190 protein-coding genes, 1 tRNA gene, 1 other RNA gene, 8 pseudogenes and 1 other annotated feature (1 of these 201 running past the window's edge) are annotated in these 230686 nt (G+C 56.2%); of the genes and pseudogenes, 71 read left to right on the top strand and 129 right to left on the bottom strand.

The annotated features are described in order from the left end of the window. Together tkt and SCU88_RS06550 are read left to right on the top strand one after the other, a co-directional pair. On the top strand, window positions 1-501 hold the 3' end of the coding sequence (tkt, locus tag SCU88_RS06555; protein WP_175339542.1) for a transketolase. Its footprint begins 1494 nt before the window's first position; 501 of the gene's 1995 nt are visible here — the last part of the coding sequence; its start codon lies off the left edge, out of view; its stop codon occupies window positions 499-501. A gap of 104 nt (window positions 502-605) precedes the next feature. After that, window positions 606-1196, top strand: a complete 591-nt coding sequence (locus SCU88_RS06550) for a TetR family transcriptional regulator (protein ID WP_175339541.1) — start codon at window positions 606-608, stop codon at window positions 1194-1196. Between the two features lie 35 nt (window positions 1197-1231). Here SCU88_RS06550 and SCU88_RS06545 read toward each other — a convergent pair whose 3' ends face one another. Next, on the bottom strand, window positions 1232-3655 hold the full coding sequence (locus tag SCU88_RS06545; protein WP_175339540.1) for a membrane-bound PQQ-dependent dehydrogenase, glucose/quinate/shikimate family: 2424 nt from the start codon (window positions 3653-3655) through the stop codon (window positions 1232-1234). Window positions 3656-3988: 333 nt separating this feature from the next. On the opposite strand from SCU88_RS06545, the gene SCU88_RS06540 reads away from it, so the two are divergent. Next, entirely contained in the window at window positions 3989-4723 is a 735-nt protein-coding gene (locus tag SCU88_RS06540; protein WP_431810102.1) for a TetR/AcrR family transcriptional regulator, read from the top strand. 24 nt (window positions 4724-4747) lie between these two features. On the opposite strand, the gene btsR is transcribed toward SCU88_RS06540, so the two are convergent. The 12 genes from btsR to hpxU all read right to left on the bottom strand — a co-directional run bounded on the left by btsR (window position 4748) and on the right by hpxU (window position 26513). Next, window positions 4748-5467: a two-component system response regulator BtsR gene (gene btsR / locus SCU88_RS06535; RefSeq protein ID WP_175339538.1), complete on the bottom strand. Its 720-nt coding sequence runs from the start codon at window positions 5465-5467 to the stop codon at window positions 4748-4750. Then, the gene (locus SCU88_RS06530) at window positions 5461-7152 is read right to left on the bottom strand and encodes a sensor histidine kinase (protein WP_138096216.1); all 1692 of its coding nucleotides are present in this window, start codon (window positions 7150-7152) and stop codon (window positions 5461-5463) included. The genes btsR and SCU88_RS06530 overlap by 7 nt, the downstream gene beginning before the upstream one ends. A gap of 179 nt (window positions 7153-7331) precedes the next feature. Continuing rightward, window positions 7332-8696 (bottom strand): HlyD family type I secretion periplasmic adaptor subunit, encoded by a 1365-nt coding sequence (locus tag SCU88_RS06525; protein ID WP_138096215.1) that lies wholly within the window; start codon window positions 8694-8696, stop codon window positions 7332-7334. Then, window positions 8683-10869: a type I secretion system permease/ATPase gene (locus SCU88_RS06520; RefSeq protein ID WP_175339537.1), complete on the bottom strand. Its 2187-nt coding sequence runs from the start codon at window positions 10867-10869 to the stop codon at window positions 8683-8685. Before SCU88_RS06520 ends, SCU88_RS06525 begins: the two co-directional genes overlap by 14 nt. Before the next feature lie 83 nt (window positions 10870-10952). Further along, window positions 10953-12311, bottom strand: coding sequence for a TolC family outer membrane protein (locus SCU88_RS06515; RefSeq protein WP_138096213.1), 1359 nt, complete (start codon window positions 12309-12311; stop codon window positions 10953-10955). 193 nt (window positions 12312-12504) lie between these two features. Continuing rightward, a complete protein-coding gene (locus tag SCU88_RS06510; RefSeq protein ID WP_431810101.1) occupies window positions 12505-19113 on the bottom strand; it encodes a retention module-containing protein in 6609 nt (2202 codons plus the stop codon). A 92-nt stretch (window positions 19114-19205) separates the two neighbouring features. Continuing rightward, window positions 19206-19547 carry a tryptophan synthase subunit beta gene (locus tag SCU88_RS06505; RefSeq protein WP_138096211.1) on the bottom strand — a complete coding sequence of 114 codons (342 nt, stop codon included), beginning with the start codon at window positions 19545-19547 and terminating at the stop codon, window positions 19206-19208. Between the two features lie 23 nt (window positions 19548-19570). After that, window positions 19571-21514 (bottom strand): cyclic di-GMP receptor LapD, encoded by a 1944-nt coding sequence (gene lapD, locus SCU88_RS06500; protein WP_175339535.1) that lies wholly within the window; start codon window positions 21512-21514, stop codon window positions 19571-19573. 9 nt (window positions 21515-21523) lie between these two features. Next, a complete protein-coding gene (gene lapG / locus SCU88_RS06495; RefSeq protein WP_175339534.1) occupies window positions 21524-22216 on the bottom strand; it encodes a cysteine protease LapG in 693 nt (230 codons plus the stop codon). A 736-nt stretch (window positions 22217-22952) separates the two neighbouring features. After that, window positions 22953-24218 (bottom strand): allantoate amidohydrolase, encoded by a 1266-nt coding sequence (gene hpxK / locus SCU88_RS06490; RefSeq protein ID WP_175339533.1) that lies wholly within the window; start codon window positions 24216-24218, stop codon window positions 22953-22955. Further along, complete coding sequence (locus SCU88_RS06485; RefSeq protein ID WP_175339532.1) at window positions 24215-25450, bottom strand: aminotransferase class V-fold PLP-dependent enzyme; 1236 nt, start codon at window positions 25448-25450, stop codon at window positions 24215-24217. Before SCU88_RS06485 ends, hpxK begins: the two co-directional genes overlap by 4 nt. A gap of 223 nt (window positions 25451-25673) precedes the next feature. After that, window positions 25674-26513: a MurR/RpiR family transcriptional regulator HpxU gene (hpxU, locus tag SCU88_RS06480; protein WP_138096206.1), complete on the bottom strand. Its 840-nt coding sequence runs from the start codon at window positions 26511-26513 to the stop codon at window positions 25674-25676. A 150-nt stretch (window positions 26514-26663) separates the two neighbouring features. Between hpxU and SCU88_RS06475 the strand changes: the two genes are divergently transcribed. Genes SCU88_RS06475 through hpxZ form a run of 4 tightly spaced genes read left to right on the top strand, consistent with a single transcriptional unit; the run spans window position 26664 to window position 30207 of the window. Beyond that, window positions 26664-28247 carry a gamma-glutamyltransferase family protein gene (locus tag SCU88_RS06475; protein WP_138096205.1) on the top strand — a complete coding sequence of 528 codons (1584 nt, stop codon included), beginning with the start codon at window positions 26664-26666 and terminating at the stop codon, window positions 28245-28247. A 12-nt stretch (window positions 28248-28259) separates the two neighbouring features. Then, on the top strand, window positions 28260-28442 hold the full coding sequence (gene hpxX / locus SCU88_RS06470; RefSeq protein WP_138096204.1) for an oxalurate catabolism protein HpxX: 183 nt from the start codon (window positions 28260-28262) through the stop codon (window positions 28440-28442). Next, on the top strand, window positions 28439-29836 hold the full coding sequence (locus tag SCU88_RS06465; RefSeq protein ID WP_175339531.1) for an AtzE family amidohydrolase: 1398 nt from the start codon (window positions 28439-28441) through the stop codon (window positions 29834-29836). Before hpxX ends, SCU88_RS06465 begins: the two co-directional genes overlap by 4 nt. Beyond that, the gene (hpxZ, locus tag SCU88_RS06460; protein WP_175339530.1) at window positions 29833-30207 is read left to right on the top strand and encodes an oxalurate catabolism protein HpxZ; all 375 of its coding nucleotides are present in this window, start codon (window positions 29833-29835) and stop codon (window positions 30205-30207) included. Before SCU88_RS06465 ends, hpxZ begins: the two co-directional genes overlap by 4 nt. Before the next feature lie 196 nt (window positions 30208-30403). Here the strand turns inward: hpxZ and puuE are convergent, their stop codons facing one another. The 3 genes from puuE to SCU88_RS06445 are packed head-to-tail and all read right to left on the bottom strand — an operon-like array spanning window position 30404 to window position 32800. Beyond that, window positions 30404-31345: an allantoinase PuuE gene (gene puuE / locus SCU88_RS06455; protein WP_175339529.1), complete on the bottom strand. Its 942-nt coding sequence runs from the start codon at window positions 31343-31345 to the stop codon at window positions 30404-30406. A gap of 7 nt (window positions 31346-31352) precedes the next feature. Beyond that, complete coding sequence (gene hpxA / locus SCU88_RS06450; protein ID WP_175339528.1) at window positions 31353-32090, bottom strand: allantoin racemase; 738 nt, start codon at window positions 32088-32090, stop codon at window positions 31353-31355. A gap of 2 nt (window positions 32091-32092) precedes the next feature. Then, complete coding sequence (locus SCU88_RS06445; RefSeq protein WP_175339527.1) at window positions 32093-32800, bottom strand: FCD domain-containing protein; 708 nt, start codon at window positions 32798-32800, stop codon at window positions 32093-32095. Between the two features lie 107 nt (window positions 32801-32907). Here SCU88_RS06445 and SCU88_RS06440 point away from each other — a divergent pair, with 107 nt between their 5' ends. Then, window positions 32908-34416 carry a cytosine permease gene (locus SCU88_RS06440; RefSeq protein ID WP_175339526.1) on the top strand — a complete coding sequence of 503 codons (1509 nt, stop codon included), beginning with the start codon at window positions 32908-32910 and terminating at the stop codon, window positions 34414-34416. After that, window positions 34413-35732, top strand: a complete 1320-nt coding sequence (guaD, locus tag SCU88_RS06435) for a guanine deaminase (RefSeq protein ID WP_175339525.1) — start codon at window positions 34413-34415, stop codon at window positions 35730-35732. The genes SCU88_RS06440 and guaD overlap by 4 nt, the downstream gene beginning before the upstream one ends. Before the next feature lie 680 nt (window positions 35733-36412). Here guaD and uraH read toward each other — a convergent pair. Genes uraH through SCU88_RS06420 form a run of 3 tightly spaced genes read right to left on the bottom strand, consistent with a single transcriptional unit; the run spans window position 36413 to window position 38605 of the window. Beyond that, a complete protein-coding gene (gene uraH / locus SCU88_RS06430) occupies window positions 36413-36748 on the bottom strand; it encodes a hydroxyisourate hydrolase (RefSeq protein WP_175339524.1) in 336 nt (111 codons plus the stop codon). Next, window positions 36745-37245, bottom strand: a complete 501-nt coding sequence (gene uraD / locus SCU88_RS06425) for a 2-oxo-4-hydroxy-4-carboxy-5-ureidoimidazoline decarboxylase (protein ID WP_175339523.1) — start codon at window positions 37243-37245, stop codon at window positions 36745-36747. The genes uraH and uraD overlap by 4 nt, the downstream gene beginning before the upstream one ends. Continuing rightward, the gene (locus SCU88_RS06420) at window positions 37223-38605 is read right to left on the bottom strand and encodes a solute carrier family 23 protein (protein ID WP_175339522.1); all 1383 of its coding nucleotides are present in this window, start codon (window positions 38603-38605) and stop codon (window positions 37223-37225) included. Before SCU88_RS06420 ends, uraD begins: the two co-directional genes overlap by 23 nt. Before the next feature lie 355 nt (window positions 38606-38960). Here SCU88_RS06420 and hpxO point away from each other — a divergent pair, with 355 nt between their 5' ends. Continuing rightward, complete coding sequence (gene hpxO / locus SCU88_RS06415; RefSeq protein ID WP_175339521.1) at window positions 38961-40115, top strand: FAD-dependent urate hydroxylase HpxO; 1155 nt, start codon at window positions 38961-38963, stop codon at window positions 40113-40115. Here the strand turns inward: hpxO and SCU88_RS06410 are convergent. Next, window positions 40112-41017: a LysR substrate-binding domain-containing protein gene (locus SCU88_RS06410; RefSeq protein ID WP_175339520.1), complete on the bottom strand. Its 906-nt coding sequence runs from the start codon at window positions 41015-41017 to the stop codon at window positions 40112-40114. The two genes, hpxO and SCU88_RS06410, sit on opposite strands and share 4 nt — an antisense overlap. 118 nt (window positions 41018-41135) lie before the next feature. Between SCU88_RS06410 and hpxD the strand changes: the two genes are divergently transcribed. Both hpxD and SCU88_RS06400 read left to right on the top strand, forming a co-directional pair. After that, on the top strand, window positions 41136-42173 hold the full coding sequence (gene hpxD / locus SCU88_RS06405) for a molybdenum cofactor-independent xanthine hydroxylase subunit HpxD (RefSeq protein ID WP_175339519.1): 1038 nt from the start codon (window positions 41136-41138) through the stop codon (window positions 42171-42173). A 13-nt stretch (window positions 42174-42186) separates the two neighbouring features. Then, the gene (locus tag SCU88_RS06400) at window positions 42187-43161 is read left to right on the top strand and encodes a 2Fe-2S iron-sulfur cluster-binding protein (RefSeq protein ID WP_175339518.1); all 975 of its coding nucleotides are present in this window, start codon (window positions 42187-42189) and stop codon (window positions 43159-43161) included. Here SCU88_RS06400 and SCU88_RS06395 read toward each other — a convergent pair. From SCU88_RS06395 to SCU88_RS06360, 8 genes and pseudogenes are all read right to left on the bottom strand, one after another. Beyond that, entirely contained in the window at window positions 43145-43720 is a 576-nt protein-coding gene (locus SCU88_RS06395) for an NTP transferase domain-containing protein (RefSeq protein ID WP_175339517.1), read from the bottom strand. The two genes, SCU88_RS06400 and SCU88_RS06395, sit on opposite strands and share 17 nt — an antisense overlap. A 340-nt stretch (window positions 43721-44060) precedes the next feature. Beyond that, window positions 44061-45389, bottom strand: coding sequence for a c-type cytochrome (locus tag SCU88_RS06390; protein ID WP_175339516.1), 1329 nt, complete (start codon window positions 45387-45389; stop codon window positions 44061-44063). 30 nt (window positions 45390-45419) lie between these two features. Beyond that, window positions 45420-47666: a molybdopterin cofactor-binding domain-containing protein gene (locus SCU88_RS06385; RefSeq protein WP_175339515.1), complete on the bottom strand. Its 2247-nt coding sequence runs from the start codon at window positions 47664-47666 to the stop codon at window positions 45420-45422. Continuing rightward, window positions 47663-48121 (bottom strand): 2Fe-2S iron-sulfur cluster-binding protein, encoded by a 459-nt coding sequence (locus SCU88_RS06380; protein WP_175339514.1) that lies wholly within the window; start codon window positions 48119-48121, stop codon window positions 47663-47665. The genes SCU88_RS06385 and SCU88_RS06380 overlap by 4 nt, the downstream gene beginning before the upstream one ends. Window positions 48122-48605: 484 nt before the next feature. Then, window positions 48606-48944, bottom strand: coding sequence for a hypothetical protein (locus SCU88_RS06375; RefSeq protein ID WP_175339513.1), 339 nt, complete (start codon window positions 48942-48944; stop codon window positions 48606-48608). Window positions 48945-49231: 287 nt separating this feature from the next. Next, a pseudogene (locus SCU88_RS06370) lies at window positions 49232-53113 on the bottom strand (RHS repeat-associated core domain-containing protein); the annotation flags it as partial. A 12-nt stretch (window positions 53114-53125) separates the two neighbouring features. Continuing rightward, complete coding sequence (locus SCU88_RS06365; RefSeq protein ID WP_175339512.1) at window positions 53126-53557, bottom strand: DcrB-related protein; 432 nt, start codon at window positions 53555-53557, stop codon at window positions 53126-53128. A gap of 154 nt (window positions 53558-53711) precedes the next feature. Continuing rightward, window positions 53712-55973 (bottom strand): heavy metal translocating P-type ATPase, encoded by a 2262-nt coding sequence (locus SCU88_RS06360; RefSeq protein ID WP_175339511.1) that lies wholly within the window; start codon window positions 55971-55973, stop codon window positions 53712-53714. Between the two features lie 80 nt (window positions 55974-56053). Here SCU88_RS06360 and SCU88_RS06355 point away from each other — a divergent pair, with 80 nt between their 5' ends. The 3 genes from SCU88_RS06355 (at window position 56054) to SCU88_RS06345 (ending at window position 58732) form a co-directional block, all read left to right on the top strand. Next, window positions 56054-56512, top strand: a complete 459-nt coding sequence (locus tag SCU88_RS06355; protein ID WP_138096157.1) for a Cd(II)/Pb(II)-responsive transcriptional regulator — start codon at window positions 56054-56056, stop codon at window positions 56510-56512. An 86-nt stretch (window positions 56513-56598) separates the two neighbouring features. After that, window positions 56599-57120, top strand: coding sequence for a GNAT family N-acetyltransferase (locus SCU88_RS06350; RefSeq protein ID WP_175339510.1), 522 nt, complete (start codon window positions 56599-56601; stop codon window positions 57118-57120). Window positions 57121-57391: 271 nt separating this feature from the next. Further along, complete coding sequence (locus SCU88_RS06345) at window positions 57392-58732, top strand: MFS transporter (protein WP_175339509.1); 1341 nt, start codon at window positions 57392-57394, stop codon at window positions 58730-58732. A gap of 50 nt (window positions 58733-58782) precedes the next feature. On the opposite strand, the gene SCU88_RS06340 is transcribed toward SCU88_RS06345, so the two are convergent. The 4 genes from SCU88_RS06340 to SCU88_RS06325 form a co-directional block, all read right to left on the bottom strand. Further along, window positions 58783-60108: an MFS transporter gene (locus SCU88_RS06340; protein ID WP_431810154.1), complete on the bottom strand. Its 1326-nt coding sequence runs from the start codon at window positions 60106-60108 to the stop codon at window positions 58783-58785. Between the two features lie 66 nt (window positions 60109-60174). Beyond that, complete coding sequence (locus tag SCU88_RS06335; protein ID WP_175339507.1) at window positions 60175-61095, bottom strand: SMP-30/gluconolactonase/LRE family protein; 921 nt, start codon at window positions 61093-61095, stop codon at window positions 60175-60177. Beyond that, window positions 61092-62033 carry a hydroxyacid dehydrogenase gene (locus SCU88_RS06330; protein WP_175339506.1) on the bottom strand — a complete coding sequence of 314 codons (942 nt, stop codon included), beginning with the start codon at window positions 62031-62033 and terminating at the stop codon, window positions 61092-61094. Before SCU88_RS06330 ends, SCU88_RS06335 begins: the two co-directional genes overlap by 4 nt. Next, window positions 62033-62725: an RraA family protein gene (locus SCU88_RS06325; RefSeq protein ID WP_138096152.1), complete on the bottom strand. Its 693-nt coding sequence runs from the start codon at window positions 62723-62725 to the stop codon at window positions 62033-62035. Before SCU88_RS06325 ends, SCU88_RS06330 begins: the two co-directional genes overlap by 1 nt. Before the next feature lie 171 nt (window positions 62726-62896). On the opposite strand from SCU88_RS06325, the gene SCU88_RS06320 reads away from it, so the two are divergent. Beyond that, window positions 62897-63616 (top strand): helix-turn-helix domain-containing protein, encoded by a 720-nt coding sequence (locus SCU88_RS06320; RefSeq protein ID WP_175339505.1) that lies wholly within the window; start codon window positions 62897-62899, stop codon window positions 63614-63616. Window positions 63617-63701: 85 nt separating this feature from the next. Further along, window positions 63702-64541: a DMT family transporter gene (locus SCU88_RS06315; RefSeq protein WP_431810100.1), complete on the top strand. Its 840-nt coding sequence runs from the start codon at window positions 63702-63704 to the stop codon at window positions 64539-64541. On the opposite strand, the gene SCU88_RS06310 is transcribed toward SCU88_RS06315, so the two are convergent. Beyond that, the gene (locus tag SCU88_RS06310) at window positions 64507-65385 is read right to left on the bottom strand and encodes a helix-turn-helix domain-containing protein (RefSeq protein WP_175339503.1); all 879 of its coding nucleotides are present in this window, start codon (window positions 65383-65385) and stop codon (window positions 64507-64509) included. The two genes, SCU88_RS06315 and SCU88_RS06310, sit on opposite strands and share 35 nt — an antisense overlap. 115 nt (window positions 65386-65500) lie before the next feature. On the opposite strand from SCU88_RS06310, the gene SCU88_RS06305 reads away from it, so the two are divergent. Then, window positions 65501-65902 carry a hypothetical protein gene (locus SCU88_RS06305; RefSeq protein ID WP_175339502.1) on the top strand — a complete coding sequence of 134 codons (402 nt, stop codon included), beginning with the start codon at window positions 65501-65503 and terminating at the stop codon, window positions 65900-65902. A gap of 316 nt (window positions 65903-66218) precedes the next feature. Here the strand turns inward: SCU88_RS06305 and SCU88_RS06300 are convergent, their stop codons facing one another. Next, window positions 66219-66368: a hypothetical protein gene (locus SCU88_RS06300; RefSeq protein ID WP_175339501.1), complete on the bottom strand. Its 150-nt coding sequence runs from the start codon at window positions 66366-66368 to the stop codon at window positions 66219-66221. 145 nt (window positions 66369-66513) lie between these two features. Here SCU88_RS06300 and SCU88_RS06295 point away from each other — a divergent pair, with 145 nt between their 5' ends. Then, window positions 66514-67341, top strand: coding sequence for an EamA family transporter (locus tag SCU88_RS06295; RefSeq protein WP_175339500.1), 828 nt, complete (start codon window positions 66514-66516; stop codon window positions 67339-67341). A gap of 30 nt (window positions 67342-67371) precedes the next feature. Here SCU88_RS06295 and SCU88_RS06290 read toward each other — a convergent pair whose 3' ends face one another. Genes SCU88_RS06290 through SCU88_RS06280 form a run of 3 tightly spaced genes read right to left on the bottom strand, consistent with a single transcriptional unit; the run spans window position 67372 to window position 71719 of the window. Next, on the bottom strand, window positions 67372-68307 hold the full coding sequence (locus SCU88_RS06290; protein WP_175339499.1) for a 2-hydroxyacid dehydrogenase: 936 nt from the start codon (window positions 68305-68307) through the stop codon (window positions 67372-67374). After that, entirely contained in the window at window positions 68307-70343 is a 2037-nt protein-coding gene (locus SCU88_RS06285) for a glycoside hydrolase family 31 protein (RefSeq protein WP_175339498.1), read from the bottom strand. Before SCU88_RS06285 ends, SCU88_RS06290 begins: the two co-directional genes overlap by 1 nt. Continuing rightward, window positions 70340-71719: a glycoside-pentoside-hexuronide (GPH):cation symporter gene (locus tag SCU88_RS06280; RefSeq protein WP_175339497.1), complete on the bottom strand. Its 1380-nt coding sequence runs from the start codon at window positions 71717-71719 to the stop codon at window positions 70340-70342. The genes SCU88_RS06285 and SCU88_RS06280 overlap by 4 nt, the downstream gene beginning before the upstream one ends. Window positions 71720-72483: 764 nt before the next feature. On the opposite strand from SCU88_RS06280, the gene SCU88_RS06275 reads away from it, so the two are divergent. The 4 genes from SCU88_RS06275 to SCU88_RS06260 are packed head-to-tail and all read left to right on the top strand — an operon-like array spanning window position 72484 to window position 76349. Continuing rightward, entirely contained in the window at window positions 72484-73326 is an 843-nt protein-coding gene (locus SCU88_RS06275; protein ID WP_431810099.1) for an SDR family NAD(P)-dependent oxidoreductase, read from the top strand. Beyond that, window positions 73323-74786 carry a pyridoxal phosphate-dependent decarboxylase family protein gene (locus tag SCU88_RS06270; RefSeq protein ID WP_431810098.1) on the top strand — a complete coding sequence of 488 codons (1464 nt, stop codon included), beginning with the start codon at window positions 73323-73325 and terminating at the stop codon, window positions 74784-74786. The genes SCU88_RS06275 and SCU88_RS06270 overlap by 4 nt, the downstream gene beginning before the upstream one ends. 21 nt (window positions 74787-74807) lie before the next feature. Beyond that, window positions 74808-75605 carry a cyclase family protein gene (locus SCU88_RS06265; RefSeq protein ID WP_175339496.1) on the top strand — a complete coding sequence of 266 codons (798 nt, stop codon included), beginning with the start codon at window positions 74808-74810 and terminating at the stop codon, window positions 75603-75605. 12 nt (window positions 75606-75617) lie between these two features. Next, window positions 75618-76349, top strand: coding sequence for a tryptophan 2,3-dioxygenase family protein (locus SCU88_RS06260; RefSeq protein WP_175339495.1), 732 nt, complete (start codon window positions 75618-75620; stop codon window positions 76347-76349). A gap of 191 nt (window positions 76350-76540) precedes the next feature. On the opposite strand, the gene yfaU is transcribed toward SCU88_RS06260, so the two are convergent. From yfaU to SCU88_RS06240, 4 genes are read right to left on the bottom strand one after another with little or no spacing between them, the layout of a single operon-like run. After that, complete coding sequence (yfaU, locus tag SCU88_RS06255) at window positions 76541-77344, bottom strand: 2-keto-3-deoxy-L-rhamnonate aldolase (protein ID WP_175339494.1); 804 nt, start codon at window positions 77342-77344, stop codon at window positions 76541-76543. A gap of 21 nt (window positions 77345-77365) precedes the next feature. Beyond that, a complete protein-coding gene (locus tag SCU88_RS06250) occupies window positions 77366-78625 on the bottom strand; it encodes an MFS transporter (RefSeq protein WP_175339493.1) in 1260 nt (419 codons plus the stop codon). 51 nt (window positions 78626-78676) lie between these two features. Then, complete coding sequence (gene rhmD / locus SCU88_RS06245) at window positions 78677-79882, bottom strand: L-rhamnonate dehydratase (RefSeq protein ID WP_175339492.1); 1206 nt, start codon at window positions 79880-79882, stop codon at window positions 78677-78679. Window positions 79883-79895: 13 nt separating this feature from the next. Next, a complete protein-coding gene (locus SCU88_RS06240) occupies window positions 79896-80678 on the bottom strand; it encodes an IclR family transcriptional regulator (protein ID WP_138096141.1) in 783 nt (260 codons plus the stop codon). A gap of 424 nt (window positions 80679-81102) precedes the next feature. On the opposite strand from SCU88_RS06240, the gene SCU88_RS06235 reads away from it, so the two are divergent. Continuing rightward, window positions 81103-81354, top strand: a complete 252-nt coding sequence (locus tag SCU88_RS06235; RefSeq protein WP_175339491.1) for a YdgH/BhsA/McbA-like domain containing protein — start codon at window positions 81103-81105, stop codon at window positions 81352-81354. A gap of 385 nt (window positions 81355-81739) precedes the next feature. Here the strand turns inward: SCU88_RS06235 and SCU88_RS06230 are convergent, their stop codons facing one another. The 12 genes and pseudogenes from SCU88_RS06230 to SCU88_RS06175 form a co-directional block, all read right to left on the bottom strand. Beyond that, window positions 81740-82060, bottom strand: a complete 321-nt coding sequence (locus SCU88_RS06230; RefSeq protein WP_175339490.1) for a zinc-binding dehydrogenase — start codon at window positions 82058-82060, stop codon at window positions 81740-81742. 141 nt (window positions 82061-82201) lie between these two features. Continuing rightward, a pseudogene (locus tag SCU88_RS06225) lies at window positions 82202-82354 on the bottom strand (ATP-binding protein); the annotation flags it as partial. Further along, on the bottom strand, window positions 82321-82464 hold the full coding sequence (locus SCU88_RS06220; RefSeq protein ID WP_175339489.1) for a hypothetical protein: 144 nt from the start codon (window positions 82462-82464) through the stop codon (window positions 82321-82323). The pseudogene SCU88_RS06225 and the gene SCU88_RS06220, both read right to left, overlap by 34 nt. A 96-nt stretch (window positions 82465-82560) precedes the next feature. After that, entirely contained in the window at window positions 82561-83343 is a 783-nt protein-coding gene (gene surE, locus SCU88_RS06215) for a 5'/3'-nucleotidase SurE (RefSeq protein WP_175339488.1), read from the bottom strand. Between the two features lie 70 nt (window positions 83344-83413). Next, window positions 83414-83686 (bottom strand): HPr family phosphocarrier protein, encoded by a 273-nt coding sequence (locus SCU88_RS06210; protein ID WP_175339487.1) that lies wholly within the window; start codon window positions 83684-83686, stop codon window positions 83414-83416. Window positions 83687-83729: 43 nt separating this feature from the next. Next, a complete protein-coding gene (locus tag SCU88_RS06205) occupies window positions 83730-84569 on the bottom strand; it encodes a class II aldolase (RefSeq protein WP_175339486.1) in 840 nt (279 codons plus the stop codon). Window positions 84570-84574: 5 nt separating this feature from the next. Then, window positions 84575-85318, bottom strand: a complete 744-nt coding sequence (locus SCU88_RS06200; protein ID WP_064372022.1) for a GntR family transcriptional regulator — start codon at window positions 85316-85318, stop codon at window positions 84575-84577. A 180-nt stretch (window positions 85319-85498) separates the two neighbouring features. Then, a complete protein-coding gene (locus SCU88_RS06195; RefSeq protein ID WP_175339485.1) occupies window positions 85499-86533 on the bottom strand; it encodes a zinc-binding dehydrogenase in 1035 nt (344 codons plus the stop codon). Then, on the bottom strand, window positions 86533-88044 hold the full coding sequence (locus SCU88_RS06190; RefSeq protein WP_175339484.1) for an FGGY family carbohydrate kinase: 1512 nt from the start codon (window positions 88042-88044) through the stop codon (window positions 86533-86535). The genes SCU88_RS06195 and SCU88_RS06190 overlap by 1 nt, the downstream gene beginning before the upstream one ends. Window positions 88045-88118: 74 nt before the next feature. Further along, window positions 88119-89510 carry a PTS galactitol transporter subunit IIC gene (locus tag SCU88_RS06185; protein ID WP_175339483.1) on the bottom strand — a complete coding sequence of 464 codons (1392 nt, stop codon included), beginning with the start codon at window positions 89508-89510 and terminating at the stop codon, window positions 88119-88121. A gap of 11 nt (window positions 89511-89521) precedes the next feature. Beyond that, window positions 89522-89803 carry a PTS sugar transporter subunit IIB gene (locus SCU88_RS06180; protein WP_098067254.1) on the bottom strand — a complete coding sequence of 94 codons (282 nt, stop codon included), beginning with the start codon at window positions 89801-89803 and terminating at the stop codon, window positions 89522-89524. A 59-nt stretch (window positions 89804-89862) separates the two neighbouring features. Next, window positions 89863-90327: a PTS sugar transporter subunit IIA gene (locus SCU88_RS06175; RefSeq protein WP_175339482.1), complete on the bottom strand. Its 465-nt coding sequence runs from the start codon at window positions 90325-90327 to the stop codon at window positions 89863-89865. 989 nt (window positions 90328-91316) lie between these two features. Between SCU88_RS06175 and SCU88_RS06170 the strand changes: the two are divergent. Beyond that, window positions 91317-91748: pseudogene (locus SCU88_RS06170) on the top strand (tyrosine-type recombinase/integrase); the annotation flags it as partial. A gap of 15 nt (window positions 91749-91763) precedes the next feature. On the opposite strand, the gene SCU88_RS06165 reads toward SCU88_RS06170, so the two are convergent. The 5 genes from SCU88_RS06165 to SCU88_RS06145 all read right to left on the bottom strand — a co-directional run bounded on the left by SCU88_RS06165 (window position 91764) and on the right by SCU88_RS06145 (window position 94116). Further along, window positions 91764-91840, bottom strand: a tRNA-Arg gene (locus SCU88_RS06165). A gap of 105 nt (window positions 91841-91945) precedes the next feature. Next, window positions 91946-93025 (bottom strand): DUF4056 domain-containing protein, encoded by a 1080-nt coding sequence (locus SCU88_RS06160; RefSeq protein WP_431810153.1) that lies wholly within the window; start codon window positions 93023-93025, stop codon window positions 91946-91948. A 206-nt stretch (window positions 93026-93231) separates the two neighbouring features. Beyond that, window positions 93232-93453 carry a DUF2767 domain-containing protein gene (locus SCU88_RS06155; RefSeq protein WP_175339481.1) on the bottom strand — a complete coding sequence of 74 codons (222 nt, stop codon included), beginning with the start codon at window positions 93451-93453 and terminating at the stop codon, window positions 93232-93234. 266 nt (window positions 93454-93719) lie between these two features. Next, on the bottom strand, window positions 93720-93860 hold the full coding sequence (gene ykgO, locus SCU88_RS06150; protein WP_138096138.1) for a type B 50S ribosomal protein L36: 141 nt from the start codon (window positions 93858-93860) through the stop codon (window positions 93720-93722). Further along, entirely contained in the window at window positions 93847-94116 is a 270-nt protein-coding gene (locus SCU88_RS06145) for a type B 50S ribosomal protein L31 (protein WP_138096137.1), read from the bottom strand. The genes ykgO and SCU88_RS06145 overlap by 14 nt, the downstream gene beginning before the upstream one ends. A gap of 1112 nt (window positions 94117-95228) precedes the next feature. On the opposite strand from SCU88_RS06145, the gene SCU88_RS06140 reads away from it, so the two are divergent. Further along, entirely contained in the window at window positions 95229-95960 is a 732-nt protein-coding gene (locus tag SCU88_RS06140) for a hypothetical protein (RefSeq protein WP_175339480.1), read from the top strand. A 644-nt stretch (window positions 95961-96604) separates the two neighbouring features. Then, entirely contained in the window at window positions 96605-97237 is a 633-nt protein-coding gene (fimZ, locus tag SCU88_RS06135; RefSeq protein WP_175339479.1) for a fimbria biosynthesis transcriptional regulator FimZ, read from the top strand. Between the two features lie 74 nt (window positions 97238-97311). On the opposite strand, the gene sfmF is transcribed toward fimZ, so the two are convergent. From sfmF to fimA, 6 genes are all read right to left on the bottom strand, one after another. After that, entirely contained in the window at window positions 97312-97788 is a 477-nt protein-coding gene (sfmF, locus tag SCU88_RS06130) for a fimbria assembly protein (protein WP_431810152.1), read from the bottom strand. A gap of 49 nt (window positions 97789-97837) precedes the next feature. Then, a complete protein-coding gene (gene fimH / locus SCU88_RS06125) occupies window positions 97838-98842 on the bottom strand; it encodes a type 1 fimbria D-mannose specific adhesin FimH (RefSeq protein ID WP_175339477.1) in 1005 nt (334 codons plus the stop codon). Continuing rightward, window positions 98839-101466, bottom strand: a complete 2628-nt coding sequence (locus tag SCU88_RS06120; RefSeq protein ID WP_175339476.1) for a fimbrial biogenesis usher protein — start codon at window positions 101464-101466, stop codon at window positions 98839-98841. The genes fimH and SCU88_RS06120 overlap by 4 nt, the downstream gene beginning before the upstream one ends. Window positions 101467-101492: 26 nt before the next feature. Further along, a complete protein-coding gene (gene fimC, locus SCU88_RS06115) occupies window positions 101493-102185 on the bottom strand; it encodes a type 1 fimbria chaperone FimC (protein WP_175339475.1) in 693 nt (230 codons plus the stop codon). A gap of 26 nt (window positions 102186-102211) precedes the next feature. Beyond that, entirely contained in the window at window positions 102212-102751 is a 540-nt protein-coding gene (locus SCU88_RS06110; RefSeq protein WP_175339474.1) for a type 1 fimbrial protein subunit FimI, read from the bottom strand. Between the two features lie 68 nt (window positions 102752-102819). Further along, entirely contained in the window at window positions 102820-103386 is a 567-nt protein-coding gene (fimA, locus tag SCU88_RS06105; protein ID WP_175339473.1) for a type 1 fimbrial major subunit FimA, read from the bottom strand. A 477-nt stretch (window positions 103387-103863) separates the two neighbouring features. Between fimA and folD the strand changes: the two genes are divergently transcribed. Continuing rightward, window positions 103864-104730, top strand: coding sequence for a bifunctional methylenetetrahydrofolate dehydrogenase/methenyltetrahydrofolate cyclohydrolase FolD (gene folD / locus SCU88_RS06100; protein ID WP_138096128.1), 867 nt, complete (start codon window positions 103864-103866; stop codon window positions 104728-104730). Between the two features lies 1 nt (window position 104731). Next, complete coding sequence (ybcJ, locus tag SCU88_RS06095; protein WP_175339472.1) at window positions 104732-104944, top strand: ribosome-associated protein YbcJ; 213 nt, start codon at window positions 104732-104734, stop codon at window positions 104942-104944. 44 nt (window positions 104945-104988) lie between these two features. Here ybcJ and SCU88_RS06090 read toward each other — a convergent pair whose 3' ends face one another. From SCU88_RS06090 to cysS, 3 genes are all read right to left on the bottom strand, one after another. Then, window positions 104989-106239 carry an MFS transporter gene (locus SCU88_RS06090; RefSeq protein ID WP_175339471.1) on the bottom strand — a complete coding sequence of 417 codons (1251 nt, stop codon included), beginning with the start codon at window positions 106237-106239 and terminating at the stop codon, window positions 104989-104991. A gap of 3 nt (window positions 106240-106242) precedes the next feature. After that, window positions 106243-107067 carry an MBL fold metallo-hydrolase gene (locus SCU88_RS06085; RefSeq protein WP_175339470.1) on the bottom strand — a complete coding sequence of 275 codons (825 nt, stop codon included), beginning with the start codon at window positions 107065-107067 and terminating at the stop codon, window positions 106243-106245. 266 nt (window positions 107068-107333) lie between these two features. Further along, window positions 107334-108719, bottom strand: a complete 1386-nt coding sequence (cysS, locus tag SCU88_RS06080; protein ID WP_175339469.1) for a cysteine--tRNA ligase — start codon at window positions 108717-108719, stop codon at window positions 107334-107336. A 164-nt stretch (window positions 108720-108883) separates the two neighbouring features. Here cysS and ppiB point away from each other — a divergent pair, with 164 nt between their 5' ends. From ppiB to mnmH, 6 genes are all read left to right on the top strand, one after another. Continuing rightward, entirely contained in the window at window positions 108884-109378 is a 495-nt protein-coding gene (ppiB, locus tag SCU88_RS06075) for a peptidylprolyl isomerase B (RefSeq protein ID WP_175339468.1), read from the top strand. Window positions 109379-109381: 3 nt separating this feature from the next. After that, the gene (lpxH, locus tag SCU88_RS06070) at window positions 109382-110104 is read left to right on the top strand and encodes a UDP-2,3-diacylglucosamine diphosphatase (protein WP_175339467.1); all 723 of its coding nucleotides are present in this window, start codon (window positions 109382-109384) and stop codon (window positions 110102-110104) included. A 45-nt stretch (window positions 110105-110149) separates the two neighbouring features. Further along, on the top strand, window positions 110150-110392 hold the full coding sequence (locus SCU88_RS06065; RefSeq protein WP_138099173.1) for a DUF1158 domain-containing protein: 243 nt from the start codon (window positions 110150-110152) through the stop codon (window positions 110390-110392). Window positions 110393-110522: 130 nt separating this feature from the next. Next, complete coding sequence (gene purE / locus SCU88_RS06060; RefSeq protein WP_138096121.1) at window positions 110523-111029, top strand: 5-(carboxyamino)imidazole ribonucleotide mutase; 507 nt, start codon at window positions 110523-110525, stop codon at window positions 111027-111029. Next, window positions 111026-112096 carry a 5-(carboxyamino)imidazole ribonucleotide synthase gene (purK, locus tag SCU88_RS06055; RefSeq protein ID WP_175339466.1) on the top strand — a complete coding sequence of 357 codons (1071 nt, stop codon included), beginning with the start codon at window positions 111026-111028 and terminating at the stop codon, window positions 112094-112096. The genes purE and purK overlap by 4 nt, the downstream gene beginning before the upstream one ends. Before the next feature lie 162 nt (window positions 112097-112258). After that, the gene (gene mnmH / locus SCU88_RS06050) at window positions 112259-113383 is read left to right on the top strand and encodes a tRNA 2-selenouridine(34) synthase MnmH (protein ID WP_175339465.1); all 1125 of its coding nucleotides are present in this window, start codon (window positions 112259-112261) and stop codon (window positions 113381-113383) included. Window positions 113384-113423: 40 nt separating this feature from the next. Here the strand turns inward: mnmH and SCU88_RS06045 are convergent, their stop codons facing one another. The 3 genes from SCU88_RS06045 to ybbA all read right to left on the bottom strand — a co-directional run bounded on the left by SCU88_RS06045 (window position 113424) and on the right by ybbA (window position 117867). Continuing rightward, window positions 113424-114593, bottom strand: a complete 1170-nt coding sequence (locus SCU88_RS06045; protein WP_138096118.1) for a porin — start codon at window positions 114591-114593, stop codon at window positions 113424-113426. Between the two features lie 176 nt (window positions 114594-114769). Further along, window positions 114770-117184 carry a putative ABC transporter permease subunit YbbP gene (gene ybbP, locus SCU88_RS06040; RefSeq protein ID WP_175339464.1) on the bottom strand — a complete coding sequence of 805 codons (2415 nt, stop codon included), beginning with the start codon at window positions 117182-117184 and terminating at the stop codon, window positions 114770-114772. Next, window positions 117184-117867: a putative ABC transporter ATP-binding protein YbbA gene (ybbA, locus tag SCU88_RS06035; RefSeq protein WP_175339463.1), complete on the bottom strand. Its 684-nt coding sequence runs from the start codon at window positions 117865-117867 to the stop codon at window positions 117184-117186. The genes ybbP and ybbA overlap by 1 nt, the downstream gene beginning before the upstream one ends. On the opposite strand from ybbA, the gene tesA reads away from it, so the two are divergent. The 5 genes from tesA (at window position 117835) to SCU88_RS06010 (ending at window position 121745) form a co-directional block, all read left to right on the top strand. After that, complete coding sequence (gene tesA, locus SCU88_RS06030) at window positions 117835-118461, top strand: multifunctional acyl-CoA thioesterase I/protease I/lysophospholipase L1 (RefSeq protein ID WP_138096115.1); 627 nt, start codon at window positions 117835-117837, stop codon at window positions 118459-118461. The genes ybbA and tesA overlap by 33 nt on opposite strands. 28 nt (window positions 118462-118489) lie before the next feature. Further along, window positions 118490-119260, top strand: coding sequence for an SDR family oxidoreductase (locus SCU88_RS06025; protein ID WP_175339462.1), 771 nt, complete (start codon window positions 118490-118492; stop codon window positions 119258-119260). A 58-nt stretch (window positions 119261-119318) separates the two neighbouring features. Continuing rightward, window positions 119319-120173, top strand: coding sequence for a tetratricopeptide repeat protein (locus SCU88_RS06020; protein WP_175339461.1), 855 nt, complete (start codon window positions 119319-119321; stop codon window positions 120171-120173). A 196-nt stretch (window positions 120174-120369) separates the two neighbouring features. After that, the gene (locus tag SCU88_RS06015; protein ID WP_138096112.1) at window positions 120370-121287 is read left to right on the top strand and encodes an SPFH domain-containing protein; all 918 of its coding nucleotides are present in this window, start codon (window positions 120370-120372) and stop codon (window positions 121285-121287) included. Beyond that, on the top strand, window positions 121284-121745 hold the full coding sequence (locus tag SCU88_RS06010; protein ID WP_421805364.1) for an NfeD family protein: 462 nt from the start codon (window positions 121284-121286) through the stop codon (window positions 121743-121745). Before SCU88_RS06015 ends, SCU88_RS06010 begins: the two co-directional genes overlap by 4 nt. On the opposite strand, the gene cueR is transcribed toward SCU88_RS06010, so the two are convergent. Further along, the gene (cueR, locus tag SCU88_RS06005) at window positions 121734-122141 is read right to left on the bottom strand and encodes a Cu(I)-responsive transcriptional regulator (RefSeq protein WP_138096111.1); all 408 of its coding nucleotides are present in this window, start codon (window positions 122139-122141) and stop codon (window positions 121734-121736) included. The two genes, SCU88_RS06010 and cueR, sit on opposite strands and share 12 nt — an antisense overlap. Window positions 122142-122450: 309 nt before the next feature. Here cueR and SCU88_RS06000 point away from each other — a divergent pair, with 309 nt between their 5' ends. Then, window positions 122451-124013 carry an MFS transporter gene (locus SCU88_RS06000; protein WP_175339460.1) on the top strand — a complete coding sequence of 521 codons (1563 nt, stop codon included), beginning with the start codon at window positions 122451-122453 and terminating at the stop codon, window positions 124011-124013. A gap of 211 nt (window positions 124014-124224) precedes the next feature. On the opposite strand, the pseudogene SCU88_RS05995 reads toward SCU88_RS06000, so the two are convergent. Continuing rightward, window positions 124225-124449, bottom strand: a pseudogene (locus SCU88_RS05995) (VENN motif pre-toxin domain-containing protein); the annotation flags it as partial. Window positions 124450-125085: 636 nt separating this feature from the next. Between SCU88_RS05995 and SCU88_RS05990 the strand changes: the two are divergent. Beyond that, complete coding sequence (locus SCU88_RS05990; protein ID WP_175339458.1) at window positions 125086-125448, top strand: SymE family type I addiction module toxin; 363 nt, start codon at window positions 125086-125088, stop codon at window positions 125446-125448. A 52-nt stretch (window positions 125449-125500) separates the two neighbouring features. On the opposite strand, the gene SCU88_RS05985 is transcribed toward SCU88_RS05990, so the two are convergent. The 4 genes and pseudogenes from SCU88_RS05985 to SCU88_RS05970 all read right to left on the bottom strand — a co-directional run. Then, on the bottom strand, window positions 125501-125875 hold the full coding sequence (locus SCU88_RS05985; protein WP_175339457.1) for a hypothetical protein: 375 nt from the start codon (window positions 125873-125875) through the stop codon (window positions 125501-125503). 45 nt (window positions 125876-125920) lie between these two features. Next, a pseudogene (locus tag SCU88_RS05980) lies at window positions 125921-126514 on the bottom strand (hypothetical protein); the annotation flags it as partial. 73 nt (window positions 126515-126587) lie between these two features. Continuing rightward, entirely contained in the window at window positions 126588-126818 is a 231-nt protein-coding gene (locus tag SCU88_RS05975) for a hypothetical protein (RefSeq protein ID WP_175339456.1), read from the bottom strand. Continuing rightward, a pseudogene (locus tag SCU88_RS05970) lies at window positions 126805-129138 on the bottom strand (hemagglutinin repeat-containing protein); the annotation flags it as partial. The gene SCU88_RS05975 and the pseudogene SCU88_RS05970, both read right to left, overlap by 14 nt. Before the next feature lie 520 nt (window positions 129139-129658). On the opposite strand from SCU88_RS05970, the gene SCU88_RS05965 reads away from it, so the two are divergent. Then, window positions 129659-129781 carry a hypothetical protein gene (locus SCU88_RS05965; protein WP_431810097.1) on the top strand — a complete coding sequence of 41 codons (123 nt, stop codon included), beginning with the start codon at window positions 129659-129661 and terminating at the stop codon, window positions 129779-129781. 49 nt (window positions 129782-129830) lie between these two features. On the opposite strand, the gene SCU88_RS05960 is transcribed toward SCU88_RS05965, so the two are convergent. The 5 genes and pseudogenes from SCU88_RS05960 to SCU88_RS05940 form a co-directional block, all read right to left on the bottom strand. After that, window positions 129831-130214: a hypothetical protein gene (locus tag SCU88_RS05960; protein ID WP_175339454.1), complete on the bottom strand. Its 384-nt coding sequence runs from the start codon at window positions 130212-130214 to the stop codon at window positions 129831-129833. After that, window positions 130215-134261: pseudogene (locus SCU88_RS05955) on the bottom strand (hemagglutinin repeat-containing protein); the annotation flags it as partial. It abuts the gene before it with no gap. A gap of 544 nt (window positions 134262-134805) precedes the next feature. Continuing rightward, window positions 134806-135723, bottom strand: a pseudogene (locus tag SCU88_RS05950) (filamentous hemagglutinin N-terminal domain-containing protein); the annotation flags it as partial. 36 nt (window positions 135724-135759) lie between these two features. Continuing rightward, window positions 135760-137466, bottom strand: a complete 1707-nt coding sequence (locus SCU88_RS05945; RefSeq protein ID WP_175339451.1) for a ShlB/FhaC/HecB family hemolysin secretion/activation protein — start codon at window positions 137464-137466, stop codon at window positions 135760-135762. A gap of 502 nt (window positions 137467-137968) precedes the next feature. Continuing rightward, a complete protein-coding gene (locus SCU88_RS05940; RefSeq protein WP_175339948.1) occupies window positions 137969-139228 on the bottom strand; it encodes a YbiU family protein in 1260 nt (419 codons plus the stop codon). A gap of 391 nt (window positions 139229-139619) precedes the next feature. Between SCU88_RS05940 and SCU88_RS05935 the strand changes: the two genes are divergently transcribed. Beyond that, window positions 139620-139763, top strand: a complete 144-nt coding sequence (locus SCU88_RS05935; RefSeq protein WP_168198783.1) for a hypothetical protein — start codon at window positions 139620-139622, stop codon at window positions 139761-139763. 344 nt (window positions 139764-140107) lie between these two features. Here SCU88_RS05935 and SCU88_RS05930 read toward each other — a convergent pair whose 3' ends face one another. The 21 genes from SCU88_RS05930 to tssH form a co-directional block, all read right to left on the bottom strand. Beyond that, window positions 140108-141355: a VasL domain-containing protein gene (locus SCU88_RS05930; RefSeq protein ID WP_175339450.1), complete on the bottom strand. Its 1248-nt coding sequence runs from the start codon at window positions 141353-141355 to the stop codon at window positions 140108-140110. Between the two features lie 59 nt (window positions 141356-141414). Continuing rightward, entirely contained in the window at window positions 141415-141879 is a 465-nt protein-coding gene (locus SCU88_RS05925; protein WP_175339449.1) for a hypothetical protein, read from the bottom strand. A 35-nt stretch (window positions 141880-141914) separates the two neighbouring features. Beyond that, window positions 141915-142370, bottom strand: a complete 456-nt coding sequence (gene tssE / locus SCU88_RS05920) for a type VI secretion system baseplate subunit TssE (RefSeq protein ID WP_175339448.1) — start codon at window positions 142368-142370, stop codon at window positions 141915-141917. Further along, on the bottom strand, window positions 142370-142903 hold the full coding sequence (gene tssJ, locus SCU88_RS05915; protein ID WP_175339447.1) for a type VI secretion system lipoprotein TssJ: 534 nt from the start codon (window positions 142901-142903) through the stop codon (window positions 142370-142372). Before tssJ ends, tssE begins: the two co-directional genes overlap by 1 nt. Next, the gene (tssG, locus tag SCU88_RS05910) at window positions 142881-143969 is read right to left on the bottom strand and encodes a type VI secretion system baseplate subunit TssG (RefSeq protein WP_175339446.1); all 1089 of its coding nucleotides are present in this window, start codon (window positions 143967-143969) and stop codon (window positions 142881-142883) included. The genes tssJ and tssG overlap by 23 nt, the downstream gene beginning before the upstream one ends. Then, window positions 143933-145687 carry a type VI secretion system baseplate subunit TssF gene (tssF, locus tag SCU88_RS05905; RefSeq protein ID WP_175339445.1) on the bottom strand — a complete coding sequence of 585 codons (1755 nt, stop codon included), beginning with the start codon at window positions 145685-145687 and terminating at the stop codon, window positions 143933-143935. Before tssF ends, tssG begins: the two co-directional genes overlap by 37 nt. A 29-nt stretch (window positions 145688-145716) precedes the next feature. Next, complete coding sequence (locus tag SCU88_RS05900; protein WP_175339444.1) at window positions 145717-146652, bottom strand: phosphatidate cytidylyltransferase; 936 nt, start codon at window positions 146650-146652, stop codon at window positions 145717-145719. Continuing rightward, complete coding sequence (locus SCU88_RS05895) at window positions 146649-147299, bottom strand: 1-acyl-sn-glycerol-3-phosphate acyltransferase (protein ID WP_175339443.1); 651 nt, start codon at window positions 147297-147299, stop codon at window positions 146649-146651. Before SCU88_RS05895 ends, SCU88_RS05900 begins: the two co-directional genes overlap by 4 nt. Continuing rightward, complete coding sequence (locus tag SCU88_RS05890; RefSeq protein WP_431810096.1) at window positions 147289-147870, bottom strand: CDP-alcohol phosphatidyltransferase family protein; 582 nt, start codon at window positions 147868-147870, stop codon at window positions 147289-147291. Before SCU88_RS05890 ends, SCU88_RS05895 begins: the two co-directional genes overlap by 11 nt. A gap of 134 nt (window positions 147871-148004) precedes the next feature. After that, window positions 148005-149600 (bottom strand): type VI secretion system protein TssA, encoded by a 1596-nt coding sequence (gene tssA / locus SCU88_RS05885; RefSeq protein ID WP_138096090.1) that lies wholly within the window; start codon window positions 149598-149600, stop codon window positions 148005-148007. Then, on the bottom strand, window positions 149600-152866 hold the full coding sequence (locus SCU88_RS05880) for an ImcF-related family protein (protein WP_431810095.1): 3267 nt from the start codon (window positions 152864-152866) through the stop codon (window positions 149600-149602). The genes tssA and SCU88_RS05880 overlap by 1 nt, the downstream gene beginning before the upstream one ends. Window positions 152867-153009: 143 nt before the next feature. Beyond that, window positions 153010-154170 (bottom strand): hypothetical protein, encoded by a 1161-nt coding sequence (locus SCU88_RS05875; protein ID WP_175339440.1) that lies wholly within the window; start codon window positions 154168-154170, stop codon window positions 153010-153012. Window positions 154171-154206: 36 nt separating this feature from the next. Continuing rightward, a complete protein-coding gene (locus SCU88_RS05870; protein ID WP_175339439.1) occupies window positions 154207-155079 on the bottom strand; it encodes a DUF4123 domain-containing protein in 873 nt (290 codons plus the stop codon). A gap of 221 nt (window positions 155080-155300) precedes the next feature. Beyond that, the gene (locus tag SCU88_RS05865) at window positions 155301-156257 is read right to left on the bottom strand and encodes a putative type VI secretion system effector (protein ID WP_175339438.1); all 957 of its coding nucleotides are present in this window, start codon (window positions 156255-156257) and stop codon (window positions 155301-155303) included. Beyond that, the gene (locus tag SCU88_RS05860) at window positions 156254-159016 is read right to left on the bottom strand and encodes a T6SS effector BTH_I2691 family protein (RefSeq protein WP_431810094.1); all 2763 of its coding nucleotides are present in this window, start codon (window positions 159014-159016) and stop codon (window positions 156254-156256) included. The genes SCU88_RS05865 and SCU88_RS05860 overlap by 4 nt, the downstream gene beginning before the upstream one ends. 242 nt (window positions 159017-159258) lie before the next feature. Further along, on the bottom strand, window positions 159259-160218 hold the full coding sequence (locus SCU88_RS05855) for a putative type VI secretion system effector (RefSeq protein ID WP_431810151.1): 960 nt from the start codon (window positions 160216-160218) through the stop codon (window positions 159259-159261). Window positions 160219-160257: 39 nt separating this feature from the next. Continuing rightward, entirely contained in the window at window positions 160258-161217 is a 960-nt protein-coding gene (locus SCU88_RS05850; protein ID WP_431810093.1) for a putative type VI secretion system effector, read from the bottom strand. Then, a complete protein-coding gene (locus SCU88_RS05845) occupies window positions 161214-163988 on the bottom strand; it encodes a T6SS effector BTH_I2691 family protein (protein WP_175339434.1) in 2775 nt (924 codons plus the stop codon). The genes SCU88_RS05850 and SCU88_RS05845 overlap by 4 nt, the downstream gene beginning before the upstream one ends. Window positions 163989-164038: 50 nt before the next feature. Next, entirely contained in the window at window positions 164039-164305 is a 267-nt protein-coding gene (locus tag SCU88_RS05840; RefSeq protein WP_175339433.1) for a PAAR domain-containing protein, read from the bottom strand. Between the two features lie 16 nt (window positions 164306-164321). Next, window positions 164322-166697: a type VI secretion system tip protein VgrG gene (locus tag SCU88_RS05835; RefSeq protein WP_175339432.1), complete on the bottom strand. Its 2376-nt coding sequence runs from the start codon at window positions 166695-166697 to the stop codon at window positions 164322-164324. Beyond that, on the bottom strand, window positions 166694-169339 hold the full coding sequence (gene tssH, locus SCU88_RS05830) for a type VI secretion system ATPase TssH (RefSeq protein ID WP_175339431.1): 2646 nt from the start codon (window positions 169337-169339) through the stop codon (window positions 166694-166696). Before tssH ends, SCU88_RS05835 begins: the two co-directional genes overlap by 4 nt. Between tssH and SCU88_RS05825 the strand changes: the two genes are divergently transcribed. Beyond that, entirely contained in the window at window positions 169338-169490 is a 153-nt protein-coding gene (locus SCU88_RS05825) for a hypothetical protein (protein WP_168198782.1), read from the top strand. The genes tssH and SCU88_RS05825 overlap by 2 nt on opposite strands. A gap of 33 nt (window positions 169491-169523) precedes the next feature. On the opposite strand, the gene hcp is transcribed toward SCU88_RS05825, so the two are convergent. Genes hcp through tssB form a run of 6 tightly spaced genes read right to left on the bottom strand, consistent with a single transcriptional unit; the run spans window position 169524 to window position 175825 of the window. Next, a complete protein-coding gene (gene hcp / locus SCU88_RS05820; protein ID WP_001007319.1) occupies window positions 169524-170015 on the bottom strand; it encodes a type VI secretion system effector Hcp in 492 nt (163 codons plus the stop codon). A gap of 5 nt (window positions 170016-170020) precedes the next feature. After that, entirely contained in the window at window positions 170021-171727 is a 1707-nt protein-coding gene (locus tag SCU88_RS05815) for an OmpA family protein (protein ID WP_175339430.1), read from the bottom strand. After that, window positions 171724-172395, bottom strand: coding sequence for a type VI secretion system protein TssL, short form (tssL, locus tag SCU88_RS05810; RefSeq protein WP_175339429.1), 672 nt, complete (start codon window positions 172393-172395; stop codon window positions 171724-171726). The genes SCU88_RS05815 and tssL overlap by 4 nt, the downstream gene beginning before the upstream one ends. Beyond that, a complete protein-coding gene (gene tssK / locus SCU88_RS05805; RefSeq protein ID WP_241666631.1) occupies window positions 172392-173696 on the bottom strand; it encodes a type VI secretion system baseplate subunit TssK in 1305 nt (434 codons plus the stop codon). Before tssK ends, tssL begins: the two co-directional genes overlap by 4 nt. A 48-nt stretch (window positions 173697-173744) precedes the next feature. Beyond that, the gene (gene tssC / locus SCU88_RS05800; RefSeq protein WP_138096076.1) at window positions 173745-175292 is read right to left on the bottom strand and encodes a type VI secretion system contractile sheath large subunit; all 1548 of its coding nucleotides are present in this window, start codon (window positions 175290-175292) and stop codon (window positions 173745-173747) included. Window positions 175293-175327: 35 nt separating this feature from the next. Further along, window positions 175328-175825: a type VI secretion system contractile sheath small subunit gene (gene tssB, locus SCU88_RS05795; RefSeq protein WP_175339428.1), complete on the bottom strand. Its 498-nt coding sequence runs from the start codon at window positions 175823-175825 to the stop codon at window positions 175328-175330. A 758-nt stretch (window positions 175826-176583) separates the two neighbouring features. Between tssB and copA the strand changes: the two genes are divergently transcribed. The 3 genes from copA to ybaK all read left to right on the top strand — a co-directional run bounded on the left by copA (window position 176584) and on the right by ybaK (window position 180507). After that, window positions 176584-179097, top strand: coding sequence for a copper-exporting P-type ATPase CopA (gene copA, locus SCU88_RS05790; protein WP_175339427.1), 2514 nt, complete (start codon window positions 176584-176586; stop codon window positions 179095-179097). An 88-nt stretch (window positions 179098-179185) separates the two neighbouring features. Further along, the gene (locus tag SCU88_RS05785) at window positions 179186-179986 is read left to right on the top strand and encodes a TraB/GumN family protein (RefSeq protein ID WP_175339426.1); all 801 of its coding nucleotides are present in this window, start codon (window positions 179186-179188) and stop codon (window positions 179984-179986) included. A 41-nt stretch (window positions 179987-180027) separates the two neighbouring features. After that, a complete protein-coding gene (ybaK, locus tag SCU88_RS05780; protein WP_175339425.1) occupies window positions 180028-180507 on the top strand; it encodes a Cys-tRNA(Pro)/Cys-tRNA(Cys) deacylase YbaK in 480 nt (159 codons plus the stop codon). Between the two features lie 6 nt (window positions 180508-180513). On the opposite strand, the gene ushA is transcribed toward ybaK, so the two are convergent. Beyond that, window positions 180514-182169, bottom strand: a complete 1656-nt coding sequence (ushA, locus tag SCU88_RS05775; RefSeq protein ID WP_175339424.1) for a bifunctional UDP-sugar hydrolase/5'-nucleotidase UshA — start codon at window positions 182167-182169, stop codon at window positions 180514-180516. A gap of 205 nt (window positions 182170-182374) precedes the next feature. Here ushA and SCU88_RS05770 point away from each other — a divergent pair, with 205 nt between their 5' ends. Together SCU88_RS05770 and ybaL are read left to right on the top strand one after the other, a co-directional pair. Continuing rightward, the gene (locus SCU88_RS05770) at window positions 182375-183589 is read left to right on the top strand and encodes an MFS transporter (protein ID WP_175339423.1); all 1215 of its coding nucleotides are present in this window, start codon (window positions 182375-182377) and stop codon (window positions 183587-183589) included. A gap of 236 nt (window positions 183590-183825) precedes the next feature. Then, a complete protein-coding gene (gene ybaL / locus SCU88_RS05765) occupies window positions 183826-185517 on the top strand; it encodes a YbaL family putative K(+) efflux transporter (protein ID WP_175339422.1) in 1692 nt (563 codons plus the stop codon). A gap of 408 nt (window positions 185518-185925) precedes the next feature. On the opposite strand, the gene SCU88_RS05760 is transcribed toward ybaL, so the two are convergent. From SCU88_RS05760 to SCU88_RS05720, 9 genes are all read right to left on the bottom strand, one after another. Beyond that, complete coding sequence (locus SCU88_RS05760; protein WP_175339421.1) at window positions 185926-187230, bottom strand: inosine/guanosine kinase; 1305 nt, start codon at window positions 187228-187230, stop codon at window positions 185926-185928. Window positions 187231-187290: 60 nt separating this feature from the next. Further along, the gene (gene hemH / locus SCU88_RS05755) at window positions 187291-188253 is read right to left on the bottom strand and encodes a ferrochelatase (protein ID WP_175339420.1); all 963 of its coding nucleotides are present in this window, start codon (window positions 188251-188253) and stop codon (window positions 187291-187293) included. 155 nt (window positions 188254-188408) lie between these two features. Further along, a complete protein-coding gene (gene adk, locus SCU88_RS05750) occupies window positions 188409-189053 on the bottom strand; it encodes an adenylate kinase (protein ID WP_138096066.1) in 645 nt (214 codons plus the stop codon). Window positions 189054-189197: 144 nt separating this feature from the next. Next, window positions 189198-191072, bottom strand: coding sequence for a molecular chaperone HtpG (htpG, locus tag SCU88_RS05745; protein WP_175339419.1), 1875 nt, complete (start codon window positions 191070-191072; stop codon window positions 189198-189200). Between the two features lie 114 nt (window positions 191073-191186). Continuing rightward, complete coding sequence (recR, locus tag SCU88_RS05740; RefSeq protein WP_138096058.1) at window positions 191187-191792, bottom strand: recombination mediator RecR; 606 nt, start codon at window positions 191790-191792, stop codon at window positions 191187-191189. Further along, complete coding sequence (locus SCU88_RS05735; RefSeq protein WP_138096057.1) at window positions 191792-192121, bottom strand: YbaB/EbfC family nucleoid-associated protein; 330 nt, start codon at window positions 192119-192121, stop codon at window positions 191792-191794. The genes recR and SCU88_RS05735 overlap by 1 nt, the downstream gene beginning before the upstream one ends. A gap of 69 nt (window positions 192122-192190) precedes the next feature. Beyond that, window positions 192191-194119: a DNA polymerase III subunit gamma/tau gene (gene dnaX, locus SCU88_RS05730; RefSeq protein WP_175339418.1), complete on the bottom strand. Its 1929-nt coding sequence runs from the start codon at window positions 194117-194119 to the stop codon at window positions 192191-192193. Further along, window positions 192800-192867, bottom strand: a sequence feature (DnaX frameshifting element). It overlaps the preceding gene by 68 nt. Before the next feature lie 117 nt (window positions 194120-194236). Further along, window positions 194237-194788: an adenine phosphoribosyltransferase gene (gene apt, locus SCU88_RS05725; RefSeq protein WP_138096055.1), complete on the bottom strand. Its 552-nt coding sequence runs from the start codon at window positions 194786-194788 to the stop codon at window positions 194237-194239. A gap of 147 nt (window positions 194789-194935) precedes the next feature. Further along, a complete protein-coding gene (locus SCU88_RS05720) occupies window positions 194936-195325 on the bottom strand; it encodes a DUF454 family protein (protein ID WP_175339417.1) in 390 nt (129 codons plus the stop codon). 57 nt (window positions 195326-195382) lie between these two features. On the opposite strand from SCU88_RS05720, the gene priC reads away from it, so the two are divergent. Together priC and rsmS are read left to right on the top strand one after the other, a co-directional pair. Beyond that, entirely contained in the window at window positions 195383-195910 is a 528-nt protein-coding gene (gene priC, locus SCU88_RS05715; protein WP_175339416.1) for a primosomal replication protein PriC, read from the top strand. A gap of 29 nt (window positions 195911-195939) precedes the next feature. Further along, a complete protein-coding gene (gene rsmS / locus SCU88_RS05710) occupies window positions 195940-196101 on the top strand; it encodes a pleiotropic regulatory protein RsmS (RefSeq protein WP_175339415.1) in 162 nt (53 codons plus the stop codon). Here the strand turns inward: rsmS and mscK are convergent. Then, window positions 196093-199473: a mechanosensitive channel MscK gene (gene mscK / locus SCU88_RS05705; RefSeq protein ID WP_431810092.1), complete on the bottom strand. Its 3381-nt coding sequence runs from the start codon at window positions 199471-199473 to the stop codon at window positions 196093-196095. The genes rsmS and mscK overlap by 9 nt on opposite strands. A gap of 114 nt (window positions 199474-199587) precedes the next feature. Beyond that, window positions 199588-200232, bottom strand: coding sequence for a multidrug efflux transporter transcriptional repressor AcrR (acrR, locus tag SCU88_RS05700; RefSeq protein ID WP_175339414.1), 645 nt, complete (start codon window positions 200230-200232; stop codon window positions 199588-199590). A gap of 143 nt (window positions 200233-200375) precedes the next feature. Here acrR and SCU88_RS05695 point away from each other — a divergent pair, with 143 nt between their 5' ends. From SCU88_RS05695 to SCU88_RS05665, 7 genes are all read left to right on the top strand, one after another. Beyond that, a complete protein-coding gene (locus SCU88_RS05695) occupies window positions 200376-201575 on the top strand; it encodes an efflux RND transporter periplasmic adaptor subunit (RefSeq protein WP_175339413.1) in 1200 nt (399 codons plus the stop codon). Between the two features lie 22 nt (window positions 201576-201597). After that, window positions 201598-204747 carry a multidrug efflux RND transporter permease subunit AcrB gene (gene acrB, locus SCU88_RS05690; RefSeq protein WP_175339412.1) on the top strand — a complete coding sequence of 1050 codons (3150 nt, stop codon included), beginning with the start codon at window positions 201598-201600 and terminating at the stop codon, window positions 204745-204747. A 461-nt stretch (window positions 204748-205208) separates the two neighbouring features. Then, entirely contained in the window at window positions 205209-205583 is a 375-nt protein-coding gene (gene tomB, locus SCU88_RS05685; RefSeq protein ID WP_175339411.1) for an Hha toxicity modulator TomB, read from the top strand. A 28-nt stretch (window positions 205584-205611) separates the two neighbouring features. Continuing rightward, the gene (locus tag SCU88_RS05680; RefSeq protein WP_138096046.1) at window positions 205612-205830 is read left to right on the top strand and encodes an HHA domain-containing protein; all 219 of its coding nucleotides are present in this window, start codon (window positions 205612-205614) and stop codon (window positions 205828-205830) included. Between the two features lie 346 nt (window positions 205831-206176). Continuing rightward, a complete protein-coding gene (locus SCU88_RS05675; protein WP_175339410.1) occupies window positions 206177-206668 on the top strand; it encodes a YlaC family protein in 492 nt (163 codons plus the stop codon). Window positions 206669-206700: 32 nt separating this feature from the next. Further along, the gene (locus SCU88_RS05670) at window positions 206701-207417 is read left to right on the top strand and encodes a GNAT family N-acetyltransferase (protein WP_175339409.1); all 717 of its coding nucleotides are present in this window, start codon (window positions 206701-206703) and stop codon (window positions 207415-207417) included. Between the two features lie 56 nt (window positions 207418-207473). Continuing rightward, window positions 207474-208019 (top strand): flavin reductase, encoded by a 546-nt coding sequence (locus SCU88_RS05665; protein ID WP_175339946.1) that lies wholly within the window; start codon window positions 207474-207476, stop codon window positions 208017-208019. Here the strand turns inward: SCU88_RS05665 and SCU88_RS05660 are convergent, their stop codons facing one another. Beyond that, window positions 208020-209513: a SmvA family efflux MFS transporter gene (locus tag SCU88_RS05660; protein WP_175339408.1), complete on the bottom strand. Its 1494-nt coding sequence runs from the start codon at window positions 209511-209513 to the stop codon at window positions 208020-208022. 127 nt (window positions 209514-209640) lie between these two features. Here SCU88_RS05660 and SCU88_RS05655 point away from each other — a divergent pair, with 127 nt between their 5' ends. From SCU88_RS05655 to SCU88_RS05620, 8 genes are all read left to right on the top strand, one after another. Further along, window positions 209641-210213 carry a TetR family transcriptional regulator gene (locus tag SCU88_RS05655; protein ID WP_138096042.1) on the top strand — a complete coding sequence of 191 codons (573 nt, stop codon included), beginning with the start codon at window positions 209641-209643 and terminating at the stop codon, window positions 210211-210213. A gap of 173 nt (window positions 210214-210386) precedes the next feature. After that, the gene (locus SCU88_RS05650) at window positions 210387-210794 is read left to right on the top strand and encodes a hypothetical protein (RefSeq protein ID WP_175339407.1); all 408 of its coding nucleotides are present in this window, start codon (window positions 210387-210389) and stop codon (window positions 210792-210794) included. Between the two features lie 122 nt (window positions 210795-210916). Beyond that, the gene (locus tag SCU88_RS05645; RefSeq protein WP_175339406.1) at window positions 210917-211246 is read left to right on the top strand and encodes a copper-binding protein; all 330 of its coding nucleotides are present in this window, start codon (window positions 210917-210919) and stop codon (window positions 211244-211246) included. A 15-nt stretch (window positions 211247-211261) separates the two neighbouring features. Next, window positions 211262-212515 (top strand): TolC family protein, encoded by a 1254-nt coding sequence (locus SCU88_RS05640; protein ID WP_175339405.1) that lies wholly within the window; start codon window positions 211262-211264, stop codon window positions 212513-212515. Then, window positions 212512-213996, top strand: coding sequence for an efflux RND transporter periplasmic adaptor subunit (locus tag SCU88_RS05635; protein ID WP_175339404.1), 1485 nt, complete (start codon window positions 212512-212514; stop codon window positions 213994-213996). The genes SCU88_RS05640 and SCU88_RS05635 overlap by 4 nt, the downstream gene beginning before the upstream one ends. Then, window positions 213993-217100, top strand: a complete 3108-nt coding sequence (locus tag SCU88_RS05630) for a CusA/CzcA family heavy metal efflux RND transporter (RefSeq protein ID WP_175339403.1) — start codon at window positions 213993-213995, stop codon at window positions 217098-217100. Before SCU88_RS05635 ends, SCU88_RS05630 begins: the two co-directional genes overlap by 4 nt. A gap of 198 nt (window positions 217101-217298) precedes the next feature. Then, window positions 217299-219275: an alkyl/aryl-sulfatase gene (locus SCU88_RS05625; protein WP_138096036.1), complete on the top strand. Its 1977-nt coding sequence runs from the start codon at window positions 217299-217301 to the stop codon at window positions 219273-219275. A gap of 169 nt (window positions 219276-219444) precedes the next feature. Continuing rightward, on the top strand, window positions 219445-220266 hold the full coding sequence (locus SCU88_RS05620; protein ID WP_175339402.1) for an N-acyl amino acid synthase FeeM domain-containing protein: 822 nt from the start codon (window positions 219445-219447) through the stop codon (window positions 220264-220266). A 39-nt stretch (window positions 220267-220305) separates the two neighbouring features. Here the strand turns inward: SCU88_RS05620 and ffs are convergent. Then, window positions 220306-220402, bottom strand: an RNA gene (gene ffs / locus SCU88_RS05615) — signal recognition particle sRNA small type. 172 nt (window positions 220403-220574) lie between these two features. Here ffs and SCU88_RS05610 point away from each other — a divergent pair. Beyond that, window positions 220575-220889: an MGMT family protein gene (locus SCU88_RS05610; RefSeq protein ID WP_175339401.1), complete on the top strand. Its 315-nt coding sequence runs from the start codon at window positions 220575-220577 to the stop codon at window positions 220887-220889. 123 nt (window positions 220890-221012) lie between these two features. On the opposite strand, the gene SCU88_RS05605 is transcribed toward SCU88_RS05610, so the two are convergent. Further along, window positions 221013-221585, bottom strand: coding sequence for a YbaY family lipoprotein (locus tag SCU88_RS05605; RefSeq protein WP_175339400.1), 573 nt, complete (start codon window positions 221583-221585; stop codon window positions 221013-221015). A gap of 187 nt (window positions 221586-221772) precedes the next feature. Here SCU88_RS05605 and tesB point away from each other — a divergent pair, with 187 nt between their 5' ends. Next, window positions 221773-222636, top strand: a complete 864-nt coding sequence (gene tesB / locus SCU88_RS05600; RefSeq protein ID WP_175339399.1) for an acyl-CoA thioesterase II — start codon at window positions 221773-221775, stop codon at window positions 222634-222636. A 50-nt stretch (window positions 222637-222686) separates the two neighbouring features. Here tesB and amtB read toward each other — a convergent pair whose 3' ends face one another. Continuing rightward, window positions 222687-223973 carry an ammonium transporter AmtB gene (gene amtB / locus SCU88_RS05595; RefSeq protein WP_138096031.1) on the bottom strand — a complete coding sequence of 429 codons (1287 nt, stop codon included), beginning with the start codon at window positions 223971-223973 and terminating at the stop codon, window positions 222687-222689. Window positions 223974-223998: 25 nt separating this feature from the next. After that, on the bottom strand, window positions 223999-224337 hold the full coding sequence (gene glnK / locus SCU88_RS05590) for a P-II family nitrogen regulator (RefSeq protein ID WP_138096030.1): 339 nt from the start codon (window positions 224335-224337) through the stop codon (window positions 223999-224001). A 109-nt stretch (window positions 224338-224446) separates the two neighbouring features. On the opposite strand from glnK, the gene SCU88_RS05585 reads away from it, so the two are divergent. After that, window positions 224447-224596: a hypothetical protein gene (locus tag SCU88_RS05585; protein WP_175339398.1), complete on the top strand. Its 150-nt coding sequence runs from the start codon at window positions 224447-224449 to the stop codon at window positions 224594-224596. Here SCU88_RS05585 and SCU88_RS05580 read toward each other — a convergent pair. The 3 genes from SCU88_RS05580 to SCU88_RS05570 all read right to left on the bottom strand — a co-directional run bounded on the left by SCU88_RS05580 (window position 224560) and on the right by SCU88_RS05570 (window position 228620). Further along, the gene (locus SCU88_RS05580; RefSeq protein WP_175339397.1) at window positions 224560-226338 is read right to left on the bottom strand and encodes a SmdB family multidrug efflux ABC transporter permease/ATP-binding protein; all 1779 of its coding nucleotides are present in this window, start codon (window positions 226336-226338) and stop codon (window positions 224560-224562) included. The two genes, SCU88_RS05585 and SCU88_RS05580, sit on opposite strands and share 37 nt — an antisense overlap. After that, the gene (locus SCU88_RS05575; RefSeq protein WP_175339396.1) at window positions 226331-228100 is read right to left on the bottom strand and encodes a SmdA family multidrug ABC transporter permease/ATP-binding protein; all 1770 of its coding nucleotides are present in this window, start codon (window positions 228098-228100) and stop codon (window positions 226331-226333) included. The genes SCU88_RS05580 and SCU88_RS05575 overlap by 8 nt, the downstream gene beginning before the upstream one ends. A 61-nt stretch (window positions 228101-228161) precedes the next feature. Continuing rightward, window positions 228162-228620, bottom strand: a complete 459-nt coding sequence (locus SCU88_RS05570; RefSeq protein WP_175339395.1) for an Lrp/AsnC ligand binding domain-containing protein — start codon at window positions 228618-228620, stop codon at window positions 228162-228164. Between the two features lie 123 nt (window positions 228621-228743). Here SCU88_RS05570 and SCU88_RS05565 point away from each other — a divergent pair, with 123 nt between their 5' ends. Then, complete coding sequence (locus SCU88_RS05565; RefSeq protein ID WP_175339394.1) at window positions 228744-229790, top strand: pyridoxal-phosphate dependent enzyme; 1047 nt, start codon at window positions 228744-228746, stop codon at window positions 229788-229790. Window positions 229791-229827: 37 nt separating this feature from the next. Here the strand turns inward: SCU88_RS05565 and cof are convergent, their stop codons facing one another. Next, entirely contained in the window at window positions 229828-230649 is an 822-nt protein-coding gene (cof, locus tag SCU88_RS05560) for an HMP-PP phosphatase (RefSeq protein WP_138096024.1), read from the bottom strand. Window positions 230650-230686 lie beyond the last annotated feature (37 nt).

Raw genomic sequence — 230686 nt, 5'->3', positions numbered from 1 at the left:
GCCGCCGTTGCCTGGCGCGCCGCCATTGAACGCACCGACGGCCCAACCGCCTTCAGCCTTTCCCGCCAGACATTACCTCAGCAGCAGCGCGATCCTGAGCAACTCAACAATATCGCCAGAGGTGGATACGTGATTCGCAGTTGCGAGGGCACGCCTCAGCTCATCGTCATAGCCACTGGCTCCGAGGTCGAGCTGGCTATCCAGGCCTGGCAGCAGCTTAGCAATGAAGGCATTAGCGCCCGGGTCGTCTCTATGCCGTCTCCTGAAACCTTCGATAGCCAGGAGCCACACTATAAAGAAAGCGTACTGCCGAAATCCGTCCGCGCCAGGCTGGCGGTTGAAGCGGCTTCAGCCCAGTACTGGGAACGCTACGTCGGGCTGGATGGCGCCGTTATCGGTATGACAACCTTTGGTGAATCAGCGCCAGCCGACGTCCTGTTTCAACGATTTGGCTTCACCGTCAGAAATATTGTGCAGACGGCAAAATCGCTGCTGTCATAACCCAGTCGCCCTCCCTGATTAACCGGGGAGGGCCCCGCCGATATTGCTTCTCTGCAAGGTTAGTTTTAGTCTGGTTGGCCGTACTGGCCAGGATTCCTCAACGTATGCACAGAGATAAAAAAACCAAGGGAGAGATAACGCGTGAACGCTTGCTGTCAATGGCCGCGAACGAATTTGCCACCCACGGTTTTCACGCCACCAAAATCAGCAATATCGTGAAAAAATCCGGCGTCACACAGCCCGTTTTTTACAGCTATTTTAAGAGCAAAGAAGAGATTTATGATTGTCTTATGAGCGAATTCGACAATCAGCTTGAAGAGCTGGTGGTCTCTATGCTCATCGAGGCATCACTGCCTAAAGATAATGTCGTCGATAATATCAGCCACAGCCTTTATCAGTTCCTGACTTTTTTTTATGCCCATTATGATCTGACCATTATCAGCCTGTTCCATCCTCCCCACGATAAGGTAAACAGAGCGAAACTAAAAAAATGGATTGCCCGCAACATGGTCATTGAGCAGAAAAGAGGTTTTTATTCCCGCATTATTCCCGTAGAGACCATGGCCTCCTGTTATCTTGGCGTTCTGATTCAAACCTTCACTGAAAATAGCATCACGGAAGATTTGGCGGCGGTCAGTCGCGAGCGGGCGCTGTTTCTCTGTCATGGGCTGGTGCTAAGGGAATCACTTTCCTGATGGCCAGGACATCCCTGTCCTGGCAGCGCTATAAATTACGGTAATGCATACGCCGTAACGTAGTCGCCTTTGGCCGTACGCATAAAGTGGTGGCCCGTCGCTTCAATAATCAGGTACTCCTTGCCATTATGCCGATAGATAGCGGGATTTGCCTGGCCGCCAGCCGGTAAAGGCGCAGACCAAAGCGTTTTCCCCGTGCGAATATCAATCGCACGAATTAAGTCATCCGTTGCGGCAGCAATGAAGATCAATCCCGATCGGGTAACAACAGACCCACCATTATTGGGAGTACCGATATTAATGGGTAACCCGGTCGGCAGACCAAAAGGCCCATTCTTGCGGGCCGTGCCCAGAGGACGATCCCAGAGGGTATGACCAGTGTTCAGATCCACCGCCCGGATCCAGCCATAAGGCGGCTCTTTACACAACATACCGGTAAACTTCATCTGCCACCCGGCATTCACGTCGACGGCGTAGGGCACCCCCTCCTGCGGATCGCTGGCGCCTTCAGCATGCCCCAGAGTATCCTTGCTGGCGCTAATCGAATCCATCGCCCGCCACCCCAGCTTATTTGCCGTTTCACGCGGGATAAGATGGGTGTAATTAGGCATATCGTTGTAATTAACCACCAGAATACCGCGCTGCGGATCGACCGCCACACCGCCCCAGTCGACCCCACCGTTATACCCCGGATAGTCGATGATCGGCTTATCTGACGTCGGCGGCGTATAGGCGCCGTCATAGTTAGCCTGATGGTACTGAATACGACAGTAAAGTTGATCCAGTGGCGTGAGTCCCCAGGTACTTTCCGGCGTCAAATCGGGCTTACGCAGGCTGTTAAAGGTAGAGTGAGGCTGAACTTTAGCTCGAGCCTCAGGCTCCACCCCGCCCTGCGGAGCCGGACGCTCCTCGACATCGAACAAAGGCTTACCGGTTTCACGATTGAGCACATAGATTTCGGCGTTCTTGGTCGGCACGATTAATGCCGGAATTTTTTTGCCGTCCTTACCGGGGTAGTCAACCAGCGTCGGTGAGGCCGCCGCGTCATAATCCCACACGTCGTGATAAGCGGTCCGGAATTTCCAGCGTGGCATTCCGGTCTCAATATCCAGTGCCGTGATTGAAGGTGAAAACTCCAGCTCCTCTTTCGTTCGCGAGCTGCTCCAGTAGTCACCAGAAGCATTGGCCACAGGCAGGTATACCAACCCTAACTTGTCGTCGCCGGTAAAGGTTGTCCAGACGTTCGGAGAGCCGCGTTTATAGGCATCATCGCCGAAGCGCGGCGCGGGATCGTAAGGTGCCGCGGCATCCCACGCCCACTTGAGTTTACCGGTACGAACATCAAAGGCTTTTACCACGCCCGGCGGTCCAAAGGTACGCTGCCCGTCAACCACCTGATGACCGACGACAATGGTGTCCCTGACAATCACGGGACCGGAGGTAATCGCGACATAGCCTTTATAGGTTTCCCCCATATTTTCCAGAATTGAAACTTCGCCATTGTTCCCAAAACCGGTGCAACGTTTTCCCGTGTCGGCATCGACTTCAATGACCCGATCGTCAAGCGTCCCCATAATCACACGCCGCTGACACAGCAACGCGGGCGATGAGTGAGCTGATCCACCCTCTTTGGAATCATCGAAATAGGCCAGCGTGCGACAGGCAGGCGTATAGGGGATAGCATCTTTATCCGCCTGAGAATCAAATCGCCACTTTTCTTTCCCCGTTGAAGGATCCAGCGCCACAATATTATTACTGGCGGTACAGATATAAAGAAAGTCGCCTATTTTGATTGGCGTATTTTCCGTTCCCCAGCGGGATGAAGTTGGAAGATCGCCCGCATGAACCTGCCAGGCCACTTTAAGCTTGCTGACATTTTCCGGTGAAATCTGTTGGGCGGAAGAGTAGCGCTGCGTAGCCTGACTACCGCCGTATGAATACCAGTCGGAAGATGGGGTCATGCCATCCGGGCCATCGCTGGTATCCGCGCTAAAGTCATGTTCACTCACCGCTGGAAGCTGCGTTGCCTCGGTCACATGATGAGGAGCAAAGGCCAGCCCCGCGGCAACGAAGAAGAGTACAATCAACACACCGCTAATGCACTTTGCCCTGCCCCCTGCAAACGTCGAACTGAGGCGCGGCAGGAAGAAAGAGAAGATGATGGCGAAGACCAGCATTAAGGCAAAACGCGGCACCCACCGCCAGTACCAGGTCCCTGACTCTATAATGGTCCATATTAAGGAAACAACCAACAGAACCCCAAACCATAATATTGCAGAAGACTTTCCTCTAAATAGCTGAACGCCAGCGCCAATGCTAAGCACCCCGGCGATTGAATAATACCAGTTGCCGCCTAAGGCGATGAGCCAACCACCACCAATTAGCATATACAGGCCAAACGCTATTAATATGATAGCGAACAGTTTCCCACTCAACCCTGGCGATTTTTTCTTATTCATAAAAAAGAACCTTGTGTATAAATTTATTTTATTTTCGCGGCATTGCCTGCAACTGCATGGCGAACGCTGCACATCCTGCCTGCGAAAACAAAAAATTATTAACACAAAACTAAAAAAACAAGAAGAAAAATAACAACCACGCCACATTTTTCGTAACGACCATTCGTACATTAATAAATAAATAGTCATCAATGCTATTCTGTTACGTTAATCCCCCTGCAATCAGAGTTTGGCTCTTTTTATTGTACTAAGTACAATTAATCCCACGTCTTTATTATGCCATTTTTCCTGCTGAACGACATCCTGCTCAGTACCGACATGCGCGGTAGAAGGGTGAGCGAGATCACCCGACGTTATCATTCGCTTTGCCAATGGGGTAACTTGCTTTATGATTTAACGCATGGTGTATTGCAGGAATGTAACATGTTCAACCTTAATAATAGCAGAATAAAAAAACCGTTAAGATCACGCAGCGAAATGACGATCGAGGAAATACTAAATAACGCCACATGGATTATCCATGATCAGGGACTTTCCGCCTGCACCCATCGGGCAATTGCCGACAGCATGGATATATCCCCCGGAACGATAACCTATCATTTCAAAACTCTGGACCACCTACATTCCGCTGTTATTTTACGCTCCATTTCTGATTTTATTAAAAATGCCAGCCAATGGTTTCATAACAGCCCACCATTAAAAAAAGAAACCATTCTTACGGATTTTATTTTCTGGCTGTTTCATCAAAACCCCTCAATCATCAAAGAATATGAAATATTCCTTGCCGCTATCTCTCGCCCCCGCCTGCGAACTACCGCCCGACAACTTATTATGGCGAACAAAGCGATATTTGAAGAGCATCTTAAGTTAACCCCTTCTTCAGCCGATGCCGTCGTTGCCTTTATCGATTCACTGGTTCTACAAAGCATTATTAAAGGAAATCAGTCTCTCCCCGACCGACAATGGATAGAAGCGACATTTCGCAGCCTTGCCAAAGAGCGGGCAGAAGTCGCCAGCGATCTCTGCCCCATCTCTGACGGCAAATCCTTGTGGAATAATTTCTTTTGACGCCATTAGCCACTGTATCACGGACTACAACCCCAACGCCTCCTTCAACGCTTTAAGGTAACGGCGGCTGACCGGCACGGTCTGACCGTTACGTAACCGCAGTTCGGCAAGGCCGTTATCCTCCAGGCGAATTTCCTGTAAATGCGCCATATTAACCAGGTACTGACGGTGGGATCGCAGTAGCGGCGTGCGCTCTTCCAGGGTACGCAGCGTCAGTTCGGTGGCCCCTTCCTTGCCCTCTTTACTGGCTACCCAGACCCCGCCCGCGCGGCTACTGACATAAGCGACATCGTCGATGGGCAGCAGCCAGATACGATTCTGGCCGCTACAGGGGATAAACTTCAGCGGCGGCTCTCCCCCCGGCAGCCGCGACAGATCCTGGGCCTGGCGGCTCTGACGCAGACGATTAAGCGTCTTTTCCAGCCGGGCCGTCTCAATAGGCTTAAGCAGATAGTCGAAGGCGTGCTCTTCAAAGGCCTGAAGGGCGTATTCGTCGAATGCGGTCAGAAAAACGACCCACGGGCGCCGTTCCGGGTCGAGCATGCTGACCATTTCCAGCCCGCTAATGCGCGGCATCTGGATATCCAGAAACAGAATATCCGGGCGCAGCCGGTGCACCGCGCCAATGGCCTCGACGGCGTTGACGCACTCCCCCAGGATTTCGATATCGCTTTCATCCTGCAACAGAACCCGCAGGTTTTCCCTGGCCAGCGGTTCATCATCGACAATCAGTACCCTTAACATATCCTCTCCTCAACGGGCAGCCGCAGCACGATACGGGTGTACTGCTCCGGCTCGCAGGCGACGGAAATCCCATAATCGTCGCCAAAACGCGCCCGCAGACGCTTATCCACCAGGTTCATTCCCAGGCCCTGATGGCTGATGTTGTCACTGCAATACAGCCCGGCGTTATCTTCCACCACCAGCATCAGGTTCTGTTGCTCAAGACTGGCGCGAATCATCACCTCGCCGTCTCCCAGCAGCTGCGAAGTACCGTGCTTAATGGCATTTTCCACGATGGGCTGTAAGGTGAAGGCCGGAAGCTGGTATTGCTTTAGATCCTCTGGCACCTCCAGCGCCACATGGAGCCGGGACTGAAAGCGTGCCTGTTCGATTTGCAGATAGGCGTTAACGTGCTCCAGCTCGTCGCCCAGCGTGGCGACCTCCGACGAGCGTTTCAAATTTTTACGAAAGAAGGTCGAGAGATACTGCACCAGTTGACCAGCGCGCTCGCTGTCGTTGCGAATCACCGCCTTTAGCGTATTCAGGGCGTTAAACAGGAAGTGAGGATTCACCTGAGCGTGCAGCAGTTTGATCTCGGACTGGGCCAGCAGCGCTTTCTGGCGCTCATACTGCCCCGCCAGAATCTGGGCCGACAGTAGCTGGGCGATACCCTCGCCCAGGGTTCGGTTAATGGAGCTGAACAACCGGTTCTTCTCTTCATAAAGCTTAATGGCGCCAATCACCCGCTGGTTTTCGCCGCGCAGGGGAATCACCAGAGTGGATCCCAGTTTGCAGTTGGGATGCAGAGAACAGCGGTAAGGCACCTCATTACCGTCGGCATAGACCACTTCGCCGGTCTCTATCGCACGCCAGGTATACCCGGAAGAGACCGGGCGCCCGGCCAGATGGTGATCGGAACCGGTGCCGATAAAGGCCAGCAGCTTTTCGCAATCGGTAATCGCCACGGCGCCGATATCCAGCTCGTGATGCAGCACCTGAGCCACTTTGAGGCTGTTTTCCTGGTTAAAGCCCTGGCGCAAAATCCCCTCGGTGGCTGCCGCCACCCGCAGCGCGGTGGCGGAAAAAGCCGAGGTATATTTTTCAAACATAGCCCGCCGGTCCAGCAGTATGCGCATAAACAGCGCCGCACCTACGCTGTTGGTAATAATCATCGGCGCGGCGATATTGCTGACCAGGTTGAGCGCTTCCTGATACGGCCGGGCCACCGCCAGGATAATCAGCATCTGAATGACTTCCACCACCAGGGTGACGCAGCCCGCCGTTAGCGGACTGAAAACTTTATCGGCCCGCCCGCGCCGGATCAGATAGCGGTGCATCAACCCCGCCAGCAGCCCTTCGGTAATGGTGGAAATCATACAACTGACCGCCGTCATGCCCCCCAGCGAGTAGCGATGCAATCCGCCAGTAAGCCCCACCAGGCCGCCCACCACCGGGCCCCCCAGCAGTCCCCCCATCACGGCGCCAATGGCGCGGGTGTTGGCAATGGAATCCTCGAAGTGCAGCCCGAACCAGGTGCCCATAATGCAGAAAATAGAGAAAACGACGTAACACAGAAATTTGTGCGGCAGGCGCACGGTGACCTGCACCAGGGGGATAAACAGGCGGGTCTTACTCATTAGCCAGGCGATGACCAGAAACACGCACATCTGCTGTAGTAGCAGTAACACTAAATTAAATCCGTACATACCTGGCCGACCTCTTCCTGACACGACCCGGTAACATATCCTGGAAATCTAAGGTTTTCTTTGAATTCCGCCAAAAAATGGCACGCTGAAGCGGTCTTTTGCCCTCACCCCGTCCCTCTCCCAAAGGGAGAGGGGGATAAAACACCCTCGCCCTTTTGGGAGGGGGATAAAAAGAGTGATTACCGCTCGCGAAACGCCTCGGCCCTGGCGCGCAGAATCGGCTTCAGCAGGTAGGAAAGAATGGTCTTTCTGCCGGTGATAATATCCACCGACGCCACCATCCCCGGAATAATCAACAGCGGTTTGTTATCGCTGCCCAGGTGGTTTTTGTCGGTGCGGATACGGATGACGTAGTAGCTATTGCCCTCTTTATCCGTCACGGTATCCGGGCTTATCTGCTCCAGTTTTCCTTTCAGACCGCCGTAGATGGTGTAGTCGTAGGCGGTAAACTTGACGCTGGCCTCCTGGCCGGGATGCAGAAAGGCGATATCCTGGGGCCGGATTTTGGCCTCAACCAATAGGGTGTCGTCCAGCGGGACGATCTCGACCATATCGCTGCCAGGCTGAATAACGCCGCCGATGGTGTTCACCAACACCTGCTGCACAATACCGCGCACCGGCGAAGTGACCAGGGTTCGGTTAACCCTGTCCTCAATGGCTTTACCTGAAGCCTGGGTCTTGCTCAGTTCAGTGCGGGCTTCGTTTAGCTGCGAGAGCGCCTCGCTGCGGTAGCGGCCACGGGTTTCGGCAATCTTGCTTTCGGTCTCTTTCACGGCGGCTTCGGCACGAGGAATAGCCAGAGTCACCGATTCCAGCTGACCGCGGGTTTCCACCTCTGAACGGCGCAGGCGCAGCACTTCCACTTTGGAGATAGCCCCCTTCGCCACCAGCGGCTCAGACATTCTGATCTCCTGACGCAGCAGGCTCAGACTGTTGCGGTATTGTCCCTCTTTGGCCCGAAAATCCAGCAGATCCTGTTTCTTCTGCACCAGTTGCTCTTCCAGACCGCCAATTTCGCCCTGAATACGATTCTTCACGCTGGTAAACAGTTTCATTTCGCCATCGGCGATTTCCGGCGCCTGGTTAACTATCTCCGGCGCCAGGGTCAGGGTTTGCGCATCGTTAAGCTGCGCGGTCAGCCGCTGAATGCGGGCCTCCAGAGAAAGCCGGTCAGCTTTGGTTTCACCGGCATTGGAGCGAAAGCGGGTGTCATCCAGCCGCACCAGCGGTTCGCCGGGTTTGACTATCTGCCCCTCATGTACATACACCTGAGAGACAATCCCCCCTTCCAGGTTCTGGATCTTTTGCAGCCGCGATGAGGGCACGGTGCGCCCTTCCCCGCGAGTCACTTCGTCGATACTGGCCAGCGACGACCAGATAAGCATGACGAGGATAAACGCCAGAATGGCCCAGATAGTCACCCGTACCACCTGGGGCGAGTCATCCAGCAGCGCTTTATTCACTTCGTTAGTGGTAAATTGTTCGGCGTGTTTATCCCCGGACAGCCACCTCATCAGGCGGCGAAGCCTGTCAACGATTCGCATGGATTTGCCCCTTCTTCAACGCGCTCATCACGCTCTCTTTCGGTCCATCGGCGATGATTTTGCCGTTGTCGAGAATGATTAACCGGTCCACCAGGCTCAGCAGCGAGGCGCGGTGCGTCACCAGCAGCAACGTTTTGCTGGCAACGACCGGCACCAGCGCTTTCTTGATCAGATCTTCGCTGGTGTTATCCATGGAGCTGGTCGGCTCGTCCATCAGCAGAATCGGCGGATCGAGCAGCAGCGATCGCGCCAGCGCCACCGCCTGACGCTGGCCGCCGGAAAGGTTCATCCCCCTCTCGCCTACCTGCATGTTGTAGCCGGAAGGGTGACGGCGGGCGAATTCATGCACTCCGGTCAGGCGCGCCACCCGCAGCATGGTTTCTTCATCCACGTAGCTGGCGCCATAGACCAGGTTATCGCGCAGCGTGCCACTAAACAGATGGATATCCTGGGGGGCGTAACCGATGTTATGGCGCAGGTCGTGAACATCGAGCTGGCGGGCATCGATGCCATCGATCAGCACGCTACCGGCATCCGGCTGGTAAAAGCCCAGCAGCAGTTTGGCCAGCGAACTCTTGCCGGAGCCGGTGCGGCCAATAATCCCCACCTTCTCGCCCGGCGTAATGGTCAGAGAGATATTATTCAGCGAGGTATAGCGGTTGCCCGGGTAGCAGAAGGTTACGTCCCGCAGTTCAATGGCGCCGGACAGGGATTCGCGACGCAGCGGCACTTCGTCTTCCTGAGTTTCCTGTTCCAGACTCATCATGCGATCGATGGTGCCCTTGGTCATTCTGGCCCGCTGGTAGCGGGTCATCAGGCTACAGAACTGGCCGATGGGCAGCATGGCCCGGCGATGCAGCAGATAGCAGGCAATCAGCCCGCCGGTGGTGAGGTTGCCGCCCATAATGGTGTACACCCCCGCGACAATCAGCGCCACGCCGCTGGCCTGTTGCAGCCAGAAGGTGAAGTTCACCGCCACGTAAGAGAGCGACTTCACCCGCAGTTCCAGCTTGCTCAACTGGCCGATAATCTGCTCCCACAGATACTGACGTTCGCTTTGCGCGTTATTGACCTTAATCGCATCCAGGCCGGTCAGGGTTTCCACCAGCATCGCCTGACGCTCGGAAGAGAGCCGGAAGGATTTCTGAATGCTGGACATCAGCGGTCGTTGAATCATCCAGTTAATCAGTATCGCCAGGGGGTAACAGAGCAGCGGAATCAGCACCAGCGGACCGCCGATAATGGCGATCACCAGCAGAATCAGCAGGGTAAACGGAAAATCGATAAGCGCGGTCAGCGTCAGCGAAGAGAGAAAGTCCCGCAGCGACTGATACTCCTGAAAGTTCTGAGCGAAGCTCCCCACCCGCGCCGGTCGTAGCTTCATCTTCATGCCCAGCAGCCGTTCAAACAGCCCGGCGGAAACGATAAGGTCAGTCTTCTTACCGGCAATATCCAGGCAGATAGCGCGCAATATCTTTAATACGAAATCGAAAACAAAGGCGATGGTAATGCCGATAGCCAGCACCCACAGGGTAGCGGTGGCCTGATTCGGCACCACCCGGTCATAGACGTTCATCACAAACAGCGGTGCCGCCAGAGCGATGATGTTGATCAGAAAACTGGCGACCACGGCGTCCAGATAGAGGAGCTTCGACAGCCGCAGCGTATCCTGAAACCAGGATTTGGTACGCGGAATGGTCGCCGTGGGCTGTGAATCGTAGTCATGCTCCGGCTGCATGAACACCGTTTTACCGCTATAGCTGGCTTCCAGCTCTTCCAGCGGCACCCGCAGTTCGCCGCCTTCGGTGTCGGCGCTCAGCAGTTTTGCCTGCTGCCGCTCGTCCCAGCCGGTCAGTACCGCCGCCTGCTGATTGTTCAGCAGAATAATGGCCGGCAGAGAGATAGCCTGAATATTGGCCAGCGGGCGCTGAATCACCCGCGCTTTGAGCCCGGCGCGCCCTGCGGCCCGGGGCAGCGCACTCAGGGTCAGGGTATTGGCCTTCAGGGGTAACCCGGCGGTCAGGATATTGCGACTGGTGGTAATACCGTGCAGCCTGCACATGATCATCAGGCAATCCAGCAGCGGATCGTCATGGTTCTGGCGTGGATCGTTTCTGATAATGTCATCTGAATCGGAACCATTAAGATCCCGGGAATCGGTGTCTGGTGTCATAGTCGGCCCTCAGGTGCGGGCGGCATTACGCCGCACCGACACAGGGAAATACAGGGTTATCACGAGATGAAATAACCCAGGCGTTATTCGATATCGGGTAGTGAATCCTGCGGCATGGAAGCCGCCGTCGTATCAATGGCCTGGGCTGCGGAAGGCGCCTGAATTTTCAGCGCACTCAGCAGCTCGCCGGTACGGGCATTGATGCGATAGGTGTTAAACATTTCCAGAAATTGCAGCTCCACGTAGCGTCGCTTCGCGGTGAAGACTTCATTTTCACTGTCCAGCATATCCAGCAGCGTACGGTCGCCCAGGCTGAACTGTTCCTGATAGGCGCTGCGCACCGCCTGGCTGCGTTCGGCATAGTTTTTGGCAATCGGCAACTGGCGCTCGGCGTTCTGGTAAGCGTTCCACGCCAGGCGCAGCTCTTCGTTGAGCTGACGCAGCGCGTTGTTTTTCACATCCTTCGCTTCTCGCATCTTGTAAGCATAGGAGCTGAGCGTCGCCTGGTCGGTACCACCGTTGTAAACGTTGTAGCGCATGCGTACCATCGCCTGCCATTCCTGGTCGTGCCCGCGGGTGCCGTCAACGTTGTTATCCATACGCCGCCCCACCTCAACATTTACGTTGGGGTAAAATTTCGATTTCGCCGCTTCGTACTGCTGATGTGTCGCTTCCACGTCGGCGTCGGCCTGTTTCAGCAGCGGGCTGTTTTTCAGCATCGATTTGCGGGCCGCTTCCAGCGATGCCGGAGCCGCAAGCTTTGTCGGCATAGCGAGATCCAGAGGATCGGCCCCCACCACACTGTGGTAAGTGGCGATGGAGTCTTCCAGGTTGGTCTGCTCCGTCAGCAGGTTATTCTGGGCCTGGGAAAGTCGTGCCTCCGCCTGCTCATAGTCTGCCTGGCGCCCTACTCCCTGCTCGGTACGCAGTTTGATCTGATCGAACACCCGCTCGTGGTTTTTCAGATTCTCTTCTGCCAGCCCAACCATTCGCTTTCGCATCAGTACATCCAGGTAACTCTGGATAGCCGCCAGCGCCGTATTTTCGCTGGTGTTCATCACAGTCCAGGCCCGGGAATCCACGGTTGCCCGCTGGCGGGCCACTTCGCTGGTGGTGCCAAAACCATTAAAGACATTTTGTGTCAGATTGATGCTGGATTCGCTACGGTGCAAATTACGGCGGTGATCGTCGGCGCCGCGCGTAGAGGTGTTATCGGTCTGTTCCCAACCGGTTCCCGCCGTGACATCCAGAGAAGGCAGATATCCTCCCTGCGCCGCCCGTAAATCCTGATCCGCTGAATAGCGGCTGTTGACCGAGGCGCTCACCTGCGGATGCGAAGTCAGCGTCTGTTTAATCGCCTGCTCCAGGGTGGTGGCCTGCGCCAGGCTGGCCGTCAGGAGTGAAAGCGATGCCCCTACAAAAAATTGACTACCACGATTCATTATCACGTCCTTCTCTTGCGGACTACCCCACATGCAGGCAAGGCAGTACAGGCAGAAGTTTCTATTGATTAGCTATCCATCATCATGAAATGTTCAGGTACTCCCTCACCTGAATCCTGTTTTTTGACTTATTGAAATCATTAAAAAATATAGCCGCTGTTTTCCTTGTTATGGAAAAACTGCGCCACACGCATCAGGCATGCGGGTCGGGTTTGGCTATCAGGTTATCCAGGTGGTCGTCATGGCCGCCGTCGTAACCGCTGTCGCCCCCTTCACCATCAAGCGCGCCGGATTCCGCCGGAACGTGGTCAGGCTCGCTGGCGCTGTCTTCACCGGTGACCTTAATCAGCGCGCTCAGATCGTTACCATCTTCGTCGTCACTAATGACATCGGCAAAGTTAATCGGCTCGGCATCACTCAGCGTCACGCCAGACTCCTGCCCGGTATCGGTCTGCGAGTCGGCAGCGCTCTCCTCGCCAGCAGCGTGGGTATTGTCATACTCATCGCCCAGCAGATTGCTGAGCGATGCCTCGCTGTGAGCATCGCTGGTCTGTTCTACAGACGCACTATCGCCCTGCTGAATCAGCAGATTGTCATCATCAATCAGCAATGAATGGTCGGTATCGTTCGCGTTATCCGTATGGCTGTCGTCAGCGCTGTCGCCATGAGACTGGGCGGGCTCATTGTTTGAGCCGGTGTTAGTCTCATTCTGAGTCTGATCGGCCTGTTCATCATTTAGTTCGCCACTGGAAGCATCGCTCTGCCCCTGAGAAGCGTCGGTGTTGCTATCCGCAGTGTCGCCATGCTCCGTTGTCTGCGAAGCATCAGCACCTGAATCCTGGGAATCGACAGGATCCTGGCTCTGCGAAGCGTCAGTCTCGCTATCCTGGGAATCACCGTGCTCTGACGCCTGCGAAACATCAGTGCCGCTGTTCAGGGAATCACCGTGGTCCGAATCCTGCGAAATATCAGCGCCAGCTTCGTGGGAAGCGCTGTGGTCCGGCTCGTGGCTGTCGTCCGAAATCGCTTCGCCATGATGCTCACTCTCTACGCCGTTCAGGCTGGTGGCCTGCAAACCATGACTCTCTATCTGCTCACCGGTATCGCCATCAAAGGTGTAATCGGTATCGTGCTGATCGTCCGCGGTGGAGTGAATTTCCAGTTCGAGATCCCCCAGCGAATCCTGCCCGTCCGGCAGCGTGACGGAGACCTGACCGTTATAGTGGCTGGTATCGTCGTCGAAAGTCAGCGTGTAAGTGCCCTGCTCCGCATTCCACTCGGCGTGAACGCCATCAGAGAAAGTGGCGCCTTCAGGCAGGCCGCTAATGGTAATCGAGGTCAGATGATCGTTTTCGTTACTACTTTCCAGACTGACATCGATATTGAACGTCACTTCCGTAGTGGTAGTAGTGTTGGTCTGGGTAGAGCCATCACCAAAGACCACGTCCTCTATCTGGTTTGCGTTACCAAATAGCCCCTGCCCGGTCTCGTTGTCGGTGATACTTACGTTATCCAGCACGTTGTTGTTATTAGCACCAACATTAACGTTGTAGTTATCGCTATCGCCGGTCACAAAGATATGATCGGTCCCGCTACCGCCGGTAATGCCGTTGGTTTCCCGGAACTCATAATGATCGTTGGTCCAGTCACCCTGCTGGTAATAGCCACCGGTATGATCGCCCACCACAAAGATATTGGTCGACCCCGACGGGCTATTGGCATTCGCGTTACCGCTGGCATCGTAATAGTGGATCTGGGATGGATCGGCGCAATCGGGGACGTGGTCTCCCTTGATCGCGCCATCGGGGCTGTCCGGGGTCAGCCAGATCTGGACGTTCGAACCAATCGCCACGATCACGCCATTCTGAATATCGTAGCCGTTCGGATCGCCAGCTCCGCCATTCACGTGAATCACTTCATTATCCGATGGATTCTCTGTCTTATCTCCTGGGGTGACGGTCACCGTTAAGTGCGCATCGGAATCGGCATCCGAATCAGCGTCGGCATCCGAGTCGCTATCCGAGTCAGAATCGCTGTCCGAATCCGAATCACTGTCGGCGTCAGAGTCACTGTCGGCGTCAGAGTCGCTGTCGGAGTCCGAATCGCTGTCCGAGTCAGAATCGCTGTCCGAATCAGAGTCGCTGTCGGAATCCGAATCGCTGTCCGAGTCAGCATCGCTGTCGGAATCGGAGTCACTGTCCGAGTCAGAATCGCTGTCAGAATCCGAGTCGCTGTCGGAGTCGGAGTCACTGTCCGAGTCGGAATCGCTGTCCGAATCCGAGTCACTGTCCGAGTCAGCATCGCTGTCGGAGTCGGAATCACTGTCGGAGTCAGAATCGCTGTCCGAGTCAGCATCGCTGTCGGAGTCGGAATCACTGTCGGAGTCAGAATCGCTGTCCGAATCCGAATCACTGTCGGAATCGGAATCACTGTCGGAATCCGAATCGCTGTCAGAGTCCGAGTCGCTGTCGGAGTCCGAGTCACTATCGGAGTCTGAGTCGCTGTCTGAATCGGAATCGCTGTCGGAGTCAGCATCGCTGTCGGAATCCGAGTCGCTGTCCGAATCCGAATCGCTGTCCGAGTCAGAGTCGCTGTCGGAGTCAGCATCGCTGTCAGAGTCCGAGTCACTGTCTGAATCGGAATCACTGTCGGAGTCAGCATCGCTGTCCGAATCCGAGTCGCTGTCTGAGTCAGAGTCACTGTCTGAGTCAGCATCGCTGTCCGAATCCGAATCGCTGTCAGAGTCCGAATCGCTGTCAGAGTCCGAGTCGCTGTCGGAGTCAGCATCGCTGTCCGAATCGGAATCACTGTCGGAGTCTGAATCGCTGTCCGAATCGGAGTCACTGTCAGAGTCCGAATCGCTGTCCGAGTCAGAGTCACTGTCCGAGTCGGAGTCACTGTCTGAGTCTGAATCGCTGTCGGAGTCAGAGTCGCTGTCGGAGTCAGCATCGCTGTCAGAGTCCGAGTCACTGTCTGAATCGGAATCACTGTCGGAGTCAGAATCGCTGTCCGAGTCAGAGTCGCTGTCAGAATCGGAGTCACTGTCTGAATCCGAATCGCTGTCGGAGTCAGAATCGCTGTCCGAATCGGAATCACTGTCGGCGTCAGCGTCGCTGTCGGAATCAGAGTCACTATCCGAGTCCGAATCGCTGTCGGAGTCTGAGTCGCTGTCCGAATCCGAATCGGAGTCACTGTCCGAGTCGGAGTCACTGTCCGAGTCGGAGTCACTGTCAGAGTCGGAATCGCTGTCCGAGTCCGAATCGCTGTCAGAATCCGAGTCGCTGTCCGAGTCAGCATCGCTGTCCGAGTCAGCATCACTGTCCGAGTCAGAATCGCTGTCCGAGTCAGCATCACTGTCCGAGTCAGAATCGCTGTCCGAGTCAGAATCGCTGTCCGAATCGCTGTCGGCGTCCGAGTCGCTGTCCGAATCGGAATCACTGTCCGAGTCGGAGTCGCTGTCTGAATCCGAATCACTGTCCGAATCCGAATCGCTGTCTGAGTCGGAGTCACTGTCCGAATCCGAGTCGCTGTCCGAGTCAGAATCGCTGTCCGAATCGGAGTCGCTGTCGGAGTCTGAATCGCTGTCCGAATCGGAGTCACTGTCCGAGTCGGAATCACTGTCCGAGTCCGAATCACTGTCCGAGTCGGAGTCGCTGTCAGAATCCGAGTCGCTGTCTGAGTCCGAATCGCTGTCCGAATCGGAGTCGCTGTCGGAGTCTGAATCGCTGTCCGAATCGGAGTCACTGTCCGAATCGGAGTCACTGTCTGAGTCGGAGTCGCTGTCCGAATCGGAATCGCTATCCGAATCCGAGTCGCTGTCGGAATCGGAATCACTGTCCGAATCCGAGTCGCTGTCCGAATCCGAGTCGCTGTCCGAATCCGAGTCGCTGTCCGAGTCAGCATCGCTGTCGGAATCGGAGTCGCTGTCTGAGTCAGAGTCACCGTCTGAGTCGGAGTCGCTGTCTGAATCCGAATCACTGTCCGAATCCGAATCGCTGTCTGAGTCGGAGTCACTGTCCGAATCCGAGTCGCTGTCCGAGTCAGAATCGCTGTCCGAATCGGAGTCGCTGTCGGAGTCTGAATCGCTGTCCGAATCGGAGTCACTGTCCGAGTCGGAATCACTGTCCGAGTCCGAATCACTGTCCGAGTCCGAATCACTGTCCGAGTCGGAGTCGCTGTCAGAATCCGAGTCGCTGTCTGAGTCCGAATCGCTGTCCGAATCGGAGTCGCTGTCGGAGTCTGAATCGCTGTCCGAATCGGAGTCACTGTCCGAATCGGAGTCACTGTCTGAGTCGGAGTCGCTGTCCGAATCGGAATCGCTATCCGAATCCGAGTCGCTGTCGGAATCGGAATCACTGTCCGAATCCGAGTCGCTGTCCGAATCCGAGTCGCTGTCCGAATCCGAGTCGCTGTCCGAGTCAGCATCGCTGTCGGAATCGGAGTCGCTGTCTGAGTCAGAGTCACCGTCTGAGTCGGAGTCACTGTCGGCGTCAGAATCACTGTCCGAGTCGGAATCGCTGTCGGAGTCAGAGTCACTGTCTGAATCCGAATCGCTGTCCGAGTCAGCATCGCTGTCGGAATCCGAGTCGCTGTCTGAATCCGAATCGCTGTCGGAGTCCGAATCGCTGTCCGAGTCCGAATCGCTGTCCGAGTCAGCATCGCTGTCGGAATCCGAATCGCTGTCCGAATCAGAGTCGCTGTCGGAATCTGAATCACTGTCTGAATCCGAGTCACTGTCTGAGTCAGCATCGCTGTCCGAATCGGAATCACTGTCGGAGTCTGAATCGCTGTCCGAATCCGAGTCGCTGTCTGAGTCAGAATCGCTGTCCGAGTCCGAATCACTGTCCGAGTCAGCATCGCTGTCGGAGTCTGAATCGCTGTCAGAGTCCGAGTCACTGTCTGAATCCGAATCGCTGTCCGAATCCGAATCGCTGTCCGAGTCAGCATCGCTGTCGGAATCGGAGTCACTGTCGGCGTCAGAATCACTGTCCGAGTCGGAATCGCTGTCGGAGTCAGAGTCGCTGTCAGAGTCTGAGTCGCTGTCGGCGTCTGAGTCGCTGTCCGAGTCGGAGTCGCTGTCCGAGTCACTGTCCGAATCGGAATCACTGTCCGAGTCAGAGTCGCTGTCGGAATCGGAATCACTGTCTGAATCCGAATCACTGTCCGAATCCGAGTCGCTGTCCGAATCCGAGTCGCTGTCAGAGTCAGCATCGCTGTCCGAATCCGAGTCACTGTCCGAGTCAGAATCGCTGTCCGAGTCCGAATCACTGTCCGAGTCAGCATCGCTGTCGGAGTCTGAATCGCTGTCAGAGTCCGAGTCACTGTCTGAATCCGAATCGCTGTCCGAATCCGAATCGCTGTCAGAGTCCGAGTCGCTGTCGGCGTCAGAATCACTGTCCGAATCGGAGTCGCTGTCGGAGTCGGAATCACTGTCGGAATCCGAATCGCTGTCAGAGTCGGAGTCACTGTCCGAGTCGGAATCACTGTCGGCGTCAGAATCGCTGTCCGAGTCAGAGTCACTGTCCGAGTCAGAGTCACTATCTGAATCCGAATCACTGTCTGAATCGGAATCACTGTCCGAGTCGGAGTCACTGTCGGAGTCCGAATCACTGTCGGCGTCCGAGTCACTATCCGAATCCGAATCGCTGTCGGAATCGGAGTCGCTGTCCGAGTCAGCATCGCTGTCAGAATCGGAGTCACTGTCTGAATCCGAATCGCTGTCCGAGTCAGAATCGCTGTCCGAATCCGAGTCGCTGTCCGAGTCGGAGTCACTGTCTGAGTCAGCATCGCTGTCCGAGTCGGAATCGCTGTCCGAATCCGAGTCACTGTCCGAGTCAGCATCGCTGTCGGAGTCGGAATCGCTGTCGGAGTCGGAATCGCTGTCAGAGTCCGAATCGCTGTCGGAATCCGAATCGCTGTCAGAGTCCGAGTCGCTATCGGAGTCAGCATCGCTGTCCGAATCCGAATCACTGTCCGAATCCGAGTCACTGTCCGAGTCAGCATCGCTGTCGGAATCCGAATCGCTGTCGGAATCTGAATCACTGTCTGAATCCGAGTCGCTGTCGGAATCGGAATCACTGTCCGAATCGGAATCACTGTCGGCGTCAGAATCACTGTCGGAATCCGAGTCGCTGTCAGAGTCGGAATCACTGTCGGCGTCAGAATCACTGTCCGAGTCGGAGTCGCTGTCCGAATCCGAGTCGCTGTCGGAGTCAGAATCGCTGTCCGAATCGGAATCACTGTCCGAGTCGGAGTCACTGTCCGAATCGGAGTCACTGTCCGAATCCGCATCCGCATCCGCATCGCCATCATCATTCAGCAAATAAGTCAGTTCTTCCGGCGGCGCGCCATCGGGAAAATCAATACCTTCGGTCGGATAGCCTGCGGTGGGGTCGACGATTTCGCCGGTCAGATCGAGCACCACATGGGTATGGGATCCGCCGCCGCTGCCGCCGGGGTTAGCGTCATTATTCACGACCTGCGGACCAGCTGCGGTAGCTTCCAGAGTTTGGGTCGGATCCTGCCCGTCGGCGATGGCCTGCTGCAACGCGGCCACTTCATCCACCTGATCGGTAGCAGCCTGGCTTGCGGTAATACCACTACTGTTCCATACCGAATCCCGCCCCAGATCGAGCGTCTTACCGTCCGCCAGCGCGATAGTGACCGCCCCTTCCGCGCCGGTCATCACCTGTTCGCCATCAAAAACTCTGTCGCCTTCCACCAGCAAACGCTGGCTGCCATCGGGGGAAACCACGAAAACCTGCCCAATAACGGCTTTTATAATGCCCGCAACACCGCTCATGCTATCTTCTCTCAGTCACTTCAAAACCGATCCATCCGGATCAAAAATGGAACAGCAAATGACGCTCAGCGCCGGAACGCGCCGCCGATGCCCTAAATAAGCCCTTCATCATCGTCATCGATCAGTCCCTCAAGACCGCTCAGACTCCGGCGCGCCTGGGCGCGGTTAATCAGTTTGGCCTGAGCTGCTTCCGGCAGATCGGTAATGCTAATCACCCCTTTACTCATCAACACTTCAATCAGGTCTTCCAGTACGCGAACCATCTCCAGATCGCTCTGCTGAAGCTTGCGCAGCGACGCCTCTCTGGCCTCCTGGGCCTTCAGCCACCTGTCGAGCTCCGCTGTGCGGGCTTCGCTATGCTCCGTCATACCGGTAAAAGGGGTGCTATCCACCCGGGTTATCTGCCCTGCGGCATCTCGTTCGATGTAATACATAGGTACGACTCCTTGATAAACGATTAACCGCGCAGCGTACTGGCATCGGCAAAGTAGCGCCCCATAGCGCCGTACAAGCCAATACGTTCCAGTATCGCCAGCTCGCCGGCCGTTTCCACTCGCTCCGCTATCAGCGGTAAATCAATCTGCCGGGTGGCCCAGTAAATCGCTTCAATAAACAGACGTTTATCTTCTTCAGTATCGATATTGCGTACGTAGCTGCCGTCGACTTTGATCCAGGCCAGCCCCCACTGGGGCAGGTTGCCGATGAGATGGAACTGCCCACCAAAGTGCTGGATCCCCAGGCGGCAGCCCACCATTTTCAGGCGCCGGATCACTTCGCTCATGCGCTCGGCATCCGGCAGTTCATTTTCATCCAGCTCCAGGGTCAGCCTGGCCGCCAGCGTCGGCGTCTGCTTCAACGGCAGCAGTAGCGCCTCCAGGCTTTCGTCGTCGGCCACGCTTTCACCGCAGATACTGAGCGACAGCACGCCGTCCGTGCGATCCATTTCGCGCAACGTCTGTTTCAGCATTACCTGATCCATACGCTGACCCAACGCCAGCCGGTGGATCCACGGCATAAAGCGGCTGGCTGGCAGGATTTCCCCTTCCGCCGTTTTAATCCGCGCCAGAATTTTGTGGTGCAGCACCACCCGCTGGTTGTTGCACTCAAACACCGGTTGGGAAAACAGCTCAAATGACTCCGCATCCAGTACCGCCGTCAGCCGGGCGAACCAGCTATGACGATCGCCATCAACGTCAGTGACCTGCGCTACTACCGGGTTTGCGAAGAAGCGCATTCGGGTTTCGGCCTCGGCCAGCGACTGATCCGCCTGCCTCAGCACCGCCTGTGAGGCATCGCCCGACTGGAAAGTGACCTGCGCCAGATGCGCCACCGGCGAAACATCGCTAATGCCGGTTTCATACAAGGCTTTCAGTTGGGTGCCGAGCTGGCTGACCAGGTTCTCCATTTCCTGCGGCAGAATCTCCTGCCCGACCAGGGCGAATTCGCCGCCACGGATACGGGCCAGAAAACCGTCCGTGGGGAAGAAACGCTTCTGGGTTTCGCCCAGCATCCCGGCTACGGCCTTCAGCAGCTCGTCGGTTTTCCCGCCGCCCATACGTTGGTTCAGCCCCATCAGATCCTGAACCCGCACCAGCAACAGATGTCCGGTGGATTTATCTTCATCGCTCAGTCTCGCCTGCAGGTGGATGTCGAAGGCCCGGCGGTTATTCAGACCGGTCAGGCTGTCGTGATAGGCCTCCTGCCTCAGCGTCTCGGTACGCTGCGCCTGTTCGCTAAACAGCGCCTTGAGCTGCATCACCATCATATTGGTAGCCTCCACCACTCGCCGCAGCTCCGGGGTTTTCGGCAGGGTCGGCAGGCTCAGGAACTCACGGTGGCTGATGGCCGTGGCCTGTTTCACAATATAGTTTAGCGGACGCAAACGGCGACGCAGGAAAACAGTGACGCCTATTACGCACAGCAAACTGCATCCGGCGAACCAGAAGAAGCTATTCACCATGCTTTCCCACAGACGCTGAAGCGCAAACATCGGGTGGCTGACCACCTCTACCCGGGCATACTGGGTCCAGCCGCGCATCACAATCGCTTCCCCCTTCCCCGGGTTAAGGTTCACCATCCGCACAAACCAACCGGGCAGCCCTGCATCCTGCGGCTTTCCGTGACGCTCAGTCAGTACCTTCTGGGTTTTCAGGCTGACCACCCGAATACGATAGAAGTAGCCGCTGTCGAAAATCGAACTGACCAGCAGATCCGTCATGGTGGGATCGTCAATATTCGCCGTCAGTGAAACCCCCAGCGCCGTCGCCGTATCCTGAGCGTGGGCGCCAAGCTGGTTATGGTACTGCTCGCGTGATGACTCCAGGGCCACATAAAAGTTGCCGCAGAACACCACGATAGCGAACAGACAAATGCCAATCAGTAGCTGTTTATAAAGAGACATGGCTACTTCCTATTCATTGATGGAAAACCCTTCCGCACGCATCCGGGTCAGAAGATCCTGCCAGCGCGACAGGCGCTTACTGTCGCCCACCTGGCGGCTGCCATCCGCCTTCGGCAACCACAGCCCGGCGCCGTTAAACGAATAGACTGGCAGCAGATCCGGACGTTGAGTCGCCGGTAAAATGGTACCGTTAAGATTATCAAGGACCAGCGGGATAGCGTCCGGCGTCTGATACCAGGTCAGCACCATATGCGCCTGATTCAGGCGCAGCGCCTTAACGTAGGTGATGCGCAGCTGGCTGGCCGGAATCCCCATTTTCCGTAGCGAGAAATATTTGGCGATGGCGTAATCCTCGCAGTCGCCGGCCCCCTTACGTAAAAACTCGACGGGCGTGGCCCAGTAGTCCTGCTGGCCCCATACCACGCGGTCATTGCGAAACGCCATCCGACTGTTAAAAAAGCGGTTTACGCGGTTAAGCGCCCCCTGCACATCACCATTCACGGGCCGACTTACCAGCGTAGCCCATTCATCGATACGCCGCTGGGCGGCAGGCGTTGCCGGGCCGTACAGCTTCTGGGTCCGGGCATTGATGGCAACGAAGTCCCAGCTGGCGGCCAGCTGCGGTGAAAACGCCAGCAGCGCCAACAGCCAGACGGCCAGCCAGCGGCGCAGCGTTACTGTTCTCAGCAGCCCGTCACGCATGGAGAACCTCTGGCGACCGCTGCAGCAAAGACTTGCTCCGGGCGACATAGCCGGAAAGAGAGTGCACTACATCAACGATCGACCAGTCAGGACAAAGCTCAGGCAATGGCGCGGCCCGCAGCTGCGCTGCCGCCGGTCGAATCAGCCCAGGCAAATGACTTAGTGACATCAGGGTATCCTGTCGCGGATAACGATCGTTAATCATTAGCCGAATTGAGTGCCCGACCGGCACAAAAAAATAGCTAACCGCATCTTATTTTTAACGTAATGGAAGAAATCGAACAATAAAAAAGCAACAGGTTAAATACAGCTAATGAACATAAAATTAAATCATAACCGTCTGTTGCTACTGTAATTTTTCAGACAGGGTTATTCTGGCCGATTATTTAAGCAAGGTAAAGTAAAGCCTGAAGTAATATCATTACCAACCCAGCATGCCACTCTGTTAACAAGAGAAATAAATAGTTAAAAAACAAATAATTAATCAAAAACACGCAATACACCCACTACAAACCCAGGCGTTTTCATGGTGAAATAATCCCGCCAAAAACTATTAACAACAGAAGAAATAATCACCAGGATAAAAAAAACCAAGATTCTTCTCAAACCCAATCGCCAAACAAAATCAGTCTTCAGGCGAATGCCTGATACGCATTCCCCGCTGCTGATAAAAACACATTCTTAACAGTCTTGCGCTATTTTTAGTCAGACGCCGAAACGCCCAATGAAATTCCCATTAAGAATCACCGCATGCGACAGCATTTACCGCATAACAGAATGCCTCAATGGCCAGCGCCACATCCGCAGCCATGACCGATTCCGCCGGATGATGGCTGATACCGCCCTGACAGCGTACAAACAGCATACCCACGGGCCAGCAGCCTGCGATAGCGATAGCGTCATGCCCGGCGCCGCTGGGGAGCGACAGCGCACGCCCCTGCACCCGGGATACCGCCTGTACCAGCCGCTGTTGCAGTTCGGGATCGCAGCGCGTTGCCGCCATCCGGTAATACTCTTCAGCGCTAAATTGCACACCGCGACGTTGGGCGATGTCTCCGGCCTGAGCCAGCAACGCCTGCTGGAGCGCCTCCAGCGCTTCATCTTCCGGCCCGCGAACATCAAGGGTCAGCGTAACCTCGCCCGGAATCACGTTTACCGCGCCGGGGGCGCAGCTCAGCGTCCCGATGGTCGCCACCTGCTGGCGGCCATGCTGCTTTGTGATGCTTTCCACTGCCATCATCCATTCGGCGGAAGCGGCCAGAGCATCCTGCCGGTGATTCATCGGCACCGTTCCGGCATGGCCCGCCAGACCGGTGAAGCGGCAGGTCAGGCGCCGGGCGCCGTTAATGGCCTGCACCACGCCCAGCGCCAGCCCTTCCTGCTCCAGGCACGGCCCCTGTTCGATATGCAGCTCCAGATAAGCGGCGATCTCCTCCCTGTTGCGGGCCGCCTGGCCAATGTTTGCGCCATCCAGCCCTGCGCTTGCCAGCGCCTGGGCCACGCTAATGCCCTGTGCATCCTGCTGCTGAAGCCATTCCGACGGCCAGTCGCCGGTAAGGCCCCGACTGCCCAGTAGCGTAATGCCGAAGCGGGTACCCTCTTCGTCGCCAAAACCGACAATCTCTACCGCCATCGGTAATCGCCTGCCCCGATCGTGCAGCGCCTGTACGACTTCGATAGCCGTTAGTACGCCCAGCATGCCGTCGTAACGTCCGGCATCGCGTACCGTATCCAGATGCGAACCCAGCAGCAGCGCAGGCGCTCCCGCCAGCTCCCCTTCATAGCGCCCGCAGATATTGCCGACGCTGTCCTGCCAGACCCGCATGCCCGCCTGCTCCATCCAGTGCCCCACCAGGGCATTGGCCCGGAGGTGCTCGGGCGAAAGATAGACCCGGGTCAACCCCCGGGGCGTTTCGCTGATATCCGCCAGGTGGTCGGCCCGCTCCATCACCCGGGCTGCGGCCAGTTGAGACGCGCTGGCGGCAATGGTCGTTTCACTCATGCCTGACTCCCGTAGTGGTCCCATGCCGCCTGGAGCCCGGCTCCCTGAGGCGTGGTAAATTTCAGATGATTGAGGACCGATTCCAGGGCGCTCAGGGTGGTCATCACGCAGGCCTTACGGGCGTTATAGCCCATGGTGCCTATGCGCCACACCTTGCCGTGCAGCGGACCAAAAGAGGTGCCGATCTCAATCCCGAAATCGTCCAGCATCAGAGCGCGCACCTGGTCACCGTTAACGCTCTGGGGAATCACCACGCCGAGCACGTTGTTCATCTTGTGGGTCAGATCTCCGAACGTTTCCAGCCCCATGGCCTGCACCCCTTTCAGCAGGGCATCGCCGTGCAGCTTATGGCGGGCGATGCCGTTATCTAATCCTTCCTGCAGAATCAGGCGTGCACACTCGCGGGCGCCAAACAGCGCGCTGGTAGCTTCGGTATGGTGGTTAAGCCGCTCCGGCCCCCAGTAGTCCATGATCATGCCGAGATCGAAGTAGTTGCTGTAGATCATCTCGTCATCACCGTCCTGGTGGGCGTCGGTGCGGATCCCGGCTTCCACGCACTTACGGCGACGAATCACCTCCTCCATGGCCGGACTCAGAGTAATGGGAGATGTGCCGGAAGGGCCGCCCAGGCACTTCTGCATTCCGGCAGACACGGCATCCAGCCCCCAGGCGTCGGTTTCCAGCGGATTGCCTCCCAGGCTTGCGGTGGCATCGGTGTAGAACAGCACGCCGTAGCGACGGCAGATCTCACCCAGTTGATCCAGAGGCTGGAGCATAGTGGTGGAGGTATCGCCCTGTACCGTCAGCAGCAGCCGCGGACGCACCCGCTTAATAGCGTCCTCAATGACATCCGACGTGAATACCTGCCCCCAGGGCACCTCGATGGTATGCACCTCGGCGCGGCAGCGGCGGGCAATTTCACACAGCAGATGGCCGAAGCGGCCAAAGACCGGCACCAGCACCTTATCCCCCGGGCGAATCGCCGAGGTTAAAATAGCTTCGATCCCTGCCCGGGAGGTGCCGTCCACCAGCAGCGTCCAGCGGTTTTCCGTGCGGAATACGCCGCGATACAGCGCCATCACCTCATTCATATAGTGGGTCATGGCCGGATCGTACTGACCTATCAACTGGCTCGACATAGCTCGCAGTACCCGGGGGTCGGCATTGATCGGCCCCGGCCCCATCAGCAGACGCTGGGGCGGATTGAGTTGCGGAAATTGCGTGATGTCCATGAGGGGTTCCTTTTATGTCGGGTTCACCGTAATGAAACGAAAGATTCTTTAATGGCGGATACTGCAACTAATGTGCCACATCAGGATAGTCCAAACCACCGTCAGTTTTTCCCGGTAACTCATGAATAACAATCAGAAATCGGATAATACCGGTCTGTTTATCACGCAAACCGGCATCATAAAATTGCACCATAAATGTGCAAAGCACCGCCATGGCGCACCATTATCGCTGTTCCAGTTCGTCCAGCTTCTGGTAGAGATCGGCAATCTGGTGAATCCGCTGGCGGCCGCTGCTCAGCATTTCATGCAGCAGTGCGTTAGCCAGCAGGTTGATCAGACTGTTGGCGCAGGCATAGCTGTCGTAGGCCGAAACGCTGTCCAGCGGCGCGCAAAGTCGCCAGCGGGCCAACGGAAACAGGCTCTGGGCCTGAGGTTCGCATATCAGCAACACCGGCACTTGCGCCTTCTGTAGCTGCTCCAGTAGCGGACGCACAATGCGCGGACGGCGGCGAAACGCCACCATCACCACCAGATCGTCGGGTGCGGCATCCACCAGCTCTTCGCTTAACGTCTGGCCCGGCTGGGGCAGTAACTGTACCTGCCCACGGGTCTGCAATAGCTGCTGACGCAGGTGCAACGCCGCAGGCCACGAGTTACGCAGTCCGATAATCAGAATACGGCGGGCCTCTGCCAGCCCGGCAATGGCGCCGGAAAACTGATCGGCATCCAGCTCACTGGCCCAGCGGGTCAGGTTCGCCATCTCCTGCTTGTAATGGCGCGCCAGCAGGGTGTTGCCCTGCACGGCATCGCGATTATCGGTCAGGGGCATGCCGCTCTGGCGCAGGGTGCGCAGCTCTTCGCGCATCTCCCGGTATTTGTCATAGCCCAGGCGCTTAAACAGGCGGCTGACGGTGGCCTTGGATACGCCGCTTAGCCTTGCCAGTTCGGCGCTGTTATAGCTAATCAGATCGTCGAAATGGTCAAAAATAAAGTCGGCGACCCGCTGTTCCTGTGGCGACAGAGTGCTGTACTGGCTTTTCAGGCGTTCATCCAGTTGCTTCATTACGACTCCTGTAACTTTTGTTTCACCGTTATCGTACAGTCAAAACCCGTGCCAGATGATAAAAATTCTGCGCTGAGACGTTTGTCTCAATTGTGGAATAGCTTTTGCAGGCGTGTATGTTTGAATTCCGTCAAACGATAAGGAGCAACGATGCAGAGCAATATGGCGCCCCACGGCATGGTCGTGACGCCACACCATCTGGCAAGCCAGAGCGCGCTTGCCGTGTTGCGCGACGGCGGAAGCGCCATTGAGGCGATGGTCAGTGCCGCGGCCAGCATCGCCGTGGTCTATCCCCATATGAACGGCCTGGGCGGCGACGGCTTCTGGCTGATTGTGCCGCCAGAGGGCGAGCCCATCGCCATTGACGCCAGCGGCGCCGCCGGTTCGCTGGCGACTCCTGATGCCTATGCAGGGCTGGCTCAAATCCCCCAGCGCGGCCCGCAAGCGGCCCTGACCGTGGCCGGAACCGTTAGCGGCTGGCAGGAGGCGCTAACGATTTCGCAATCCCTGACCGGTCGCGCCCTGCCGCTGAGCCGACTGCTGGACGATGCCACTCGCTATGCCGACCACGGCATTCCGGTGACTGCCTCCCAGGTCGGCGCCACCGCCAGCAAGCTGGCCGAGCTTCGTGATGTGCCCGGCTTTAGTTCCGCCTTTTTGCTCAATGGCGAAGTGCCCCACACCGGCCAGCGCTTTCGCCAGCCCGTGCTGGCTAACACCCTGCGCCAGCTCGCCCGGGAAGGGCTGGAAAGCTTTTATCGCGGCGAGCTGGCAAACGCCATCGCCGCCGATGCCGAACGTCTGGGCATGCCGATAACGCTTGAGGATCTGCAAAACCACCGGGCGCGACGCCCCGCGCCGCTGCGCCTGGATCACAGCCGGGGAACGCTCTGGAATCTGGCGCCTCCGACCCAGGGGCTGGTTTCGCTGGCGATCCTCGGCATTACCGACCGGCTGGCAATGGCCGATGCCGATGAGGTCGACACCGTACATCGCATCGTGGAAGCCACTAAACAGGCTTTTGGGCTACGGGATGCCCACATTACCGACCCCCGCCATCTGCAGGTGGATATTCAGAGTCTGCTGACCCCCGAATGGCTGGAAGCCATGGCTGCTGCCATCGACACGACTCAGGCGGCCCCATGGGGCAAGGGTAAAGGCCCTGGCGACACCGTCTGGATGGGCGCAATGGACAACAGCGGTCTGGCGGTCTCATTTATTCAGAGCATCTATCATGAATTTGGCAGCGGCGTGGTGCTCCCCGGCAGCGGCCTGCTGTGGCAGAACCGCGGTGCCGCCTTTAGCCTCGATCCCGAACACCTGCTGGCGCTGGCTCCGGGCAAACAACCGTTCCATACCCTGAACCCGGCCGCCGCCCGTCTGAAAGATGGCCGCACCCTGGTCTACGGCAGCATGGGGGGCGACGGTCAGCCTCAGACTCAGGCGACCCTTTTTACCCGTTACGTCATACAGAACATGGCGTTGCAGGAGAGCATTCGCGCGCCCCGCTGGCTGCTGGGCCGCACCTGGGGCCAGTCTTCCGACTCACTGAAGCTGGAAGGCCGGTTTAGCGAGGAAAGTTCAGCGCGGCTGCGGACGCTCGGCCACGAGGTTGAAATGCTCGAGGAATTTAGCGAAGCCGTGGGCCACGCGGGCGCCATCGTGCGCCACCCCGACGGCGTGTTTGAAGGGGCATTTGACCCACGCAGCAACGGCAGCGCCGCTGGCTACTGACAGGAGAATCCGATGACCACCGAACAACAGGCGGCCTGGCTGGCCGCTATGGCGCAAATGCTGGAAATTGAACTGGATGACGCCCGGCGCGCCGAACTGCTGGCGCGCTTTCGCCATATCGCCACCATGGCGGCGCCGCTCATGGAGTATCCGCTGGACGAACGACTGGACGTAGCGGGAGTGTACCGGCCATGAAACTACAGGATCTGAGCATCAATGAACTGCGCGGCGCGCTGGCCCGGGGGGAACTCAGCGCCCGGGAGATAGCGACCCGCACTCTGCATGACATCGAGCGCCTGAATCCGCGCCTTAATGCCTGGACCGCCGTCACCGCAGAGCGCATGCTCCAGGAAGCGGAGCGTATTGATGCACTGCGCCGCAGCGGACAGCCGCTACCTGCGCTGGCGGGCGTTCCCTGGGCGGCCAAAAATCTGTTCGATGTGGCCGGGCATACCACCCTGGCAGGCGCACGGCTGCTCAGCGAGCGCCCCGCCGCCGCCCGGGACGGCTATGCGGTACGCCAGCTTCACCACGCCGGTGCGCTGCTTTCCGGTATGGTCAATATGGACGCCTACGCCTACGGCTTTACCACCGAAAACAGCCACTATGGCGCCACCCGCAACCCCCACGATACCGACCGCGTTGCAGGCGGTTCCTCCGGCGGTTCGGCGGCGGCGGTGGCGGCGGGCACCGTCCACTTTGCGCTGGGCACCGATACCAACGGTTCAATTCGGGTGCCTTCTTCGCTGTGCGGTATCTTTGGGCTGAAGCCCACCTTTGGCCGCCTTTCGCGATCCGGCTCGCACCCTTTTGCCGCCAGCCTCGATCATATCGGACCGATGGCCCGTCGGGTGGCGGATCTGGCTGCGGTTTATGACGCATTGCAGGGGCAGGATCCCGACGACGGTTTCCAGGCTGAACGGCCCGTTGAGGCAACCGCTCCACTGCTGCATCGCGGTATGGAAGGGCTACGCTGTGCGGTATTGGGGGGCTTTTTTACCACCTGGTGCGACGATGAAGCCAGAAGCGCACTACAGCGGGCCGCTCAGGCGCTGGAAGCCCGGGAGGAATTGCAGTTCCCTGAAGCGGAGCTGGCGCGCTCGGCGGCCTTTATTATCACCGCCTCAGAAGGGGGAAACCTTTATCTGCCAGAGCTGAAGCGCCAGCCGGAACTTTTCGAGCCCAACTCCCGGGAGCGCCTGCTGGCAGGCGCCATGCTGCCCGCAACCTGGTATCTTCAGGCCCAGCGTTTCCGCCGCCTGGCGCGCCAGAAGTTCCAGGCGCTGCTGGCCCAGGCCGACGTACTGATCGCCCCCGCCACACCTTGCAGCGCCACGCGAATCGGCGAACAGGAGATGATTATTAACGGTCAGCCGCTACCGCCCCGCGCCAGTATGGGAATGCTGACCCAGCCCATCTCTTTCCTGGGGCTGCCGGTGGTCACGGTGCCGCTGCGCACCTCCGGCGGATTGCCCATAGGTCTACAACTGATTGCCGCTCCCTTTAATGAGCAGGCCTGTCTGCGCGCCGCCCGGGCGCTGGAGCAGATGGGGATTACCGACGCCCGTCCTGCGGAGATAACATCATGAATATCAATCAACCCAATGTGGTGGACGAAGTCAGTAGCGCCTTCTATCGCTATGAGCAGGCGCTGGTCAGCAATGATACCGCCGTGCTGGATGAACTGTTCTGGCACAGCGAACTGACGGTGCGGCTTGGCGCCGGTGAAAACCTGTACGGTATTGAGGCGATCCGCGCCTTCCGCGCCGCCCGTCCCTCGGCCGGTCTGGACCGGCAGTTGCGTAATACGGTCATCACCACCTTCGGCCACGATTATGCCGTGTGCAGCACCGAATTTACCCGCGAGGGAACGGCGCGTATCGGACGCCAGCAGCAGACCTGGGTACGTTTTGACGAAGGCTGGCGCATTGTGGCGGCGCAGGTGAGTTTGATGGGGTGACGGCAGGCCATAGAAAAACCGGCTGGTGAGGCCGGTTTTTTATTTCGGTCTGAGCGCCTGGACCTGACCGGAATGAAACTATCTTCAACTAACAACTGAATGCTATGACCTCCTGAGCAATGTTGCAACAGGCCCCCTCACCCCAACCCTCTCCCCGATGGGGAGAGGGAGTTTTAAGGGCGGAGAGCTCTCAACATCACCCCAAATACGGATGCGCCTGACGCCAGTGATCGGCAATCTGCTGGCGGGTACAGACCCACACCCGGTCGTGCTGGCCGATATAGTCCAGAAAACGCTGCAAGGCCCGAAAACGCCCCGGCCGCCCCAACAGACGACAGTGCATCCCCACCGACATCATTTTCGGCGCCTGTTCGCCCTCTTCATACAACACGTCGAAGCTGTCCTTCAGGTAGGTATAAAACTGCTCCGCGCAGTTAAAACCCTGGGCGGTGGCGAAGCGCATATCGTTGGCATCCAGGGTGTAGGGCACAATCAGGTGCGGCTTACGCGCGCCATCCCTGCACTCCACCCTGGTCCAGAACGGCAGATCGTCACCGTAGTAGTCGCTGTCATAGCTAAAACCGCCGTGCTCCACCACCAACTGACGGGTGTTGGGGCTGTCGCGCCCGGTGTACCAGCCGGTGGGCGCTTTGCCGAACAGCTCCGTTAGCAGTTCCACCGCCTGGTTCATATGCTGGCGCTCGGTTTCGATATCCATATCCTGATAATGAAGCCAGCGCCAGCCGTGGCTGACCACGTCATAGTCGGCCTCTTTAATAGCCGCCACCACCTGCGGGCTACGGGCCAGCGCCATCGCGACACCGAATACCGTTAGCGGTAAGCCGCGTTTGCGGAATTCATGGTGAATACGCCAGAACCCGGCGCGACTGCCGTACTCGTATAAAGATTCCATCGACATATGGCGCTCCGGGTAGCTGGCGGCGCCGATAATATCGGAAAGAAACTGCTCGGAACCGGCATCGCCGTGCAGCACATTATTTTCCGCGCCCTCCTCATAGTTCAAAACAAACTGTACCGCGATGCGCGCATTGTCCGGCCATTCCGCATGGGGCGGATTTCCGGCGTAGCCCTGCATATCGCGCGGGTAGTTATGATGGATAGCGTCTTGATGTGTCATGTCCGTATTACTCCTGATTAAAAAACTGAAACCGACCGCTTAACGGTTTGGGACGTGGCCAGGCCAGATCCCCCTGCTTACTGGTGGAAAGCTCCAGCGCCACCAGCGACTCAACCATTTTGACCGCAGCACTAACGCCGTCGATAACCGGCACGCCCAGCTCGCGGGTCAGGTTGCGAGCCAGGTCGGCCATTCCGCCGCAGCCCAGCACAATGGCGCCACAGCCATCCTGCTTCAGGGCGTTTACGCAGCCTTCGTACACTTTGCGCTGCGCCAGACCACTGCCATCTTCCAGCGCCAGCACAGGCAGATCGATGGCATGCAGCCCCGCACAGTGGTCGCTGAAGCCGTACTGGCGCAACAGGTGGCGGGCAATCACCAGGGTGCGCGGTAGCGTGGTCACCACCGAGAAACGGGTTGCGACCATGGTCGCCATATGCATCGCCGCCTCGGCAATGCCCACGACCGGTCCGCGGGCCAGCTCCCGGGCCGCCAGCAGCCCCGGATCGCCAAAGCAGGCGATGATGTGCCCCGCCACGCCCTGTTCACGACCGGCTTTTACCTGTTCCAGCACGCCAATTGTCGCAATGGCTTCATCGAAATGACCTTCGATAGAGGGCGCTCCTTCTGCCGGGCAGACCGCCAGAATGTCGGTGTCCGGCGCGGCGGCAGCCCTGGCGGCGGCGCCGATGGTTTCGGTCATCGCCTGACTGGTGTTGGGGTTAATCACTTGTATACAACGCATCTCTAAAGCTCCCTGGGTCCGGCGGCGAACAGCCGGGTGAAATCAGGCAGTGTCACGCCGCCGCGCTCGAAACAGAGGCTGGCGACGATGGTGTCGAAATGGTGAGTCAGGGCATCGCTCAGGCGCTGGAGGTCACCGCCGCGCAACAGCGCAATCAGGCTTTGGTGGTCATCGCAGCGGCATCCCTGGCGCCAGGGTGCGCCCCACGCGGCAATCACCAGTGAGGAACGCTGGCACAGCCGGGTGACCATGCCGGTCAGCACCTGATTGCCGGAAATAGCCTGAAGCTGAATATGAAATTCGGCGGAAAGGCGAATGGCCACCGGGCCATCGCCCCTGCCCCGGGCATGCCGTTCCTGTTGCGCCAACTCCCCCAGCGCCGCCAGATGAGGAGGCTGACAGTGGGCGAGAACCTGAGGCAGATTCGCCACTTCAAGCAGAGCCCGGGTACGAAAAATATCCCGCGCTTCTTCCTGCGATGGCATAGCCACCTGTGCACCACGCCTGGGCAACAGCACCACCAGTTGCACAGCCGCGAGTCGTTGCAGCACATTGCGAATACCGGTGCGGCTCACGCCAAAGGCTTCGGCCAGTGCCTCTTCCGGCAGCCGACATCCCGGCACCAGTTGGTGCTCGACAATAGCGCGCAACAGCGCCTGATAAATCGCCTCGTCCCCACTCTGCGGGGCTTTATGCCGCGGGTTCTTCATCCTTCTCCTCCACGCGCTTGTATACAAAAATCGCCAGGCTGGCCCGAATCCTGCAATGACCGTTACAGGTCCGTAACAAACGGTTTTCATTAACAGGAGCAGGTTTCATGCCAGACTATCGGGATGTGCAAAATATTAAGGCTGCTGGATCCAACGCGGGATACAGCCCACGCCTTTACAATGAAGACCTGGCGCCAGATCGCCATCAGCGCTGGAACTGGTACAACATCTTTTCTTTCTGGATGTCGGACGTGCACAGCATGGGTGGGTACGTGGTGGCCGCCAGCTTCTTTGCGCTGGGGCTGGCAAGCTGGCAGGTGCTGCTGTGCCTGCTGGTCGGTATCTGTATCGTGCAACTGTGCGCTAACCTGGTGGCCCGCCCCAGTCAGATGGCGGGCGTTCCCTACGCGGTGGTGTGCCGACAGGCCTTTGGCGTATTCGGCGCCAATATTCCGGCGGTGATCCGCGGGCTTATCGCCTTCGCCTGGTACGGTATTCAGACCTGGCTTGCCGCCAATGCGCTGATGCTGGTGGCCCTGAAGTTCTGGCCTTCACTCACGCCTCTGACTCAGGGCGGCGCGCTGGGCCTTTCGACCCTGGGCTGGATCTGCTTCGCCATTATGTGGGTATTACAGGCCATGGTGTTCTGGCACGGGATGAACGCCATCAAGCGCTTTATCGATATCGCCGGACCGGCGGTTTATGTGGTGATGCTGGCGCTGGCGGGCTGGATTGTGTACAAGGCGGGGCCCAACGGCATCTCCTTTACCCTGAGCAGCAAGTCCCTGAGCTCCGGGGAACAGGCCTGGCAGATGGTGAGCGCCACTGCGCTGGTGGTCTCTTATTTTTCCGGCCCGCTGCTCAACTTCGGCGATTTTGCCCGCTACGGTAAAAGCATGGGGGAGATCAAACGCGGCAACCTGTGGGGACTCCCCTTTAACTTTCTGCTGTTTTCGGTGGTGACCGTGGTGATTGTTTCCGGCACCCGGTCGCTGTTCGGGCGGATGATTACCGACCCCATCGAAACCGTCAGTCATGTGGGCAACGATATTGCGGTCGCCATTGGTCTGCTGACGATGATCACCGCCACCATCGGTATTAATATTGTGGCGAACTTCGTCTCGCCCGCTTTCGATTTTTCTAACTGCGCCCCCCAGAAGATCAGCTTTCGCACCGGCGGTATGATTGCGGCGGTGGGCTCCGTGCTGCTGACCCCCTGGAACCTGTTCAACTCGCCAGAGCTGATTCACTATACGCTGGATGTGCTGGGCGCCTTTATCGGCCCGCTGTTCGGTATTCTGCTGGTGGATTTCTACCTGGTTAATCGCGGGCGAATTTCGGTAGACGATTTATTCAATGCCACGCCCCAAGGGCGCTACTGGTATCGCAACGGCTTTAACCCCAAAGCCATTGGCGCACTGCTGCCGTCGGTTGCTATCGGAGTTATCATGGTTATCGTCCCCGCCCTGCAACCGCTGGCGAGCTTTAACTGGTTTATCGGCGTGCTGACCGGCGGCCTGGCCTATCGCTGGCTGGCCAGACACGAACTCGCAGGCATCCGCCCGGGCCGTTCACGCCCGGCCATGGTTATCCAGAAGGAGTCCGCATCCCAATGATTGATTACCACCATGCGCTGCGCGGTGCCTTTTTTGACATCACCGCCACCGTCGATAGCCCCGATGATATTGCGCGTCACGCCCGCTATATCGAAGACGGCCTGCTGTTTATCCGTGACGGCCATATTCTGAGCCTCTACCCCTGGCAGGAGGGAGAGCAGTATCTGAATCCCGCTCAGGGGTATCGTGACCTGCGCGGTAAACTGATTCTGCCCGGCTTTGTGGATGCCCACATTCACTATCCTCAGACCGAGATGATCGGCGCCTTCGGCGAACAGCTACTGACGTGGCTCACCAATTACACCTTCCCGGTAGAAGCGCAGTTTGGCGACCCGGAATACGCCGCCCAAATCGCCCAATTCTTTATCGACCAGTTGCTGAGTAACGGCACCACCAGCGCGCTGGTGTTCTGTACCCGTCACCCGGAATCGGTGGAAGCGCTGTTCAGCGCCGCCAGCCGTATCGATATGCGTCTGATTGCCGGAAAAGTGATGATGGACCGCAATGCGCCGGACGAACTGACGGAAACGGCGCAGCAGAGCTACCAGCAGAGTCGCGAACTGATCCAGCGTTGGCACCGCCGCGGCCGGCTGGGATACGCGATAACGCCGCGCTTTGCGCCGACCTCTTCCCCCGCGCTGCTGGAAGCGGCGCGTCAGCTACGCGAAGAGTTTCCCGATACCTGGCTGCATACCCATCTGAGCGAAAACCAGGACGAAATCGCCTGGGTTAAGCGGCTATGGCCGGAACATCAACACTATCTGGATGTTTACCACCACTACCAGCTCACAGGAAAACGCAGCGTTTTCGCCCACGGTATTCACCTGGAAGACGAAGAGTGGCAATGCCTGCACCACAGCGGTTCGGCCCTTGCCTTCTGCCCCACTTCGAACCTGTTTTTGGGCAGCGGCCTGTTCCGGCTGGCCCAGTGCTGGCGCAGCCGGGTGCCGATGGGGATCGGCAGCGACGTGGGGGCTGGCACCACCTTTAATATGCTTCGTACTCTGGGCGAGGCCTATAAAGTCGCCCAGCTCCAGAGCTACCGGTTGCCTGCCTGCGAGGCGTTTTATCACGCAACCCTGGGCGGTGCACGGGCGCTGTGCCTGGAGGATAATATCGGCAACTTCCTGCCCGGCAAAGAGGCCGACCTGGTGGTTATCGATCCCCAGGTCACACCCCTGCAACGCCTGCGAATCAGCCACTGCAAGGATATTTATGAAACCCTGTTTGCGCTGATGACATTGGGAGACGATCGCAATATTGTGCAAACCTGGGTGAATGGCGAGTGCGCGTGGCGCAATGAAACGCACACATAGCGATACAACCGAACAGCCTGTATTGCCATCAGTGACACCATTGGGCACTATTTGCTTCGGCTTATTTTGCCCCATACACTCAAGGAATGAATGATATATAAGTATTTCAATCCGAATGTCGAAACCCTGTTATCCGCTATTCGTTCCGAAACGGTTCAACATCCTGAATGGGTGAAAACGGATGATGATTTTGTGGTCTGGATTGGGTCATTACGCAAGGAGTCCTGATGCCTGTTCATTCTTGATGAATATGCCGCGCAGGAGAAGGTTCCGTTCACCCTAAGGTGATTTTGCTTATGTAAACAGCGGAGCCGGTGGGGTTTTATTCCGGCTTAAAAAACGCCGGAGCGTTCACGCAGGGCCGGAGGAGCGACATGGATGTCGCGACAGGGCGAGGCCGCCAGGGATGGCGGCTCTCGCCCGGTCCGAAAAGCCCGGAGTGATAAGCGAAGGGGCCCCGAAGGGCGTTTTTTACTGCCGGAAAACCCGGGTTGCCAGGGAGCGGCGACTGAGCCCCTAGCCCCTGGCCCGTTCACCGGCTGTGAATCAGCAGAGAAGCAGTGACTCAAAGTGAACGGAACAGCCCACCGCATCATCATATTCTGCCGCTCTTTGTTTTCAAAAGCGTCACGCTTATCCGCAATGGCCCCTGACAACACCCTGGCCTGACAGCCAGATGCTCAACTCCCCCGGTAGGTAGACCATCCCCCGGGCGCGATAGTAAAGGGCAGATGGTAATGTTCATCGTCCTCGCCGAGTACAAAGTCGATACAGGCGCAGGGATAGAGGCTTTGCAAATCCCGGGCAGCAAACCAGTCGCCCAGTTCGGCAATCAGTTGATAGCGCCCGGCGGGCAGCGGTTGATCGCTAAAAGCGGCGATGCGTCCGTTATCGTTGGTAGTGGCCCGGCCCAGTTCCTGACGGGCCTCCCCTTCCAGGCGCAGCAGCCGAACCACCACGCCTGCCGCCGGTTTACCGCGGCTGATATCCAGAATATGGGAACTCAGACTACTCATTCGCTTATGACTCCTTCCAGTCTTAAGAGCGTAATTTCAACCAGTTGCGCCAGGGTTTCCCGCAGTTCCTTAGCATCGCCGTTATTCAACCGGCGCTCCAGCGCCGCCAGTATCTCTTCGCCGCTGCGCCCCTTAGCGCGAATCAGAAAAACCCGGCCAAAGCGCGCTTCGTAGCGCGCATTGCCTTCCTTTAGCGCCTGAGCCAGTCGGGCGTCGTTATCGTCGACCGCCGACTGTTCACGGCGGGAAAATTCAGCGTGTCCCCCGGTCGTCTGTGGCTTTTCGCCAATGCGCGGATGGGCGCTCAGCGCCTGAGCAAGTTCAGCCTCGCCCCAGCCAGCCGCCAGGGTCCGGGCTTTATCCAGCAGCGCCCCGCGGCTGGCGTAAGGCCGCTCTGCCACCAGTTGTTCCACCCAGTGGGGGATAGCCACACAGGGGGCAAGCAGTGCCCGGGCCTGTTCGTTGGAAAGTTGATTAAACGGAATCAGGGCTGTCATGACCACTCCTTGCGGTTAGCGCCGGGCTGGCCTTTTCGCCCGGCATAATCAGATTCAGAACAATGGCGGTTAAACCGCCGCTGGCCGCCGCCGAGCCCATCAGCGTCGCCACAATATCCGGAAAGTGGACCAGCGCTCCCGGGACCGCTTCGCTGCCCAGGCCAATACCGAACGACAGCCCAACGATCAGCATATCGCGCTGGGTTAACGGATTCTGGGTGATGATACGGATACCGGCGGCCACCACGCAGCCGAACATCACCATGGTCGCGCCCCCCAGCACCGGCGCCGGGATCTGGCGCAGCAGTTCGCCAAACGGCGGGAACAGTCCCAGCACAATCAGGATCCCCGCCATATAGCGCCCCACGTAGCGGCTGGCGACGCCAGTCATCTGAATCACGCCGTTATTCTGGGCGAAGGTAGTATTAGGGAAGGCGCACAACGCGGCGGCTACCATGCAGCTCAGTCCATCCGCCAGAATGCCCCCTTTCAGGCGCGAACGAAACGCCGCGTTATCGATAGGCTGTTGGGAGATAAGGCTGTTGGCGGTGAGATCCCCGACCGCTTCCAGCACGCAAACCAGCGAAACCAGCGCGATAGGCAGAAAGATAGCCCAGTTAAACTGGAAACCGAACGGAAACAGCGCCGGTAACCGGAACCAGCTATCGCCAGGCATTGTCGGATGAAAGTTGCCGGTCAGCGCCGCCGCAATGCAGCCCACTACAATACCGATAACGATAGAGGCCAGCCGCAGCCAGCGATTGCGCGAACAGCTCAGCAGAACGATCACCCCCAGAGTACCGGCCCCCAGTGCAATATTGGTCGGGCTGCCGAAATCCCCGGCGCCCTTACCGCCGCTCCAGTTCATGACGCTGACTTTAATCAGGCTGATGCCGATCAGGGCGATCACGGTGCCAGTGATTAACGGCGTGAAGATCCTCTTCAGCGGCTCGATAAAGCGGCTGATCAATACCGGCACCAGCGCTGCAACGAAGTTCACCCCGAACAGCATCGCCATAATATCCTCAGGACCGCCGCCCTGCCCTTTAACCCACAGGCCGCCGGAGATAGCGACGCCAACAAACGCAAAGCTGGTGCCCTGCATGCAGATCATTCCGGCGCCGATACCGCGAATGCGATTGGCCTGGAGCAGAGTACCGATACCGGAAGCCAGCAACGACATGCTGATCAGATACGGCATCCAGGGGCCAAGCCCCAGCGCCGCGCCAATAATCAGCGGCGGCGTAACAATGCTAATAAGCCCGGCCAGCACGTGTTGCAGGGCGCTAAAGAAGCCGGGCAGCGGCGCAATACGTTGTTCAAGACCGTAAAGCAGCGGGTTGTTGTTTGCGTCTGACATGGTCAATCCGTCCCCTTAAAAGAAGTTACCCGGGTGTTGCACAAACCACGCCAGGTTATCTTCCCCAATGGAACACCACGCCGCCATGTATTTTTATTCTTTTAATATCAATATGTTAAATTGTCGCATTTTTCGATTTCGGGGATTACTCCCCCTGGCGCCACAATGAAACTTTAGATTCTTGAAATCGACCGGTGAGATCAAATGTTCCAAAAAAAGGCGTAAGCAACGCCTGATTGCATCAATATAGTGCACCAGAATGCATCATTGTCGACTTAGACGCCGGATAGCGCGCCATGCCAGCCTGGTACGCAAATTGCTGAGGTCTGTTACGCAAACACATCCGGAGAGCATCATGAAAGCACTGATTATTGGCGCAGGCATTGGCGGCCTGAGCACGGCAGCAGCCCTGAAACAGGTCGGTATCGACTGCGAGGTTTTTGAAGCCGTGGAAGAAATTAAACCGGTGGGTGCAGCCATCTCTATCTGGCCCAACGGCGTAAAATGCCTGAGCCGCCTGGGAATGGGCGATATCCCCCGGGATTTCGGCGGCCAGATGCGCTATATGGCGTACCAGGACTATCAGCGCGGTGAAACGATGACGCGCTTTAGCCTGGCGCCGCTGGTCGAACGGGTAGGCGAGCGCCCCTGCCCGGTCGCCAGAGCCTGTCTGCAACAGCAGATGCTGGAACACTGGGGTCACGATGCCGTGCAGTTCGGCAAGCGAGTGGAGCGGGTTGAACAGCATGAAGATGGCGTTACCGCCTGGTTTGCCGACGGCAGCCAGGCCATCGGCGACTTTCTGATTGCCGCCGACGGCAGCCGCTCGGTTATCCGCCCCGCTGTGCTGGGCTATTCCCCGGAGCGGCGCTACGCCGGTTACGTCAACTGGAATGGCCTGGTGGCTATCGATGAATCCATCGCCCCGGCAGACCAGTGGACCACCTGGGTAGGAGAAGGCAAGCGCGTCTCGCTGATGCCGGTTGCCGACGGACGTTTCTATTTCTTCTTCGACGTACCGCTGCCCGCGGGGCTGGAGCAGGATCGTACCAGCGCCCGGGCCGATCTGACCCGCTACTTCGCCGGCTGGGCCCCTCAGGTGCAGCACCTGATCGCCGCCATCGATACTCAAACCATTAACCGCATTGAGATCCACGACGTGGAGCCTTTTGGGAGGCTGGTTAACGGCCGGATAGCCCTGCTGGGCGACGCCGCCCACAACACCACACCGGATATCGGCCAGGGCGGCTGCGCCGCCATGGAGGATGCCGTGGTGCTGGGCAACGCGTTCAGCGCGCAGAACACCATTGAGGCGGCGCTGCGTAACTACGAAGCGCAACGTTGCGATCGGGTGCGGGATCTGGTGCTTAAAGCGCGTAAACGCTGCGATATCACCCACGGCAAGGATATGGCGCTGACCCAGGCCTGGTACGAAGAGCTGCGTCAGGAGTCCGGCGAACGCATCATCGCCGGGCTGTGTGACACCATTCAGGGCGGCCCGCTGGGTTAAGGCGCCAGTCCCTCGATGACTTCAGACATCCGCTGAATCACCACCCGCGCCGGTCGGGAAAGCTGGCGCGCCGGTGCAATACATAACGCCAGGGTCAGCGGTCGCAGCCGCTGACCCCTGAGCGGCACGAACGCCAGTTGACCCGCTTTCACCTCTTCCAGCACATCAAGCAGGCTAAGAATACAGACGCCGCTTCCCTGGCGAATCAGCGATTTAATCATCCGGATATCGTTGCAGGTAATGGCATTGCCCGGTGCGAAATCGTGATGGCGATAGAGCATCGCTACCCGCTCATGGACGATAAGCGGCGCCCCCGGCAGGATATGGCGCTCGCCGGAAAGTTCGCCCAACGCCAGGTTTTCGGCCCCGGCCAGCGGACAGTCCACCGGCATAATCACCCCCATCTCCAGTTCAGCGAAGGCGATAACATCGAGCCCCGCCTGCCCTTCCGGATCCAGAATCAGACCGAAATCGAGTTCCGCGCCGCGAATACGCTGGCTGAGGCTGCGACTGTCCGCCACGCTGAGTTCCAGCTCCAGCCAGGGGTAGTCATCGACGATCGCGGAAAAGGCGCCAGCAACGGCCCCTTCTGACAGCGCCTGCACCATGCCCGCGCTGACCGTTCCCCGCTTCAACCCCTGGAGTTCATCGAATTTCTGGCGGGTCAGGCGAAATTCGCGCTGCCAGCGCAAGATATCGCTGTACAGCAGCTCCCCCGCCGTGGTCATCCGTAGCCCTTCCGGCAGGCGTTCGAACAGCGGAATACCGAAGGCCTCTTCGGCCTGCAAAATCTGGCGGTTAATGGCCGAAGCGGAAATATGCAGCTTTTCCGCGGCCCGCCGCAGGCTGCCGCAGCGGGCCACCTCGGCAAAATAGAGCGCGAAACGTGAAAATGGACTCATGGTTCCCCTGTCGACTTTTTTGCAACAGATTACTGAATTAATGGTGATGGATGTGAACACCATAGCCTGACAACAATAGGGTCACAACCTACTTTCACCTGCCACAGGGGAGCCGCCAATGAAAGCCCATCGACCCACACCGCCCGCCCATTGCAGTTTCGATCCTGAAGACTGGCTGCGGCTGGCCCGCTGCTGGCATCCGGTCGCCAGAGCCTGCGATGTCGACAACAAACCGCATAAGGCGGTACTGCTGGACGAACCGCTGGTGCTGTATCGCATTAACGGTCAGGCGGTGGTGGCCCGGGATGTCTGCCCCCATCGCGGCGTGCCTCTGACCCTGGGCTTTCACGATGAGGCAGGTATTATCTGCCCCTACCACGGGCTGCGCTTTGGCGAAGACGGGCGCTGTAACCGTATCCCCGCCAGCCCCGACCAGCCGATTCCCGCCAAACTGAATCTGATGACCTTTCCGGTGGAAGAACGTTACGGGTTAGTCTGGACCTGTCTGGCGCCGGATACCGATAATCCGGCTCCGCTGCCGACCATGCCGCACTGGCACGACGCCGCCTTCCAGCAAATCAACTGTCCTCCTTTCGAGGTCAACGGCTTTGCCGGTCGCCAGGTGGAAGGCTTTCTGGATGTGGCCCATTTCGCCTGGGTGCACAGCGCCACCTTCGCCGATCCCGACAATCCACAGGTGCCGGACTACAGCCCGCAGGAGACCGATTACGGTTTCACCGCCGACTACTGGAGCACGGTCAGCAACTACCCGAGCGGCGCAGAAGACAGGGCGCCGCCGGACTTCCGCTGGCTGCGCCGTTTTGAGATGCATCTGCCGTTTACCGCTACGCTGACCGTGCATTTTCCGGGGGAAGACAGGCTGGTGATTATGAATGCCGCCTCTCCGGTATCGGCCCGTAAAACCCGGATGTTTGCCCCCATCGCCCGCAACTTCGATCTGCATATTCCCGTCGGGGAGGTGCACGCCTTCAATCTGCGGGTCTTTGAAGAGGACCGGCTAATGGTAGAGACCCAGCGCCCGGAAAAGCTGCCGCTGGATCTGACGCTGGAGGCGCATATCCCGGCGGATCGCAGTTCTATCGCCTACCGCCGCGGCCTGAAGAAAATGGGCTTCGGCGAATTTTTTCTGGTGTAACGGAGGAAGCCCTATGCGTAACACCCTTGAAGTGATGGTGGAGGGAATCTGGCGTCAGGGAGAAGGGAATCTGGCCGTCAGGCTGACGGCGCCGGACGGCGCGGCGCTGCCGGGATGGTCGCCGGGAGCCCATATCGATGTGCATCTGCCAGGCGGGCTGGTGCGCCAGTATTCGCTGACCGGCAACCCGGCCAGCCGCCGTGGTTATCTGATCTGCGTGGCCCGGGATCCCGATTCACGCGGCGGCTCGCGCTATATTCATGAGTCGTTACGCCCCGGCCAGCGCCTGACGATCTCCGCGCCGCGCAACCTGTTCCCGCTGGAGAAAGCCGACAGAGTGGTACTGATGGCGGCGGGAATCGGCATTACGCCGCTTTACGCCATGGCCCGGCGGCTGGAGGATGCCGGAGTGCCTTTTACCCTGCACTATTATGTCCGCCACCCGGAACAGGCCGCCTTTCGCTATCAACTCGGCCACCCCTTCCGGTTTGGCGACTGCACGATTTATCACAGCAGCGCCGGGGAAAGCCCGCGCCACACCCTGCCCGAGGCACTCACGCGCCCGGCCACCGGCACCCGACTTTATCTGTGCGGCCCCGACGGCTTTATGGACCACGTGCGCCAGTCCGCGCTGACGCGGGGCTGGTCGCCGGAAAATATTCACAGCGAGGCGTTTCAGCCCCCGGCGCCATCGGCCCCGGCCTCATCAGACAACGCTTTTACCGTGACCCTGGCATCCACTGGCCAACGCTGGCCGGTGGCGGCGGACCAAACCATCGCCCGGGTGCTGTTGGATAACGGCATCGATGTGCCGCTCTCCTGCGAGATGGGGATCTGCGGCGCCTGCCTGACGCCGGTAACGGAAGGAACGGTGGATCATCGGGATAGCGTACAGTCGGCGGCGGAAAAATCGGGGCCGCGCCAGCAGGTCGCCCTGTGCTGCTCCCGTAGCCTGACGGAAAACCTGACTATCAGTCTTGCGCCCTGAACAGATCGGCATCGCGAATCACCCGCTCCGGCGCCTGCAAAATCAGCAGCGTTTCTCTGTTTAGCAGGCGCTTCGCGCCGTCATCGTCGGTCAGGGCCATCAGCGCCTGGCGATAGTTGGCCGTGAAGCCCACCGGGTGTCCGGGCTGATTAGAGCACGCCAGCCGAACCTGATGGTGCCCCTGACTCAGAGCCTGGCTCACCCGCAAATAGTCCTGCGCCGTCACCCAACCCATATCCCCGGGGACTATCAGCCAGCCGTCCATGTCAGGCATCGCCTTCACTCCGGCGGCGATGGATTCGCCGCTCCCCCGGCTTGCCAGCAGCGTGGTTTGCGCCCCGGCGCGCTGTACCAGAGCCTGAATTTCAGCGCTTTCCGGGCGGCATACCACCCTCACCGGCATGGCCGTTTCGCAGGCGTTAGCCAGGGTTAGCGCCAGCAGCGGCTGCGGGTTGCCTGCCGCGTCGGGATAATGCGCCAGCAGCTTTTCGCCGCTGCCACCGCTTTGCCGGTAACGGCGGCCAGTGCCCGCTGCCAGGATGATAATGCCGTAGGTCATTGCAAGGTTCTTCCTTTTTTGTCTTGCCATTAAAGCCGCTTTTACCTGGGGTAAAGGTAACATTAAGTGGCCGGGTACATCGTTATCCTGCCCTGCTCGATGGTCACCTTCGCCAGACAGACGCTTTCAAATTCGGCTTCACCCAGCCAGTGGCCTTTCAGATGCAGGCTGGGGCTGTGGTACTGTATTCATGAGAAATATGCCGCGCTGGCGAAGGTTCCGTGCACTTTAAGGTGATTTCTCTTATGTTAGTTTCGGAACCGGTGAACGGAACAACCCACCGCATCATCATATTCCGCCGTTAATCATATACACAGCGACAAGGCTGTCGTTCCCCCACTCAGCGCATATGCAAAATAATCACCTCGCTACTGGCGGGATCGGTCGCCGCGCGCAGCGTTTTAACCTGCTCTGCCGTCACGGCATTGCCATTATTACCCCAGGCGCCACGGATATAGCTCAACACATCCGCGGCCTGCTGGTCGGAAAGCTGCCTGCGGTACGGCGGCATCCGGTAAGCGTCCGGCACGCCATCGGCCACCACCCTTCCGGAGCCGTTCAGGGTCACGTTAATCGCCGATGCGCTATCGACCTGCATTGAGGTAGCGCCAGCCAGCGGTGGGATCCACGGCGCCTGACCGCGACCGTCCGCCCCATGGCAACTGGCACAGCGGGCCGCGTAAACCGGCGCCCCCGGATGATCGCTATTCCCGGCATCGGCCTGATACTGCCAGGGCCTATCCGCATTGTTGCTGCCCGGCGGCAGCGCCTTCAGGTAGTGAGCCACGGCGCGCAGATCCTCATCGGTCATAAACTGGGTGGAGTTATTAAAGGCATCGGTCATAGAGCCGAACACCACCGAGTGTTTATTGCGCCCCTGCTTCAGGAAATCGTAGACGTCCTGCTCGCTCCAGCGGGCCATACCGGTATTGGTATCGCCGCGCAGGCTGGGGGCATACCAGCCATCCAGCAGGGCGCCCGCCAGGAAGTGCGGGCTGGAGGCATCCAGCCCTTTCTCGTTGAAGGCCGCGCCGCGCGGGGTATGGCAGCTACCGCAGTGCCCCGGCCCTTCCACAATATAGGCCCCCCGGTTCCACTGCGCGTCACGCTGCGGGTCCGGCTGCCAGGTGCCCTCACCACTAAACGCCAGGTTCCAGAACGCCAGCGGCCAGCGCATATTCAGGGGCCAGGGGATATCGCTCGCTTTATTCGGCTGATTGACCGGCTTCACGTCGTGCATAAACCAGGCATACAGCGCCCGCACATCGTCATCGCTCAGTTTCACATAAGAGGGGTACGGCATGGCCGGATAGAGCCGGTGGCCCTGCTTCGCCACCCCGTGGCGCACCGCCCGGTCAAAGTCGGCCAGGCTGTAGTTGCCAATGCCGGTCTCTTTGTCCGGCGTGATATTGGTGGCGGTGATATTGCCCACCGGCGTGGCCATCTCCAGCCCACCGGCAAAGGGGGCGCCGTCCGGCGTGCTGTGACAGGCCACGCAGTCGCTGAGCCGCGCCACATATTCGCCATGGCGAATCACATCCTCACCGGGCGTGGGCGCGCTGGCCTGTTTATCAAACGCGGAAGATGGCGTACGCAGCGCAAACAGCACAATGCCAATAATGACCAGCAACAGCAGCGCAAGGAAGATAATGCCTCTTCTTTTCGTCATGGTGTTATCCCCGATTCTTAGCGCGTCGGATTAGGAAAAGGTATAGCGCGACAGCGGCATACTGCGGATACGCTGACCGGTCAGCCTGGAGACAGCATTGGCCACCGCAGGCGGTACTGCAGGCAGCGGTGGTTCCCCCACACCGCCCATTTTTTCGCCGCTTTCAACAATCCGCACATGCACCCGAGCCATCCGCGCCGCAGGCAGGATCGGGTAGAGATCGTAGTTGCGCCCAACCGGTTTGCCGTGTTCATAGACGCACTCTTCCATCAGCACCTGCGATAATCCCAGCGCCACACCGCTGTTGACCTGGGCTTCAATAATCGCCGGATTCACAATGCTGCCGGGATCGATAGCCTGCCAGATGTCATGCACCCGAACTTCGCCGTTTTCGATAGAGACTTCGGCAATGGCGGCGGTCTGGGTGCCAAACGGAGATGCCATGGCAACGCCCCGGGCGCGGCGCGAACCGTCCGGGGTCGTAAAGGGGCCCGCTTTCCAGCCGCCGGACAGCGATTCCACCTCTTTCAGTAGCCGGGTCAGGCGCGGATTATCCTTTAACAGCCGCATACGCAAGGCGAACGGATCCTGCCCGCCTTTATCGGCTATCTCATCCAGAAAGCATTCGTAGAGAAAATCATTCATTGAGTTACCGACCGAGCGCCAGTAACCCGGCGTGACCGGGCTTTTATCGTAAATCTGAGCGATACGGCGGTTGGCGATGGCGTAAGCCTTGCCGGTCAGCCCTTCGACGGCGGTGTCGTCGATCTTGTCACCCTTACTCCCCGCCAGCCCTTCGGCGGGGCCCTCGCAGATGCTTATCGCCTCAAGCGCCACGGGCATTCCGTCGCTATCCAGCCCCGCCCGAAAGCGCACCGCAGCCATGGGCCGGTGGGTGTCGCGCAGGAACTCCTCTTCGCGGCTCCAGATAACCTTCACCGGCCTCCCCACCGCTTTGGCGAGTTCAATGGCCTGGGGATAGACCATGGCGGTGTCGTAGACGAAGTGACGACCAAAAAAGCCCCCCAGCAGCGGGGAGTGAATAATGATTTTTTCCGGCGCCAGACCGGTGCGGGCTGCGATATCCGCCTGGAACATCTCCGGCGCCTGATTCGGCGTCCACAGTTCCAGGGTGCCGTCCGGATTAAAGCGGGCCAGGGTTGATGGTGGCTCCAGTTGGGCGTGATTCAGGTACTGGCTGTGATACGTGGCGCTAAGGGTGGTTTGCGCATTTTCCAGCGCCCCGGCCACATCGCCTTTCACCTCAGCATCATCCCCCTGACCTTCTTTATTCGCCAGCCGTTCGGCATAAGCATCGGAAGAGAAATCGGCAGGCATATAGCGGGTTTTGTCACCGGCGGCGGGCTCCTGCCAGTCGACCTGTAACGCTTCCGCCGCCCGTTTTGCATGCCACCAGCGTTCCGCTACCACCGCCACGGCGCCGGGCAACTGATGCACCGAATGCACCCCTTTCATCTGGCTGACCTGCTGCTTATTGCGGATAGTGCCGGGCGTCAGCCCCAGGCGCGGCGCGTGCTGCACCGCCGCATGCAGCATATTATCCACCCGGCAGTCGATGCTGTAGATGGCCTGGCCGGTAGATTTTTGATGGACGTCCAGCCGCTTTACCGACTGGCCTATCCAGCGGAATTCCGACGGCGACTTGAGCGTGACGCTGTCGGGCGCAGGCACGGGCAGATCCATGGCTCTGGCGGCCAGTTGACCGTAGCTCAGCTCACGCCCTGAACCGGCGTGGATCACCTTTCCGGGCTCGGTCGTGAGTTCACCCACCGGTACGCCCAGGCTTTGGGCGGCGGCCTGAAGCAGCATCTGGCGCGCCAGCGCGCCAAGGCGCCGCATGGTGTCGTAACTGGTGCGCACCGACATGCTGCCGCCGGTGAGGCGCTTGCCGATGTCCATCACCTGATAGTCGGCCCCGGCTGGCGCGTTTTCGACCAGGAAACGGGCCGGATCGGCATCCAGCTCTTCCCCCACAATCTGGGCCATGGCGGTGAAGATCCCCTGTCCGCCTTCGACGAAGGGGCACTGAAAGCGAATGCGACCATCGGGATGGATTTCAAGAAACGCCGGAACCCGGGTGCCAGGCGCCGCGGCCTGCGCGACGGCCTGAGCCCGAACTTCAGCAACGGGCAGACCAAATCCTAAAACAAAAGCCCCTGCTGCAACACCGGCCGAGGTCAGCAAAAAGCGGCGGCGAGATAGGTTAACCGGCCCGGCGTTAGCCAGCGCCCGGCCCAGGCGATCGTTTCTGCTCATGCCTGCTCCCCGTCTTTCGCCAGATCCTGGATAGCCGCCCGAATGGCGTTATAGGTGCCGCAGCGGCACAGATTGACCATGGCTGCCGAGATATCGGCATCCGAAGGGTGCGGATTCTGCTTAAGCAGCGCGGTGGCCGCCATCACCTGGCCGGACTGGCAGTAGCCGCACTGGGGCACCTGATGCTTCACCCAGGCCGCCACTACGCGCTTGCCGAGATCGTCGGCTTCGATTGCTTCAATGGTGGCGATCTTCTTACCCACCGCCATTTCGACCGGCGTCACACAGGAGCGCACCAGCCGTCCATCCATCATCACGGCGCAGGCGCCGCACTGGGCAAGACCGCAGCCATATTTGGTCCCTGTCAGACCCAGGTCGTCACGAAGTACCCAGAGCAGAGGCGTATCGCCATCGGCGTCTACGTCCCGGACGCTGTCATTAATTTGCAGTTTCATTGCTCACCCGCTGTGATTGTTATTGTGTTGTACGGCCTGTTGGCGTGGGGAAGGAACGCTTTGCCCCAGGCTAACGTACTCAGGGCACGGTGAATTTATGCCACAGGCTATTTCAGTGTAGACGGCGATAATCACGCCTTAAAGTATAGCCAGCTTATAGCGGCTATAAGCGCGGGTAATGAATGGTGCACGGTAAACCGTGGTCGGTGGTTTTCCGTAGCCTGGTGTTGTGGTGATAGCAGAGCGACTTGCGCCAGGCGTTCGGTATTATTTGGGTTTGGTGATACAGGTATCCCGGCGTAGAACCTTTCACCAGTGTGCCTGATGTATATCGCCGATAATAATGGGGCAGGAACTGTGTGAGTCGATTTGTCAGGTCAGAAAGGTGGTTAGGATAATGAAAGCAGTAATTATTTAGTGTAATGAATGACGATTAGACAATAAAAGGCCGGGAATAATTTGATATATTTCCGGCATATGACAATTATTTTCTTTTCAATATTGCACTGAGTATATCACGTAACATATTTTCATAACGCTCATACCATAAACTCATATTCATATTTTCGATAAAATAAGAATCATTTTTATCATTATGGCATATAACACAATGCATTGTATTCATTACAAACCAAGGCACAAACTCTAATAACTCAATAAAATCATCATCTTTTAGATAGTCACCTTCAATTAAACAAGATGTTATATTTTCTATAAGCTCTATAAAGAGATGTTCATTGAACACCCTATTTTCAAACAGTTCGTAGCAAAAAGTACCTTCAACAAGGTCATTTTTGTTGTTTAATATTGCCTCAATAATCATATTCAACACCCTGGGCCTCGTCGGCCTCTTGCCTTTGCCGTTTTCGCTTCGTTCAGCGAAGCATCTAAGTTAAAAACACCTTTGGATGAATCATCTTTGGCAAAAAGTTCAATGTGATCTTTATGCATGCCATCAAGATAATAATAATCCCCTGATTTAATTTTCACTCCATCCACAGTCGTTTTGGTGGTTATTTTAAATATTTGCTGACCTTGATATGTTTTTCCCGTTCTGGCTGATGCCGGCCCTAATATATCGCCTAAAGGAGTACCAGATATAGGATTATTAGATAATCCAAGCGGATCAACCCACCCCAACGGATTAGGCGCATACTGGTACAGGTTCAGCCCGCCCGCCAGCCCCACCGGATCCTGCGTCGTAAACCGCCCTACCTCCGGCTCATAGTACCGGAACAGATTATAGTGTAGCCCGCTCTCGTTGTCCTGGTACTGTCCCGCATAGCGCAGCGGCTGGTCGTAAATGGCTCCTTTACGGCGTGCGGCGCCAGCGACGGTCTGGCCCTGCACTTTACCGAAGGTGTCGTAGTTGCCGGACCAGTACAGGTTACCTTCGACGTCGGTCACTTCCAGCGGTGCGCTGTTAAGGTCGGTGTGCAGCCAGTAGATATCCGCCTGCGGGCCCTCTCCCGCCTGTTCGATGGCCGCCAGCGGCGTCCAGGGGTTGACCGGGTCGTAGCTCCAGGTCCGGCGAGTACCGTTGTCCCGCTGCTCCTGAAGCAGTCGGTAGCCCTGCCACAGAAAACGCGTGGTTTCCGGCGCTCTGCCCCGGTAGTTGACCGTCTTGTGCGTGCGGCGACCCAGTGCGTCGTAGTGGTACTGCGCGGTAAACTCGCCCTGCGGCCCCCGCCCACGCGCCTGTATCAGCCGGTTATCCGCATCATAGACATAATGCTGCTCGAAGGCGCCATTGCGTCGACGCACCAGGTTGCCCCAGGCGTCATAGCGGTAGAACAGCCGCTGCCATTGGCTCAGACGGTTGCTGATGACCGGTGGCGGCAGATGGGGATCCGCTTCGTGACTGACGTGTTGTTCGCCCAGCAGGTTATCCGCCATATCGTAGCGCAGGCGGCTGCCCGCTCTGCCCTGCTGCGGCTCCCGGTGCTGTAACAGGCGCCCTTCAGCGTCGTAGCCATAGTGCACCTCACCGCGCAGTGCGTCGCTGACCCCTTCCAGTTCACCGCGACCGGTGTAGCGTAAGGTACGCCACAGCACCCCCTCTTCCGGCCGGGTGAGTGGTCCCTGACCGAAGGCACTGCTCTGCCAGCGGTGTCGACCCATGGCATCATACTGCCGTTGCTGATGCAGCGCCCCCTGGGTACGCCCGGTTTCCCGATGCAGCCGGTCACGGGTGAATTCGCTAACCAGTTGCTGGTTAAATTTCATGGCGCTGGCGTGACCGGAGCCGTAATACAACCACTGTAGATGGTCGCCCTGCGGCAACGTTAGCGCCCGCAGGTTGGCCAGCGCATCCCACTGGTACTGCAACTCACCGTTGACGCCCTGCTCGGCCAGCAGATGGCCCGCCTGGTCATAGCGCAGCTCCAGGCTGTCCGACTCTATGCCCAGCGCCGCACCAGCATCGGTCGGCGTGCGGGTCAGGTGATTCAGGCGACCAGCGGTATCGTAACGGTAGTGCCACTCCGCGCTGTCATTGCCGCGCCACACCAGTTGACCGGCTTCGTCGTAGCGCAGCCGGTGCACGCGTTGTGAGGGGGGCGCCAGGCTGTCCTGCGGCCCGGTTTCCCGGTGCTCAGTTAGCTGACCGTCAGGGCCATAGTGGTACAGATGATCGGTGTTGTCCGGGCGGCGCTCGCCGGTTATCCGGCCCACGGCATCATGGCTGAAGTGATATTCCCCGCCATTGCCGTTCTCAATTCTGGTCAGCCAGCCCCGGCTGTTGTAGTGATATCGCCGCGTGCGATTGATGCGGTCGGTGACGCTGACCGGCTGCCCCAGCAGGTTGTACTGCCAGCGCGTCTCACTGCCGAGCGGGTCCTGGTGGCGCGCCAGCAGCCCGCGTTCATCCCAGGAGAACTGTTCTTCACTGCCATCCGGGTGGATAAGCGTTTGCAGATGACCAGAAACGCTCCAGAAATAACGGGTCAGATGCCCTTCCGCATCGGTGTGATGGGTCAGTTGCCCCAGCGCATCATAGGCGTATGCGGTGACGCTACCGGAACAGTCGGTGTAACGCGTCAGTAGCCCCTGGGCATTCCATTCCAGTTTCACCTCGCCACCCTGCACATCGATGATGGCAGACGGCAGGCTCTCTTCATCGTCGGGATAATGGTAACGGGTGGTGTTGCCCAGTGCATCGTCCTGCTGCGTCAGGCGCCCCAGAGGGTCGTGATGCTGAAATTCCTGGCTGCCATCGGGATAAGTGACCGAAAACAGGCGGTCGCTGTTGCGGGAATACTGGTACGTGGTTTTGCGGCCCAGCGGGTCAGTTTCACTCAGCAGGCGACCATAGCAGTCCCACTCGCTCTGGCGCCGGGCACCGCCTGGCAACACAACGTCGCACAATTCATCCCGATCATAAATAAATGCCGTTTTTCTGCCGTCAAAGTCGGTGAATTGCGCGACGTTATCGTCGTCATCCAGTTGCCACAGCGCCTGTCTACCGTCATCGCTCACCGCCCGGCGCGTCCCGCCGCTGAAGTCGTAATACAGCGACAAGGATTCGCCAGCACTGTTGCGATAAGCCACCACCCGCGGCAGGCCATCAATTTCCCGCCAGCGGTATTCGTTCAGCAAACCGTTGCGATCCTGATGGCTGACCATCAGGCCATCCTGCCAGCCAAAGCACCGGGTCACTTCACCAGCCCGGTTACGGACCCTGATAAGCTGCCCTTTCTCATCATAGTCATAACTGACCAGGGAACGTTCCCCCTGTGAGGTATGCAGCACAACGGCCCCAAGACGGCACTGCCCGCCAGCCGTTTTCAGGTAGCTGCAGGTCAGGCGCTGACCGGCGCTATCGACCAGTTCAGTCAACTGACCTGCATCGTCATAAAACAGGGAGATATCATTACCGATGGCGTCAGTTACCCGCTGCAACCGGGCTGGCTGGTCGTCCGGTACAGGCGGGTAGTGCCAGGCCTGTTCGCTAACATCGAACACCTGCCAGGTGCCGTCGGCGTTGTGCATCAGCCAGCATTTTTCCGCTTCGCAGTACGTTTTGTGTCCCTTTGGCACTCTGGGAAAAGAGACATAATCGCCGGAGGGTGCCCGCCACACCAGACCATCCTGATACGGTTGTAGCGTGCTCTCAAAGAACAGGCTCCAGCCACGCCCCAGCACGCTTTCCGCCGGATTACCGCTGCGCCAGTAGCGCTGCCATTCCACCGGCAGGCGTGAAGGCAGAATAAAGTCCAGTTCGTCGTCGCCGGAAAGGAATTTCTGGCCGTGGATAACCTCCACCGGTCGGGCAACAATCCCGGCAGCAGTGGTGGCGGTCATCATCGTGCCGAAACGGCAGGTGATGCGGCCCAGCTTATTAATGCCCGGCAACTTGCTCAGCATTTTGCCCAGCGGACCCAGCTTACCTGTCAGCCCACCGCCGCCGCCGACCAAACCGGCGAACAACAGCATCAAATCAGAACCCTTATACAGAGCGTCCGGGACTTCTGGTGTAATGGCAAGCGTAGTGGCCGTTCCACCGCCAATATTGACGTCCGGTGAGCCTTCCATCACCTGGGCATCGCAGTTGGTTTTGTCCTTCATCCTTGATGCCGGCTGGTCGTTGATATACACCCTGTTCGAGCCTTGCGCCATCTGCATGCCCGGTCCGTCGTTATCGCAGGCCACCTGGCTTACCGTGGCTATGGCTGCCGGTTTATTATTGATAAATACATTTAGGGAGCCGGTCAGTATTTTCCCTGTGGGCGTGAGACTGGCTGCCCCGGCATCCGCGAGGGTGTCACGGGCTGCGGTCGCCAGCTCCCCGGTGAGATACCCGACTGCCAGGCTGGCGCCCAACAGTAATACCCCAACACCAATACCGGACGCAGCAAGGCCAGCAAACAGTAATGCCCCGGCAGCCTACCCACCAACACCAGCCAGCAGGCCACCCACTATGGTTCCGCCAATCATTCCAGCCAGAGCATGGGAATGACCAATGGCATCACCAACGCGCGCTGCTTCCCCCATCACAATCTCCCGTTATGCCAGCGCAAAGCTGTCCAGAACCTGTTGCAACAGGGATTCGTCCTGCGCTGTCAGTTTGCGCGTCTGCGCCAGGGTAAACACCAGAATGCGCCCTTGCGCTATTGCAAACACCGCCTGGCGCTGCCAGATGCGTTTACCATCGCGCAGATAGCTGGCGTGTACGCTTTCGCCTGGCAATGCCGCTGCCCCCAGCGCCGACGGGTCACGGCTTTTCAGCACCCAGCCCTTCATATTCTGAGATAACGTTTCAAGCTGACGCGTAATGTATTCGGACAGGGTTTCATCGGGTTGCAAAATATCGCGGGAAATGTTCAGGGAAGGCGAAGTATCATCCCCCGCCAGCAGCACGTTGAGGGTACGTTCGTTGTAGCCTTCCGGCAGGGAAATGCGCCCTTCGGTAAAGACGCAATGGGAAAAGTCAGGCACCACGCAGGATCCTTTTGCTTAATGATGCTTAAGCATCTCATAAGAAAAATCCAAAATAAATCCCCTGACACGGCGTATTCTTCCATAGAAACTCAAATCGCAAAAAGGCATGCAAATCAACCGCCATCCATAGCAGCCACATCGTCAATCGCGATTATTTACGCAGCAACCGCAGGCCGTTAGCCACCACCAGCAGGCTGGCCCCGACGTCGGCGAATACCGCCATCCACATGGTGCCCATACCGGCAAGGGTCAGGGCCAGGAACACGGCTTTTATCCCCAATGCCATGCTGATGTTCTGCACCAGTAGCGCGTAAGTCTGTTTAGAGAGACGGACAAAGGCCGGGATTTTGCCCAGATCGTCATCCATTAGCGCCACGTCCGCTGTTTCAATGGCGGTATCGGTGCCCATCGCCCCCATGGCGAAACCGATGTCGGCGGCAGCCAGCGCCGGGGCATCGTTTATGCCGTCGCCCACCATGCCGGCGACGCCCTGACGGGAAAGTGCCTGCACGGCAGCGTGCTTATCGGCGGGAAGCTGATTGCCCCGGGCCTCATCAATCCCCACCTGGGCGGCAATAGCCCGGGCGGTGTGGGGGTTATCGCCGGTCAGCATCACGGTTTTCACCCCCAGGGCATGCAACTGAGCGATGGCTTCGCGGCTGCTCTCTTTGACGGTATCCGCCACGGCAAACAGCCCCAGCACCCGCTGACCGTCGTTGAGCAGAATCACGGTTTTGCCCTGGCCTTCCAGCGCCTGTACCCGTTCGGCTATCTCCGGGGGACAGCCAGAGGTTTCCCGGGCCAGCCGCAGGTTGCCAAGGTAATAGCGCTGCCCGTCGATATCGCCGCACACGCCCATCCCGGCCAGCGCTTCGAAGTTATCCACCTCGCGCAGCGTAAACTGCCCCGCCGCGGCCGCGGCTACCGCCAGCGATACCGGATGGTCCGAATTGCTGGCAAGGCTTGCCGTAAGCAGCCGACCTTCAGCATCGTCCACGCCATCAAGAATAGTGGCATCGGTCTGTACCGGCTTACCGTGGGTGATGGTGCCGGTTTTATCCAGCGCCAGCGCGCCAAGCTTACGGCCCTGCTCCAGATAAACGCCGCCCTTAACCAGAATCCCTTTACGCGCCGCGGCGGTCAGGCCGCTAACGATGGTCACCGGCGTGGAGATCACCAGCGCGCACGGGCAGGCAATCACCAGCATCACCAGCGCTTTGTAGATCCACTCCTGCCAGCTTCCTGCCCCGAACAGCGGCGGAAGAACCGCCACCGCTACAGCGATGCCGATGACTACCGGCGTATAGATGCGCGAGAAGCTATCGACAAAGCGCTGGGTCGGCGCCTTCCCCCCCTGAGCCTCTTCCACCGCGTGGATAATGCGTGCCAGAGTGGTATCGCTGGCCGCCGCCGTGACCCGGTAGTCGAACGCGCCAGACTCATTGATGGTGCCTGCGAACACCGGATCGCCGCTGGTTTTATCTACCGGCAGACTTTCACCGGTAATCGGCGCCTGATTGACGGTGGTACGCCCGCGTACAATTTCGCCATCCAGCCCGATACGCTCGCCGGGTTTAACCCGCACCACGCTTCCCGGCTGTACGCTTTTCGCTTCCACCTCCTGCCAGCTACCGTCCGGCTGCTGCACTACGGCAGTGTCCGGCGTCAGGCTCATGAGTGAACCAATGGCGTTACGGGCGCGGTCCAGCGACTTTGCTTCGATAAGTTCGGCTATGGTAAACAGCACCATCACCATCGCCGCCTCAGGCCACTGACCCAGAATCAGCGCGCCGGTGACGGCAATACTCATCAGAGCGTTAATGTTGAGGTTGGCATTACGGATGGATATCCAGCCTTTCTTGTAAGTGGTGAACCCGCAGGAGAACACCGCCAGCAGCGCCAGAGCGGCGGTGAGCCATTCGGGCAACCCGGCCCAGTGGGTGACTTCTGCGGCAATCGCCGCCACGCCGGACAGTGCCAGCGGCCACCAGGGCTTTTTCTTTTCTTCAACCTTAGGTTCTCCCTGAACCGACAGTTCCGGCTCAAAGCCGAGCGTTCGGATGGCATCCAGAATCGCCTCCAGCGCTTCCGGGGTGTGGGTCACCGTCAGTACCCGCTGCATCAGGTTAAATTCCAGCGCCTTCACCGCGTCCATGCCGCCGAGTTTTTTACGGATCAGGTTCTCTTCCACCGGGCAGTCCATCTGCATTATGCGGATATCGGTGCGCAGCCCTCCGGCCACTGCCTGAGAAGCCCCCAGCGGATTAAAGCTGACCGGCGCTGGCGCGCAGCAACTGTCGCCATTATGGTCATGAGAATGTTGATGATCGTGCTGATGCCCGGACGAATGCTGGCAGCCGCAAGGGTTGTCGGCTTCCTGATCCGGTTTATTTTTTATTCCACAGTCGCTCATTTTCTTCGTCCCGTCGGTTCTCTATACTGGTCATTACAAACCCTGAAGTCACTACAGGGTCAACCCCGGGAGAGCGACAAATGAAAATTGGTGAACTGGCCCGCCAGGCAAACTGCCCGGTGGAAACCGTACGTTACTACGAAAAAGAGGGGCTGCTGCACCTGCCGCTGCGTGATAGCGCCAATAATTACCGGCACTATGACAGCAGCCACCTGGAAAGACTGCTGTTTATTCGCCGCTGTCGGGCGCTGGATATGACCCACGATGAGATTCGCGGTCTGTTGCAGGCGCTGAGCCGTAACGATGAGGATTGCAGCCAGATCGACGACATCGTTAATGAGCATCTGCACCACGTGCAGCAGCGTATTCAGGAGCTGCTGGCGCTGGAACATCAGCTTAAAACCCTGAGCGACCACTGCGGATCTGGCAGGCCGGTCAGCGAATGTGGAATAGTCCACACCCTGACCCGCCCCAGAGAGAGCGAAGACACTCTGATCCCGCTGAATCAGGAACATCCCGGCGGCGTGCACCGCCATTAAGCCAGAAGAAATCCCTATGACCACCGCCGCCGCGCTGAGGTAAATTTAACCTTAACCCTCGCCAATTAATGTGGAAACGTTAACGCATGAACATTGAACGAATCACCCACCTGGCCCCCTGGCGGCAGGCGCTTTGCGCGCTGCTTGATGACTGCGTCGCCAGCGACGCGTCGGTAGGGTTTCTGGCTCCCCTGGCGTCGCAAGAGGCCGAAAGATACTGGCAACAGGTAGCCGAAGATGTGGAAACCGGTCATCGTGAACTGCTGCTGATGCTGGATGGAGATCAGGTTACAGGCGCCGTGCAGCTTTCGCTATGCGGTAAAGCGAATGGCATTCACCGGGCCGAGGTGGAAAAGCTGATGGTGGATACCCGCTACCGCCAGCGCGGTATCGGTAAAGCGCTGATGCAGGAAGTGGAGCGTCAGGCCCGCGCCCGACAGCGTTCCCTGCTGGTGCTGGATACCCGCACCGGCGATCCGGCCTCGATGCTCTACCGCAGCCTGGGCTATCAGGAAGCGGGCCGTATTCCCGATTTCGCCATCAATTCCGACGGGAGTCTGGCGGGCACCACGATATTTTATAAGCGACTGTCAGCCGACTCCCCGTAATGTTTCACTCGCCTTGCGCATTCATCGCGCAGGGCTCTATTCCCTCCTTACCTCTGTGTATTTCTCCCGGCAATAACGCTCGTCAGATCTCATATAAGAAACATCGTTGATACATTTTTGTGACAAAGAACCCAACATCGTCACAACCCCCCGTGCGTAAATGCCTCTCCCAGGATAATAATTTTACTGTGTACATCATGGTTTTACACAGTAAAACAAAAGAGACGCATCGGGTTAGGGATGAGGATTATCAACCAGTTAGGGGTATATCATGTCTGAGGAGTTACATAGCGCATCTTCTGCGGAGCATCTTGAGCAGCAAACCGTCAAACGAGTTATCTGGCGTATCCTGCCTTTTCTGATCGTCTGCTATTTGATAGCCATTATCGATCGCGGCAATATCGGCATGGCTTCGCTGCAGATGAACGAAGATTTAGGATTATCAAAAGCGGTATTTGGCCTGGCCAGCAGTCTGTTCTTCATCGGCTATTTTATTTTTGAAGTCCCCAGTAATCTGGCGATGCAGAAGATTGGCGCAAAGATATGGATCTCGCGCATCATGATTTCCTGGGGGATCGTTTCTGTCTGCACCGCCTTCGTTCAGAGCGCTGAAACGCTCTACGTGCTGCGTTTCCTGCTGGGCGCGGCGGAAGCCGGTTTCTTCCCCGGCGTCATTCTCTATTTAACCTACTGGATACCCGGCAAATACCGTGCTCGGGTGATTGCCACCTTTATGGTCGCCATTCCCGCCGCCAATTTCATTGGTTCACCGATTTCCGGAGCGATCCTGAGCATGGACGGCTGGCTGGGTATGCGCGGCTGGCACTGGCTGTTTATTCTGGAAGGATTCCCGGCCATTTTGCTGGGTATCGCGGCCTTTTTCCTGTTGAGCAACCGCCCTGAAAATGCCCGCTGGTTGACGGATGCCCAGAAAAAATGGCTGAGCGACACCATGACGGTAGAAAACGCACAGCGTAAGGCCATCGGCCATATTTCGCTGTGGCAACTGTTACGCCATAAACACATCTGGGCGATGGCGCTGATCTACGCGGGTGCCTCGGCCGCGGGATCCACCCTTAGCGTCTGGTCTCCTCAGTTATTGCACTCGTTTGGGCTAAACAATTTTATGACCGGCCTGGTGAACAGTATTCCCTATGGTCTGGCATCGATTCTGATGATCGTCTGGGGCCGTAGCTCCGACCGGACCGGCGAACGCCGCTGGCATACCGCGCTGACGCTATTCCTGATTGCGGGTGGGCTGCTTTCGGCCTTTATGACAAACTCGCTGCCGGGCAGCGTGGTGATTTTGTCACTGGTTCTGATTGGCGCTTACTCCATGAAAGGCCCCTTCTGGGCGCTGGCTTCCGGCTGGCTTTCCTCTTCCACCGCTGCCGCGGGCCTGGCGGCGATTGGCGCTATGGCGAATCTGATTGGCGGGGGAATCATGGTTAATGTCTACGGTGTGATTAACGATGCGACCGGCAGCCATACCCTGGCGATGCTGCCGCTGGCCCTGCTCTGCCTGACAGGCGGAATAGCGGTGCTGATAATGGGACGCAAAAGTACGCTGCGGGTAGAGGTGGAAAACCACGCCTCTGTCGCTGGCAAGTAAATGTAAAAAGGCGCTGTTTTCAGCGCCTTTTTACTTTCCTGTGGACAGGTTCAAAGGTTTCTCCAGGGATCCCTGACGGTGGCAACAGCCAGTGCGCCGATAAAGAGGATGCCGGAAACTGCCAGCAGCGGCCAGATAAATCCATCCGTCGCCTGTTTGATATAGCCAATCAGCGAAGGACCAAAAAATCCCCCCAGATTCCCCACCGAGACAATTATCGCTAACCCAGCCGCAGCCGCATTGCCGGTGAGGAATCCCGACGGCAGAGCCCAGAATGAGGCCTGGAACGACAAAATACCGCTCACGGCAATGCACAGCGCCAGCATTTTCGCGACAGGTGCCGCAATCATCGCGCTACAGCCCAGCGCCAGCGCCGCCATCACCAGCGCGCTGCTAATCCACGCAATCCGGTGGCGGGAATGATGGGCCAAACGCGCCCAAAGCAGCATTGCAACGGCGCCGCAAACGTAGGGCAACGCGGTCAGCAATCCCGTGGTGGAATGGCTGACGCCCAGTTGTTCAATAATTTGCGGCATCCAGAGTCCTATGCCAATCGATCCCACAATCCCGCAGAAGTTGATAAAGGCCAGCAGATACAGCAACGGATTGCGTAATGCATCGCTCAGACTGGCGCCATGGGTTTGGGCGATGCGGCTCTGCTCCGATTCAAGGCGGCGAACCAGCAGGCGTTTTTCATTGGTATCCAGCCAGCGCGCCTTTTCCGGGCTATCGCTCAGGAAAAAAAGACAGAGCACGCCCAGGAAAACCGCCGGTATGCCTTCAATCAACAGCAGCCACTGCCAGTTACGAATATATTCGTGGTGAGTCATTTGCATCAGCGCCCCGGAAATGGGGGCGCCAATAATATTGGCGACAGGAATCCCAACCAGAAACGCCGCCGTTATTTTGGCCCGCCAGGATCCCGGGAACCAGTAAGTGAAAAACAGATAGATCCCCGGCGTAAAACCGGCCTCCGCCACGCCCAGAAAAAAGCGGGCAATCGCAAAGCTGGTCGGCCCGGTGACAAATGCGGTCGCCATGGAGATTAGCCCCCACGAGATCATAATGCGAGCGATCCAAATCCGCGCTCCCACCTTTTGCATAATAAGGTTGCTGGGGATTTCAAAAAGAAAGTAGCCAATAAAAAACATACCGGCGCCAAAACCGAACTGAGCGGCGGTAATTCCCAGATCGCCGTTCATGCCCAGCGCGGCAAAGCTGATATTGGTGCGATCCAGATAACTGACGACATAGCAGATAAAGATAAAAGGCAGAATGCGTGTGAACGCCTTCTTTGCTGCGGCTTCACTCAACTGGAATTCATTTTTATCCAGTTGTCTGTGCGCATTTTGGGTAATAGCCGGTTTTTCCGACATATTTTCGGTTGATGATAGCAGGGTCATGGTAAGCTCCGATGCGTTCAGATGACGCCGTATTTTTATTCAGAGAGAGGCAGGAATGGGCTGTCCGGGAACGGTCACAGGGCAGGACAAAATCGCGCCGCTAACGGATTCGGTAATCAATAGCTGGCACATATCCTCACCGCCGAAACAGAGGTTGGTAGTCGAACGGCCCGCCGGGCTGGTAATGATCTCCAGCGGTTCACCCAGCTCATTAAGCAGCCAGACCCGCCCAAGACCGGGATTAGCGATGAGCAGCTCCCCCCGGCTATTCATCGCCAGACCATCCGGGCCGCTGGGGCCATGCGAGGTAAAAAACTGACCGACCTTGCTGACCGAACCATCCTTCTGTAGCGGCACCCGCCAGATACAGTTGCCGCGCGTCATGGCTACATACAAAATGTTTTCATCCGGCGAGAGCACCAGCCCGTTCGGGCTGGGACAGTTATCCAGCAGCAGATCGAGCTTCCCAGACCGGGACAGCCGGTAGACGCGCCCGGTGGGATCGTGCAGCCCGGTCTGCCCCTGGTCGGTAAAATAGAGATTCCCCTGGCTATCCAGCGTCAGGTCATTCACGCCGCGAAAACTTTCGCTGTTACGCCGTGAAAGCCAGGGCGTTACCGTACGTTCTGATAAACAGAGCTTCATCAGCCCGTGACGGTAATCGGTGATAAGCAGCGTATCCTCCCCTACCAGTTTCATACCGTTAGGCTCTCCCGGATACTGAACAATCAGCTCCCAGTCACCGGATGGATCAACGCGAAAGATCCGACCGTAGGGAATATCCGTAACATACAGGCAGCCAGAGGGGTGCCACACCGGCCCCTCCAGAAAAGAGTCAACGGGCTGCCCGCCCCGATTGGCCTGGGACCAGGGGTTGCGCTCATCGGGCTGGCGAAAACGGTCAGGAAGTCGGGTAAAAATCGTGGCCTGGCGAATTTCCGGCTGAGTCAGAAAGATCATGCGACACCATCCCATTCCGCCTCGCCCAGCACCTCAAGCACGTTGCTGGCTGCCGCACACCCCATATTGATATAGGAGTCATGACTCACGCCGCCGATATGCGGCGAGATAATCACATTCTCGACCTGCTGCCAGATATGGGGGGCCGTTAATGGTTCGCTGGTAAAACTATCCAGCGCCGCCCAACTGAGCGTGCCGTTATCCAGCGCCCTTAGCAGGGCCTCATCGTCAATCAACCCGCCGCGCGCCGTGTTGACCAGAATGGTTCCCGGCTGACACCGGGCCAGCGCTTCATCATTGATCATCTTGCTGTTTTGTTCGGTCAGCGGGCAATGCAGCGAAATCACATCGGCGCTGCCCAGCAGTTGGGGAAAGGTCACCGACGTGCAGCCTTCCGGGAAGGTTTCCGCCCAGGGATCATAGGCTATCACCTTCATACCAAAAGCCTGTCCGACCGCGGCCACGCGACGACCAATCGCCCCCAGCCCTACCAGCCCCAGGGTGCGGCCCGCCAGTTCCGTTGATTTGTGCGTCGATTTATCCCAATGCCCCTGCCTGAGGCGCCGGTCCAGAGTCGGAACCGACTTTGCGCAGGCCAGAATCAGCGCCCAGGTATGTTCCGCAACGGCAGCGGCATTGGCGCCAATCGCGGCGCGTACTTCGATATTGCGCTCCGCCGCCGCCGCCCGATCGATAACATCGATACCGCTACCGTGTTTGGAGATCACCCGCAGAGCCGGTGCGGCATCCATGATACGGGCGTTAATTTTGCCGTAGCGTACAATAATCGCGACGGGATTATGGGTGCAGCACAGCGCGACCAGCTCCTTTTCCGTGGGCTGTCTGCCTGCATAAACAATCTGATAATCGTGCAAAAGCGCCAGCGCCTGCGATGCCAGGTCGCTTCCGGTGACTAAAATAACCTTACGCTGATTCATTACAGAGTCTCCCCTTCGGCGAGCATGCCGCCAGCACGCAGCGTCTTTTCAAGCCAGGGAGCGCGGATATCCCCTTCATGAATGGCGGCAATACGCCGGTTTTCGGTATCGAGCTTTTGCTGCGCCAGTTCCAGCAGGAGCGATACCTCTTCCCGGGGCAGAACCACCACGCCGTCGACATCCCCCACGATTAAATCCCCCGGCTGAATTGCGGCACCAGCCACCGAAACGGGGTAATTGACCCGCCCGGCGATGGCCTTGGTCGGTCCGCAAGGATTCAGCCCTGCGGCAAAAACGGGGAAGCCCCGGGCAGCCAGGGCATCGGCGTCCCGGACTGCACCATCAATAATGATGCCAGCGATTCCTGATGCCTCGGCCTGGGTTGACATAATTTCACCGATCAGCGCGCAACTGATATCGCCTTTACCGTCCACCACGATCACATCTCCGGGCTGCGCAATAGCCAGCGCGGCATGAATAGCCAGGTTATCCCCGGGCCGAACCTCAACGGTAATCGCCGGGCCCGCCACTTTCATGGTATTAGCGACCGGTTTCACCCGGCCATGCAGCGTACCGCGCCTGCCAGCCACATCCGCCAGAATTGCCGCCTGAAAGCGAGCGGCCTGCCTGACATCGTCCGCAGAGACACGAGTGATTGTACGATTGATCAGCGATTGCGTTTTTTCTGCCATAAAAGCCTCCATATTGTTTTACTGTGTAAAACACCGTTGTACATTATGAAACTACTATATAAGGCATAATTTGACCTTTGCCAGCGTTAAACCGCTATTTGTGATGTAAACACGATGTAAATCACAGTTTGCACGGTAGACTATATCCCGCAGAAATCTGGAGAACGCGAAATGGGAAATGAAGGTGTAAATGCCGTAGAAAAGGCGCTGGCGCTGCTGGACTGTTTTAAGCCGGGGGAGGAATCACTGTCACTGACCGAGCTGTCACAGCTTTCCGGCTACCATAAAACCACGGTATATCGCCTGATGAATTCGCTGGAGCGTATGAACTATGTCATCCGACATGAGAACGGCATCTATACGCTTGGCCCCCGCCTGCTGTACCTGGGAAAGCTGTACGAGCAATCCTTCCATCTGGCCAGTATCGTTCAGCCCGAACTCCATGCGCTGGCGGCGGCAACCCACGAAAGCGCATCCTGGTATGTCATTGAGAATAACCAGCGGCTGTGTCTGTTCCGGGCTGAATCCTCAGAAGGGCTGCGGGAAACCCGCCTGCCGGGCACGTCCCTTCCCCTTGATAATTCCGCCATTGGCCAGGTGTTACGCCACTGGGGATTAAACGAACCGCTCTTTAGCGAAACACCCCGACTGCCCCTCTACACCGCTGGCGTCCGGGATCCCCACATTGCCGCGTTTTCGCTTCCGGTGTTTGGCGAAGGCGATCGTCTGATGGCCGCACTCGCCCTGACCGGCCCCGCTTCGCGGCTGACGGAATCCCTCAGTCAGGAAGGGCTGGCTCAGCATCTGTGCCAGACGGCATTTAACCTCTCCGTAAAACTGGGCGCCCGAAAAACCTGGTGCGAACACCTGTTCCTGACGCCATTAGAATGACAGCAGCATCCGAATTGAGCTGAATCTGATTATCGCGTAGCGTTTGCTGGAAATGGCCCACAAACGCTTCGGGAAGGACGGACTGGTGATACTCAAAATTGTGCTGGCGATGATGGCCTTTGCCGCTAATTCCCTGCTGTGCCGACTGGCCCTTAAGGCAGGGCATATCGATGCCGTGTCATTCAGCAGCGTGCGTCTGCTCAGCGGCGCGCTGGCGCTTTTCCTGCTGTTGCAGCTTCCCGGGATAAAAAAGAAGCCGGAGTTTAACGTCGCTAATGCGCTGCTACTGTGCGTTTATGTTTTCGCGTTTTCCGTGGCTTATCTGTCGCTGGATACCGCCGCAGGCGCTCTGCTGCTGTTCGGCACCGTTCAGTGTGTGATGACCGGCTGGGGGCTACTGCGTGGCGAACGACTGAGCGCGCTAAAAACCATCGGCATGATTGCCGCAGTCGCGGGTATCGGCCTGTTACTGCTGCCCGGCGCCGGGCGTCCTTCGCCGTTTGCTGCGCTAATGATGATAGTGGCGGGCAGCGCCTGGGCCATCTACTGCATTACCGGTAAAAGCGTGAAGGACGCCAGCGCCGCAACCGCGGGAAACTTTATCCTCTCCGCGCCGCTGGCCGTTGTGGCACTGCTGTTCAGTACCCTGGCGCTGCACGCCGATGCCATGGGATTCACGCTGGCGGTAGTTTCCGGCGCGCTGGCCTCGGGCGCGGCTTATTTGCTCTGGTATTCCCTGCTGCCCCACCTTAGCCCCACCACCGCCAGCACGCTTCAGCTTAGCGTCCCCTGCCTGGCAGCGCTGGGCGGCCTGATATTAATGGGCGAAGCCCTTAATCTGCGAATGCTGCTGTCGATAGCCATCACGCTATCGGGGATTGGGCTGGTGATTATTTCCGATCGGAAATCGAGCCAGCGTTCCTGATAAGCGGACGGTAGCGGGCCGGAATTTTTATCGTCCGCCCGACAGCGTCATCCGTTTCGTTCGCTTTATTCGCCAGATAGCGAGCGGGCGGACTGCCCATCAGCTTCCGGAACATGGTAATAAAGCCGCTGGCCCCCTCATAACCCAGATCCAGCGCGATACTCTGCACGCTTTCCCCCTGCGCCATACGCTGCAGCGCCAGAACGATATGCAACTGACGGCGCCATTCGCCAAAGCTCATCCCCATCTGCTGTTTCACAACCCGATTCAGGGTTCGCTCGCTCACCCCCACCCGCTGCGCCCAGTCCGCCTGCGAAGAGCGATCCGCCGGGTTTTCCAGTAGCCGTTCCATCAACTGCCGAATCCGCCGGTCATCCGCCACTGGCAGATGCAGTTTTTCTACCGGCGCGCTGGCCAGTTGATCCAGCAATACCGCTACCAGCCGACCATCCGGCCCCAGAGGATCGTACATCAGCGTCAGGCGACTGGCCTGTAGCAGCAGTTCCCGCAGCAGTGGCGCGACGGAAAGCGTGCAGCAGCGAGTCGGCAGATTTTGCGCCGCATCGGGCTCGATAAACAGACACAGGCATTCGCAGAACGCCGAACCCAGAGTGCTGTGCAGCTCGCCGCCGGGCACCCAAAGCGCGCACTGCGGCGGCACCAGCCACAGGCCGTTCGCTACTTCGCAACGCAGGAGCCCACGCACGGTATAGATTAGCTGCCCCCAGCGGTGGCGATGGGGTTCCACTTCCCAGTACTCGTCGTTACTGGTGCTCTGTACAGCCAGAACCGCGCGCGGCAGGTTATCCATTTCAAAGCAGAGATCGGAAGGCGATACTGACATGAGAACATTTCTCAAAATGGCGTAAATGAAAAATATTATGGCCTGATTTCGCAATGCTATCCAGCCCGACGACGGCTAGAGTAATAGCTCTCATTCAACAGGCAGGAGAAGAACCATGACGCTGGATATCTCACATTTTCCCCTTGTCCGGATGCGCCCGGTTCCGGAAGAGGAACGCAACCTGAATCGCTCCCTGCTGGCGCTCAGCGACCTGCTGGAAAAGGGAGAACCCTTTGTATTACTGAGCGACAACAATAGCGACGACGAAGCCCCCCATTCTCCCGATGAAAAGGTTCAGATCGCCCGCTGGAAAAACCAGTGGCGGCAACCGCTGAAGCAGTACGTAAAGGGAATGATTATTCGCGAGCCGGATAGCGTACGCCAGAATACCGCCCGCCAGTTTGCTGACTATGCCAGCAAGTTCTGGGGTTATCCGGTCTTTGTGGTGGCGGATGAACGCGACGCCAGGCAACTGGCGCAACAACTGTTAGACGGACAGCTAAAATCTCTCGATTAATCATTCCATTAAGGAATGAAGTTCAGTCATTTTATTCACTTCACTTATAATCCAAATGAAATATAATTTCCGGACAGTCAGACACTTTAAGTCGTTATTTCACACTGGCTTTATCCCGCCCCGTTATAGCTAAAAATCCCTCGCCATGGATGGCCATATTTTATGCCGAAGGTTTTGCGGCTATCAGGAATGGGTACAGGCCCCATTCCGATATCCACAGAGGTATCTGAATTCTCATGACAGAGAATTCCGGGCAACAATAACCGCTCGTTTGACCGGCTGAAAAACGCCGGTTTTTTTTTGCCTGCAATCAGGGTTACTGGACTTCCATAGTAATTTCACCGCCGGTCAACGTACCGTTAACCTTAAGCACTGAATAAACCGGCACCTGAGCAACCACGCCGCCATAAACATTGACCCGCGCCCCATAAAGCCCTTCAACATCATTAATAAACAGATCCGCCAAAGGCGGCTATATCTTCAGTACCGGTTACATCCCCTCTTTTTACTGCCAGTCCATAGGATAGACGGGTAATGGATTATTTATTGTTCCGGCAAAGGTTTAGAGCGGTCTATGATAAATATCCGTTCATTTAAATTAGGGTTAAGCGATGTCTGTCACGATCGTTTCACTCACGCTCTTCGCCGCGCTGCTTCACGCAGGGTGGAATGCCCTACTGCGCGGCGGCAGCGATCGACTCTGGTCAATGACAGTCATGTGTATCGCTGTGTCGATCGTCTGTATCGGTATAGCCCCATTTCTGACCGCGCCCGACAAAGCAAGCTGGATGTATGCCCTGCTTTCGGCTGTGCTGCACGCAGGCTATAACCTGTTTCTGGTTAAAAGCTATCAGTCGGGTGAACTGGGAAAAACCTACCCCATTGCCCGGGGCTCATCTCCGCTACTGGTTACCCTTGGGGCAGCGCTTTTCGCCGGAGAAATGCCGGGAGCAAGCGCGATAGCGGGTATTGGGCTGGTGTCATTCGGGATTATTTCCCTGGCCTTTCAGGGGCGCAGGCTGGCAGTGCCGGGGTTGCCCTGGGCGCTGGGTACCGGGTGTTTTATTGCCGCGTATAGCGTTACGGACGGTATCGGCGTACGTCTGTCTGGCGATCCCCTGGCTTATACAGTCTGGATGAGTGCACTGTGGGGCCTGATGATGCCTACGGTCTATATTGCCCTGCGCGGCCCGCGCAGTCTGTTTAGCGCAAGGCCAGGATTACTGGCCTCCGCTGGCGGCGGCGTGGTTTCGCTGCTGGCCTATGGGATCGTCATCTACGCCATGACCCATGCCCCCATGGGCGCCGTTTCAGCGCTGCGTGAAACCAGCGTGCTGTTTGCCGTCCTTATCGGCTATTTCCTGCTGGGTGAAACGCTCACCGTTCGTAAGATGCTGGCCTGCGCAATGATTGCCGCTGGCGCTACCCTGATTGGCTGACGGCCAGGGCAATCATGCAGCCAGTGCGGTTCAGGTATCAAACCCCGGCGCGGGCGTCAGCACCGCGCCCCGCTGTAACCAGCCGTGGATATTATCCAGCACCAGTTGCGTCATGGCGGCCCGGGTTTCTCGCGTGGCGCTGGCGATATGAGGCGTGATAATCACACTGGATAGGCCCATCAGCGCCGGGGGAACCAGAGGCTCTTCCTCCAGAACATCCAGCGCGGCACCGGCCAGCTCGCCCTTTTCCAGCGCGGCTATCAGCGCCGTTTCATCCACCAGGCTGCCACGCGCCACATTCACCAGATAACCCCGGGGCCCAAGGCTGCGCATCACCTGCCCGTCAATAAGATGACGATTTTCCGGGCCAGCGCTCATCGCGACTATCAGGAAGTCGACCTGCTCCGCCAGTTGGTAAAGAGAGGGCTGATAGTGGTAACCGGCCAGCCCTTTATCCTGACGGCTGAAGTAGTGGATCTGGCAATCGAAGGCCGCCAGACGGCGGGCAATCGCCTGACCGATTCGCCCCATACCGGCAATTCCCACCCGGGAGCCGGAAACCCGGCGCTGTAACGGGTAGCGTCCATCAGACCAGCCGCCCTCGCGAACGAAACGGGCAGCGCCGGGAATATCGCGCGCCAGCGCCAGCAAAAGCCCCACGGCCAGATCGGCCACGTCGGCGCTCAGTACGCCAGGCGTGTGAGTCAGGCAGATATTACGCGCCTTTAACGCCGCGCAGTCCACGCCGTCATAACCCACTCCGTAAATTGACAACAGTTGGAGCGCGGGAAACGGCGCGATATCGGCAGCGCTAATGCGACTCTCTCCGTTCGCGAGCGCAATACGAAATTGCGCGGCACAGGCCTGTGCGCCGGGATCCCGGGCATCGTAAAGTTGGTAATCTTCCCGTAAGCGCTGCGCCAGATCCTGCGGAATAGCGTCGAGCAGCAGAATTTTTTCCCGCATCACGCCTCCTCCAGCACATCGACATGACCGCCTTCGCGCAGAAAGACCGGAATAGCGCTGAGCGGTGCCGCCACCTGAATACGCTGACCGCCCTTAAAACGCTCGCCGTTACGGGCAATCCAGTTATCCCCCGCGGGTAACCAGACCTCCCGCTCGCGTTGCCCGGCGTGCAGGACCGGCGCCACCAGCAGATCCTGCCCCAGCAGATACTGATCCTCCACCTGCCAGCTTTCCGGCTGCTGCGGATAGTGATAAAACAGCGGACGCATGACCGGATCGCCCTGCTCATGGGCTTCGCGCATCAGTTCATCGATATAAGGACGCAGCCGCTCACGCAGTAACAGGCAGGCCTTCATCAACTGATAGTTCTGTTCGCCATAGCTCCAGACTTCGTTCGGCGAGCCGCTATTACACTGAGCGATACCGTCGCGCCACGCCTCTTCCGGCGCGATTTGCGGTTCCCGATAACCGTGCAGACGCATTACCGGGCAAAAGACCGCCCACTGGAACCAGCGAATCAGCAATTCATGAAATTCGGGATCGTGAATATTGCCCCCCTGGAAACCGCCAATATCGGTGGTCCACCACGGGATACCGGCCATCGCCATATTTAGCCCGGCGGTAAACTGGTTGCGCAGCGCATGAAAAGAGGAGTGAACATCCCCCGACCAGGCCAGCACGCCATAGCGCTGACTGCCCGCCCAGGCGCAGCGCACCAGGTTCACAATCTCCGTCTCCCCCTGTTCCTGAAGACCTTCATAAAATCCGCGGGCAAATAGCTGAGGATAGATATTGCCCACCTCCTGAACCGGCCCCAGGTGATAGCGATAATTGTCGAAGTCGTAAGCGCGGTATTCCGGTTCGGCCTCATCCAGCCAGAAGGTGCGGATACCCAGGTCATAGTAGTGGCGCTTAACCTCCTGCCAGACAAAGTCCCGCGCTCCGGGATGCGTGGCATCGAAAAAGGTGGTATTCCCCAGGAAATCGAGATTCACCGAAACCCCGCGATCGCTGTTCACCAGCCAGCCTTTTGATTTCATCAGTCGATAGTTTTCGCTACGGCTGTCCACCGTTGGCCAGACCGACACCATGGTTTCTATCCCCATGGATTTCAGCTCCGCCACCATGGCTTTAGGATCGGGCCAGTCACGGGCATCGAAACACCAGGTCCCCTGATTTGGCCAGTGGAAGAAATCGATAACGATCACCGAAAGCGGCAGTTGTAAACGGCGGTACTCCCGCGCCACCTCCAGCACCTCCTGCTGGGTGCGATAGCGCAGTTTGCACTGCCAGAATCCTGTTGCGAAACCGGGCATCATCGGCGCCGTACCGGTCGCCTGACCATACTGACGCACAATCTGCGCCGGGGTATCGGCGGCGGTTATCCAGTAGTCCATCTGATCGGTCACCTCAGCCCGCCAGCGGGTGCCGTTTTTTCCAAAGGTCACCTCCCCCACCGCCGGGTTATGCCACAGCAGACCATAGCCAAGACTGGAAACCATAAAAGGCACGCTGGCCTGAGAGTTGCGCTGGGCCAGCTCCAGGGTACAACCTTTGAGATCGAGGCAGTCCTGCTGGTACTGCCCCATACCGTAAATTTTCTCTTCCGCTCGCGCTTCAAAGCGGACGCTGAGCTGGTGTTTTCCCCCCGGTATCGGGCGAAATTCGCGGCCATCCAGCTTTAGTGCGCTGATGTACTTGTCCTGACTCTTTTCACTGGCGCCAATGCCTACCGTACTGCGCTGACGCCAGAACTCCTCCAGCAGCAGCTCGCCACGCTGGTTATAAAACGCCAGTTGTCCGCGGCTGTTCAGGGTGGCGGTAATGTTGCCGTTACGCAGCCTGAGTTGTTCGTGCTGTTGTTCGATGACGACGTCGCAAGCCTGTGCCGGTAGCAGCGCCCAGTCGGTTTGCTGAATTTCCGGCTGGCAGGTCGCCCGCACCCGCAGACTGTTTTCACCCCACGGTTCGACAATCAGGGTCTGGCGGTCGAACAGCCAGAGAATACGCTGTGCTTCAGCGCGTAATTCACTCATGACAACTCCTGTGGTTTCAATACGTTGGTTTCCGCCGCGGGATGCGAATCCGATAATTTATGCTGGTTGATGCCGCGCATGGTGGCGTCATTCAGTTTGTAGCCGCGCATGGCCAGCGCGCTAAGAAGCGAAAGCACGCCGGGCACCACCGAGAATAATGCGATAATGGCCATCATCGCCGAGGATTGCTGTTGCGAAGCCTGGGCCACATAGCCGCTTAACCCCAGAGTCCAGCCGACGATGGCGCCGCTCACCGCCATACCCATTTTCAGGACCGCCAGCAGGGTAGAGAACACGGTGCCATCCATGCGTTTGCCCTGTTTAAACTCGCCGTAGTCCACCACATCGGACATCATCACCCACATCAGGGTGGTGGTGACCTGATAAAAGCAGGAAACCACGACGGTCATGGCCACCAGCAGAGAAAGCGTGGCGGGCAGGAATACAATGCTGATGCTTAACAGGCCGGTAATAACGGCGCTCAAGGTAAAAATGGTGAGCTTACTCAGGCGCCGGGTCATCCATTTCGACATCGCGCTACCAATACATTTGCCGATGATATGGGCCGCCAGCAGCCACATAAACAGACTGGCATCGCCCAAAAAATAAGTGACGTAATACATCATGGCGCCAAGGCGCACGACGCCGAAGGAGATATTGAAAAACACCAGTAGCGCCACAATCCGCCACTGATCGTTACGCAGTAAATCGCGTAAATCGGCAATAAAATTGCCATGGCTGGCCGGAGCGCTAACCCGTTCGCGGGTATTAAAGAAGCAGATTAAAAACATAATCGCCGCCAGACTGGCCATCACCGACATCGCGCCAAAATAACCGTCCAGCTTATTACCGCCCCCCAGCCATTGCGCCAGCGGCATCATCAGGAAGGTGGAAGTTGCGCCGCCCAGGGTGGCAAGAAAGAAACGCCAGGACTGTAATGAAATACGTTGGGTGTCATCCGAGGTAATAATCGCCCCCATCGAGCAGTAGGGGATATTAATGGCCGTATACATCAGCATCATCAGGCAGTAAGTGACGCTGGCATAAATCATCTTACCGGTCAGGGAGAGCGTTTCCGGTACTGCATAAATCAGCAAGCAGCTCACGCCAAACGGTACTGACAGCCACAGCAGCCACGGCCGAAATTTTCCCCAGCGCGTTCTGGTGCGGTCGGCCACCATCCCCATCACCGGATCGATAATGGCATCAGTCACCCGCGCCAGTAAAAACAGGGTGCCGACAAAAACCGCCGGTAACCCAACCACGTCGGTGTAGTAAAAGGTCAGAAAGATAATGACATTTTCCAGCCCGATATGGCTGGCCATATCCCCCAGGCCGTAGCTGATTTTTTCTTTTACCGATAACCTTTGCTGCATGTTATTTCCGCCTGTCTCTGCTATCGCTAAGGAAATACTGACAGGAATGAGTTATAGGCAGTGGCAGGTCCGCCAACAATTGTCGAATCTGCCAGGGCTTTTACGTTTTTTACTTTCTGTGATACGGGTAACGCTACTGTACGTATTGTTTGAGGGGAGATTGATACAGAGCATGGCGTAGCAAAAGCCCCTATCTCTACCCATCGTTCCGATAAATGAGTTCATCCTGATCATCCAACCTCTGCCTGGTGTGGCACAGGCTAAGTACTTCATCAGAAGCAACGTCAGTAAATGCTCGTCAATACCTGGTGAGAAAGGAATAAGAGAATGATGGTTTATTCCTAAAACGTCGACAACATATTTATATTTCACTTTTTAAAAAATAACAAAACAAATAAGTATAACAATTGACAACAACCTTGCCTTACCCTTTAAAATCAACAAGATAAAACCATCTTATTTTAACAAGAAAAACACCTTGCATACTTTCATTACTCATCTAAGCTTAATGTCAGTTTTATATACTGAATATAATTATCATGATGCGCACGTTAATCCAGACCAATACGACTTACTCAAGCAACGACTTCATTAAAAATTCCGGGGCTTAGATATTCGTCCAGCCGTTGCTCTGTTTGTTATTTACGCTAAATAAAATCGCTTTGATATTCAAAAGACTTTTCCCTGTTCATTTTGTTATGAACTGTGGTCAGCAGTGAGCGTCAATACAAAAGTCTCATGCATCATTTTGAGGAGAGCGAATAATGAACATGGAAACAACAAAATCAGCAACGAGCCGAACGGTACTCATCACCGGTGGTTCCAGCGGCATTGGAGCCGCAGCAGTACGTCACTTCGCCAGTAAGGGCGATAAGGTGTGGTTTACCTATCATCAAGGAAAACAGCGTGCACTTGAACTTATCGACTCTCTGGTCCCAACATCCCCGGAGCCTCCCCGGGCAGTATCCTTCGACCAAAGTAGTTGGGACAGCCTCCAACAGCTAATCAAGGCGCTACCCTCTGAAATCGATATTCTGGTGAACAACGCCGCATTAGGAACCAGAACCGTCGAGCTTACTGGCATTGAGGAGAAACACCGGCAGGATGAGCTGTTCACTCAGGTTAACTGCCTGGGACCGCTTTGGCTAACCAGGCAGCTTCTTCCCGGTATGTTGCAACGCGGATATGGAAAAATCCTCATGCTTTCGAGCGTAGGTGGCGGAATCACCGCCTTTCCGGGATTCAGGGACACGGACGGTATGACTAAGGCCGCAATAGCATTCCTTACCCGGAAGTGGGCGGCGGAATTAAGTCACAATCCGGTTGACGTATTTTGCGTTTGCCCGGGGGCCGTTGACACACCCATGTTCCGACAGAGCACACTGGATCCTTTATCGCCAGAGTCGGCTAATGAACTGGTTGCTCGCCTCCCGGGAGGGCGCCTTATACATCCCAATGAGATAGCCGAAGTGCTGTGGTGGTTGACCACACCAGCAGCTTCTATTTTGCACGGAGCCGTTATCGATGCCTCTATGGGTCTCGGTGTTCATCCGGGATGCATCGCAGCGCAAGCGTCATCTGCGAATTTGAAAGGGGATGTCATATGACATCTCGTAGCAAACATCATGGTTGGCAAGCGGGTGAGCTTGCTGGCGCCGTACAGGCTGTAGCAAAAGTACTGGACGAATATGTTCAGGATAGCCAGCGCGGCGAGGTGCCCGTATTGCGGCAAACACCACCGGAAGAGCTGATCAAAGGCTTGCAGATGCGCCAGTGCATTAGCGCCGGTGGAATGACAAATGAGTTGTTAGCCGCATTCATTACGAAGTACCTGGCTCAGGGAACGCGCCTGCATCACCCCGGCTATATGTCCCACCAGTGCGCTATTCCTGATATTGGCTCTGCCATCGCCGATCTCGTACACGGTGTTAGCAATAATGCTATGTCCTTATTCGAGATGGGTGCTTCAGGCGTCGCTGCCGAACTTGTGGTCTCGGAGTGGATGCTCGGAAAGGTCGGCTGGAACCCCAACGATGCTGGTGCGATTCTGGTCCATGGTGGTTCACTGGCAAACCTGACCGCCCTTCTCGTCGCCCGCCACCATTCATTTCCCGAAGCGTGGCAGCACGGCATGCCACAGAATGCAGTCATCCTCGCCCCAGCCAGTGCCCATATTTCCGTAGCACGGGCGGCTTCTCTCCTGGGTATGGGAAGCCGTGCCGTATGCACACTACCCTGCGACCGCACTGGCCGCATTCTGGGTGCCCAGATTCGCGAAAGCATCAAAACACAGCAACGTGCGGGACGTACGGTGATGGCGATCGTTGCCAACGCCTGTGCTGCACCGACCGGTCTGTACGATCCTCTACAGGATATTGCCGAAGCCTGCCATGCCGAAGGGATTTGGTTGCATGTCGATGCAGCCCACGGAGGCTCAGCCCTGCTTGTTCCCGAACTACGCTATCTCCTGAACGGTATCGACCAGGCTGATTCCATCACCTGGGATGCCCACAAAATGCTGCGAACATCGACACTTGCCGCCGCCGTACTTATTCGTCATCAGGTCAACTTAAGTCAGGCTTTCCAGCACGGGGCAGATTATCTCTTCTTCGACGATAACCGCCCTGGCCCGGATCTGATGCACTACACGATCGAAGGATCTAAAGCGGAACTTGGCCTGAAGATCTTCCTCAATCTTGCACACAGAGGTGAGACCGGACTGGCTGAGTATATCCACAGCCGCCACCATGCTGCACGCCGGTTCTGGAAAATGGTCCGGCAACGAAAAACGTTTGAGGTACTTGGCGAGCCGGAAAGCAATCTTATCTGCTTTCGATACGCCGATGCACCTGGGCCCGACAGCGACCAGTTGCACATTGCTGTGCGCAATCAACTAATGCAACAGGGCACGTTTCACCTGGCCTCTTCATTCGTTGATAACCGCCGCTGGTGGCGTGCAACGATCATGTCACCGTCAACCGACGACGCAACATTTTCCCGGCTACTGGACGCTATCGAAACCTGCTGGCAGGAGCTTTCCATGGGCAAACGCGGACACAATTCTTAAGCCGATTCGGGGAATCTTTCTATGATGCGTATTGAGATAGATTATCGGGGATGCCGTCACGTTATTGATTATCAAGATTCCATCAGGCTCTCAACCCGACTTGATTTTGCAGAAAACAGCGTAAATCTTTATGGCATTACATCCGCCAGTGAAGAGCCACTACACTATGACACCCGCATCGCCAGCGTAAAAAGAGGTGGTGCATCAAATGCTTCACGTATTAGCCTGGTTCCACACTGCCACGGTACTCATACTGAATGCATTGGCCATATTTTGCCTGAAAGACACCATATGGCAGATCTCGATATCCCTCTCTTTATCCCTGCAACGCTGATCCGGGTATCGTTACAGCGATTTTCCGAAATGAAAGACTGCTACAACTCCTATGCAGATGATATTGACTGGATAATCACGGCAGATGCTATCGAACATGCCCTGGCACCTTTAGGCTCAGACTATCTTCAGGCATTAGTTATCGCGACCGATAATCACGACTGGCTACCTGATGGCATTGGCGCCCCCTATTTTAGCTATCAGGCAATATCACGACTCGTTGAGCTTGGCGTGCAACATCTGCTTGTGGATATACCGTCAATTGACAGGCTCAATGACGGCGGACTCATGGAAAATCACCGTTGTTTTTGGGGGATCCAGGATCCTCATCACCCTATAGAAGGGCGTAAATCTGCTTCGGTGACTGAATTAATTAAGGTGCCATCGAACATCTCTGCAGGCCATTATATTCTGTCTATACAGCTACCGGATTTATCTGGTGATGCCCTCCCCAGTCGGCCGCTGCTCTTTCCATTCTCATTATAGTAAGAATGTATTATGGATTACTCAGATTATCTAAAACTCAATCAGTTGCTAACGCTACAGCAACCCAAATCCCCCCATAGCGAGCATCGTAATGAGAACCTGTTCATCATCACCCATCAAACCTATGAATTATGGTTTAAACAATTAATCATTGAGATACACCATGTTATTGATTCAATCAGCACAGGTGAAATAGCTGCTGCGATAAATACTATGCAACGTATAACCATAATCATGCAGACAATCGTCGACCAGATATCGATTATTGAAACATTAAAGTCTCATGAGTTTCAGCGCTTCCGCAATTACCTGGGAAGTGCCAGTGGTTTTCAGTCCTGGCAGTTTGCGGGTATTGAGGCACTTTTAGGCAAGCCCGACAATAAAAAACTTCAGCAATACCAATGCGATAATGAGATACAGAAAAAACTGGCGGCCATTATTCGCCCCGTGTCTCTCCGCGAGGTTGTCTGCGAACAACTCATTGGGGCAGGAATACCCGGCCAGGATAATAAAAAGGTCATAAAAACGATGCTGGAATCCCCTTCCTGCGAATCGATATTACTCAATCAGCTATTAGACCTGGATTCCTTATTGCAAAAATGGCGTTATCGCCATGTCAAACTGGTCGAACGCATAATAGGCCAGCGTACAGGAACCGGCGGTTCTGACGGCATCAGCTATTTAAAATCGACATTATTCACCCCAATATTTGAAGAGCTTTGGGAGGCTATATACTCTTCATAATATTCTGCACTTTTGAATTTCATAAACCGAACCGTTTTTAATATGGGGGGTCACTGTATGGGGAAGTATTAACTCAGGGGCATAAAGTGATATAAACCAGAGCATGCCTTCGCAGCCCGTGGAAGCCTCCGTCCAGTGTGAAAAAAGGGGAGGATGCCTCCCCTGTACGACACTGCCTCAAACGTGCGAAATCAGTAACTGCTTCCTGCGGCGCTGCCTTTGGGCAGCGATTTAAACAGAGCCAGCCGCCTGTCCAGAGCTTCGGTATAGAGCATGGTATCTACCCCCACCGCCACAAAGTTCGCCCCCCACCCCAGCGCTTTTTTCGCCATGGCGGGGTCAACCGCCAGGAAACCCGCCGCCTTCCCGGCGGCGCGAATACGGCCAATACTCTGCCCGATAATTCGCAGCACCTCCGGGTGGCCGGCATTATCCGGATAGCCCAGCGACGCACTGAGATCCGCCGGGCCGATAAACACCCCGTCGATGCCTTCGACTTCCAGAATAGCGTCCAGGTTATCCAGCGCGGTTTTGGTTTCCACCTGAATCAGCAGGCAGAATTCGTCGTTCGCCTGAGCCATATAGTTTTCAACCCGGCCCCAGCGCGCAGCGCGTGCTACCCCGGCGCCGACGCCGCGGCTCCCCAGCGGTGGATAACGGGTGGCGGAAACAATCTCCCGGGCCTGGTCAGCGCTTTCCACCATCGGAATCAGCAGCGTCCGCGCGCCAATATCCATCACCTGCTTGATCAGACTGCGTCTGTCGTCCACCGGGCGGATCACCGGCTGGCCGGGGTAAGCCGCAACGGCCTGCAACTGGTGATGCAGATCCTGAATGGTATTCGGCGCATGTTCGCCATCGATCAGCAACCAGTCATAGCCTGAGGTTGCGGCAATTTCAGCCATATAGGCCGTGGTGGAGCTTAGCCACAGGCCAATCTGCGTCTCTCCCCGCTGTAACGCCGCCTTAAAGGGATTCGATAAAATCGGGTTCATAGTCATCCTTTCAGTCATCAATTAGTGGGAAACCGGGTTGGGTTGTTTCGCGCGGCCCGAGCCATGCAGCGTCAGAATCAGCAGCGCCCCAAGGACGGCGCCGCTGGCAAACAGCGTTTCCGCCTGAACGCGCAGGATTGGAGCGATGAATCCCCCTACCGCACCAAACAGATTGACGAAGCCAATGCCCGCCGCCAGCGCGGTACCGGAAAGTAGCTGCGTCGGCATGGTCCAGAACACCGGCTGTACGGCAATAAATCCCGCTGCGGCGACGCAAAGCGCCACAATCGCCAGCAGTGGCGAAACCAGACCGGAGATGCCAATCCCGATCCCCGCCGCCAGTAGCGTTACGGCAGCCACATTGCGCCGCTCCCCGGTACGATCCGAATAGCGCGGAATCAGCCAGGTGCCGAGTAGCGCAAAGATCCACGGGATCGCCGTCACTATCGAGGCGTAAAACCCTACTTTGGTGCCCAGCAGGGCGGCGACCTGACCCGGAAGGAAGAAGATCAGGCCGTAAACGGCTACCTGAATGCAGAGATAAATCGTCGCCAGCAGCCAGACACGCCCGTTACGTAGCGCATCACTCAGCCGGGAGGTGGTTTTGGTCTGCTCTTCGCTGGCCAGTTGCTGAATCAGCGCCTGTTTTTCCGCCGCGTTCAGGAAACGCGCCTGCTGCGGCGAATCATCCAACCAGAAGAAGGTAAACAGCCCCGCCGCTACGGCCAGCAGCCCCTCAATAAAAAACATCCAGAACCAGCCCGCGTGGCCCATAAAGCCGTGCATTTCCAGCAACGCGCCGGAAAGCGGCGAGCCCAGAGTCAGCGCCAGCGGGGCGCCCATATAAAATAGCCCCATAATGCTGGCCCGGTTGCGCTGGGGAAACCACTGAGAGGTCAGGTAGATCATGCCCGGGAAGAAGCCGGCTTCCGCCGCGCCAAGCAGCGTTCGAATCACCAGAAATTTGGCTTCGGTATCGGCCCAGCCCATGGCGGTAGAGAGAAATCCCCATAGCAGCGTGGTGCCGCCAATCCAGTAACGGGCGCCAAACTTACGCATCAACAGATTCGCGGGCACCCCCAGAAAGGCGTAGACCACAAAGAAGATCCCGGCGCCGAGCGCATAGGCTTCGTTACTGAGTCCGGTATCAATCTGATAGCTCTCTTTGGCAAAGCCAATATTGGAACGATCCAGAAATGCCAGGATGTAGAGCACCAGCATGAAGGGGATCAGCCGTGCCCGGTTTTTCTTTACCACGCTATCAATCAGGGCGGTATTCATGAGTATTATCCTCTGAAGGGCTGCGCCACGGCGTGCGCGGCGCTACGAATTTTAGTGGCTGTAAGGGCGCTTCAGATTGCAGTCGCGGTTAAGCTCTACGCCAAAACCGGGCTTATCCAGTACGCTTTTATGCATACGACCATTCACCGGAACCGGTTCATCCAGCAATACAGGGTCAAACTGCGGGCGCAGCGTTGAGCAGTCCGGGCTGGTCATCAGGAACTCGCTGAACGGCGTATTGGTGAAGGTGATCACCGCATGGTGCGAGTAGACTGAAGAGCCATGGGGCACCACCAGTTGGCCGCGGGATTTGGCAATGGCGGCGATCTCCACCAGGGTGGTGAGTCCGCCGCACCAGCCGACATCCGGCTGCATAATGTCGATGCCGGTTTCCGATAGCGTTCGGAAAGACGCCAGCGTGCCGTGATGTTCACCGCTGGTGACCAGCATGCCGGGCGGCACGCTGCGCTTCAGTTCCCGATAACCTTCGTACTGCTGGGGCGGCAGGCATTCTTCAATCCACTTCAGGTTATAGGGCGCGCAGGCATGGGCCAGTTTGGTGGCGTAGTTCACATCCTGGCTCATCCAGCAGTCGAGCATCAGCCAGAAGTCCGGGCCGCATTTTTCCCGGTATTCCGCGACCATCGCCGCATCCTGGCGGATCCCGGCATCGCCGTCATGGGGACCAAAGTGGGTCGGCATTTTCCCGCCGATAAAACCCATCTCTTTGGCCAGATCCGGCCGTGCGCCGGTGGCGTAAAACTGGATTTCATCGCGTACCGCGCCGCCAAGCAGTTGGTACACCGGCAGATCAACCACCTTCCCGAACAGATCCCACAGCGCCAGATCGACGCAGGAAATGGTATTCATCACCAGACCGCCGGATCCGGAATAGAACAGCGTGGCGTTGAGCATCTGATCGTGAATCAATTTAATATCGCTGACGCATTTACCTTCAATAAAACGGTTAAGGTGTTTTTCGACGATAAAGCAGCCCATTTCTCCGGCTGTCGATACCGCAAATCCGGTCTGGCCATTTTCCGCCTCCACTTCGACAATCAGGGTCCCCAGCACGTTGATTCCGAAGGACTGACGCGACTGTTCATACTCTGAGTATTTGCTCATCGGCGTGGCGATATGGTCGTCGATCCAGTGCTTTTCTCCCTGGTCGTGATAGTCGCCGCCACCGGCCCCTTTTTCCGCCGTGGCGCCGCCAAGAAACCAGGCCCGGACGTGTTTAATTTTCGGTAAGGTCATGATGTTCTCCATGTCAGGATGCGTGTTGTTCAAAGGGGCTTTTCCACCCCAGCAGACGTGAAATATCTTTGGCGCAGGCAATGGCCTTCCCGGCCAGGTAGTCGCGATTATCGTCATTGATTTGCAGACGAGTGCCGACCACCGATATCGCCGCCACCAGTTGATTACTGGCGTTAAATACCGGCGCCGCCACGCAGCGCACGTCGGGGTAATCTTCGCCGTTATCGAAACTCCAGCCCCTGGCGCGAATACGAGCCAGCTCTTCACGCAAGCGCCCGGGATGAGCGATGGTGGTAGGGGTCGCCTGTTGCCAGTCAAGGCCGCCGATAATGGCGTTTTGCACATCTTCCGTCTGCCAGGCCAGCAGACATTTGCCAATGCCGGAACGATAGAGCGACAGGGTTTTCCCTTCATGGGAGCGCACGCTGATGGTGGCGGAAGACTCTATCTTGAGGATGTAGTAGGCGTTTGCGTGGTCGATGATGCCAAGGTGGCAAAGCAGGCCGCAGTCGTCCATTAATTGCGTCAACCGCGGACGAGCCAGTTCGCGCAGATCCATGCGGGCCAGGGCAAGGCCCGAAAGTTCCACCAGCCGGGTCCACAGGCAGTAGTTATCACGGTGATCGGTACTGAGAAAGCGCTGGCGCTTCAGCTCGCCCAGCAACAGATAGGCGGTGCTTTTCGGGATTGCCAGCTCGTCGATGATCGTCGCCGCGCTACAGGGGCCAATACGACCAATCAGATCGAGTATCTCAATGGCCCGGGTCAGCGCCGGGACTTTAGTTGATTCCAACATACTGGACTCCAATCCGGTGTAATGGAATCAGTGTTGTCGCTGAGCCGCACCCAAAGTGTGAACAACATCAAAGTCCCCACCACGCCCGAGCTTTGAGCCTTTTATTTATGGGTAAATGGGATATAGCGCACGGATTTTTTTATCGGCTGTACAACTGGTTGGACTGCAAGGGGCATAGCCTGTCAGGCGGGAGGGAGAGTGGAGCCGGAAAGTTGGGAGATGGGCGTTCTTTTTGTTTATCTATCCCTGGAAGACATTATTAATAAGCCCACTCGGTTTTCAAAATACGTTCAATCCTGACAATTTTGTCATATAACGGTCACGCCTGCGACAGCTTAGACCGGTATATTTATCGCTAAAGCCAGAGAACATATTTTCTGGCGAAATATCTGGTTAAAACATTCACCTGAAAGAGGTACGCATTATGAAATCACTAATCATTACTACATTTTTTATGGGATTAATTTCAGTGAATGTCGCATATGCAGCGCAGGAAATTAATCATGCCGATGGGAAAGAGAAGATCGGGGTCGTGTCCGCTGGTAATGCCTATACACTTGATGATTTATCTAATAAACTTTCTCACAAAGCTGATGAAAAAGGCGCGTCATCATTCAAAATTCTGTCCGCAACGGGAAATAACCTGTTGCACGGCGTAGCAGAGATCTATAAATAAATAGCTACAGGATTCAAACACACAAATTATATGAATGTTTTATATGGATAAATTTGTATTCGATAAAATTTATACCAACATTTATACCAACAGATAAATTTGTTAGAAAATACAGCCCATTATCGTTGAGCCAGCATACCCGGATAATGTAGGGCAATGATAAAGGTACGGCAGAGTAAGAAGACGGGTAAAATAGATTTTTTCGATCAATTTTGCCTTATTGAACTATTTTATACATAGATAAAATAGTTCAATAGTTATTGTTTGATAGGCGTAAACTTTATTTATTATAGCAATTGATCGTTGAGACAGATCGATGTGCCGAGAAGAAGGAATATCCCCTGTATCTCATTGATAATACATGGATTGTAGAAGTACGATGTCGTCAACGTATCCGGCAGGGTGCAATACAGCATTCACCGTCTACATTATCAATCCTGATCATACCCATTAGAACCACCACACCGCCTTTCGCCGCCAGAAGCAGGGATGAGCCGATCCCTGCAGCATTACCGGATGATTCAAAAACGACATCGACACCTTTGTCACAGGTGATTTCAAGGAAACGGGATAAATAGTTTTCATATTTGACACAGAAGGTTGCCGTTACCCCTGTTTTCGTCGCGACCGCGAGTTTATCTTCGTCGGTATCAAAAGCAAATACGTCCCCCGCACCGCAGATTTTTGCCCATTGAACGGCAAGCAAGCCGATAGTACCTCACCCGACAATAGCTACACTGCTACCAGGCTTGATATCAACTTACCGCATGCCATGCACAACTGTCAACGACGGGTAAAAAGTGATCCACTTACATCTCCACCGACGATCTAATATTGATCCACCGTTTTACTCAGGATTAGCTTCAGCGATAACCCCGGCCTTTCGTTTCTGTTTCAGTCGATAGCTCTCTCCTTTTATTTGAACAACGTGTGAGTGGTGTAAGATCCGGTCCAGCATCGCGGATGTCAGCGCCGCATCACCGGCGAACGTCTGATCCCACTACCCGCTGTATGTACTTTAATCAGAACATCATTTGCATTTTCAATTTCAGGTTTCCGCACATCTTCAAAGCAGACGTCCTGTACACCATACAAATCCAGTGCCTTCATCGTGACCTCACTCTTCGGCATCAGGGTTGAAAACTCGAATGTGAAAAAATGTCACCCTCACAAGGGCGACAAAAAACACACACGCCATGTCAGGGATTAGTGCGAAGAACTCAGATCCATGGAAAGCTGATGCCAGCTTTCCATGGCCGTTCTCTCAAACATTAAAGGCGTGACAGAGATATATCCTTCTGAAATCGCTCCTGCTTCACTATGCTCAGGAAACCCGGCGACTCCATGCTCCACGCGGATCCAGTAATAATCTTCTCCGTGTGGATCTGTTGTGGGAATAACCTGTAATCCTTTCACTTTGCCAATCCCCTGACGCGTGGCTTTAATTCCCTTCATCTTGTCCTCAGGCAAGTCAGGAAAATTAATGCTAAGGCAGCAATCAGTTGGTAATCCTCGACTGATTAACGTGTTCAGGACGGGCAGGCAAAATGTTTCTGCGGTACGCCAGTTCACCGCATCTTCAGGTCGCTTGTCCTGACTCAGGGCGACTGACGGAACGCCAAGCAAGAGGCCTGTGATGGCCGCTCCGACAGTTCCAGAAAGAACGGTTTCAAAACCGATATTGGAACCATTGTTAATGCCTGACAGTATCAGTTGCGGAAGTTGCTCCTTCATCAAATGCTGGATTGCCATCGTGACACAATCAGCCGGAGTACCATGCACGGCATATCGGCGCTCCCCCCGTTGTTCCACTCGAACCGGTTCTCTGAGGCTAACAGAGTTAGCCACGCCGCTTTTATCAGTTGCAGGCGCCACAACCCAGACTTCATCGGCAAGCTGTTGTGCCACATCCTCAAGCAATTTAATTCCCGGCGCGTCAATACCGTCATCATTGACAAGTAAGATTCGTTGTAACCATTTTTGAGCCACAGGATTACCTCCCTCTCAGGGATAAATAAAGACCAGTCCAGGATATATAACTTACCGGAAATAAAATGGATTATTCTTCTTTCTCGCCAAAGCCGCTGGCAAATAACCCTTTAATTTCATCCATCAGAACCTGTTCGTCAGGTCCTTCGCAGATTATCTCTATACTGGATTTTCCTTTAACTCCGGCTCCCAATACACTCATCAGGCCTTTAATAGCAGTCTCTTTGCCATTATTGATAAGCGTAACAGAAGACTCATATTTTTTTAGCGTTTTAATAAACGTGGCTGCAGGACGTGCGTGCAGGCCTGTGCTATTTACAACACGAATATTTTCTCGAATCATTTTTATATCCAACTCTCAATGCTGAATAAAAGTAAAAGATATATCAGGAGGCCTTGTTCATCATCAGAATTTTACTATAGACGTCAGCTTCCACCGCATCTTTCGCTCCCGACATTACTTTTGCCAGGTTTGCTTCATTGTTATTTTTAGTCCATGCCTGGCCGACGGTAGTAATAAATGCCTTACGCAGGTCGCTGGCAATATTAAGTTTCACGACGTTATAGCTCACAAAACGGCGGATGATAGCTTCATCGATCCCGGACCCGCCATGAATAACCAGCGGGCACGGACATACTTTAGCGATCTCTTGTAATAAAGGGATATCAATGCGCGGAATATCTTCAAGGCCGTGAACGTTGCCGACGGAAACTGCCAGCATGCTACATCCAGTATCTTCCACAAAACGACGCACCTGATTGACATCCGTCTTACAGTCAGCCTCACTGACGTGGTCATCTTCTTTACCCAGAATCGCGCCAAGTTCCGCTTCTACAGGTACGCCAAACGATTTACAGAAATCTACAGCTTCTTTAGTAAACGCAATATTTTCTTCATACGGCAACTCTGCACCGTCAATCATCACTGAGGTGAAGCCTGCACGAACAGCTCGCTTAACATCATCCAGCTCTTTACCATGATCAAGATGGAGACTGACCGGCACATCCATGGTCGCAGCACGTTTACGCACGATTTCATAGATATAGTCATAACCCGACAGTTTTGCGTTTGTCGGCGCTATCTGAATAAAGTTAGGCAATCCTGAACGCTCAATCGCGTCCAGAATCGAAATAGTGGTTTCCAGGTTGGTGGTGTTGAAGGCACCAGCCAGAACACGTTTTTCACGGATACGATCGAGCAAGATATTACCGTTTACTAATGGCATGATATTTACCTCTTTCTTCGTTGAAGTACTGTACCCAAATAATATTTATCTGATTTCAGCCATACGTTGCCAAAATCAAATGGCATATGATTATCGAGGAAAACCAGTTGTTCCAGATGAAGCACCGGTGCTTCTTCATTTACTTCCAGATAGTGTCCCCGTTCACTACCCACAATTTTCGCGGCATAGCGACTTTCAGAGTATTCAATTGTTCTTCCCGTCATGGTTTCGACGGTCTGAAACAGGTTATGCTTATTAAAATCAACCTCGGTTATTCCCGGACACAGCGCCATATTGATTCTGTTTTCAATTAACATGACCCTTTCCCCATCCACACTACGGATCCGTTTAAGGAAAAAAATGGGGGTGCCGGGATCGATCTGCAACTTTTCCGCCACTCCTTTTGAGGCCTTCTCGATATAGGAGTCAATCACCTCGGTTGTAAAAGATAAGTGCTGACTTTCAAGCGACTCTGCGAAAGAAAGCAACCCTTCCCCCAGTGAGTAAGAGATATTCTCTTTTTTCACAAAGGTCCCCTTTCCCTGAACCTGAACCAGCAAACCCTCATTTACCAGCATGGTGACACCTTTCTTTACCGTGCCACGACTGACCTGTAGGATTTCCATGATCTGATTTTCAGAGGGAATCCTGTCTCCTTTACTCAGTTCACCTTTATAAATTTTTCCGCGAACCCACTCAGAAACTTGCATATATAAAGGAATTTCAGAGTCTTGCAGTATGGTACTCATGTGATGCTTCTCCTGTGTAGATCATCTGTATACAAGTATGAACAACTCTTGATAATACAGCGTTTTCAAAAATTAAACTATATGACCAACTTCACAGTTTCAGCCCCACATACTGATGCTCGTACGGCACCGCTCCCCATGCTGCAGACGGCCCCCGCACAGATAATGGGGGCACAACCTTTATACGTCAGATTTAATGATAACTTTCAGTACGTCATTATCTGGATTGGAAGCAAAATCAATCGCTTCAGCCATCCGAGACAGCGGCCAAGTATGAGTGATCATGTCCTTCGTATTGATTTTGTCTTTTTCCACAATCTCAATCGCTTCCTTCATGTCATAAGGGGTCAATGAGTAGGTGCCAACGATTGAAATTTCATCCCGGAACAGTCTGCCTGCATCAATTTCCACCACCGGGTTTTTATCAAATGGCGAGAACACAATAATTCTCCCCCCACGACGTACAACATTGACGGCTTGAGAAACCAGGGACGAGACCCCTGCGGCAATGATCACCACATCAGGCCCTTTCCCCTGCGTGATTTCTGCCACGCGGGTTTCAACATCTTCGTTTGCCGGGTCGATTGCGTGGGTTACCCCTACCTTCAGCGCCAGTTCACGCTTGAACCGGGAAAGGTCGGAAACAATCACCGTTGAAGCACCTTTTAGCGCCGCCAACTGTGCACTAACCAGACCAATAGTTCCGGAACCCAGAACCAGTACCGTATCTTTTGGGTGAATATTGGATGATTTCAGTCCATGTAAACAGCAGGCGACAGGCTCAATCATTGCCGCTCGGTCCCAATCAAGACTGTCAATAATTCGGTGCGTCAGATGTTCAACATGCTGGCGAGGGATACGAATAAACTCGCTGAACCCGCCGGGTTCAAGATTTGTTTTCTTGAACTGATCGCACAGGGTGAAGAACCCCCGGTCGCAGTAATGGCAGTTAAAGCAGGGAACATGAATGGCGGTTACCACACGCTCACCAACCCGGTAGCGGGTAACATCCTTGCCAACTTTCACCACTTCCCCCGACACTTCATGGCCGAGGATTATCGGGCCGGTCACCGTCTGGTTCTGCGCTTTATGAATGTCAGTACCGCACAGGCCACAGGAATGCATTTTGATGAGCATGTCACCGTCGCCAATTTCTGGCTCCTCAACATCTTCATATCGAATATCATTTTTACTGTAGTAAACGCTGGCTTTCATTAGTTAACTCCATTGCAGAGACGCTCAGTACGCATCTTGGATTCATAAAGCGGTTTGTAGACCTGAGTGTAAATTGCCTGATAGTGAGTCACGGCATCACTCTCCGGCAGGTAGCGTCGGGTCTGTTCTTCACTTGTTACGGACAGACACTCCACTTCCACACCGACAGCTTTCGCAGCCAGCATGGCGGCCCCTTTGCTCACAGCCTCATTGACATTACATGCCACGATTTCCCGGTTAAGAATATTGGCCTTAAGCTGTAACCAGTATGGGTTTTTACAGGCAGCGCCAATCACATTCACAACCGGATAATTATTCCCTGTCAGCGTTTCGTATAAATCCAGCAGATTGCGAAGTTCGAAACACAATCCCTGGAACACAAAGCGCAGAACATCCTCCGGTCGTGACTTATCATCAAGACCGTAAATTAGTGCACGGGACCAGGTATTTCTGTCCGGAGGGCCACTACCCCGCAGATGGGGAATGAAGATGCCGTCAAGCTCACTGGCCACTGCCATATCTCGCTCGTTACGCAGGGTATCCACCATTCTCAGAAATGCAGGCATATCGAGTTCAAAGAGGTTTCTGAACCATTCGATGGCATACCCGGCAGAAGGCAGTGAGGCATAAAGGGAATGAAGCCCCGGAAGCACATGCACACCATTTGACACTCTGGCTCGGAAAAAACGCCCGGTGTTATTGACCGCTTCGGTCACTACCAGTAATCCTTCGGTCGTTCCTGTGGAATTCAGGATCTGATCTTCACGGGTCAGACCGACAGCCACGGAACCGCACATATGATCATGCCCTGCAATGGCGACACGGGTATCCATTGTCAATCCGGTCCGTTCAGAAACATCAGACGTAACGGTACCAATCGCAACACCGGCCTGAACCAGCGGACTGAACAAAGATGGAGAAAGCTCAGCCGCATGTATGAGCTGTTCATCCCAGTCCATCTCAGCGATGTTTAATGCCATCGTCCGTGATGCCAGAGAATATTCTGAGCGTTTCACGCCGGATAATTTGAAGGCAATGAATTCCGCAAGGCATAACCATTTACAACCTTCACGGGCATTACTGTTATTATCCTGCAACCACTTAATTTTATTGACGCTGTAATTAGAATGAGCAGGAATACCGGTTATTTCATAGATATGTTCAATATCCATTGCGGAAATAATATTTTCCAACTGCTGTTTGGGGCGAGTGTCATACCAGGTTAGAGCTGGGCCAACGACATTATCATCATTATCAAGCAGGACACCAGATTCTCCCACGCTGGCAACCGCCACTGCGCTGATTTGCTCAGCATTATCCAGATTATTCGTTATCGTTTTGAGACCATGAAGTACCCCGTCCCAGATGAGGTGAACATCAAAATCAGTATTTTCTCCGTCCTCAACTTTGGGCGTACCAAAACTATACTGATTAATTAACTCCAGAGAAGGAATTGTAAACAAACACACCTTACAATTGGTCGTACCAATATCGATTCCGATCGTATACATCACTCTCCCCTTTTTGCAAGGGACTACGTTTGTTTAATTCAGAAGCAGATCTCTCTACTTCTGAATAGACAGGATTATTTTGCTACTGGAATATCTGCCGAAGTGACTTCATTTTCTGCTGCCTCTTCTGCTTTCAGCTGTTTTTTAGTCACACGATATAGCCACAAACACAGCAGGAAGATGACAGGAATAAGCACCAGGGCAATACTATTTCCTTCAAAGATTTTGACTGCCCAGAAACGATACGGATTACCGCCATCCAGCAGGCTGGAAATTTCACCGCCAGTTTTCACTGGGAAATTCATATCTTTGGCAATTTTCGTCAGAATCGGCGCTGCAGCTGAAGCCACATACAGATTCACTGCCAGACATGGAATGCCAATGATGAACGCTCTGACAATATTGCCGCGACAAGCCAGCACTACCATGGAAATCGGTACCCAGATATTCGCCAGGTCACCCAGTGGCAGCAAGCGGTTACCCGGCAGAACTACCGAGAGCAATACAGCAACCGGGATCAGCAAGAGTGCAGTGGACAATACTGACGGATGCCCCACCGCAACCGCGATGTCCAGTCCAATGTATAAGTCGTGGCGGTCAGGATAACGTTTTTTAAGGAAACTACGCACCGCGTCTGACAATGGAAGTAAACCTTCCATCAGCAACTTAACCATGCGAGGCATAATCAGCATCACCGCACCAAGGCTCATCGCCAGGTTAAGAACGTCTTTGAGATCATATTCTGCCAGCAGACCAATCCCCGCCCCCAGAATGACCCCTAACATCATCGGCTCGCCAAAGACACCAAAACGCTTCTGAATCTGATCTGGATCGGCATTCAGTTTGTTAATGCCGGGAACTTTATCAAGCACCATATTTCCCAACACACCGATCGGGAAGAAAATAACCGACGATAGCGTTGGCAGCGAAATACCAGGTAGATTGAAGTACTTCTGAATCATCGGGGCACACCAGTCTGCCATCACAAACGTGATCGCTGCGGTGACACCTGCAATCAGCAAACCAAAGAAGAAATTACCGGTTACCCCGTAAACCATCGCGCCGACCATCGAGAAATGCCAGAAGTTCCAGACATCAATATCAACCGTCTTAGTCCAGTTCAGGGTTAGCATTAACACGTTAATACCGATAGTCATCGGCACAACAAATGGCGCAATCTGAGAAGCCCATGCAATGGCTGCCAGCGGAGTCCAGCCCAGGTCTACAACCGGCAAATCGATTCCAGTGTGGTTGACCATTTCCTTGGCTGCTGGCCCCAGACTGTCGACCAGTAAGCCAAAGACCAGAAAGATACCGATGAAACCCATACCGATGGTCAGCGCCGAGCGTATTGCCCTGCTAAAACCTGTCTGAAGACACATTGCCATGATAAATATAATTATCGGCAACATGACCGTCGGACCAAGTCCCAGAATATACTGGATGGCGGAAAATACTTTATCCATCTCGCTTACCTTTATTGTTTAAGGATGGCTACGATTTTTTCAAGTAACTCTTCTTCGCCAAATCCAGTCAGCAGAGGAAGACCATTAAGAACAGGTGTCTTCAGTTCCGTTTTAACCGCTGATGTCACGATAATTAAATCAGCCATGCCATCCTGTTTACCAATGGTGCCAATATTCGACTGCATCGGTTCAACATTAATTCCCTGAGTTTTGCAGTACTGAACCACTTTTTCAGTTGCTACCGCAGAAGTCGCAATACCACTAGTACAAGCGAAGATGATTTTTTTGTTCATTTCAGACTCCAGATATTAATGAGGGTAATGAGGTAAGAAAAAATTCACGCTTAGGGTTTTTAATAAAGATTCTTTGCCAGAAGTTCCATAACGTCATCCTTTGATTTCGCCCAAAGAATTTGATCCATTTCATTGCTGCGCTGAAAAAGCGAAATGAGCTTCATCAGAAATTCCAGATGCGCATCTTTTTCTTTCAGCAGTAAAAAGAAAATGACATTCACCTTCATGGTGGAGTCGGGATCCTCTGCCTGATTAAATACGATCCCCTCAGGACAGGTGACCACAACCAGTTTCTCTTCCCGGACATGCTCAACATCGACATGAGGGATCGCGACCCCCATTTTTTCCAACTGCATTGCCGTGGGATGATTTTCTTCGCGGGCGATCAATGCCTCCGGGTAGCTCTGTTCTACATAGTTTTTTGAAAGCAATAACTTACTGATAGAATTGAAAAGAATGTTTCTATCCAGGGGGGGCTCATTCAGGAGAATGAGTTCAGGTTCAAGTCTAGAATTCAAAGACATAACAGTTGGCCTCATAATGGCTGTCAACGTTTAAGTATGTAAGAAGATGACGGGTATACTTGTCTATGTACAACTATATTCAACTTGTTTAAAAGTTACTCCCAACCACATAAATAGCGCAACCAGCGTCGTTAAAATTTGAGTCTAAGTTCACAAAAAAGTATCTACCTGTTTTTTAACAGGGATGACCAAAACAAAAAAATACAAAATAAAATCAAAATGTTATTTGGAATTAATGACCTTATCCATTTTCCATGGACTTGAGTCCATACAGAGAGTCTAAATTCCGCTCCTGGCACGAAGCGGATGAGTTAACTAAACGGAAGGTCCGCTGAGAGCGAGGAACGGAAGTTCACATTAAGGTGAGGTGTTCACAGGTGTCACCGCCCACAGCAAGCTCCCACCCATGAGCCCCACCTATAACGGCCTTATTGTGTCGTCATTCTGAGCGGATACGCCGGGAACGAGCCATCAGCATTGAGGAGTTGGACATGGTCACTCTGCGGAACAGTACACGCCTGGTTTACTTCGGCTACACGGGTACCGAACGCCCCTTTTAATGCAGTTGGAAATGTCGGGCGTCAATGATAATGAGAGCCCGGCTATGTTAACCTGATGTGACACAGAACCGGGAGGCATACATAATGGGTAAGAAGAAAAAGGGGCGCGGATCGGCAATCCGGTAGCGCGTGCAGCTGCTGAAGCAACAGAACGCAAGCGCATAGCAGACGCTCAGGCAATGGCGACCAGTCATAGACATAGCGAATTAACCAGGGACGACCTGCTGGATGATGACGATTTAGATGAAGCAGAGGATCTGATAGATGCCTTCATGGAGGAAGATCCACAGTGGTCGGTGGAAGGTGGCCGCGAGTAGCCGTGGACGGTAACATCTCAAATCATCCGGGCGTTTGATGGCTATGCGCCTCTCAGTGAGGTGAAAGAAAGACCGGAGACTTCAGTTTAGACTGGTACTGTTTTCAGGGGGAAGGTCAATAGGTGTGGCACTAAACGATACAGCATGCCGAGTTCTGCGTGAACAGATTGGACATCACAACAAGTGGGTGTTTGTTCACACAAAAGCTAAGCACAGATCAGATGGGACGCTGACACCATCGGTGAGGAAGATGCGGGTGGACGACCAGAAAGCATTCAAGGCCGCATGCAAGAGAGCGGGCATTGAGGGTTTCAGATTCCACGATCTAAGACACACGTGGGCAAGCTGGCTCATTCAGTCTGGCGTCCCATTATCTGTTTTGCAGGAAATGGGTGGATGGGAGTCAATCGAAATGGTTCGCAGATATGCTCACCTGGCTCCTAATCATCTGACCGAACATGCAAAGCAAATAGACTCAATATTTGGGGTTTGCATCCCAAATATGTCCCACATGGATAATTCGGAGGAAATCAAAGAGGCGTAACCTGCTGATTTTTAATGGTACGCCCTACAGGATTCGAACCTGTGACCCACGGCTTAGAAGGCCGTTGCTCTATCCAACTGAGCTAAGGGCGCCCGGAGAGGCTTCATCTTACAGAATAAAGTGGCTGAATTATACGTTCAGCCACAGGTGAGTCAATGGCTTTGGCGCCATGTGCTGGTGTTATAACCAACGACCGCTTAACGCTGCCGCTTTTGCAGCAGTACCCTGTCGGTGGCGGCGGCGTGTTGGGCCAGAGCCGGGAAGTCATGCGGTGCGTAGAAGGTTTCCGGTGCTGGCAGCGCTTTCATATCGTTGGTGGGGTAGATTCGCAGTTCGCCGAGTTGCGCCAGCGTCAGCTCGCCGATACGCTGCGGCAGGGCCAGCGGTCGGGGTTCCCGCGTTTCGCTGGCGAGCGGCGTGGGGGAGCGTCGATCGCCCACATCATAATTACGATTAAGTACCAGAAACTTCTCCGGCACCCGCCGCTGGCTGTCCCACCATTCACCATCAACGTCGCGGAAACGCTGCTCCGTGCCTTTCTTATCCAGTGCCTCAAGGTTATTCAGGGCTGCATGTAACGCCTTGTCCATCGCCTGGTCATACGCCTGTAGCGAACCTGCCTCACCCTGCAATATCACCCGGGCCGCCAGCCTGGCCCCCAGCAAATTCGAGTAGAGATCTTCCGGCGAGAAGGCGGATATTTCTTCCGGGAAGCCCGGAACCGATTCAAAACCGTACCACTGGGCAATTTCATGCCACTGCGCCATCTGCCAGGCCAGATGCGCGGCAAGCCACACCGCCAGTTCGTAACGTCGGGCGGGCTCCGCCGGCGGCGTAAAGCGGTTTAGCTGAATACGCCGCAGGCCCAGTTCATTGCTGAAAAAAATCCGCCCCTCCTGCCCCAGCTGTGGGTAAATCTGCGAAAACAGATACAGGGTGTTGTCGGCGGTATCCCGCACGTGGGCGATATCGATAAAACCGCCGCGCCGGGTGTAGATAAGCCCGTTGCGCTCTTCGCTAATCCCCATCAGGTTTTTCAGCGCTCCGAAGGTACTGTCGTTGTACTGATGGTGGCCAAGCGTTTCCAGGGTCAATACGTTGCCTGGCTGATAGAGCGGCACCGGAATATTCAGCGCGCTGACGTGCAGATTGTGGCCGAAAGCGCAGCAGGGGCGCAGCGATTCCGGTGCCGGAATGAGCGGAACCGGAGGCTGAAGCCCATGAGCCTCACGGGCGTAAGAGTGACCGACGAAGCCAAACAGCGACAGGCAGGTCATCACCACCATCAATAATCGAACCAAAATGTCTCTCCGACATAAAAGGGAATCAGAAATGATCGCCACGCCCCGGGTGACAGAGCGTGGGCGGCAGTGTAGTCAGGAATAATGGCGTATCGCTACGCGGAATGTGCCGACCCGTCACTGGCCAGCGCTTTTAAGAGGATTCCCGGCACAGGAGGGGCACCGGGTGCGACCAGTGGGTGTTATTCAACAAAGTAGAGTGCCGCCCGGTTCTCTCCATAGCCTAACAGGGCACTACAGGCTTTCCAGTAAAGCAGGATCTTATCCTCGTCCTGCTCATGCTCGGCTTTTTCTTTAATCAACATAGCCAGCGTTTCACGACTGACTTCGCGATTTTTAATTACCAGTTCGAGGAGAGCTTCACCAAAAATAGATGCTGCTACGGCTCTTTTTTCATCTGTCATTAACTCAGCCTCCTTTTTTTGATCTCAGTCAAAATATAGATGAATCCCCGATTGGTGTTGCCTATCGCTGTAATCAATAAGCAAAATGGAGTTATCTGATTGCTAAGGAGGAATTTACCGGGCGTAAATAAACAAAAAAAGGTTAATTTTTGGACTAAATAGCAATTAATGACAAAGATAAATTAATTACCTTGCGCGACTTTATTCATTTTTAAGTGATTGAGACTCCCGGAAGCATTCCATCGCTTCGGAAGTCTGCATGTCAATTAACGTTTTTTCTTTCTGCCCTGTACCGCTTTAAACCGCGGGTTAGTTTTGCAGGCAACATACAGCCTTCCCTTGCGTCGAACAATGCGGCAGTCAGGATGCCGCTGTTTTGCGCTGCGTAATGAGTTAACGACCTGCATCCTTTCCTCCTTTAAAGAAACGGCCAAAGCGCTGGTTAAAGCGCGCGGCGCTGCCTTCGCTGGTCAACATCTTCTGTTTACCGGTATAGAACGGATGAGACACCGACGACACATCGATGGTGACATAGGGATAAGTTACGCCTTCCAGCTCTATCTGGCGCTCGGTACGAATGGTGGACCCCACTTTGATGTAATGATCGGCGCTGGTGTCGTGGAACACTACCGTTCGGTAGTTCGGGTGAATGCCTGGCTTCATAGATGCTCCTCTTTAATTAATTATGTTATAACATAACAATTATGGATTGTAGAGAAATCGCTCCCTTCTGGCAAGAACTACGCGAGTCCCTGCCCGGCAACGCTTCCCGCCCCATGGAACATCAGACGCTTTCTTCCCCCTACCAGGAAGAAACCAGGCGAGAACTCATCCCTCCAGACGCACAGTTTAAGCCGGGTAATATTTTTACAGCGTATGCCTTTCTCTATGATCCCGCAGTGCGGCTGCCTCTGCTGATAAATATCCAGTTAGTTCCTGACAAGGAGAAATAAACGATGATCGCTATTGCTATACAGGATGGGAATACCCATTTCTGTCACGGCATCCGTATATTAATTGACAGAGCCAGCCAGAAGATGAACATTCCCTACGTTATTTTACCTGCTGAACATGCTGATATCGCCAGACTATTATTTATCTCGATAACCCATTTCCGACAGTATCAGAAACAATGGTACCTTCCCTGTTTGCCTCAACATCAGCAGCTTGTCATTATCAGCAGCCGACGGGAAACCAGCAGCCTGGCCCCACGCCCCTGTTCATCCTCCCCGCCTCGCCTGTATCGGGAAGAGAGCGTCGAAACGGTCAGCCGTAAGATTGGCGACTGGTTGCTCTGCACCCATCTCGACCAGTGCCTTATCCCTACAACGAGCTGCCATCGCTGCCCAACGCGTCACCTTAGCCCGTTTGAAAAACGGTTTCTCAGCCTGCTGATAAATAATTATTCGCTTATCCGCACCGCCACTATTTTGCGAATGGATAACGCCCGGGCCCGGGCTTTATATCAGTCAATCATTCAAAAACTGGATAGCCGAAGCCGGGAACAGCTTCGTCATTGCATCAGGTCCCTGTAATAGATTCATATCAGGCAGCGCAGCCGCCGCCCTGCTCCCCACATTTTTCGCATTTTTTGAGTTTTTTCCCGGCATTTATTAGGTCAAAACTGATTCATCATCTCGTCTGAAGGTCGCAGAATCTCGGCTTATCCAGGGGACGATCTAAGAATAATGCCGGAAGATACCGATCATCGAGACCATCTGTTACGGAAAAAATATTGCGCATGCCGGGTCTGTCCTGGTCGGAGAACGCCGCAGATGAGCGATCTGGCGCGTACCGCCAGACGAAGCCGCCGGATTCGCTCCGGGCTCCGGGTATCGGGCAATCCCCCGGTGATACCGGCATTTTTCGACAGTCTGGAATCGATACATCAACAACTCATTTCTTCACATATCCCCGACATCCGGACCGATACCTTGCTGATTACAGCCGATCGCTTTCTGGGGCATGCGTTAAGTCACAACTCCCCCCATGGGGACTTTATGCAGGTGGATCACAGACTGGAAGCACTTCCCCAATCTCTGCTTCATCACGACATCCGGCGGCTGATTGTGGACCCCATTAGTCTGAGTCTTCCGCTGATTATGTCGCTGAATATATTGCGCGCCACAGCACATAATCACCCACATTTACGACTCTTTATACTCGCGCCAGAACATCCCCAGGGTTTACTTCGCTTTATCGCAGCCAGTGGCCCTTTTACCGTGGTAGCGCGTCAGCTTCGAACCCGCGAGATATACCGCGCGCTCGCTGCCGCAGCCCCCCAACCCTCTTTTCCGCATCGCTGGCGGATGTCGCCACGCCTGTGGCAAATAGTGCAGGCCATGAGTGAAGGTCAGTCGCTCAGATCTATCGCCCTTGTACAGAATCTTCCTTACCACCGCGTGGTCTATCAGCTCAATCGACTGTCATCCCGCCTTGAACTTATTCCACGCCGCCGTTTTCTCACGCTTCTACATCATCTCTCATTACCTGGTGATATGTTATAAACCTCTATCTTGATTTATCTGACATTTCCGGGCTTACTCAATCATAGGAAATTACTCATTTATTTGTGCTCTATTTGTTAACCATTAACATTAACCCAACATTTAAAACTATTCCTGGTCATGCTATAAACGCTCTGTTCGCCCATAATAGATTGAGCAAACAGCCTGTTATCTCAGTGACACCGCCATTAACCATGCAAAATAACAGTTTTTATGGCGATGCCTCCCCTCCTAAAAAACACAGCATAAAAATAACAATCAACACTAACCACTGTTTTTAAAAGTTATGATTGCGTTAAATTTTATCCCCCAAAAAAACACAGGATAAAAAACCAAACACAAGATATGATATTTCTTAGAGCAGAACATCATGATACAAACCTCGATACGTCCTGGTAACGTACTTTTCCATAAAAACTTACCGGGTATAATCAACTTTCACCATCAATAATAAAAACATTTACTATCAAGGACGAGGCTCTATCAGCATTTCATTTCTGCTTATGAATACAGCAAGATATAAAAACACTGTACGCCAATGGATATCTAATGCCGCATCAGGGATTATCCATAGCTTTCATCCTCCGGATGATTAACACGATCCGTAAGAATATCAATTACTAAAACAATTTGAGGCATGAATAATGAAACCGGCATCCGTAATAATCATGGACGAACACCCTATTGTAAGAATGTCTATTGAGGTTTTACTACAACGAAATAAAGATATTATCGTCACATTAAAATCTGATGACAGCAGGGAAGTACTCAGCTACCTGCGCCGTCAGTCTGTCGATCTTATTATCCTTGATATTGAGCTTCCAGGAACCGACGGATTTACGTTGCTGAAAAGAATCCGGAGCCTGCAGAAGCAGACAAAAGTTTTATTTTTATCTTCTAAATCAGAGGGTTTCTATGCTATCAGGGCGATGCGCGCTGGCGCCAACGGATTTGTCAGTAAGCGCAAGGATCAGAATGATATCTACAATGCAGTCGAGATGCTGCTGGCTGGTTACTCTTTTTTTCCCTCCGACACCCTTAATTTCATCAATAGCCATCGCTCGCGCCGTGGAGAATTAAATGAGACGCCACTGTCCGATCGCGAAGTCACCGTATTGCGTTATCTCGCCCACGGTTTATCCAATAAAGAGATCGCTGGACAATTACTTTTAAGCAATAAAACCATTAGCGCCCATAAAGCAAACATCTTTGCCAAGTTGGGAATTCACTCTATCGTGGAGTTGATCGATTATGCCAAGTCACATGAACTTTTATAGCATTAACGGCCTCTGACGGTAACGGCCAGACACATCACTGAATATGATTTCGATGATGCGTCTGGCTATTTCGCTCAGTAATAATTAATCATAAATGTTGCATCGGCATTGGCGCTACCGGCAGTCACATTATCGCTAATTGCAATATAATTAGCGAAAAACTGCAATGTGGCATTGCCGTCGTTATCCACGACCACATCCTGACTTTCGCTGGCAAGCGCCAGTCGCTGCCTGTCGCCGTCACGTATTTCTACCGCCACATTACCGGCGCTGCTGCCGTCGTCTAACGCTAATAGCGAAGGCACCGAAGCCGCACGCCCGGAAAAGGTAATGGAAACCGAACCCGGCGGGCACCCCATCAGCCGCAGACTAAAGGGCACCAGCGAACTGGTGCTGCCTGCCGTGGCCAGTTGTTTTGTCGCCCAACGGCCCAGTTGGACGGTTTTATCGGCATCTCCCGGCGCGGCAACGCAGCTCAAATCCACCACGTTACCTCGCAGCTGGATATTGATTTCCCCAAGCGAAGCAGCGCTGGCCAGCCCGGGGAGCATCAATGCCAGCAGCAACCCGGCCTTCTCTGTTTTACCCATCGCTTTCCCCTTAATCATAATCCACGCGTAAATAGCCTCTGGCCGTGAAGGGTCCTTCGGTAGGCTTATTACCGGTGATGCTAACCGGCCAGGCACGAATGGGCACACTGGCGGCAGCGCTGCTATCGAGCCGGAAACCAATCTTGCTGCTGAGGTTGTTCGGCGTCAGTATGGCTCCGCTACCATCGGAAACTATAAAGCCCAGATCGCTATTGTCGGAAACCATCGCGGTTCCAGACGCTTGCTCCGCTTCCAGCCGCAAAGAGAGCCAGGCCTGGGCGTCAATGTTGGTGCACTTAATGGCCACCGTTTTGGTCTGCGGGTTCACCCCTTTCGGGGGATTTCCGGCCCCGGCCTGGCTGAACAGCGAGGCGCCGATATCGCCGAAGTCGAACTCAACCACCTGACCGGCGTTAATCTCACAGCTCTGAGGCACCTCTACCCGCCCGCTGTAGCTGATGGTATAAACTGGCGTTACCAGCGGGTCGCCCTGGGCGGTAGTAACATAGACCCGGAACATGGTCTGGCGCGGTATTAACACCATATTGATAAAGGGCCGGGTGACCTTCAGGCGGAAAACCAGCTTAGAATCCTTCACCGGAAAAGGTTTCTGCTTTGGCACATTGGGGTGGCGCCCCATACGGATGTCGTCCTGAGGGGGGAAAAAACGTCCGGCAAAGTCGTCGGTAATGCTCATCGCCCCATCCAGATAATCATTCAACTTCAGATAGTGGAAACCGTCCTGGGTGCTCTGTACCGGCAGATCGCTGACGTAGCTACGCCAGGTGTAATCCACCGTCGTCCCCGCCGGGCAGATAGCCTGAACGCCTACCCAGCCAGACTTTTCCGTGAGCTCAACAACCTGCCCCACGCTATTATTGCTGCTGTTAAAGGCCTTCGACAGATCGTAGGAGATATCCGTCGCCATGCCTTCAGAGTTCCTGCAAGCCTCAGCCTGGGCGGGCAACGCCGCCGCCAGCAACATGAGCGCCGCCAGAGTCATCACTATTTTCATTGCGATCCTTCCTGAGTCATCCCCGATACCGACAGGCAGTTGGCGGCGGTTATTGCCACCGGTTTATTCATTACCGATGGCGGCAGCGCATAACGAGCCAGACAGCGCATATCAGCGCCTTCTCCCCACTGCGCCAGCAACTGTCCCTTCAACGGCAGCCCGCTAATCCAGGCCTGACCTTCATCGCCCACCATTCCGACGGCGCCGCTGCGCACTTCGCGAACCGTCGCTCCGAACGGGACCAATCGTCCGTTATGATTCAGGGCGATTAGCGCCCGAACCCCGATACGGGCATCGAAATCCGCCCGGACCAGCGCCCCCTGAGTCGGCACCACGCTACTGACGTTGCGTTCAATATCGGTATGGTTATTCATGCTGTTGGTATCCAGCGCAATACGGTTGTAGCGATATACCGTGGCGTAGGGCACCACCGCATAACCGCGCCAGTCTGTCTGTACGCCGGTTTGGTTTTCTATCCGCACGCCGGAAGCGCCCGGCGCTTTAATCAGCACATTAGTATCCCCCAGCGCTTGACCCAACGTGATGCCGTTAGCGTGCGCTACCGCACCGCCGGAAAGCTGCCAGTTGTATTGATGCTGGTTGCGATCGTAGTTATATCCGGCTCCCAGGGTGCCATAGGTCCCCTGCCAGTTGGCGTTCAGACTACCGCTACTGCCGCTGGTATTGCTGTGGCCCTGGTTGACGCTGTAGTTCAGGTTATGCCCTTCCAGCAACGTGCCGCCAACGCCGGTTTGCCAGCTACTGTTACCGTCAGAGTTACGGCTGGCGCCAAAGGTCGCATAAGCGCGATCCAGCGCGGTTTCTCGCAGATAGTGACGCCCGGTCAGGGTGCTGAGCGGCACTGATAGATTTAATGCGACGATGCGATCGCTGTCGGAAAGCCCCATCGATTTATTCCAGGACCAGGAGAGCGAGTAGCTAATACCGCGCCAGCCGCCGGAATAGCCCAACTGATACCAGGTGTTTGATTCGCTGGTGCCCCAGTAAGTCTGCTGGCTGCCCGAGACATAAAGCGAGCCATAGCCCCCCAGCGACTGAGAAAGGTTGATCTGGAAGCGCCCCTTCTTGCTGTAGCGTAGGTTATGGTAGCTGCGCGCCACTGGTACCCGGTGGCCGTCACCGTCGCTATCCATTTCATACTCGTAGCCTTCGATCGAGCGCCAGGCCACATCATCCAGGGTATAAAAGCCGCGCGTGGAATAGCGATAGCCCAGCAGTTGAAAGTTAGTGCCATAAGGGTTTAGCGATTTGGCATAGAGAAAGCGTAGGGACTGCCCCTGGTGCCTGCTGCCATCGGAAAGCTCGCTGTTGGCGTGGGTCATATCCAGTGAAACGGCGCCCCACTCCCCCATATTCTTACCGGCCCCCAGGGTGACCGCCTTATAGCGCGATGCCACCTGGCTGCCGCCATACAGGGTATAGCCCCTGGGCAGCCCGGCAATGGCCGTTCCCTGTACGAAAAAAGGGGTGGACTGCTGGGCGCTGCCGCTGCGGAAGTCGCCAGCCACCAGCTCATACTTCAAACGCCCTTCACGTTGCAGCATCGGTACCGTGGAATAAGGCACCGTATACTGCTGGCGGCTGCCGTCTTTCTCTTCCACGGTCACTTCCAAATCGCCGCTGGACGAGGTGGGGTTAAGATCGTTGATGGCGAATGCCCCGGGCGAGACATAGCTCTGGTAAATCACATAACCATTCTGGCGTACCACCACTTTGGCGTTGCCGCGGGCGATACCGCGCACGGTCGGCGCATAACCCTGTAGACTATCCGGATACATGCTATCTGAAGAACTTAACCGCACGCCGCGAAAGCCCAGACTGTCGTAGACTTCATTACCGCTATTGCTGTCGCCCATCACCAGATCGGATTTCAGCGCTACCACAGCGCGCTGTACCCAGGTCCCGATATTCCGCCAGTTGCCGCCGCTACCGCTGGCGTGGCTCCAGCTACCGTTATTACGCAGCCGCCACGGGCCATAGTTAAGACCACTTTGCAGGCTCAGATAATAACTGTCATCCCCGGAGCCACGGTTGCCAGTAAAGCTATAGTTCAGCAGCGCGGCTGGAATACCTTCATCCCACTCTTCCGGCGGAATATAGCCGCGGGCGCTGTTACTCAGCGACGCCTGAGGCAAACTGATGTTCAGGCGCAGCGCCGCAAAGTCCAGATCGGCCAGAGCCCCCGGAATCGTCTGTTCCAGCGCCACACACTCTCCTTTCCGGTATTTTTCCAGAGTCGGAAAGGCACGCATATTGACACCCAGTCGCTTCAGCCAGTCGCTGTCCAGGCAAGGGGTCAGACCGCTGGACTTCGTTGATGCGCCGGGGGCCTGCGGCGCTTCGTCAAAACGGATATCCCGGCTGGCAATAAATTCATCATTGCGCCAGACATCCACCCGATAAACGCCAGGCGCCTGACCGTGACCTTTAGCAAAACGAGTCAGGTCCGCCACGCTTGCGATATCTTCGGATAAAAACGCCGGGTTAAAGTAACTTTCACCATAGCCGCTGACGGGATACCACACCGACATTAACGCTGCCAGAGCGGCCAGCCGCGGTCCATCCCTGCCCGTCCTGGCGCGGCATCTCTGTGACCTTTTCATGCTCTCTCCGTCATCCTGATGCCGCTTTAGCGCACAGCACCGCTTTGCACCGGCGTCAACGCGCCATAGTCATTTACGGTCTGAAAAGTGATACTGCCCTGCGCCGTTCCCAGGCTGACTCGGGCGTTCTGGCGGGGAGGGATCATGGTGTTAGGCAGTTTCATCCCCCCCATCTTCAGGTTGACCAGCGTGACGTAATAAGGGGTTGGGTTATCAATCACCAGAGCGCCGCCGCTGCGGCTAAAACGCAACTTCGCACGCGCCTCTTCCGGCTGCATACTCAGTTTCGTCGGGCGGACGAACAGCTTGATACGCGACAGAATCGCCAGTTGCAGAACGTTCTTACCCTCGACGCTATTCTTATCCACCGCCGGAATCGCCTTCACATTCATCCAGAATAGCGATTCGCGATCGTCAGGCAGCGGTTCACCAACGTAGATAATCCGCAGGGTATTTTCGCTTTTCGGCTCGCTCACAAACAACGGCGGCGTCACTACAAAACGTTTATCTTTCTTTCCCGCATCGTTATCAATCCAGGCATTAATCAAATAGCGATCGCGAGTATCGCTATTGGTAATCGCCAGAGAAGTCTGCTGAGCATCGGCAGGATAAATAACCCGGGTCGCCCCCAGTGCCACGCCGCCAGCCGCCTGGCTGGTAAAAGGAAGAAATAACAGGAGCCAGATAAAAAATGCGCCTGTTTTAAAATAATTGTTCATTAAACGCCACCATCAAAATAAAAAAGTCAGGGATAAACCAGCGTGAACCACAGAGTGGAATGAACCTGTCCCGGCGTTATTTCCCGGGAGACAGCGCGATAGCGCGCAATAAAATGCAGAGCGTTATCTCTGGATGTCACCAGGGACTGAACGCCAGGAATAATGAGTTGCCGCCCGGCGTCAAACAGCGCCAGACCGATACCACTGCTGATATCGCGACCGTTAACCCGAGTGGCCGCCAGAAAGACCTGAGGATCCTCACCTGGCGTTTCGCCATTAAAAATAATGCCCACGCTGCGCAGGACATCGGGGCGACAACCAATGAGCCGAACGCTAAAGGGCACGCTTAGCGGCGCATAGCTCCCCACATCGGAAAAGAAGTTGCTACGATAGCTCCCCATCTCCACGCTCATATGACGGCTTTGAGGCGCCACGGCGCAGGCGCCATTGACCAGCATCCCCTGCAAATGAAGCCGACCGCCGTCGATAATGGTGATGCTCCTTGCCAGCGACAGGCTGACAGGAGCCAGAACCAGGAGCAGCGGCAGCCATTTCCTTATCTTCATCTTGCTTCACCCCCCTGCCAGAAAAGCGGCCCCTTCCCTGGGGCAAACCTTCATCCTTGCGCGTACCGTTACTCGTATTTCATTACGAAGGTCGCGTCGGCATTAGCCTGACCGGCAGTAGCGCTGGCCGCAGTGGCCTTATAACGTGCGCTGAAGTTCAGGGTGTTGGCGCCGTCCACCAGCGCCTGAGCGGTAGAGAAGCTGGAGCCGTTCGGCGTCAGCACTTTAGAAGCGCGGTCCATAATTTCGATACCCACGCCGCTCGCAGTGGTGGTGTTATCGCCGGAAACGATTGCCAGCAAAGTCGGATCGGTAGCGTCAGTCTGGCCGGTGAAAGCGACGGAAGCCGTAGAAGAAACGCTGGTGTCGCAATCATTCAGTACGATGGTGAACGGAACTTTTGCGCTGGTATCGCCGACTTTGGTGAAGGTTGCGGTACGGTACTGGCCAAGGTGTACGATTTTGTCGGCGGATTCCGTGCTTACGGCGCAGGCCGCATTAACCAGATCGCCTTGAAAATGGATGGTTCCGCCGTTAACCACAACCGGAGCCGGGGTCGGATCGGCAGCATTCACGCTCCCGGCGACCAGCATAGCGGCAGACATTACGCTCAGAGCAATTTTATTCAGTTTCATTAATATTCCTTGAATTAACACGCACCCGGAAAATGCTCCCTGCATAATTCCGTTTTAGCCATTACCGGCATAAATAGGCCGGAAAACACTCCGCATCCTTTTGGAGTCAGGCGTTGCCGTCAGAAAATAAATCGTCATAACCTGAGAGGCTGGCGATTAACGACAATCATGAGAAAACTCTCTGACTTACGTTAAACCTCAATACGTCAATTATTTTCCTGACAGGAATTTCGCCACGCGGCTAAATTAGTTCAGCACTCTCTGACAAAATAGCGGTTAATACTTTATGAGACTCAAGAAACGTCTTATTAGGCACTAAGAAAAGTAAAGGTCTGTTCCCGGCAACCGTCCAGGCTTCAGCAAGGCGGCTACCGTCAGGCTAAGAAAAGCGGCAATCTGAGACTGACAGCGCGGCGTGCTTCTGACAGAATATGCGCATTCCCCTTCACCCTTGAAACAGATGGAATCCCCTCTCTGATGGCAGCAAAGATTATTGACGGTAAAACGATTGCGCAGCAGGTACGACAGGAAGTTGCGCACAAAGTACAGGTCCGGATTGCGGCAGGCAAACGCGCTCCGGGGCTGGCGGTGATCCTGGTGGGCGCCAACCCGGCGTCACAGATCTACGTCGCCAGCAAGCGCCGGGCCTGTGAAGAGGTGGGCTTCGTCTCCCGCTCTTACGATTTGCCGGAAACCACTACCGAAGCGCAGCTTCTGACGCTGATCGATGAATTGAACGCCGATAACACCATCGACGGTATTCTGGTGCAGCTTCCCCTGCCGGCAGGCATCGATAACGTGAAGGTGCTGGAGCGCATCTCGCCTGATAAAGACGTGGATGGCTTTCACCCCTATAACGTAGGCCGCTTGTGCCAGCGCGCGCCGCGCCTGCGCCCCTGCACCCCGCGCGGTATCGTGACCCTGCTGGAGCGTTATAACATCGACACCTACGGCCTGAATGCCGTGGTGATCGGCGCGTCGAACATCGTTGGCCGCCCGATGAGCATGGAGCTGCTGCTGGCGGGTTGCACCACAACGGTCACCCATCGCTTCACCAAAAACCTGCGTCAGCACGTGGAAAACGCCGATCTGCTGATTGTGGCCGTCGGTAAGCCGGGCTTTATTCCAGGCGACTGGATTAAAGAAGGCGCCATCGTCATCGATGTCGGTATTAACCGACTGGAAAGCGGAAAAGTGGTGGGCGACGTGGTGTTTGACGACGCGGCAAAACGCGCTTCCTGGATTACGCCGGTGCCGGGCGGTGTAGGGCCTATGACGGTCGCCACGCTGATTCAGAACACCCTGCAGGCTTGCGAAGAGTATCACGATAAAGAGGAAGCATAAGATGGCCACCTTTTCACTGGGCAAATACCCACACGTTGAACTGTGCGATCTACTGAAGCTCGAAGGCTGGAGCGAAAGCGGCGCCCAGGCGAAGATCTTTATCGCCGAAGGGCTGGTTCAGGTCGACGGCGTCACCGAAATCCGCAAACGCTGCAAAATCGTCGCCGGTCAGACAGTCACCTTCGATGGACAGAGCATTACCGTCACGGCCTGACCCATAAACGACCTGCGCCAGCGGCAGGTCGTTGTTCCAGGGTATTACAGGCTCCGGCCCGCTGATTGCGTTTCCGCCTCGCCTCTCCTGCCGCGTCGCTCAGACAGATCGTCGCGAAACAGGAGGAAAAAGATGGCTGAGACGATGGCTGCCACAAGCGCGGGCCAGACCCAGAAAGACTGCCACTGCGCCAGCCCTTCCGAACCAGGCGCGTTCACCGTATGGTTGAAAATCTGGCCACAAACCGTCGAGGCGAATAGTAGCCCTGCTCCGTTGGAAACGATAAAACGCAGGCTCTGCGCCTGGGCTTTAATGGCCTCTCCGGCTTTACGATCGACATAAATATCTGCCACCGTAAAGAAAAAATCCCAGCAAAAACCCTGCAGTAGTAGTCCCACCAGCACCCAAACCATCGCATCATCCACTGCGGCATGTGCAAAAAACAAGCTACGCACCACCCAACATACCGCACCGATCAGTAACGTCACTTTAAAACCGATTCTCAGCAGAATAAACGACAGCAGGAACATAAAAATAACTTCGCTGGCGATGCCAATCTGCATCATGGTAGCGGCATTGTCGAATCCCAGCGCCTTCAGAAATACCGGTATATAGGCGGAATAGGCCGTTTTGGGGATCATGAGCACCAGGATACTGAGCATCAGAATGGTAAAGTTGCGCTCCTTAAACAGCGCCAGCGCATCCAGACACAGCAGATCGCGAAGCATGAAGGACCGCCCCCGGGCCTTCGGCGGCGTATCCGGCAATGTAAAGCAGTATAGTCCCAGCGCCACGCCGGACGCGGCGGCGATATACCAGGCCATGGTATCCCCCGAATAGCCCATCTGGCCGATAATAAAACCAATCGCCATAAAGCCGAAGGTACCGAAGACGCGAATAACCGGAAAATATTTCACCCCGTCAATATGGTGAAAGCTAATGCTATTCGACAGTGCCGTTGTGGGATAGAACAGAATACCAACGATAAAAATCATCAGTAGCGTCATAGTGGCATTCTGAGCCTCAATAAACTGAGGGGTATAAAAGATCACGCAGGCATTAATCAGATGAAGAATCCCCATCACCTTCTGGGAGGCGAAAAAGCGGTCGGCGATCATGCCGGTAAATAGCGGAGAAATAATCGTCGCCACGCCGAGCAGGCCATAGGCGGTACCAATAATACTGGCCATGCCGTATGAGCTTAATACCAGTCCCATTGTCATATTCCATGCCCCCTGCATGAAATACTGAACAAACATCATGATTAATAATCGGGGGGTTGTACTGTATTTCATTATTCATCCCTGACTGTTAACAATGAGACCATCCCATGCCGCAATCATATTTCTGGCCTGGCACCAGGCCACCAGCGTCTCATGACATTGCGCGCTGCTGTGTGAGATATGCGATAACACCACCTGGCTCTGCTCGCCCAGGCTATTTTGATTTCGAAGCTTTTCAACGGCGGCACAAACCGTCGACAAACTCATATGATTATCGGTCCGATTTCCCTGCCGATCGCCATAGGTGCACTCCAGCACCGCGATATCAATGCTTTTTCCCGACAGCCAACGCCAGGTAGATTCTGGAAACCAACCGGAGTCGTGGCCGTAAAACAGCGCGCAGCCGCCCTTTTCGATATAGTAGAGGTAGCACTGTTCCCACCTCGCATGATTCGCCAGTAATGGCGTTACCTGATATTTTCCGCAGCGCACCGTGACAAACGGCACCAGACGATGAAAGCGGAATCGCTGTTCGCTATAGCCATTCAGGATATTCAGACAACCCGTGATAGCCATGTCGTTGCCATAAATATTAAGTGGATGATCCAGACCGTGACCGAAACCTTCCATCCGGCTGAACAGTTCCCCTGCATTAAAGTGATCGGGGTGGGTATGAGTAAACAGCAGCTCGGTTATCGCCGAACCATCAAGACCGTCACGTAATATCTGATGACTGAAGGTCGGCGCCAGATCGATTAACAGAACATCGTCGATAATGGCCGACGAATGGGTACGTACCTCCTTACCTTTTACTTTTCGGGCTTGCTGACATATATCACAGCGACAGAATGGATTGGGGATACCTTCAGATGCCCCGCTACCAAGAAAGTGAATTTTCATTATTGTCATCCTTGCTCTTTTTGTAGAAATATTAAGATCGCTTTGCCCCTAATATTTTCAACAATGAACAAGTGGGCAGAATACACAATGAAAAATTGGTGAAAAAGCGAACGCAATCAAAACAATAATGTCAGGCAAACAGACTGGCGATAAAAATTTATGCCCCGGCCCGCAACAATTTGTACAGCACAGTTTCTGACAACAAAAACGCCCACGGCAGTACAAGCCGTGGGCGTTTTGACAAAACGTACGCTTCTAAAAAGGCGTTATTTACGACGCCAGATGGTTCCCTGTGGGCCATCTTCCAGCACAATCCCCATCTCGTTCAGGCGATCGCGCGCCATATCCGCCGTGGCCCAGTCCTTTGTTTTACGGGCATCGTTACGCTGTTTGATCAGCGCTTCAATTTCTGCCACTTCGCTATCGTCGGACTGCGCACCGCTCTGCAGGAACTGTTCCGGTTCCTGTTCCAGCAGACCCAGCACCCCGGACAGCTTGCGCATATGGGCCGCCATCCCGTTCGCCGCCGCCATATCTTCCGACTTCAGACGGTTAACCTCGCGCGCCATATCGAACAGCACCGAGTAGGCTTCAGGGGTGTTGAAGTCATCATCCATCGCTTCCCGGAAGCGCGCTTCAAATTCGTCGCCCCCCGCAGCTGCCACCCTGCTGTCGGTACCGCGCAGCGCGGTGTACAGACGTTCCAGCGAGGCGCGGGCCTGCTTGAGATTCTCTTCGCTGTAGTTAAGCTGGCTGCGATAGTGGCCGGACATCAGGAAATAACGGATGGTTTCAGCATCGTAGTGCTTCAGTACATCGCGCACGGTGAAGAAGTTGCCCAGCGATTTGGACATCTTTTCGCGATCCACCATCACCATACCGGAGTGCATCCAGGTGTTAACGTATTCGCCGTCGTGGGCACAGGTGGACTGCGCGATTTCGTTTTCGTGGTGCGGGAACATCAGATCCGAACCGCCGCCGTGAATATCGAAGTGGCTGCCCAGCTGTTTGCAGTTCATGGCGGAACATTCGATATGCCAGCCAGGACGCCCTTCGCCCCACGGAGAAGGCCAGCTCGGCTCACCAGGCTTGGACATCTTCCACAACACAAAGTCCATCGGGTTGCGTTTGGCATCGGCCACTTCTACCCGGGCGCCGGCCTGCAGCTGTTCCAGGTCCTGGCGCGACAGCAAACCGTATTGCGGATCCGTCGGCACCGAGAACATCACGTCGCCATTGCCAGAAACATAGGCATGGCCACGTTCGATCAGACGCTCGGTCAGCGCAATAATCTCCGGAATATGGTGCGTGGCGCGCGGCTCGCTGTCCGGACGCAGAATATTCAGCGCATCGAAGTCCTGGTACATCTCAGCGATCATGCGGTCCACCAGCGCGTTGAAGGACTCACCGTTCTCCTGGGCGCGGCGAATGATCTTATCGTCGATATCGGTAACGTTACGCACGTATTTCAGCTTATAGCCCAGAAAACGCAGATAGCGGGCCACCACATCGAAAGCGACGAAGGTACGGCCATGGCCGATATGACAGAGGTCGTAAACGGTTATCCCACACACGTACATCCCTACTTCACCGGGGTGAATAGGTTTGAACTCTTCTTTTTGGCGACTCAGGGTATTAAAGATTTTCAACATCTGAAGATTCCATGTAAACGTGTGTCAGGGGGAAAAGCGCTATATCTTACCCGGAATTCCACGGGGACGCAGCACGCTTTGTCAGGTGTTTCCTTCGGCTGACTTATGCTATAAAGGCCCCCACATCTGCCGCAATACGCATGAACAATTATAGGATGCATAACATGGTTACTTTTCACACCAACTTTGGCGATATCGTTATCAAAACCTTCGACGATAAAGCGCCGGCTACCGTGAAGAACTTTCTGGATTACTGCCGTGAAGGTTTCTACGACAACACCATTTTCCACCGTGTGATCAATGGGTTTATGGTGCAGGGCGGCGGCTTTGAGCCGGGTATGAAGCAGAAAACCACCCGCGATCCGATTCAGAACGAAGCCAACAACGGCCTGAAAAACACCCGTGGCACCCTGGCCATGGCGCGCACTCAGGCACCACATTCCGCCACCGCTCAGTTCTTTATTAACGTCGTCGATAACGACTTCCTGAACTTCAGCGGCGAAAGCCTGCAGGGCTGGGGTTACTGCGTCTTCGCCGAAGTGGAAGAAGGGATGGACGTGGTCGACCAGATCAAAGCCGTCTCTACCGGCCGCAGCGGGATGCATCAGGATGTACCGAAAGAAGACGTGATCATCAAAAGCGTGACCGTTAGCGAGTAATTCGTGGCCACCCTGTTTATCGCAGATCTCCATCTCTGCGCGGAAGAACCGGCGATTACCGCCGGTTTTCTGCGTTTTCTGGCGGGCGATGCCAGAAAGGCCGATGCGCTCTATATTCTGGGCGATCTGTTTGAAGCCTGGATCGGCGACGACGATCCCGAACCGCTACACCGCCAGGTGGCGCAAGCGCTACGTTCTCTCGTCGACAGCGGCGTGCCCTGCTTCTTTATTCACGGCAATCGCGACTTTCTGGTGGGCCAGCGCTTCGCCAGGGAGAGCGGTATGCAGCTACTGCCTGAAGAGCAGGTGCTTTCGATAGACGGGCGCCGGGTGCTGATTATGCACGGCGACACCCTGTGCACCGACGACCATGGCTATCAGGCCTTCCGGGCCCGGGTGCATCAGGGCTGGCTGCAAACGCTGTTCCTGGCCCTGCCGCTGTTCATACGTAAGCGCATCGCCGCACGTATGCGTGCCGGGAGCAAAGCCGCCAACGGCAGTAAATCTATGGAGATCATGGATGTGAATCAGCAAGCCGTGCGTGAGGCCATGTCGCGCCAGCAGGTGCGCTGGCTGATACATGGCCATACCCATCGTCCGGCGATCCACCCCCTTGATGTTGACGGTGAGCCGGCATGGCGCTGCGTGCTGGGCGCCTGGCATCGGGAAGGGTCGATGATCCGCGTCACCGCCGATGATGTGGAACTGGTCGCCTTCCCGTTCTGAGGATGGCCACCGTTTAAGCAATTTTTAAATTCAGGATTAATCGCGATGAAACCCACTTCCGAGCCAGTGCTGACCGCAGGCGGCATCCTGCTGCTGGCCTTTCTTTCCTGTCTGCTGCTGCCCGCGCCGCTGCTGGGTCAGGAACTGGCGCAAAAGCTGATGAGCCTGTTTCACTTTGTGGATATGAATCAGCTCTACACCATTATTTTCTGCCTGTGGTTTCTGTTTCTGGGCGCTATTGAGTATCTGGCGATCCGTTTTATCTGGCGGCGCTGGTTTGCCGTCTGAGCCCGGCAAGGTTGCCGGGTAACTTCGCTACGCAACCGTTTTCCTTCCCGGTTTTACGTGCTATTCTCTGAGCCCTTCATTTGTGATGAACGCCGTCGTTTTATCCCTATCCACAGGAGTTTCAGGACGCATGTCTTCAAACCAGGCTACCCGCATCGCTATTGTTATGGGTTCCCGCAGCGACTGGGCCACCATGCAGTATGCCGCCGATGTCCTTACCGACCTTAATGTTCCGTTTCATGTCGAAGTCGTTTCTGCGCACCGCACGCCGGACAAACTGTTCAGCTTCGCCGAAACAGCCCATGACAACGGTTATCAGGTTATCATCGCAGGCGCCGGCGGCGCCGCCCATCTGCCCGGTATGCTGGCCGCCAAAACCCTGGTGCCGGTGCTGGGCGTACCGGTACAGAGCGCGGCCCTGAGCGGCGTAGACAGCCTCTACTCCATTGTGCAGATGCCGCGCGGCATTCCGGTCGGCACCCTGGCCATTGGCAAAGCGGGAGCGGCTAACGCCGCGCTACTGGCGGCACAAATTCTGGCGCAGCACGACGCAGAACTCTGGCAGCGCCTGGAAGCGTTCCGCCGCCAGCAGACCGAAGATGTGCTGGAAAATCCCGATCCCCGGGAGGAAGCATGAAGCAGGTCTGCGTACTGGGTAACGGCCAGTTGGGCCGGATGCTGCGTCAGGCCGGTGAGCCGCTGGGTATCACCGTCTGGCCGGTAGGGCTGGATGCTGAACCGGAAGCCGTTCCGGTTCAGCAGAGCGTCATCACCGCCGAAATCGAACGCTGGCCGGAAACCGCGCTGACCCGCGAACTGGCCCGCCACCCGGCCTTTGTCAACCGGGATGTTTTCCCCATCATCGCCGATCGCCTGACCCAGAAGCAGCTGTTCGACAGGCTGAACCTGGCCACCGCCCCATGGCAGTTGCTTGCCTCTCCGGACCAATGGCCTGCGGTATTCGAAAGGCTGGGCGACCTTGCCATCGTCAAACGCCGCACCGGCGGTTACGATGGCCGCGGCCAGTGGCGGCTGGGCCAGAATGATGCCGACACGCTTCCCGATGAATGCTACGGCGAGTGCATCGTCGAACAGGGCATCCATTTTTCCGGCGAAGTGTCGCTGGTCGGCGCCCGCGCCCATAACGGTGCTACGGTGTTCTATCCCCTCACCCATAACCTGCATCAGGACGGTATCCTGCGTACCAGCGTCGCCTTCCCCCACGCGGATGCCGACCAGCAGCGCCAGGCCGAAACCATGCTGGGCGCCATTATGCAGGAGCTGAATTACGTGGGCGTGATGGCGATGGAGTGCTTCGTGACTCCCGCCGGTCTGCTGATTAACGAGCTGGCCCCCCGGGTGCACAACAGCGGCCACTGGACCCAGAACGGCGCCTCTGTCAGCCAGTTTGAACTGCACCTGCGCGCCATCCTCGACCTGCCTCTACCGCAACCGGCGGTCGACAGCCCGTCGGTCATGGTGAACCTGATCGGCAGTCATCTGAATTATGACTGGCTGAAGCTGCCGCTGGTGCACCTGCACTGGTACGACAAAGAGGTGCGCCCGGGACGTAAGGTAGGCCATCTCAACCTGAGCGCCAGCGATCCGCGCCGGTTAAGCGATACCCTTAAGGCCCTGACGCCGCTTCTGCCGCCAGAATATGCCAGCGGGCTGGCCTGGGCTCAGGCTCATCTTAACGGCTGAATCTCCCCCACAGGCGGCCATCCGGTCGCCTGATGCCCACTAAAACGCACGATATTCTCCCCTGAGCGTTGCGCCCATGCCTTATGGCTACGTAAAATAGCGCTACTGCATTTTGCATTTCACTCGCCACGATCTCTTATCGTCGGCCATAAGGTCTGTTCAATGGATAACGCTTCCCCGGTGCGTCCTGATAGCCAGGACTACCGTGATATCATTCTTTCCGGCGTGCCGCTGCTGGATGTGCGCGCCCCGGTGGAATTCGCTCAGGGTTCGCTGCCCGGCGCCCGCAACCTGCCGTTAATGAATGACGACGAACGCGCCCGGGTCGGCACCTGTTACAAGGCAGAAGGTCAGAAAGCCGCGATAGCGCTTGGCCACTCGCTGGTGCGCGGCGAGGTACGGGAAGCGCGCATGGCCGCCTGGCGTGACTGGTGCCAGCATCATCCCAACGGTTATCTTTACTGCTCGCGCGGCGGCCTGCGTAGCCATCTGGTGCAGCAGTGGCTGCGGGAAAGCGGGGTCCAGGCTCCGTTGATCGAAGGCGGCTATAAAGCGGTACGCCGCTATATGATGAGCGCCCTTGGCCGCCTGAGCCTGCGCCCTATGGTGCTGGTCGCCGGTAATACCGGCTGTGGAAAAACGCTGATGGTGCGCGACTTCGCCTGCGGCGTCGATCTGGAAGGGCTGGCCCGCCACCGCGGCTCCTCCTTCGGGCGCACTACCGAACCTCAACCCAGCCAGGCGAACTTCGAAAACCGCCTGGCGGCCATGATGGTACAGAAATCCCGGGCCCAGAAGGGCTGGAGCGACTTCTTCTGGCTGGTGGAAGACGAAGGCCCGGCCATCGGCTCACGCCATATACCCAAACCCTTTCGGGCACAGATGGAACAGGCGGAAATCGTGGTGATTGACGATCCGCTCCCGCTGCGGCTTGAACGCCTGGAAGAGGAGTACTTCGTCAGCATGGCGGCAGCCTTTATCGCCCGGCAGGGTGAAGAGTCCGGCTGGCTGGCTTTTGCGGAATATCTGCGTCACGGCATGTTCGCCATTCGTCGCCGTCTGGGGGAAGAGCGCTTTGTTCAGCTAAATGGGATTCTTGAGCAGTCGTTGCAGGAACATCAACGGCGCGGTCATGCCGCAGCCCACCTCGACTGGCTGACGCCGCTACTGCGCGACTATTACGATCCCATGTATCGCTATCAGCTCGCTAAAAAGGCCCAGCGAATTGTGTTCGAAGGAGATTCACAGCAGGTCAGGGAGTGGCTGGCGCAGCGCGGCGCCCGGTAGCGGAAAGACCGCGGGCCGCAATGGCCCGCGGATAACGACATCAGAAGTCGTAACGCAGACGCACCAGGTTCATATCGCCCTGATCGTCGGTGCTGGAGGTAAACACGTGTTCGTACTGAACGGAGAACCCGTAGTCGAACTTGAAGTTGATACCCAGACCGTTGTCGATACGCTTCCAGTTGGTGCCGTTCACGAACTCCAGACGGTCGCCCATGATGTACGGCTGAATGCCCTTAACCAGATACTGATTAATCGGGAATTCATAACCGATGAAGTATTCATAACCCCAGGCGTCATCAGCAAAGTAGTTATCTTTGGTGACCAGCGAACGGGTAAATCCGCTCTTCATCGGCAGATAGTTCTGGTACCAGCCCAGACCAGCCGCCAGCGTCCAGTTATCCGGGGTCCAGCTCAGGGCCGTACCGTAGATATTCTGGTTATAGGTGGTGCTGTCAGTACCGTCATAGTTGCGAACTTTGGCACGGGTATAGTTCCACGCCAGACCCCAGGTCAGATCGTCGCTGATGTGGTAATCCACACCCAGCGAGCCGCCGCCTTTACGCTTGTACTGACCCTTGCCGTCGTTCAGATTCAGCGTATCGTCGAACAGCCATGCGGCGTAAACATCGAAATCGCCGTAGGTGTTTTTGTATTTCAGCATGTTACGTGAACGATAGGAACCATCGTAGTCGCCGTTGATACCGTTACCCGGCGCCTGGGCCAGCATATCGTAGTCCCAGATATCGGTTTTCACGCCGACAACGTCATAGTAGACGCTGTTCTGCTGACCGAAGGTCAGGGTACCCCAGGTGTCGCTCTTGAAACCGGTGTAGAGCATACGACGGGTGGTATCGTTAGCGCCGTCGGCATAGTGGTTATGCCACTTAAGCACCGCCGGAATGTTCACGCCCAGCTCGTAGTAGCCTACCCAACTGATGTCATCGAACAGATAGTAATCAGCTGCGAAGCGGAAACGTGTGCCGCCATCGAAGACATTACGTTTATATGAACCATTATCATATCCGCCTGTCATATTATTTATCTGCGGACGAATACTACCGCCGACAGTAAAGTTCAGACGACTCAGCGGATTCCCTGGTTGTGGATCCTGCTTGATTAACGTGATTTCTGCCTGAGCCGCGAACGAGGTCGCGCCCAGCACCACCGCGACGCCGACCAGTTTTGCCAGCGCAGTTATTTTTGTTTTCATTTTTTATCCCTTATTGCCATTGCTTGCCAAAAGCACAGGCATGTTATCGCTTATTTGTTGCAATTTCGGATAGGTCTTTAACGTTACGTGCTGTTAAGGGATATCTTATTTATGAACAAATGTTACAAAAATAAAAAAACGCCACATAACGTGATGTGGCGCACAGAATATGGAAACTAACTGCTAAATCGACGGTAAAGAGCGCGACCTTTCAACAGTCGGGTGCCCAACCAGCCGCCGCACAGCGACAGCAACACGCCGCCGCACAGCGGTAACACAATCCACAAACGCCATTCCGGCTCCCAGGGAAAATCGAACACCCGGGTCTGTAGCATCGCCAGCGCCGTTTCGGCCCCTATTGCCGCCACCAGGCCAGATACCACGCCCAGTACGGCAAACTCGCACCACAATGTCGTTCTGAGCAGGCGCTTGCTGGCCCCCAGGGTACGGCACACCACCAGTTCCTGATGACGCTGACGCATCCCCACCTGAACCTGAGCCAGCAACAGCAGCACACCGCAGGCGGTGACCAGAATCACCATCACCTCCAGCGCGCGGCTGACCTGCTCCAGCACCTGCCCCACCTGTTTCAGGATCGCGCCGATATCCAGCAGGCTGACGGTGGGAAAATGACGATTCAGCTCAGTCAGCATGCGTGGATCCCCATCCCAACGCATGCTGGTCAGCCAGCTTTGCGGCTGACCATCCAGCGCGCCGGGCGGAAAGATAAAGAAGAAATTGGGGCGCAGGCTTTCCCACTCCACCCGCCGCAGGCTGGTCACTTTCGCGCTAAAACTCTGGGTATCGCCGCTAAAGGTAAGCTGTTGGCCCAGTCGAATATTCAGGCGCTTAGCCAGCCCCTCTTCAATGGATACTTCCCCCGTTTTGGGCGGCCAGCTTCCTGCCACGATGGGATTACGGGGCGGTAGCGCACTCTGCCAGGTCAGATTCAGCTCGCGGTTCAACGCTTCATCACGATTTCCCTCCGTCCCCTTTCCGTCGATTTCAGTCAGACGGGCCCGTACAATGGGATACCAGGCATCGGGGATCAGTTGGTGATCCGCCAGGAACTCCTTCAGTGGCTGAATCTGCGACGGACTGATATTGACCAGGAAATAATTCGGACTGTCCGGCGGCAGCTGCTGGCGCCAGCGATCCAGCATATCGCCGCGCAGCACCAGCAACAGCGCCAGCAGCATAAAGGAGAGCGAAAAGGCCGCCAGCTGGCTCAGGGTTGCCCAGGGCTGGCGCAGCAGACGACTGACCGCCAGACGCATTGGCAACGCGCCCAGGGTCAGGCGGCCAAGCAGACGCAGTAATAGCCACCCGATCACGCCGCACAATGCAGCCAGCACCACGGCGCCAGCCAGTACCGCCCACAGCAGCGCACTGCCACCCATCAACAGCGCCAGCAGCGCCACCACCACGCAGGCCGTTAGCGGTAGCCAGATCTTCAGCGGCCAGATGTTGGCGATCGCATCGCGACGCAGCACCCGTACCGGCCGCGTCGCCAACAGCAGCCGGTACGGCCGCAGCCCCACCAGCAGGGAAATCACCACCATACCGCCGATGGCCCATAACCATGGCCAGGGGCTGGCAGCGGGCAATGACACCGGCAGCACCGGCGCCAGCGCATGCAGCAACAGACGTTCAAACAGCAGCCCCACCGCACCACCGGCCAGCGCCGACAGCGCCAGTAACATCAACCACTGACCGACAATTAACCGGCTCAGCGCGGCACGCCCGGCCCCCAGGGTTTTCAGAATCGCCACCAGATCGTAACGACTGCGGCAGTAATGGCTCATCGCTACCGCCACGGCCGCCACCGCCAGCAGCAGCGTCAACAGCGCCGAAAGCAGCAGGAACTGGCGCGAGCGCTCCATCGATTTGCCCAGCGCCCCTTCATCCTGATCCAGGCCATACCAGCGCTGCTCCGCCGACAGTTGCGGCGTCAGCCAGGATTCAAACCGGGCCAGCGACGACTCAGAACCGCCGAACTTATAGCGCCAGGTCAGGCGGCTACCGGGCTGTACCGCGCCGGTGGCGGGAACGTCCGCCAGATTCATCATCAGGCGCGGCGCCATACGAAACGGGTTAAATCCGGCGTCCGGCTCCTGCAACACCTCGCCGACGATCTTCAGTTCGGTATCGCCAACTTCCAGGGTATCGCCGGGCTTTAGCCCCAACAGCGCCATCAACCTCGGTTCGAGCAATGCCGTGCCGGGCGCCGGTTTCAGCCCCTGTGGACGCGTCAGCAGTTCGCCATACATCGGGTAGATATCATCCACCGCTTTGACGCTCGCCAATTGCGGACGATCCCCGGCGAAGGTCATAGTGCTGAAGGTAAGCTGCTGCCCCACGCTCAGGCCGTCGCTACGCGCCTGATTCAGCCAGCCATCCGGTACGGCGCGCGGCGCGCGTAACGCCCTATCCCCCGCCAGAAACTCCCGACTTTGCTGACTGAGCCCGCGTTCCATACGATCGCTGATATTGCCCAACGCCAGTACGCAGGCCACCGCAAGACTCAGGGCCATCCAGACAATCAGCAAAGAGGGTGAGCGCCATTCGCGCCAGAACCAGCGTATAACCATCACTCCTCCTTCAACTGGCCGTCGCTCAGGCGCAGACGCCGATCGCAGCGTGCCGCGAGCTGGAGATCGTGGGTCACCAGAATCAGCGTGGTGGCGTGATCCCGATTCAGGGAGAAGAGCAGATCGGCGATCCGCTCACCGGTCTGTCGGTCCAGGTTACCCGTGGGCTCATCGGCAAACAGCAGCGCCGGGCGGCCAATAAAGGCTCTCGCCAGCGCTACCCGCTGCTGCTCCCCGCCAGAAAGCTGGGCAGGAAGATGATGAAGACGCTTACCAAGCCCCAGTTGTTCCAGCAACGCTCTGGCCTGCTCGCGGCTGGCGGCGTCGTTCTCACCACGCAGCAGCGCGGGCAACTGAACATTTTCCAGGGCGTTCAGCGTCGGTACCAGCATAAACGACTGGAAAACAAAGCCGACGCTGCTGGCGCGCAGCGCGGCGCGCGCCTCTTCATCCATGGTATGGAGCGGTTTACCCAACAGCATGACCTGACCGCTGGAACCATCATCCAGCCCCGCCAGAATCGACAGCAGCGTCGATTTTCCCGATCCCGATTCGCCAATCAGGGCGATGGTTTCGGCTGGTTTGACAACAAGCTCAACTCCGGTAAGGATGGTGAGCTCGTGCTCCCCCTCTCCGACGGATTTCTTAAGATGATGAACTTCAAGAATGTTTTCCGCTGGCATCTGCCCTTCCTGTTACTGGCTCTGATGGTCGCCCGCGCGGCCAGCGCAGAGACCTTACTGGTTTTGGGGGATAGCCTGAGCGCCGGTTACCGTATGTCTGCCGGCGCCGCCTGGCCTGCACTACTCAATAAAAAATGGCAGCCTGATATCCGGGTGGTGAACGCCAGCATTAGCGGCGATACCGCACCTCAGGCGCTGTCGCGCCTGCCCGGACTGCTAAAACAGCACCAGCCGCGCTGGGTGCTTATCGAACTGGGGGGCAACGATGGTTTACGCGGCTTCCCTCCCGCCGACATCGAAAAAACGCTGCGTCAGGCGATTAACGAAGTAAAGACCACTCAGGCCCAACCGTTACTCATGCAAATTCAGCTCCCGGCCAACTATGGCCGACGCTACAATGAAGCCTTCAGCGCCATTTACCCCCGGCTCGCGAAAGAATTTTCCGTTCCCCTGCTGCCCTTCTTTATGAAAGAGGTTTATCTCAAACCCGGGTGGATGCAGGAGGATGGTATCCATCCCAGCCCGGAAGCCCAGTCGTTTATTGCTGACTGGATGGCCGACAAGCTGGCCCCCATAGTTAATCACGGCTCCTGAATCACCAGGGAAGAAACGACGTAAAGTTATGCAAAAAAACGTGTTAATAACAGGCTGTTCCAGCGGTATTGGCCTGGCCTGCGCCGCCGAATTACAGCGCCGGGGCTGGCGCGTACTGGCCGCCTGCCGTAAACCGGATGATGTCGAGCGCATGAACCAGTTGGGCTACACCGGTATTGAACTCGATCTGGATTCGCCGCAAAGCGTATCCCGGGCCGCGCAACAGGTGATTGAACTAACCAATGGTCGCCTGTATGGACTGTTTAATAACGCCGGCTACGGGCTCTATGGCCCGCTGACTACCATCGATCGCCAGCAGATGGAGCAGCAGTTCGGCGCTAACTTTTTTGGCGTCCACCAGCTCACTATGCTGCTGTTACCGGCAATGGCCCCCCACGGCGAAGGACGTATTGTGATGACCAGCTCCGTGATGGGACTGGTCGCCACTCCCGGGCGCGGCGCCTACGCGGCCAGCAAATATGCGCTGGAAGCCTGGAGCGATACGCTAAGGATGGAGTTACGCCACAGCGGTATTAAGGTCAGCCTGATCGAACCCGGCCCGATTCGCACCCGGTTTACCGCCAACGTCAACCAGACCCGTCACGATGCCCCCGTCGAAAACCCGGGTATCGCCGCACGCCTCTCACTGGGCCCTGAAGCGGTGGTGGCGAAGGTGTGTCATGCGCTGGAAAGTTCGCGCCCCAAACTGCGCTATCCGGTTACCCTGGTGGCTCACGCGATAAGAGTGCTAAAACGCCTGCTTCCCGATCGGGCGCTGGATAAAATATTGCAGGGGTGAGTTGAAGCACGACATCGTGCCCCCATGTAGAGATGAAACGCTAAACAGAGAGTGACCCATGTCCACACAGACGATTATCGACATCAGCGAAGCGAACCTGCGCCAGACGCTGGAACAATCCATGACGGTCCCCGTGCTGTTCTACTTCTGGTCGGAGCGTAGCCAGCACTGTCAGCAGCTTACCCCGGTGCTCGAAAGCCTCGCCAACCAGTATCACGGGCAGTTTGTGCTGGCGAAGGTGGACTGTGACGCGGAACAGATGCTGTCCTCGCAGTTTGGCCTGCGCGCCATCCCGACCGTCTACCTGTTCCAGAATGGCCAGCCGGTAGATGGTTTTGAAGGTCCTCAGCCGGAAGAGGCGATTCGCGCTCTGCTGGATAAAGTGCTGCCGCGTGAAGAGGAGTTGAAGGCCCAGGAAGCGGCTCAACTGATGCAGGAAGGCAAATTTGACGAAGCGCTACCGCTGCTGAAAGAGGCCTGGCAGCTTTCCGGTCAGGCGAGTGAATACGGCCTGCAGCTGGCGGAAGTTCAGTTAACCCTGAACCGCCCTGACGATGCCGAAGCGGTACTGAAAACCATCCCGCTTCAGGATCAGGATACCCGCTATCAGGGGCTGCTGGCGCAGATCGATCTGCTACGCCAGGCCGCGGATACCCCGGAAATTCAGCAGCTTCAGCAGCAGGTTGAACAGAACCCGAACGATCCCCAGCTCGCGGCTCAGCTGGCGCTTCAGCTTCAGCAGGTGGGGCGCAATGAAGAGGCGCTGGAATTGCTGTTCGGTCATCTGAAACAGGATCTGGGCGCCGGTAATGGCGAAGTCCGCAAGCTGTTCCAGGAAATTCTGGCCGCGCTGGGTACTGGCGATCCGCTGGCTTCCCGTTTCCGCCGCCAGCTTTACTCCCTGCTCTACTGATTTCCCCGGGGCCGTTTACGGCCCCGATTTCCCCTCCCCGTTACCGCGCGTTCTATTCTGCGAACAATGTTCTGAATCCATGAAAAATGGCGCAATCTATTAGTATTAGCCACACTTGAACACATATAATCCCTACGGTTTTATTATTGCGATATTGAATATTTCAATGACTTGAGCGGAAACAGGAGGGTTTTCGATGATGATGGTGATTCTGGTTCTGATTATTGTGGCGCTGGTAGTGGTGGCCGCCGGAGTAAAAATTGTGCCTCAGGGTTTCCAGTGGACCGTAGAGCGCTTTGGCCGCTATACCCGCACGCTTCAGCCCGGACTGGGGCTGGTGGTGCCGTTTATGGATCGCATCGGCCGCAAGATCAATATGATGGAGCAGGTCCTTGATATCCCCTCTCAGGAGGTTATCTCTCGCGATAACGCCAATGTCTCCATCGATGCCGTCTGTTTTATTCAGGTGATTGACCCCGCCAAAGCGGCCTATGAGGTCAGTAATCTTGAGCTGGCTATCATCAACCTGACGATGACTAATATCCGTACCGTGCTTGGCTCAATGGAGCTGGATGAAATGCTCTCTCAGCGCGACAGCATTAACAGCCGCCTGCTACACATCGTCGATGACGCCACCAACCCCTGGGGCGTGAAGATCACCCGTATAGAGATTCGCGATGTGCGCCCCCCCGAAGAGCTCATCTCTTCGATGAACGCCCAGATGAAAGCGGAGCGTACCAAACGCGCCTATATTCTGGAGGCGGAAGGCATACGTCAGGCCGAAATCCTGAAAGCGGAAGGCGACAAACAGTCGCGTATTCTGCGGGCCGAAGGCGACCGCCAGTCGGCATTCCTTGAAGCCGAAGCCCGCGAACGCCAGGCCGAAGCGGAAGGCCGGGCAACCCAAATGGTTTCCGAGGCCATCGCCGCCGGAGATATCCAGGCCATCAACTACTTTGTCGCCCAGAAATACACTGAAGCGCTACAGCAGATTGGCGGCGCCGACAACAGCAAAGTGGTGCTGATGCCGCTGGAAGCCAGCAGCCTGATGGGCTCCATCGCCGGGATCGGCGAACTGCTCAAGGAGAGCGCGAAAGAGCGTAAATCATCATGATTGCCGCCATGCTGGTCGAACATCCGCACGTTTTCTGGCTGACGCTGGGGGGATTATTGCTGGCCGCCGAAATGCTGGGTACCGGCGGTTATCTGCTGTGGAGCGGCATTGCCGCCGTAATTGTCGGCGCCTTAAGCTGGCTGCTGCCCCTGAGCTGGGAATGGCAGGGCGTCAGCTTCGCCCTGCTGACGGTGCTGTGCGCCCTCTGCTGGTGGCGCTGGATGGCCACCCGCAACCGCGAACAGCCCGCAACCGGCATCAATCAGCGCGGTCAGTCGATGATTGGTCAGGTGCTGCTGCTGGACGAGCCCTTAATCAACGGACGTGGCCAGATCCGGGTCGGTGATGGTCGCTGGCCCGTTGTCGCCAGCAGCGATCTGCCTGCCGGAACGCGAGTAAAGGTGGTGGCGATAGAGGGGATCACGCTACGGATAGAGGCCTGCCCTTCAGGCCTGTGAGCGACGGCAGCAGCCAGACAGGTTATCGATAATCGGACAGTCTGCGCCATCATCCCCCGGGCAGCTTTCCGCAAGCGCCAGCAACTGCTGGCGCATATCCTTCAACTCTTCAATATGGCGTTCGATATCCGCGACTTTTTGCAAGGTACGCGCTTTTACGTCCGCGCTGTGACGCTGAGGGTTATTGAACAGGCCAATCAGTTCCCGACACTCTTCCAGATTAAAACCCACCTGACGCGCCTGACGCAGCAGCGTTAGCTCCTCCAGATGCTTCTGATCATAGCTGCGGTAGCCGTTTTCGCTGCGAGCCGGTGCCGTCACCAGTCCCTTCTCTTCATAAAAGCGGATCGCCTTACTGGTCAGCCCGGTGCGTTTCGCCACATCGCTAATGTTCATGCTGCCTCCTGTATCTTGCTTGCTACCGGCTAGTTTACGCGCAATAACCCTGGGGGCAAGAGGTAGCCCACTGAGGGGAAAATCCCCCCTCCTGACATCCTTCATTACGCTCAAAATCACACAGGGAAATAGTTTCATTTAGCAATCATTGTTTGAAGTTAATACTGTTAACTGCATCCCAAATTTACCCGATAACCCCGTCTGATTACGGTAAATGGGATGAAAATCACAAAAAAACATCCCAGCCAATAATACAAAACACATAACCAATAAAAACAAAACATTGTTTTACTTAATGGCGAGGCGTTTATGAACGTAGAAAAACCCATTTTATTCCGGCATCAACTGGCCTATGGCGGGGGAAATTTATTAGGTAGCGGCGCACTGGCCATTGCCGGCATCTGGTTACTCTATTTCTACACCACTTTCTGCGGCCTGACGCTGATAGAAGCGACAGCGATTTTCTCTGTCGCCAGCGTCATCGACGCCATCAGTAACCCACTGATGGGTTATCTCTCTGACAATTTTGGTAAAACCAGGCCTGGAAAACGATTTGGCCGCCGCCGCTTCTTTATTCTACTGGGCATTCCGCTGATGCTGTTCTATCCGTTTTTATGGGTAGAAGGCTTCGGTTTCTGGTATTACCTTTCCACCTATGTGTTGTTTGAACTGATCTACACCTCGGTCATGGTTCCCTATGAAACGCTCGCCACAGAAATGACCACCGACTTCGCGGCGCGCTCTAAACTGACTGGCTACAAAGCCATTTTTGGTAAGATTGCTAACTTCCTGGCGGCATTCATTCCGGGACAGTTCATTCTGATCTATGGTAAAGATTCTGCGGAGCCTTTCTTTTTTACCGCGTTAACCTATGGCGTTATTTTATGCTGTGCCATCAGCATGCTGTATTTATTTTCCTGGGAGCGTCAGGAGCCAGATAGCGCGCCGGCCGAAGAGAAAAAAATGACGCTGGCGAGAACAATGTTAACCCTGGTGCGCGACATGAAATCGACCTTCCATCTGCGCGTATTTCGTAAGCATCTGGGTATGTACCTGTGCGGTTTCGGCGCAGAATGGCTGTTCGCTTCGGTTTTCACCTATTTCATCATTTTTGTACTGCAATACGATCCCGCCATGGTGGCTGGATTAAGCAGCCTGAACTCCGTGCTACAGCTTTTCTCTACGGCGATTTTTATTGCCATCTGTGTAAAGCACAGTTTCAGTAAACCCTATATTCTGGCGCTGTCCATCGTCATATTCTCTGTTATTTGCTATAGCCTGCTCTATGTTCTTAAGGTACCGCAGCAATATGCAACGGCGGCGATGCTGGCGATCACCGTCGTGTTCGGTATCGGTACCGGCGGCGTTTATTATATCCCCTGGACGGTTTACACCTTTCTGGCAGATATTGATGAAGCCTTTACGGGCCGCCGCCGGGAAGGGATCTACGCGGGGGCGATGACCTTCTCTGGCAAGCTGATGCGCTCGGTTATCGTCTTCGTGATGGGCGCGATTCTCAGTTTCTACGGCTTCCAGTCTAAGTCCCATACGCAACCAGAAAGCGCCGTAATGGCGATTGCCGCGGTATTTTGCATTGGCGTTATCTCCCTTGCAGTCATGGGGATGCTTTTCAGTCATCAGATGAAGCTGAACCGCAAAACGCACCTGATAGTGCTTGCTGAAGTGGCAAGAATCAAAGCGGGCGGCGAAATAGCCCAGGTGGCGCCAGACGTACGCGCGGTAATGGAAGAGTTAATCGGCTATTGCTATGAGGAGTGCTGGGGCAACAGCAAGGTGTGCCGCAAAATATTCGATACGCCCGCCGAGGTAGAAAGTGGATCGGAGCTGGCGAGCACCACACAGCAAGGGTAGCGGGAGGTGCTCTGAGAAATCAATCACCACCTCCTCTGGAGGTGGTTTAGGGATAACAATGGAAAAGACGGCCAGATAATGGTCGTTTTTTATTTTATCAATGGTCGCTATTGCGCCGTCTGTCCATATTTTGGTGAGCGGGGGCCATACAACAAGCCACCATTTTTCCCTGCGCTAAACAACCGTATACTGGTCACTTCGGCAATATCATGTGCTTTATCGTATAGTCCGCCTGATTGTGGATATCGCTCCAGCCCAGCGTCCCCGTATCCAGACGGTTATTCTCAGGCGATGCCGTCGAGGCTATCACTGCCCCATCCAGTTGCGTATGTTCGCCCACCGTTACATCGAAACCGCCCTTACCCGCAAACAGTCCCGTCTGCTCCTGCACCGAATCAAAATTGCTGTGCATCTTGTCCCGGCTGGCGCTCACGCTCGCCGAACCGCTGGCAGAAGGCACCCATCCCGGCCTGAAAATCGCCGCAGCGTTCACGGCTGCCAGGGTCAGCCCGACAGGACGTCGGGCTGAGGGCGTGCGGCACACGGACGTGCCGTCACGCCCGACCCGTCCGGCTGCCGGGAATGAGCGGAGGACAAAATTGCCGGGAGCAATTTTGAACAACGCCGCAGGCGTTGCCCGAAGGGACCGGCCCAGGGATGGGCCGGGTTATACCCGAAGGGCGATTTTCACGCCGGAAAGCCAGGTTGTAAGGAGGCGGCGCTTGAGCCTCCTTACCCGTTCACCGGCACCGGAACTGACAGAGGAAAAAGAAACTCAAAGTGAACGGAACATTCACCGTGAGAACATATTTCTCCCGAAAACAGCTGCACAGTGAAAAAATAGTTCCGCCAATGTAACGATACTGAAATTTACTTTAAATCTTGCGAGCCCGGCTCAGAAATCAAAAACCAAATACACCACTGTAATTAATAACAGGTTAAAGTAACGGCAATCCTTAATTTATGAATGCAGGAATCCAGCAGCGAAGATACGCTATTAATACAGACGCGGCCCGCCAGTGCGCTAACACTGACAGGCCGCTGACCACAACCAACTGAACAGGAGTTGATTATGGCTGATGCATATCATAAGCCACAGGCGGTTATTTCCAAAACACAACGCAACCTGAAAGTCGGATATACCAGCATGCGTCACGAAAATTCCACGACCGGTATAACCACGCGCTACAGCCGAAGCCCCAGCCTGCACCTGAAAGGCAACTGGCTGAGCGAAGTCGGATTTGAAACCGGCACCCAGGTCGAAGTTAAAGTGCTGCCGGGCTGTCTGATTGTGCTGGCACAGGAAGCCACCCCACCTGAGCCGGAGATCATGCAGGCTCTGCGTAAGGTCTGTAAGCTTTCCACCCGTAAGCAGCGCCAGGTCACGGATCTGATCGAGGCGATCAGCAGGCCGCAGAAGCAGAACGGTAACTGACTGGTCTGTAAAGTAAAATCCCGCCGGTAAAGGGCGGGATTTGTGCTTCAGATTATTGGCTTATACCTAAGCGAAACATTTCAGTGGGGAATAATGGTTGTATTATCACTTCATTATTAAAAATAAATAACTTTGGTGATAAGGCTGTGACGTCGTAAATATTTTCAGCAATCAGGCTTAACCTTGACCTAAAAACGGGGATATCCGCATCATCCGCAAAAACGAATACTTCGTCATTTTCTATATGATGTGCACTCAATAGAGCATCAATATTCTCATAATCTGAATATTTTATTACTGACCATGTAACACTTCCTTTCACAAGAGGATATTTATTTAAAATATCAATAGCTTCCTGCTGAGCTTTGCCCTCAACCATATTAAAATCAGCACTTAGTGCTTCTCGACACTCATCAAACAAAGTCATTTACTCTACCTGTTTAGCTGTTTAGCTGTTTAGCTGTTTAGCTGTTTAGCTGTTTAGCTGTTTCAATATAGATTCAAAAGACTTCTCATTACATTCAAAAGGTATTACTTGCTTCACGGCTTTTCCTGGCCCTTTACCTTGAGAATAATCCCATATGTTGATATGTGTACCTTTTTCAGGATCATAATCAACACGCCAACCCACTTTGCCATCACTGGATTGTCGTCCAATAACCTTTCCATTCCCGGCACTTACTTCTAAACGCCCAATAACTGGTTTAAAATTTGCACCTAAATTACCTACGAGATCCAATGCCTTGTTTCGAGCGCTTTCCCAGTTTTTCTCTGGCTTAAGGACCTGTTCAATTTTAGGCTGAGCGCCTCCCTTCGTCTTACTAATCTCACCAAATGCCGAAGCCGCAGCACTCGCTACAATACCCGCCTGAACCTCATCCAGGCCATATTCTTTCTGGAGTGCTTCAGACACTTTCTGAGTGGCAACAACACCTTCAGCCTGCATCTGCTGCGCAAACGTCGCCGTCAGATCATAGACCATCTTGATCGGGATATCTTCTCCCAAAGCGCGATCTATTACCTGCTTCACCGCGAGACTGTCGGTCAGCACATCACCATATTTCTGCTAGCAGCTCCCAGGAAGTTATTCTCAACAATAAAGTCCCAGCAGGAAGAGCTGGAGCTGCACTATAGATCAACTAACGAATATCAAACACCCAAAACACTAGTCCTGTAGGGATACCTAATAGGCTTATCTTTAATATTGTAATCACCTCTGCCTTTCCAAAAGGGAATGGTTTATCAAACTCCCAACTTAGCCAGCCTTTTAAAAGATAAGAAAAAGATCCTATCATGATTAAAGCTATGCACATCAAAAAGCATATAAAGAACAATGTCCATATCGTTTTCTTTGAGTTATTTAGTTTCATTTTTACCTCCAGATACAGATTTTTGCAAAGCATCTCCGGTTACTCCTGAAACAAAAGTATCACCTAAATTACCCATGATTGATGGCACAGAGCTTTGTGATACGGGTTTTGTTATTGTCCATACTCCTGTTGGAACCCATTCATATTGCTTTGACACCGGATTAAGTACTTTATCCATTGGTACTTTGATAACATTACCCGCAGCATACCCCGCAGATGCCCCTGCCTTACTCAACAGAGCTGCCATAAATGGATCGTCACCGCTAATCTCAGCCTGATAATAACCACCGGCCGCATTCCATATCATCGTTGGGTTATAGCCTTTACCGGCAGTAACTCCACCAACAATTACCGTTCCAATTACGTCTGAAAGTTTTACTTCACCTGTCGTACCATATTGGATACCAGCCCCTAAACCAGCACCTACGCCCACAGCAATAAGCTGTTCTTTAGTGTTATTTATCGCATTAGTAATAATTGCCTTCCCGCTCATGATTGCTACCGGCCAGGATGTTGGGGTCATCACTACATTCATGATCCGATCACCGCGCGTGATGTTATCCGCCAGGAATTTAAGATCCGTTCCGTTGAGATAATTCACCAGTGCTGCGGCACTTGGATCTTTTAGCTTTTCATCCAGTCTGATTTGGTGCGGGTTAGCATCATTCGCCACATTGGTCGCTCCCTGTATCAGTTCCTGCCAGCTCACACAGGTAACGCCGCCACCGGTACAGGCTTCAACCAGTTCCTTACTATTTTTATTGCTGATGTCGATGTATTTCTGAACAACCTTATTACAGTCACCGCCAGAAGCCTTACAATCCTGCATTTCCTTATCAAGTTGACGGGCTTCTGTAGAATTCAGCCAGTTATTCTCCGCCGCATTCTTCCCGGCCTGCGCCCCGCTCACCGCATCCGCCGTACTGTTTCCGGCAAGCCCACCGGCAAGACCCGCCGCCAGCGTTCCCAGCGTGCTGATGGTCTGCTTCTCCGTTTCTGTCAGCTCGCTGACCTTCTTGCCCGGATAAAGCTGCCCCATCACCAGTTGCGCCATCACTTCACCGGTCACCGCACCGGCAGCTCCCGCCGCCGCGTTGTTACCCGCAGCCCAGGAAGTCACCGCACCCACCACCGCGTGCGCCATCGCTTTCGCTTCCGGGTTGCCTTCCGTCAGCTTGTGTATCTGCTCCGCCAGATACGGCGCCGACGCGCCGCTTATCGCCTGAGCAAGATTGCCTCCCGCCAGTCCCTGCACCGCCGCCGTCGCCGCCTGGATTCCCTGCTGCAACGCGCTGCCGGTACCGAACTGCTGCATGGCGTTGTTGTAGGCCCGCTCCGCCACATCCTTATCACTGAACGGTTTTCCTTCACGCTCCAGCTGTGCCTTCGCCTCTGCCAGCGCTGCCGGGTCTTTCTTCGCCTTCATCCCGGCGATAGTCCCTTCCGTTGTCGCGATATCCCCCACCTGACGGCCTATCTCCCCGATAAGCTGCGCTTCCTGAAGCCGCTGCTGCTCCTTCTCCTTGTCAAATATCGGACTCAGACCGTTCGCCGCATGTTCGGTGTCCCGGGAAAGCCCTGCCACATCCTGAGCCTGCTTATCCTTATCCCGGATGGTGATAGTGCCCGCTTCCACCGCCGCATGGGTCGTTGAACTGTCATGCCCCTCGCCGTTCATCCCCACCAGCAGGCTGCTCGCCGCATTACCCAGAAACTGGTCTCCCACGCTACCGCCCGTGGAAAGCCCCGCGCTCTGGTGCTCCACCTTATAGTCCGCCTGATTGTGGATATCGCGCCAGCCCAGCGTTCCCGTATCCAGCTTATTTTTGTCCGGGGATGCCGTCGAGGCTATCACAGCCCCGTCCAGCTGCGTATGCTCACCCACCGTCACATCGAAGCCGCCCTTACCCGCAAACAGTCCCGTCTGCTCCTGCACCGAATCAAAATTGCTGTGCATCTTGTCCCGGCTGGCGCTGACGCTCGCCGAACCGCTGGCCCCCGCACCCCAGGTCACGCTCGCGCCGGCGCTGCTGCTGCTCTGCTTCATATCATAGCGGTCGCTGTCCTGCTCGCTACGCATCGTCAGATTGCGTCCCACCTCCGCCTTTATCGACTCGCCGCTCACCTGGGCGCCCTGCAACAGCGTATCCCGTCCGCTGCTGATATTCACCTGACGCCCCGCGTCCACCGTGGTCTCCGTATGCGTCAGACCGTTACCCTTCTCGCTTCCCCTGCTCTGGTTTACGCTCGCCGACACCGTAAAACCGGCGCTGCCCGAGCCCACCGCGATACCCACTCCCACGCTGCCGCCGCAGGCCGAAGGTTACAGCGGGCACCCATCCCGGCCTGAAAATCGCCGGAGCGTTCACGGCTGCCAGGGTCAGCCCGACAGGACGTCGGGCTGAGGGCGTGCGGCACAGGGAGGTACCGTCACGCCCGACCCGTCCGGCTACCGGGAATGAGCGGAGGACAAAATTGCCGGGAGCAATTTTGAACAACGCCGCAGGCGTTGCCCGAAGGGACCCGGCCCAGGGATGGGCCGGGTTATACCCGAAGGGCGATTTTCACGCCGGAAAGCCAGGTTGTAAGGAGGCGGCGCTTGAGCCTCCTTACCCGTTCACCGGTGCCGGAACTGGCATATGAAAAAGAAACGCAAAGTGAACGGAATATTCCACCGTATGAACATATGACTCCCTGACTCCTCAGTGAAAAGCATTTTCCGCCAGTGAAAAATCATCACCCTTAAGGGCGGCTGACTCGATGACGCGGGATTTATAACCGGCACGGCACTCAAGGTCCGGGTCATGCCGGGCTGCCTAGTGCTCACCGCTCAGGAACCTGTGCAGAAACCGAAACTGATGCAGGCGCTGCGTAAAGCCAGTAAGCTTTCCGCCCACAAGCAGCGTCAGGTCACGGATTTGGTCGAGGTGATCAGTAAGCCACAGCGGCAGGGCGGTAACTGACTGGTATATAAGTAAAATCCCGCCGGTAAGGGCGGGACTCTTTCTTGATTTACCACCACTTAGGATAATTGCTAAATGCCTCATATAATGTGCATTTCGATTGATCAGTTAATTTTTCTTTGCCTTGGGCTGATGTAACATTTCCTTCAAGATCTTCTCTGGCACATGACCACTCAAGCCAGCCTTGATCAGAGTTTACTCGTAATTCAAAAAAATCATTCATATCTTTAAGTACTGCTGTATCACCCTTCCTCATACTATCAATAAATGCATCAAAACATTGACATTCTATCCATAGTTGAGAGTTTATCTCAGAACTATAGCTAAATTTTTTCACCTGGATCGTAATACTAAACTTCAGTGATGGAACATGTTCGTCAAGCTCCACAACATCCAGAGAAATACGTATAGGATTACTAATTTCTATATCCATTTAATGTGTTCCCAAGTAACGAGCATGGATAACTGTTGGCAACTCACCAGCAGCACGAGGCGGTTTAATTTCCAACTGCCAGCCATCAACAGTAATTCTCTCACCATATGGTATGTTATTTTTCGTTGCAGTATTTAAAGCAGACTGAAAGCTTCTTAACTCTTCCTGGCTGGCTAGCCTTACCGCTTCAGGTGTCTGCGTAACGGCTTTTGATGCCGCATATTCTGCCATATGCTCGGTAGCATTTCCGTGGACCCATATCTTTTGACCGTTTGGTAATGATATTTCAAAAGATTTTGGAATGACTGAACCAGGATACACAGACTGAGTACCTTTGATTGAATCAAAAACGGTTCCTGTTTTAGCTATATCAGCGCCAGCTTTTGCCACTGCTGATTCAGCCTTACCTGCAACCTTCGCTACAACCTTCTCCGTCAGTAACGCGCCACCTTTCACAACGCCAGCACCGCCAGCCAACAATCCGGCTATATCCGTGACCAGCTTACCGCCTTCAACCCCGGCATTAAACGATCCACTGGCCCCGGCTCTCTGGTACTCCGCTTCCATTCGATCAATACGATCAATATAGGATTGCTTCACCGCATCCGATACATTACCCAACACATCACCACTGTTAAACAGCGATTTCAGCGCTGCGTAGGTTTCAAGCGGACTGCTGGCAGTTTTCACGATACTGTCCACAGCATCATACAGACCTGCCGGAACCCCGGCCACCATACCCGCCGCAAAGCTGCCGTCCTGCCCCAAATCAATCGCCGTCCATTTCGCTTCTGTCTGAGCTTTACAGGCAACTGTCTTACATTCCGCCAGTTCTTCCTTCTTCTGAGCCTTCTGGATATTACTCAGATAATTATTATCCGCCGAATTCTTCCCGGCCTGCGCACCACTCACCGCATCCGCCGTACTGTTTCCGGCAAGTCCGCCCGCCAGACCCGCCGCCAGCGTGCCCAGCGTGCTGATGGTCTGCTTCTCCGTTTCTGTCAGCTCGCTGACCTTCTTGCCCGGATAAAGCTGCCCCATCACCAGTTGCGCCATCACTTCACCGGTCACCGCACCGGCAGCTCCCGCCGCCGCGCTGTTACCCGCAGCCCAGGAAGTAACCGCACCCACCACCGCGTGCGCCATCGCTTTCGCTTCCGGATTACCTTCCGTCAGCTTGTGTATCTGCTCCGCCAGGTACGGCGCCGACGCGCCGCTTATCGCCTGAGCAAGATTGCCTCCCGCCAGACCCTGCACCGCCGCCGTCGCCGCCTGAATTCCCTGCTGCAACGCGCTGCCGGTACCAAACTGCTGCATCACATTGTTGTAGGCACGCTCCGCCACATCCTTATCGCTGAACGGTTTTCCTTCACGCTCCAGCTGTGCCTTCGCCTCTGCCAGGGCTTCCGGGTCTTTCTTCGCCTTCATCCCGGCGATAGTCCCTTCCGTTGTCGCGATATCCCCCACCTGACGGCCTATCTCCCCGATAAGCTGCGCTTCCTGAAGCCGCTGCTGCTCCTTCTCCTTGTCAAATATCGGACTCAGACCATTCGCCGCATGCTCGGTGTCCCGGGAAAGCCCTGCCACATCCTGAGCCTGCTTATCCTTATCCCGGATGGTGATGGCCCCGCCACTCACGGCGGCATGCGTGGTACTGCTGTCATGCCCCTCTCCGTTCATCCCCACCAGCAGACTGCTCGCCGCATTGCCCAGAAACTGGTCCCCCACGCTACCGCCCGTGGAAAGCCCCGCGCTCTGGTGCTCCACCTTATAGTCCGCCTGATTGTGGATATCGCGCCAGCCCAGCGTTCCCGTATCCAGACGGTTATTCTCAGGCGCTGCCGTCGAGGCTATCACAGCCCCGTCCAGTTGCGTATGCTCGCCCACCGTCACATCGAAGCCGCCCTTACCCGCAAACAGTCCCGTCTGCTCCTGCACCGAATCAAAATTGCTGTGCATCTTGTCACGGCTGGCGCTCACGCTCGCCGAACCACTGGCCCCCGCACCCCAGGTCACGCTCGCCCCGGCGCTGCTGCTGCTCTGCTTCATATCATAGCGGTCGCTGTCCTGCTCGCTACGCATCGTCAGATTGCGTCCCACCTCCGCCTTTATCGACTCCCCGCTCACCTGGGCACCCTGCAACAGCGTATCCCGCCCGCTGCTGAGACTCACCTGCCGCCCCGCGTCCACCGTGGTCTCCGTATGCGTCAGACCGTTACCCTTCTCGCTTCCCCTGCTCTGGTTAACGCTCGCCGACACCGTAAAACCGGCGCTGCCCGAGCCCACCGCGATACCCACACCCACGCTGCCGCCGCTGCTCTTATTGCTGCCGCTCAGTTGTTCGCTGTTCTGCCCCGAACTCAGGCTGATATCCCGGTTCGCCGCAAGCGCCATATCGCGCCCCGCCGTCAGCTGGCTGCCCTGCACCACCAGATCGCCTCCCTGACCGCTGGCGTCTCCCGTAGCCCGGATGGTCATATCCCGGCCCGCCGTTAAGGTGCTTCCGGAGGACGTACGCTGCTCCAGCCGGCTTTCCGACGTCGATTTCTGGCTGCCGTAACTCAGCATTACCCCGACGGTATTACCGTCCTTTTTATCGTCCGACACCGCCGCCAGCCTGCCAGCCTGTGCCGCCTGATAGCCGGTCAGCGCCGCCTGAGTCCCCTTCAGCGCCGCCAGCCGGCCATCATCCTCTTTACCTGCCGCCCGCGCCTGCTGCGTCGCCGTGTTCAGCGCGCTGCCCACCGACCCCGAAAGTCCCAGCGTCAACCCGCTGCTCTTCGTCTCGGTCTTCGTCAGCTCCGTATGGCTGTTCTGCGCCGCCGTTATCGCCACATCGCGACCGGTAATGCTGATATCCTGACCCGCCACCACATCGCTGCCGTGAACCGAGGCCAGATTCCCGGCGCTCAGCGAAACATTCCCGGCGCTGCTGCCAACGGTGCTGCCCTTCTGAATATTACTGTCGCTTTCGGTACTCACCTTCTGGCTCAGGCTTCCCACCGTAAACCCGATACCGCCGGTGCTCATCAGCCCCGACTTTTTCTTCTGCTTCACCAGCGTGTCGTGCTGCGCCTCTTCCACCGTGGTCAGGGTCAGGTTATTCCCCGCCGCCAGACTCACATCGCCGGTGCCCACCACATTGCTGCCCTGCACCGTCAGATCCCGACCGGCCTGCATCTGGACGCTGTCACCGCTCACCGTCGTGCTCTGCGCTTCGCGCTGCGAGGTGTTGCCGTACAGCTCATGCTTCGTCTTCGACAGGAAACCGGAGCTGGTCCATTTACTGCGCCCCTCGTGATCGTAAGTGGCTTCGCCGCTGGTCAGATTAATATCACGCCCGGCCTGCGCCGTTAACGCATCGCCCGCGCTTATCTCCGCCGCCCGGGCGTTGATATCCCGGCCTGCGGCAATCGCAAGCACCCCGCCCGCATCAATGCGGCTTCCCGCTTCCTGAGTGGACAGCGTACGATCGTATCGCTTGCTGTCGCGGGTATAGTCAGTGGCATGGCTCAGGCGCTGGGTATCCAGGTTCAAATCGCGCCCGGCGATAATCTGCGTCGTACTCTCCTGGCCCCGGTTAATCAGCTCGCTTGCCGTCAGGGTGATATCATTCATCGCCTTCAGCGCCAGCTCGCCTTTATCGTTCTGAACGTAAATGCCGGCGCTCCGCCCCAGCCAGGCTTCGGTGCCTGCGCTGCCGCCTTCGGTGCGGCTGATAATATCGTGCCCCGCCTGCAGCGTCAGGCTGTCCCCGGCCATCAGCGTACCGCCGCTGTTGATAATGTCGTTATCGGCAAGCACCGTGACCGACTTGCCCTGTACAAAGCCCTGATTGGTCAGGTTATCGGCACTGATCTGCGTCATTTCACGTCCGCTGATGGTACCGCTATTAGTGACATCACCGCTGCTAACCAACTGGACCTGGTCGCCGGAAAGCAGCGCGCCGCCGCCACTTAAGTCTCCCGCCTTAACCCGCACATAGAGCTGAGGGACACTCACCACCTCCTGGCTTCCATCCGGCAGGGTGACGGTCTGATTCACCATCCAGACCATATCGCTGGTCAGTAGCGCCATCTGCTCCTGACTCAGCGCCACGCCGGGCGTCAGCCCATACTTTTCAGCAAAGGCCTTGCCGTTATTCAGCAACCATTTGTACTGTTCATTGTCATCATTCATGCCCGGCAGGAAACGCGAACCGGTCGCCTGCATCAGTTGGTCACGCACCAGGCGCTGCTCATAGTAACCATCACCCAGTCGTTTATGCAGTTGATCGCCCCAGATATCCTGGCTGCTGAGCCATTTTTTACCGTCGGTAAAACGGCTGTCTGTCTCTACCAGCCAGCGGCTGTCGCTTCCGGGATGCACCGCAAACAGGCTGTTGTCGGGAAGTTCAGTATCAGGCGCCACGCTACGCGCCACCAGTTCGCTGTCGGTACCTGGAAGGTTGATCGGAATATCGGTAATGCCGCCCGGCCGCGATTCCTGAAGTTCGCCGGCGCCGCTAACGGAAGATCCATTAATCGATACCGTGCCGCTACCGGCAGCCTGACCGCCAGGCGCTACGCCGTTCTCTACGGCGTCGGCGTCTACGCACACCGACGCCTCGCTCGGTGCCTACCAGCGCGATTTTTCCGGCGTACATACCGCCAAGCGCTGCCACATCCAGCGCAAAAGCGGGTTTATCCCGGCCGTCATCCGCTTTCACCCGGGTAACATTGCCCTGAACATCGGTCTGATTCCGCCCGGTAGTCACCTGTAAATTATTGGCCTGCAACCGGGCGTTCACGGTCACAGAACGGGCGATCAGCTGCGTGTAGTCACTCTGATCGTTCATACCGCCGCCTTCTACGCGAATCTGCCCGCCTTCAACGTCAAAGCCCTTTAGCTGGCCGTTTTCAATGCGGCTGGCGCCGGTGGTCAGAGTGGAACGATTCGCGTTGATAAAACCGCACCCGCTACAGGTAATACCCGCCGGGTTCGCGATAATCACATCGGCCTTTTTTCCGGCGACTTCCACAAAACCATTTAACTGGCTGGGGTTGCGGCTGTTGACTTCATTCAGAATGACTTTCGCCTCGCCTTTGGCTAGCCAGGGGTTAGCCGCCACCATGCCTGCAAGCTGGGTCTTTGTGTTGACGCTGCTGTTATTCAGAATGGCCCCGCGTTTGTCGACATCAAACTGGCTGAACTTGTTATGGGAGAGACCTTTGTCGTTCGGTGTCTGAATATTAACCTGCGGCAATCCGTTGGCGGCGTTAACGACGGTCGGTTGCTGATGCCCTGCTGCGCCTTTATCGGCAACGATACCTGCCGCCTGCGCGCCGCCTACCAGCCCGGAAGCCAGCCACAACGCGAAACTAAGCGGCGTAATTCTGGCGCACAGACTGCCCCCCCGACGGCCTGACCCGCCACCACAGGCACCGCCGTGAGCTCTGGCCAGTTCAGAAACCACCACCAGCATCCGGCGCGCCCGGTTAAAGACGATGCGATAACATAACTTATTCATACAGACTCCCTGTCTCTCCCTGAAAGGAGCAAGAAACTAGTATTGCCAGCTCAGGCTAAAGCCGAGCGTCACCGGATCGGTTTTAAAACCGGAAGGTTTGGACAGCGGTATTCCGGCAAACAGGTCATAGCCGGCGCTTAGCGGCGCGATATTGCCGCGCACCCCAGCGACAGCGCCGGCCAGATGGCGGCCAATCAGGCCATAACCATCGCTGCTGCCGCCCACTTCTCCGTAGTCAGCGCCCAGATAGAACTCCTGCTGCGGCACTGGTGTCTGCCAGGCCAGAGTATTTTGCAGATACCAGCCATGGCTGGCGCTCAGGGTGCGCTCTCCGTCAAATCCGCGTACCGTCCAGCGGTTACCGATAGATATCTGATCCTGAGGCGTAAGCGGCGTGGTAGAGGTCTGACGTAGCCAGTTGAGCTGCCAACGAAAACGCTGTTCGCCAATGGCAAACGGCCAGTTAAGCGCCGCACTCCAGGTCAAAATTTTGGCCCGGTCGGTCGCGTAGTCATCGCCTTCTCTCAGCTCTTCATAAGCAGGCATGGCACCAAACCAGCGCACGCCGCGCTGAAAAGTGACGCCGCCATCGAATGTGGCGTTGCCGATGTAGTGACGATGATTAAGCCCCAGTTGCCAGGCGCTGGTGCGCCGACGTTGCACTTCCACTTCGGTATCATTGATAAAGTTGCGGGTTTCACGCCACAGCACGCCATAGCGCAGGGTGGTTTTACTGGCGCTCCCACGCTGAATCACCCGGCTCAACCCGGCGTTCAGGTTTTCGCTTTTACCAGAATAGCGAATATCACCGGCCTGCCCGGCCACGGTCTGAACGTAGTCCGATTTACCGGCGTTAATATCAAACAGCCAGTATCCAAAAGGCACCGAATAGTGGCCGCTCAGGCTTTTGGTCTCTTTTTCGCCCTTAAAGCCCAAATCATGGGTCGCGGATACATACAGCAGATCGCTAAGCGCCAGAGGGTTATCCAGCGCCAGCATCATTCCGCCCTGATAGCGCCCGGTGCTTTCGGTTCCGGAATCATCAAGCCAGGCATTGACGTGCCAGAGCCGTTGCTGACGACGGGAGATAACGACATCGCTTTCGCCTGGTTTATCGCCCGGCACAATCTCCATACTGGCCTCTACTACCGGCAGGCGCTGCATATTTTCCAGTCCCTGCTCAATGTCGCGCAGATCCAGTAATTTCCCCTCCCGGGCCGGCATCGCGCTGTACAACAGGGCGCGGGCGTCGGAACCATCGGCATAGCGGACATGGCGAATTCGCCCGGGCACCAGAGTCAGTTTCAACTCGCCGCTACGCAGATCCTGCTGCGGCGCCAGCACTCGCGAAGTTACCCAACCGTGTTCGATCAGACGGTTCTGAATACGACCCATTAGCTGGTTGATGCCGTTAACCCCCAGGCAGCGTCCTACGCCGCCATCGGCAATGCGCTGGAGCGGTAGCCAGTGGGGAAAAGCCTCGCCGCCTGTCAGGCTAATGCGCTTTAACGTAAAACAGGGAGATTCTTCGGGGAAAGGGCCATCGACATCCGGCAATGTCTGCTGCAAATGAATATCCGGCGCCCGGGGCGCGAGTTGTTCTTCCACAACGTCGCGCTGAGTACGTTGATGTTGCTGCTGTTGGTTAAATATACGCTCGTCCGGCGCGGCCGCTACCTGAAATGCTATCAGGATATAAATAGCGGCGCTATATTTCCGCACAAGCGTGCAGGGTTGCCCCATTTTTCTGCTTCCTTGTAGAAAAATTTGATGAAAAAAGATGTAGTGTCATTTTTACAGGAAACGTTTTAACTCTCCCGGAAGGGGCGGTCAAGTATTACACCGATAATTTATTGCATGAACTGCCATAAGTCTAAAAAAATCAAAATAACACCAGGTCACTATGCTGCCGTTCGTTTCTTAAGAACAACGATAAAATAAGATTTTTCCCTACTTCAAATTGATGTGAACATCATTGCGTCTTTTTCATATCAAATAGTTTCCACTAAAAAGTTATTAGATTAAGTTACATAAAAAACTCACACTCAACCAAACACCAAAACCAGAAAAAACCCAAACTATAAATAATTTACAGGATTTAACTCACACATCTCTCCTGACCTCTTCCATAAACACTTATCAGAGACCATGTTATAAACAAAAAGATTCTGCAGAAAAATCCAGGTCCTTTTTCACCACGGCAGACGCCTGTATGAATAACAGGCATCCGCCATACCGGGGTTCGTTACATGCCTAATCCCCGACGCCCGATTTCATTAAGTTTCCCGGCGGTAAAGCGCCCTTCCCACGTTATTTCATAATCCTCAGATGGAAAATCCGCTGGTGAAGCGCCGCGTTCAAAAGCTTCCCGTACCCGTTGCGCGTATTGCCCGTTTTTCTCGCACATGGGCGCCACGGGAATATACATCACATTACCCCACCCCCGCTGATTTTCCACTGGCGCTACCGCGTGTATCAGATCGCAGTGCCACCACACCGAATCCCCGGCCTGCAGGGAAGGGATCGAACACAGCCCGTTAATCAGGTGCGGATGCCACTGTGCCGACACCGGCAGCACTTTGCCCGGCGCCACGCCGCACAGTTCATCTTCCGGTACATCGCTCAATAGCGGACGCAGCAGGATATACGCCATCGCCAGCGGTGTGGGAACCACGTGCAGCAACCCCTGCCCTGTTTCCATATCCGACAGCGCCGTCCAGCCCTGGAAGGTACGAAACGCCGAACAGGTGGTGGTATTCTCCATCTGATATTCATCCGCCTGCGGTCGCCATGCGGCATTCCAGGGATCGTACTCCGCCAGCCGACCGTCAAAGATACGGGCAAACACCTTCTGATATGCGGGCGACAGCCAGCGCTCCAGCGCTCCGGAATCGATATGCGCTCCCAGCCCCTGCGAACAGGTCCCCGGCGGTCGCCTGCGAATCCGATCCGGATAAATAATATTATTATCCGGGTCAAACCAGCGCCCCTGCGGTGATTCGAAAGTCCAGAGACGGTTAAGGGAAGACTGTACCCGGGCAATGGCCGGGCTCTGACGCGCCAGCATCTGCGAGGGGGACCAGTAAATGGGGAAGATCTCCGGTCTGGATGCCGCCAGTGAGCCAAAAAAATCATCCCCCGGCCCCCGGTACTGCCGATCGAAATGGTTATCGTCCAGATAGTCCATCATGGCCTTGTCTAACGCCCGCGCCTGCTCCCGGGGAAATGTCTGGCGAACCACCACACAGCCGCGCCGCTGGATTAACGCTTTCTGCTGTTCAGTGATACCGCCTTCCATAAGCTGCTGTTGCTCGATCTCAGGCCAGGCGCTGCCGGTTTCCGCTTCCTGAGCCCGGGCATCGGCAATCTCCCTTTCAACGACAGCGCATACCTGTTCAAACAGGGCCTCCACATCTCCTATTTGGGTGCGCAGCACCCGCTTCATCTCGACGATATTCTTTTTATAATCAACAGGTAATACCGATGACGCGAATGAATAATCCATAAACACCTCCGGGGTAATGCCCATAAAACCTTCAAATGAAAGCATATCACATTTCATTCACAATAAATTAACCCTAAAAATAGCAAAGTCTTCCACCGCCGTTTTAGAGCAGGTTCACGGTTTTGCGCCACTGTTAAAGAGGAAATGATGAGTAAATAATTGAGGAACAGAAATGTTTCCAGATAGCATAATAAAATCAGTAAGATAGTTATCACACTCGTTTATCATGGAGAAGCGCTGGCATAGGGATGATATAAAATTAATTATTTTCAATAAGATATGATTATTCGCATTTTATAAAAGAGGAAGTCAATCGATTAAAATCATCAATATATAAACTCCCCTTTTATCGCCATACTGAGGCTACAGAAAACGACCAGGGAGACTCAGTATGAACGGCCGCACCGTACGCCACTTCTACCAGCGTTATTTCACCGCCACGGCTCGCTATAGCACGCGTCTGTTCCGTTGCATGACGCCCACCCGTAAGACGGAGCTGCTGGAGTTCCTGATGCAAACCCATTTGAGAGAGTGAGCAGGGCGATCGCTGGTTATTACGCTCCTGCCCATAAAAAAACACCCCTGATAACGCCATGCTCCTGCTCAGGAGGATTATCAGGGGTGTTTTTTATATCGCCACGGAAATACCGGACACCCTAAGGGTGTATCGATGTTATTCGTCTGCCAGGAGGTTCTGAAAAAATCAACATCACACGGCTTAATCCCACAGATCGCGCCCCTGGACCAGGTTCAACTTGTTCGCCATCATCCAGACCGCACGCTCGCTTCGTCCAGAAAGGCCAGGATTTTGCCATCAGACAACATCCTGACACTGCATATCTGTACCGATTGTATCAGTCCGCACCAGGATGAATTATTTTACGGCGCAGTTGCCTGCTGTTTTATCAGCATATAGCGATTCAGTAACTGATTAATGTGCATATCCGTTTGTAACAGCAATGCCTCCGGCAACGGTGTTCCGGCTCCGGTCAGGCCCAGCTGTCGCAGTTGCTCTTCAACCGGTACCGTGCGCCCAAAATTCTGGGTTATCGTAAACACCATGGATTTCAGTTCAGAGCCAGTCAGGTATTTCCCCCGACGTTCATCCAGCGCATTCAGACGGCGGGTGAGTTCCTGTAACCCCTCCATTCCCTGATGCCAGCCGGACAGCGTTTCAGCCGGAAGCGCGTTTCCATCGATATACTGTTGCCACTGCGCTTTCAATTTTCCGGCTTCTCCGGGATTAGCCCGGGCCGCCAGCACAAAGCCATAATCCTGGCGCCACAACGGCGGAAGCTGCCCCAAATCCTTCAGCGAGGCTTCACTGGCGACCCGGGGGACCGGTATGTCCGGCGTCGGGTGGATAACCTGCCAGCCCCACAGCCCGGCGCCCCCCACCACCAGCATGGTCAGCATACCGGCAATAAAAGCCCCCCAGGAACGTCCACGTGGCGGAGCCGATGTTGCCGTCACTACCCGCGCGACGGGGGGCGCTTCATGGGCGGTGTAGACCAGAGGTCCAGAGGCGGCGGCAGGCTCCGGAGTGGACGTCATTGCCATGGTCGCCGGCAGGCTAACCGCCGCCTCTTCTGTTTCGCTCCCGTCGGTATTCTCCAGTCGGGCCGCTGCGTTCTGCATAAAGGTGCACAATCCCTGTAGCTGGCTGATATGCCTCAGCTCCAGACGCTGCAGCGCCTCACACAGAACGTTCAGATGTTTTTCAGCCTGATAAATCAGAGGCAGGTCAGCATAATGTAGCGCCAGCGTTCGCATCAGTTTCTGCAGGCGCTGACTGAACCCCGCGAGGATTTCCATTCTGGCATGGACCGGCTGCGGCCACATCTTCCCCCACTGACGGGTGATCAGCACATCCAGTATCGCCAGCCCCTCATTAAGCCCGGCCATAGCGGCAAGGTGGGTACGGGCCAGCGTGTACCAGCACGCGGTTTGCAGTTCGACGCCATTGTGGCGAAACAGCGACAGGCTCAGTTGCTCCACACGCTGCCAGTCCACATCCGGCCGGGCCGGATGGTTCAGCTTCGCCAGTTCGTCGCGCAGCGCAGAATAGTCGGGTAGCAGGCGGGGATCGCCACCGGTTTGAATCTGTAAGGGGGCTGTTTTTTTCATTTCAGGACTGTCCATAGATATATTTGCAGGAAAACGCGCCCTGCTCCACCGTTATTCCATCACTGTGGTAGCAGGCTACCCAGCAATTCAAAAAAGACAGACTCACAGAACCCGAGCCTGTGGCCCCCCGAAGAAGCAGACGGCATATATGTCCAGTCAGACGCATCACGCGAGCGCATAAACAGGCGCCCCAGAGACGTGCGTTCTTCTTCCACATGGAGGGTAATATCGACACAGCCGGTGACCCCCTGCCCGTACAAAAATGAGGGGATGAAGGATACTACCCGGCCCTGATAATGGATTCGGATCCCGGAAATGCGAAATGCCGTGGCCCCCAGAAGGAGTTCCACCAGAGAAACTACGGTGCTCTCCACCCGGATGCCGGTCTGTTCAAGCCAGATCTCCATAGTTTCCTGAAGCTGGATCATTCGCTGGCGGAATTCCGCAATATCCGCCAGCCCCCGGCTTTCAGGCTTCGCCTGGCTGGCCTGAAGCTTTTTCAGAAACTGCGCTTTTGCTGACATGATTTACCCGATCATTCAGAATCGAAGAAAACGCCTTAAAACCGGGTTTGCCGGTCAAGAAACTGCTGCTGCTTCAGATGGCGGATCAGCACCCGCCCTTCCGGCATAAATTCGGTGCCATAGCGCACCAGACCCACGCCTTTCAGCTCGGCGTCGATGGCGTAACGCAGCTCGCCGGGCACGGTCTGCTCCAGCATCACCACCTCAATACGTTTCAGGCGCGGCTCATATTTCAGCAGCACGTCAGAGAACGTAGTCATTAGCTGATGCGCCGTACCGGGCATCCCCTGGAGGATTTTGGTCATATCCGGCAGGCCGTAGTCCGGCAGGTGCGCCAGGGTACCGGCGCGACAGTTGAGGATGCGCTGCATATTGTCCAGCACCGACAGGATCACCTGGTTTTCCTCGCTGACCTGATGCAGATCCAGACCGCCGCTAAAGTTGCCGAAGAGGGTTTCGTAGAGGGAGGGGGCGTTATGATCGTGGGGCATTATTTTTTCTCCGGCAACAGCGTCAGGCCATTGCTCCCGGCTTCCAGCACCCGCGCTTTATCCGGCTCCAGCTCATTACGCTCCAGTACCAGCTTCCAGTTATCCCTGCCCATATCCGGCTGGCGAAAAAGCCCCACCACGGCCACATACGCCGCCTTCTCATCCATAGGCATATCCAGAATGGCGGCGTTGCCCGGCTTCAGGATCACATCGCGACTGGCCAGCAGGTCACCGGTCAATAACGTCTCGTCCTCTTTCAGCAGTTGCTGGTAGACCAGTTTGTCAAAGGCGGCGCGATCCCGCAGTTGATAAACCCGGAGAACCAGCGGCTGGGCGCTGGAATTGCTCTCCCGGGCATCGGTATTCAGGGCCTCACGCCCCACAAAATCGAGGTGCAGTACTTTGATTTGTTTATAGAAAACCGCGCTAACGGCCGATTTTGCGCCATCAGTCACACTCTGGGTCAGACCACAACCTGACAGCCCCAGCGCCATCAGCGGCAATACGAATTTAGTCAAACTGATACGTAACACGTCGTGCTCCTTTTGTACTGGTTGCGGGCTGAAGGCCGCTGTAGCAACCCAGTTCCGTGGTAAAGGTTTGCGGGATGTCATTATCAGGCGGGCTTCCCTCTTCCACACCCAGTACGCCGCTCATTCCCAGCCAGAACGGGGCTTCACCCAGCGCGGGCACAGGCAGCAAACGGGTACTGACGGTCAGCCTGATACGGGCCTTAAAACGCCAGCCCAAATAAACCCGCAGCATCACCATAAAGTCCTGATACAGCTGGCTACCCGGCATCCAGCTTCCTGCTTCCCGATCGCAGTCGGTGGTCAGATCAATCAGCAACTGGCTGCTGGTATCCATCACCTCGTCGCCCAGAACCCCGTTCCCGTCCAGTAAAAAAACGTCTCCGCTCTGGAATCCCAGCGGCTGACCAACGGAGACCGGACGCAGACAGTAGGGCCTGACGCACACCCGGGTTTGCGGCGCCAGCAGATGAACCAGCGCCTGCAGCCCTTCCTGAGTTTTTCCCGGCTGGCTCAGTACCCCCAGCAATGCCAGAAAACGCGAAACCGGCGTGGCGATATGGTTGGCCGTGCCCGGAATACCCAGCCCCACCAGCCCCAACAGCGACTGCGATATGGCGTCCCGCCCCCCTGGCTCGAAAGTGGCCGGGTAGGAGTACTTACGCCAGATCCGGTAAAACTGGGTCAGGATGCGGTGGTTAAAGATATCGAGGAACCCCTGCAGCGCCTCATGCCCTTCCCGGCCCTGCGCAATATCATCCAGATACGCGGTCGGCAATGGCGAATCGACGCCATACAACCCCATGAAGGTGGTACGCACCCGTGGCGCAGCTGTCTCATCCTCGTCGTCATAGTCAACGGCTTTCAGCTCGCTGGCCGGGAAGCCCATGCCCGGATGGGGAACCAGCCGTACCGGGTCGTCCTGCGGACGGCTGGTTGTCCCCAGAGGTGGGCACTGCGGCTGGCTCTTTTCCAGTAACTGGCAGAAGCGGTAAAAATTTATCCGCGTCAGGTCCGCTTCCAGCCGGGGATTCAGCCGGGAATGCGGCGGTTGTGCTTCTCTTCCCATTCCAGGCGCTCTCCGGTCGGTTGCAGAATAATAATCAGGCGGTTAAACAGATAAATATCGGTATACAGGGCAAAGAAACGGCTCAGCATTTCGCCAAACAGGCAGATATCCCCATGCCCGGCAAAACCGTGGCTGTCGAGCGTGACCTCAATCTGTACGCCACGCAGCAGATGCCCCTGTTCAAAACGTTCCGTTTCACTGTGGCAAACGTCGATAATGGCCTCCAGCCGACGGCGGTTCATCTCGCTGTGGGTCCATTCATACAGCGCCAGGGTGCCACGCAGGACTTCCGCGTTATCCATCATCGACAGGAAATTACTGCCCAGATGGCTGAGTACCCGCCAGTGGAAACGGTCCCGATCCGGCGGATAACAGGGCAGCGTGGGGGCGCACAGGTTACGGACCCGAATACTGGCAGAGGTTGTTTTCATCACCGTATCCAGCACGGTGCTTTGCAGCGCCCGGCGCGGTAGCTGGCCGTTGGTGCCGGTCAGGGTGAGCGACAGGCTTTCGTTATCCGGCACGGTATGGTTATCAAAGGCTTCGCCGCCAAGAATCAGCCAGGTGTTATGTAGCCCGGACGGCCCGCGCCGCACCCGGGTGTGGTAGTAATATTCGGGCGCATCGTGGCGCAGCATGCCGCCCTTATGGCGGAAGCTGGAAAACGGCACGTAAGTCTGGCCACTGGAAGAGAGCACCGAATCCACCGAATAAATTTCGGTATGTCCGTCCTGAAGGCGCATCGGACGCAGAAGATATTCGGTCTGCAGCGCGCTAAGCGTCAGCGGATCGGATTCCAGCGGGAACAGGTTAATCACCGGCACGCAGTTCAGGCGCAAATGCTTTTCACTGAAGGTAAAGTCATGCTCCCAGCGCGTTTCCAGCACCACCTCTACCTCAAACCAGGGCAGTTGCTCCGGGAAGTTCACCCCATCCAGCCCTTTCAGGCCAACGAACATAAACTTCTCGCGGAAGGTGAAGTACTCAAGCAGCAGTTGATAACCGCTGAAGCTGCTGCTGCCTTTCGGCCACAGACTATCGTCGTCACCAAACCCCTGCGCGGTAAAGTAGCCTTCCAGTGGCCGTCTGTCGGCGTCGCCCGGCAGGCGCAACCACATACGGGCGACATTCATGGTAAAGGCTTCATGCATGGCGCAGGCCAGCGGCGCATCGGCGTTCAGATAGAGCGAAATCTGGCTTAAGTCGATGCGACTCCAGTCGGCAAGCCCGCTGCAGGCGAAGCGTAGCTTCACCACGGAGCGACCGTCCGGATCGGTGGTTAAACGCACCTGCTCCAGCGACAGCGGCTGGAGCGCCATCTCGCGGATGGTGGTGTAGCGGCAGCGGGTCTGCTTTTCGCCAATGGGCTGCGACAGCACCTCAAAGCCTTTGGCGATGCGCATCTTCTCTTTCATTTCGCGCCAGTCCGGCGTGAACTCCACCACCGACATCGACGGAATAGTACGCAGGTAATGCGGCCACAGCAGACTGACCAGCCCTTCGGTCAGTTCAGGCAGGTCATCGTCCAGCTTTTCCCGCAGCCGCCCCATCAGAAAGGCAAAACCTTCAAACAGGCGTTCAACGTAAGGGTCGCGCGCCCCGGCTCTGTCCAGCCCCAACATGGCGGCGCGTTCAGGATGCGCCCGGGCGAACTCTTCACCGGCTTCAAGCAGGTAGCGCATTTCAGCGTCGTAATAACGCAGGGTTAAGTCATCCATAATTTTTCTTTTCGCTGACAGGGGAAAATTCAGGTGAAATAAAAACGAACCAGATGGAAAAACACCGGCGCGGCAAAACATAGTGAATCAATCCGATCCATCATTCCGCCGTGGCCGGCAATCATGGCGCCAAAATCTTTCACGCCGCGATCGCGCTTAATGGCCGACATGCACAGGCCGCCAGCGAATCCCAGCAGGGTGATAACCAGGGAGATCAGCGCAGCCTGCCAGGGGGTAAAAGGCGTAATCCACCAGAGTAATGTTCCGACCAGCGTCGCGCTGGCGATCCCTCCGACAAACCCTTCTACGGTTTTATTCGGACTCAGGCGGGGAACGATGGCGGTTTTACCAAACAGTTTTCCGAAAACGTACTGCAGCACATCCGAGATCTGCACCACAATCATCAGGAACAGCAGCAGCTTGATATTCTGATTTTCGAAACCAGGGACAGGCAGCATCAACAGCGCCGGCGCATGGCTGATACAGTAAACGGCCACCATCATGCTCCACTGAATTTTGGCGCTCCGCTCAAGAAAATGGCAGGTATCTCCCGCCAGCGCCATTCGGGTCGGGATAAATAAAAACGCGTAAACCGGAATAAAAATGGCGAACGTACCGTACCACTGCATGCCGACCAGCAGATACTGCAATGGCAGAAGTATAAAGAAACACCAGAACAGCGCCTCATGGTCGCCGCGCCGGGTCGGAGTTAAGGTAATACATTCGCGCAGCGCCAGAAACGACATCACGGCAAACAGCAGCGTCGATCCAACAGGGCCGAACCACATCGCCGCCACGGACAGAATACACATACCCCACCAGGCCCGAATGCGCGCATTCAGATTTTCAATAACCGGGGTGTTACCCTTCACTCTGGCAATTACCATTCCCAGAATACTGGCCAACAGCAATAGCGAAAACAGGCCACATAGCAGTATAACGAGTGACTTATCCTGAAAATTCATGCTTTCAACGCCTCCAGCGCATCCCTGAGCCGCAGTAAAAATTGTTGTTTCTCTTCCTCCGGCTGTAACGGACTGACCGGCTCGCCGAATACAGCAGAACAGAGAACAGGCACCACCAGACGGGAGCCTTTCGGCAAAACACGATTGAGGTTTTCGAGATAAACCGGCACCAGTTCGGCGTCCGGATTCATACGGGCCAGATGCCAGATACCGCTACGGAATTCGGCTATCTCATCCCCTGATCCCCGGGTCCCTTCAGGAAAAAGGATCAACGATGCCCCCTGCTGAAGCGGAACGCTCATCTGCGCCAGGGCGTTCTCTGAGGATTCATCCTTCCGGGCTGATGAGCGGCGCCTGATGAGTACCGCATTAAAGACCCGACGAGCGATATAACGGCGGATTTTAGTGGTTAACCAATAGTCCGCCGCGGCCACCGGGCGCACCTGCGGGCGCAGATGAGCGGGCAGGCTGGCCCATATCACCATGCCGTCCAGATGGCTGGAATGGTTGGCATAATAGATCCTGACTTTCTGCTGCGGAACTGGCGCCAGCCAGCGGGCGCGAACTCCGGTTAGCAGGCGGCACAGGCGAACCAGAGCCGCGGCAACGAATCGGCTGTCCAATGGCTGTTTCTTGTTATTCTGCATGGCGCCCCTCCTGAAGATTCAGGGCTTCAATAATCGCTCTGCCACGTCGCCAGCAGGTGATTAATGCGCCAGCGTTAATCACAACCAGACAGCTCAATATCAGCCACTGCCCCCACTGCGGCGGAACCCAGATAGCCAGAACGGCGGCGACGCATAATACGGCCATACGCTGCTGCTTCGCCATCGGCCCTGAAAATTGCTGCTTCAGGCCACAGGTGCCGCCAAGCAGGCGCAGATACGCCGTCATTAACGCCAGCAGCGCCGCGCTCCACCCCAGCGTCGCGCCCCAGGGAGTCAGCGTCAGGCCATAGCCTGCCCCCAGAAGGATCAATGAATCCGAAATGCGATCCGGCAGTTCATTCCAGACCGGCCCCGCCGGGCTGCCCATTCCACCTTCAACCGCCACCATGCCATCCAGCAGGTTACAGATAAGCCTGCCCTGAATCATAATCGCCGCCAGCAACAGAATGCCCCCGCGTGCCCACGTTCCCGGGAAATAAAAGGCGAATAAAAAGCACATGCCAGATACCAGCGCACATCCCATACTGGCAAAAGAGATATGATCGGGCATAACGCCCTTTTCCTTTAACCAGCGGGCGCAACTCTGTGCCCAGCGAGTCTCACGCGTCGCAATAGGACGCCGTTCCTTTACATCAGGTACCATTATTTTTTCCGTTTAATGAATGGGTAACACCAGAGAGAAAGTTAACCGCACAGCACCGCGGCGCGGGCCGGGTCGATGGCGATAAGTCCGGAAAGTAGCCGCTCCATTTCTGGCTGTAGACGGTTTTTGTCTGCCTCACTGCGGGCCGCTCTGGTGCGCAGCAGCTTCAGGCGTCGGGCTTTGACTTCGAAGATGATCTCCGGCGACCACTGGCTGAGAGTCAGATCACGGGCGCTGCCGTCCAGCTCGCCCAACAGATGTAAGGCCATCTCATTACGCCCATACTGCTCCGCCACCCTGGCCATCAGCAGCCGCAGCAGCCAGCGCTCCCGGGGAGAAGCCAGGCCCGGTCGGGCCTGCAGCCAGCCCAGCGCCGCTTCGAATCCATCGCTGTCGGCCCGGGCCAGCACTTCCGGCTCCAGACTCAGAATATCGTCGTCCGCAGGCGAAACCGCGTTAACCGGTTCATCATGCCAGGCACCAGGAGAGTCCAGCACCTGCTGGCTTATCCAGCCCAGCGTCACTTCATCGGCAAAGGGCGTGCCGTCATTAAACGCCAGCGCCTCCAGCCCCGGCAGACGCGTCAGCAGCCCCCGCAGGTCATGGCTGATAATTTCCGCCCTGACCGCATCGCCATCGGTTTTCTGCAGCGCCTGCCAGATGTACCACTGCACATCCAGCCACAGATGGTTAACACCCTGAGCGAACAGGCTGTCTGCCTGCTCCAGCAGTTCCAGCCAGCTTTGCTGAAGGTACAGGCGTTTCAGATGGGCCCGGTGGTCGGGCTTGGGGGGAACCAGGCGGGTACGCCCACTGGCGTCCAGCGGCGGGAGCTCCGTTAAGGTATCCCAGCGCACGCTTTTTATCAGATGATGCCCGGCCAGCCAGCCTCCGGGCTGGTCGCGCAGATATTTGGCCAGCATTCTGGACTGATCGAGCAGATCGCGCCCCGATTTCACCGTACTGGCAACGGGGACGTTATCGCTGGCGGAAAGGGTTCCCGCCTTCTCCTCGCGACTGGTCTGGGGCACCAGACTGTCGGTACCACCGCTCTGCGCCAGGCGTGTTTCCAGCGCCTGGTAAAGCGCCGAAAGCTGGGGGCGATTTGCCTCATCCGATGACGCCTGCGCCTGTTCTGCCAGCAGTAATGCCCCGGTAATGCGGCGCATCATGGCCGGATCGACTTCCGGGTACAGCGAGAGACTGTCGAGTACCCGACTGCTGCCCAGCCACTCCAGCGCACTTTTGCGACTGCGTTCGCGCTGTGGATGTAGCTGAGCGCCAAAGCGCTGCATCATCCCTGCCAGCAGCGTCAGCCCCTGAGCCAGCCCCTCTTCGCCGTCCTGATGCAGACGCGCCCAGATATAGAAGGTGACCACCCGAATATCTTTACTGGTCTGCGTCAGCAACTTCTCAGCAAGCGTACAAATCAGTCCGGTATCAATGCCGGAGAGCTGATTAACCTCTTCCCTGATACGTTGAAAATCGTCATCGTAGCCGGGATCTTCCCCGGCGGGCGCCGCGTCGCCGAGCGGCATCAGCCAGCGTTGCCACGCGTTTACATCGGATTGCGCAAGCTGTAACAGCGTCTCTTCATCAGCCTGACAGGCGGCAATCAGGCTCTGTAACCCGGCCATTATTCCACTCCATCCATATCAATATCGTCCGTTTCCCGGGCAAGGGCCTGAGCGGCAACCCCGGCATCCACGCTGAAAATCTGAGCCGGCAGTGTAAAATGGCGCAGCTGTAACAGCGCCAGCGGCCCGTTGCCCAGTTGAGTACGCAGCACCCACTGCAGCATCCTTCCATCCGGCGTGGTAAAACTCATCATCCACTGACTGTTGTCCAGACGCTGGCGTTTCCCCTGCTCCAGCCAGCGGATAAAGCCCCAGGTGCCGCTGTAGTCACCAAACAGCCGGGCACCGGCACGGGTGGTGCTCCAGGTCAGCATGGTGCCGGGTTTATAGGTCTCACCCGGCCAGCGAAGCGCCTGCCATTCCGCCATCTGGTTAAAGTAGCGCAGCTTCTGGCCATCAATAGTGAGATTGGTTTCCACCACGTCAGGCGTGGGCCTTGCCTGCAGTTCAAAACTGATGCCCTGACTGCCGTCGGTAAACAGAATATCTGACAGCTGGCTCAGTTGGTTAACGGCCTTGAGGAAGGCCGGATTAAAGGTCAGTCCCTGGCTGTGGGTTTTATCCACCACCCACTGGCTGCCCTCTTTATGCAATACCCCGCCCAGTTCAAGGGTCAGAAAACGTTCGATACGTCCGGTATCCTTGCGGATGAACTCCGCCAGCATCGCCAGCGACGCTTCGCTTTTACTGGCCGCGAACGGGTAACGGCCGTTAAAGGCGGTATTCCAGTTACTGACGACGGCCCTGCTCCACTTATCGTTCAGACTGGCGGCTGAAGGTTGCAGCACGGTTTCCCAGGCCTGGCTCAGGGGCTGAACAAACATCGTCTGCCCGAACCCGCTCCACTCTTCGCCCAGGCTGGCGGCAATAAGACTACCATACTGTTGGGTATCGGTCAGGTCGACGCTTTTGCCCTGAAACACCGTCTGCGCCAGGGTCTGCATCATCTCCTGCGGATCGGAGGCGTTCGCCACCTGTTGCAACCGCAGCCGGACCCGGGTAATCCGCGTCAGATACGTCTGCAGGCTGAGACTGCTGTCGGCCGCCATCACATTGCCGGCCGGATTTTTGCCCATCAGGCTCAACAGCGGGCCGAAAGTGCCATCCAGCGGACCAACAGGCCCCGTAGCATGCTGGTCGATGGCCGGTTTATCCCGGGTGCCAATAAGCTCTTTAGCCGATTTTATGATGGAGTCAGACAAACCCGCACCCTGCTGGCCGGTTTGCCCCTGCCACGCCAGGGTATTCATCAGGGCGATCAGCGGCGACTGGCGTACGTCACTCATCAGGGTTAACTGGTCGGTCACGTCAGCAATATTTTGCGCCGGCACCCAGTGCAGGCTGTTCAGAAAACCCAGCCAGCTGCCGGCAAAATCAGCGAAATAGCGCTGCGTCAGACGGGCCTTAAGGGCTTCCGGCGAGATATCGGCTGATACGCTCTGCCGACTGTCGCTCAGTACCCAGTCGATCTCATCGCGCCTGGCGCTGGCCGCTTTTTCGATAGCCTTCTGAATCCCCCCTTCCCATGCCTGGCGGGTGAACATGCCGGGCACCACCTCCTGGCTTTCAAACAGGCGGCGGGCATCGGTACCGCTGGTCATATCTTCAAGCGAGACATCCGCAAAGTTGCGGCGCACCGACTTCAGCATGTTCTCATACAGGGTACTTTCGGCATTGCGGCGCCCAATCTGCTGCAGCAACACCTGACGGCTCTGGCTGACCAGGGCCGTATCCGGTTTAATTTTCCACTGCGGCTGATGGGGCAGTTCAGCGATATAGAAGGCCCACAGATCCGGCGCCAGGCTCTGCCACAGTCCGGTGGAGATCCCCGGACGCTCAGGCTGCGTCGTTTTCAGGGTCTGTGCATAGAAGGCGGCATCCGCTTTATCCGGACGCGCCATCATCAGCCAGGCCTTCAGTTGATCGTATCCCGGCTTCGCCAGCGCTGCCCGCCCGGAGCTGTTGGGCGCCGAGTTCACCAGTTGCGTCAGATGCCTGACCAGGGCTTCACTGGCCGGATCGCGGATCAGGCGGTTATTCGCTACCCCGTACCAGGGCAGCATGGCGGCGAGCAGCGGATGATTATGATTCAGGCCAAAGCGCAGATACCAGGGCGCCCCTTCCCGGATCTGATGCTGAAGGCGACCGGCGTCGTTACGCAGTTCATGCAGTGCGGTCAGCTGTGCATCCGATACTGCCGGTCCTGCGACCAGCGCGTGGGCTTTATCGGCCACCGTCACAATCTGCTGACGGTTGGCCACAAAAGAGAGCAGCATACCCACGCCCCACAGACCAATAAGCGCCATCAGGGTCACAGCCAGGGTATGCTCCCAGGGCATGCCGACCCGGCGACCACGGGCGCGGGGAAGATCGTTCAGAACACCCTGCCAGGCGTCTGAGAGCGTCAGGGCATGCTGATGCAACGCCGGAAAGGCGTTTTCCTTTGTCTCTTCACCGCTGTTGTTTTCCGGCAGGCTGAACATCAGGCCGCGCAGTACAACGCGCTGCTGCGCGCCATGCAGCCAGGGCGTCAGCGCCTTTTTCCAGCGCTCGCTACCGCCCTGCTCCAGCTGCTGCGCCAGACGCAGCAGGAAATCAAAGGCGCGGTTTTCCGCCACCTGGGCCAGCCCCTGCTCGCGCAGCTGCGGTCGCAGTCCATCAAGGGCCGTGGCCACATCATCCGCCACCGCCCGCGCCGCAAGCGTAATTCCCACGGCCTGAGATGCACGCCCTTCCTGCGACCAGTCGCTTTCACCCAGTTGCCACAGCCAGACCGGCGGTTGGTAGCGCAACAGATCGCCAATTTTTTCCAGGCTGCGCAGGTCGCTGTCGCTCAGTTGCGGCGTCAGGCTCTGCTGCGCATCCAGCACCCGGATAATGCCATCCAGCGGGCGGGTACGGCGCAGTCTGCGCAGGGCGGTGTATTTTTCGTTATCGGGTTCAGCAGAGAGGGGGCCGCCGTAAATCAGTACCGTGCGGTTGCCTTCGAGCCACTGGTTGGCTTGCAGGCCGGGTACCAGTTGTTCAATGGCGGCGTCATCGCCGGTGACCAGCAGCAGGCGGACTTTGCGGCGCCAGCACCATCCATAGCGACGATGAAGATGTACTCTGACGGGTTCCCTTTCTTTCTTCGATTTTTTGCCTGTTGCCACGTTAATTGAGCTTTGTTCCTCATCAATCATGGTGTTTGAGCTAAAGCGTAAACCTTTCTGATAAGACCAGATACCCACATTCAGTAACACCAGAAAAATGACGAAGAGCATCATAACCAAAAGCCAAAGAGTGGTTTTTTCTTTGGTCGTTACCCAGCCGAACGATTCTCCGAAGTTAAAACAGAAAATATAGGCTAGCCCGCCAAATATCAGCAGACTGAAAACCAAACCAATAACTCTCCATGTTACTGAAGCTTTCAATTTTCGGTCTCCTTATTAATAAAAACAGGCTTCACCACATTAATAATGCACTTATCCTTTAACTTAGATATCATCAATACAGATTTTTTAGTGAAATTTGCATAATAAAGAGCAAATGGCAAAACCAAGCCTAAATGCTCACCCGCCAGATTCCCCATAGCCATGTTTAAATCTTGCCACTTCAGTTCTTTAGAAAAAGACTTATATAATACATCATTAATAGCCATGATATCCCCGGCAGGCATACCACTAAAAAACACACTGGAAACATTACAAATTTCAGGTTGATACGTTTTCATTCGGGACAGCGCTTCCTCGACCTCTACTATGCGACATATCATCGGGCGAAGAATAGCATTGCAGTCGTTAGATTCAGTAAAATAATTACGTGAGGACATTAGCGTAATCGATGCAAACTCTGTTCCCAACTCAATGTCAGCCTCCCTCCCCTCAATATTAATTGAAATCACAACAGAAACCCTGTTGCTTTCACTACCTACAATTTTCTCAAAGCAGTCCGCATAATTCCCCACAGAAAAACAAGCATTATCAGTCAGTTTTTCTTCCGAAAGTCCTATCCGCGACCAACACGATTTAAAAAGTGAGAATGATGAGTAACTACTCTCATATAAAAAAATAACATCAAAGGTGCAGATAGTAGAGAGTTCTTTAAGTGTCACTCTGATTGATGAAAGCAACTCATAAAAAACCTGCTCTTCTGTATAATCATTATCACTTAACTTAAGGGATTGCCCCTTATATACATCAACAGGCTTCTCAGAAACAATTTTCTGCAGTGAAATTTCAGCAGGCACAAACAGATGATGAGTTGAAACGATAACCGATTTACTTGCCCAACGAGTCCATGTCTGCTTTAACAGTAGCGATTCCTTCTTATAGGCCTCACTGGCTGTCAGGCGCATGCCATAAAAGTATACTCTAAGCGCCACAAGCAAAAAATAGCAACCGACACTAACCACCAGAACAAATAATATCCATTGTCCATAAGCCTTACGTTCTGATGTGTCAATCAGTTGTATACTTACCCCCGCCAGTGCTATAAGCATCAGGATACAAAGCAGAACGCCAACCCACCATTTCCATCTTATTACCGGGACAGGCTCTTCAGGTAAAATAATCCGAACAGGCCAGCTCATACCTTTGCTCCAGAACGTATCACCATAGTGAAGTAATCACTCCATCGTTTTGTAGCGGGGTAAAGTCTCATTTAAACTCCGAGAGATCTCTCTCTCTCTTTTAAAATAAGATGGAAACCTTTCCCGCTTAACAAGTACATTAATACCGAAATCGATATACCCATCATCACCTAAATAATAATTATCGGAAAAATAATGCAGTGCCGGATACAATAACTCAGCGGCTTGTTGCTCCGTAATTTCAGCACCTCCTATCAATGTTCTGTAGCGCAGAAGGATTTTATTCATCCTGGATATATAGCCAAGATTAGATAAATCCAGAGGGGTCAGCCCCAGAGAGTAATTTAATTTTTGATGAGACTCTCCGCCACCACTCATTACCTGAGGCCTGCCATCACCGTCAATATAACCCCATGCGTCAATATTATTTAAAATCTGCTGTCGCTGCCATGTATCCAGTATGATGAACAAGAAGCTAAACACAGCCGGATCAAAAAAACGCATAAGGACATCGCCTTTCCCCTTAACTTTCTGAACGGCCAGTCTGGATATATATTCAGAAAGCTGTCCGATAGTTAATTTCGTCGATATCCATGAGCATATGCTCCGCCCTTTACCCGAGCGAATATTATCAGGATTAATCTCATTTAATGCACATTCAATGCTGGCATCAAATAGTCTCATGTTTTGTGCACTATTCTTATCCAATGGTATAAGCCATAGTTCCAAAGCACCGTCAAGTTCCGGGTGAGAAAAAGCAACACGATGGATATCGTCATCAGTAACCAGTTGATAAAAATCCTGTACTGATTGATAACTTTCTAATGTTGGATCAATAAGCAGGAAAATTTTCTCAGAATCCCCAAACACTGAATCTGAAACACTTTTTTTTATATCAGAAAAACTCATTCCCGCCTCCGATAAGAATAATTATATAAGCACAATTAATATACATCTGAAACCATTTTGAGTAGCAGGACGTTTGACAGGGTAAAGCTATTGCATTCTAATCATCTGAAATACTGAAGGCTCATGAAAACAAAAAAGACCTTTTCCACTACCATATCATCACCCTCAATCTGCATAACAGTTAACGCACGGCCTCCATGCTTTAATCAACTAAAAGTTATTCAGTAGTAAAACCAGCTTTCCCCCGAATAAATAAACTTCGCACTGGGGCAGGCAGGTTTATCCTTATCACCAGGGTCGTGGCACTTACCTTCGGAAATTAATTGCCTTTCGCGTTTTCTTGTTACTTTATTAAGATTTATGCTTGCAACATTGTTCATTCCCAGCAGAGAAAATATCTCTTCTGCTAGCTTACAGCGTGTAGGTGCGCAGGCTTTATAGGCAAAATATGCAATCATACCAGATATACCTAATGAAGCAGCCAATAGTACGTATATAGGCCCATGATAATCGATCCAATAATTAGAATACACTCCATCATCAAAAAAGACTCGCAACGCAAGCATAAACATAAACATAAACAATAATATTGCGGTGAGAATAAACATATTTTTAATTCGCCACAGCATATGGGCAATATGCCCCATATCGCATTTCGGGCAAATCGATACAATCCGCTCTTCCGGTAGCGCAATAGCATAGACCTGGTAATGATCATGTTGCCACCCCGCGATCATTTCCACATCATCGCCAGTCTGCAAGCGGGTGATGCCCACCCAGCCCCGAAATGCTCTGCCGTTAATGGTCCCCTGCACATAGTCAGCCGTGTCATTTGAAGACTCACTTTCGGCCATAATCGTTGCCCCGACGCCGGGACTACCCGCTGCAATGGCCGCCGCCGCTGCGGCGCCACGCTGGCCATCAGAGATATCTGGCAGGGTGCTGGTGCGATAGGCCTTTACGTCAAAGTATTCCCTGAAGCACTCCTTACTGAAGGATTCCAGCCGCCCGCTGATTTTTTCCAGCGGGCCATACGGCGGCAGTACCGGCGGTGGCGGCAGCTCCCGCGTCCAGATCCTGCCATTAGTCAACTCGATTTCCCGCTTTGTTCGTAACCTGGCGAGTTTTTCCGGTTCAATAAACCGTGAACAGAGCTGTTTTTGGTCCACTGAGGTCATAAGATATCCTTTATTGCCGCTTCCAGCGCTTTATTCTGCGTTTCCAGGCTGCGGTTTAATGGCGCGGTACCAAACACGCATTTCTGACACCACAGCTGAAGTTCATCATCCGATATCCAGGCGGCAACCACCTGCAGTAATGTAATCGCCACCATCGCTTCCCAGGTCATCAGCACGGCAAGCACCCGAATACCTAAAAATTCGTATGCCAGGAAACCGGTAATTTTCCCGGCATATTTTTTAGTAAGGGGCTTACCGACTAACTCAAGAAGTAAACCAACTGATTTCAAAGCCCCTAACCCATCCACTACCGTTTTTATTGCGAATATCCCCAAAAGGAAAACTCTATTATTTCTAAACTCATCCACAACAGATTTTACATCCACATAAACTGAAAACAGAGAAGCCGCACCTCCCGCAGCCGCACCCGCCCCCTTAACCCATGCCACCGTTAACGGCCGGGCTTCCAGCCCTTTTTCTATTGCGGGTAACAGCACCGTTGTACCCTGGCTTACCATCGCCAGACCGCTGGCCACCAGGCTTGACAACGGTTTCTTATCATCCTGGACCTGGCCGCACAGGTAAATAAAATCCAGCGCATTCAGCACCAGCAACAAGCTGTTTATTGCCGCCAGTCGAAATTCCTTTCGGCCTTCCTCCGTCGCAAAATGCTCTTCCAGCTTGCTGCTTAACGTCTGCCGGATGGTCACCACCTCACTCTGGCTTGCCATAAAGCGTTTACTGCTGCGAATGCCTGCCAGCACTGCACTACGCAATGCCGGAGCATCATGCAGATATTCATTGACCAGGGCGTGAACCTTTTCCGACGGGATACCCGCCCTTATCATAAACACCAGCCGGAACGCCGTGGTCGATAGTTTTTCTCCCATCTTATCGACCGTCAGAATGCGGCTTACCCGGTCCCCCACCGTGACGATAAAAGCATCCGTCCTGAAGACTTCCGTCTCTATTTTACTGGCATTTTCCCGTAACCCTTTCAGAACGTTATTCAGGGATTTCTGATAATACCCTTCCAGCTTTTTCAGGTTTCCGGCCTGCTGCATCAAAAGCGCCGTCACGGCGGTCGCCGTTAGCGGGGTCACCTCTTCATCTTTTTTCGCTTTCACCGTTGCCAGGAACGGCTCCAGCGCCGCCATCAGCTCTGGATTATTGGCGGCAACATGCCGCCACAAAAGGTTGGTATTGCTTTTTGTGCTGTACTCATTCCACCAGTTATCCAACCTGGCAGCACCTGCCGGGCAACTGTTGATACCATTTATCGCCATTCCAACCGCCGACTGGTAGAACAGCCCGGCCCGCTGTTCCGTACAATAAAAATCGTCCAGAACCGTCACCAGCAGCGGCGCGCTAAGCCAGCTCACGACGCTTGCGATCCTCATCTGAAAGATTTCGTTAACCCTGTCGCCCAGACTCTTATAACAGGCATCAAAATTAGCCTGCCGGGTTGCATTCAGTTTAGCCTGGTAAGGTGCCCAGCTTCTTGCTTTGGCATTAGTGAAATTTTGCGGGCGCTCTGTCAGTTCCTTATCCACCTGCCTCTTTATTGCTGCAACCCGTCGTTGGTGGGCTTCCAGAGGCTCTGGCGGACTCATTAATACATTTTCGGGGTAGGATGCCGTCACACTCTGCGCATGCCATGACCTGACTAATTTGTCATCAGCCCTGACTTGCGCCAGCACATCGGGTTTGTTCTGATAACGCTGCTCAAGCGTTTTTAGACGCATATCGAGATATTCATCAGACAGCAATGCGTTTTCCGGCTGCGCAACGCGTTCCACTACAGTCTCACCGACAACCTGCGCTCTGTCTTCCAGCAGGTTTTTTAACGCATCCAGGCTGGTTTTGGTCGAAAATTCCAGCTCTCGCTCCCGCAAAAACTGCGCCTGGCGCCCCAGCACGTCCTGACTCCAGCCATTCAGCTCATGGACTATCCCTACAGGATCCCACAGCGGCAGGATAAGCGGCGTCATCCCCTCACTTCTGTTGCGCATCGCCGTTGCGGTTGCCTCCGCATTCCCCGCCCTGCTCTTCGCCCAGAGGTACAGACTGGATTGCGACTTTACAACCTCTTCATTTATCCGCCAGACATCCTCCACCGCCGGGTCCCAGAGTGATGTCGCCCGACTGACGTTCTGAATCTTCACATCATCCGGGCCCGGTAGCTGACCAGATACAGAGACTGTCTGATAATCCAGAACCCGGGCCAGGCTGGATTCATTTGCCTCCGTTCCCGTTTCTGACCGACCGGCCCCCGTCACCGATGGCCTGACTTTCTGCATTCTCCCTGCCCGGGCTTTTGCATCAGTACCGTACCGGTCCAGCGTTGACTGCTCCCAGGGGTACTGGCTGAAGGCAAACCAGACATTGCCACATTTATCCGGAGCCTCAATGCTCATAAACTCAACGTTTTGCGCAATATGCTCACCGGTCTGACAAAGCGCCCTGTCTACGGCTGCCGGGTTGGAAGCCACCTGCTGCAACCACAGGGAGCCATCAGGCGCGACGCTGTAACACTGCCAGTAATGGGTGCCCTGCTTTCCTTTTTCATAGAAAACATACAGATAGCCCTGACGAAGCGCGCGAAGCGCGTACTTTTCGCCACCGGCAAGCCCCACACCAGTAATGCGCGCATCATTTGCCCATTCAGGTAAACCAGCTGCTATATTTTCGGGCACAACCGCATATCGTACCGGCAGTACTGTCAACCCTTTAGTGGTGCATAACCCCTGGCATGCCATGCTTTACGTCCTTTTTATGAAATAAGTCTGACATTAATGAACTTCCGGACTTAACCAGTGAAGTAATTTGAACCAGCAATCACTTGATGCCCGGAGCAGTTACAGGGCACATTTTTCTGAATCAGGAAAGCTACTTATTATTCACTAAAAAATTCCGATACTACAAAACGCGAATTTATCTGCTGCTGAATCTCTGAACACATAGCCATTGCTTCCCTGAAAAATTGCTCCAGCCTGTTAACTCAGTAATAAAACCAGTACTCGCTGCCATATATAAATTTCTGGCTGGGGCAGACCGGTCTGGTGTTATCTCCCGGATCGTGCCACTTTCCCTGCGCCTGAAGCTGACGCTCTCTTTTCTTTGTGACTTTATTCAGGTTAATCCAGGCCACTTTTTCCATTCCAAAAAGAGAATATATCTCTTCGGCGAGTTTACAGATGGTCGGGGCGTAGGCTTTCCAGGCAAAAAAGGCAATAAGCCCGGTAAAAACAAGCGCACCGCCCAACATAAAAAACAAAGCACCACTATTTTTATCCCAATAACCGACACCATTTTGTCTGTCATTAAAAAAATAATAAACAACGCTGACACAGAATATTAGAAACATAAGACAGATGGTCAAGACAAGCATATTTTTTATCCGCCAGAAGGCATGGGCGATCCGCCCCATATCGCATTCGGGGCAGACCGAGATAATTCGCTCTTCCGGCAGGGCGATGGCATAGACCTGGTAATGGTCATGCTGCCACTCCACCGCCATTTCCACCTCATCACCCACCTGCAACCGGGTGATCCCCACCCAGCCACGAAACGGTTTGCCGTTAATGCTCCCCTGCACATACTCCGCCGAACTGTTCTGCGATTCGCTATCCGTCATTATCACTGACGCCATACCAGGGCTGCCGGCGGCAATGGCAGCGGCGGCCCCGGCCCCCCGCTGCCCGGTCGTCACTTCCGGCAGCGGGCTGCTCCGGTATGCCTTCACGCCAAAATATTCCCGGAAATATTCCTTACGGAAGGATTCCAGGCGTCCGCTAATTTTTTGCAGCGGGCCATACGGCGGCAACACCGGCGGCGGCGGCAGCTCCCGCGTCCAGGGCTCACCACAGTTCTGTGCTATTTCACGTTCAGTACGCAGATCCTGTAAATATTCATCGGGCAGAAACCGCGAATTTATCTGCTGCTGATTCTCTGAGTACATAGCCATTGCTTCCCTGAAAAATTGCTCCAGCCTGTTAACTCAATAATAAAACCAGTACTCGCTGCCATATATAAATTTATGGCTGGGGCAGACCGGTCTGGTTTTATCTCCCGGATCGTGCCACTTTCCCTGCGCCTGAAGCTGACGCTCTCTTTTCTTTGTAACTTTATTCAGGTTAATCCAGGCCACCTTTTCCATTCCCAAAAGAGAATATATCTCTTCGGCGAGTTTACAGATGGTCGGGGCGTAGGCTTTCCAGGCTGAAAAGGCAATAAGCCCGGTAAAAACAAGCGCACCGCCCAACATAAAAAACAAGGAACCACTATTTTTATCCCAATAACCGACCCCATTTTGTCTGTCATTAAAAAAATAATAAACAACGCTGACACAGAATATTAGAAACATAAGACAGATGGTCAAGACAAGCATATTTTTTATCCGCCAGAAGGCATGGGCGATCCGCCCCATATCACATTCGGGACAGACCGAAATAATTCGCTCTTCCGGCAGGGCGATAGCATAGACCTGGTAATGGTCATGCTGCCACTCCACCGCCATTTCCACCTCATCACCCACCTGCAACCGGGTGATCCCCACCCAGCCGCAAAACGGTTTGCCGTTAATGCTCCCCTGCACATATTCCGCCCGGCAGTTTAACGACTCATCTTCCGTCATTATCACCGCCGCCGCGCCGGGGCTGCCGGCGGCAATGGCAGCGGCGGCCCCGGCCCCCCGCTGCCCCGCCGTCACTTCCGGCAGCGGGCTGCTCCGGTATGCCTTCACGCCAAAATATTCCTCGAAGTACTCCTTACGGAAGGATTCCAGACGACCGCTAATTTTTTCCAGCGGGCCGTACGGCGGCAGTACCGGCGGCGGCGGCAGCTCCCGCGTCCAGGAGCGGCCATTGTTCAGGGCTTTTTCGCGCTCATTACGTAACTTATTTAATTTTTCCTTTTTTAAGAACCGAGAGTTTGTCTGCGGCTGATTCTCTGTATTCATACTATGTCCTTTATTGCCGCTTCCAGGGCCTTATTCTGCTCGGCCAGCGAGCGGTTTAACGGCGCCCGGCCAAAAACGCACTTTCTGCACCACAGCTCCAGCTCATCCGGGGAAACCGCCACGGCGATGGCCTGCAGCAGCGTGATTGCCACCATTGCCTCCCAGGTCATCAGTACGGCAAGTACCCTGATACCAAAAATCTCTATGGCTAACCCACGGCCAATTATTCCAGTGCCTCGCTCAGCCCATCCGACTCCAGTTTGATCGGCAATAACCTTAAGCAATAAACCAACCGATTTAATTAATGTCAAACCATCAACAAATGCTTTCAGTCTGATAACGCCAGCCAGAAAAACACGATTATTTTCTAACTCATTGTTTGCTGCTGACCAGTCCACATATACCGACACCGCAGAAGCCAGCCCCCCCGCCACCGCCCCGGCGCCTTTAATCCAGGCAACGGTTAAGGGGCGCGCTTTTAGCCCGTGCTCAACGGCCAGCTGCGTAATATTCATCGTCTGACTGACCATCGCCAGCACGCTGGAAAGCAGATCACCTATCGCTTTCTTATCGTCATTAAGCTGCGTGCAGAGCCAGATAAAGTCGATGGCGTTCAGCACCAGCAGCAGGCCGTTGATCCGGGCCAGCCGGTATTCCTGACTGCCCTTTTCGCTCCGGATATGCTCATCCAGGTTTGCCCAGAAGTTTCGCTTTAGCGCAGCGATCTCCACTTCGCTGGCCAGCCCCGCCCCGCTGCGGCTGAAACTGTTCAGAATTGTCTGGCGCATGACCGGCGCCCCGCGCAGATACTCCTCCACCAGCCTGCCGGCGCTCTCGCGCGATATTCCTGTGCGCATCAGAAATATCAGACGAAACGCCGTGGTGGACAGGGTTTCACCCGCCCTGTCTACCCGTAACAGCCGGCTCACACGCTCCCCCACCGTCACAATAAAGGCATCGGTCCGGTACAGTTCAACTTCAAGGCGGCTGGCGTTGCGATGTAGCGCTTCACCGCTGGCTTCCAGCGCCAGGCTGTAGTTATCCAGCCCCCCTTTGACGGCGCCGGTCAGGGCGACCAGCGATGCCACAACTTCGGCCGCATTTAGCGCAGTAACCGGGCTGTCTTGCTGCTCCCTGACCACGGTCAGCAGCGGCTCCAGCGTCTCTATTCGCTGCGGATTATTGGCGGCAACATGCCGCCACAGCAGGTTTTCACGCCGCTCCACGCTGTATTCATTCCACCAGGCGTCTATCTTTTGCGCTCCGACAGGACAACTGTTGATACCGCTTATCGCCATGGTCACTGCCGACTGGTAAAACAGCCCGGCTCTCTGTTCCGGACAGTGAAAATCATCCAGCGTGGTCAGCAATATCGGCGCATCCAGCCAGTTGATAACGCTGACCATCCGCTGCTGAAAGATTTCATTAACTTTGTCGCCCAGCGACTTATAGCAGGTGGCAAAATTATCCAGTCGGTTCTGGTTCAGACAGGCCTGGTAAGGTGCCCAGCTACGGGCCCGGGCATCATTAAAATTCCGGGGGCGTTCCAGCAGTTCCTGTTCGACCTGCGCCTTAATCCCGGCCAGTTTGTGCTGGTAAGCCTCAGGAGGTTCAAGGGGGGTCAGTATGATATCTTCCAGATACGCTGCCGGTACATTCTGCTCACGCCACGCGCGAATCAGAGTATCCTGTTCCGCTATCTGCGCCAGCACTTCGGGCCGGTTCTGATAGCGCTGCTCCAGCGTTTTCCGACGCATGGCAAGATTCTCAGAGGATAACAGACTGTTATTACGCCATGCATTACGCTCCAGGCTCGCCTCGCCCCTTGCCTGAATGCGATCCTCCATCATGGTTTTTAACGCATCCAGGCTGGTTTTGGTCGAAAATTCCAGTTCACGCTCCCGCAAAAACTGCGCCTGGCGCCCCAGCACGTCCTGACTCCAGCCATTCAGCTCATGGACTATCCCTACAGGATCCCACAGCGGCAGGATAAGCGGCGTCATCCCCTCACTTCTGTTGCGCATCGCCGTTGCGGTTGCCTCCGCATTCCCCGCCCTGCTCTTCGCCCAGGGGTACAGACTGGATTGCGACTTTACAACCTCTTCATTTATCCGCCAGACATCTTCCACCGCCGGGTCCCAGAGTGATGTCGCCCGACTGACGTTCTGAATCTTCACATCATCCGGGCCCGGTAGCTGACCAGATACAGAGACTGTCTGATAATCCAGAACCCGGGCCAGGCTGGATTCATTTGCCTCCGTTCCCGTTTCTGACCGACCGGCCCCCGTCACCGATGGCCTGACTTTCTGCATTCTCCCTGCCCGGGCTTTTGCATCAGTACCGTACCGGTCCAGCGTTGACTGCTCCCAGGGGTACTGGCTGAAGGCAAACCAGACATTGCCACATTTATCCGGAGCCTCAATGCTCATAAACTCAACGTTTTGCGCAAGATGCCCATCGGTCTGACAAAGCGCCCTGTCTACGGCTGCCGGGTTGGAAGCCACCTGCTGCAACCACAGGGAGCCATCAGGCGCGACGCTGTAACACTGCCAGTAGTGGGTGCCCTGCTTTCCTTTTTCATAGAAAACATACAGATAGCCCTGACGAAGCGCGCGAAGCGCGTACTTTTCGCCACCGACAAGCCCCACACCAGTAATGCGCGCATCATTTGCCCATTCAGGTAAACCAGCTGCTATATTTTCAGGCACAACCGCATAGCGTACCGGCAGTACTGTCAACCCTTTAGTGGTGCATAACCCCTGGCATGCCATGCTTTACGTCCTTTTTATGAAGTAAGTCTGCCATTAATGAACTTCCGGACTTAACCAGTGAAGTAATTTGAACCAGCAATCACCTGATGCCCGGAGCAGTTACAGAGCACTCGATCCTGATCCTGCACCAACAAAACGCCATTACTGACAATTCCCAAGGATGTTCCCTGAATGGGGAAGGTTCCTTTGCATACCGAGCATGTGGCTTTATCATCGTTCTGTGCCACCTGCTTGCCAGCACTGAAAAAATTAGCGGTAGCCGTCACTATTTTTCCATTGCTCGTTCTGTCTCCCAACACGGCTAATTTTTTAGACATTATTTTTTCCTCTAAATTAGCTAAGGACAACTACAGCCTCTTGCTGCTGGGCCGCTGCAACAACCCCCGGTTTACAGCCAGAAGGAAGCTTAAGTGTTGAATTCAACGTCGAAGCGGGCTGCTGTTGAACTGCAATACATTTCAGCGTGACATTTTTCGCGGTCCCCACTTCTACCCCTGCCTGACTCAATCGAATAAACGAGCCGCCGCAATTCAGTAACAGCTCTTTTTTTGCAGAAATCATCACGCTGTCATCAGCGCTGGCGATACTCAATTGCTTTTGTGCGAACAGGTTTAAAGCATCAGACTGCGCCTGAATATCGACCTTACCTTCAGAAGAAAATATTTTTATCCCCATTCTATGGGCAAACAGACTCAGGGCTTCCCCCACCGCCAGGGTAAATTTCTTAGCAATACTGAAATCGGCATGTTTGCCTGAAGTTGCTATCAGATTTTCCCCCGCCGCCAGTTGGATACTAGCGGGGGTTACCTGAGCAATGCCCGCAGGAGCCGACATCAACAATGCCTGTTGTTTTAATGCATTCAACGTTTGATTCAGTAATGCCGTCTGGCTGGCGATATCGGCCAGCTCAGCGCGAGCTGATTCCGCAGCATGGCGGAGCCCTTCAGTTGTTTTTTTAGCGGCCTCCAGCTCTTTCAATGCCGCCTGCATCTCCAGCACATCACCCTGCGCCTTCGCCTGGCCGTCCGCCGTGATAAACAGCCCCTTCTGCGCCCGTATCGCGCCCCAGCTGTCGGTGCGCAGCTCAAAGCCTTCGCCCCGCTTCTGTTTTTCACTGTCCACCAAGTGGCCGAGATTAAGCTGACTCTTGCCGCCGTACTCGGTCGAGACCTTGATATGCTCCTGGCCGCGGCTGTCATCCAGGCGGATTTTGTTGTTGGCAGGGGTGCGCAGCACGTTACGCTTGTAGTTCTGGATGGTGACGTGGTCCGGGTGGGCCGAATCGTGCAGCACACCGACGATCCAGGGCCGGTCCGGGTTGCCGTCTTCAAAGCCGATGGCCACTTCGGTACCCGCCAGCAGCGGCAGGTGCAGGCCATAGGTGTCCCCCGCGTAGGGGCGCGACTGGCGCACCCACAGGCTCTCGAACCCGGTCTCCCAGTTATCCCGGTCGAACAGCATGTTGACCCGGTAGCGGCCGTCGCGGTCGATATGGCCGTAGCTGTCGTTTTCGGTGGTGCTGGTCACCCGCGCCGGCAGGGTGCCGGCCATGGTGGGGCGGGCCGGGGGCGCCGGGCGGTAGCCGTAATCCGCGTTGTCCGGGATCCCTTCGAACCCGATCTCAAAGCTTTTATCGCGCCGGGCATGGCAGACCAGCTTTGTGATCGCCACGCCCTGACGGAAAATCTCCGTCACCTCCGGACCGCCGCTCACCTTCAGCACCTGGCCCGGCGCCAGAGAAGCACTGCTGGTCACCCCGAACAGCCGGGTCTGGCGGTTCAGGTAACGTTCATGGCGCAGGCGGGCGTAGAAGGCGCCGGATTCCGGCTGTGGCTGTCGGTCGTAGCGGTTGCCGGGCGTCAGGTAATTGTCCGCGTAGTGGTAGGCCTCCCCGTAGGTGGTTTCGTCACCCCGGGTAATGTCCGCCTGCTGATCCATCTCTTCCAGCGCCTGGCGGTAGTTGTAGTCGCGAATACTGACCTGCTTTTCCACTACCTGGTAGCGGCTCTCCATATCCCAGACCGACTCCACGCCGTTATCCAGCTGCCCGGAAGGCGGCAGCGACGGCAGCAGGGGGCCCGCTTCATAACCCTGCTGGCTGTCGCAGAATTCCACCACGTCGATGTTGAGGCGGGTGTCGGTGGTGAACCGGAACCAGATCCCCACCTCACCCAGCAGCCGGGTAATAAAGCGCAGATCGTCCTCGCCGTACTGCATCACCTGCTCGCGGCGGGGATACTCGTTTGTCAGTGAGAACAGGAAATCCTGGCCGCGCATACCGTGGCGCTCGCGCAGGATCTTCTCCACAATCTGCGGCACCGACATATCCTGGTAGATGGCATTCTGATGTGACCGACTCAGCAGCGCCAGACGCGGCTCCAGGGTCAGGGCATAGCGGGTCTCATCTTTTGAGGTAGACAGCCGCTCAAAACCTGCCACCACGCCCTGAATCACCCGCACGGTCTGCTGGATGTTAATGCCCATGCCCTGGTTCACCGGCGCCCGCAGCGTCAGCGAGGCGGACTTCATCAGCATCGCTTCCCGGGGGATGGCCGGGTCGTCGCTGGTAAACTCAATGCGGTAGCTGAAGGGGCGGCTCAGCGCCTCCTGCCCTTCAAAGGCCAGCACATCCAGCGTGGCGTTGCAGTCCTTTACGTCAAGCAGGTGGTGACTGTGGTTAAAAATCAGGTTCAGTGGATTGCCCATCATGCCTCTCCCTTCTCATCATCAAACGCCATCACAATCCCTTCTTCCTCATCCCAGCCCAGGGTCAGGGTCTGCGGCTTTTGCTTCGCAGCCATATGGCTTAACAGCTGCTGGCTGAGCACCGGCAGGATCTGCTGATTCAGCAGGCTGTCGATATTGCGGGCGCCGGTGTCCGGCAGCAGGCAGGCGTCGGTTAAAGCATCGAACAGCGCATCGCGGGTATGGGTGGCGATGCCGTAGTGACGCGCCAGACGCTGGCGCACCTGGTCCAGCTTCATGCCCACAATGGCGCGCATCGCATCCCTGCCCAGCGGGCGGTAGATAACCGTCTGGAAGCGGGCCAGCAGCGCCGGCTGGAAGTGGTCGCGCAGCATCGGGCGTAGCAGTTCATGCAGGTCAGCTTCTGTGGCGTCCGGCTGGTCATCCAGCAACTGCATCAGCGCGTCGCTGCCCAGGTTGGAGGTCATCAGGATCACCGTGTTGCGGAAGTCAATTTCCCGCCCTTCACCGTCGCGCATAAAGCCGCGGTCAAACACCTGGTAGAACAGGTTCATCACGTCGCGGTGCGCCTTTTCCACTTCGTCGAGCAGCACCACGCTGTAAGGCCGCTTGCGCACCGCCTCGGTCAGAATGCCACCCTGGCCGTAGCCGACGTAGCCCGGCGGCGAGCCTTTCAGCTGGCTCACGGTGTGCGGCTCCTGATATTCAGAGAGGTTGATGGTGATGAGCGACTTCTCGCCGCCGTACAGGCAGTCCGCCAGGGTCAGCGCGGTCTCGGTTTTGCCGGTGCCGCTGGGGCCGACCAGCAGGAACACGCCCTGGGGACCGTTTTCGGCCGTCAGCCCGGTTTTGGCCGCGCGCAGGCGTTGGGCAATGGCGGCAAGCGCCACATCCTGCCCGACCACCCGTTTGCCGATTTCCGCTTCCAGGGTCAGCAGTTCAGTCTGCTCGTCCTTCATTAATGAGGAGAGCGGCACGCCGGTCCAGTCGGCAATCACATTGGCCACGGTGCGGGCATCGACATCCGGCATCAGCAGCGCCTGCGACTGTTGCAGCTCTGCCAGCGCCTGCTGGAGTTCGGCAATTTCCGCCTGGCGGGAGATATCGGCGCGGCAGTCCAGCAGCCGGGCGGTGAGTTCTTTTTCCTGACGGTACTGCTGCTCCAGCACATCCTGCTGTTCGCGCAGGCTTTCCATCCGGGTATCGATGGCCGCCAGCCGTTCACCATCGCCGTGATTACCGACGGCGATATCTTCCAGCAACGCCTGCTTTTCCATTTCCAGGGCGGTGATGGCGGCACCCAGACGTACTATCTCTTCCGGCACGGTATCCAGGCTCATGCGCACCCGGGCCGCCGCGGTATCCAGCAGATCCACCGCTTTGTCCGGCAGCTGGCGGCCGGTCAGGTAGCGGCGCGAGAGCGTGACCGCGGCTCTGACCGCTTCATCGGTGATATGCACCCCGTGGTGCTGCGCGTAGCGCGGTTTCAGGCCCCGCAGCATCAGGCAGGCGGTGTCGTCGTCCGGCTCGTCCACTAAAACCCGCTGGAAGCGGCGCTCCAGCGCGGCATCGCGCTCAAAATACTGTTTGTATTCGCTCCAGGTGGTGGCGGCAATGGTGCGCAGCTCGCCGCGGGCCAGCGCCGGTTTCAGCAGGTTGGCGGCATCGGCGCCCCCGGCCTGATTACCGGCGCCGATAATGGTGTGGGCTTCGTCGATAAACAGCAGCACCGGCGTGGGCGACTGCTGCACCGCCTCAATAATATTTTTCAGCCGCTGCTCGAATTCGCCTTTCACGCCCGCGCCCGCCTGCAGCAGGCCGAGATCCAGGGTTCGCAGGGTCACGGGCTTCAGGCTTTCCGGCACGTTACCTTCGGCAATACGCAGCGCCAGTCCTTCCACCAGCGCGGTTTTACCCACGCCCGGCTCGCCCACCAGAATCGGGTTGTTCTTGCGGCGCCTGGAGAGGATGTCCACCATCTGGCGGATCTCGTTATCACGGCCAAACACCGGGTCGATCTTCCCCTCTTTCGCTTTGGCCGTCACATCCAGGGTGAACTTATCTAGCGCGTTTTGCAGCGCGGGGGAAAGCCCCCCCTCTTTTATCTCCGCGTCTGCCGGGCGGCCGACTATTTCCACCTCGCCGCCCTGCGCCAGTTCCGCCTCCTGCTGCACTTCCGGGCGCTCGTCCGACTGAGCGTCCAGCAGACCGCGCAGTCGTTCCAGCTGGCTCTGCCCCAGGGTCAGCAGAGGCCACAGGCCGTCGCACTGCGCCAGCTTCGGGTTTTCCGTCAGCGCCATCAGCAGATGGAGGCTGCGGATTTGCTCTTCCCCCGCCAGCGAGGCCCGCAGCCAGGCCTGCTGCATCAGGGTCTGGATGTTGTCCGAAAGCTGCGGGCGACCGCGAACCGAACGCGGTCGCTGATCCAGCCAGCCCAGCAGATCCTGCCACAGGTTGTCCATATCCCATTCGTAACGGCGCGCCAGTACCGTCAGATCTCCTTCGCCCTGCTCCAGCAGCTTCAGCAGCCAGTGCTCCGGCAGAATCTCCGCATGGGCGCGGGTCTGGCACAGCGTGGCAGCGCCTTCCATCGCACGGGCGCAGTAAGGGTTAAGACGGCGTAACAGGATGGCGGGATTTTCCATGAGTTTCTCTCTTTATCGGTTGCAGGCAGGCATGCTACCGCCCGTCGCCGTTGCCCCAGGCGCATCAGGTACGGAAAGCAGTCATGTGGTGGTGTTCTTTGCTGAAAGCCCGCTACCCGCAGGCGCTCAGCAAATTTCCCCCTCACCCTGACCCTCTCCCCGGAGGGGAGAGGGGAACAAGGGCTTACGCGGTGGCGCGTTCGTTCCAGGAATCGGAATGAATGATGTTGCCGTCCTTGTAGGTCCAGGTGATTTTTTCGTAGCGCAGTTCGATCTGCTCCAGGTGGTTATGCTTCTCGAAGCTCGGGTCTTTGATGTCGTGCATCACCGGATTCACCTTCACCACCTTCACGTTTTCCAGTTTGGTGTTGAAGTACTCCACTTCCTGGCCCGCGTCGTTGATTTTGTACCACTTGAATTCCGCGGATTTCAGGGTCTGGCCGGTGGTCACCGCCTTGTACAGGTACGGGCTGGAGGAGTCGATTTCCTTGGTGAAAAGGAACGGCGTATGGATACGGGTGCCGGTCAGCTTGCCGGTGTTGTTGTCGGTCGGGATGTACAGGTTATGCTCCTGAGCAACGACCTCGATGCTGCCTTCACGATCCTGAACGTCCACAGACCCTTTAATGTCCGCGCCGCCGTCGTCTTTCAGCCACAGATAAACTGGGATTGCCATCGTAATTACTCCATTTCATGTTGTGATGCGTCATCATCCTGCGATGACGTGGTGGTAACGCCCGGTACCTGACAGGCATTCGCCTGCGGCACCAGACTAATTTCGACACGACGGTTCTGCGCGCGGCCTTCCGGCGTGTCATTGGTGGCAACAGGGCGGCTTTCACCATAGCCCTGCACCGCGAAACAGCTTTCCGGCACGTCGCCGGTATCGCGCATCCAGTCACGCACCGCTTCGGCGCGCTTCAGGGAGAGCGTCTGATTCAGTTGCGGATTGCCGGTGTTATCGGTATGGCCGGACACAACAATCAGCCAGCCGGGCTTCGCTTTGATGCCGACCAGCGAGTTAACCAGCATTTTGGTGGAACCGGTTTTCAGATCAGATTTGCCGGAATCGAACAGCGACATGCTGTCGAGGCGCACGATTTTCGGCACCGGCTTCGGCTTGGGTTTCGGCGGCGGCGGCGGCGGGACGTATGAGCTTATCGCCTCCAGTAGCGGCATTCGCAGGCGTTCCCCCTGATATAACCCCAGTCCCAGACGAGAGGGTTCACCGTTTCGGGCATGGTTATCCAGTTCAGCGGCGTCCAGACGCAGCGTTTTCACGGCTTCCGCTTTCGGCCCGTAATCCTTCATGGCAATGCGCTGGTAGTGGCTGATATCGAACGTCACACGTTTTATCAGTTGCCGGTTATTCCAGGCGCTACTGCATAAGGCCACGATCGCCGCCAGCGTGAAAATCGTCAGTCCGCAGCGCCACGCCCGCTGGCGTGGTGTCAGTCCGCGGCCTTCAGGCAGCAGGGGCAGAATAAAATCCGGTAACAGCGTGCCTGCCGGGGACGCGCTTTCAGAAGGCTGCCAGCCCTCCACCTGGTTTAGTGCCGTGTGCTGGCGCAGCCAGTCATGCCAGAGCGATAACGGCAGAGCGCCATTCAGTGCCGGGCCCAGCCGCCACAGCACCGCGGTCGGACTGATAACAGGCATATCCGGATTTTCACGGACAAAGGCGGCAGTCACATGACTCCCAAACCAGGTCATCAGGCTGTTCATCAGGATCTGCTGGCGTATGGCCATTGCCCCACCGGTCGTGACCTGGCTGGCGACAGAAATCGGCGCCGCCGACTCACGCCAGACGCTAACTGGTTCTCCCGCAACAGCGGCCTGCCAGATATCGCTTCGCTTCATCATACTGCCGACATGCGCACTCAGAATCAGCGGAACGGCATGCCCTGTCTCACGACGCAGTTGACTGACCTGCCAGCGCAGAGCGAGCAAATGGCGCTCCAGCGCCGCCTGATCCTGGTGCTGCTGCGGGCAGACAGAAATCATCACCGACAGCTGGCGCCCCCAGTCCGGACGATCCCGTAACAGCTGACGGGCGACATGGTCCAGCTCCTGCTCCTGCTTAACCCGGATCCAGCAGCCGTCATCCACCGTCAGTACCGGCGAGCCATCCGGCCAGGGCGCAGGCAAATCGCCACAGACCAGTACGATGGGTCTGCGCCAGCGGGCATCGGGCAGATTATCCAGGCTGGCTGCCATTTCCGGCGTCGGCGCGCGCCGTCTTAGCCAGAGCAGCGCCGCCAGCCCACCCCAGACCAGCAGCGTCAACAGGAGAGCAACTGACTGGGAAACCGGCAGAAAGACCAGACAGACGACCGCCGTCAGCAGGGCCGTCCACAGCGCCAGCCAGCGACGTACCGCAGCACTCATGTCACGGCTCCTGGCAGCAGTGTGGCCAGCAGGCTATCCAGCCAGTGATTCAGTCCCCACCACAGTGCCGCCAGAATCAACAGGGAAAACGCGATACGAACCGGCCAGCTGGCCAGCCAGCCCGCAACACCACACCCTGCTTTTATTCCGGCCACCACCGGCGCCGTCTGCGGATAGCTAAAGGGCGGAACCTGCGCCGTCAGCGCCTGCACCAGTTTTTCCCGGGCCGGATCGCTAATCGAACGATACTCCCCCAGAAAACCCAGTATCATGACCCGGTGAAAACAGGTCAGTACGATCTGTTCAGGCGCCGGCTCACGCAGGACCTCCCGCATGCGATCGCACAGTTCATCACCGGCATCAATGGTGCCCAGAAAATGGCCCTGCAGGGGGACGTCATACCACTGCACGCAGGCATCATCCTGCACACCACGCCCCTTAACCACTTCATCAATCAGCGCACACTGCGCATAAAGAATATCCCGGCAGCTCTGTTCATCGTAGCCAGCCTGTTTCAGAGCCAGCTGCACCCGCTCTGCATCGGCCACACAACGCTCCCACAACAGCCGCCCTTCCCCGTCCTGAAAAACGGGACCATGGCGCAGGCTGATGACCTGCAACCAGGTGTTCTGCAGCAGCGCATCAATATCCATGTTTTTTTCACTCATGTTCTCAGCACCGCAAACAGTTCAAGCTCAGGCTCCCCCAGGGTGCCCGGGACGTAAAACATACAGTTGCCGCTCTGGAGCATCTCCTGCGCGGCCGGATGGGCCAGATCGAGGGAGAAATACTGGTTTTCCAGACGCAGAGGAATGGCGGCCGGCACATGACGCAGGGGCTTCAGGGGGATCCCCTGACGGGAAGCATTGACCAGACTGGTGACATAGTCCGGGCTACCAGCCTTACACTGACGCGGGAATTGCTCCTGCAGTTGTGCCACCGACATGGGCGAGCGAACGGACAGATAATAGTCAGCCCCTTCACGCAGCCGGGGATCGTGCAGCCGGGCCAGCCACTGATGCAGGCGCTTATCGTGCTCCAGTTCAACGGCCACCACCCGCGAGGGCAGGCTGGCTTCCAGCAACTCACTGAGCAGATCGAACAACGGGGGGAAAACCTCATTCAGTTGCTCATGCTGCCAGGCAGGGATGTCGCTTACCTGATGCTCCAGTGAAAAGGTCAGCAATCCTCCGGCCAGACGGGCCAGCTCTGTCCAGAGGCGCTCCGGCGCACTCTGTGGAAAACGCTGAAACTGCCCCAGCACCGGCTCGGCGCTGTTCAGGGCATTCAGCAGCCAGAACAGCGACACATCCGCCACCGCGAAATCCGCCATCCGTTCATTGCTTTCACGGCGCATGGACATCAGGCGGATAAGCCTGGCCCGTAAACGGGTCATCAGCAGTTCCAACTGCGCCATCAACCAGCGGCTGGCCTTCAGTGTCAACAGCGGCGGCAGAAAGGCATCATCAAGCATCCAGTTACCCTGCGGATCCTGCAACAGACGCGCTACCGGGCAGGTCAGATAATCGCTGTTATCCTGGTGCGCCAGGCGTAGCGTCAGTTCCGGCTGCAGAATGGCTATCTGACGGTCATCATCGCCAAACTGGTTGCGGACATCCCGCCAGCGCTGGCGAAAACGCACAGGACGTTCTGCAATTTCATCCGGCTTCAGACAGTTGCCACCATTGGCACGCAGCAGCGGTAATGCCAGCACCACCACCGCCTCGCCCTGTACGTCATCAAGTACCAGCGCCGACGGTAAAGCATCGCCATTATCGGTATCAATCAGCGTCCCATCCTGAAAACGGACATTCAGGTGACGGGGCTGAAGACGCCCCAGCTTCAGGGCATCTGGCTCAAAGGTCGCCTGCAAAACGCCCCAGGGATGATTCAACCCCATCCGGGCAATACATTCGTCAGACCAGGCCGCAAATGCGGCCTGCTGCTGAAAGTGCTGGGGCGAGACCATAATCCCTCGCCCCCACAAGGGTTGGACTGTCTTCACGGCACCTCCGCCTTACGCTTTCGCCTTCGGCATCTGGCTGACCAGAGACAGGTTGACGTCCATCCCTTCCACCTGGAAGTGCGGGATGGCGTAGAGCTTCACGCGGAAGAAGCCCGGGTTGTCCTCGATGTCTTCCACCACCACTCTGGCGTCGCGCAGCGGGTGCGAGGCCTGCAGTTCGTCGCCCGGATCGGTCATCTCAGTCACCAGGGTGCGTACCCAGGTGTTCAGCTCCAGCTCCAGCAGGCGACGGTCCTTGGTGGTGCCGATATTTTCGCGCTGAATCAGTTTCAGGTAGTGAGCGATACGCGACAGCAGGAAGATGTACGGCAGGCGCGCGTTAATGCGGCTGTTGGCGGTGGCGTCCGCGGTGTCGTACAGCGCCGGTTTCTGGGTCGAGTTGGCCGAGAAGAAGCAGGCGTAATCGCGGTTCTTGTAGTAGGAGAGCGGAATAAAGCCCAGATTCGAAAACTCAAACTCGCGGGTTTCCGGGATCATCACTTCCGACGGGATCTTCACCTGATTGCCGGTACCCAGATCGTACAGGTGGATCGGCAGATCCTGTACCGCGCCACCGGCCTGGGGCCCACGGATCTGCACACACCAGCCGTTATTGATAAAGCTGCGCACCATATTGGCGGCAAAGGCGAACGAGGCGTTGGTCCACAGGTATTTCTCGTGATCCGGCCCCTTAACCTCTTCCACATAGTTAAAGCTGCGCACCGGTACGGTATCCGGCCCGTAGGGCAGACGCCCCAGCACCCGCGGCATAGTCAGGCCAATGTAGCGGGAATCGTCGGTGTCACGGAACGACTTCCACTTGATGTATTCGGCGCGGTCGAAGTAGTTGCCGATATCCTTGATAGCAGCGACGTCTTCCATACTCTCTTTCAGGAAGAACTTCGGTCCCACCGAGCCGATAAACGGCATATGGGCGGCGGCAGACACTTTGGAAATGTTGCGCAGCAGCGCCACATCCTGGGCCGAAGCGTCGAACTCGTAAGACGAAATCAGCGCGGCAATCGGCTCTCCGCCGGGGGTGTCGTATTCATCGATATAGGTCTGTTTGTACAGGCCGCTCTGGATGATTTCCGGGGAGTCTTCGAAATCCTGACGCAGGTCTTCTTTCGACAGATCGAGGATTTCCAGCTTCACATTCTGGCGGAAATCGGTCTTATCCACGGTATGTTTCAGGCCGCGCCACAGTGATTCCACTTTCTGGAATTCGGGATGGTGCATTACCGCGTCCAACTGGCGGCTGATCTGGCTGTCCAGCTCGGCGATGTGGTGATCCAGCAGGGTCTTGTCGAGCTTCTCTACCTTCGAGCCGGACTGTTTCAGGCGCTCCAGGAAGATCTGCATGGCGGCGGTTACGCGCTCGTCTGCCGTGGCGTCCGACATAGCCTGGTTATCCTGCCAGGACTCCAGGGCGCTCAGTTTATCCACCGGACTCAGATGAATTTTTTCAAACAGGGAGGCATACACGCCACCGGCTTCAGAACGTTCCACTACCACGCTTTCGCCGCCGGCGACCGATTCATTTTTTACAGACATCAGCATTTTCTCTCGTTAATCCGTTAAACACAGGGCCTTTGTTACGCCTGTTGCGGCGCCAGGGCGGACAGTTCATTACGCAGCTCATCGCTGAGCGCCGGATCCCGCAGGATTTTTTCCAGCTCCTTACGGAAAGTGACGTTATCCAGCAGGTTCGCTTTGAGATCGCGCAACAAATTACGCATCGCCAGCATGGCTTTCAGTTGCGGGATCTGGCGGGCTACCTGCTCCGGCGTGAAATCTTTCATATCACGGAAGGTCAGGTTGATATTTTCTTCGCTGCCGTCACCGGCCAGGGTGTTTTCAACGGTGAGGTTTACTGAAGGGGAAAATTCCGAGAGGACACTGTTAAAGTTATTTTTATTGACGTTAACCTTCTCTCTTTCTGACAGGGGCGCCGTTTCCTGACCGTTACTGAAATCACCGGCAACCAGTAGTTTGAGCGGCAGCTCAGTTTTCTTACTCGCCCCTCCGGTATGCAGGTCAAGTTTCAGGTTAATGCGGGCTTTGGGTATCTCTTTCTGGAAGCTGTCGCTCATAAATCCCTCTTTGATCGCTGTGTGAATATTTTCTGAAATTGCGTTTCCTTACTTGCCATATTAGAGCATTCATCTACATACGATCAACATTGCAGATCATAGATCTTCAATTAGAAGATTCTTAAGAATTTTCGTCTGTTAAAAATCAAAACAAAACCCCGCACAAAGAACAAAAAACAGCCTATAACTCCAGTTATAAAATAAAAACCAGGACAACCGACAATGTGAAAGAATAAAAACAAGATAAATTACACAATTAACTCACTAATATGATTTAAATCAATGAAAACCAAATTACACAGAAATAACACCGATGCGAGAGACATCGTCCAGCGAATGAAAACACCATACAACCTGAAAATATATTGCCGATGGACGCAGTGTATGAGGATTCACTGCTCACAGAACGGAGTTTTATAAGATTTGTCGCAAGCATTGCATGAATATTCTTAAACAAAAGACTTATGGCAAAAGTATATTAGTCACTACCTTTCACCGCAGAATTATAGAAATGCCATGACCGGCATTCGTTTTTCCGAGAGTTTGTTCTGTGTGTTCCTTAACGACTTTGAACTACGGGTTAAGTCCACTGCTCTGTTTCCGGCGATATTTATACTCTGTCTTGCTGTGTACTTCTGGCTGATGGCTCGTTTCGGATAAAGAAGTAAAGCCCTTGACCTTCCCCTTGCTGGAAGGTTTAAGCTTAATCACAGTGAATAAACCGGGTCGCGCTATGGCCCTGAATCGAGGAGTCTGATATGTCTCACGTCATTGATCTTACGCTGGATGGCCTCTCCTGTGGCCACTGCGTAAAACGCGTTAAAGAGAGTCTGGAACAGCGTCCGGATGTCGAACAGGCAGAGGTCACTATCGACCACGCCACCGTAACCGGTAGCGCCAGCGCCGACACCCTGATCGCCACCGTGCAACAGGCCGGATACGGCGCAGAGCTCAGCCACCCAAAGGCTAAACCGCTGACGGAGTCATCAATCCCGTCGGAAGCGCCGACAGCGGTTCCCTCACAGCTTCCGGCTGCCTCTGCCAACAGTAACGACGATGACGACAGCCTGCAGCTGCTCATCAATGGTATGAGCTGCGCCAGCTGCGTCACCCGGGTGCAAAACGCGCTGCAGGGCGTTGCGGGTGTCAGCCAGGCGCGGGTAAATCTGGCGGAGCGCACCGCGCTGGTGATGGGCAGTGCCTCCGCCGCCGATTTAGTAAAAGCGGTAGAAGGAGCAGGCTACGGCGCTGAAGCCATCGAAGATGACGCTATACGCCGCGAACGCCAGCAGCAGACCGCCCAGGCGGCGGTAAAACGCTTCCGCTGGCAGGCGATCCTGGCTCTGGCGGTTGGGATACCCGTCATGGTCTGGGGCATGCTCGGTGACAATATGATGCTGACCGAGGAGAACCATAGCATCTGGCTGGGTATCGGTCTGCTCACCCTGTTGGTCATGGTAGTAGCTGGCGGCCACTTCTATCGCAGCGCATGGAAAAGCCTGCTCAACCGCAGCGCGACCATGGACACCCTGGTGGCCCTGGGGACCGGTGCCGCCTGGCTCTACTCGATTAGCGTGAACCTCTGGCCGAATTTCTTCCCGGAAGCGGCGCGCCACCTCTATTACGAGGCCAGCGCCATGATTATCGGTCTGATTAACCTTGGCCATATGCTGGAAGCCCGGGCCCGCCAGCGTTCGTCGAAAGCGCTGGAACGCCTGCTGGATCTGACGCCCCCCACCGCCCGGGTGGTAGATGAACAGGGCGAGCGTACGCTTCCCCTGTCAGAAGTGCAGCCTGGGATGGTCCTGCGCCTGACCACCGGCGATCGGGTGCCGGTGGATGGCGCAATCACCCAGGGCGAGGCCTGGTTTGATGAAGCCATGTTAACCGGTGAGCCAGTGCCGCAACAGAAAGCCAGCGGCGAAGAGATTCACGCCGGTACCCTGGTACAGGACGGCAGCGTGCTGTTTCAGGCAAGCGCCGTCGGCGGCCATACCACCCTGGCGCGCATTATTCGTATGGTCCGCCAGGCCCAGAGCAGCAAACCGGAAATTGGCCAACTGGCGGATCGCATCTCGGCCATCTTTGTGCCGGTAGTGGTCGCCATTGCCCTGGTTAGCGCCGCCATCTGGTATTTCTTCGGTCCGGCGCCGCAGATCGTCTACACCCTGGTGATCGCCACTACGGTACTGATTATCGCCTGTCCCTGCGCTCTTGGGCTGGCAACGCCGATGTCGATTATCTCCGGCGTGGGTCGGGCAGCGGAATTCGGCGTGCTGGTTCGGGACGCCGACGCCCTGCAGCGCGCAAGCGAGCTGGATACGCTGGTGTTTGATAAAACCGGCACCCTGACCGAAGGCAAACCGCAGGTGGTGGCGATAGAAACCGCGCCGCATATTAATGCCGACCAGGCCTTACTGCTGGCAGCCGCGCTGGAACAGGGCTCCAGCCACCCGCTGGCGCGCGCTATTCTGGAAAAGGCTGGCGGACAGACGCTGCCGCAAGTTGACGGCTTCCGTACCCTGCGCGGTCTGGGAGTCAGCGGTAGCGCGGAAGGCCATACCCTGCAGCTCGGCAATCGCGCCCTGCTGAGCGAACAGGGTATCGACTGCGGCCCGCTGGAAGCCCGCATCGAAGCCCATTCCGCCGAAGGCGCCACGCCAGTGCTGCTGGCGCAGGACGGCGAAGTCGCGGCGCTGTTCGCCATCCGCGATCCGCTGCGCGAAGACAGTGCTGCCGCACTGGCGCGCCTGCACCGCGAAGGCTACCGGCTGGTGATGCTGACCGGCGACAACCCGACCACCGCCGGGGCCATCGCCCGGGAGGCGGGTATCGACGAAGTCATTGCCGGTGTTCTGCCAGACGGCAAGGCCCAGGCCATTATCCAGCTACAGCAGCAGGGTCGTAAGGTGGCGATGGTGGGCGACGGTATTAACGACGCCCCGGCGCTGGCGCAGGCCGATGTGGGTATCGCGATGGGCGGCGGCAGCGATGTCGCTATCGAAACCGCCGCCATTACTCTGATGCGCCACAGCCTGACCGGCGTGGCGGACGCGCTGGCTATCTCGCGCGCTACGCTTCGCAATATGAAGCAGAATCTGCTGGGGGCTTTTATTTACAACTCGCTGGGCATCCCGATCGCCGCCGGTATTCTCTGGCCGCTGACCGGCACCCTGCTGAACCCGGTGGTGGCAGGCGCCGCCATGGCGCTCTCTTCCATTACGGTGGTAAGCAACGCCAACCGGCTACTGCGGTTTAAGCCTAAGCAGTAATTCGAACGGAATGGTCCGATAGCTCTCCCGGCAATTGCGCCCCGCCATGCGGGGCGTTAGCATGGCCTTTTCAGTCAGGGAATGCGCCATGGGTTTGTTAAGCCGTCTCCATACTCTCTTTTCCCGCTTCGGGAGTCACAGTTACCCCTGGCCCGCCCTTGATATTACCCTTCCCGGTCAGCGCCACCTGCATCTGGTGGGCAGTATTCATATGGGCACGCCCGATATGGCGCCGTTACCGACGCGCCTGGTGCGCAAACTGCGCGAAGCCGATGCGCTGGTGGTCGAAGCCGATATCAGCGGTAGCGATTCGCCGTTCTCCAGCCATGGTGAAGAACCACCGCTGGAAACACGCCTGAACCAGAAAACGCTGGAACATGCCCTGAAGCTGCTGCGGGAGCTGAATATCCCGCTGGAGAACGTCGATAACCTGCCGCTGTGGCAGATAGCGCTGCTGCTCCAGGCCCATCAGGCTCAGAAACTGGGACTGCGCCCGGACTACGGCATCGACTATCAGTTGATTCAGGCAGCGAGCCAGTTTCAGCGGCCGGTACGGGAGCTGGAAGGCACCGGGAATCAGCTGACGCTGCTGCAAACGCTGCCGGATGCCGGGCTGGGACTGTTGCAGGATACGTTGATTCACTGGCATACCAACGCCCGTCTGCTGCAAACCATGATTAGCTGGTGGCTGAAATCGCCGCCTGCGGCGCCCGATCCCTCGCTGCCCAGCACCTTCAGCAATGAGCTCTACGATGTGCTGATGGTACAGCGCAACCGGCAGTGGTACGATTTCCTGCACAAGCTTCCACCCGGCCGCTATGTGGTGGCCGTAGGCGCACTGCACCTTTATGGCGAGAGCAATCTCCCCAGCCTGCTCCGGCAGCGCTGATCCGCGCAGATCGCGCCATTCGGATCAACAAGAAGGAAATCATGACTCCCGCAGTTAAACTCCTGGAAAAGAATAAGATCGGCTTTAAGGTTCATACTTACGATCACGATCCCACTGAGACCAACTTCGGTGATGAGGTGGTACGCAAACTGGGACTCAATCCGGAACAGGTTTATAAGACGCTGCTGGTAGCGCTGAATGAAGATATGAAGCACCTTGCGGTGGCAGTAACGCCGGTTGCGAGCCAGCTCGATCTTAAAAAAGTGGCTAAGGCCTTTGGCGTAAAGAAAGTGGCGATGGCCGATCCCCAGGTGGCGCAGCGTTCCACCGGCTATCTGGTGGGCGGCATTAGCCCGCTGGGGCAGAAAAAGCGCCTGCCGACGGCGATAGATGCGCCAGCCGCTGAATTTGCCACCATCTTTATTTCTGGCGGCAAACGCGGGCTGGATATTGAACTGGCGGCGGCGGATCTGGCGAAACTGCTGAATGCGCAGTTCGCCGATATCGCACGCCACGGCTAAGCCGGATTAGCGCCAGCTCACTTCGCCCTTCGGCGCCAGGGCGTCGGCATCGATGGGCGAATTCTGTTCGATATACTGCTTGAGCACTTCAGCATCGATAAAACCGCTATTCACATAGCCCGAATGGTCATCGAGTTTGGGGTAACCATCGCCCCCGGCGGCGTTAAAACTCAGGGTCGCCATCCGGTAGGTTTTATTGGCGTCGACAGGCTGCCCTTTAATGGTCAACGCCTTGATCCCCGAACCTTCAATCTGCATTCCCACATTCGCGAACTGCGGGTAAGCCCCGGAATTGGGCGTCTTCTGCGCGACCGCCGTCAGATAGCGAACCACGTCGCTCCCCTTCATATCAACGTACGCCAGGGTATTACCAAACGGCTGAACCCGCAGCACGTCGGCATAGGTGATATCCCCCGCCGTAATGGAGTCGCGAATACCACCGCCGCTCATCACGGCAAAGTCAGCCCCGCTGCGCGCCATCAACCCGTTAAGAATAAGCCTCGCCAGATTGGTCTGTTCGAAACGCACTTTGTCACGATCGCCTTCCAGCCGCGCGTTGACGCTACCGATCTTCACCTTAAGCTGGGCCTGCCCTTTACGCTGAAAAGGGGCCAGCAGGCTAATCATGCGCTGATTTTCCGGGATCTGCGGCGCATACAGTACCCGTTCGCGCTTGCCGTCGCCCCAGTCGATAGTGCGTTTCAGATTGACCGGCAGTAGCTGATAGTTCACCAGCGTCATCTCGCCGTTACGAAATTCAAAATCGGCACGCCCGACATATTTGCCCCATTCGTGGGCCTGGACTATCCAGGTGCCGTTCTGGCGATCCGGCTTGCAGGCGGTGCCCGGAATATAGTCGCGCTGCTTTTTATTCTCCGCCGCCATACAGACCGGATCCTGCGAGTGACCGCCGACGATCAGCGCCAGCGCGCCGGGATCCATGGCGCGGGCCAGCTCCACATCGCCAGGGGCGTTGGATCCATGATTGCCGTTATCGTAATGGCCCATATGGGTGACGGCGATAATGGCATCCGGCTTTTCGTTCTGCTGAAGCTCCTGAATCACCAGCTTCGCCTCGCCGGCGGGAGAGCGAAACTCGATATCCTGCAAATATTCCGGATTGCCAATTCGCGCGGTGTCGTCGGTGGTCAGGCCGATGACCGCGACCTTCAGTCCCTGAGGGGTAAACAGCGTCCAGGGCTTAAACAGTCGCTCGCCGCTGCTTTTCTGGTAGATATTGGCGGAAAGGAAGGGGAACTTCGCCAGCTTCTCCTGCTGGCGCAGCACCGTAAGCGGGTTATCGAATTCATGATTGCCCACCGCCATGGCGTCGTAACCAATCAGATTCATGCCGCGAAAATCGGGTTCAGCGTCCTGGAGATCGGATTCCGGCACCCCGGTATTAATATCGCCGCCGGAGAGCAGCAGCACGCTGCCGCCCTGTAGGGAAACCTCTTTGCGAATCCTGTCCACCAGCGTCTTCTGCGCCGCCAGGCCATACTCACCCAGGTCGTTGCGCCAGAAATGGCCGTGGTGATCGTTGGTATGCAGAATGGTAATTTTATAGGTTTTATCTTTTTCCCAGCCGAACGCTGACGACCCCAATGCCAGACAAACCGCCGCCAGCGCGACAATCAGCGTGCCCTTCACCCCTGAGTGCATCTCAGTATCTCCGTATTCATTATATAAACGCTCTGCAAAGCATAGCCCCGCTGCGACTTTTCTCCACGCCCGGGTACAGGTATGGTAGCAGAGGCATCCCGCACGGGAGAGTCACCTGCATCTATTCCGGCGCTTTCGAGTACCCACGGAGCGATCGAATAATTCAGAGTATATAAAATAAACATAATTTTCAGGTAACTATGGCATGAGTGAACAAAACCCCTCTCTGGGCGGCGCCCCTGTTGCGCCCCCCAGGTCCCGCACCGCGTTCGGTATTCTGGGGGCTATCAGCCTCTCCCATCTGCTGAACGATATGATTCAGTCGCTGCTGCTGGCGATCTACCCGCTGCTACAGGCCGACTTCTCTCTGAGCTTCGTGCAGGTCGGGCTTATCACCCTGACCTACCAGGTCTCTTCCTCGCTGCTACAACCGCTGGTGGGTTACTACACCGACAAATACCCTATGCCCTGGTCGCTGCCAGTCGGCATGTGCTTTACCCTTAGCGGCCTGGTGATGCTGGCGATGGCGGGCAGCTTTCCGCAGGTGCTGATCGCAGCAGCGCTGGTGGGTACCGGTTCGTCGGTGTTTCATCCGGAATCTTCCCGGGTGGCGCGTATGGCCTCCGGCGGTCGCCACGGTCTGGCCCAGTCGCTGTTTCAGGTAGGCGGTAACTTCGGCAGCTCTCTGGGGCCGTTACTGGCGGCGGTGATTATCGCGCCTTACGGCAAAGGCAACGTGGCCTGGTTTGTGCTGGCGGCCATGCTGGCAATTATCGTGCTGCTTCAGGTAAGCCGTTGGTATGCAGCCCAGCATCGTATGACCCGCGGTCGCCCGGTTCAGAAGGCGGTATCCCCTCTGCCACGCAAAAAAGTGGTGCTGGCCGTCTGCGTGCTGCTGGCGCTGATCTTCTCCAAATACTTCTACCTGTCCAGTATCAGCAGCTATTACACCTTTTATCTGATGCATAAATTCGGTCTGTCGATACAAAACGCCCAGCTCCATCTGTTCGCCTTTCTGTTTGCCGTGGCGGCCGGTACCCTGATTGGCGGGCCGGTGGGCGACAAAGTGGGTCGTAAAGTGGTGATTTGGTGCTCGATTCTCGGCGTCGCTCCTTTTACTCTGATTCTGCCGTGGGCCAGCCTGTGGTGGACCGGGGTGTTGACGGTGATTATCGGCTTTATTCTGGCATCGGCCTTTTCCGCCATTCTGGTTTATGCCCAGGAGCTAATGCCCGGACGTATCGGTATGGTTTCGGGGCTGTTCTTTGGGTTTGCCTTCGGGATGGGAGGCCTTGGCGCCGCTGTGCTGGGGCTGATTGCCGACCAGACCAGTATCGAGCTGGTTTATAAAATCTGCGCTTTCCTGCCACTTCTTGGCATTCTGACGGTATTCCTTCCAGATAACCGCGTAAAAGATTGATTTTTCCGGCCAGATACTTGATCTGGCCGGTATTTAACCCCATACCTCCCAATGCCCCTGGTCAGCTTAGGACCATAATTACTCCCTTCGATCTCTTTTTGCGAAAAAAATCGTATTTTCGTAAAAATTCAACACCTGAAAACAAACGCGAATGAAAAAATTGTCATAAACTATTACGTAGCGCCCCGTCCGTTCGCGGGCGGATCCGGGATTTATTACAGACCAAAGGAGACGGAATGCATCATGCCACCCCGCTTATTACCACCATTGTCGGCGGCCTCGTGCTGGCCTTTTTACTCGGTATGCTCGCCAACAGGCTGCGTATATCACCACTGGTAGGTTATCTGCTTGCGGGGGTTCTGGTTGGGCCGTTTACGCCCGGGTTTGTTGCCGATACGCAACTGGCGCCGGAGCTGGCCGAACTGGGCGTGATTCTGCTGATGTTTGGGGTGGGTCTGCACTTCTCCCTGAAAGATCTGATGGCGGTTAAATCCATCGCCATTCCCGGCGCCGTGCTGCAAATCGCGGTGGCGACGCTGCTGGGGATGGGGCTCTCCTGGTGGCTCGGCTGGTCGCTGATGACCGGCATCGTCTTCGGTCTCTGTCTTTCCACCGCCAGTACCGTGGTGCTGCTGCGAGCCCTGGAAGAACGGCAATTGCTCGACAGTCACCGCGGGCAGATCGCCATCGGCTGGCTGATTGTCGAAGATCTGGTGATGGTGCTGACCCTGGTACTGCTGCCAGCGGTGGCAGGCATGCTGGAAAAAGGCAACGTTGGTTTCGTTTCCCTGAGTCTGGATATGCTGATGACCATCGGCAAAGTGGCGGCCTTTATCGCCCTGATGCTGGTGGTGGGCCGCCGACTGGTGCCATGGATTCTGGCCCGTAGCGCCGCTACCGGTTCCCGGGAACTGTTTACCCTGGCGGTGCTGGCCATGGCGCTCGGTATCGCCATGGGCGCGGTGGAGCTGTTCGACGTCTCCTTTGCGCTGGGCGCCTTCTTCGCCGGTATGGTGCTGAATGAATCAGAACTGAGCCATCGCGCCGCTCACGACACCCTGCCGCTGCGCGACGCTTTTGCAGTGCTGTTCTTTGTTTCGGTGGGAATGCTGTTCGATCCGCAGATCCTGCTGGAAGAGCCGCTGGCGGTAGTGGCCGTGGTGGCCATTATCATCTTCGGTAAATCGCTGGCCGCCTTCCTGTTAGTCAGGATGTTCGGCCATTCCCAGCGTACCGCTCTGACCATTGCCGCCAGCCTGGCGCAGATTGGCGAGTTTGCCTTTATCCTGGCGGGTCTGGGTATGGCGATGGGCCTGCTGCCCAAAACCGGCCAGAATCTGGTGCTGGCGGGCGCCATCCTGTCGATTATGCTCAACCCGATTCTGTTTACCCTGCTCGAGCGCTATCTGCGTAAGCACGAAACCCTGGAAGAGCAGACCCTGGAAGAGGCGCTGGAAGACGAGAAACAGATTCCGGTGGATATCTGCAACCACGTGCTGCTGGTGGGCTATGGCCGCGTCGGTAGCCTGATCGGCGAGAAGCTGCTGTCGAAAGGGGTTCCGCTGGTGGTGATAGAGACGTCGCGCTCCCGGGTGGATGCGCTGCGCGAGCGCGGTATCCGCGCCGTGCTGGGCAATGCCGCCAATGAAGAGATTATGGCGCTGGCGCATCTGGACTGCGCAAGCTGGCTGCTGCTGACCATCCCGAACGGCTACGAAGCCGGTGAAATTGTGGCCACTGCCCGGGAGAAAAATGCGGATATCGAGATTATCGCCCGCGCCCACTATGACGACGAAGTGGACTACATCGCCGAGCGCGGCGCTAACCAGGTGGTGATGGGCGAGCGGGAGATCGCCAGTACCATGCTGGCGCTGCTGAAGGACGCCACCCAACAGCCGGTGGTGCCGGATAGCTCGGTCGTTAACTGACAGCAAAACGGGCGACATTCGTCGCCCGTTCAGACTGCTGACAAAGCCCTTTTAAATATTGCAACACGATAAAAAACGGGTGGGTGTTTAGAGTCCGGCTTAAAAATCGCCGGAGCGTTCACGGCTGCCAGGGTCAGCCCGACAGGACGTCGGGCTGAGGGCATGCGGTACAAGGAGGTACCGTCATGCCCGACCCGTCCGGCTGTCGTGAACGCGCAGGGGCCCGCATCAGCGGCGATTTTTACTGCCGGGGAGCCCGGGTTGTCAGGGGGGCGGCGACTGAGCTCCCCCTGACCCGTTCACCGGCTGTGAATCAACAGAGAAGCTCTGGCTCAAAGTGAACGGAACAATCCACTTTCCCTTCATGTTCTGCCCGTCAATGAATCACTCAGAGGTTTGTCAACAGTCTCAACGCTCCCAATAAGCCTCTTCCAGACTGTCTTCCCGCTCAGGCAGCCCGCGACTCAGGCGCGGCGAATGCTGATTCAGTACCTGATAGCTTACCCGGTTGGCGTACTTACACACCTGAGACAGCGACGAATAGGTCAGCCAGTGATAGCCGTGCTTGCTGGAATTGGGCACCTTCGCCCGGTGATAGCGGTTGGCGGTAATATCGTGCAACAACGCCGCCAGCGCGCCGTCGCCTGCGCCATTGGTGTTCATAATCTTCTCCGGCCCCCCCATGTAAGGCGCGATATGGGAGTAGATCCGCAGCGGCTGCTGGCATTCGTGGCGGCGCATCGCCCGGCTGAACTCATACTGATTAAATTCGGCGATGGCCCCGGGCAGCAGCGGCTGACGGGTCTGACGCTTCGCTTCATCTTCGGTATACGCCGCCATATAGAGCCCCTGCGGCCCGGCGGTGCACAACACCAGATCTACCCACTCCAGCGCCCGATCTGCCGCCAGTAGCGGATCCTCAATACCGGTCAGCGCCGCGGCCTCTTCTTCGTTCATCGCCAGTATCGAGACGTGATCGCGTAAAAATGTCTGCCAGCGCTGCGGGTCGTCGGCCACCACGAACTTCGTGCCCATGGTCAGCACGACCGGCACATCGTAGCGCTTTGCGTAGTCGATGGCCTGCATGGTGGCTTCCGGCATCGGCTCGCCCTCTTTGCAGCGCACCAGATAGGCGCTAAGCACCAGCGCCGAAGCCCCGGCAATGGTCGATTCGGGAATGCTTTCAGCATGCAACTGGTTCATCTGCCCCGGACTGATAGCGAAGGTTCGCTCGCCGTGCTCGTTAATCAGCGTGAAGCAGCGGCCAATGGCGCCATCCACGCCTTGCAGGTAGTTGAGATCGGTACGGCTGGAGGTATTGCACAGATAGCGGTAAGCGTAACCGCCGATTTCGATGTTATTACACATCACGCCCAGCAGCACCGAACGGTCATCCGCCAGTACCGAATAGTTGTGCATGGTATTGCCAATGGTGCCACCGGCAAACTGATGGGTAATAAGGTTCTCGCGCACCAGCTCCTGGTAGAGCGCTTCCGCCACATCGTCTTCAATCACCAGAGAATGGCCCAGACTTAGTCCATAACGACGAACAAAATCGTCATCGACCCGGGCTTCGATATCAACCAGCGTCTGGTCGATACCCACCACCCAACTGGCGCTCTGTTCGCTTTCCGGCGGCGACTGTTGCAGCAGCGGATCGCGGTTACTGACGGGGAAATAGTGTTTGGATTTACGTTTACCGGGAAATTTCATGATAACCGTTCAGGTGCATCGAAAGGCGGCGATGTTAGCACAGTCTCCGCCTGACCGCGATTACCGGTAGCGCCCCACCAGCGCTTCCATCATGCCGATATGCGCTTCTTCATCATTAAGGGCAGGAATATACTCATACTTCTCGCCCCCGGCTTCCAGGAAGAACTCCCGATTCTGTACCGCAATCTCTTCCAGGGTTTCCAGACAGTCGGCGGCAAAGCCCGGGCACATGACCTGAACGTGCTTCACCCCTTTTTCGCCCAGCATTTTCATGGTCTCATCGGTGTAGGGCGTCAACCAGGGCTCGCGGCCAAAGCGCGACTGGAAGGTCATCATGACCTTATCCGGCGAGATGCCCAGTGCCGAGACCAGTTCCCGGGTGGTGGTACGGCAACGCTGGGCGTAGTCATCCCCTTCATCAACGTAGCGCTGGGGAATACCGTGGTAAGAGAGCAGCAGCATATCCGGCTCGCCGTGCTGTTCAAAGGCTCGACGCGCTGAAGCGGCCAGCGCCTGAATGTAGGCCGGATGATCCGCATAGTCGCGAATAAAGGAGACGGACGGCAGGCGACGGCGCGTAGCCAGAAGGCGCGCCAGCTCATCCCAGACCGCCGCTACCGTGGAGCAGGAATATTGCGGATAGAGCGGCAACACCACGATGTGATCCACACCGGCGTCCAGCAACTCGTCCAGCGCCGATGCCAGCGACGGCTGGCCGTAGCTCATACCCAACGCCACCGGCATATCCTTTAGCTGCCGGGCCAGCGCCTGCTGCTGACGGCGGCTGTAGACCATCAGCGGGGAGCCTTCCGCCATCCAGACCGAATGATAGAGCTTCGCCACTCTGGGGGAGCGCAGCGGCAGGATCACCCCTCGCAGCAGCGGCCACCACAGCAGGCGGGACGTATCCACCACCCGTCTGTCGCTCAGGAACTGACGCAGATAACGTTTTACCGCGCTCGCCGTCGGCGCATCCGGCGTTCCCAGGTTAGCCAGTAACACTCCCATTTTTTCCTGACGCAAAGCTCCACCTCTTAATCGCTGTAACAGGGGGCTAATTGTATCTGAAAAGCCGGAGGGCGAAACCAATCGCAGTAAAAGGAGGAGGGAACAGCACGAAAAGCGGAGGATGTTTAGCGGGTGTGCCCCACCCCGTTCGGGATGGAGCAAATGCGGCATTAACCGAGGATTTTTTCCAGGTCAGCGCGAACGTCGGCAACGGCCTGAGTGCCGTCAACTTTGGCGTACTGGGTGTTACCGGCCTCGGCCTCTTTCTGGTAGTAGCCGATCAGCGGCGCCGTCATCTGATGGTATTCCACCAGGCGCTTACGCACGGTCTCTTCCTGGTCATCTTTACGGGTGGTCAGCTCTTCGCCGGTCACGTCGTCTTTACCTTCCACCTTAGGCGGATTGAATTTTACGTGATAAACGCGGCCGGAAGCGGCATGCACACGGCGGCCCACAATGCGATCGACGATCAGCTCGTCCGGTACCGCGAACTCCAGCACGAAATCCACCTTGATACCGGCTTCTTTCATGGCGTCTGCCTGCGGAATGGTGCGCGGGAAGCCGTCCAGCAGGAAGCCGTTACGGCAATCTTCCTGAGCGATACGCTCTTTCACCAGCGCAATCACCAGCTCGTCGGTGACCAGTTTCCCGGCATCCATGATTTCCTTAGCCTGGTTGCCGAGTTCGGAGCCCGATTTTACCGCGGCGCGCAGCATATCACCGGTGGAGATCTGCGGGATCCCGTACTTCTCCATGATGAACTGTGCCTGAGTACCTTTACCAGCGCCGGGCGCGCCGAGCAGAATAATACGCATTGCGTAATTCCCCTTACGAATGGATGTGTAGAATAAACAGAGGGAAGACCTTACCACTAAGCCTTTCCCATCACAAGAAAGCCAACGGTGGACGCCAGACGCAAAAAAGCCCCGCCTTCACGGCGGGGCTTAGCGCTATCAGCCTCAGGAAACCAGCAGTTGGTTAACCCGGCGAATAAACAGGTTGGGATCTTCCAGGGTGCCGCGCTCAGCCAACAGCGCCTGATCCAGCAGCAGCTCGACCCACTCGCCAAACTGCGCCTCGTCCTGGGTATCCGCAGTGCGTTTTACCAGCGGGTGCTCCGGATTCAGTTCGAAGATGTACTTCACGTCCGGTACGGCCTGACCAGCCGCCGCGAACAGTTTCGCCATCTGGGTGCTCATCTCGTCGTTGTCGGTGGTGACGATAGCCGGCGTGTCGGTCAGACGGTGGGTCAGGCGTACCTCTTTTACCCGCTCGCCAAGCAGCGTTTTCACGCGATCGACAAAAGGTTCAAGGGCTTTATCGGCCTCTTTAGCGCTCTCATCTACGTCATCCGCCAGTTTTTCCAGCGACTCATCGGCCTTCGACACCGACTGGAAGGCTTTGCCGTCGAATTCGGTCAGGTAGCTCATCATCCACTCGTCGATGCGGTCAGAGAGCAGCAGAACCTCAATGCCCTTCTTACGCAGCAGCTCGAGGTGCGGGCTGCTCTTGGCGGCCGCATAGCTGTCGGCGGTGATGTAGTAAATCTTCTCCTGACCTTCCTTCATACGGCCAATATACTCTTCCAGCGAAACGGTCTGCGCCGCAGAGTCGGTATGGGTGGAGGCAAAGCGCAGCAGCTTCGCGATAGCCTGCTGGTTGCTGTTATCTTCCGCCGGCCCTTCTTTCAGCGCCAGGCCGAACTGCTGCCAGAAGGTCTGATATTTTTCAGCATCGTCCTTCGCCAGTTTTTCCAGCATCTGCAGGGCGCGTTTAGTCAGGGCGTTACGCAGGCTGCGGGTGACGCTGCTATCCTGCAGGATTTCACGCGATACGTTGAGCGGCAGATCGTTGGAGTCGATCAGCCCGCGCACGAAGCGCAGGTAGTTCGGCATAAACTGCTCGGCGTCGTCCATAATGAAAACCCGCTGCACATAGAGCTTCAGCCCGTGCTTATGGTCGCGGTTCCACATATCAAAGGGCGCCTGGGAAGGGATGTACAGCAGGCTGGTGTACTCCTGCTTCCCTTCAACCCGGTTGTGGCTCCAGGCCAGCGGATCGCTGAAGTCATGGGCGATGTGCTTATAGAACTCTTTGTATTCGTCTTCGCTGATTTCCGACTTGTTACGGGTCCACAGCGCCTGGGCCTTGTTGATTTTTTCCCAGGAGACGACGGTTTCGCCGTCTTTCTCTTCGCGATTCTCGATCTCGACCGGCAGCGCGATATGGTCGGAGTATTTACCGATAATTGAGCGCACGCGCCAGGCATCGAGGAACTCCTCTTCCCCTTCGCGCAGATGCAGGGTGATTTCAGTACCGCGGGAATCTTTGGTGATATCGGCGACGGTGTACTCCCCTTCGCCTGCGGATTCCCAGAATACGCCGCTTTCAGCGCTGGTACCCGCAGCACGACTGCGAACGGTCACTTTGTCCGCCACGATAAAGGCTGAGTAGAAGCCCACGCCGAACTGACCAATCAGCTGGCTGTCTTTGGCCTGGTCTGAGCCCATGGACTCCAGAAAAGCTTTGGTGCCGGACTTGGCGATGGTACCCAGATGCTCAACGGCGTCGTCGCGGGTCATCCCGATACCGTTATCGGAGATAGTTAGCGTGCGATCTTCTTTATCAAAAGAGATACGTACCCGCAGATCGCCATCGCCTTCATACAGATCCGGCTGGGAAAGGGCACGGAAACGAAGTTTATCCGCCGCGTCCGAAGCGTTGGAGATCAGCTCACGCAGGAAAATTTCTTTATTCGAATAGAGTGAGTGGATCATCAGGTGCAGAAGCTGTTTAACCTCTGACTGAAAACCGCGAGTCTCTTGTCCTTTCATATGTGGTGATTCCTCAACAAAAATGAAAACAGGGGTGAAAAAACAGGTTGAGGGAGAGATGGGGACAAAGGGGAATAAATTCAAGCGGGGAGCGAAAAGCGGCTCCCCGTTTGGTTAAAAAGAGATCTTGTGGCGGCCAACCAGGGAGTGAGACAGCGTGGTGCCATCGACCATTTCCAGCTCGCCGCCTACCGGCACGCCGTGGGCGATGCGACTGGCGTCAACCCCGTACTGGGCGCAGAGCTCGGCGATATAATTCGCGGTCGCTTCGCCTTCCACCGTGGGATTGGTGGCGAGAATCACCTCTTTCAGCGACTCGCTGGCCAGGCGCTGCTCCAGTCGATCCAGACCGATATCGTCCGGACCGATACCGTCCAGCGGCGACAGATGGCCCATCAGCACAAAGTAACGGCCGGAAAACTGCCCGGTCTGCTCAATGGCATGAATATCCGCCGGCGTTTCCACCACGCAGATCTGGCCATTTTCCTGACGCCGGGAGTTCGAGCAGATGTTGCAAATTTCCTGCTCGGTAAAGGTCCGGCAGTCGGCGCAGTGCCCAATCTCCGACATAGCGCGGGACAGCGCCTGCGCCAGACGCATACCGCCGCTGCGATCGCGCTGCAGCAGGGTAAACGCCATGCGCTGCGCCGACTTCGGCCCGACCCCGGGCAGACAGCGCAGCGCTTCCATCAGCTGCGTTAACAGCGGGCTGGTTTGCATCAGAACGGCATCTTAAAGCCCGGCGGCAGCTGCATGCCGGAGGAGACGGAAGCCATCTTCTCTTTCTGAGTCTCTTCGATACGGCGCGCGGCGTCGTTAAACGCGGCGGCAACCAGATCTTCCAGCATCTCTTTGTCGTCTTCCAGCAGGCTCGGGTCGATCTCCACCCGGCGGCAGTTGTGCGCACCATTAATGGTCACTTTCACCATGCCCGCGCCGGATTCGCCGGTCACTTCCATGGCGGCGACTTCCTCTTGCATCTGCTGCATTTTTTCCTGCATCTGCTGGGCCTGCTTCATCAGATTGCCCAGACCGCCTTTACCAAACATATCAGTCTCTCTTCTTGCTCGGGCCGCGTAACGGCGGCGTTAAAAATAATTCGACACCGGAAAACGGCGTCAAACGGGGCGGATGCTCTCTTCATCCAGATCCGCATCGAAGAATCGACGCAGCGTCTGGATGTTACCATCCGCGGTAATCGAATCCCGCGCCTGGGCCAGCTTCTCTTCGTAGATAGCCTGGCGCCACTCCAGCGGCGTGCGCTGTGCGGAATCGTCATCTTCAATGATAGTCAGTTCTACCGGCGCCCCGGCCAGGGCTGACATGGCGTCACTCAGCGCCTGGCGGGCACCAGCCGAATTCAGATGGCGCTGGCTGGAACGCAGATGCAGACACACCTGATGTTCACCGACCTGCTCTTTCCAGGCATTAAGCGCCACCTGTTCTACCAGTTTGGGAACCTTCAACTGGCTGACCTCCGCCGCCCACGGATCTCGTGCGATGGCCTCTTCGGTCAGTTTGAGCGCCAGTTCCGGCGTCTTTTCATGTTCCAGCGCCTTTCTGAGCGCCTTCGGGGTGGCGACCTTCTCTTTCACCACCGCGACTTTGTTCTGGGCCTTCCAACGGTAGGCCTCTTTCTTCGCAGGCGTCTCCTGCTCTGCAACAGCGGTGGAAGCGCGCGCCTGTACCCGCTCAGTGACCGAGGCCAGACGTTCCAGCGCAGAGGAGCTTACCGGCCGCGCTGAACGCTGTTGCGCCGCCGGTTCACCCTTTTTTGCTCGTTCAGCTCCCTGACGCTGGAGCTGACTGCGGGCCTGCAATACCTGACTGGTGGTGTCCGATAGCGGCGTCTCGCTGCGCGGTACGGGCGGCGAATCCGCAGACGGCGGCGGTGTCGCCATCGGCGCGGCGGCGGGCTGCGCCCGCATGGCCGGTTCCGATTCCGGCTCCGGCAACGGCGCACTCGGGTGGAACGCCAGCGCGCGCAGCAGCGTCATCTCTACGCCCATACGCGGATCCGGCGCCCAGGGGAGCTCTTTACGCCCAATCAGCAGCGTCTGGTAATAAAGCTGCACATCGCCGGGCGGTACGGTGCGCGCCAGTTCCCGCAGGCGCGGCTCAAGCTGCGCCATATCGCCAACCGACGCCTGAGGCGACAGTTGGATCATCGCCACCTTGTGCAACAGTCCCAGCATCTCGATCAACAGCGCTTCCCACTCCACGCCGCGGGCGGCAGCTTCCTGCACCAGATTCATGGCGCGCTGGCCGTCGGCCTGAACGATCGCTTCCACCAGGCTCATCGCCTGATCGTCATCCAGGGTACCCAGCATGCCGGTGACCGCCTCGGTGGTCACGCGGCCGTCGCCGCTGGCAATGGCCTGATCGGTCAGACTCAGAGCATCACGCAGGCTGCCCTCCGCGGCACGCGCCAGCAGCTGCAATGCCCGGGATTCACTCTCAATATTTTCCTGATTAAGGATATAGTCCAGCCGATCGCGAATCAGCCCGGCATCCAGCGCCCGCAGGTGGAACTGCAAACAGCGTGACAGAATGGTGACCGGCAGCTTCTGGGGATCGGTGGTCGCCAGCAGGAATTTCACATGCGACGGCGGCTCCTCCAGGGTCTTCAACAGGGCGTTGAAGCTGTGGCGCGACAGCATATGCACTTCGTCGATCAGATAGACCTTGAAGCGGCCACGCGCCGGGGCGTACTGCACGTTATCCAGCAGATCGCGGGTGTCTTCCACTTTGGTGCGCGATGCGGCATCGATCTCAATAAGATCGACAAAACGCCCCTGCTCGATGGCCTGGCAGTTTTCGCACTGGCCGCAGGGGGTAGCGGTAATGCCGGTTTCGCAGTTCAGCCCTTTCGCCAGCAGACGGGCGATAGAGGTTTTACCGACGCCGCGGGTGCCGGAAAACAGATAAGCGTGGTGAATACGGCCCAGGTTGAGGCCGTTGGCAAGCGCGGTCAGGACATGCTCCTGACCGACGACATCGGCAAAGGTTTGTGGACGCCATTTACGGGCCAGCACCTGGTAGCTCATCAGAATATAGGCTCTCGGGGAAATTCAGGAGGGTAATGCTAACACAGCCCCACCCATTTGGGCGAGGCTGCCTTAATGCGCGATACCACAATCTCAGACGCCTCCAGGGCGCCGGAATTAGTGGCCCGGGAAAGGCACCAAACTATAGCTGGCTACGCCCATGTTCGAAAGGCGCTGCTCACCGCCCAGGTCGAACAGATTGATAACAAAGGCGGCGTCCGTCACTTCACCGCCCAGTCGACGGATCAGTTTCACGGTCGCTTCAATGGTGCCGCCGGTAGCCAGCAGATCGTCCACCACCAGCACTTTATCCTGCGGGGTGATGGCGTCGACGTGAATCTCCAGCTTGTCGGTGCCGTACTCCAGCTCGTAGCTTTCGCTAAGAGTTTCGCGCGGCAGTTTGCCCGGCTTACGTACCGGCACAAAGCCTACGCCCAGACCCAGAGCGACCGGCGCGCCGAACAGAAAGCCGCGGGCTTCGGTTCCCACCACTTTGGTGATGCCGGCCGCTTTGTAACGTGCCACCAGCAGATCGATGCTCAGGGCATACGCTTGAGGGTCTTCCAGCAGGCTGGTCACGTCACGGAACAGGATCCCCGGCTTCGGGTAGTCCTGAACGCTTTTAATACTGTTTTTCAGATAGTCAAGCTGCTGCGCAGTCGCGGTCATAATGAAATGCCTGATAAATACGGTGTTACTCACGGCGCGCCAGGAGCATATCGCTGCTCCATTGTCTGTTTGTTAACCACGCGCCGCGCTCGAAGACGCCAGAATTTACTGGCTGCGGACCATAATTGCAACCGCAAGGACCGTCGTTTACGGCTTTTGTTGTTCCTTATCAACTGGCGAATCGACAACCGGCACCCGCCACAGCATAACCAGTAACCCCACCAGCCCCGCCAGCAGGAACAGCCGCACCCAGATAAGTTTGACCAGCCACAGTGAAATCGCAAAGGTGATGACGATAAGCAATACCGCACGGGGTTTAGCCCCCCGCGGCATCGCCCGGTGCTGTTGCCAGAAGCGCAGATAGCCGCCGAACCACGAGCGGTAGAGCAGCCAGTAGTGAAAGCGCGGCGACGAGCGGGCGAAGCACCAGGCCGCCAGCAATAAGAACGGCGTGGTTGGCAATAGCGGCAGCACCACACCCAGAGTTGCCAGCACTACCGCCAGCCAGCCAATGAAGGTTAGAATGATTTTTGGCATATCGCTTCCCACGTGACATGGCGTTAAGTGTATCAGTGGATTATTCGCGGAGAGAAGATGAACACCAGCCAATTACTGCAATCGCTGGAAGCACGCATCGCGCAGTTAAGGGCAGAGCTGGCGCCGCTGGCCGGTCATATGAGCCTGATGCCGCGTTTCGATGTGAAGTTGTTCAGCTGCCGCGGCACCCTGCTGGGGGACTATCTGGCAGAGCTGGAGAACAACTACCGTCATCTGGCTCAGGCGGTATCCCGTCAGGATGAAGCGCGCAGCGCCTGGCTGGCGGAGCGGCTGGCGAATCAGATGGCGGCGCTGACCCGTGAATCCGCCACCTGGACGCTTCGCCGCTATGACGATGCCCGCCGCGCTACCAGCAGGCTGAGCGCCCGCATGCATCGCCATCAGGATTATGAGCGTCGCCTGCTGGCGATGAAGGCCGAACGGGAAGCGCAACTGGCCAGAGAGCAGACCCTGGCCGGTCAGCAGCGACTGGTGCGCGAGCTGGAAGCGCTGGAAGGTCGTATCGATCGCTGTCGGGCAGCCCTGGCACAAATTTCAGGCAGCGCACAAAGAAAGCTGCGCTGAGCTTTAACCGAGAATCAGGAGGAACCCATATGTCACTGGAGCAGGCCCCCGACGAGGTCAAACTGGCCGTCGATCTGATTATGCTGCTGGAGCAGCACCAAATCCCGACCCACACCGCGCTGGCCGCGCTGGAGATTGTGCGTCAGGATTTCTTACGCAAGCAGGCCCAGGTGCCGTCATCCTCAGACTGACGGCGCCTCCCCTTCTCCGTCATCCGCCCCACCGCGTTTCACCACGGTCTGCTCATCGCCCTTGTCGTTGAGCATATGCACTTCGAGGCGGTTAAAGGCCACGTCAATCTCATGCTCGCGGCACAGCTGTTCGATAGTGCGATTCACCTCATCCAGGGTGGTATTGCGATCCAGCAGAGTGCGCACATAGAAACGCAGTTCGTGATCCAGCGAGCTCTGCCCAAAGGCCAGGAAGAAGACCTCCGGCGCCGGATCGTGCATCACTTTCGGATGATCGGTGGCCGACTGATAGAGGATCTTCTTCACTTTTTCGAGATCGGAACCATAGGCCACGCCCAGCTTCACCACCACGCGGGTTACGGTGTCGCTCAGCGACCAGTTGATCAAACGCTCGGTAACAAAGGCCTTATTAGGCACGATGATCTCTTTGTGGTCGAAGTCGGTCAGCGTGGTGGCGCGAATACGAATCTTACTGACCGTGCCCGAATAGGTGCCAATGGTGATGGTATCGCCAATACGCACCGGGCGTTCGAACAGGATCATCAGACCAGCGATAAAGTTACCGAACACTTCCTGCAGCCCGAAACCCAGACCAACCGACAGACCCGCGGCCATCCACTGGAGTTTATCCCAGGAGATCCCCAGCGAACCCAGCACCGCAATGGCGCCGGTGGCGATAATCACATAATTGAGGATGGTGGTAATGGCGTAAGAAGAGCCCTGACGCATCTTCAGCCTGGAGAGGATCAACACCTCCAGCAGCCCGGGCAGGTTGCGGATCAGCACCCAGGCGAGCATAAACGAAATCAGCGCTATCAGCATACTGCCCATGGTGACGCTTTTGGTCACCGCAGAGCCGCCGCTGCCGGAGCTGTACTCCCACAGAACTATGCTATCAAGGTAGGTAAAGACGGTGATCAAATCAGACCAGATGGCCCAGAACACCAGGCCAAACAGGGCGAACATCGCAAGCGTGGTCAGGCGCAGCGTTTGCTGGTTCACCTGATCCAACCCCAGCGGAGGCTCTTCCTCTATGACCGTTTCTCCCCCCTCTTCGCCCTCTTTGGTCATCGCCTCGCGCCGCGCCAGAGCCCGGCGCCAGGCGATACGCCGCGCCGCCACGCTCAGGCCGCGTAGCACCGTCTGATACAGCAGGTTCCAGATAATCACCAGGTAGACGGTATCGATCCAACGGTGCGCCAGACGCAGCGTGGTATAGAAGTAGCCGGTCGCCGTCAGCACCAGTAAACCAATGGGCACCAGCAGCAGGATGGTGATCACCACCAGACGAATGGTGTGGGACTCTTTATCACGCCAGGCGTCGCGCCACATCGGCAACATCAAACCGGCCAACAGCAGCAGGTTCAGGAAAATAACGAACTGACCCAGCACATCATTCATCAGGTGTAGCGGCGAATGGCCGCCAATCACCGCCCAGACCAACAGCGGCAGTAGCGCCAGGCTGACACGCACCATCTGGCGTCGATAGTGGCGGCTGTTCATCGGTGAAATCATAAAGTGGCGTACCGCAACGCCCTCTTTTTCCAACACCCGCCAGCTCAGGCCGAAAATGGTCCAGAACAGCGCCAGCTCTTTGGCGATATCCCACATCAGGTCGCTGGAGGTAAAGCGCATACACAGCAGCAGTACCCCGACGCCCAGAATCAGTAATGAAACCGGCAGCGTGCGCACCAGGTTAATCAGCATCGACATCGGCGTGTGGAGCTGACTGTCTTTACGCAACTGTCCCACATCGTCCGACAGCGTCTTCAGACGCTCTTTCAGCCAGCGGAAACGCCAGCGTACCACACCCGCTATCAGCAGCAGCGGCAATGCCAGCAGTAGTCCCAGCCCCCACGCAGGCGATGACTTGCCGCGGTTGAACAGATCCTTCATCCCCGCAATCTGGTCCTTCAGCGCCTGAGGAAAGGCTTTGAACCACTCCCAGTCCATCGGCTTGTTGGAGGTCACCCAAAAAATCTGCTGAGTCAGAATTTTTTGCAGGTTGCCGCTGGCGTTCATGAGCTGCTGCTGATTCATCTGCAAATTAATCGCCAGCATCAGCTGATTGCCCAGTTGCTTATTCAACTGGTCCAGCAGCTCGCGCCGCATATCCACCACTTCCAGCAGCGCGTCGCGTACTTCATCATCCACCTGGGCTTTTTCTTTATCCTTCCCCAGTTGAATCAGGCGCTCCACAAAGGCGTCGCGCTGGAATAACTCATCCCGCTGTTGGTTAATATCAAACTGTTCCAGACGCAGGTCGGCGATGCGGTTGGTCATGTCTTCCAGTTGATCCGCCGACGGCAGCGTCTGCTGCTGCTGATAGAGGATACGCGACAGCAGCAGGCTCCCTTTCAGCACCGCGATCTGTTCTTTCAGGTTCCGTTCGGACTGCAATGCCCGGTCGAGCCAGGTTTTGACCTGAATATTACGCTGTACCAGATCGTTGCCATTCTGGGTGGCATCGATCAGACGCTGACTGATCTGATGGTTAAGGTCCAGCTCCTGCTTCACCAGCGGGTTTTTCTGGATGTTACTGGCCTCTTCCGGAGTGACCGCCTCCCGGGCGGTACGCTCCGTCAGGGTCAGGCGCTTGTTATTCACCGCCGACTGCAACAGTTTCAGCTGATGCTCCAGCTGGCTTATCCAGGCGGTAGTGTAATCCTTCTGCTTTTGTAGCGAATCCTGTAGCGCGGTATTGCCCTCCAGGCTCTTACGCTGCTGCTCTATCTGGGCATTCAGCACCGCCTGCTGGGTCAGTAACAGCGCCTGTTGAGTGGCGCGCAGGGCGGTGTCTCCCGCTGCGGTGCCGCTCAGACGGTTACGTACCTGTTGAAGCTGACGGGTAGCGCTGGACATCGCATTCTGCACCCGCTCCGGCTGGGTCTGCAGCGAGACCAGCTGGCTGTTAAAAGTGGAGAGAGCGCTTTGGGCATTCTGGAGGTCTTCAAGGGCGCTCCCCAGCCGCTCCTCCAACTGGCGTAGGGACAGGCGCGCCAGTTGCTTGCTGGTGTCGGCATCGTCCTGCGGTTTGCGTAGCGCTTCGAGCTTACGGGTCGCTTCGCGCATTTTGACCGGCGCCTGCTCGATCTGTTTGTCGAGATCGCTGCTCTCTTCTTTGACGCGCTTAAGCTTTTCCAACATCTCCAGGGTCTGAGTCAGATCCTGCTGAGCCAGTTTGTCCCGTGACGACAGGTTCTTCTGCTTTTCCAGCGCATCAAGCTGATTCTGTACCTCGCCGCGGGATGGCAGATCGCCATTTGACTGCGCGTACGCCAGGCTCAGCGGCAGCAGACCGCTGAACAGAATAAAAAACAGGGTAATCATAAACGCGGAAGCGAATTTCCGCTGACGGGTCGCGTGCTGCATAATCATCCGGATGAGAATGTACTGAAGCGATAGCTTAATGTGGCGAAGAATAGCACGCCTTTTCATCCGGAAATAGCGACATGCTCTGAATCCCCGCCGGGTTGCCCTGAGTGGTTATTCGCCTTCGGGCTGACGCAGGGTTGGACAGTGCTGGAACATCTCAATCAGAATCGCCACATACTCCCGGGCCTCACGCTGCAGATCAAAAGTATCTGGCGCAAACAGCCAGCTTTCCATAATACCGGTAATATAGCAGCGCATCAGGATCGCGGCACGGCGGGTTTGCAGGGAGGCAGGCAACATGCCGGCATCACTACAGCGTTTCAGGCTGGCTTCAATGCGATCGTAGCCTTCCATATAAAGGCTGCGCTGAGCCTGCTGTACCGTCATCATTTCGCCAACAAACTCGCATTTATGGAAAATAATCTCCATCATTAGACGTCGGCGTTCTTCCGTTACCGTGGTTTCCAGAATGTAAATCAAAAGCTCTCTGAGCGCTGAGAGTGGATCCTCGGGAAATTTTGCCCGATACTCAATCTCTAAATCCCCAATACTGGATTCCGATAGCTCCCATATTTCATTGAACAGATCGGATTTATTGCGAAAATGCCAGTAGATGGCGCCGCGCGTCACGCCTGCCGCCTTCGCGATATCAGCAAGCGAAGTGGCCGAAACGCCCTGTTCGGAAAAAAGGCGCAGCGCCACGTCAAGAATGTGCTGGCGCGTCTCTTGCGCCTGCTGTTTGGTTTTTCGTGCCATCGGTTAAGGGATTTGCAGGAGTCAGATTTACATACATTTGTGAATGTATGTACCATAGCACGACGATAATATAAACGCAGCAATGGGTTTATGGACTTTTGACCATTGATCAAATTTTGAAATCGGACACTCGAGGTTTACCTATGAACAAAAACAGAGGGTTGTCGCCTCTGGCGGTCGTTCTGATGCTCTCAGGCGGTTTAGCGCTTACAGGATGTAATGACGATCAGTCCCAGCAGCAGTCGGCTCAGGCGATACCTGTGGACGTTGTAACGCTGCAAAGCGAACCTCTTCAGATGAAAACTGAACTTCCCGGACGCACCAGCCCTTACCGCGTTGCGGAAGTGCGTCCTCAGGTCGGTGGCATTATCCTGAAACGTAATTTTGTCGAAGGAAGTGACATTAAGGCCGGAGTTTCGCTTTATCAGATCGACCCTGCGACCTATCAGGCTTCGTGGGACAGCGCTAAAGGCGATCTGGCTAAAGCTGAAGCCAGCGCCCATATGGCACGTCTGACGGTAAACCGTTACCGGAAACTGCTTGGCACTAACTATGTAAGTCAACAGGACTACGATAACGCCGCTGCCGAAGCCAAACAGGCTGACGCCGCGGTCGTGGCTGCTAAAGCCGCGGTGGAAACCGCTCGTATTAACCTCGCCTATACCAAGGTAACCTCACCGATTAGTGGACGTATCAGCAAATCTGCCGTCACCGAAGGGGCGCTGGTGCAAACGGGTCAGTCAACCGCCATGGCGACCGTCACTCAGTTGGATCCGATCTATGTGGATGTCACCCAGTCCAGCAACGATTTCCTGCGTCTGAAACAGGAGCTGGCTAACGGCACCCTGAAGCAGGAAAACGGTAAGGCAAAAGTGACCCTGAGCACCTCTGACGGGGTTCAGTACAACCAGACCGGTACTCTGGAATTCTCGGACGTCACCGTTGATCAGACCACGGGCTCCATCACGCTACGCGCTATCTTCCCGAACCCCGACCATACGCTGCTGCCCGGCATGTATGTACGTGCGATTCTGGAAGAAGGGACTCATCCCAACGCGCTGCTGGTGCCTCAGCAGGGGATCGCCCGTACGCCTCGCGGCGAAGCCACCGCTATGGTGGTGGGAAAGGACAACAAAGTTGAAGTGCGCAAAGTCACTACCAGTCAGGCCATTGGCGATAAGTGGCTGGTCACTGACGGGCTGAAGGACGGGGACCAGGTGATTGTCTCCGGGCTGCAGAAGATTAAACCCGGCGCCACGGTTAAGCCTGAAGAAGCCAAATCCGGCGATGCCGACGCGCAGTCACAGGGCGCTGCAGCTCAGTCCGAACAGAAACAGTCTTAACAAAAACAGGAGCCGTTAAGGCATGGCTAAGTTTTTTATCGATCGCCCCATCTTTGCATGGGTTATCGCGATCATCATCATGCTGGCAGGGTTGCTTTCAATATTGAAGCTTCCCGTCGCGCAATATCCGACGATTGCGCCACCGGCTGTTACCGTTACGGCCACCTATCCGGGTGCTGACGCGAAAACGGTGCAGGACACTGTGACTCAGGTTATCGAACAGAACATGAACGGTATCGATAACCTGATGTACATGTCCTCTACCAGTGACTCGTCGGGCACCGTTGAAATTACGCTGACCTTTGAGACCGGCACCGACGCGGATATCGCCCAGGTGCAGGTGCAGAACAAACTGCAGCTGGCAATGCCACTGCTGCCGCAGGAAGTGCAGCAGCAGGGTATCAACGTGAAGAAATCTTCCAGTAGCTTCCTGATGGTGCTTGGCTTTATCAACACCGACGGCAGCATGACGCAGGAAGATATCTCGGATTACGTTGGCTCGAATATCAAAGACCCGGTCAGCCGTACCGCAGGTGTGGGTGACGTCCAGCTGTTTGGTTCCCAGTACGCGATGCGTATCTGGCTCGATCCGGACAAGCTGACCAACTACGCCCTGACGCCAGGCGACGTGACCACGGCTATTAAGGCCCAGAACGCCCAGGTTGCTGCGGGTCAGTTAGGCGGTACGCCGCCGGTGAAGGGGCAGCAGCTTAACGCCTCTATCATCGCGCAGACCCGTCTGACCTCTACCGAGGAGTTTGGAAAAATCCTGCTGAAAGTGAACCAGGATGGTTCCCAGGTTCGTCTGCGCGATGTCGCGAAGATTGAACTGGGCGGCGAAAACTACGACGTTATCGCCCGCTTTAACGGCCACCCGGCGTCTGGTCTTGGGATCAAGCTTGCGACCGGCGCTAACGCACTGGATACCGCCGCTGCGGTGCGCGAACAGGTAGAAAAACTGAAGCCCTTCTTCCCGGAAGGTATGGAAGTGGTTTACCCGTACGACACCACGCCGTTCGTTAAGATCTCGATCTTCGAAGTGGTGAAAACCCTGGTGGAAGCCATCGTACTGGTCTTCCTGGTCATGTACCTGTTCCTGCAGAACTTCCGCGCCACGCTGATTCCTACCATCGCGGTGCCGGTCGTACTCCTGGGGACCTTTGCGGTGCTTGCCGCCTTCGGCTACTCGATAAACACGCTAACGATGTTCGCCATGGTCCTTGCGATAGGCCTGTTGGTGGATGATGCCATCGTGGTGGTCGAAAACGTTGAGCGTGTCATGGTGGAGGATGGACTCCCTCCCAAGGAGGCCACCCGTAAGTCGATGGGCCAGATCCAGGGGGCTCTGGTCGGTATTGCGATGGTGCTGTCGGCGGTATTTATCCCGATGGCCTTCTTCGGCGGCGCAACCGGTGCTATCTATCGCCAGTTCTCCATCACGATTGTTTCCGCGATGGTGTTGTCGGTACTGGTAGCGATGATCCTGACGCCAGCGCTCTGCGCCACCATGCTGAAACCGGTGAAGAAAGGTGACCACGGCGAAGGTAAGAAAGGCTTCTTCGGCTGGTTCAACCGCATGTTCGATAAGAGCACGCATCACTACACCGATAGCGTGGGTAACATTCTGCGCAGCACCGGCCGCTATCTGCTGCTGTATGTGCTGATTGTGGTGGGGATGGCCTGGCTGTTCCTGCGTCTGCCGAGCTCCTTCCTGCCGGAAGAGGATCAGGGGGTATTCCTGGTACAGGCCCAGTTGCCTGCCGGGGCTTCTCAGGAGCGTACCCAGAAGGTTCTGGATCGGGTCACCGACTACTTCCTGACTAAAGAGAAAGATAACGTTAACTCCGTCTTTACGGTTAACGGCTTTGGTTTTGCGGGTCGTGGTCAGAACACCGGTCTGGCCTTCGTCAGCCTGAAGGACTGGGACGAACGACAGGGAACGGAAAACAAGGTTACCGCCATTACCGGCCGGGCCATGGGCGCTTTCTCGCAGATTAAAGATGCGATGGTGTTCGCCTTTAACCTGCCAGCCATCGTGGAACTGGGTACCGCAACCGGCTTCGACTTCGAGCTGATAGACCAGGGCGGTCTGGGACACGACGCGCTAATGCAGGCCCGTAACCAGCTTCTGGGCATGGCGGCGCAGCATCCTGACGTTCTGGCTACGGTACGTCCTAACGGCCTGGAAGATACGCCGCAGTACAAGATTGAGATCGATCAGGAGAAAGCCGAATCACTGGGCGTCTCCATCAGCGATATCAATACCACGCTGGGCGCCGGCTGGGGGAGTAGCTACGTTAACGACTTCATCGACCGTGGTCGTGTGAAGAAGGTTTACATCATGGGTGAAGCCTCTTCCCGTATGCTGCCGAGCGATATCAGCAAATGGTACGTGCGTGGTTCCGATGGTCAGATGGTGCCGTTCAGCGCCTTCGCGACTGGCCACTGGCAGTACGGTTCACCGCGTCTGGAACGTTACAACGGTCTGCCCTCCATGGAGATCCTGGGTGAAGCGGTTCAGGGTAAGAGTACCGGTGAAGCCATGGCGCTGATGGAGCAGTTAGCCAGTAAGCTGCCGACCGGCGTGGGATATGACTGGACCGGCCTCTCTTATCAGGAGCGACTCTCCGGTAACCAGGCTCCGGCACTGTACGCCATCTCGCTGATTGTGGTGTTCCTGTGTCTGGCGGCGCTGTACGAGAGCTGGTCGATTCCGTTCTCGGTTATGCTGGTGGTGCCGCTGGGGGTTGTCGGTGCGCTGTTGGCCGCAACGCTACGCGGCCTGACTAACGACGTCTACTTCCAGGTGGGTCTGTTGACCACCATAGGCCTGTCGGCGAAGAACGCGATACTTATCGTAGAATTCGCCAAGGACCTGATGGAAAAAGAGGGCAAAGGGCTTATTGAATCGACGCTGGAGGCGGTACGTATGCGTCTGCGTCCCATTCTGATGACCTCTTTGGCCTTTATCCTTGGGGTAATGCCGCTGGCCATCAGTACCGGTGCAGGCTCCGGCTCCCAGAACGCGGTAGGTACCGGTGTAATGGGCGGTATGATTACCGCCACCGTGCTGGCCATCTTCTTCGTTCCGCTGTTCTTCGTGGTGGTACGCCGCCGCTTCGGCAAAAAGGTCGAAGAGAGCGAGCAGAAGCCGTCAGAACACAACGTATAAGCTGTCTTCGGATAGTGAAAAGGCCGCGTTAGCGGCCTTTTTTATATCTGCCCTCCCCCCGACCAGATCAAAGATTATTTTGCCGTTTCAGTCATCCACAACCGTTATTGTTAAATTAAATTAATTTTACAGATTAATCACAGTTATCTTATTGCCATTTCTCTACAACACACCACTTACGTCAAAATTGAGCCTAATCAACAACCAAACCAACCCACTGAAAAGATTAGGGATTTTTTTCAGGCAAAAAACAGCTATTCACAGAACGAGAGGTTCAGGGTAAAATCATTAATAAGCCATACCAGTTGCTTAATTGTAATTTTTCGTAATACCGTAGGGAAAATTCTCAAATACTGATTTATAATTTATCAGTAGTTGAAAATGTGCGTTAAATCTCCACATTATGACGGTGCCCTTTACCTGATGCTTTATCAGATTTATACGATAAAAGGGGATAGCATATGGACGAATACTCACCGAAGCGGCATGATATAGCGCAGCTAAAATATCTCTGCGAAAACCTGTATCACGACTGCCTGGCAAGGCTCGACGATGGTACCCCCGGCTGGGTTAATGACCCGACCTCCACCGTCAATCTGCAGTTGAATGATTTGATTGAGCATATAGCGACCTTCGCACTTAATTACAAGATTAAGTATGAAGATGAGAGTAGGTTAACCCAACAAATAGACGAATATCTGGACGACACCTTCATGTTGTTTAGCAACTACGGCATTAATGCGCAGGATTTACAACAATGGTACAAATCCAGCAACCGCTTGTTCCAGTGTTTCGTCAATGAAAGCAGAGCCAACCCGGTAAGCCTTTCATTTTAATAATTTTAGAAGCACTTGAGGTGATTTCATGACAACCAAGCCGTTAACCAAGACAGACTATCTGATGCGTCTGCGCCGCTGTCAGACTATCGATACGCTGGAGCGTGTTATCGAAAAAAATAAATACGAATTATCAGACCATGAACTGGCGGTATTTTATTCAGCTGCTGACCACCGTCTGGCTGAACTCACGATGAACAAGCTTTACGATAAAATCCCGACGTCTGTGTGGAAATTTGTCCGATAACCTAAGACTCCCCAACCTTAACTAATAAGTGAATGCCTTAGCGCCAGTGCTGCACGGCGGCCTGTCGACGCTTTGCTATGTGCTTTCACTGGAGAAAACTAACAAGCCTCAGGTAACAATCAAAAATAAGAGTTATACCTGATAACAATAAGGCTAAAGACCAATTTAAGAATTATCATCAATATTCCTGATGTTGGCATCGGATGGATCCGTAAGGAAGGTCAGATAACAGTTATCTACTGTTATTACTTTTCACAGCACAACTGTTACTTTTTATCAACAGCAGGACCTTCTACCATAAGTACATCGCCTTCTGGGCGCGTCGCTTATTATCAAAAGGTCCTCTATGAGTGAAATACAGCGCCTGCTAACTGCCACCATTGAACAGATCAATCACCAGGAGAAGCGTGACAATCGTCCGCGGCTCAGTATTAGTTTTATCCGCAATCACCCCTGGCTGTTTATCACCATGTACCTCGGCTGGTTCGCCACGCTGGCGGTGATGATGCTCTCCCCTACCCTGGCCGATTCCGTCTGGCTGCTGGTCGTCCTTTTTATCCTGCTGAATGGTTTTTTCTTTTTTGATGTGAATCCCCGCTACCATTACAGCGACATTGACGTGCTGGATCTGCGTGTCTGCTATAACGGCGAGTGGTACAACACCCGTTTCGCCCCGACTTCGTTAATCGATAGCATCCTGAACTCCCCCCGGATCACTGCACAACAAAAAGCGCAATTGCGCAAAATGGTTGCCACCAAGGGTGAAATCTCTTTTTATGATATCTGGTCGCTGGAACACGCCAGTGCAATCAAAAACGTCGCTGTCGCGCCTGCATAACGCCCTGCGGCATGCGACTCCAGGAGAGAGCCATGCCGCTAAATATCTGGGGCCAGCCGGTGGGCGATAGCCTGCCTGACTGGCAACCCCGCCCCACACCACAGCGCCGGACGCTGGAAGGAAACTGGTGCCGACTGATACCCCTACAGCAGGAACAGGCCCCCGACCTCTACCATGCCTTTTCACAGGCCAGCGATGACAGCCACTGGACATGGCTCCCTATGGAGCCACCGCGCGATGTCGATGCCTTCACCCGCCAGTTGGCGCAAGCCGCTGCCACCGATGACCCGCTCCATTTTACGGTGATGGATAACGCCAGCCAGCGCCCGATCGGTACGCTGGCCCTGATGCGTATTGTGCCGCAGCACGGCGTTATGGAAGTTGGCCACGTTCACTTCTCTGCGCTCATGCAACGCAGCCCGCTCTCTACCGAAGCCCACTGGCTGTTGATGCAATATGCCTTCAACGAACTGGGCTATCGTCGCTATGAGTGGAAGTGTGACAGCCTGAATGCGCCTTCGCGCCGCGCCGCACAGCGCCTGGGCTTTCAGTACGAAGGTGTTTTCCGTCAGGCGCTGGTCTACAAAGGACGCAACCGGGACACCGCATGGTATTCCATTATCGACAGTGAATGGCCGCATCTTAATACCGCGTTTCAGCGCTGGTTGTCGCCCGCCAATTTCGACGAGCAGGGCGGACAGCGCCAGACGCTGGAAGCGCTACGCCAGCGCTCACCCACCGGGCGCTAAGGCCATTTTTCTTCTACGCTTCCTCTGACAGGTTTTCTGACACAGAGAGGCGGATGATGAACAAAGCAACCTGGCCAGTCAGCGACGTGCGACGCTGGCTGGAGCCCGGCCCGGTATTACTGGTCAGCTCCCACTGGCAGGGGAAAAATAACATCATGACCCTGGGCTGGCACACCATCATGGAATTCTCGCCATCGCTGGTAGGCTGTATGCTTTCCGCCGGTAATCACAGCTTCGATATGGTGCTGCACAGTGAAGAGTGCGTACTGAATCTGCCGACCGAAGCGTTAGCCGATACCGTTGCCCAAATCGGCAATTGCAGCGGCGCGCAGGTGGATAAATTTGATCATTTCGGCTTAACCCCAGAGCCGGGCGTGAAGGTCAGAGCCCCGACCATTGCCGAATGCTATGCCAGCTTCGAATGCCGTCTTTATGACGACAGCCTGGTGAGTGACTACAACTTTTTTATCTTTGAAGTGGTTGAGGCCCGGGTATGTCGGGAACCTTCCTGGCCCGCCACCCTGCACTACGCGGGCGGCGGACAGTTTCGCGGCGACGGCCCCCTGCACGATCTGAGCCGCTGGTTTACTAAAGTATCCTGACTAGTTGCTTTCGCATCGTTGGGCGCTTAGCGCAAACCAGACGACTGCCGCCAGCGCCAGTAAAATCACGCAGGCGGAAAACAGCACCACGCTGTGGGAATGGGTAAAGGCCTGCGAAGCGGCTTCCATCACCGCCAGACCGCGTCCGGATTCCAGCCCGGCAGCCACCTGTACCGCCTCGCCAATAGAGGACGCGGCACGGAGCTGTTCGTCTGCCGTCAGCCCCAATGGCAGCGCGATAACGGCGCTGTAGCTACGGGCCAGCACCAGACCAAACAGCGCTATCCCCAACCCGGCCCCCAGTTCATAGGCCATAGTTTCAATCGCCCCTGCCGCTGCCGCTTTCTCTTTCGGCGTGGCCGACATAATGGCCGAAGTCGCAGAAAGCAACGCCACGGTCGCACTGATGCCCAGCAGCACCATCCAGCTCCATACCAGCCACTGCTGATGCTGAAAATCGGCATTAGCCAGCCCCAGGAAACTCAGTCCACTCAGCGCCATGCCAGCTGTGGCGACCCGGCGCAGCCCCAGACGGGAAACCAGTATCCCCGCCAGCGGACCGCTACAGCTGCTGGCAAGCATGACCGGCAGCATAAACAGCGCAGCCTGAAGCGGTGTCCGGCCATGGACGAACTGCAACTCCTGCGCCATCAGCAGCTCAAATCCCACCAGCGCCACCATTGAGGTCACCGCCATCACCACGCCGGTGAGGATCACCCGATGGCGAAACAGCGCGATATCGATCATCGGCGATGGCGAACGCAGTTGGATGCGAACAAACCAGACCAGCAGCAATAGCGCAGGCACCAGTGCGGCCAGCGTTTGCATCGCTTTGATATCGGGCTTCATCGCGCTCTTCACTGCCCAGACCAGCCCCAGGATCGCCACCACCAGCATAATAGCCTGCGGCAGATTCAACTTCTGTTGGGAACGGAAGGCCTGGCGTGGCACCCAGCGCCAGGTCAGCAGAAGCACCAGGGCCACAATGGGGATGTTAATCAAAAAGACCGCGCCCCAGGAGAAATGCGTCATAACCACGCCGCCCACCAGCGGCCCAAACGCGGCGCCGCCGGAGCCGACCGCCGCCCAGATACCCAGCGCGACGTTTCGCTGCCCGGCATCATTAAAGGTGGTGCGAATACCGGCCAGAGTTGCCGGCAGAATCATCGCCGCGCCGACCGCCAGCAGCGCCCGGGCAGCGATCAACAGCCCGGCATCCGGCGCATAAGCGGCCGCCAGCGACCCCAGTCCGAAGATAACAGCACCTGACAGCATCAAACGCCGGAAACCGATGCGATCCCCCAGCGCCCCCATCGGCAGCACCATACCCGCCATCACCAGCGAATAGATATCGATAATCCATAACAGCTCGCTGCCCGTCGCCTGTAGCGCCACGCTGAGCGACGGCGCCGCTACGTGCAGCACGGTGGCGTCGATCGCCACCGGCACATAAGCCAGAATAATAATGCCCAGCACTAACCACTGACGTTGCATAACTTACTCACGTTAAAGCACTTTCAAAAAACTGGACACGCGTCCATTTTCGATCCTCACGGAAAACTGAACACTTGTCCAGTTTTTTGTTAAACTGCCCTCTGGTTCGTGATAAAAGAGCAGCATAATGTCCTACCTGAAACGCGAAGCGCGGCGTGAAACTATTCTGACGGCAGCGATGAATCTGGCCCTGGTCGAAGGCTTTGGGGCAATGACGGTAAGGCGTATCGCTGGCGAAGCGGGCATTGCCGCCGGCCAGGTACACCATCACTTTTCCTCCTCCTCAGCGTTAAAAGCCGAGGCCTTTCTGACTCTGGTACGCAACTCCCTGGACGATGCAACCATTGATGGCACATGGCGCGAGCGGCTATGGATTATGCTGGGAGCCGATACCGCCCTTAATGATCCTTACCTGCGCCTGTGGCGCGAAGCGCAGGTGCTGGCGGAACAGGATCCAATCCTTCGCCAGGCGCTGGCCACCGCCACAACCCTGTGGCATGAAGAGACCGCCAAAATTCTGCGCCATGGCGCCGAACAGAACGCATTTCAGTTGAAAGATCGTCCGGAAGCCATCGCCTGGCGGCTTATCGCCCTGCTGTGCGGCATGGATGGCCTTATCGCCCTCGAACTGCCGGAAATGACCGCCCAGATTCTGGTTGAACATATGCGGCGCGTGGTTGATAGCGAAACGGGGGGATAATCCCATACAGCCGTGGGCAATAAATCATGGCCGCTTTATTCGTTATTTATTTGTGAATAAATATAGGCGATTTTTTTAATTACGGCTCACTTTGCATTATTCTTCTTTTTCTGTGGCCATCGTTCTAAAAAATATGGTTTAATTTATTCACTTCTATTATCGGCAAGGTAGCCATGCTACAGCATATTCAGTCGCTCTTTCAGCCATTAATCCGACGCCGGTTTCGTATCCGCGCGGGGTTCGTGGTTGCCTGCTGGCTACTGCTGAATATGCAACTGGCGCTGGCCGCCCACCATACGCCAACACCACCATCTGAAATCAACGAACCGCATAACGTCACACATACGCAGATGCCAGGCATGCAGCACGCTGCGCCCCAAAAGGCGCTGTGCGAGAAGCACTGTAACCCGGACAGCGCCCAGACCAGTTCGCCTTCGTTGCAGCTGACCGCCCTGCCCGTGGATGCCACCCTGCTGCCTGTCGCCAGCCACCAGACGCCCTGCATTGAGCAGGCCCTGTGGCATCAGCCGCCCGTTACTGGCCCACCTGCCGAAATACGTTTTTGCCGCTTCAGAGAATAGAACTCCGTTAGAAACACAGATCGCGGCCTTTATGGCTCTCTGCCACTGTTTTTAACTCCTGAATCATTCAGGCGGTTTATTTACGCCGTCTGAAATATCTCGGGAATATGGAGATTTCTATAATGCGTATTGTTTACTTTATTCTGACTACCGCCTTACTTAGCCTTTCCGGTAACGTATTTAGCGCGATGGATCATAGCTCAATGGCGGGAATGGAAAGCTCATCCCAAAACGCACAAACCTGGAATACCACCGGCGTGATCAAATCCTGGTCCCCGACCTCGGTTTCTATCTCTCACCGCCCCGTCGCGCAGTTGAACTGGCCCGCCATGACCATGAGCTTTGAGCTCGACGGCTATCAGGGAAAGCCGTTCACTCCCGGCCAGCAGATTCACTTTACCTTCCGTCAGACGGAATCCGGCTACGCCCTGGTCTCTGCCAGCGCGCAATAATCGCCGGAGGCGAACATGTTCCACAATATCAACAGGGTGGCCTGCGGGCTGCCCCTTGCGCTGTGCCTGTTTTCTACCGCTGCAGGTGCCACCAGCCTGGCACAGGCACTTAGCGCAGCGGAAGACTACTCGGCGGAGCTTTCCGCCAACGATCATCAGATCAACGCCCTGAATAATATGGCGGACTCCGCCATGCAGTTACCGGATCCCAAACTGAAATTTGGTATCGAAAACGTTCCGGTGCAGGGGGGAAACGGCCATCGTCTGACCCGTGAAGGGATGACCATGCAGCGGGTTGGCGTGATGCAGCAGTACGTTAGCAGCACCAAACGCGAGCGTCGATCCGAGGCTATTCGATCCGAGGCCAGCAAGGCGGCGGCCAATGCCGGTGTTATTCGCGCCCGACTACAGCGCGACACCGCCCAGGCATGGTTGAATCTGGCGGCTTCGCAAAAAACGCTGAAGGCGATCGAAACCCTGATTGCGGAAACCCGACGCCAGGGCAGCATTCAGACCGCCGGTATTGCCAGCGGTACCGCCAGCGCCAGTAGCGTACTGGATCTGCGCCTGGCCCTGAGCACGATGGAAAATGAGGCGGACAACGCCCGCCGGGACCTGCAGATTGCCCAGGCAAGGCTGATGCAGCTCACGGGGCAAAACATCACCGCCGTATCCGGCCCACTGCCGCGTATTGAACACCTGCCCGCCGATGAAGCCACGCTTATCGCCGCCATTAAGCTGCATCCGGAGATCGTTCAGGCCAGCCGGGAGGCGGCAACCGCCAGAGCTAAATCCCGTCAGTCGGAGGTCGCTGCCATCCCGGATGTCGGGGTAGAGGTCTATTACGCCAAACGCGCCGACGGCATGGACGATATGGCCGGAGTGATGTTCACTGTCGATCTTCCCCTGTTCCAGGGCAAACGCCAGGATAAAGACCACGCGGCGGATGTCTCCCGCACTTACCAGGCCACCGATCAGTTAACGCTGTTAATGCGCGAACATCAGGCCGTGCTAAATCAGCTGATTTCTCAGTACAACGCGGCGAAAGCCATTTACGACCGCCAGGTTAATGAAGTCCTGCCGCTACTGCGTTCAAAAGTCCGCCTGGTCAAAGCCCAGTATCAGTCGGGCGGATCGGGGCTGTCAGAACTTCTTTCCGCCCGCCGCGATCTGCTGAATGGTGAAGTCGCCCGCAATAATGCCGAAAAAGCGCTTGCCGATGCCTGGGCCGCCATCCGCTACCTGACGCCGCAGGAGTCCCAATCATGAAACTGAAAACCGCTCTGCCGCTGGTCACCGCCGCCATCGCGCTGCTGGCTGGCGGCTACTGGCTGGGCAGTCTCAGCCACCGTGCGCCTGCCGGCGCCGAACCGCAAAACCCGCAGCAGGATCGCAAAGTCCTCTACTGGTACGATCCTATGGTTCCCGGCACCCGCTTCGATAAGCCGGGGAAGTCCCCTTTTATGGATATGGAGCTGGTTCCGCGCTATGCGGATGAAACCCGGGACGATAACGGCGTACAGATTAGCGCACGCCAGCAACAGAATCTGGGCGTGCGTACCGCACCAGTCACGCTTCGCACGCTCGGAAGCCAGCTTGCCGCTTTCGGCACCGTCGCCACCGACCAACGCAGTATCACCACTGTTTCCGCCCCCGCTGCGGGTCAGATAGAAAAGTTGTTGGTTAGCGCCCCCCAGCAGTTGGTGAAACGCAATGCACCGCTGGCCCGACTGTGGATCCCCCAATGGACTGCGGCTCAGCAGGAGTATCTGGCGGTACGCCAGATGGGCGATAGCGCGCTAACCCGCGCCGCCCGCGCACGTCTGCGACTGCAGTTTATGCCGGAATCGGTCATTCGCGCCGTCGAACGCAGCGGCGCTCCTCAGCCGCGCATCACGCTATACGCCCCGCGCGATGGCTATATCAGCAAGCTGGATGTACGAACCGGTAGCCAGGTCGCAGCGAATCAGGGACTGCTTGAAGTGGCGGCGCTGGATCCGGTGTGGATGGTGATCGACTACCCGGAAAGCCAGGCCAGCCAGCTTCGCCAGGGCATGAAAGTCGAGGCCACCACCGCCTCCTGGCCCGGCGACACCTTTCACGGCGCCATAGCCGAACTGCTGCCGGACCTGGAAGCCACCACTCGTACCCTGAAGGCCCGCGTGGTGCTGGATAATCCGCGCCAGCGACTAAAACCGGGCATGATCCTCAACGTCCAACTGGCTGACACTTCCCAAAACGCTCCAGTACTGACCATCCCCGAAGAGGCGCTAATTGCCACCCGCGACGGCGGACGGGTACTGATCAAAGAAGGCGACGGTCTGTTCCGACCGGTGGCGGTCACCACTGGCCAGAGCGGTGACGGTATGCTGGAGGTCCGCAGCGGCCTGCAAGAAGGTCAGCAGGTCGTCACCTCCGGCCAGTTCCTGATCGATTCTGAAGCCAGTCTGCGCAGCGCCCTGCCGCAGATGGGTGATTCGCCAGCGGAATCCACGCCGCAAAGCTGGAGTACCCATGGCGTTATCATGGCCCTCAATCCGGACTCCGTCACCATCGCACACGACCCGGTACCGGCACTGAAATGGTCAGCCATGACCATGGACTTCACCATTACATCGCAGCAGAAAGCCGGACTTAAAACCGGTGAGCGGGTGATGTTCAGCTTTACGATGGACGATGACGGCGTACATATCGCCTCGATAATGCCCATGAGCGACGAAGCCGGGCACGGCCACAAGGAGCAGCCATGATCGCCGCCATTATTCGCGCCTCGCTGCGCAACCGGCTGTTGGTGCTGCTCGCGACGCTAATCATGGCAGCCTGGGGAATCTGGTCTGTGCAGCAGGCGCCCCTTGATGCCCTGCCGGATCTCTCTGATACCCAGGTGATCGTCCGGGTTAACTATCCGGGTAAGGCCCCGCAGATCGTGGAAGATCAAGTGACGTATCCGCTCACCACCACCATGCTGTCGGTGCCCGGAGCCAGAACGGTGCGCGGCTTTTCCATGTTCGGTGATGCTTATATCTACATTTTGTTTGATGACGGCACCGATCTGTACTGGGCGCGTTCCCGGGTACTGGAGTATTTAAGCCAGGTACAAAACAGCCTGCCTCCGGAAGCAAAGGCCTCGCTGGGGCCGGATGCCACCGGCGTCGGCTGGGTGTACGAGTATGCGCTGGTCGACCGCAGCGGCAACCACAGTCTGGGGGATCTTCGGGCGATCCAGGACTGGATTCTGAAATACGAGCTGAAAACCGTGCCCAACGTCTCGGAAGTCGCCAGCGTCGGCGGCATGGTGAAGCAGTACCAGGTGGTGCTCAACCCGGACCGGATGCGGGCCCTTAACGTCAGCCACACCCAGGCCATCGACGCCATTAAGAGCGCCAACCAGGAAGGAGGCGGCTCGGTACTGGAGATGGGTGAAGCGGAGTATATGGTACGCACCTCCGGCTACCTGCAAAATCTGGAGGCGTTTCGCAATGTGGTCATCGCCAGCCGCGGCGGCGTGCCGGTGCTGCTGGGCGATATCGCCACCGTCAGACGCGGTCCGGAGATACGCCGCGGCGTGGCGGAACTTAACGGCGAAGGCGAAGTGGCGGGCGGTATCATCATCATGCGCTCCGGTAAAAACGCCATGACCACCATCAACGCGGTAAAGGCCAGGCTGGAGGAGATCAAAAGGAGTTTGCCCCAGGGGGTGGAGATAGTACCGGCCTACGATCGATCACAGCTGATTGAAAATTCAGTCAAAACCCTGACCCAAAAACTGATTGAAGAGTTTATTGTGGTGGCAGTGGTCTGCACCCTGTTTCTGTTCCATTTTCGCAGCGCCCTGGTGGCGATGATCAGTCTGCCGCTGGGGATCCTCGGCGCCTTTATCGTAATGCACTATCAGGGCATCAGCGCCAATATGATGTCGCTGGGGGGGATCGCCATCGCCATTGGCGCCATGGTGGATGCCGCCATCGTGATGATCGAAAACATGCACAAGGTGCTGGAACAGTGGCGCCACGACAATCCCCAACAAACGCCGCGTTCGGCGGACTACTGGCGGATAACCCAGCAGGCCTCTTCCGAAGTCGGCCCCGCTCTGTTCTGTAGCCTGCTGATCATTACTCTCTCTTTTATTCCGGTCTTCACCCTGGAAGCCCAGGAAGGGAAAATGTTTTCCCCCCTGGCCTTTACCAAAACCTGGTCGATGGCCGTGGCGGCCGGTCTGGGCATTACCCTGGTGCCGATTCTGATGGGCTTTTTCATTCGCGGGAAGATCCCGGACGAGCACAGCAATCCGCTGAACCGCGCCCTGATCCGCCTGTATGAACCGCTGCTGGATAGAGTTCTGCGCTGGCCGAAGGCGACGCTGAGCGTGGCAACGGCATTGCTTATCGCCACGCTCTGGCCGCTGTCACAGCTGGGCAGCGAATTTCTGCCGCAGATCGACGAAGGGGATCTGCTGTATATGCCCTCTACCCTGCCGGGGATCTCCAGCCGCGAGGCGGCGCGCCTGCTGCAACTGACCGACCGTTTGATCAAAACGGTACCGGAGGTGGATACCGTTTTTGGTAAGGCAGGACGAGCCGATACCGCTACCGATCCGGCGCCGCTGACCATGCTGGAAACCACGATCCGCTTTAAACCAAAGGATCGGTGGCGCCCGGGGATGACCATGGACAAACTGATCGAGGAACTGGACAGCCGGGTGCAGGTTCCGGGCATCGCCAACGTCTGGGTGCCGCCGATCCGTAACCGCCTGGATATGCTGGCTACTGGCATCAAAAGCCCGGTGGGAATCAAGGTAAACGGCAATAACATCGCGCAGATCGAACAGGCCGCTGAGCAGATCGAGCGGGTGGTGCGTCGGGTGCCGGGCGTCACCTCCGCGCTGGCGGAGCGCCTGGACGGCGGGCGTTATATCAATATCGATATCGACCGGCGCAAGGCGGCGCGCTATGGCGTATCAGTGAAGGAACTACAGTCGCTGGTGGCAAGCCTGGTGGGCGGCGATAATATCGGCACCCCCCTTGAAGGGCGCGAACGCTACCCGATAAACGTGCGCTATCCGCGCGAAATGCGCGATTCGCTGCAAAAACTGCGCGAGCTGCCGGTAGTGACCGCCGGAGGAGAACAGATAGCCCTGGCCGAACTGGCGGATATCAGCGTCACCAGCGGTCCGCCAATGCTGAAAAGCGAAAATGCCCGCCTGACTAACTGGATCTATGTGGACATCCGCGATCGCGATCTGGCCTCGGCGGTACGGGAGATGCAGCAGGTCGTCGGCCGTGAGGTCAAACTGCCTGAGGGAGTCTCCCTGAGCTGGTCCGGGCAGTACGAATATCTGGAACGGGCTACCGCAAAACTTACGCTGGTGCTGCCTCTTACCCTGGCGATTATCTTTGTTCTGCTCTACCTCACCTTTAAGCGGGTGCGGGACGCGCTACTGATTATGGGCACCCTGCCCTTTGCGCTGATTGGCGGGGTCTGGCTGCTGTGGCTGCTGGACTACAACCTGTCGGTGGCGGCGGCGGTGGGCTTTATCGCTCTTGCCGGGGTGGCCGCAGAATTCGGCGTGATTATGGTGCTCTATCTGAATCACGCCCTGGATAAACACGGCGGTGAAACATCCCAGGCGCTGAATGCGGCGATCCACGAAGGCGCGGTACTGCGCGTGCGCCCGAAAGCGATGACCGTCGCCACCATTATGGCGGGTCTGCTGCCGATTATGTGGGGCAGCGGTACCGGTTCAGAGGTGATGCAGCGTATCGCCGCGCCGATGATCGGCGGAATGATCAGCGCCCCACTGCTCTCGATGTTGGTGATCCCGGCGTTCTATTTACTGACTCATCGTAAAAAATAAAATATCCCTCTCATTCCCCGCTGCGGCGGGGATTTTCCCTTTCTTAAGCCAGGCTAAAGGCGCTATTAAGTCTACAGGTTTACTTATCCTGGCTATGCTTTGCCTTATTCCAGAAGGGTGATGCTACGTTACCCATATTATTTACAACCTGTCGTGAAAATGGGTTTATCGCGATGATAACCACACGAGGTTTTTTCAATGCAACTGAAGCCTATTATCAGGAATCTGGCGCTCGCCGGTCTGCTGACCACCATTACCGTCCCCGTTTTCGCACAGGCTGCCCCCCAGGAGGCGACTGAAGCCACGAAGCAGGCCAACAACGCGCTCTACAACAAGCTGCCGTTCTCTGATAACACCGACTTTACCAACGCTCATAAAGGATTTATCGCTGCCATTCCCCAGGAAGTCATAAAGGGTGAAAAGGGGAATGTGGTCTGGGATCCGCAGAAATACGCCTTTATTAAAGAAGGTGAAAAAGCGCCGGATAGCGTTAACCCCAGCCTGTGGCGACAGTCTCAGTTAATTAATATCAGCGGCCTGTTCGAAGTCACCGAGGGTGTTTATCAGATCCGCAACCTCGACCTGTCGAATATGACGATTATCGAAGGGGAAAAGGGTATTACCGTGGTCGATCCGCTGGTTTCGGCAGAAACGGCGAAAGTCGGTATGGACCTCTACTATAAAAACCGCGGCAAAAAACCGGTAGTGGCGGTGATCTACACCCACAGCCACGTGGACCACTACGGCGGCGTACGCGGCGTGATCGATGAAGCCGATGTGAAGTCCGGTAAGGTGAAAGTCTATGCCCCGGCAGGCTTTATGGAAGAAGCGGTCTCTGAAAACATGATGGCCGGTAACGTCATGAGCCGCCGCGCCAGTTACATGTACGGTAACCTGTTGAAGCCGGATGCCAAAGGCCAGGTGGGCGCCGGTCTGGGTACCACCACCTCTGCCGGTACCGTGACGCTGATCGCCCCAACCAACTACATTACCAAAACCGGCCAGGAAGAGAAGATCGACGGCCTGACCTACGATTTTATGATGGCGCCGGGCTCAGAAGCGCCGTCCGAAATGCTGTGGTATGTCAAAGAGAAGAAAATGATCGAGGCCGCAGAAGATGTGACTCATACCCTGCATAACACCTATTCACTGCGCGGTGCTAAAATCCGCGATCCGCTGGCCTGGTCGAAATACATTAACGACGCCATCGACCGCTGGGGCGGCGAAGCCGAAATCATTATGGCCCAGCACCACTGGCCAACCTGGGGTAATGACAACGTCGTTAAACTGATGAAAAACCAGCGTGATATGTATCGTTATATCAACGACCAGACGCTGCGCCTGGCCAATAAGGGCCTGACCCGCGACGAGATCGCCAATAACTTTACCCTGCCGCCGACCCTGGAGAAAGCCTGGTCCAGCCGTGGCTACTACGGCTCGGTGAGCCATGACGTGAAAGCCACCTACGTGCTCTACCTGGGCTGGTTCGATGGCAACCCGGCTACCCTGGACGAGCTGCCACCGGAACAGGCCGCGAAGAAATTCGTCGAGTATATGGGCGGTGCCGACAGCATCCTTAACAAAGCGAAGCAGGATTACGATAAGGGCAACTATCGTTGGGTGGCGCAGGTGGTCAGCAAAGTCGTCTTTGCCGATCCGTCAAACCAGGCAGCGCGTAATCTGGAAGCGGATGCCCTGGAGCAACTGGGCTACCAGGCAGAATCGGGCCCGTGGCGTAACTTCTACCTGACCGGCGCCCAGGAGCTGCGTAACGGAGTACAGAAACTGCCAACGCCGAACACCGCCAGTCCGGATACCGTACGCGCCATGACGCCGGAGATGTTCTTCGACTACCTGGCGGTACACCTTAACGGTCAGAAAGCGGCTGGTGCGAAATCAGTTCTCAATATCGATCTGGGTAACGACGGCGGTAAATATAAACTGGAACTGGAAAATGGCGTGCTAAACCATACCGCCAATGCCCAGGATAAAAACGCAGACGCCACCATTACGCTGTCCCGCGACACCCTGAACAAGATTATCCTTAAACAGGAGAGCATTAAGCAGGCTCGCGACAATGGCGATATGAAGATCGACGGTGATGCAGCGAAACTGGATGAGCTACTGAGCTATATGGATAAATTCGAATTCTGGTTCAATATCGTCACCCCATAACGGCATGTTCCGTTGTTAATTCAGGCCGGAGCCCATCGCCCCGGCCTTTTTTGTTTTAGCGCTGGCGGACCGACCAGTTCAGAGATCAGATTATCCTCATGCGCACAGCTAAAATAGTTAATTATATTTAATGTGTTTAATTCACAACTTTTCAGTCAGGTGGAGCGGGATGGCTAAAACAAATGTATCCAGGAAGGCAATAAACGATGGTATATTAAATACAAGAACAATAAGAATATGCAGCATTATCAATAAATTACCACCAGGAATCACTATTGAGCCCGCAAGGGAATTCGTTGACTTTCTGAAAGGCATGGAGGTGGTTTATAACGAATATGTCAGTAACGGAATCATTAGCAACAAAAAAAAATCATTCTTATATAATGAAGGTTTATTAAATCCGGAGAGTAAACTGTTCCTGGCCAGATACCTGGGAGAAGTTGTTGGCACTATCAGCATCATTAAACATCATACTCTGCCCTGTATGAAACTGTTTAATGACGAAATCAATTCCCCTGAGTTTTATGGACGTTCCTGTGTAGAAGTCGGCACGCTATCAGTAAAAAAATCCGCTATCTCAGACGGTATAGTCTTCAAACTCTATATGAAGGTGCTGATCTACGCTATTTTCGTTGAAAAGGTCGATGACGTCTTTATTCAGGTTAAGGAAAAAGCCGCTGATTTTTACGTCAAAAACTTTCTGTTTGAAAAAGTTAGCGCCCCCAAAATTCATCCGGATTATCAGGAACTGCAGACCACTCTGCTGCGTGCAGATGTGAAAAAGGTCAGACGTAAAATCTACGAACAAAAATCCTATGGCCCGCTGGGGTGGATCCGCGTGCTGTGTGAGCTGGGATTGCTCTCTGAGTATAAGTCCGTTAACGATGTGCGCTTTATGAAAGACAGATACGTTATCTGCGATAAAGATGCCCGGGTTTACAGTTACCTGTGCGGTATGGAAAGCGGTGCTCCAGTGGCGGTTCGGGGGTAAAATAGAGGAGTATCGTAAGGGCCCTGAATTGGGTGGGGGCCCTGCCAGCGACATCCCGGCACACACGTCACCTGCTGCGGCTGCTTCCTTCCGGACCTGACCGGGTTCACAGGTTAGTATTGCGGGAGAACCAACAGGGCCCCCATTGAGGACTTGCGGGGCCAGCCCCACAAGCGCCGGGGCATTATCCCCATACGCTGGAGCAATTGCAAGCCGACTCAGCCCGGATGCCTGATTCTTGCACAACCCGCTCTTCACACTCCCCCATTGGCTGTTTATTCTGGTGGTCCCACGACAGGAGCAACGCAATGGAAGAGATTCAGGATACCTTCGCCAGCCGGGTCTACCAGATTATCGCCGCTATTCCCGAAGGTTGCGTCACCACCTATGGCGAGGTCGCGCAGCTGGCCGGTTCCCCACGAGCGGCACGCCAGGTGGGTGGCGTGCTAAAAAGACTACCCGAAGGTAGCCGCCTGCCCTGGCACAGAGTAGTGAACCGCCATGGCGTGATTTCACTGACCGGCCCCGACCTCCAGCGCCAGCGTCAGGCGCTACTGGCCGAAGGCGTACAGGTGTCCGGGCATGGCGAGATCGATCTCCAGCGTTATCGGTGGCGTTATTAATCCGGGAAACGTCTGAGGTAACGCTCTTTACTATTTTGCCATTTTCCTTCTAAAGCGTTGTTAGCAATCACCATCCTGCAAAAAAGGCGCCCAAAGGCGCCTGTAAAGAGCGATAACCTGCGATTAGTACAGGGTCGGCGTTGATGAAGCCGCCCCCTGCTGCTGCGAACCCGACATCATCCCGCCCTGATTCACGGCATTGGGGCCCGGCTTCACCGGCACCGCCGTTTGTTGCACCGGAACCAGCGTAATGTCCGCTTTGGTTACGCCGTTGTTCACCACCGGCTGGATAGTATCGGTAATAAACATCAGCTTATCATCCACCGTAACAGCCGCGCTCAGCAGAATTCGAGCGTTCGGTTTCACGTCCGACGGGTTAAACGGCAGGATAAAGGTAAACGGCGCCTGTTTCCCTTCGGTCCGTACCGCTCTCTGGGTCAATACCTTCGACGGCGCATCCGCCAGCGAAGCGTCAGACAGGGTAACCGTCAGTACGGCGTGCGGCGGCAGCACCACATTCTGTTTCAGCCAGACAGAGCCCGATACATTGGGCAGGCGCAGATCGTTCTGCGCGGTGCTTCCGGCGATCAATGCCCCCTGGGTCGTCGGCGTGGGAACCTGTTCAGACTTGTCCTGTGCGCAACCAGCCAGCGCTACGGCAACCGCTAAACCACTTAACATATGCACCAGTTTCATTGACTTCTCCTTAGTATCAATGCATCCCAGACCGGGTGGTCTACACCAGATATGCCCTTAAGTGTGGCACATCATGCCATTTTTTTCCTCTTAAAGGGCGGGGAATCAGACAATTGTACTTACCTGCCCCCGGCGGGTTGTGCGGTATACTGAGAAACATTGTGATTTGCCAATAACAGGAGAGACGATGAGCCAGGCGCTTGATAGTTTGCTGACGCTGCTACGGTTGGAAAAGATCGAAGAGGGGCTGTTTCGCGGCCAGAGCGAAGACCTTGGGCTAAAGCGTGTGTTCGGCGGCCAGGTGGTAGGCCAGGCGCTCTCTGCCGCCAAACAGACGGTGCCGGAGGCCAGACTGGCGCACTCCTTTCACAGCTACTTCCTCCGCCCCGGCGATACCCAGAAACCGATCGTTTACGATGTCGAGGTGCTGCGTGACGGCAACAGCTTTAGCGCCCGTCGGGTGGCCGCCATTCAGAACGGTAAGCCCATCTTCTATATGACCGCCTCCTTCCAGGCGCCGGAGCCGGGGTTTGAGCATCAGAAAGCTATGCCGGACGCGCCGCCGCCCGAATCTCTGAAATCGGAAACCGATATCGCCCGCTCGCTGGCTCACCTGCTGCCGGAAAAGGCCCGCAATAAGTTCCTGGGCGAAAAGCCGCTGGAGATGCGCCCCGTCACCTTCCATAACCCGCTCAAAGGCCACGTCGACGGCCCCAAACGTCAGGTGTGGTTACGGGCTAACGGCGCCGTGCCCGACAATCTGAACATACATCAGTATCTGCTGGGCTACGCTTCAGACTTTAACTTCCTGCCGGTTTCGCTTCAACCCCACGGAGTGGGCTTCCTGGAGCCGGGTATGCAGGTCGCCACCATCGACCATTCGATGTGGTTCCACCGCCCGTTCGACATCAACGACTGGTTGCTCTATGACGTAGAGAGTACCTCCGCCTCCAGCGCCCGCGGCTTTGTGCGCGGCGAATTCTACAATCGCAACGGCGAACTGGTCGCATCGTCGGTACAGGAAGGGGTCATTCGCCGCCACGGTGAATAATGCAAAAAGCCCGAACCTGGGTTCGGGCTTTTAATTCTTTGGGGTAGAAATCAGTGGTTGTAGGCATTTTCGCCGTGGCTGTTGACGTCCAGCCCTTCGCGCTCCTGATCTTCCGGGACCCGTAGCCCAACCGCGATATCTGCCAGCTTATAGCCAATAAAGGCGACCACGCCGGACCAGACTACGGTAATGCCAATGCTTTCCAGCTGTACCAGTACCTGATGCCCCATCGTCACGCCATCGGCAAAGCCGGTACCGCCCAGAGAGGTAGCAGTGAACACGCCGGTCAGCACGCAACCAATGATGCCGCATACGCCGTGTACCCCGAAGACATCGCAGGGATCGTCCACCCGCAGCCAGCGCTTGAGGGCCGTCACGCCCCACAGCCCGGCCAGACCGGCAACCAGACCAATAATCAGCGCGCCGCCGACGCCCACGGTTCCGCAGGCAGGGGTAATCCCCACCAGTCCGGCAATGGCGCCAGAGCAGGCGCCGAGCAGCGATGGCTTGCCGCGCAGCGCCCATTCGCCAAAGATCCAACCCAGAATCGCAGCCGCCGTCGCCACCACGGTATTCACAAAGGCCAGAGCCGCAACCTCATTCGCCGCGCTGGCTGAACCGGCATTAAAGCCAAACCAGCCGATATAGAGAATCGCGGTACCCATAAAGACCATCGGCAGATTGTGGGGCTTAAAAGCCTCTTTGCCATAGCCCACGCGCTTACCCAGCAGGTAAGCCCCCACCAGACCGGCAACCGCGGCGTTAATATGCACCACCGTGCCTCCCGCGAAGTCCAGCGCCCCGTGGGTGCCGAGCAGACCGCCGCCCCATACCATATGGGCAATGGGAATATAGGAGAGAGTCAGCCACACCACCACGAAGATCAGCACCGCCGAAAAGCGGATACGCTCCGCCAGAGCGCCGACTATCAGCGCCACGGTAATGCAGGCGAAAGAGCCCTGGAAAGCCACGTGGATATACTGATAGAAGGAGCCGGTCAACGCCGTCAGCTCAATGCCCTTCAACATAATCTGGTCGAAATTACCGAAGAAGGAGCCTCCTTCGCCAAAGGCCAGGGTGTAGCCATAAAGCACCCACAGCACGCAGACCATCGCGAAGCTGACGCTCACCTGAGTCAACATTGAAAGTACGTTTCGCCCGCGCAGCAGCCCCCCGTAAAACAGAGCCAGTCCTGGTATAGTCATAAACAGCACCAGCGCGGTGCAAATCATCATAAAGGCGTTATCCGCCTTATCGGCTGCGGCGGGCGCTGCCAGCGCCAGACCTGGCGCCAGTGCCAGCGCGCCACAGCCGATTTTTGAGGTCAGTTTTTTCATCTTAATTATCCCCATTCAAGGCCTGTTACAGTGCGGCTTCATCGGCTTCGCCGGTACGAATACGAATAACGCGCTGCAGTTCGGCGACGAAAATCTTACCGTCGCCGATCTTGCCGGTCCAGGCGGCGTTCTTGATGACTTCCACCACCTCATCCACCTGATCGTCGGCAATGGCAATATCGATTTTGACCTTAGGCAGGAAGTTGACGCTGTACTCCGCGCCGCGATACAGCTCCGCATGGCCTTTCTGGCGCCCGAAGCCCTTAACTTCCGTCACCGTCAGCCCCTGAATGCCAATGGCGGAAAGCGCCTCACGCACCTCTTCCAGCTTGAATGGCTTAATGACCACCGTAACCAACTTCATAATTCCCCTCCGTCCAGGCGAAATCCGCATACAAAGGGATAAAGCAAGGGGCATGCCAAAACGCATTATCCGGCGCCAGTCGCGCCCAGAGGGGAGGAAAAGAGAGGAAATGCTTTACCGGCGTGCAGGCTGCGGGTTCGCTGGTGCGCGCTGGAGCACCATTATGGTGCAGAAAATCGATGAACGGGGCGCCCGGTTAACGGCGCGCCCCGGCGTGGTGCATCAGACGATCGGCGTCTCTTCACGCCCGGCGGCCTGAAGTTCATCGCCTGCCAGTTGCAACTGATACATCTGCCAGTAACGGCCACGGGCCGCCAGTAACTGCTCATGGGTGCCGCGCTCCACCGCCCGGCCGCGATGCAGCACCATTATGGTATCCGCCTCGACGATGGTAGAAAGACGGTGGGCGATAACCACCAGTGTGGTGTGTTGGCGTACCACCGCCAGCGCCCGTTGAATAGCCTGTTCAGTACCGGAATCAATACTGGCGGTGGCTTCATCGAGGATTAAAATCTCCGGCGGCACCACCAGTACCCGGGCAAGGGCCAGTAGCTGCTTCTGGCCCACCGACAGATTATTGCCCTGCTCGCCCAGCCGGGTCTGGATTCCGTCGCGCATTGTGCGGGCCAGGGCATCCAGTTGTACCGTTTCCAGCGCCTGCCAGACCCGCTGTTCGCTGATATCGCGCCCCAGCGTGACGTTAGCGAAAAACGTATCCGCCAGCACTACCGGATCCTGCTGCACCATCGCCACGCCCTGACGCAGCGCTTCGTGACTCAGGCTTTCCAGATTGCGGCCATCCAGCAGAATCTCGCCGCGGGTCAGAGGATAGTAGCCCATCAGCAGATTGGCCAGGGTGCTCTTACCGCTACCGGTATGGCCCACCAGCGCCACAAAACCACGCGACGGCACCTCCAGATCGATATCTTTCAGTACCATCCTGTCTTCGCGATAGGCAAAGGAGAGAGAGCGAATGGTAATACTACCGCCAGCCAGCGGCCGGGTATCGTCGCCATAGCGCTGGCGAGGGCGGTCCATCAGTTCGAAGACTCGCTCCCCGGCGACTACCGCCTGCTGTAACATCGACTGCTGGGTGGTCAGCTCAATCAGCGGCTCGTTAAGACGCCCGAGGTAACTGATAAAGGCGTACAGCACCCCCACTTCGATAGTGCCCTGCGGGCTAAAGCCGAACAGAATCAGCAGGCCACACAGGATCAACGCCGAAAACAGGCTCAGCAGCGGGCGCAGTAAAAAGCCGTCCAGGCGCAGGGTCTGCATACGCGCCAGATAGTGATTACGGCTGGCGCGCCCCATTCGCTCGCCGAAACGCGCCTGCTGGCGGAACTGCTGGATCACGCTCATGCCGTTAATCACTTCATTAAAGCCATCGTTAATATCCGCAAGCCAGCTACGCACCCGACGCACGATGGGGGTGCTGTAACGCTGGTAAATCAGCATCACCACCAGCACCGCCGGGAAGATGGCAATCGCCACCAGCGCCATTCTCCAGTCCAGGCTGAACATCGCCACCAGCATGGCGCCAATCAGCGCCGCGCTACGCAGCACCGTTGCTACCACGGTGACGTAAAGATCGCGAATCACTTCGGTATCGTTGGTTACCCGGGAGATCAATTCTCCTACCGGCTGGGTATCGAAAGCGCTAATTGGCTGGCGTAGCGCCGCATCCATGACATCGGTACGCAACTGTTGCACCACGCCTACCGCAGCGCGGTTAAACAACAGCGCCTGGGCGTAGTGCAACGACGCCGCCAGAATTTGCAGCAGAATATAGAGTACGGCCAGGCCCGCCACCAGCTTCACCGGCAGCCGATGCTGAGCCACCATATTGTCGATGAAGTAACTGATCAACGCCGGTCCGCTGACTTCCGCCGCTGCCGCAACCCACAGCATTGCCACCGCCATCATCAGCGGGCGTCGCCAGGGCGAGCCATAAGCCAGCAAGCGTTTCAGCGTCGGCCACAACTGACGCAAATTACGCATCCGTTGCCTCCTCGTCGACCGGCGCTTCATCCAGCGCGGCTTCCAGTTGCTGATAGCGGTACATATCGCGATACCAGCCTGGCTGCTCCACCAGCCGGTCATGGCGACCACGCTGCGCCACCTGACCGCGTTGCAGCACCAGTATCTCGCTGGCAGCCGTCAGGGCCGACAGACGGTGAGCGCTGACTATCAGGGTGCGCTCTTTACCCCAGGTTTTCAGGTTATGGAGGATCTGGTGCTCGGTGCGCCCGTCTACCGCCGACAGCGCATCGTCGAGGATCAATATTTCGGCATCGAGCAACAGAGCCCGGGCAATGGCGATACGCTGCTTCTGGCCGCCGGAGAGCATCACGCCGCGCTCCCCCACTTCGGTCTCATAACCATTGGCAAGGCGCAGGATATCGTCATGTACGCAGGCCAGCCGCGCCGCTTCTTCTATCTGCTGCTGCGTGGCGCCCGGGCGACCCAGCGCGATATTGGCGGCCACCGTGTCGGAAAACAGGAACGGCCCCTGGTTCACCACCGCCAGCCTGGCGCGCCAGTCGTCGATACGCAGCGTTGGCAGCGCCATATCGTGGAAGCGGATCTCGCCGCTATCGGGGTCGAAGTGACGCTGAATCAGCGCCAGTATGCTGCTCTTACCGGAGCCGGTGGGGCCGCACAGTCCCAGCATCTGGCCCGGAGCCAGGGTGAACGCGATATTTTCCAGAGTGGGTTCGGCGGTTTCAGGATAGTGAAACGCTTTCACATCCATCTGTAGCGTCCCACGCCCGGCAGGCAGCGGCTGGTCGCCATCGGCAATGACCGGCGCTTCCGCCAGTAGCGCCCGGATACGACTGTAAGCAGCACTGCCGCGTTCGACGATGTTAAACATCCACGCCAGCGCCAGCATCGGCCAAATCATCAGACCAAGATACATGGTGAAACTCGTCAGTTGCCCCAGGGTCAGCGTGCCCTGAACCACCATCCAGCTTCCGCCAGCCACCGCCAGCAGGTTCGCCATGCCAATCGCGATATAAATAGTAGGATCGAAGCGGGCGTCAATGCGCGCCACCTGCAGATTGCGCTCGCCGGTATCACGCGCTTCATCGGCAAACAGCGCCGACTGTCTGTCCTCCAGCCCAAAGGCTTTGATCATGCGGATACTGGTCATACTCTCCTGGGTGCGATCGTTCAGGGTGGAGAATGCCGCCTGGGCTCGCTTAAAGCGCTGGTGCAGCATATCGCCATAGCGCTTAATCACCACCGCCATTACCGGCATGGGGAGTAGCGCCAGCAGCGTTAACTGCCAACTAATTTGGGTGCTCATCACAATCAGCACCGCACAGCCCATCACCAGTGAATCCACCAGGGTCAGCACCCCTTCTCCGGCGGCAAACACCACCCGATCCACATCGTTAGTGGCCCGTGCCATCAGATCGCCAGTGCGGTGACGCAAATAAAAGGTAGGATTCTGGCGACACAACTGGCGATAGTAGGATTCACGCAGCTCCACCGCCAGGCGATACGACGCGCCAAATAGCAGAACGCGCCAGAAATAGCGCAGCAGATAGACCATGACCGCAATCAGCGCCATCAAACCAACCCATTTAAGGATCTGTCCGGTACTGAAATGGCTTTCGGTCACGCCATCGACAATGACTCCCACCAGTCTGGGAGGGATAAGTTGCAGAATGGACACCAATATCAGCAGAGATACTGCGCTAAGATAGCGCCGCCATTCGCGGAGAAAAAACCAGCTTAATTGAGCAAATAATCGCACGCGACAAAATTCCTGATATCGCCCGCCCGCGGCTGGGCGCAACAGAACAAAGAGGGTTGCCCTAATTTTCCAGCGGCAACGCAGTAGTATATTTTATCTGTTCCATGGCGAAACTCGAAGTCACATCGCTCAGGCCCGGCACGCTGTTAACCAGGCGTTTGTAGAAATCGTCATAGCGCTTCATATCCGCCACCTGCACCCGCATCAGATAGTCATACTCCCCCGCCATGCGCCAGAAACCCAGCACCTCCGGCATTGCATCCACCGATGCCACGAACTGGCTGTACCACTGGCTGCTGTGCTGCTGGGTTTTGATCAGCACAAAGGCCGTTAGCCCCAGGCCCAGTTTTTCCGGGTCCAGCAACGCTACACGGCCCTGAATAATTCCCGCCTCTTCCAGCCGCTTAAGGCGTTTCCAGCAGGGAGTTGTAGTCAGATTAACGGCATCTGCCAGCTCCTGCAAAGAGAGCGAACAGTCCTGCTGAAGCAGCGCCAGCAGCCTGCGGTCAGTTTTATCCATATTTTCACCAAAAAAGAGAAATATTTTCTATCATGGTGGCCTTAGGGGGGCTAAATGGCAATCCCTTTTTCCGAAGTCCGGGGTAAAGTAGCGCTGCACAAACAGACAAACGGACACGCTGCCATGACCAGACAATGGGCCGCTCAGGCCATTAATGAGATTAACGCCGACTACCAACGCTCTGCCGATACCCATTTGATTCGGCTGACGCTGCCCGCCTTTCCCGGGATTTATCTTTATCTTAAAGATGAGAGCACCCACCCAACCGGTAGTCTGAAGCATCGCCTGGCGCGTTCGCTGTTTCTGTATGGCCTGTGCAATGGCTGGATCCGGGAAGGCATGCCGATTATCGAAGCTTCATCCGGCTCCACCGCAGTTTCCGAAGCTTACTTCGCCCGGCTGCTCGGTCTGCCGTTTATCGCCGTGATGCCCGGCTATACGGCCCGCCGTAAGATAGAACAAATCACCTTTTACGGCGGTCGCTGCCACTTCGTCGACAGCCCCTGCGAGATATACGCCGCCGCCGAAGAGCTGGCCCGGGAACTGAACGGCCACTATATGGATCAGTTCACTTTTGCCGAGCGGGCCACCGACTGGCGCGGCAACAATAATATTGCCGACAGCATCTTCCGCCAGATGGAAAGCGAACCCTTTCCGGTGCCGGAATATATCGTGATGAGCGCCGGTACTGGCGGCACTTCCGCCACCATCGGCCGCTATCTTCGCTGTAAAGGCTACCCTACCCGGCTGGCGGTGGTGGATCCCGATAACTCGGTGTTCCTGGACTACTGGCAACAGCGCTGCCCGTCGCTCTCCAGCGCAACCGGCAGCCGGATTGAAGGGATCGGTCGCCCAAGAGTTGAGCCGTCGTTTATTCCGGACGCCATCGACGAAATGATGCGAGTACCCGATGCCGCCAGCATCGCCGCCATGCAGTGGCTGGAAAGCCAGTTGGGTCGTCGGCCTGGCGCTTCTACCGGTACCAATATGTGGGGTGTGCTACAGCTGGCGGCCAGAATGCGTGACGAAGGTCGCCAGGGCGCCATCGTCACGCTGCTGTGCGACAGCGGCGATCGCTATCTGGAGACATACTACAATCCGCAGTGGGTGGCGGAGCATATTGGCGATCCGCGTCCGTGGCGGGCGCAGATTGAGCAGATGATGAAATAAAAAAGGCCCGCCTGAAGCGGGCCTGCCGTAGTGCCACTCACCTTTCGGGGGAATATGAAAGATGGGGCGTATCCAGCCAATGGGTTAAATAGTGGGCCACCCCTTCTCTGGCGCAGTGGCCGATCACTGGCAGGTGAGGCAGCGCCTGCCGGAGCTGGGGCATGGCATTGCCCATAATCACTCCGTGCCCTACGGCACCCAGCATCTCGCGATCGTTCATCGCATCGCCAAAGGCCATACATTCGGCAAGGGGCACATCCAGATGCGCGCCAAGCACCGCCAGCGCCGCGCCCTTGTTACAGCCATGGGGCAAAATTTCCAGACAGTCCACGGAGGAGAAGCAGAGGTGCGCCCGCTCTCCCAGCGCATCGTTAAGCTGAATCCGCAACTGCACCAGATCGTCGCGATCGCCGCAAAAGGAGATTTTGGTCACCTCATGGGCCGGAAGCCGTTTCAGATCCACCAGCCGATAGCGAAAACCGCTGTAAACATGGGCCTTCAGTAACTCCGGGATATCACTCTGGGTCATCCAGCCACTGTCGTTAAACACGTGCATGCTGGCGCGGGTTTCCCAGTGGCCGTGCAGTACCCGTTCTGCGACGTCCGGGGCAAGATCGTTGCCCCACAGGCGTTCGCCGCGAATATCATGCACCCGGGTACCGTTGCCGGTAATCAAAAACGCGCCGTTCAGCAGTTCACTGGCAATATGGCGCATCTCCAGCAGATGGCGTCCGGTGGCGAAGGTCAGGATCACATCCCGCTCGCGCAAACGCTCAAGCGTGCGCCGGGTCACTTCCCCCATTCGGTGGTCCGGCATCAGCAGTGTGCCGTCCATATCAAAAGCCGCCAGTCGCGCCATAAAGCCCTCATTCAGTCTGTTACGATAACCGGCAGTA

This window comes from Jejuibacter sp. L23 (genome assembly GCF_050815825.1).
In the GTDB taxonomy this organism is placed as follows: Bacteria; Pseudomonadota; Gammaproteobacteria; order Enterobacterales; family Enterobacteriaceae; genus Jejubacter; species Jejubacter calystegiae.
This window is presented reverse-complemented; position numbering and strand designations above follow the sequence as displayed.

Coding starts and splice junctions, on each gene's coding strand:
- SCU88_RS06550 (WP_175339541.1), top strand. CDS start 606: ATGCACAGAGATAAAAAAACCAAGGGAGAGATAACGCGTGAACGCTTG.
- SCU88_RS06545 (WP_175339540.1), bottom strand. CDS start 3,655: ATGAATAAGAAAAAATCGCCAGGGTTGAGTGGGAAACTGTTCGCTATC.
- btsR (WP_175339538.1), bottom strand. CDS start 5,467: ATGTTAAGGGTACTGATTGTCGATGATGAACCGCTGGCCAGGGAAAAC.
- SCU88_RS06530 (WP_138096216.1), bottom strand. CDS start 7,152: ATGTACGGATTTAATTTAGTGTTACTGCTACTACAGCAGATGTGCGTG.
- SCU88_RS06525 (WP_138096215.1), bottom strand. CDS start 8,696: ATGCGAATCGTTGACAGGCTTCGCCGCCTGATGAGGTGGCTGTCCGGG.
- SCU88_RS06520 (WP_175339537.1), bottom strand. CDS start 10,869: ATGACACCAGACACCGATTCCCGGGATCTTAATGGTTCCGATTCAGAT.
- SCU88_RS06515 (WP_138096213.1), bottom strand. CDS start 12,311: ATGAATCGTGGTAGTCAATTTTTTGTAGGGGCATCGCTTTCACTCCTG.
- SCU88_RS06510 (WP_431810101.1), bottom strand. CDS start 19,113: ATGAGCGGTGTTGCGGGCATTATAAAAGCCGTTATTGGGCAGGTTTTC.
- SCU88_RS06505 (WP_138096211.1), bottom strand. CDS start 19,547: ATGTATTACATCGAACGAGATGCCGCAGGGCAGATAACCCGGGTGGAT.
- lapD (WP_175339535.1), bottom strand. CDS start 21,514: ATGTCTCTTTATAAACAGCTACTGATTGGCATTTGTCTGTTCGCTATC.
- lapG (WP_175339534.1), bottom strand. CDS start 22,216: ATGCGTGACGGGCTGCTGAGAACAGTAACGCTGCGCCGCTGGCTGGCC.
- hpxK (WP_175339533.1), bottom strand. CDS start 24,218: ATGAGTGAAACGACCATTGCCGCCAGCGCGTCTCAACTGGCCGCAGCC.
- SCU88_RS06485 (WP_175339532.1), bottom strand. CDS start 25,450: ATGGACATCACGCAATTTCCGCAACTCAATCCGCCCCAGCGTCTGCTG.
- hpxU (WP_138096206.1), bottom strand. CDS start 26,513: ATGAAGCAACTGGATGAACGCCTGAAAAGCCAGTACAGCACTCTGTCG.
- SCU88_RS06475 (WP_138096205.1), top strand. CDS start 26,664: ATGCAGAGCAATATGGCGCCCCACGGCATGGTCGTGACGCCACACCAT.
- hpxX (WP_138096204.1), top strand. CDS start 28,260: ATGACCACCGAACAACAGGCGGCCTGGCTGGCCGCTATGGCGCAAATG.
- SCU88_RS06465 (WP_175339531.1), top strand. CDS start 28,439: ATGAAACTACAGGATCTGAGCATCAATGAACTGCGCGGCGCGCTGGCC.
- hpxZ (WP_175339530.1), top strand. CDS start 29,833: ATGAATATCAATCAACCCAATGTGGTGGACGAAGTCAGTAGCGCCTTC.
- puuE (WP_175339529.1), bottom strand. CDS start 31,345: ATGACACATCAAGACGCTATCCATCATAACTACCCGCGCGATATGCAG.
- hpxA (WP_175339528.1), bottom strand. CDS start 32,090: ATGCGTTGTATACAAGTGATTAACCCCAACACCAGTCAGGCGATGACC.
- SCU88_RS06445 (WP_175339527.1), bottom strand. CDS start 32,800: ATGAAGAACCCGCGGCATAAAGCCCCGCAGAGTGGGGACGAGGCGATT.
- SCU88_RS06440 (WP_175339526.1), top strand. CDS start 32,908: ATGCCAGACTATCGGGATGTGCAAAATATTAAGGCTGCTGGATCCAAC.
- guaD (WP_175339525.1), top strand. CDS start 34,413: ATGATTGATTACCACCATGCGCTGCGCGGTGCCTTTTTTGACATCACC.
- uraH (WP_175339524.1), bottom strand. CDS start 36,748: ATGAGTAGTCTGAGTTCCCATATTCTGGATATCAGCCGCGGTAAACCG.
- uraD (WP_175339523.1), bottom strand. CDS start 37,245: ATGACAGCCCTGATTCCGTTTAATCAACTTTCCAACGAACAGGCCCGG.
- SCU88_RS06420 (WP_175339522.1), bottom strand. CDS start 38,605: ATGTCAGACGCAAACAACAACCCGCTGCTTTACGGTCTTGAACAACGT.
- hpxO (WP_175339521.1), top strand. CDS start 38,961: ATGAAAGCACTGATTATTGGCGCAGGCATTGGCGGCCTGAGCACGGCA.
- SCU88_RS06410 (WP_175339520.1), bottom strand. CDS start 41,017: ATGAGTCCATTTTCACGTTTCGCGCTCTATTTTGCCGAGGTGGCCCGC.
- hpxD (WP_175339519.1), top strand. CDS start 41,136: ATGAAAGCCCATCGACCCACACCGCCCGCCCATTGCAGTTTCGATCCT.
- SCU88_RS06400 (WP_175339518.1), top strand. CDS start 42,187: ATGCGTAACACCCTTGAAGTGATGGTGGAGGGAATCTGGCGTCAGGGA.
- SCU88_RS06395 (WP_175339517.1), bottom strand. CDS start 43,720: ATGACCTACGGCATTATCATCCTGGCAGCGGGCACTGGCCGCCGTTAC.
- SCU88_RS06390 (WP_175339516.1), bottom strand. CDS start 45,389: ATGACGAAAAGAAGAGGCATTATCTTCCTTGCGCTGCTGTTGCTGGTC.
- SCU88_RS06385 (WP_175339515.1), bottom strand. CDS start 47,666: ATGAGCAGAAACGATCGCCTGGGCCGGGCGCTGGCTAACGCCGGGCCG.
- SCU88_RS06380 (WP_175339514.1), bottom strand. CDS start 48,121: ATGAAACTGCAAATTAATGACAGCGTCCGGGACGTAGACGCCGATGGC.
- SCU88_RS06375 (WP_175339513.1), bottom strand. CDS start 48,944: ATGATTATTGAGGCAATATTAAACAACAAAAATGACCTTGTTGAAGGT.
- SCU88_RS06360 (WP_175339511.1), bottom strand. CDS start 55,973: ATGAGCGACTGTGGAATAAAAAATAAACCGGATCAGGAAGCCGACAAC.
- SCU88_RS06355 (WP_138096157.1), top strand. CDS start 56,054: ATGAAAATTGGTGAACTGGCCCGCCAGGCAAACTGCCCGGTGGAAACC.
- SCU88_RS06350 (WP_175339510.1), top strand. CDS start 56,599: ATGAACATTGAACGAATCACCCACCTGGCCCCCTGGCGGCAGGCGCTT.
- SCU88_RS06345 (WP_175339509.1), top strand. CDS start 57,392: ATGTCTGAGGAGTTACATAGCGCATCTTCTGCGGAGCATCTTGAGCAG.
- SCU88_RS06340 (WP_431810154.1), bottom strand. CDS start 60,108: ATGTCGGAAAAACCGGCTATTACCCAAAATGCGCACAGACAACTGGAT.
- SCU88_RS06335 (WP_175339507.1), bottom strand. CDS start 61,095: ATGATCTTTCTGACTCAGCCGGAAATTCGCCAGGCCACGATTTTTACC.
- SCU88_RS06330 (WP_175339506.1), bottom strand. CDS start 62,033: ATGAATCAGCGTAAGGTTATTTTAGTCACCGGAAGCGACCTGGCATCG.
- SCU88_RS06325 (WP_138096152.1), bottom strand. CDS start 62,725: ATGGCAGAAAAAACGCAATCGCTGATCAATCGTACAATCACTCGTGTC.
- SCU88_RS06320 (WP_175339505.1), top strand. CDS start 62,897: ATGGGAAATGAAGGTGTAAATGCCGTAGAAAAGGCGCTGGCGCTGCTG.
- SCU88_RS06310 (WP_175339503.1), bottom strand. CDS start 65,385: ATGTCAGTATCGCCTTCCGATCTCTGCTTTGAAATGGATAACCTGCCG.
- SCU88_RS06305 (WP_175339502.1), top strand. CDS start 65,501: ATGACGCTGGATATCTCACATTTTCCCCTTGTCCGGATGCGCCCGGTT.
- SCU88_RS06295 (WP_175339500.1), top strand. CDS start 66,514: ATGTCTGTCACGATCGTTTCACTCACGCTCTTCGCCGCGCTGCTTCAC.
- SCU88_RS06290 (WP_175339499.1), bottom strand. CDS start 68,307: ATGCGGGAAAAAATTCTGCTGCTCGACGCTATTCCGCAGGATCTGGCG.
- SCU88_RS06285 (WP_175339498.1), bottom strand. CDS start 70,343: ATGAGTGAATTACGCGCTGAAGCACAGCGTATTCTCTGGCTGTTCGAC.
- SCU88_RS06280 (WP_175339497.1), bottom strand. CDS start 71,719: ATGCAGCAAAGGTTATCGGTAAAAGAAAAAATCAGCTACGGCCTGGGG.
- SCU88_RS06275 (WP_431810099.1), top strand. CDS start 72,484: ATGAACATGGAAACAACAAAATCAGCAACGAGCCGAACGGTACTCATC.
- SCU88_RS06270 (WP_431810098.1), top strand. CDS start 73,323: ATGACATCTCGTAGCAAACATCATGGTTGGCAAGCGGGTGAGCTTGCT.
- SCU88_RS06265 (WP_175339496.1), top strand. CDS start 74,808: ATGATGCGTATTGAGATAGATTATCGGGGATGCCGTCACGTTATTGAT.
- SCU88_RS06260 (WP_175339495.1), top strand. CDS start 75,618: ATGGATTACTCAGATTATCTAAAACTCAATCAGTTGCTAACGCTACAG.
- yfaU (WP_175339494.1), bottom strand. CDS start 77,344: ATGAACCCGATTTTATCGAATCCCTTTAAGGCGGCGTTACAGCGGGGA.
- SCU88_RS06250 (WP_175339493.1), bottom strand. CDS start 78,625: ATGAATACCGCCCTGATTGATAGCGTGGTAAAGAAAAACCGGGCACGG.
- rhmD (WP_175339492.1), bottom strand. CDS start 79,882: ATGACCTTACCGAAAATTAAACACGTCCGGGCCTGGTTTCTTGGCGGC.
- SCU88_RS06240 (WP_138096141.1), bottom strand. CDS start 80,678: ATGTTGGAATCAACTAAAGTCCCGGCGCTGACCCGGGCCATTGAGATA.
- SCU88_RS06235 (WP_175339491.1), top strand. CDS start 81,103: ATGAAATCACTAATCATTACTACATTTTTTATGGGATTAATTTCAGTG.
- SCU88_RS06220 (WP_175339489.1), bottom strand. CDS start 82,464: ATGAAGGCACTGGATTTGTATGGTGTACAGGACGTCTGCTTTGAAGAT.
- SCU88_RS06210 (WP_175339487.1), bottom strand. CDS start 83,686: ATGATTCGAGAAAATATTCGTGTTGTAAATAGCACAGGCCTGCACGCA.
- SCU88_RS06205 (WP_175339486.1), bottom strand. CDS start 84,569: ATGCCATTAGTAAACGGTAATATCTTGCTCGATCGTATCCGTGAAAAA.
- SCU88_RS06200 (WP_064372022.1), bottom strand. CDS start 85,318: ATGAGTACCATACTGCAAGACTCTGAAATTCCTTTATATATGCAAGTT.
- SCU88_RS06195 (WP_175339485.1), bottom strand. CDS start 86,533: ATGAAAGCCAGCGTTTACTACAGTAAAAATGATATTCGATATGAAGAT.
- SCU88_RS06190 (WP_175339484.1), bottom strand. CDS start 88,044: ATGTATACGATCGGAATCGATATTGGTACGACCAATTGTAAGGTGTGT.
- SCU88_RS06185 (WP_175339483.1), bottom strand. CDS start 89,510: ATGGATAAAGTATTTTCCGCCATCCAGTATATTCTGGGACTTGGTCCG.
- SCU88_RS06180 (WP_098067254.1), bottom strand. CDS start 89,803: ATGAACAAAAAAATCATCTTCGCTTGTACTAGTGGTATTGCGACTTCT.
- SCU88_RS06175 (WP_175339482.1), bottom strand. CDS start 90,327: ATGTCTTTGAATTCTAGACTTGAACCTGAACTCATTCTCCTGAATGAG.
- SCU88_RS06160 (WP_431810153.1), bottom strand. CDS start 93,025: ATGACCTGCCTGTCGCTGTTTGGCTTCGTCGGTCACTCTTACGCCCGT.
- SCU88_RS06155 (WP_175339481.1), bottom strand. CDS start 93,453: ATGACAGATGAAAAAAGAGCCGTAGCAGCATCTATTTTTGGTGAAGCT.
- ykgO (WP_138096138.1), bottom strand. CDS start 93,860: ATGCAGGTCGTTAACTCATTACGCAGCGCAAAACAGCGGCATCCTGAC.
- SCU88_RS06145 (WP_138096137.1), bottom strand. CDS start 94,116: ATGAAGCCAGGCATTCACCCGAACTACCGAACGGTAGTGTTCCACGAC.
- SCU88_RS06140 (WP_175339480.1), top strand. CDS start 95,229: ATGAGCGATCTGGCGCGTACCGCCAGACGAAGCCGCCGGATTCGCTCC.
- fimZ (WP_175339479.1), top strand. CDS start 96,605: ATGAAACCGGCATCCGTAATAATCATGGACGAACACCCTATTGTAAGA.
- sfmF (WP_431810152.1), bottom strand. CDS start 97,788: ATGCTCCCCGGGCTGGCCAGCGCTGCTTCGCTTGGGGAAATCAATATC.
- fimH (WP_175339477.1), bottom strand. CDS start 98,842: ATGAAAATAGTGATGACTCTGGCGGCGCTCATGTTGCTGGCGGCGGCG.
- SCU88_RS06120 (WP_175339476.1), bottom strand. CDS start 101,466: ATGAAAAGGTCACAGAGATGCCGCGCCAGGACGGGCAGGGATGGACCG.
- fimC (WP_175339475.1), bottom strand. CDS start 102,185: ATGAACAATTATTTTAAAACAGGCGCATTTTTTATCTGGCTCCTGTTA.
- SCU88_RS06110 (WP_175339474.1), bottom strand. CDS start 102,751: ATGAAGATAAGGAAATGGCTGCCGCTGCTCCTGGTTCTGGCTCCTGTC.
- fimA (WP_175339473.1), bottom strand. CDS start 103,386: ATGAAACTGAATAAAATTGCTCTGAGCGTAATGTCTGCCGCTATGCTG.
- folD (WP_138096128.1), top strand. CDS start 103,864: ATGGCAGCAAAGATTATTGACGGTAAAACGATTGCGCAGCAGGTACGA.
- ybcJ (WP_175339472.1), top strand. CDS start 104,732: ATGGCCACCTTTTCACTGGGCAAATACCCACACGTTGAACTGTGCGAT.
- SCU88_RS06090 (WP_175339471.1), bottom strand. CDS start 106,239: ATGAAATACAGTACAACCCCCCGATTATTAATCATGATGTTTGTTCAG.
- SCU88_RS06085 (WP_175339470.1), bottom strand. CDS start 107,067: ATGAAAATTCACTTTCTTGGTAGCGGGGCATCTGAAGGTATCCCCAAT.
- cysS (WP_175339469.1), bottom strand. CDS start 108,719: ATGTTGAAAATCTTTAATACCCTGAGTCGCCAAAAAGAAGAGTTCAAA.
- ppiB (WP_175339468.1), top strand. CDS start 108,884: ATGGTTACTTTTCACACCAACTTTGGCGATATCGTTATCAAAACCTTC.
- SCU88_RS06065 (WP_138099173.1), top strand. CDS start 110,150: ATGAAACCCACTTCCGAGCCAGTGCTGACCGCAGGCGGCATCCTGCTG.
- purE (WP_138096121.1), top strand. CDS start 110,523: ATGTCTTCAAACCAGGCTACCCGCATCGCTATTGTTATGGGTTCCCGC.
- purK (WP_175339466.1), top strand. CDS start 111,026: ATGAAGCAGGTCTGCGTACTGGGTAACGGCCAGTTGGGCCGGATGCTG.
- mnmH (WP_175339465.1), top strand. CDS start 112,259: ATGGATAACGCTTCCCCGGTGCGTCCTGATAGCCAGGACTACCGTGAT.
- SCU88_RS06045 (WP_138096118.1), bottom strand. CDS start 114,593: ATGAAAACAAAAATAACTGCGCTGGCAAAACTGGTCGGCGTCGCGGTG.
- ybbP (WP_175339464.1), bottom strand. CDS start 117,184: ATGGTTATACGCTGGTTCTGGCGCGAATGGCGCTCACCCTCTTTGCTG.
- tesA (WP_138096115.1), top strand. CDS start 117,835: ATGATGAACTTCAAGAATGTTTTCCGCTGGCATCTGCCCTTCCTGTTA.
- ybbA (WP_175339463.1), bottom strand. CDS start 117,867: ATGCCAGCGGAAAACATTCTTGAAGTTCATCATCTTAAGAAATCCGTC.
- SCU88_RS06025 (WP_175339462.1), top strand. CDS start 118,490: ATGCAAAAAAACGTGTTAATAACAGGCTGTTCCAGCGGTATTGGCCTG.
- SCU88_RS06020 (WP_175339461.1), top strand. CDS start 119,319: ATGTCCACACAGACGATTATCGACATCAGCGAAGCGAACCTGCGCCAG.
- SCU88_RS06015 (WP_138096112.1), top strand. CDS start 120,370: ATGATGATGGTGATTCTGGTTCTGATTATTGTGGCGCTGGTAGTGGTG.
- SCU88_RS06010 (WP_421805364.1), top strand. CDS start 121,284: ATGATTGCCGCCATGCTGGTCGAACATCCGCACGTTTTCTGGCTGACG.
- cueR (WP_138096111.1), bottom strand. CDS start 122,141: ATGAACATTAGCGATGTGGCGAAACGCACCGGGCTGACCAGTAAGGCG.
- SCU88_RS06000 (WP_175339460.1), top strand. CDS start 122,451: ATGAACGTAGAAAAACCCATTTTATTCCGGCATCAACTGGCCTATGGC.
- SCU88_RS05990 (WP_175339458.1), top strand. CDS start 125,086: ATGGCTGATGCATATCATAAGCCACAGGCGGTTATTTCCAAAACACAA.
- SCU88_RS05985 (WP_175339457.1), bottom strand. CDS start 125,875: ATGACTTTGTTTGATGAGTGTCGAGAAGCACTAAGTGCTGATTTTAAT.
- SCU88_RS05975 (WP_175339456.1), bottom strand. CDS start 126,818: ATGAAACTAAATAACTCAAAGAAAACGATATGGACATTGTTCTTTATA.
- SCU88_RS05960 (WP_175339454.1), bottom strand. CDS start 130,214: ATGGATATAGAAATTAGTAATCCTATACGTATTTCTCTGGATGTTGTG.
- SCU88_RS05945 (WP_175339451.1), bottom strand. CDS start 137,466: ATGGGGCAACCCTGCACGCTTGTGCGGAAATATAGCGCCGCTATTTAT.
- SCU88_RS05940 (WP_175339948.1), bottom strand. CDS start 139,228: ATGGATTATTCATTCGCGTCATCGGTATTACCTGTTGATTATAAAAAG.
- SCU88_RS05935 (WP_168198783.1), top strand. CDS start 139,620: ATGAACGGCCGCACCGTACGCCACTTCTACCAGCGTTATTTCACCGCC.
- SCU88_RS05930 (WP_175339450.1), bottom strand. CDS start 141,355: ATGAAAAAAACAGCCCCCTTACAGATTCAAACCGGTGGCGATCCCCGC.
- SCU88_RS05925 (WP_175339449.1), bottom strand. CDS start 141,879: ATGTCAGCAAAAGCGCAGTTTCTGAAAAAGCTTCAGGCCAGCCAGGCG.
- tssE (WP_175339448.1), bottom strand. CDS start 142,370: ATGCCCCACGATCATAACGCCCCCTCCCTCTACGAAACCCTCTTCGGC.
- tssG (WP_175339446.1), bottom strand. CDS start 143,969: ATGGGAAGAGAAGCACAACCGCCGCATTCCCGGCTGAATCCCCGGCTG.
- tssF (WP_175339445.1), bottom strand. CDS start 145,687: ATGGATGACTTAACCCTGCGTTATTACGACGCTGAAATGCGCTACCTG.
- SCU88_RS05900 (WP_175339444.1), bottom strand. CDS start 146,652: ATGAATTTTCAGGATAAGTCACTCGTTATACTGCTATGTGGCCTGTTT.
- SCU88_RS05895 (WP_175339443.1), bottom strand. CDS start 147,299: ATGCAGAATAACAAGAAACAGCCATTGGACAGCCGATTCGTTGCCGCG.
- SCU88_RS05890 (WP_431810096.1), bottom strand. CDS start 147,870: ATGCCCGATCATATCTCTTTTGCCAGTATGGGATGTGCGCTGGTATCT.
- tssA (WP_138096090.1), bottom strand. CDS start 149,600: ATGGCCGGGTTACAGAGCCTGATTGCCGCCTGTCAGGCTGATGAAGAG.
- SCU88_RS05880 (WP_431810095.1), bottom strand. CDS start 152,866: ATGATGCTCTTCGTCATTTTTCTGGTGTTACTGAATGTGGGTATCTGG.
- SCU88_RS05875 (WP_175339440.1), bottom strand. CDS start 154,170: ATGAGCTGGCCTGTTCGGATTATTTTACCTGAAGAGCCTGTCCCGGTA.
- SCU88_RS05870 (WP_175339439.1), bottom strand. CDS start 155,079: ATGAGTTTTTCTGATATAAAAAAAAGTGTTTCAGATTCAGTGTTTGGG.
- SCU88_RS05865 (WP_175339438.1), bottom strand. CDS start 156,257: ATGACCTCAGTGGACCAAAAACAGCTCTGTTCACGGTTTATTGAACCG.
- SCU88_RS05860 (WP_431810094.1), bottom strand. CDS start 159,016: ATGGCATGCCAGGGGTTATGCACCACTAAAGGGTTGACAGTACTGCCG.
- SCU88_RS05855 (WP_431810151.1), bottom strand. CDS start 160,218: ATGTACTCAGAGAATCAGCAGCAGATAAATTCGCGGTTTCTGCCCGAT.
- SCU88_RS05850 (WP_431810093.1), bottom strand. CDS start 161,217: ATGAATACAGAGAATCAGCCGCAGACAAACTCTCGGTTCTTAAAAAAG.
- SCU88_RS05845 (WP_175339434.1), bottom strand. CDS start 163,988: ATGGCATGCCAGGGGTTATGCACCACTAAAGGGTTGACAGTACTGCCG.
- SCU88_RS05840 (WP_175339433.1), bottom strand. CDS start 164,305: ATGTCTAAAAAATTAGCCGTGTTGGGAGACAGAACGAGCAATGGAAAA.
- SCU88_RS05835 (WP_175339432.1), bottom strand. CDS start 166,697: ATGATGGGCAATCCACTGAACCTGATTTTTAACCACAGTCACCACCTG.
- SCU88_RS05825 (WP_168198782.1), top strand. CDS start 169,338: ATGAGTTTCTCTCTTTATCGGTTGCAGGCAGGCATGCTACCGCCCGTC.
- tssH (WP_175339431.1), bottom strand. CDS start 169,339: ATGGAAAATCCCGCCATCCTGTTACGCCGTCTTAACCCTTACTGCGCC.
- hcp (WP_001007319.1), bottom strand. CDS start 170,015: ATGGCAATCCCAGTTTATCTGTGGCTGAAAGACGACGGCGGCGCGGAC.
- SCU88_RS05815 (WP_175339430.1), bottom strand. CDS start 171,727: ATGAGTGCTGCGGTACGTCGCTGGCTGGCGCTGTGGACGGCCCTGCTG.
- tssL (WP_175339429.1), bottom strand. CDS start 172,395: ATGAGTGAAAAAAACATGGATATTGATGCGCTGCTGCAGAACACCTGG.
- tssK (WP_241666631.1), bottom strand. CDS start 173,696: ATGGTCTCGCCCCAGCACTTTCAGCAGCAGGCCGCATTTGCGGCCTGG.
- tssC (WP_138096076.1), bottom strand. CDS start 175,292: ATGCTGATGTCTGTAAAAAATGAATCGGTCGCCGGCGGCGAAAGCGTG.
- tssB (WP_175339428.1), bottom strand. CDS start 175,825: ATGAGCGACAGCTTCCAGAAAGAGATACCCAAAGCCCGCATTAACCTG.
- copA (WP_175339427.1), top strand. CDS start 176,584: ATGTCTCACGTCATTGATCTTACGCTGGATGGCCTCTCCTGTGGCCAC.
- SCU88_RS05785 (WP_175339426.1), top strand. CDS start 179,186: ATGGGTTTGTTAAGCCGTCTCCATACTCTCTTTTCCCGCTTCGGGAGT.
- ybaK (WP_175339425.1), top strand. CDS start 180,028: ATGACTCCCGCAGTTAAACTCCTGGAAAAGAATAAGATCGGCTTTAAG.
- ushA (WP_175339424.1), bottom strand. CDS start 182,169: ATGCACTCAGGGGTGAAGGGCACGCTGATTGTCGCGCTGGCGGCGGTT.
- SCU88_RS05770 (WP_175339423.1), top strand. CDS start 182,375: ATGAGTGAACAAAACCCCTCTCTGGGCGGCGCCCCTGTTGCGCCCCCC.
- ybaL (WP_175339422.1), top strand. CDS start 183,826: ATGCATCATGCCACCCCGCTTATTACCACCATTGTCGGCGGCCTCGTG.
- SCU88_RS05760 (WP_175339421.1), bottom strand. CDS start 187,230: ATGAAATTTCCCGGTAAACGTAAATCCAAACACTATTTCCCCGTCAGT.
- adk (WP_138096066.1), bottom strand. CDS start 189,053: ATGCGTATTATTCTGCTCGGCGCGCCCGGCGCTGGTAAAGGTACTCAG.
- htpG (WP_175339419.1), bottom strand. CDS start 191,072: ATGAAAGGACAAGAGACTCGCGGTTTTCAGTCAGAGGTTAAACAGCTT.
- recR (WP_138096058.1), bottom strand. CDS start 191,792: ATGCAAACCAGCCCGCTGTTAACGCAGCTGATGGAAGCGCTGCGCTGT.
- SCU88_RS05735 (WP_138096057.1), bottom strand. CDS start 192,121: ATGTTTGGTAAAGGCGGTCTGGGCAATCTGATGAAGCAGGCCCAGCAG.
- dnaX (WP_175339418.1), bottom strand. CDS start 194,119: ATGAGCTACCAGGTGCTGGCCCGTAAATGGCGTCCACAAACCTTTGCC.
- apt (WP_138096055.1), bottom strand. CDS start 194,788: ATGACCGCGACTGCGCAGCAGCTTGACTATCTGAAAAACAGTATTAAA.
- SCU88_RS05720 (WP_175339417.1), bottom strand. CDS start 195,325: ATGCCAAAAATCATTCTAACCTTCATTGGCTGGCTGGCGGTAGTGCTG.
- priC (WP_175339416.1), top strand. CDS start 195,383: ATGAACACCAGCCAATTACTGCAATCGCTGGAAGCACGCATCGCGCAG.
- rsmS (WP_175339415.1), top strand. CDS start 195,940: ATGTCACTGGAGCAGGCCCCCGACGAGGTCAAACTGGCCGTCGATCTG.
- mscK (WP_431810092.1), bottom strand. CDS start 199,473: ATGCAGCACGCGACCCGTCAGCGGAAATTCGCTTCCGCGTTTATGATT.
- acrR (WP_175339414.1), bottom strand. CDS start 200,232: ATGGCACGAAAAACCAAACAGCAGGCGCAAGAGACGCGCCAGCACATT.
- SCU88_RS05695 (WP_175339413.1), top strand. CDS start 200,376: ATGAACAAAAACAGAGGGTTGTCGCCTCTGGCGGTCGTTCTGATGCTC.
- acrB (WP_175339412.1), top strand. CDS start 201,598: ATGGCTAAGTTTTTTATCGATCGCCCCATCTTTGCATGGGTTATCGCG.
- tomB (WP_175339411.1), top strand. CDS start 205,209: ATGGACGAATACTCACCGAAGCGGCATGATATAGCGCAGCTAAAATAT.
- SCU88_RS05680 (WP_138096046.1), top strand. CDS start 205,612: ATGACAACCAAGCCGTTAACCAAGACAGACTATCTGATGCGTCTGCGC.
- SCU88_RS05675 (WP_175339410.1), top strand. CDS start 206,177: ATGAGTGAAATACAGCGCCTGCTAACTGCCACCATTGAACAGATCAAT.
- SCU88_RS05670 (WP_175339409.1), top strand. CDS start 206,701: ATGCCGCTAAATATCTGGGGCCAGCCGGTGGGCGATAGCCTGCCTGAC.
- SCU88_RS05665 (WP_175339946.1), top strand. CDS start 207,474: ATGAACAAAGCAACCTGGCCAGTCAGCGACGTGCGACGCTGGCTGGAG.
- SCU88_RS05660 (WP_175339408.1), bottom strand. CDS start 209,513: ATGCAACGTCAGTGGTTAGTGCTGGGCATTATTATTCTGGCTTATGTG.
- SCU88_RS05655 (WP_138096042.1), top strand. CDS start 209,641: ATGTCCTACCTGAAACGCGAAGCGCGGCGTGAAACTATTCTGACGGCA.
- SCU88_RS05650 (WP_175339407.1), top strand. CDS start 210,387: ATGCTACAGCATATTCAGTCGCTCTTTCAGCCATTAATCCGACGCCGG.
- SCU88_RS05645 (WP_175339406.1), top strand. CDS start 210,917: ATGCGTATTGTTTACTTTATTCTGACTACCGCCTTACTTAGCCTTTCC.
- SCU88_RS05640 (WP_175339405.1), top strand. CDS start 211,262: ATGTTCCACAATATCAACAGGGTGGCCTGCGGGCTGCCCCTTGCGCTG.
- SCU88_RS05635 (WP_175339404.1), top strand. CDS start 212,512: ATGAAACTGAAAACCGCTCTGCCGCTGGTCACCGCCGCCATCGCGCTG.
- SCU88_RS05630 (WP_175339403.1), top strand. CDS start 213,993: ATGATCGCCGCCATTATTCGCGCCTCGCTGCGCAACCGGCTGTTGGTG.
- SCU88_RS05625 (WP_138096036.1), top strand. CDS start 217,299: ATGCAACTGAAGCCTATTATCAGGAATCTGGCGCTCGCCGGTCTGCTG.
- SCU88_RS05620 (WP_175339402.1), top strand. CDS start 219,445: ATGGCTAAAACAAATGTATCCAGGAAGGCAATAAACGATGGTATATTA.
- SCU88_RS05610 (WP_175339401.1), top strand. CDS start 220,575: ATGGAAGAGATTCAGGATACCTTCGCCAGCCGGGTCTACCAGATTATC.
- SCU88_RS05605 (WP_175339400.1), bottom strand. CDS start 221,585: ATGAAACTGGTGCATATGTTAAGTGGTTTAGCGGTTGCCGTAGCGCTG.
- tesB (WP_175339399.1), top strand. CDS start 221,773: ATGAGCCAGGCGCTTGATAGTTTGCTGACGCTGCTACGGTTGGAAAAG.
- amtB (WP_138096031.1), bottom strand. CDS start 223,973: ATGAAAAAACTGACCTCAAAAATCGGCTGTGGCGCGCTGGCACTGGCG.
- glnK (WP_138096030.1), bottom strand. CDS start 224,337: ATGAAGTTGGTTACGGTGGTCATTAAGCCATTCAAGCTGGAAGAGGTG.
- SCU88_RS05585 (WP_175339398.1), top strand. CDS start 224,447: ATGCTTTACCGGCGTGCAGGCTGCGGGTTCGCTGGTGCGCGCTGGAGC.
- SCU88_RS05580 (WP_175339397.1), bottom strand. CDS start 226,338: ATGCGTAATTTGCGTCAGTTGTGGCCGACGCTGAAACGCTTGCTGGCT.
- SCU88_RS05570 (WP_175339395.1), bottom strand. CDS start 228,620: ATGGATAAAACTGACCGCAGGCTGCTGGCGCTGCTTCAGCAGGACTGT.
- SCU88_RS05565 (WP_175339394.1), top strand. CDS start 228,744: ATGACCAGACAATGGGCCGCTCAGGCCATTAATGAGATTAACGCCGAC.
- cof (WP_138096024.1), bottom strand. CDS start 230,649: ATGGCGCGACTGGCGGCTTTTGATATGGACGGCACACTGCTGATGCCG.